The sequence below is a fragment of the Lentibacillus sp. JNUCC-1 genome, from assembly GCF_009741735.1.
GTDB lineage: Bacteria > Bacillota > Bacilli > Bacillales > Amphibacillaceae > Lentibacillus_B.
On record NZ_WHOH01000003.1, the window covers coordinates 802,473 to 1,033,158 of the forward strand.

General features: G+C 41.8%; 234 protein-coding genes, 2 tRNA genes, 2 rRNA genes, 13 pseudogenes and 3 other annotated features (2 of these 254 only partly in view). Of the genes and pseudogenes, 206 read left to right on the forward strand and 45 right to left on the reverse strand.

Translation table 11 applies throughout. The annotated features are described in order from the left end of the window. Both JNUCC1_RS14500 and rrf read left to right on the forward strand, forming a co-directional pair. A 23S ribosomal RNA gene (locus tag JNUCC1_RS14500) occupies positions 1-2,049 on the forward strand; it begins 871 nt to the left of the window's first position. 119 nt (positions 2,050-2,168) lie between these two features. Continuing rightward, a 5S ribosomal RNA gene (rrf, locus tag JNUCC1_RS14505) occupies positions 2,169-2,284 on the forward strand. A gap of 129 nt (positions 2,285-2,413) precedes the next feature. On the opposite strand, the gene JNUCC1_RS18335 is transcribed toward rrf, so the two are convergent. Continuing rightward, the gene (locus JNUCC1_RS18335; protein WP_197431759.1) at positions 2,414-2,575 is read right to left on the reverse strand and encodes a hypothetical protein; all 162 of its coding nucleotides are present in this window, start codon (positions 2,573-2,575) and stop codon (positions 2,414-2,416) included. A 270-nt stretch (positions 2,576-2,845) separates the two neighbouring features. Between JNUCC1_RS18335 and JNUCC1_RS19325 the strand changes: the two genes are divergently transcribed. The 8 genes and pseudogenes from JNUCC1_RS19325 to JNUCC1_RS14540 all read left to right on the forward strand — a co-directional run bounded on the left by JNUCC1_RS19325 (position 2,846) and on the right by JNUCC1_RS14540 (position 8,482). Further along, a complete protein-coding gene (locus tag JNUCC1_RS19325; protein ID WP_331713799.1) occupies positions 2,846-3,349 on the forward strand; it encodes an oligosaccharide flippase family protein in 504 nt (167 codons plus the stop codon). Between the two features lie 65 nt (positions 3,350-3,414). Further along, a complete protein-coding gene (locus JNUCC1_RS19330; protein WP_331713800.1) occupies positions 3,415-4,404 on the forward strand; it encodes a lipid II flippase MurJ in 990 nt (329 codons plus the stop codon). Between the two features lie 12 nt (positions 4,405-4,416). After that, complete coding sequence (locus JNUCC1_RS14515) at positions 4,417-5,151, forward strand: pseudouridine synthase (protein WP_156646115.1); 735 nt, start codon at positions 4,417-4,419, stop codon at positions 5,149-5,151. Positions 5,152-5,167: 16 nt separating this feature from the next. Further along, complete coding sequence (thpR, locus tag JNUCC1_RS14520) at positions 5,168-5,764, forward strand: RNA 2',3'-cyclic phosphodiesterase (RefSeq protein ID WP_197431760.1); 597 nt, start codon at positions 5,168-5,170, stop codon at positions 5,762-5,764. Beyond that, the gene (locus JNUCC1_RS14525; RefSeq protein WP_156647143.1) at positions 5,748-6,668 is read left to right on the forward strand and encodes an NERD domain-containing protein; all 921 of its coding nucleotides are present in this window, start codon (positions 5,748-5,750) and stop codon (positions 6,666-6,668) included. The genes thpR and JNUCC1_RS14525 overlap by 17 nt, the downstream gene beginning before the upstream one ends. Next, positions 6,669-6,949: pseudogene (locus tag JNUCC1_RS19530) on the forward strand (acylglycerol kinase family protein); the annotation flags it as partial. It abuts the gene before it with no gap. 39 nt (positions 6,950-6,988) lie between these two features. Then, positions 6,989-7,621 carry a diacylglycerol/lipid kinase family protein gene (locus JNUCC1_RS14535; protein WP_442915507.1) on the forward strand — a complete coding sequence of 211 codons (633 nt, stop codon included), beginning with the start codon at positions 6,989-6,991 and terminating at the stop codon, positions 7,619-7,621. 39 nt (positions 7,622-7,660) lie between these two features. After that, positions 7,661-8,482, forward strand: a complete 822-nt coding sequence (locus JNUCC1_RS14540) for a phosphotransferase family protein (protein WP_156646119.1) — start codon at positions 7,661-7,663, stop codon at positions 8,480-8,482. Here the strand turns inward: JNUCC1_RS14540 and JNUCC1_RS14545 are convergent. Then, positions 8,473-8,760 carry a YtzH-like family protein gene (locus tag JNUCC1_RS14545; protein WP_156646120.1) on the reverse strand — a complete coding sequence of 96 codons (288 nt, stop codon included), beginning with the start codon at positions 8,758-8,760 and terminating at the stop codon, positions 8,473-8,475. The genes JNUCC1_RS14540 and JNUCC1_RS14545 overlap by 10 nt on opposite strands. Positions 8,761-8,854: 94 nt before the next feature. Here JNUCC1_RS14545 and trmB point away from each other — a divergent pair, with 94 nt between their 5' ends. Further along, positions 8,855-9,508, forward strand: coding sequence for a tRNA (guanosine(46)-N7)-methyltransferase TrmB (gene trmB, locus JNUCC1_RS14550; protein WP_156646121.1), 654 nt, complete (start codon positions 8,855-8,857; stop codon positions 9,506-9,508). 60 nt (positions 9,509-9,568) lie between these two features. After that, positions 9,569-10,426: a YtnP family quorum-quenching lactonase gene (locus tag JNUCC1_RS14555; RefSeq protein WP_156646122.1), complete on the forward strand. Its 858-nt coding sequence runs from the start codon at positions 9,569-9,571 to the stop codon at positions 10,424-10,426. 37 nt (positions 10,427-10,463) lie between these two features. Here the strand turns inward: JNUCC1_RS14555 and JNUCC1_RS14560 are convergent, their stop codons facing one another. Then, positions 10,464-10,775: a PepSY domain-containing protein gene (locus tag JNUCC1_RS14560; RefSeq protein WP_156646123.1), complete on the reverse strand. Its 312-nt coding sequence runs from the start codon at positions 10,773-10,775 to the stop codon at positions 10,464-10,466. A 163-nt stretch (positions 10,776-10,938) separates the two neighbouring features. Here JNUCC1_RS14560 and JNUCC1_RS14565 point away from each other — a divergent pair, with 163 nt between their 5' ends. Further along, complete coding sequence (locus JNUCC1_RS14565) at positions 10,939-12,012, forward strand: M42 family metallopeptidase (protein WP_156646124.1); 1,074 nt, start codon at positions 10,939-10,941, stop codon at positions 12,010-12,012. Between the two features lie 29 nt (positions 12,013-12,041). Then, entirely contained in the window at positions 12,042-12,542 is a 501-nt protein-coding gene (locus tag JNUCC1_RS14570) for a DUF84 family protein (RefSeq protein WP_156646125.1), read from the forward strand. A gap of 41 nt (positions 12,543-12,583) precedes the next feature. Here the strand turns inward: JNUCC1_RS14570 and JNUCC1_RS14575 are convergent, their stop codons facing one another. Further along, on the reverse strand, positions 12,584-13,024 hold the full coding sequence (locus tag JNUCC1_RS14575) for a YtoQ family protein (protein WP_156646126.1): 441 nt from the start codon (positions 13,022-13,024) through the stop codon (positions 12,584-12,586). Between the two features lie 147 nt (positions 13,025-13,171). Here JNUCC1_RS14575 and JNUCC1_RS14580 point away from each other — a divergent pair, with 147 nt between their 5' ends. The 7 genes and pseudogenes from JNUCC1_RS14580 to JNUCC1_RS14610 all read left to right on the forward strand — a co-directional run bounded on the left by JNUCC1_RS14580 (position 13,172) and on the right by JNUCC1_RS14610 (position 18,954). After that, the gene (locus tag JNUCC1_RS14580) at positions 13,172-13,693 is read left to right on the forward strand and encodes a hypothetical protein (protein WP_156646127.1); all 522 of its coding nucleotides are present in this window, start codon (positions 13,172-13,174) and stop codon (positions 13,691-13,693) included. Between the two features lie 135 nt (positions 13,694-13,828). Continuing rightward, complete coding sequence (locus JNUCC1_RS14585) at positions 13,829-14,632, forward strand: DUF1444 domain-containing protein (protein WP_156646128.1); 804 nt, start codon at positions 13,829-13,831, stop codon at positions 14,630-14,632. A gap of 12 nt (positions 14,633-14,644) precedes the next feature. Next, positions 14,645-15,246, forward strand: a pseudogene (gene ytpR / locus JNUCC1_RS14590) (YtpR family tRNA-binding protein). Positions 15,247-15,286: 40 nt separating this feature from the next. Further along, on the forward strand, positions 15,287-16,414 hold the full coding sequence (locus JNUCC1_RS14595; protein WP_156646129.1) for a nicotinate phosphoribosyltransferase: 1,128 nt from the start codon (positions 15,287-15,289) through the stop codon (positions 16,412-16,414). Between the two features lie 106 nt (positions 16,415-16,520). After that, positions 16,521-17,831, forward strand: coding sequence for a UDP-N-acetylmuramate--L-alanine ligase (gene murC, locus JNUCC1_RS14600; protein WP_156646130.1), 1,311 nt, complete (start codon positions 16,521-16,523; stop codon positions 17,829-17,831). Positions 17,832-18,046: 215 nt separating this feature from the next. After that, the gene (locus tag JNUCC1_RS14605) at positions 18,047-18,448 is read left to right on the forward strand and encodes a DUF948 domain-containing protein (RefSeq protein WP_156646131.1); all 402 of its coding nucleotides are present in this window, start codon (positions 18,047-18,049) and stop codon (positions 18,446-18,448) included. Positions 18,449-18,477: 29 nt separating this feature from the next. Beyond that, positions 18,478-18,954 (forward strand): YtxH domain-containing protein, encoded by a 477-nt coding sequence (locus JNUCC1_RS14610; RefSeq protein ID WP_156646132.1) that lies wholly within the window; start codon positions 18,478-18,480, stop codon positions 18,952-18,954. Positions 18,955-19,013: 59 nt separating this feature from the next. Here JNUCC1_RS14610 and JNUCC1_RS18810 read toward each other — a convergent pair whose 3' ends face one another. Together JNUCC1_RS18810 and JNUCC1_RS18815 are read right to left on the reverse strand one after the other, a co-directional pair. Beyond that, positions 19,014-20,060, reverse strand: coding sequence for a hypothetical protein (locus JNUCC1_RS18810; RefSeq protein WP_231784238.1), 1,047 nt, complete (start codon positions 20,058-20,060; stop codon positions 19,014-19,016). A gap of 92 nt (positions 20,061-20,152) precedes the next feature. After that, positions 20,153-21,154 (reverse strand): cell division protein FtsA, encoded by a 1,002-nt coding sequence (locus JNUCC1_RS18815; RefSeq protein ID WP_231784239.1) that lies wholly within the window; start codon positions 21,152-21,154, stop codon positions 20,153-20,155. Between the two features lie 268 nt (positions 21,155-21,422). Between JNUCC1_RS18815 and JNUCC1_RS14620 the strand changes: the two genes are divergently transcribed. From JNUCC1_RS14620 to JNUCC1_RS14640, 5 genes and pseudogenes are all read left to right on the forward strand, one after another. After that, entirely contained in the window at positions 21,423-22,499 is a 1,077-nt protein-coding gene (locus JNUCC1_RS14620) for a bifunctional 3-deoxy-7-phosphoheptulonate synthase/chorismate mutase (protein ID WP_156646133.1), read from the forward strand. Between the two features lie 79 nt (positions 22,500-22,578). Further along, positions 22,579-23,576, forward strand: a pseudogene (gene ccpA / locus JNUCC1_RS14625) (catabolite control protein A). 48 nt (positions 23,577-23,624) lie between these two features. Further along, positions 23,625-24,449, forward strand: coding sequence for a flagellar motor protein MotP (motP, locus tag JNUCC1_RS14630; RefSeq protein WP_156646134.1), 825 nt, complete (start codon positions 23,625-23,627; stop codon positions 24,447-24,449). Beyond that, entirely contained in the window at positions 24,439-25,227 is a 789-nt protein-coding gene (motS, locus tag JNUCC1_RS14635) for a flagellar motor protein MotS (RefSeq protein WP_156646135.1), read from the forward strand. The genes motP and motS overlap by 11 nt, the downstream gene beginning before the upstream one ends. An 895-nt stretch (positions 25,228-26,122) precedes the next feature. Further along, positions 26,123-27,604, forward strand: coding sequence for a murein hydrolase activator EnvC family protein (locus JNUCC1_RS14640; protein ID WP_231784240.1), 1,482 nt, complete (start codon positions 26,123-26,125; stop codon positions 27,602-27,604). 100 nt (positions 27,605-27,704) lie between these two features. Here the strand turns inward: JNUCC1_RS14640 and JNUCC1_RS14645 are convergent, their stop codons facing one another. From JNUCC1_RS14645 to JNUCC1_RS14685, 9 genes are all read right to left on the reverse strand, one after another. After that, complete coding sequence (locus JNUCC1_RS14645) at positions 27,705-27,929, reverse strand: hypothetical protein (protein ID WP_156646137.1); 225 nt, start codon at positions 27,927-27,929, stop codon at positions 27,705-27,707. A 25-nt stretch (positions 27,930-27,954) separates the two neighbouring features. Further along, positions 27,955-28,689, reverse strand: a complete 735-nt coding sequence (locus tag JNUCC1_RS14650; RefSeq protein ID WP_156646138.1) for an aspartate/glutamate racemase family protein — start codon at positions 28,687-28,689, stop codon at positions 27,955-27,957. A 17-nt stretch (positions 28,690-28,706) separates the two neighbouring features. Beyond that, complete coding sequence (locus JNUCC1_RS14655; RefSeq protein ID WP_156646139.1) at positions 28,707-30,188, reverse strand: UDP-N-acetylmuramoyl-L-alanyl-D-glutamate--2,6-diaminopimelate ligase; 1,482 nt, start codon at positions 30,186-30,188, stop codon at positions 28,707-28,709. A 24-nt stretch (positions 30,189-30,212) separates the two neighbouring features. After that, positions 30,213-31,400, reverse strand: coding sequence for a carboxylate--amine ligase (locus JNUCC1_RS14660; RefSeq protein ID WP_156646140.1), 1,188 nt, complete (start codon positions 31,398-31,400; stop codon positions 30,213-30,215). 38 nt (positions 31,401-31,438) lie between these two features. Beyond that, positions 31,439-32,929, reverse strand: a complete 1,491-nt coding sequence (locus JNUCC1_RS14665; RefSeq protein ID WP_156646141.1) for a Mur ligase family protein — start codon at positions 32,927-32,929, stop codon at positions 31,439-31,441. 31 nt (positions 32,930-32,960) lie between these two features. After that, complete coding sequence (locus tag JNUCC1_RS14670; protein ID WP_156646142.1) at positions 32,961-34,127, reverse strand: acetoin utilization protein AcuC; 1,167 nt, start codon at positions 34,125-34,127, stop codon at positions 32,961-32,963. Continuing rightward, positions 34,124-34,774 carry an acetoin utilization AcuB family protein gene (locus tag JNUCC1_RS14675; RefSeq protein ID WP_156646143.1) on the reverse strand — a complete coding sequence of 217 codons (651 nt, stop codon included), beginning with the start codon at positions 34,772-34,774 and terminating at the stop codon, positions 34,124-34,126. The genes JNUCC1_RS14670 and JNUCC1_RS14675 overlap by 4 nt, the downstream gene beginning before the upstream one ends. Continuing rightward, a complete protein-coding gene (locus JNUCC1_RS14680; protein ID WP_156646144.1) occupies positions 34,775-35,428 on the reverse strand; it encodes a GNAT family N-acetyltransferase in 654 nt (217 codons plus the stop codon). 122 nt (positions 35,429-35,550) lie between these two features. Next, positions 35,551-38,667, reverse strand: a complete 3,117-nt coding sequence (locus JNUCC1_RS14685) for a transglycosylase domain-containing protein (RefSeq protein WP_331713802.1) — start codon at positions 38,665-38,667, stop codon at positions 35,551-35,553. 86 nt (positions 38,668-38,753) lie between these two features. On the opposite strand from JNUCC1_RS14685, the gene tyrS reads away from it, so the two are divergent. Further along, positions 38,754-40,031, forward strand: coding sequence for a tyrosine--tRNA ligase (gene tyrS / locus JNUCC1_RS14690; protein WP_156646146.1), 1,278 nt, complete (start codon positions 38,754-38,756; stop codon positions 40,029-40,031). 107 nt (positions 40,032-40,138) lie between these two features. On the opposite strand, the gene rpsD is transcribed toward tyrS, so the two are convergent. Continuing rightward, on the reverse strand, positions 40,139-40,741 hold the full coding sequence (gene rpsD / locus JNUCC1_RS14695; protein ID WP_156646147.1) for a 30S ribosomal protein S4: 603 nt from the start codon (positions 40,739-40,741) through the stop codon (positions 40,139-40,141). A gap of 354 nt (positions 40,742-41,095) precedes the next feature. Between rpsD and JNUCC1_RS14700 the strand changes: the two genes are divergently transcribed. Then, complete coding sequence (locus JNUCC1_RS14700) at positions 41,096-42,940, forward strand: sensor domain-containing diguanylate cyclase (RefSeq protein WP_156646148.1); 1,845 nt, start codon at positions 41,096-41,098, stop codon at positions 42,938-42,940. 30 nt (positions 42,941-42,970) lie between these two features. On the opposite strand, the gene JNUCC1_RS14705 is transcribed toward JNUCC1_RS14700, so the two are convergent. Continuing rightward, positions 42,971-43,453 (reverse strand): GAF domain-containing protein, encoded by a 483-nt coding sequence (locus JNUCC1_RS14705; RefSeq protein ID WP_156646149.1) that lies wholly within the window; start codon positions 43,451-43,453, stop codon positions 42,971-42,973. 135 nt (positions 43,454-43,588) lie between these two features. Here JNUCC1_RS14705 and refZ point away from each other — a divergent pair, with 135 nt between their 5' ends. The 5 genes from refZ to JNUCC1_RS14730 all read left to right on the forward strand — a co-directional run bounded on the left by refZ (position 43,589) and on the right by JNUCC1_RS14730 (position 48,894). Next, positions 43,589-44,206, forward strand: a complete 618-nt coding sequence (gene refZ / locus JNUCC1_RS14710; RefSeq protein ID WP_331713803.1) for a forespore capture DNA-binding protein RefZ — start codon at positions 43,589-43,591, stop codon at positions 44,204-44,206. Between the two features lie 212 nt (positions 44,207-44,418). Next, a complete protein-coding gene (ezrA, locus tag JNUCC1_RS14715; RefSeq protein WP_231784241.1) occupies positions 44,419-46,122 on the forward strand; it encodes a septation ring formation regulator EzrA in 1,704 nt (567 codons plus the stop codon). A 108-nt stretch (positions 46,123-46,230) separates the two neighbouring features. Beyond that, on the forward strand, positions 46,231-47,370 hold the full coding sequence (locus tag JNUCC1_RS14720) for a cysteine desulfurase family protein (protein ID WP_156646150.1): 1,140 nt from the start codon (positions 46,231-46,233) through the stop codon (positions 47,368-47,370). A gap of 3 nt (positions 47,371-47,373) precedes the next feature. Beyond that, positions 47,374-48,576, forward strand: coding sequence for a tRNA uracil 4-sulfurtransferase ThiI (gene thiI, locus JNUCC1_RS14725; protein WP_156646151.1), 1,203 nt, complete (start codon positions 47,374-47,376; stop codon positions 48,574-48,576). A 117-nt stretch (positions 48,577-48,693) separates the two neighbouring features. Continuing rightward, positions 48,694-48,894: an alpha/beta-type small acid-soluble spore protein gene (locus JNUCC1_RS14730; protein ID WP_156646152.1), complete on the forward strand. Its 201-nt coding sequence runs from the start codon at positions 48,694-48,696 to the stop codon at positions 48,892-48,894. Between the two features lie 54 nt (positions 48,895-48,948). Here the strand turns inward: JNUCC1_RS14730 and JNUCC1_RS14735 are convergent, their stop codons facing one another. Next, complete coding sequence (locus tag JNUCC1_RS14735; RefSeq protein WP_156646153.1) at positions 48,949-49,755, reverse strand: NAD kinase; 807 nt, start codon at positions 49,753-49,755, stop codon at positions 48,949-48,951. A gap of 142 nt (positions 49,756-49,897) precedes the next feature. Here JNUCC1_RS14735 and JNUCC1_RS14740 point away from each other — a divergent pair, with 142 nt between their 5' ends. From JNUCC1_RS14740 to JNUCC1_RS14765, 6 genes are all read left to right on the forward strand, one after another. After that, complete coding sequence (locus JNUCC1_RS14740; protein WP_156646154.1) at positions 49,898-50,425, forward strand: DUF2953 domain-containing protein; 528 nt, start codon at positions 49,898-49,900, stop codon at positions 50,423-50,425. 32 nt (positions 50,426-50,457) lie between these two features. Beyond that, entirely contained in the window at positions 50,458-50,913 is a 456-nt protein-coding gene (gene ytfJ, locus JNUCC1_RS14745) for a GerW family sporulation protein (RefSeq protein ID WP_156646155.1), read from the forward strand. Between the two features lie 90 nt (positions 50,914-51,003). Beyond that, positions 51,004-51,504 carry a thiol peroxidase gene (gene tpx, locus JNUCC1_RS14750; RefSeq protein WP_156646156.1) on the forward strand — a complete coding sequence of 167 codons (501 nt, stop codon included), beginning with the start codon at positions 51,004-51,006 and terminating at the stop codon, positions 51,502-51,504. Between the two features lie 150 nt (positions 51,505-51,654). Next, positions 51,655-52,644: a class I SAM-dependent methyltransferase gene (locus tag JNUCC1_RS14755; RefSeq protein WP_331713804.1), complete on the forward strand. Its 990-nt coding sequence runs from the start codon at positions 51,655-51,657 to the stop codon at positions 52,642-52,644. Positions 52,645-52,650: 6 nt separating this feature from the next. Beyond that, a complete protein-coding gene (locus tag JNUCC1_RS14760; protein ID WP_331713805.1) occupies positions 52,651-53,838 on the forward strand; it encodes an acetate kinase in 1,188 nt (395 codons plus the stop codon). A gap of 12 nt (positions 53,839-53,850) precedes the next feature. Next, complete coding sequence (locus tag JNUCC1_RS14765; RefSeq protein WP_156646157.1) at positions 53,851-54,366, forward strand: MogA/MoaB family molybdenum cofactor biosynthesis protein; 516 nt, start codon at positions 53,851-53,853, stop codon at positions 54,364-54,366. A gap of 255 nt (positions 54,367-54,621) precedes the next feature. Here JNUCC1_RS14765 and JNUCC1_RS14770 read toward each other — a convergent pair whose 3' ends face one another. After that, positions 54,622-55,059, reverse strand: coding sequence for a universal stress protein (locus JNUCC1_RS14770; protein WP_156646158.1), 438 nt, complete (start codon positions 55,057-55,059; stop codon positions 54,622-54,624). Between the two features lie 129 nt (positions 55,060-55,188). On the opposite strand from JNUCC1_RS14770, the gene JNUCC1_RS18340 reads away from it, so the two are divergent. Continuing rightward, on the forward strand, positions 55,189-55,350 hold the full coding sequence (locus JNUCC1_RS18340) for a hypothetical protein (RefSeq protein WP_197431801.1): 162 nt from the start codon (positions 55,189-55,191) through the stop codon (positions 55,348-55,350). 29 nt (positions 55,351-55,379) lie between these two features. Here the strand turns inward: JNUCC1_RS18340 and JNUCC1_RS14775 are convergent, their stop codons facing one another. Beyond that, positions 55,380-56,477 carry a M24 family metallopeptidase gene (locus JNUCC1_RS14775; protein WP_156646159.1) on the reverse strand — a complete coding sequence of 366 codons (1,098 nt, stop codon included), beginning with the start codon at positions 56,475-56,477 and terminating at the stop codon, positions 55,380-55,382. A 148-nt stretch (positions 56,478-56,625) separates the two neighbouring features. Between JNUCC1_RS14775 and JNUCC1_RS14780 the strand changes: the two genes are divergently transcribed. The 7 genes from JNUCC1_RS14780 to JNUCC1_RS14805 all read left to right on the forward strand — a co-directional run bounded on the left by JNUCC1_RS14780 (position 56,626) and on the right by JNUCC1_RS14805 (position 62,914). After that, the gene (locus tag JNUCC1_RS14780) at positions 56,626-57,306 is read left to right on the forward strand and encodes a PspA/IM30 family protein (RefSeq protein ID WP_156646160.1); all 681 of its coding nucleotides are present in this window, start codon (positions 56,626-56,628) and stop codon (positions 57,304-57,306) included. Positions 57,307-57,424: 118 nt separating this feature from the next. Continuing rightward, a complete protein-coding gene (locus tag JNUCC1_RS14785; RefSeq protein WP_156646161.1) occupies positions 57,425-58,105 on the forward strand; it encodes a metal-dependent hydrolase in 681 nt (226 codons plus the stop codon). A gap of 634 nt (positions 58,106-58,739) precedes the next feature. Then, a complete protein-coding gene (locus JNUCC1_RS14790; RefSeq protein WP_156646162.1) occupies positions 58,740-59,963 on the forward strand; it encodes an IS110 family transposase in 1,224 nt (407 codons plus the stop codon). A gap of 417 nt (positions 59,964-60,380) precedes the next feature. Continuing rightward, positions 60,381-60,971 carry a prepilin peptidase gene (locus JNUCC1_RS19335; protein WP_331713806.1) on the forward strand — a complete coding sequence of 197 codons (591 nt, stop codon included), beginning with the start codon at positions 60,381-60,383 and terminating at the stop codon, positions 60,969-60,971. Next, positions 60,968-61,237, forward strand: a complete 270-nt coding sequence (locus JNUCC1_RS19340) for an A24 family peptidase (RefSeq protein ID WP_331713807.1) — start codon at positions 60,968-60,970, stop codon at positions 61,235-61,237. Before JNUCC1_RS19335 ends, JNUCC1_RS19340 begins: the two co-directional genes overlap by 4 nt. A gap of 18 nt (positions 61,238-61,255) precedes the next feature. Further along, a complete protein-coding gene (locus JNUCC1_RS14800; protein WP_231784242.1) occupies positions 61,256-61,531 on the forward strand; it encodes a hypothetical protein in 276 nt (91 codons plus the stop codon). A 69-nt stretch (positions 61,532-61,600) separates the two neighbouring features. Next, positions 61,601-62,914 carry a DRTGG domain-containing protein gene (locus JNUCC1_RS14805; RefSeq protein ID WP_331713892.1) on the forward strand — a complete coding sequence of 438 codons (1,314 nt, stop codon included), beginning with the start codon at positions 61,601-61,603 and terminating at the stop codon, positions 62,912-62,914. Positions 62,915-62,958: 44 nt separating this feature from the next. Here JNUCC1_RS14805 and JNUCC1_RS14810 read toward each other — a convergent pair whose 3' ends face one another. Then, on the reverse strand, positions 62,959-63,252 hold the full coding sequence (locus tag JNUCC1_RS14810) for a YtpI family protein (RefSeq protein ID WP_156646165.1): 294 nt from the start codon (positions 63,250-63,252) through the stop codon (positions 62,959-62,961). A 106-nt stretch (positions 63,253-63,358) separates the two neighbouring features. On the opposite strand from JNUCC1_RS14810, the gene JNUCC1_RS14815 reads away from it, so the two are divergent. Then, positions 63,359-64,306, forward strand: coding sequence for a DHH family phosphoesterase (locus JNUCC1_RS14815; protein WP_156646166.1), 948 nt, complete (start codon positions 63,359-63,361; stop codon positions 64,304-64,306). 359 nt (positions 64,307-64,665) lie between these two features. On the opposite strand, the gene ytrI is transcribed toward JNUCC1_RS14815, so the two are convergent. After that, positions 64,666-65,169, reverse strand: coding sequence for a sporulation membrane protein YtrI (ytrI, locus tag JNUCC1_RS14820; protein ID WP_156646167.1), 504 nt, complete (start codon positions 65,167-65,169; stop codon positions 64,666-64,668). After that, positions 65,169-65,501, reverse strand: coding sequence for a YtrH family sporulation protein (locus JNUCC1_RS14825; protein WP_156646168.1), 333 nt, complete (start codon positions 65,499-65,501; stop codon positions 65,169-65,171). Before JNUCC1_RS14825 ends, ytrI begins: the two co-directional genes overlap by 1 nt. Before the next feature lie 128 nt (positions 65,502-65,629). Between JNUCC1_RS14825 and dnaE the strand changes: the two genes are divergently transcribed. The 7 genes from dnaE to JNUCC1_RS14860 all read left to right on the forward strand — a co-directional run bounded on the left by dnaE (position 65,630) and on the right by JNUCC1_RS14860 (position 75,588). Next, positions 65,630-68,974 (forward strand): DNA polymerase III subunit alpha, encoded by a 3,345-nt coding sequence (dnaE, locus tag JNUCC1_RS14830; protein ID WP_156646169.1) that lies wholly within the window; start codon positions 65,630-65,632, stop codon positions 68,972-68,974. Positions 68,975-69,110: 136 nt separating this feature from the next. Continuing rightward, the gene (locus JNUCC1_RS14835; protein WP_156646170.1) at positions 69,111-70,355 is read left to right on the forward strand and encodes an NAD(P)-dependent malic enzyme; all 1,245 of its coding nucleotides are present in this window, start codon (positions 69,111-69,113) and stop codon (positions 70,353-70,355) included. A 53-nt stretch (positions 70,356-70,408) separates the two neighbouring features. After that, entirely contained in the window at positions 70,409-71,281 is an 873-nt protein-coding gene (accD, locus tag JNUCC1_RS14840) for an acetyl-CoA carboxylase, carboxyltransferase subunit beta (RefSeq protein WP_156646171.1), read from the forward strand. After that, positions 71,265-72,221 carry an acetyl-CoA carboxylase carboxyl transferase subunit alpha gene (accA, locus tag JNUCC1_RS14845; RefSeq protein ID WP_156646172.1) on the forward strand — a complete coding sequence of 319 codons (957 nt, stop codon included), beginning with the start codon at positions 71,265-71,267 and terminating at the stop codon, positions 72,219-72,221. Before accD ends, accA begins: the two co-directional genes overlap by 17 nt. A gap of 150 nt (positions 72,222-72,371) precedes the next feature. Then, on the forward strand, positions 72,372-73,331 hold the full coding sequence (gene pfkA / locus JNUCC1_RS14850) for a 6-phosphofructokinase (RefSeq protein WP_156646173.1): 960 nt from the start codon (positions 72,372-72,374) through the stop codon (positions 73,329-73,331). A gap of 39 nt (positions 73,332-73,370) precedes the next feature. After that, positions 73,371-75,131, forward strand: a complete 1,761-nt coding sequence (pyk, locus tag JNUCC1_RS14855; RefSeq protein WP_331713893.1) for a pyruvate kinase — start codon at positions 73,371-73,373, stop codon at positions 75,129-75,131. A 67-nt stretch (positions 75,132-75,198) separates the two neighbouring features. Beyond that, positions 75,199-75,588, forward strand: a complete 390-nt coding sequence (locus tag JNUCC1_RS14860; protein ID WP_156646175.1) for an FxsA family protein — start codon at positions 75,199-75,201, stop codon at positions 75,586-75,588. Here JNUCC1_RS14860 and ytvI read toward each other — a convergent pair. After that, positions 75,573-76,697: a sporulation integral membrane protein YtvI gene (gene ytvI, locus JNUCC1_RS14865; protein ID WP_197431761.1), complete on the reverse strand. Its 1,125-nt coding sequence runs from the start codon at positions 76,695-76,697 to the stop codon at positions 75,573-75,575. The two genes, JNUCC1_RS14860 and ytvI, sit on opposite strands and share 16 nt — an antisense overlap. 232 nt (positions 76,698-76,929) lie before the next feature. Here ytvI and citZ point away from each other — a divergent pair, with 232 nt between their 5' ends. The 22 genes and pseudogenes from citZ to JNUCC1_RS14970 all read left to right on the forward strand — a co-directional run bounded on the left by citZ (position 76,930) and on the right by JNUCC1_RS14970 (position 100,779). Beyond that, positions 76,930-78,045: a citrate synthase gene (gene citZ / locus JNUCC1_RS14870; protein WP_156646177.1), complete on the forward strand. Its 1,116-nt coding sequence runs from the start codon at positions 76,930-76,932 to the stop codon at positions 78,043-78,045. Between the two features lie 96 nt (positions 78,046-78,141). Continuing rightward, the gene (gene icd / locus JNUCC1_RS14875; protein WP_156646178.1) at positions 78,142-79,413 is read left to right on the forward strand and encodes an NADP-dependent isocitrate dehydrogenase; all 1,272 of its coding nucleotides are present in this window, start codon (positions 78,142-78,144) and stop codon (positions 79,411-79,413) included. Between the two features lie 20 nt (positions 79,414-79,433). Beyond that, positions 79,434-80,372 carry a malate dehydrogenase gene (gene mdh / locus JNUCC1_RS14880; protein ID WP_156646179.1) on the forward strand — a complete coding sequence of 313 codons (939 nt, stop codon included), beginning with the start codon at positions 79,434-79,436 and terminating at the stop codon, positions 80,370-80,372. Between the two features lie 331 nt (positions 80,373-80,703). Then, positions 80,704-81,399: a response regulator transcription factor gene (locus JNUCC1_RS14885; protein WP_331713808.1), complete on the forward strand. Its 696-nt coding sequence runs from the start codon at positions 80,704-80,706 to the stop codon at positions 81,397-81,399. Beyond that, on the forward strand, positions 81,396-82,757 hold the full coding sequence (gene pnpS, locus JNUCC1_RS14890; protein WP_156646180.1) for a two-component system histidine kinase PnpS: 1,362 nt from the start codon (positions 81,396-81,398) through the stop codon (positions 82,755-82,757). The genes JNUCC1_RS14885 and pnpS overlap by 4 nt, the downstream gene beginning before the upstream one ends. 107 nt (positions 82,758-82,864) lie before the next feature. Next, a pseudogene (gene polA / locus JNUCC1_RS14895) lies at positions 82,865-85,500 on the forward strand (DNA polymerase I). Between the two features lie 12 nt (positions 85,501-85,512). Continuing rightward, on the forward strand, positions 85,513-86,340 hold the full coding sequence (gene mutM, locus JNUCC1_RS14900; RefSeq protein ID WP_156646181.1) for a DNA-formamidopyrimidine glycosylase: 828 nt from the start codon (positions 85,513-85,515) through the stop codon (positions 86,338-86,340). 14 nt (positions 86,341-86,354) lie between these two features. Next, positions 86,355-86,954, forward strand: a complete 600-nt coding sequence (gene coaE, locus JNUCC1_RS14905) for a dephospho-CoA kinase (protein WP_331713810.1) — start codon at positions 86,355-86,357, stop codon at positions 86,952-86,954. A 106-nt stretch (positions 86,955-87,060) separates the two neighbouring features. Continuing rightward, entirely contained in the window at positions 87,061-88,083 is a 1,023-nt protein-coding gene (locus JNUCC1_RS14910; RefSeq protein WP_156646182.1) for a glyceraldehyde-3-phosphate dehydrogenase, read from the forward strand. 929 nt (positions 88,084-89,012) lie between these two features. Then, positions 89,013-89,399: a cytosolic protein gene (locus tag JNUCC1_RS14915; protein WP_156646183.1), complete on the forward strand. Its 387-nt coding sequence runs from the start codon at positions 89,013-89,015 to the stop codon at positions 89,397-89,399. 19 nt (positions 89,400-89,418) lie between these two features. Further along, positions 89,419-89,886 carry a transcriptional regulator NrdR gene (nrdR, locus tag JNUCC1_RS14920; RefSeq protein ID WP_156646184.1) on the forward strand — a complete coding sequence of 156 codons (468 nt, stop codon included), beginning with the start codon at positions 89,419-89,421 and terminating at the stop codon, positions 89,884-89,886. Positions 89,887-89,924: 38 nt separating this feature from the next. Then, positions 89,925-90,884: a replication initiation and membrane attachment family protein gene (locus JNUCC1_RS14925; protein WP_231784243.1), complete on the forward strand. Its 960-nt coding sequence runs from the start codon at positions 89,925-89,927 to the stop codon at positions 90,882-90,884. Then, positions 90,881-91,270 (forward strand): DnaD domain protein, encoded by a 390-nt coding sequence (locus JNUCC1_RS18820; protein WP_231784244.1) that lies wholly within the window; start codon positions 90,881-90,883, stop codon positions 91,268-91,270. Before JNUCC1_RS14925 ends, JNUCC1_RS18820 begins: the two co-directional genes overlap by 4 nt. 40 nt (positions 91,271-91,310) lie before the next feature. Continuing rightward, positions 91,311-92,243 (forward strand): primosomal protein DnaI, encoded by a 933-nt coding sequence (gene dnaI, locus JNUCC1_RS14930; protein ID WP_156646185.1) that lies wholly within the window; start codon positions 91,311-91,313, stop codon positions 92,241-92,243. A gap of 131 nt (positions 92,244-92,374) precedes the next feature. Further along, positions 92,375-93,223: a sporulation protein YtxC gene (gene ytxC / locus JNUCC1_RS14935; protein ID WP_156646186.1), complete on the forward strand. Its 849-nt coding sequence runs from the start codon at positions 92,375-92,377 to the stop codon at positions 93,221-93,223. A gap of 327 nt (positions 93,224-93,550) precedes the next feature. After that, on the forward strand, positions 93,551-95,497 hold the full coding sequence (gene thrS, locus JNUCC1_RS14940) for a threonine--tRNA ligase (RefSeq protein ID WP_156646187.1): 1,947 nt from the start codon (positions 93,551-93,553) through the stop codon (positions 95,495-95,497). Between the two features lie 86 nt (positions 95,498-95,583). Then, positions 95,584-95,713, forward strand: a sequence feature (ribosomal protein L20 leader region). A 64-nt stretch (positions 95,714-95,777) separates the two neighbouring features. After that, the gene (infC, locus tag JNUCC1_RS14945; RefSeq protein WP_156646188.1) at positions 95,778-96,281 is read left to right on the forward strand and encodes a translation initiation factor IF-3; all 504 of its coding nucleotides are present in this window, start codon (positions 95,778-95,780) and stop codon (positions 96,279-96,281) included. Positions 96,282-96,309: 28 nt separating this feature from the next. After that, positions 96,310-96,507 carry a 50S ribosomal protein L35 gene (rpmI, locus tag JNUCC1_RS14950; protein ID WP_156646189.1) on the forward strand — a complete coding sequence of 66 codons (198 nt, stop codon included), beginning with the start codon at positions 96,310-96,312 and terminating at the stop codon, positions 96,505-96,507. Between the two features lie 43 nt (positions 96,508-96,550). Then, the gene (rplT, locus tag JNUCC1_RS14955; RefSeq protein WP_156646190.1) at positions 96,551-96,907 is read left to right on the forward strand and encodes a 50S ribosomal protein L20; all 357 of its coding nucleotides are present in this window, start codon (positions 96,551-96,553) and stop codon (positions 96,905-96,907) included. A gap of 435 nt (positions 96,908-97,342) precedes the next feature. After that, positions 97,343-99,031, forward strand: a complete 1,689-nt coding sequence (locus JNUCC1_RS14960) for an IS1182 family transposase (protein WP_197431613.1) — start codon at positions 97,343-97,345, stop codon at positions 99,029-99,031. A gap of 836 nt (positions 99,032-99,867) precedes the next feature. After that, positions 99,868-100,137, forward strand: coding sequence for a DUF1294 domain-containing protein (locus JNUCC1_RS14965; RefSeq protein ID WP_156646191.1), 270 nt, complete (start codon positions 99,868-99,870; stop codon positions 100,135-100,137). Between the two features lie 57 nt (positions 100,138-100,194). Beyond that, a complete protein-coding gene (locus tag JNUCC1_RS14970) occupies positions 100,195-100,779 on the forward strand; it encodes a TVP38/TMEM64 family protein (RefSeq protein ID WP_156646192.1) in 585 nt (194 codons plus the stop codon). 29 nt (positions 100,780-100,808) lie between these two features. On the opposite strand, the gene JNUCC1_RS14975 is transcribed toward JNUCC1_RS14970, so the two are convergent. Further along, positions 100,809-101,198 (reverse strand): sigma-w pathway protein ysdB, encoded by a 390-nt coding sequence (locus tag JNUCC1_RS14975; protein WP_156646193.1) that lies wholly within the window; start codon positions 101,196-101,198, stop codon positions 100,809-100,811. A gap of 120 nt (positions 101,199-101,318) precedes the next feature. Between JNUCC1_RS14975 and JNUCC1_RS14980 the strand changes: the two genes are divergently transcribed. After that, positions 101,319-101,804: a dUTP diphosphatase gene (locus tag JNUCC1_RS14980; RefSeq protein WP_156646194.1), complete on the forward strand. Its 486-nt coding sequence runs from the start codon at positions 101,319-101,321 to the stop codon at positions 101,802-101,804. A gap of 75 nt (positions 101,805-101,879) precedes the next feature. After that, positions 101,880-102,965, forward strand: coding sequence for a M42 family metallopeptidase (locus tag JNUCC1_RS14985; RefSeq protein ID WP_156646195.1), 1,086 nt, complete (start codon positions 101,880-101,882; stop codon positions 102,963-102,965). Between the two features lie 51 nt (positions 102,966-103,016). Here JNUCC1_RS14985 and JNUCC1_RS14990 read toward each other — a convergent pair whose 3' ends face one another. From JNUCC1_RS14990 to sspI, 3 genes are all read right to left on the reverse strand, one after another. Next, on the reverse strand, positions 103,017-103,610 hold the full coding sequence (locus JNUCC1_RS14990) for a lytic transglycosylase domain-containing protein (protein WP_156646196.1): 594 nt from the start codon (positions 103,608-103,610) through the stop codon (positions 103,017-103,019). Positions 103,611-103,884: 274 nt separating this feature from the next. Next, on the reverse strand, positions 103,885-105,108 hold the full coding sequence (locus tag JNUCC1_RS14995) for an IS110 family transposase (protein ID WP_156646162.1): 1,224 nt from the start codon (positions 105,106-105,108) through the stop codon (positions 103,885-103,887). Between the two features lie 413 nt (positions 105,109-105,521). Then, positions 105,522-105,737 carry a small acid-soluble spore protein SspI gene (gene sspI, locus JNUCC1_RS15000; protein ID WP_331713811.1) on the reverse strand — a complete coding sequence of 72 codons (216 nt, stop codon included), beginning with the start codon at positions 105,735-105,737 and terminating at the stop codon, positions 105,522-105,524. Positions 105,738-105,831: 94 nt separating this feature from the next. On the opposite strand from sspI, the gene JNUCC1_RS15005 reads away from it, so the two are divergent. The 16 genes and pseudogenes from JNUCC1_RS15005 (at position 105,832) to uvrC (ending at position 126,669) form a co-directional block, all read left to right on the forward strand. Then, positions 105,832-106,569 carry a TrmH family RNA methyltransferase gene (locus JNUCC1_RS15005; RefSeq protein ID WP_156646198.1) on the forward strand — a complete coding sequence of 246 codons (738 nt, stop codon included), beginning with the start codon at positions 105,832-105,834 and terminating at the stop codon, positions 106,567-106,569. A gap of 504 nt (positions 106,570-107,073) precedes the next feature. After that, complete coding sequence (gene pheS, locus JNUCC1_RS15010) at positions 107,074-108,108, forward strand: phenylalanine--tRNA ligase subunit alpha (protein WP_331713812.1); 1,035 nt, start codon at positions 107,074-107,076, stop codon at positions 108,106-108,108. A gap of 15 nt (positions 108,109-108,123) precedes the next feature. Next, the gene (gene pheT, locus JNUCC1_RS15015; protein ID WP_156646199.1) at positions 108,124-110,550 is read left to right on the forward strand and encodes a phenylalanine--tRNA ligase subunit beta; all 2,427 of its coding nucleotides are present in this window, start codon (positions 108,124-108,126) and stop codon (positions 110,548-110,550) included. Positions 110,551-110,728: 178 nt separating this feature from the next. Then, positions 110,729-110,989, forward strand: coding sequence for a cell division protein ZapA (zapA, locus tag JNUCC1_RS15020; RefSeq protein ID WP_331713813.1), 261 nt, complete (start codon positions 110,729-110,731; stop codon positions 110,987-110,989). Between the two features lie 5 nt (positions 110,990-110,994). After that, positions 110,995-111,537: a CvpA family protein gene (locus JNUCC1_RS15025; protein WP_156646200.1), complete on the forward strand. Its 543-nt coding sequence runs from the start codon at positions 110,995-110,997 to the stop codon at positions 111,535-111,537. 1,015 nt (positions 111,538-112,552) lie between these two features. Continuing rightward, a complete protein-coding gene (gene polX, locus JNUCC1_RS15030; protein WP_156646201.1) occupies positions 112,553-114,274 on the forward strand; it encodes a DNA polymerase/3'-5' exonuclease PolX in 1,722 nt (573 codons plus the stop codon). 20 nt (positions 114,275-114,294) lie between these two features. Next, on the forward strand, positions 114,295-116,637 hold the full coding sequence (locus tag JNUCC1_RS15035) for an endonuclease MutS2 (RefSeq protein ID WP_156646202.1): 2,343 nt from the start codon (positions 114,295-114,297) through the stop codon (positions 116,635-116,637). A 27-nt stretch (positions 116,638-116,664) separates the two neighbouring features. Continuing rightward, a complete protein-coding gene (locus JNUCC1_RS15040; protein WP_156646203.1) occupies positions 116,665-117,072 on the forward strand; it encodes a DUF350 domain-containing protein in 408 nt (135 codons plus the stop codon). Positions 117,073-117,327: 255 nt separating this feature from the next. Continuing rightward, positions 117,328-119,007, forward strand: coding sequence for a long-chain-fatty-acid--CoA ligase (locus tag JNUCC1_RS15045; protein ID WP_156646204.1), 1,680 nt, complete (start codon positions 117,328-117,330; stop codon positions 119,005-119,007). Positions 119,008-119,132: 125 nt separating this feature from the next. Beyond that, entirely contained in the window at positions 119,133-119,732 is a 600-nt protein-coding gene (locus JNUCC1_RS15050) for a TetR/AcrR family transcriptional regulator (protein WP_156646205.1), read from the forward strand. A 1-nt stretch (position 119,733) separates the two neighbouring features. After that, positions 119,734-120,507, forward strand: coding sequence for an enoyl-CoA hydratase (locus JNUCC1_RS15055; protein ID WP_331713814.1), 774 nt, complete (start codon positions 119,734-119,736; stop codon positions 120,505-120,507). A gap of 124 nt (positions 120,508-120,631) precedes the next feature. Beyond that, positions 120,632-121,914: pseudogene (locus JNUCC1_RS15060) on the forward strand (IS110 family transposase). A gap of 479 nt (positions 121,915-122,393) precedes the next feature. Next, positions 122,394-123,167, forward strand: coding sequence for an electron transfer flavoprotein subunit beta/FixA family protein (locus tag JNUCC1_RS15065; protein ID WP_156646206.1), 774 nt, complete (start codon positions 122,394-122,396; stop codon positions 123,165-123,167). Positions 123,168-123,226: 59 nt separating this feature from the next. After that, positions 123,227-124,203 (forward strand): annotated as a pseudogene (locus JNUCC1_RS15070) (electron transfer flavoprotein subunit alpha/FixB family protein). A gap of 282 nt (positions 124,204-124,485) precedes the next feature. Then, positions 124,486-124,800, forward strand: a complete 315-nt coding sequence (gene trxA, locus JNUCC1_RS15075; RefSeq protein WP_156646207.1) for a thioredoxin — start codon at positions 124,486-124,488, stop codon at positions 124,798-124,800. An 88-nt stretch (positions 124,801-124,888) separates the two neighbouring features. Further along, positions 124,889-126,669 (forward strand): annotated as a pseudogene (uvrC, locus tag JNUCC1_RS15080) (excinuclease ABC subunit UvrC). Positions 126,670-126,725: 56 nt separating this feature from the next. Here uvrC and JNUCC1_RS15085 read toward each other — a convergent pair. Next, positions 126,726-127,166 (reverse strand): DUF2507 domain-containing protein, encoded by a 441-nt coding sequence (locus JNUCC1_RS15085; RefSeq protein WP_231784245.1) that lies wholly within the window; start codon positions 127,164-127,166, stop codon positions 126,726-126,728. A gap of 264 nt (positions 127,167-127,430) precedes the next feature. On the opposite strand from JNUCC1_RS15085, the pseudogene JNUCC1_RS15090 reads away from it, so the two are divergent. The 4 genes and pseudogenes from JNUCC1_RS15090 (at position 127,431) to JNUCC1_RS15105 (ending at position 131,175) form a co-directional block, all read left to right on the forward strand. Next, positions 127,431-128,050: pseudogene (locus JNUCC1_RS15090) on the forward strand (succinate dehydrogenase cytochrome b558 subunit). A gap of 61 nt (positions 128,051-128,111) precedes the next feature. Next, on the forward strand, positions 128,112-129,875 hold the full coding sequence (gene sdhA, locus JNUCC1_RS15095; RefSeq protein ID WP_156646208.1) for a succinate dehydrogenase flavoprotein subunit: 1,764 nt from the start codon (positions 128,112-128,114) through the stop codon (positions 129,873-129,875). Between the two features lie 2 nt (positions 129,876-129,877). Further along, positions 129,878-130,645, forward strand: coding sequence for a succinate dehydrogenase iron-sulfur subunit (gene sdhB / locus JNUCC1_RS15100; RefSeq protein ID WP_156646209.1), 768 nt, complete (start codon positions 129,878-129,880; stop codon positions 130,643-130,645). Between the two features lie 86 nt (positions 130,646-130,731). Beyond that, positions 130,732-131,175, forward strand: a complete 444-nt coding sequence (locus JNUCC1_RS15105) for an acyl-CoA thioesterase (protein WP_331713815.1) — start codon at positions 130,732-130,734, stop codon at positions 131,173-131,175. 54 nt (positions 131,176-131,229) lie between these two features. Here JNUCC1_RS15105 and JNUCC1_RS15110 read toward each other — a convergent pair whose 3' ends face one another. Continuing rightward, on the reverse strand, positions 131,230-131,454 hold the full coding sequence (locus tag JNUCC1_RS15110) for a helix-turn-helix domain-containing protein (protein ID WP_156646211.1): 225 nt from the start codon (positions 131,452-131,454) through the stop codon (positions 131,230-131,232). A gap of 823 nt (positions 131,455-132,277) precedes the next feature. Here JNUCC1_RS15110 and JNUCC1_RS15115 point away from each other — a divergent pair. The 14 genes and pseudogenes from JNUCC1_RS15115 (at position 132,278) to yihA (ending at position 145,903) form a co-directional block, all read left to right on the forward strand. Next, positions 132,278-133,785: pseudogene (locus tag JNUCC1_RS15115) on the forward strand (potassium/proton antiporter). Positions 133,786-133,824: 39 nt separating this feature from the next. Next, entirely contained in the window at positions 133,825-134,286 is a 462-nt protein-coding gene (locus JNUCC1_RS15120; protein ID WP_331713816.1) for a MarR family winged helix-turn-helix transcriptional regulator, read from the forward strand. A gap of 15 nt (positions 134,287-134,301) precedes the next feature. Then, a pseudogene (gene racE, locus JNUCC1_RS15125) lies at positions 134,302-135,119 on the forward strand (glutamate racemase). 129 nt (positions 135,120-135,248) lie between these two features. Beyond that, entirely contained in the window at positions 135,249-136,325 is a 1,077-nt protein-coding gene (locus JNUCC1_RS15130; RefSeq protein WP_156646212.1) for a GerMN domain-containing protein, read from the forward strand. Between the two features lie 128 nt (positions 136,326-136,453). Then, positions 136,454-137,218: a ribonuclease PH gene (rph, locus tag JNUCC1_RS15135; protein WP_156646213.1), complete on the forward strand. Its 765-nt coding sequence runs from the start codon at positions 136,454-136,456 to the stop codon at positions 137,216-137,218. Beyond that, complete coding sequence (locus JNUCC1_RS15140; RefSeq protein ID WP_156646214.1) at positions 137,215-137,820, forward strand: XTP/dITP diphosphatase; 606 nt, start codon at positions 137,215-137,217, stop codon at positions 137,818-137,820. Before rph ends, JNUCC1_RS15140 begins: the two co-directional genes overlap by 4 nt. A 14-nt stretch (positions 137,821-137,834) precedes the next feature. Then, complete coding sequence (locus tag JNUCC1_RS15145; protein WP_156646215.1) at positions 137,835-138,353, forward strand: YfcE family phosphodiesterase; 519 nt, start codon at positions 137,835-137,837, stop codon at positions 138,351-138,353. A gap of 89 nt (positions 138,354-138,442) precedes the next feature. Further along, positions 138,443-138,516, forward strand: a tRNA-Gly gene (locus JNUCC1_RS15150). Positions 138,517-138,527: 11 nt separating this feature from the next. Next, positions 138,528-138,601 (forward strand) — tRNA-Arg (locus tag JNUCC1_RS15155). Between the two features lie 198 nt (positions 138,602-138,799). Beyond that, positions 138,800-139,777: a tetratricopeptide repeat protein gene (locus JNUCC1_RS15160; protein WP_156646216.1), complete on the forward strand. Its 978-nt coding sequence runs from the start codon at positions 138,800-138,802 to the stop codon at positions 139,775-139,777. A gap of 131 nt (positions 139,778-139,908) precedes the next feature. Then, positions 139,909-141,195 carry a trigger factor gene (gene tig, locus JNUCC1_RS15165; RefSeq protein WP_156646217.1) on the forward strand — a complete coding sequence of 429 codons (1,287 nt, stop codon included), beginning with the start codon at positions 139,909-139,911 and terminating at the stop codon, positions 141,193-141,195. 359 nt (positions 141,196-141,554) lie between these two features. Next, positions 141,555-142,835 carry an ATP-dependent protease ATP-binding subunit ClpX gene (gene clpX, locus JNUCC1_RS15170; protein ID WP_156646218.1) on the forward strand — a complete coding sequence of 427 codons (1,281 nt, stop codon included), beginning with the start codon at positions 141,555-141,557 and terminating at the stop codon, positions 142,833-142,835. A gap of 162 nt (positions 142,836-142,997) precedes the next feature. Then, a pseudogene (lon, locus tag JNUCC1_RS15175) lies at positions 142,998-145,312 on the forward strand (endopeptidase La). A gap of 3 nt (positions 145,313-145,315) precedes the next feature. After that, on the forward strand, positions 145,316-145,903 hold the full coding sequence (gene yihA, locus JNUCC1_RS15180; RefSeq protein WP_156646219.1) for a ribosome biogenesis GTP-binding protein YihA/YsxC: 588 nt from the start codon (positions 145,316-145,318) through the stop codon (positions 145,901-145,903). A 54-nt stretch (positions 145,904-145,957) separates the two neighbouring features. Here yihA and JNUCC1_RS15185 read toward each other — a convergent pair whose 3' ends face one another. Next, complete coding sequence (locus JNUCC1_RS15185; protein ID WP_156646220.1) at positions 145,958-146,437, reverse strand: LiaI-LiaF-like domain-containing protein; 480 nt, start codon at positions 146,435-146,437, stop codon at positions 145,958-145,960. Between the two features lie 200 nt (positions 146,438-146,637). On the opposite strand from JNUCC1_RS15185, the gene hemA reads away from it, so the two are divergent. From hemA to JNUCC1_RS15225, 8 genes are all read left to right on the forward strand, one after another. Beyond that, on the forward strand, positions 146,638-148,011 hold the full coding sequence (gene hemA / locus JNUCC1_RS15190; RefSeq protein ID WP_331713818.1) for a glutamyl-tRNA reductase: 1,374 nt from the start codon (positions 146,638-146,640) through the stop codon (positions 148,009-148,011). Positions 148,012-148,024: 13 nt separating this feature from the next. Further along, positions 148,025-148,843, forward strand: coding sequence for a cytochrome C assembly family protein (locus JNUCC1_RS15195; protein ID WP_156646221.1), 819 nt, complete (start codon positions 148,025-148,027; stop codon positions 148,841-148,843). A gap of 18 nt (positions 148,844-148,861) precedes the next feature. Then, complete coding sequence (gene hemC, locus JNUCC1_RS15200) at positions 148,862-149,794, forward strand: hydroxymethylbilane synthase (RefSeq protein WP_156646222.1); 933 nt, start codon at positions 148,862-148,864, stop codon at positions 149,792-149,794. Then, positions 149,791-150,570, forward strand: a complete 780-nt coding sequence (locus tag JNUCC1_RS15205) for a uroporphyrinogen-III synthase (protein WP_156646223.1) — start codon at positions 149,791-149,793, stop codon at positions 150,568-150,570. The genes hemC and JNUCC1_RS15205 overlap by 4 nt, the downstream gene beginning before the upstream one ends. Continuing rightward, on the forward strand, positions 150,563-151,546 hold the full coding sequence (hemB, locus tag JNUCC1_RS15210) for a porphobilinogen synthase (RefSeq protein ID WP_156646224.1): 984 nt from the start codon (positions 150,563-150,565) through the stop codon (positions 151,544-151,546). The genes JNUCC1_RS15205 and hemB overlap by 8 nt, the downstream gene beginning before the upstream one ends. Before the next feature lie 26 nt (positions 151,547-151,572). Next, positions 151,573-152,865: a glutamate-1-semialdehyde 2,1-aminomutase gene (gene hemL / locus JNUCC1_RS15215; RefSeq protein ID WP_156646225.1), complete on the forward strand. Its 1,293-nt coding sequence runs from the start codon at positions 151,573-151,575 to the stop codon at positions 152,863-152,865. 122 nt (positions 152,866-152,987) lie between these two features. Continuing rightward, positions 152,988-154,100 (forward strand): stage VI sporulation protein D, encoded by a 1,113-nt coding sequence (spoVID, locus tag JNUCC1_RS15220; protein ID WP_156647153.1) that lies wholly within the window; start codon positions 152,988-152,990, stop codon positions 154,098-154,100. A gap of 60 nt (positions 154,101-154,160) precedes the next feature. Further along, entirely contained in the window at positions 154,161-155,195 is a 1,035-nt protein-coding gene (locus JNUCC1_RS15225) for a phosphotransferase (RefSeq protein WP_197431762.1), read from the forward strand. On the opposite strand, the gene JNUCC1_RS15230 is transcribed toward JNUCC1_RS15225, so the two are convergent. Beyond that, complete coding sequence (locus JNUCC1_RS15230) at positions 155,192-155,380, reverse strand: hypothetical protein (protein WP_156646227.1); 189 nt, start codon at positions 155,378-155,380, stop codon at positions 155,192-155,194. The genes JNUCC1_RS15225 and JNUCC1_RS15230 overlap by 4 nt on opposite strands. A 122-nt stretch (positions 155,381-155,502) precedes the next feature. Beyond that, positions 155,503-155,738: a binding site (T-box leader), on the forward strand. Between the two features lie 44 nt (positions 155,739-155,782). On the opposite strand from JNUCC1_RS15230, the pseudogene JNUCC1_RS15235 reads away from it, so the two are divergent. Continuing rightward, positions 155,783-158,427 (forward strand): annotated as a pseudogene (locus tag JNUCC1_RS15235) (valine--tRNA ligase). A gap of 825 nt (positions 158,428-159,252) precedes the next feature. Here JNUCC1_RS15235 and JNUCC1_RS18825 read toward each other — a convergent pair. Genes JNUCC1_RS18825 through JNUCC1_RS15245 form a run of 3 tightly spaced genes read right to left on the reverse strand, consistent with a single transcriptional unit; the run spans position 159,253 to position 161,017 of the window. Then, a complete protein-coding gene (locus JNUCC1_RS18825) occupies positions 159,253-159,669 on the reverse strand; it encodes an ATP-grasp domain-containing protein (protein ID WP_231784246.1) in 417 nt (138 codons plus the stop codon). Then, positions 159,666-160,112 (reverse strand): ATP-grasp domain-containing protein, encoded by a 447-nt coding sequence (locus tag JNUCC1_RS18830; protein WP_231784247.1) that lies wholly within the window; start codon positions 160,110-160,112, stop codon positions 159,666-159,668. The genes JNUCC1_RS18825 and JNUCC1_RS18830 overlap by 4 nt, the downstream gene beginning before the upstream one ends. Continuing rightward, the gene (locus tag JNUCC1_RS15245; protein ID WP_156646228.1) at positions 160,106-161,017 is read right to left on the reverse strand and encodes an ATP-grasp domain-containing protein; all 912 of its coding nucleotides are present in this window, start codon (positions 161,015-161,017) and stop codon (positions 160,106-160,108) included. Before JNUCC1_RS15245 ends, JNUCC1_RS18830 begins: the two co-directional genes overlap by 7 nt. Before the next feature lie 105 nt (positions 161,018-161,122). Here JNUCC1_RS15245 and JNUCC1_RS15250 point away from each other — a divergent pair, with 105 nt between their 5' ends. From JNUCC1_RS15250 to radC, 4 genes are all read left to right on the forward strand, one after another. Then, complete coding sequence (locus tag JNUCC1_RS15250) at positions 161,123-162,412, forward strand: bifunctional folylpolyglutamate synthase/dihydrofolate synthase (RefSeq protein WP_156646229.1); 1,290 nt, start codon at positions 161,123-161,125, stop codon at positions 162,410-162,412. Between the two features lie 80 nt (positions 162,413-162,492). Then, positions 162,493-164,211: a sensor domain-containing diguanylate cyclase gene (locus tag JNUCC1_RS15255; protein ID WP_156646230.1), complete on the forward strand. Its 1,719-nt coding sequence runs from the start codon at positions 162,493-162,495 to the stop codon at positions 164,209-164,211. Between the two features lie 243 nt (positions 164,212-164,454). Continuing rightward, positions 164,455-165,363: a hypothetical protein gene (locus JNUCC1_RS15260; protein ID WP_156646231.1), complete on the forward strand. Its 909-nt coding sequence runs from the start codon at positions 164,455-164,457 to the stop codon at positions 165,361-165,363. 203 nt (positions 165,364-165,566) lie between these two features. Beyond that, positions 165,567-166,256: a RadC family protein gene (radC, locus tag JNUCC1_RS15265; RefSeq protein WP_156646232.1), complete on the forward strand. Its 690-nt coding sequence runs from the start codon at positions 165,567-165,569 to the stop codon at positions 166,254-166,256. A 107-nt stretch (positions 166,257-166,363) separates the two neighbouring features. Here radC and JNUCC1_RS15270 read toward each other — a convergent pair whose 3' ends face one another. From JNUCC1_RS15270 to JNUCC1_RS15285, 4 genes are all read right to left on the reverse strand, one after another. Continuing rightward, entirely contained in the window at positions 166,364-167,554 is a 1,191-nt protein-coding gene (locus JNUCC1_RS15270) for a tyrosine-type recombinase/integrase (RefSeq protein ID WP_156646233.1), read from the reverse strand. Further along, positions 167,520-168,008: an ImmA/IrrE family metallo-endopeptidase gene (locus tag JNUCC1_RS15275; RefSeq protein WP_197431764.1), complete on the reverse strand. Its 489-nt coding sequence runs from the start codon at positions 168,006-168,008 to the stop codon at positions 167,520-167,522. The genes JNUCC1_RS15270 and JNUCC1_RS15275 overlap by 35 nt, the downstream gene beginning before the upstream one ends. Before the next feature lie 298 nt (positions 168,009-168,306). Then, on the reverse strand, positions 168,307-168,942 hold the full coding sequence (locus tag JNUCC1_RS15280) for a hypothetical protein (protein ID WP_156646235.1): 636 nt from the start codon (positions 168,940-168,942) through the stop codon (positions 168,307-168,309). A 73-nt stretch (positions 168,943-169,015) separates the two neighbouring features. After that, positions 169,016-169,360 carry a helix-turn-helix domain-containing protein gene (locus JNUCC1_RS15285; protein WP_156646236.1) on the reverse strand — a complete coding sequence of 115 codons (345 nt, stop codon included), beginning with the start codon at positions 169,358-169,360 and terminating at the stop codon, positions 169,016-169,018. 182 nt (positions 169,361-169,542) lie between these two features. On the opposite strand from JNUCC1_RS15285, the gene JNUCC1_RS15290 reads away from it, so the two are divergent. The 43 genes and pseudogenes from JNUCC1_RS15290 to JNUCC1_RS15495 all read left to right on the forward strand — a co-directional run bounded on the left by JNUCC1_RS15290 (position 169,543) and on the right by JNUCC1_RS15495 (position 194,094). Further along, on the forward strand, positions 169,543-169,776 hold the full coding sequence (locus JNUCC1_RS15290; protein WP_197431765.1) for a helix-turn-helix domain-containing protein: 234 nt from the start codon (positions 169,543-169,545) through the stop codon (positions 169,774-169,776). A gap of 11 nt (positions 169,777-169,787) precedes the next feature. Beyond that, a complete protein-coding gene (locus JNUCC1_RS15295) occupies positions 169,788-170,504 on the forward strand; it encodes an ORF6C domain-containing protein (RefSeq protein WP_156646238.1) in 717 nt (238 codons plus the stop codon). Further along, on the forward strand, positions 170,505-170,801 hold the full coding sequence (locus JNUCC1_RS15300) for a hypothetical protein (RefSeq protein WP_156646239.1): 297 nt from the start codon (positions 170,505-170,507) through the stop codon (positions 170,799-170,801). A gap of 100 nt (positions 170,802-170,901) precedes the next feature. Beyond that, a complete protein-coding gene (locus JNUCC1_RS15305; protein ID WP_156646240.1) occupies positions 170,902-171,183 on the forward strand; it encodes a helix-turn-helix domain-containing protein in 282 nt (93 codons plus the stop codon). Continuing rightward, positions 171,180-171,419 (forward strand): hypothetical protein, encoded by a 240-nt coding sequence (locus JNUCC1_RS15310; protein WP_156646241.1) that lies wholly within the window; start codon positions 171,180-171,182, stop codon positions 171,417-171,419. Before JNUCC1_RS15305 ends, JNUCC1_RS15310 begins: the two co-directional genes overlap by 4 nt. After that, positions 171,406-171,705 carry a hypothetical protein gene (locus tag JNUCC1_RS15315; RefSeq protein ID WP_156646242.1) on the forward strand — a complete coding sequence of 100 codons (300 nt, stop codon included), beginning with the start codon at positions 171,406-171,408 and terminating at the stop codon, positions 171,703-171,705. The genes JNUCC1_RS15310 and JNUCC1_RS15315 overlap by 14 nt, the downstream gene beginning before the upstream one ends. Positions 171,706-171,785: 80 nt before the next feature. Continuing rightward, positions 171,786-172,133: a hypothetical protein gene (locus tag JNUCC1_RS15320; RefSeq protein WP_156646244.1), complete on the forward strand. Its 348-nt coding sequence runs from the start codon at positions 171,786-171,788 to the stop codon at positions 172,131-172,133. Continuing rightward, positions 172,108-172,281: a hypothetical protein gene (locus JNUCC1_RS15325; RefSeq protein WP_156646246.1), complete on the forward strand. Its 174-nt coding sequence runs from the start codon at positions 172,108-172,110 to the stop codon at positions 172,279-172,281. The genes JNUCC1_RS15320 and JNUCC1_RS15325 overlap by 26 nt, the downstream gene beginning before the upstream one ends. A 69-nt stretch (positions 172,282-172,350) precedes the next feature. Further along, a complete protein-coding gene (locus JNUCC1_RS15330; RefSeq protein ID WP_156646248.1) occupies positions 172,351-173,139 on the forward strand; it encodes a DNA replication protein DnaD in 789 nt (262 codons plus the stop codon). Between the two features lie 12 nt (positions 173,140-173,151). Next, positions 173,152-173,964 (forward strand): ATP-binding protein, encoded by an 813-nt coding sequence (locus tag JNUCC1_RS15335; protein ID WP_156646249.1) that lies wholly within the window; start codon positions 173,152-173,154, stop codon positions 173,962-173,964. 2 nt (positions 173,965-173,966) lie between these two features. Beyond that, positions 173,967-174,131 (forward strand): hypothetical protein, encoded by a 165-nt coding sequence (locus JNUCC1_RS15340; protein ID WP_156646251.1) that lies wholly within the window; start codon positions 173,967-173,969, stop codon positions 174,129-174,131. After that, positions 174,128-174,394 carry a hypothetical protein gene (locus JNUCC1_RS18345; protein WP_197431766.1) on the forward strand — a complete coding sequence of 89 codons (267 nt, stop codon included), beginning with the start codon at positions 174,128-174,130 and terminating at the stop codon, positions 174,392-174,394. The genes JNUCC1_RS15340 and JNUCC1_RS18345 overlap by 4 nt, the downstream gene beginning before the upstream one ends. 226 nt (positions 174,395-174,620) lie before the next feature. Then, the gene (locus JNUCC1_RS15345; protein WP_156646253.1) at positions 174,621-174,824 is read left to right on the forward strand and encodes a hypothetical protein; all 204 of its coding nucleotides are present in this window, start codon (positions 174,621-174,623) and stop codon (positions 174,822-174,824) included. A 6-nt stretch (positions 174,825-174,830) separates the two neighbouring features. Next, positions 174,831-175,109 (forward strand): hypothetical protein, encoded by a 279-nt coding sequence (locus JNUCC1_RS15350; RefSeq protein ID WP_156646255.1) that lies wholly within the window; start codon positions 174,831-174,833, stop codon positions 175,107-175,109. A gap of 262 nt (positions 175,110-175,371) precedes the next feature. Continuing rightward, a complete protein-coding gene (locus tag JNUCC1_RS15355) occupies positions 175,372-175,608 on the forward strand; it encodes a hypothetical protein (RefSeq protein ID WP_156646257.1) in 237 nt (78 codons plus the stop codon). Further along, complete coding sequence (locus tag JNUCC1_RS15360; RefSeq protein WP_156646259.1) at positions 175,608-176,558, forward strand: HNH endonuclease signature motif containing protein; 951 nt, start codon at positions 175,608-175,610, stop codon at positions 176,556-176,558. Before JNUCC1_RS15355 ends, JNUCC1_RS15360 begins: the two co-directional genes overlap by 1 nt. Next, a complete protein-coding gene (locus JNUCC1_RS15365) occupies positions 176,555-176,812 on the forward strand; it encodes a hypothetical protein (RefSeq protein ID WP_156646260.1) in 258 nt (85 codons plus the stop codon). The genes JNUCC1_RS15360 and JNUCC1_RS15365 overlap by 4 nt, the downstream gene beginning before the upstream one ends. Then, positions 176,812-177,291: a dUTP diphosphatase gene (locus tag JNUCC1_RS15370; RefSeq protein WP_156646261.1), complete on the forward strand. Its 480-nt coding sequence runs from the start codon at positions 176,812-176,814 to the stop codon at positions 177,289-177,291. Before JNUCC1_RS15365 ends, JNUCC1_RS15370 begins: the two co-directional genes overlap by 1 nt. 6 nt (positions 177,292-177,297) lie before the next feature. After that, positions 177,298-177,558: a hypothetical protein gene (locus tag JNUCC1_RS15375; protein ID WP_156646262.1), complete on the forward strand. Its 261-nt coding sequence runs from the start codon at positions 177,298-177,300 to the stop codon at positions 177,556-177,558. After that, positions 177,551-177,712, forward strand: a complete 162-nt coding sequence (locus JNUCC1_RS15380; RefSeq protein WP_156646263.1) for a DUF3954 domain-containing protein — start codon at positions 177,551-177,553, stop codon at positions 177,710-177,712. Before JNUCC1_RS15375 ends, JNUCC1_RS15380 begins: the two co-directional genes overlap by 8 nt. Positions 177,713-177,725: 13 nt before the next feature. Beyond that, positions 177,726-178,040 carry a hypothetical protein gene (locus JNUCC1_RS15385; RefSeq protein WP_156646264.1) on the forward strand — a complete coding sequence of 105 codons (315 nt, stop codon included), beginning with the start codon at positions 177,726-177,728 and terminating at the stop codon, positions 178,038-178,040. A gap of 110 nt (positions 178,041-178,150) precedes the next feature. Further along, a complete protein-coding gene (locus JNUCC1_RS15390; RefSeq protein ID WP_156646266.1) occupies positions 178,151-178,603 on the forward strand; it encodes an ArpU family phage packaging/lysis transcriptional regulator in 453 nt (150 codons plus the stop codon). After that, positions 178,600-179,141: pseudogene (locus JNUCC1_RS15395) on the forward strand (site-specific integrase). Before JNUCC1_RS15390 ends, JNUCC1_RS15395 begins: the two are co-directional and overlap by 4 nt. 178 nt (positions 179,142-179,319) lie before the next feature. After that, on the forward strand, positions 179,320-180,072 hold the full coding sequence (locus tag JNUCC1_RS15400; protein WP_156646268.1) for a hypothetical protein: 753 nt from the start codon (positions 179,320-179,322) through the stop codon (positions 180,070-180,072). Positions 180,073-180,377: 305 nt separating this feature from the next. Continuing rightward, positions 180,378-181,268 carry a hypothetical protein gene (locus JNUCC1_RS15405; protein WP_156646270.1) on the forward strand — a complete coding sequence of 297 codons (891 nt, stop codon included), beginning with the start codon at positions 180,378-180,380 and terminating at the stop codon, positions 181,266-181,268. 514 nt (positions 181,269-181,782) lie between these two features. Then, complete coding sequence (locus tag JNUCC1_RS18835; protein WP_269448179.1) at positions 181,783-181,962, forward strand: HNH endonuclease; 180 nt, start codon at positions 181,783-181,785, stop codon at positions 181,960-181,962. Positions 181,963-182,180: 218 nt separating this feature from the next. Further along, on the forward strand, positions 182,181-182,711 hold the full coding sequence (locus JNUCC1_RS15415) for a phage terminase small subunit P27 family (RefSeq protein ID WP_156646273.1): 531 nt from the start codon (positions 182,181-182,183) through the stop codon (positions 182,709-182,711). After that, positions 182,704-184,254 (forward strand): terminase large subunit, encoded by a 1,551-nt coding sequence (locus JNUCC1_RS15420; RefSeq protein ID WP_156646275.1) that lies wholly within the window; start codon positions 182,704-182,706, stop codon positions 184,252-184,254. The genes JNUCC1_RS15415 and JNUCC1_RS15420 overlap by 8 nt, the downstream gene beginning before the upstream one ends. A gap of 14 nt (positions 184,255-184,268) precedes the next feature. Then, positions 184,269-184,424, forward strand: a complete 156-nt coding sequence (locus tag JNUCC1_RS15425; protein ID WP_156646278.1) for a hypothetical protein — start codon at positions 184,269-184,271, stop codon at positions 184,422-184,424. Between the two features lie 2 nt (positions 184,425-184,426). Continuing rightward, on the forward strand, positions 184,427-185,641 hold the full coding sequence (locus JNUCC1_RS15430; protein ID WP_156646280.1) for a phage portal protein: 1,215 nt from the start codon (positions 184,427-184,429) through the stop codon (positions 185,639-185,641). After that, positions 185,638-186,345 carry a head maturation protease, ClpP-related gene (locus JNUCC1_RS15435; RefSeq protein ID WP_156646282.1) on the forward strand — a complete coding sequence of 236 codons (708 nt, stop codon included), beginning with the start codon at positions 185,638-185,640 and terminating at the stop codon, positions 186,343-186,345. Before JNUCC1_RS15430 ends, JNUCC1_RS15435 begins: the two co-directional genes overlap by 4 nt. Before the next feature lie 2 nt (positions 186,346-186,347). Continuing rightward, a complete protein-coding gene (locus JNUCC1_RS15440; protein WP_156646284.1) occupies positions 186,348-187,571 on the forward strand; it encodes a phage major capsid protein in 1,224 nt (407 codons plus the stop codon). 44 nt (positions 187,572-187,615) lie between these two features. After that, complete coding sequence (locus tag JNUCC1_RS15445; protein WP_156646286.1) at positions 187,616-187,774, forward strand: hypothetical protein; 159 nt, start codon at positions 187,616-187,618, stop codon at positions 187,772-187,774. Continuing rightward, positions 187,774-188,016, forward strand: a complete 243-nt coding sequence (locus tag JNUCC1_RS15450; protein WP_156646288.1) for a head-tail connector protein — start codon at positions 187,774-187,776, stop codon at positions 188,014-188,016. Before JNUCC1_RS15445 ends, JNUCC1_RS15450 begins: the two co-directional genes overlap by 1 nt. Continuing rightward, a complete protein-coding gene (locus JNUCC1_RS15455; protein ID WP_331713821.1) occupies positions 188,013-188,273 on the forward strand; it encodes a head-tail connector protein in 261 nt (86 codons plus the stop codon). The genes JNUCC1_RS15450 and JNUCC1_RS15455 overlap by 4 nt, the downstream gene beginning before the upstream one ends. Further along, complete coding sequence (locus JNUCC1_RS15460; protein WP_156646290.1) at positions 188,273-188,623, forward strand: phage head closure protein; 351 nt, start codon at positions 188,273-188,275, stop codon at positions 188,621-188,623. The genes JNUCC1_RS15455 and JNUCC1_RS15460 overlap by 1 nt, the downstream gene beginning before the upstream one ends. After that, positions 188,623-189,009: an HK97-gp10 family putative phage morphogenesis protein gene (locus tag JNUCC1_RS15465; protein ID WP_156646292.1), complete on the forward strand. Its 387-nt coding sequence runs from the start codon at positions 188,623-188,625 to the stop codon at positions 189,007-189,009. Before JNUCC1_RS15460 ends, JNUCC1_RS15465 begins: the two co-directional genes overlap by 1 nt. Next, the gene (locus JNUCC1_RS15470; protein WP_156646294.1) at positions 189,006-189,392 is read left to right on the forward strand and encodes a hypothetical protein; all 387 of its coding nucleotides are present in this window, start codon (positions 189,006-189,008) and stop codon (positions 189,390-189,392) included. The genes JNUCC1_RS15465 and JNUCC1_RS15470 overlap by 4 nt, the downstream gene beginning before the upstream one ends. After that, positions 189,392-189,952, forward strand: coding sequence for a major tail protein (locus tag JNUCC1_RS15475; RefSeq protein WP_156646296.1), 561 nt, complete (start codon positions 189,392-189,394; stop codon positions 189,950-189,952). The genes JNUCC1_RS15470 and JNUCC1_RS15475 overlap by 1 nt, the downstream gene beginning before the upstream one ends. 73 nt (positions 189,953-190,025) lie before the next feature. Further along, positions 190,026-190,388, forward strand: coding sequence for a hypothetical protein (locus JNUCC1_RS15480; RefSeq protein WP_156646298.1), 363 nt, complete (start codon positions 190,026-190,028; stop codon positions 190,386-190,388). A 26-nt stretch (positions 190,389-190,414) separates the two neighbouring features. Beyond that, positions 190,415-190,588, forward strand: coding sequence for a hypothetical protein (locus JNUCC1_RS15485; protein WP_156646300.1), 174 nt, complete (start codon positions 190,415-190,417; stop codon positions 190,586-190,588). Positions 190,589-190,603: 15 nt separating this feature from the next. Continuing rightward, a complete protein-coding gene (locus JNUCC1_RS15490; RefSeq protein ID WP_156646302.1) occupies positions 190,604-193,921 on the forward strand; it encodes a phage tail tape measure protein in 3,318 nt (1,105 codons plus the stop codon). Then, the gene (locus tag JNUCC1_RS15495) at positions 193,921-194,094 is read left to right on the forward strand and encodes a hypothetical protein (RefSeq protein WP_156646304.1); all 174 of its coding nucleotides are present in this window, start codon (positions 193,921-193,923) and stop codon (positions 194,092-194,094) included. The genes JNUCC1_RS15490 and JNUCC1_RS15495 overlap by 1 nt, the downstream gene beginning before the upstream one ends. Here JNUCC1_RS15495 and JNUCC1_RS15500 read toward each other — a convergent pair. Then, positions 194,087-194,275 carry a hypothetical protein gene (locus JNUCC1_RS15500; protein ID WP_156646306.1) on the reverse strand — a complete coding sequence of 63 codons (189 nt, stop codon included), beginning with the start codon at positions 194,273-194,275 and terminating at the stop codon, positions 194,087-194,089. The two genes, JNUCC1_RS15495 and JNUCC1_RS15500, sit on opposite strands and share 8 nt — an antisense overlap. 72 nt (positions 194,276-194,347) lie before the next feature. On the opposite strand from JNUCC1_RS15500, the gene JNUCC1_RS15505 reads away from it, so the two are divergent. From JNUCC1_RS15505 to JNUCC1_RS19080, 8 genes are all read left to right on the forward strand, one after another. Then, complete coding sequence (locus JNUCC1_RS15505; RefSeq protein ID WP_156646308.1) at positions 194,348-195,790, forward strand: distal tail protein Dit; 1,443 nt, start codon at positions 194,348-194,350, stop codon at positions 195,788-195,790. Positions 195,791-195,804: 14 nt separating this feature from the next. Further along, a complete protein-coding gene (locus tag JNUCC1_RS15510; protein WP_156646310.1) occupies positions 195,805-199,824 on the forward strand; it encodes a phage tail spike protein in 4,020 nt (1,339 codons plus the stop codon). Next, positions 199,824-200,006 (forward strand): hypothetical protein, encoded by a 183-nt coding sequence (locus JNUCC1_RS15515; RefSeq protein ID WP_156646326.1) that lies wholly within the window; start codon positions 199,824-199,826, stop codon positions 200,004-200,006. The genes JNUCC1_RS15510 and JNUCC1_RS15515 overlap by 1 nt, the downstream gene beginning before the upstream one ends. Beyond that, the gene (locus JNUCC1_RS15520; RefSeq protein ID WP_156646328.1) at positions 199,993-200,208 is read left to right on the forward strand and encodes a hypothetical protein; all 216 of its coding nucleotides are present in this window, start codon (positions 199,993-199,995) and stop codon (positions 200,206-200,208) included. The genes JNUCC1_RS15515 and JNUCC1_RS15520 overlap by 14 nt, the downstream gene beginning before the upstream one ends. 37 nt (positions 200,209-200,245) lie before the next feature. Then, positions 200,246-200,515, forward strand: a complete 270-nt coding sequence (locus tag JNUCC1_RS15525; RefSeq protein WP_231784248.1) for a DUF3675 domain-containing protein — start codon at positions 200,246-200,248, stop codon at positions 200,513-200,515. 305 nt (positions 200,516-200,820) lie between these two features. After that, positions 200,821-201,168: a hypothetical protein gene (locus JNUCC1_RS15530; RefSeq protein ID WP_156646332.1), complete on the forward strand. Its 348-nt coding sequence runs from the start codon at positions 200,821-200,823 to the stop codon at positions 201,166-201,168. A gap of 16 nt (positions 201,169-201,184) precedes the next feature. Beyond that, a complete protein-coding gene (locus JNUCC1_RS15535; RefSeq protein WP_156647155.1) occupies positions 201,185-201,442 on the forward strand; it encodes a holin in 258 nt (85 codons plus the stop codon). Next, positions 201,442-202,464 carry an N-acetylmuramoyl-L-alanine amidase gene (locus JNUCC1_RS19080; RefSeq protein WP_269448177.1) on the forward strand — a complete coding sequence of 341 codons (1,023 nt, stop codon included), beginning with the start codon at positions 201,442-201,444 and terminating at the stop codon, positions 202,462-202,464. The genes JNUCC1_RS15535 and JNUCC1_RS19080 overlap by 1 nt, the downstream gene beginning before the upstream one ends. 179 nt (positions 202,465-202,643) lie before the next feature. Here the strand turns inward: JNUCC1_RS19080 and JNUCC1_RS15555 are convergent, their stop codons facing one another. Next, positions 202,644-202,844, reverse strand: a complete 201-nt coding sequence (locus tag JNUCC1_RS15555) for a hypothetical protein (RefSeq protein WP_156646334.1) — start codon at positions 202,842-202,844, stop codon at positions 202,644-202,646. 369 nt (positions 202,845-203,213) lie between these two features. Here JNUCC1_RS15555 and JNUCC1_RS15560 point away from each other — a divergent pair, with 369 nt between their 5' ends. After that, positions 203,214-203,870: a hypothetical protein gene (locus JNUCC1_RS15560; protein WP_156646335.1), complete on the forward strand. Its 657-nt coding sequence runs from the start codon at positions 203,214-203,216 to the stop codon at positions 203,868-203,870. Beyond that, complete coding sequence (locus JNUCC1_RS15565; protein WP_156646337.1) at positions 203,863-204,285, forward strand: hypothetical protein; 423 nt, start codon at positions 203,863-203,865, stop codon at positions 204,283-204,285. The genes JNUCC1_RS15560 and JNUCC1_RS15565 overlap by 8 nt, the downstream gene beginning before the upstream one ends. A gap of 106 nt (positions 204,286-204,391) precedes the next feature. Here JNUCC1_RS15565 and JNUCC1_RS15570 read toward each other — a convergent pair whose 3' ends face one another. Then, a complete protein-coding gene (locus JNUCC1_RS15570; protein WP_156646339.1) occupies positions 204,392-204,727 on the reverse strand; it encodes a hypothetical protein in 336 nt (111 codons plus the stop codon). 68 nt (positions 204,728-204,795) lie between these two features. Next, positions 204,796-205,080 carry a hypothetical protein gene (locus tag JNUCC1_RS15575; RefSeq protein ID WP_156646341.1) on the reverse strand — a complete coding sequence of 95 codons (285 nt, stop codon included), beginning with the start codon at positions 205,078-205,080 and terminating at the stop codon, positions 204,796-204,798. Positions 205,081-205,538: 458 nt separating this feature from the next. On the opposite strand from JNUCC1_RS15575, the gene JNUCC1_RS15580 reads away from it, so the two are divergent. The 24 genes from JNUCC1_RS15580 (at position 205,539) to yajC (ending at position 224,625) form a co-directional block, all read left to right on the forward strand. After that, a complete protein-coding gene (locus JNUCC1_RS15580) occupies positions 205,539-206,579 on the forward strand; it encodes a rod shape-determining protein (RefSeq protein WP_156646343.1) in 1,041 nt (346 codons plus the stop codon). A 12-nt stretch (positions 206,580-206,591) separates the two neighbouring features. Further along, positions 206,592-207,467 (forward strand): rod shape-determining protein MreC, encoded by an 876-nt coding sequence (gene mreC / locus JNUCC1_RS15585; protein ID WP_156646345.1) that lies wholly within the window; start codon positions 206,592-206,594, stop codon positions 207,465-207,467. Beyond that, positions 207,464-207,979 (forward strand): rod shape-determining protein MreD, encoded by a 516-nt coding sequence (gene mreD / locus JNUCC1_RS15590; RefSeq protein ID WP_156646347.1) that lies wholly within the window; start codon positions 207,464-207,466, stop codon positions 207,977-207,979. Before mreC ends, mreD begins: the two co-directional genes overlap by 4 nt. A 48-nt stretch (positions 207,980-208,027) precedes the next feature. Next, positions 208,028-208,714: a septum site-determining protein MinC gene (gene minC / locus JNUCC1_RS15595; RefSeq protein WP_156647156.1), complete on the forward strand. Its 687-nt coding sequence runs from the start codon at positions 208,028-208,030 to the stop codon at positions 208,712-208,714. Continuing rightward, positions 208,707-209,507: a septum site-determining protein MinD gene (minD, locus tag JNUCC1_RS15600; RefSeq protein WP_156646349.1), complete on the forward strand. Its 801-nt coding sequence runs from the start codon at positions 208,707-208,709 to the stop codon at positions 209,505-209,507. The genes minC and minD overlap by 8 nt, the downstream gene beginning before the upstream one ends. A gap of 115 nt (positions 209,508-209,622) precedes the next feature. Next, entirely contained in the window at positions 209,623-210,069 is a 447-nt protein-coding gene (locus tag JNUCC1_RS15605) for a hypothetical protein (protein ID WP_156646351.1), read from the forward strand. Beyond that, positions 210,063-210,395: a peptidoglycan DD-metalloendopeptidase family protein gene (locus JNUCC1_RS15610; RefSeq protein ID WP_156646353.1), complete on the forward strand. Its 333-nt coding sequence runs from the start codon at positions 210,063-210,065 to the stop codon at positions 210,393-210,395. Before JNUCC1_RS15605 ends, JNUCC1_RS15610 begins: the two co-directional genes overlap by 7 nt. Then, positions 210,382-211,245: a M50 family metallopeptidase gene (locus JNUCC1_RS15615; protein ID WP_156646355.1), complete on the forward strand. Its 864-nt coding sequence runs from the start codon at positions 210,382-210,384 to the stop codon at positions 211,243-211,245. Before JNUCC1_RS15610 ends, JNUCC1_RS15615 begins: the two co-directional genes overlap by 14 nt. A gap of 79 nt (positions 211,246-211,324) precedes the next feature. Beyond that, positions 211,325-211,398: a sequence feature (ribosomal protein L21 leader region), on the forward strand. 11 nt (positions 211,399-211,409) lie between these two features. Then, positions 211,410-211,718 (forward strand): 50S ribosomal protein L21, encoded by a 309-nt coding sequence (gene rplU, locus JNUCC1_RS15620; RefSeq protein WP_156646357.1) that lies wholly within the window; start codon positions 211,410-211,412, stop codon positions 211,716-211,718. A gap of 12 nt (positions 211,719-211,730) precedes the next feature. Beyond that, positions 211,731-212,060 (forward strand): ribosomal-processing cysteine protease Prp, encoded by a 330-nt coding sequence (locus tag JNUCC1_RS15625; protein WP_156646359.1) that lies wholly within the window; start codon positions 211,731-211,733, stop codon positions 212,058-212,060. A gap of 15 nt (positions 212,061-212,075) precedes the next feature. Next, positions 212,076-212,366, forward strand: coding sequence for a 50S ribosomal protein L27 (gene rpmA / locus JNUCC1_RS15630; RefSeq protein ID WP_156646361.1), 291 nt, complete (start codon positions 212,076-212,078; stop codon positions 212,364-212,366). A 1,036-nt stretch (positions 212,367-213,402) separates the two neighbouring features. Continuing rightward, positions 213,403-214,722: a group II intron reverse transcriptase/maturase gene (gene ltrA, locus JNUCC1_RS15635; protein ID WP_442915421.1), complete on the forward strand. Its 1,320-nt coding sequence runs from the start codon at positions 213,403-213,405 to the stop codon at positions 214,720-214,722. A 321-nt stretch (positions 214,723-215,043) separates the two neighbouring features. Next, a complete protein-coding gene (locus JNUCC1_RS15640; RefSeq protein WP_197431768.1) occupies positions 215,044-215,574 on the forward strand; it encodes a Spo0B domain-containing protein in 531 nt (176 codons plus the stop codon). Between the two features lie 9 nt (positions 215,575-215,583). Continuing rightward, positions 215,584-216,870 carry a GTPase ObgE gene (gene obgE / locus JNUCC1_RS15645; protein WP_156646365.1) on the forward strand — a complete coding sequence of 429 codons (1,287 nt, stop codon included), beginning with the start codon at positions 215,584-215,586 and terminating at the stop codon, positions 216,868-216,870. Between the two features lie 154 nt (positions 216,871-217,024). Then, positions 217,025-217,882: a SafA/ExsA family spore coat assembly protein gene (gene safA / locus JNUCC1_RS15650; protein ID WP_156646367.1), complete on the forward strand. Its 858-nt coding sequence runs from the start codon at positions 217,025-217,027 to the stop codon at positions 217,880-217,882. A 117-nt stretch (positions 217,883-217,999) separates the two neighbouring features. After that, positions 218,000-218,740, forward strand: coding sequence for an NAD(+) synthase (nadE, locus tag JNUCC1_RS15655; RefSeq protein WP_156646369.1), 741 nt, complete (start codon positions 218,000-218,002; stop codon positions 218,738-218,740). A 56-nt stretch (positions 218,741-218,796) separates the two neighbouring features. Next, positions 218,797-219,333 (forward strand): YhcN/YlaJ family sporulation lipoprotein, encoded by a 537-nt coding sequence (locus tag JNUCC1_RS15660; protein ID WP_156646371.1) that lies wholly within the window; start codon positions 218,797-218,799, stop codon positions 219,331-219,333. Positions 219,334-219,451: 118 nt separating this feature from the next. After that, positions 219,452-220,183, forward strand: coding sequence for a YebC/PmpR family DNA-binding transcriptional regulator (locus JNUCC1_RS15665; protein ID WP_156646373.1), 732 nt, complete (start codon positions 219,452-219,454; stop codon positions 220,181-220,183). A gap of 86 nt (positions 220,184-220,269) precedes the next feature. Beyond that, positions 220,270-220,878 (forward strand): Holliday junction branch migration protein RuvA, encoded by a 609-nt coding sequence (ruvA, locus tag JNUCC1_RS15670; RefSeq protein WP_156646375.1) that lies wholly within the window; start codon positions 220,270-220,272, stop codon positions 220,876-220,878. 16 nt (positions 220,879-220,894) lie between these two features. Continuing rightward, entirely contained in the window at positions 220,895-221,890 is a 996-nt protein-coding gene (gene ruvB / locus JNUCC1_RS15675) for a Holliday junction branch migration DNA helicase RuvB (RefSeq protein WP_156646378.1), read from the forward strand. A 1-nt stretch (position 221,891) separates the two neighbouring features. Continuing rightward, entirely contained in the window at positions 221,892-222,089 is a 198-nt protein-coding gene (locus JNUCC1_RS15680) for a DUF2905 domain-containing protein (protein ID WP_156646380.1), read from the forward strand. A gap of 26 nt (positions 222,090-222,115) precedes the next feature. Further along, complete coding sequence (queA, locus tag JNUCC1_RS15685; RefSeq protein ID WP_156646382.1) at positions 222,116-223,144, forward strand: tRNA preQ1(34) S-adenosylmethionine ribosyltransferase-isomerase QueA; 1,029 nt, start codon at positions 222,116-222,118, stop codon at positions 223,142-223,144. A 48-nt stretch (positions 223,145-223,192) separates the two neighbouring features. Continuing rightward, positions 223,193-224,332 carry a tRNA guanosine(34) transglycosylase Tgt gene (gene tgt / locus JNUCC1_RS15690; RefSeq protein WP_156646384.1) on the forward strand — a complete coding sequence of 380 codons (1,140 nt, stop codon included), beginning with the start codon at positions 223,193-223,195 and terminating at the stop codon, positions 224,330-224,332. Positions 224,333-224,349: 17 nt separating this feature from the next. After that, a complete protein-coding gene (gene yajC / locus JNUCC1_RS15695; RefSeq protein WP_156646386.1) occupies positions 224,350-224,625 on the forward strand; it encodes a preprotein translocase subunit YajC in 276 nt (91 codons plus the stop codon). A 45-nt stretch (positions 224,626-224,670) separates the two neighbouring features. Here the strand turns inward: yajC and JNUCC1_RS15700 are convergent, their stop codons facing one another. Continuing rightward, the gene (locus tag JNUCC1_RS15700) at positions 224,671-225,051 is read right to left on the reverse strand and encodes a TIGR04086 family membrane protein (RefSeq protein ID WP_331713824.1); all 381 of its coding nucleotides are present in this window, start codon (positions 225,049-225,051) and stop codon (positions 224,671-224,673) included. A 139-nt stretch (positions 225,052-225,190) separates the two neighbouring features. On the opposite strand from JNUCC1_RS15700, the gene JNUCC1_RS15705 reads away from it, so the two are divergent. Continuing rightward, entirely contained in the window at positions 225,191-226,468 is a 1,278-nt protein-coding gene (locus JNUCC1_RS15705) for an ArsB/NhaD family transporter (protein WP_156646388.1), read from the forward strand. Positions 226,469-227,180: 712 nt separating this feature from the next. Here JNUCC1_RS15705 and spoVB read toward each other — a convergent pair. Beyond that, a complete protein-coding gene (gene spoVB, locus JNUCC1_RS15710) occupies positions 227,181-228,731 on the reverse strand; it encodes a stage V sporulation protein B (RefSeq protein WP_156646390.1) in 1,551 nt (516 codons plus the stop codon). 112 nt (positions 228,732-228,843) lie between these two features. On the opposite strand from spoVB, the gene JNUCC1_RS15715 reads away from it, so the two are divergent. Both JNUCC1_RS15715 and secDF read left to right on the forward strand, forming a co-directional pair. Then, entirely contained in the window at positions 228,844-229,137 is a 294-nt protein-coding gene (locus tag JNUCC1_RS15715) for a post-transcriptional regulator (protein ID WP_331713825.1), read from the forward strand. Positions 229,138-229,198: 61 nt separating this feature from the next. After that, positions 229,199-230,686, forward strand: partial view of a protein translocase subunit SecDF gene (gene secDF, locus JNUCC1_RS15720; protein ID WP_156646392.1) — the 5' portion only. It continues 768 nt past the right edge of the window; 1,488 of the gene's 2,256 nt are visible here — the first part of the coding sequence; its start codon is at positions 229,199-229,201; its stop codon lies off the right edge, out of view.

Sequence of the window (230,686 nt, forward strand, 5' to 3'; positions counted from 1 at the left end):
TTTAGGGCTAGCCTCAAGATCAGAGTACCGGAGGTAGAGCACTGATTGGACTAGGGGCCCTCATCGGGTTACCGAATTCAGTCAAACTCCGAATGCCGGATACTTATGCTTGGGAGTCAGACTATGGGTGATAAGGTTCATAGTCGAAAGGGAAACAGCCCAGACCGCCAGCTAAGGTCCCAAAGTATACGTTAAGTGGAAAAGGATGTGGCGTTGCACAGACAACCAGGATGTTGGCTTAGAAGCAGCCACCATTTAAAGAGTGCGTAATAGCTCACTGGTCGAGTGACACTGCGCCGAAAATGTACCGGGGCTAAACGTATCACCGAAGCTGCGGATTGTTCTTCGAACAATGGTAGGAGAGCGTTCTAAGTGCTGTGAAGTCAGACCGTGAGGACTGGTGGAGCGCTTAGAAGTGAGAATGCCGGTATGAGTAGCGAAAAAAGAGTGAGAATCTCTTTCACCGAAAGCCCAAGGTTTCCTGAGGAAGGCTCGTCCTCTCAGGGTTAGTCGGGACCTAAGCCGAGGCCGAAAGGCGTAGGCGATGGCCAACAGGTTGATATTCCTGTACCACCTCGTGACCGTTTGAGCGATGGGGGGACGCAGGAGGATAGGACAAGCGCACCGATGGACGTGTGCGCCCAAGCAGCGAGGGAGTTGGATAGGTAAATCCGTCCAACAATCCCAATCTGTGATGGGGAGGGAAATTGAGTACCGAAGTGTCTGAATCCACACTGCCAAGAAAAGCCTCTAGCAAGGTCACAGGTGCCCGTACCGCAAACCGACACAGGTAGGCGCGGAGAGAATCCGAAGGTGAGCGGGAGAACTCTCGTTAAGGAACTCGGCAAAATGACCCCGTAACTTCGGGAGAAGGGGTGCTCCTTTAAGGAGGAGCCGCAGTGAATAGGCCCAAGCGACTGTTTAGCAAAAACACAGGTCTCTGCGAAGCCGAAAGGCGAAGTATAGGGGCTGACACCTGCCCGGTGCTGGAAGGTTAAGGGGACGCGTTAGAGCCTACGGGCTCGAAGCGTAGAACTGAAGCCCCAGTAAACGGCGGCCGTAACTATAACGGTCCTAAGGTAGCGAAATTCCTTGTCGGGTAAGTTCCGACCCGCACGAAAGGTGCAACGACTTGGGCACTGTCTCAACGAGAGACCCGGTGAAATTATACTATGCGTGAAGATGCGCATTACCCGCGACAGGACGGAAAGACCCCGTGGAGCTTTACTGTAGCCTGATATTGAATGTTTGTACAGCTTGTACAGGATAGGTGGGAGCCTTGGAAGCGTGAGCGCCAGCTTACGTGGAGGCACCGGTGGGATACCACCCTGGCTGTACGACCATTCTAACCCAGGGCCGTGATCCGGTCCGGAGACAGTGTCAGGCAGGCAGTTTGACTGGGGCGGTCGCCTCCCAAAAGGTAACGGAGGCGCCCAAAGGTTCCCTCAGAATGGTTGGAAATCATTCGCAGAGTGCAAAGGCAGAAGGGAGCTTGACTGCGAGACCTACAAGTCGAGCAGGGACGAAAGTCGGGCTTAGTGATCCGGTGGTTCCGCATGGAAGGGCCATCGCTCAACGGATAAAAGCTACCCCGGGGATAACAGGCTTATCTCCCCCAAGAGTTCACATCGACGGGGAGGTTTGGCACCTCGATGTCGGCTCATCGCATCCTGGGGCTGTAGTCGGTCCCAAGGGTTGGGCTGTTCGCCCATTAAAGCGGTACGCGAGCTGGGTTCAGAACGTCGTGAGACAGTTCGGTCCCTATCCGTCGTGGGCGCAGGAAGTTTGAGAGGAGCTGTCCTTAGTACGAGAGGACCGGGATGGACACACCGCTGGTGTACCAGTTGTTCCGCCAGGAGCATAGCTGGGTAGCTACGTGTGGCAAGGATAAGTGCTGAAAGCATCTAAGCATGAAGCCCCCTCAAGATGAGACTTCCCATCACTTCGAGTGAGTAAGATCCCTCAGAGACGATGAGGTTGATAGGTCTGGTGTGGAAGCGTGGTGACACGTGGAGCTGACAGATACTAATCGATCGAGGACTTAACTAGCGTAAAGTACGATGATGACTTGACCTCTTATTTGATTTTCAGGGTACAAATTTAAAAAAGAACTTGCATTTTTCGATTAAAATGCTATAATAGTTCTTGTCCTTAAAACAGCATAAAGGTCTGGTGGCAATAGCGAAGAGGTCACACCTGTTCCCATGCCGAACACAGCAGTTAAGCTCTTCTGCGCCGATGGTAGTTGGGGCATCGCCCCTGCAAGAGTAGGTCGCCGCCAGGCATTTAAAAATCCAGTATACGATTTTATTGTATACTGGATTTTTTGATATTACCGTGATTTGTAAAAAGTCCCAAGCGTCTTTTACGCTTGGGACATCGTTCATGTCAGTTCATTTTGACATGATTCTCTTTATGAACTGCTATTTTGTCCTGAACCCATTTGAGAAACGAAAGGCATCATTTTGCTTACAGTTTGTCCGAGGTTTTGATTGTTTTTAGTCATCGTGTAAAAGGTTGCTGCACCTACACCAACAGAGGCGACGATTGGAAGCCACATTCCTTTTTTCTGCATTTAGCAATCAACTTCCTTTCCATTGAGGATCCTATTTGGCCGGACAATTATAGCTTGACCTTCTGGCGCTCACTTCACTCATGGCATCATATGTTATATTTTGCAGAACATGGTGCATCGATGTAAAAAAACAATAACAGTAATGGACACGTAAATGTGATAAAATAACAATGATTGAATATAATAGATGCAGGTGAAATAATGTCGAACAATATCGTTAGAGGAACCATGTTGCTCACTGGGGCAACTTTTTTATCTAAATTTCTGGGGATGATTTACGTAATCCCTTTTCAAGAGCTCGTGGGTGAAACAGGTGGTACATTATTTAATTTTGCTTATACACCGTATAACATATTTCTGAGTATATCCACGATTGGTGTTCCATTAGCCGTTTCAAAATTTGTATCAAAATATAATTCGCTTGGGGATTATCAAACAGGTATGCGCATGTTTAAATCAGGCATGGTGTTAATGATGGTCACAGGGATTGTGGCCTTCCTAACCATGTTCTTAAGTGCTGGATGGCTGGCTGGGGTCATCATTACAAGCGAGGACGCCTCGAAGGTTACAACTGCTGATGTCGTTTTGGTTATGAGGACGGTCAGTATTGCCTTAATTATTATTCCGGCAATGAGTATTGTCAGGGGATTTTTTCAAGGATATCAATCAATGGGCCCCACTGCAATTTCCCAAGTTGTCGAGCAAATTATAAGGATTCTTTTTCTTCTCGCATCTGCATTTGTAGTTGTTAAAATACTTGGGGGGAAATTGTAACGGCAGTTGGGTTCGCAACATTTGCCACATTTGTTGGTGCCTTGGCCTCTTGTGTTATATTATGGTTGTACTGGCATAAACGCAAAGATCAGATCAAAGCACGGGCAGCAAAACAGCAAAAACCGGCTGCGGCAATCCCAACGAAAGATTTGTTTAAAGAATTATTAGGTTATGCAGGTCCATTTATTATTGTTGGTTTAGCCACGTCTTTGTATCAAATCGTTGATATGTTTACGTTTGAACGTGCAATGACAGACATAGGCGCAAGTGAAAGTGTTTGGCAAACCGCTTATTCAGCATTTAACTTTTACGGACATAAACTAGTCGTTATACCTGGAACCATTGCAACAGGCTTATCTTTGGCAATGTTACCTGCCTTGACGAAATCATTTACTGAAAACAACCGAAAACAGGTCTTTCAGCAAATCAATCAGTCTCTGCAGATCATATTTGTTCTTGTTATTCCGGCCGCAGTTGGTCTGACGGTGTTATCAGATGTTGCCTATGGTGCGTTATATGGGATGACAAATCTTGACATCACCGGTAATATTCTGGCATGGTATGCCCCTGTTGCCTTGTTTTTCTCATTATTTACAGTGACAGCATCTATTTTACAAGGCATTAACCAGCAACGCTTCACGGTTGTGAGCCTGGGTGCAGGGTTACTATTGAAAATACTGTTCAACGTATTCTTGATTCATACTTTTGGGGCAAAAGGTGCTGTTTTCGGAACAGCAATTGCCGCAATCACAGCGGTTATGTTAAATCTTTGGCGCATAAAAACTGCTATTGGGTTCCCGTTCAAACCCCTCATCAAACGTGCTGCACTTGTGTTGATTTTTTCAACAGTAATGACGGTCGTTATATTTATCCTAAAATGGTTGGTAGGTATGTTCGTTGATTATGAAGCCTCAAGAAGCGGTGCTGTAATTATGCTGGTCATCGGGGTAGCAATTGGCGGCGGAATTTATTTATGGCTTGGTTATGCATCTACATTGCTTGAACGGACACTTGGCAATCGTATTAAAGTGCTGGATCGTATTTTCAAACGATAGGAGGGTGTTTGTATGCGACTTGATAAACTCTTGGCCAATACAGGCTATGGCAGCAGAAAAGACGTCAAAGCACTCTTAAAGAAATCCATGGTGATGGTGAATGACACTCGGGTAAAGAATGGCAGCATTCATGTAGACCCTGAGCAGGATTTTATTCTGGTGGAAGGCGAACCGGTTGTTTACGAAAAGTATATTTATCTCATGATGAATAAGCCAAAAGATGTGATCAGTGCGACAGATGATCTTCGGGATCGAACAGTCATTGATTTACTGCCTCCTGAATATCACCTGTATAAACCATTTCCGGTTGGGAGACTTGATAAAGATACTGAGGGATTGCTTCTAATTACGAATGATGGTCAATTGGCACACCAATTAACAACACCTAAAAATGACGTCCCCAAAACGTATTATGCCATTGTTGAAGGACGCGTAACAGAACAGGATGCCCATGCATTTAGTAAGGGTGTCACATTGGACGATGGCTATGAAACAAAGCCCGGGAAACTTGTTGTGTTAAGCAGAGGTGATATTTCCCATATCGAACTGACGATTACTGAAGGAAAGTTTCATCAGGTAAAGCGAATGTTCGAAGCAGTTGGAAAGAAAGTTGCGTATCTTAAGCGGTTGAGCATGGCTGATTTGCATCTGGACGAAGCACTCGAACCCGGTGAATATCGCCGTTTGACAGAGCATGAGTTGAAAGAGGATTTAACGATTGTAAAACCATCTCATGAATCTTCATGAAAGCAGGGTGAACAGTTTGGGATCTGATTCTCATTATTTTATTGGCATCGGGCTAACACCAGAAGCCAGAGAAAAAGTTGCTTCCATACAAGAAGAAGTGACTCCTTATTTCTCTTATAAAACATGGACACATAAAGAGGATTTCCATATTACGCTGAAATTCCTGGGTGCAGTCAAAGCGGAGAAACTGGACCTCATTGATCGTGAGTTTAAACATATGGATCTAGGGAAGTCATTTTTTATAAAGCTGGGAACTCTTGGATACTTTGGATCACCAGAACATCCGCGTGTCTTATGGGTAGGTGTAGAAAAGAATTCAATGCTTGTGCATCTTCAGGAGAAGGTTTCAGATGCGCTTCATGCTCAAGGGTTTGAAAAAGAAAACCGCCCATATCGTCCTCATATTACTCTTGGGAAAAAGTGGGACCCCAGTACCGGTCCCGTGCTCTGCCAAAACACTTTAAAGCAGTTTCAAGCACACTTTAAGCATGATACACATATGTCAGTAGATCATATCTGTTTATACCAAATCACACCCCAATCCAATCCTAAATATACGTGTGTAAAAACATATGAATTGAAAGGGGGCGTTAATGATGGCTCAGCTCGTTAAATTAAAAGATTATATTTCACGTTATGAATGGAACGTATATCGGTATCCAAGTCAATATATCCGATTAAAGCAAGATAATTGGAAGAAGATGAAACATTCCTGGGATGCTGCAGCGTCTAATCAGAAAGAGCCAGATTCAGCAGCCCCCTCTGCCAGCCGTTTAAGTAAATGGCTCCCTTTCATGAAAAAAAACACAGATCAGAAAGCTGAAGAAATTAAATCTGAGCAAGACATACCTAATACAGAACAAGAATTGAAACAGCTCTTTCTCGATCAATTGCTTCCCTTTCAATTTAAGTGGGCGACTTCCACAGTGACAGATGTTTCGTTTGTCGATCCTGTCATTTATGATGATCAGGTACTTACTTATTTTTTGCAGCGTTTTCCGGATACGTATCTGCTGATGTATTATCCAATATTTCATATCAAGCAAGCGCCAATGGAAGGAGATATCATTTTAGTCAGCCCACTTGAGATTGAGATTATCCACTTTATAAAAGGACAATCAGGTGATGTCATTCGTGCACAAGAAGGAAGAACATGGACAGTAGAACATAACGGGCAGGAACGGACGATGCTAAACCCGGAAATTGCTTTGAAACGCTCAGAATCGATTGTTAAGCGCCTTTTAGCCGAAAGCGATATTCAGATGACAGTTAAACGTACTGTGTTAACACACGATGCGACTATTTTAACCTCACATCAGTTATACCAGACACGAGTTGTGGATGCACATTCGCACAATGATTGGTTACAGGAGAAAAGGACACACAATTCACCATTAAAAAATGTTCAATTGAAAGCGACTGGTGTGCTGCTCAAGCATTGCCTGACATCTGCTGTAAAACGTCCTGAATGGGAAAAAGATGGAACAGAATTTTCCATGAAATACGAGGAACATTAAATGTATGCACTAATTGTGAATCCAAAGGCTGGCTTTGGACGAGCCAAGCGCGTATTTAAGAAAATCAAAAAGAGTCCCTTATACAACAAATATGACTGTCAATGCTTCTTTACTGAGAACACAGGTCATGCAGAAACAATTGCATATAGGATCTCAAAACAAACGCCCTCGGTAAAATGCATCATTGTTGTGGGGGAGACGGTACGCTTCACGAGGTCATTAACGGGGTAGGTAACAATAACATTTCTGTCGCTTTTATACCAGGCGGTTCCGGCAATGATTTTGCAAGAGGCGTTCAAATTAAAGGAAACGAGAAAAGGATGTTTGAACATATTATTCAATATGGTGTTACCATACCATATTGGTGTGGTACATACGCTGCCGAAGAGACCGGTTCACGTCAATTTGTAAACAGCATAGGATTCGGTTTCGATGCTGAAATTGCCAAGTATGCCAATACATCCAAGCATAAAAATTGGTTGAGATTTTTTAGATTGGACTCATTTCGTTATGTTTTTGCACTTATACATATTTTATTTCACTTTAAGCCTTTCAATGCGACTCTGACATTGGACGGACGACGGCAGGACATTCAATCTTGCTGGATGGTTACCGTTGCGAACCATCCTTATTATGGCGGGGGAATGAAAATTATTCCACATGCCAAGATCGAGCCTGAAATATTCCCTGTACTTGTGATACATGGTATTTCGAAGTGGAAAATTCTGGCTTTATTTGTGACGGTATTTACTGGCAAACATTTATCCTTTAAGGAAGTGGATTGCCATATGGCTTCAAAAGTAGAATTTCATTCAGAATCTAAAGTTCAATATCAGGTTGATGGACAGACAGATTCATGTATGTATGGCGTGGTGGAAAAAAACAGCGACGCCACACATATAGTGGGGGACTTTGATGGGCATATGCTTGAAAAGAGCAGTTATTTTCGGTAATCTTAGTCCATGCTGCTTATTTTTTAATAGATTTGGGGAATGCACGTGAACTGGCTTAATAAAGCAATCGGAAAAGAATGGAATATTACGCCTGCAGGTGGGTTAACGGGGGATGCGTATATCGCAGAGCGGCATAATCAGCGTATCTTTCTGAAACGAAATTCATCACCTTTTCTTGCTGTGTTATCAGCGGAAGGCATTGTACCTAAACTTATGTGGACAAAGCGCTTGGAAAATGGAGATGTATTAACTGCGCAAGAATGGCTTGAAGCTAGAGAACTCAAAGCTGAAGAAATGCAGCATCCACACGTAGCCAATCTATTAAATCAAATTCATCAATCCTCTGAATTGCTTCATATGCTCTTGCGCATGGGAAAAACAGCAGTCACCTCTGATGAGACGTATCAGCGCATTGTAGGATGGTCTCAGGAAAATGGACTGCTTAAGAATTACGATGAGGTCACACACGCCATTCGTGTACTGGATGAATTGTTGCCTGCTACCCGTGGCCAAGAGCCAGTGGTGTGCCATTGTGACTTGAATCATAATAATCTGTTGCTCACTCAAACCGGTGAATTATATCTGATTGACTGGGATAATGCGATGATCGCCGATCCGGCTATGGATATCGGGCTTGTATTAAAATGGTATGTTCCAGTCCAGTACTGGGGCGAATGGCTGCAGCAATATGGCATGCAACAAGACACACAATTGATGAAGCGCATGTACTGGTATTTATTGGCTGATGCCCTGCATTATATGAACTGGCATACAATCAGAAATGAACCTCACAAAGTTGAGGAGCGTTTGGACACGCTTAAAGAGCTGCTCAGAACATATAAGTCCAAGTGTTATGAATAACCGGTGTTGTTAATAGCAGAAATCCAGTTTTGTAAGTTCGTCTGGTTGGTAGTGATGTGCTCACTGACGTTTTGCACAGAAGCCCCTTCAACACTGTAATGGTATATTTCAGGGAGTAGTTTGTTGAGCTGTGCGTCAGTCAGCTGTTCATTGGCAATCATTGATTTAACCAGTCGTTTAATTTGCTGGTATTCTGAGACTTCACCTTCGACCGATTCATGCTGCTCACTGAGCAGATCATTTAATAATATAAGTTGATCTGAATAAGATAAAGACATCAATCTCACCTCGTTGACAGTATTCACCGATTGGGGCTGAACTATGTAATATGAGGTGAATTTTGTTATAACATAAATTGAAAGAGGGATAGAAATGCGGCAACGCCATAAACCCTGGGCAGACGATTTTTTAAAGGAACATGACACGATTGTTTTACCCAATGCCATAGAGCATAAAGGAAAGTGGGCATCTCATTTTGGGAATAATCGCCCAATACATTTGGAAATCGGCACTGGAAAGGGTCAATTCATTAGTGGCATGGCTAAGCAACATCCGGATATTAACTTTATTGGCATTGAATTAGCGAAGAGCGTTATCGTTAACGCTGCAGAAAAAGTGATTGAGGCTGATCAGAAAAATGTGGTTTTGCTCAATGAAAATGCTGAGAAATTAACTGAGTTGTTCGGGGAATCAGAGATTGATACCATTTATTTAAACTTTTCCGATCCTTGGCCAAAAAACCGTCATGAAAAACGCAGGTTGACATTTCAAGCATTTCTCCAGCGGTACGAGCAGTGTCTGGTTCCGAATGGTGAAATCATTCTAAAAACAGATAATGGACCCTTTTTCGAGTACTCGCTTGTCAGCTTTTCACAGTTTGGGCTTGTGCTTGAAGAAGTAAATGTTGATTTGCATAAAGCTGAAGATGAATGGAATATCATGACAGAATACGAAGAGAAATTCTCAGCAAAAGGTCAGCCGATTTACCGCTGTCGTGCACATTTTAACAATATTAGTAAAGGTTAGTGTTTTGGTTGCTGGATAGCTTGAAGCCAGCTAAACTTGTATTATACAAGGAGGGGTTATATGGAAACATTGCAAATTGGCAGGGCGAAATTGACTTGGTTAAGCGGCGGTGTGAATTTTCTCGATGGAGGCGCCATGTTTGGAGTCGTACCAAAAGCGCTTTGGTCAAAAAAATATCCTGTTAACGATAAGAATCAAATCGAACTCCGTACAGACCCGATATTACTTCAGGTGGATGGACAAAACTTTTTAATTGACTCTGGGATGGGAAATGGCAAACTAACAGCGAAACAAATACGCAATTTCGGTGTTAAAGAAGAATCATATCTTGAATCCTCTTTAGGAGAGTTGGGGCTTTCTGTAAAAGATATTGATGCTATTTTAATGACGCATTTGCATTTTGACCATGCGTGTGGACTGACTAAACCTACTGAAAACGGATATGAACCTGTATTTCCCGGCACTCCGATCTATGCATCCAGTACCGAATGGCACGAGATGAAAAATCCAAATATCCGTTCTGTAAATACATATTGGGAAATGAACTGGAAGCCTATAGCTGAATATGTGGAGACGTATGAACGAGAATTTGAAGTTGTGCCTGGGTTGAAAATGATTCACACAGGGGGCCACAGTGATGGACACGGAATTATCATATTTGAAGACGGGGATGATTGTTTTATTCATATGGCTGACATAATGCCTACACAGGCTCATCAAAATAAATTATGGGCTTTAGCTTATGATGATTATCCGGTTACATCTGTTCACGAAAAAGAAAAGTGGATGGCACTTGGCTATGAAAAACAGGCATGGTATACTTTTTATCATGATGCCTATTACAGGGCTGTGAAGGTTGATACAAACGGAGACAGAATAGATGTAGTCGAACGTAAAAGGTATTCGTATGAATCATAGAAAAAAGCAGTGCCAGTTCTTCTGGCACTGCTTTTTTCTATGCCTGTGAGGCGTTTATGACTGCTCCGGTATCTTGGTCAACATGAAATTCAAACTGTTTGTTCTCGCCGTCGATGTTACGGGTCACACCGCCACGATAGGCTGTGTACAACAGTCCGTTTTTTTCAACTTCTTCAGGTTTCATGTAAATCCATGAGCCGCTAATCGGACCTGTGCGCTTAAATGCTTCTTTTGCGTTGTTAAGTGCTTTTTCTGGTGTGACAGTCTGGTAGTCATTTTGGATTTGTCTGGCTGCATAACCAGCGGCCACACCGAGGCCTGCTGCTAAAATAATTTTCTTTTTACTCATTGTTTTCACCTCTAAACCCTTTTCAGATATAATGATTGACCTTCCTCTTAGTATACCAAATGAAATGAAAATGGAAAACGATAAGGCTAAGACGGCAAACAGTGGAAAAACCTGAAGCTATTCCGTTATACTAGTAAAGAAATCTAGAAATGGGGGAACAGTCATGAATCAGGAAACGTTATCGTTATTCAAAACATTGACAGAACTTCAAGGAGCACCAGGTCATGAACATCAAGTACGGGCGTTTATGAAGCAGGAGCTTGCCCGTTATGCTGATGAAACAATCCAGGATAATCTTGGTGGTGTGTTCGGGGTTAAGAACGGAGAGGGAAAAGGCCCTAAAGTTATGGTGGCTGGCCACATGGATGAAGTTGGCTTTATGATTACGCAAATCACCAAAAATGGTATGCTCAGATTTCAAACGCTCGGCGGCTGGTGGAATCAGGTTATGTTGGCGCAGAGGGTGCAAATTATGACAGACCAAGGTCTGGTGATGGGTGTGATCGGCTCTATTCCCCCGCATAACCTTACTCCTGAACAACGCAAAAAGCCGATGGAAGTCAGCAATATGCTTATTGACATCGGAGCAGATGACCTCGAAGATGCAGAAAGAATCGGGATTAAGCCTGGACAGGCAGCCGTGCCAGTTTGTCCATTTACACCAATGGCCAACGACAAAAAAATTATGGGCAAAGCTTGGGACAACAGATATGGATGTGGTCTTTCAATTGAATTGTTGAAAGAAGTCCAGAATGAAACATTGCCGAACAGATTATATTCAGGTGCAACGGTTCAAGAAGAAGTTGGTTTGCGTGGTGCACAAGTGGCGGCAAACATGATTGAACCTGATATCTTCTATGCACTCGATGCATCACCGGCGAATGATATGTCTGGAGATGAGAATGCGTTTGGTCAACTTGGTAAAGGTGCACTGCTTCGTATATTTGACCGTACAATGATCACACATCGGGGTATGCGGGAATTTGTTCTAGATACTGCTGAGACCCATGATATACCTTACCAGTATTTCATATCTCAAGGTGGTACAGATGCAGGACGCGTACATACTTCAGGTGACGGTGTACCATCTGCTGTAATCGGTTTATGTTCACGATACATTCATACAGCTGCATCAATGATTCATGTGGATGATTATGCTGCTGCTAAAGAGCTCCTAGTAAAACTTGTTAAAGCAACAGATCAACAAACAGTTGATACGATACGCAGTAATGGATAATTAAGTTTCAATATGTGGAGGACAGGTAAATGAAAATCATAGCAGGCACACAGAATTTAGCCAAACTCACAGCAATACAAACCGTATTTTCAGACGTGAAGATCGACGGCGTTTCTGTTCCTTCAAATGTATCAGCTCAGCCTGTTTCAGATGAAGAAACCCTCCAAGGGGCCGTTAACCGAGCGACCCAATGCACCGAGAAAGAGGCCAATGTGTATGGCATTGGTCTTGAGGGCGGGGTGATGCAGATATGCGGCAAATTATATCTGTGCAATTGGGGTGCTCTGAAGACGCCATCTGGTCAATTATATACAGCATCGGGTGCCCGAATCAGATTGCCTGAATCGTTTAACATCCTGCTTGAGGGAAAAGTTGAACTAGGTGATCTGATGGATGATTATGCAAATAAGTCGAATATCCGTCAGCACGAGGGGGCTATTGGGATCTTTACAAATGGTCAAGTGTCCCGAAGTGATATGTTTATACATGTTGTGACGTTATTAAAAGGGCAATTGACTTTTTATGAATAATAAATAAAACACAGCGGCTTGATTTTGCCGCTGTGTTTTACTTATTCATAAATATAAGCCAAGACATCGAGTGCCTGATCTATCGTTTCTACAGTCACATTTGCTTTGTTGGATAGTTCTTTTAATGGATGGATTAGTGACTCTGGTCTGACTATAATAGTAGGCTTGCCAAGTGTGATCGCAGCACTGGCGTCCATTGCAGTATTCCATTGCTTGTATTGTTCGCCAAAAAGTGCAATGACAGCATCGGATTTTTGCATAAGCACTTCGGTACGGAAATTATTGACACTTGAGGCCGCATCATCACGGAAGACCTTACCTGGCTGCTTTCCAATAATGTCCTCGCCAATATCATCGGATCTGTCATGGTTGGTTTGTGGTCCTACGAACGTGAGAGGCAGGTCTTTTTCTTTTGCTTTGCTTTTTAAGTCTTCGCGCCAGTCATCATGAATCTGACCAGCTAAGTAAACGGTTAATTCCATGAAATCCCTCCATCTGTTCATTATACTTTCATTCTACTGGATGAGGCTTCTGAAGCCAAATATTGCGCTTTCGTCATGTCAAATCAAATAAAAAATGATAGTATGGTAAAAGAGGGTATAATGATCGATATTGAGAGGATGAGGGGTTTGAAGCGGTCAACAGTCTTAATTGCTTCGAGTATGCTCGTATGCATGTTGGTGTTAGGAGGATGTGCGAAAACCGAAAAGGAGATCCTGACAGAGGCAGAAGAAAATGCACAACAGGCATTTCAAGCGGGCCAGGGGCCAAATCCGAACTATCAAGGCGAGACTTTCAGTTTCTTTGTACCTGCAGAGCTTGAGGTGATGGACGCTGATGCTCATAATGTCGTTTTAGAAGATGATGAACATACATATATTGTGTTTTATAACAGTCTTGAAAATAAAAAAAGCACTTTAAACTATGATGCAGCACAAAACCCTGGATCGTTGCTTTACCAATCATTTGAGGCCAAAGATCGTTTCGGTTATATTCGCATTCTGCCAGATGATGAAGAACAATTTGAAATACAAGTTGGAATAGGCGGCGCCAAAATCACAACAATTACCGATCTACAAGCATTGGATGACCAAGCCGCCGAACTCATGAAAATGGCACGCAGTATTGTTGAAGAAGAACCGGCAAATTGACAAAAACATAATATCACAATGATCTCAAACAACACAGTTGAAACAAGACCGGAACGTGCTATTATGATGAAAGAGCATTTTTGCACAGCGCAATTCCCGCGAACTGCTAACGAGGCCAAAAGGAGGTCCTATATTATGACAATGACGAGTATTAAGCTTAAAAAAATATTGGATGAGCGGTTGTTGAGTGATGATTATCGTTCATCCTTTAATAGGGATAAGGATACGTACAGGATTGAATGGCAAGACACTAATGAGGGAATCACCATTACTTTGCCGAATGTTATTGCCAAGTACAATTCAAAAGGAGACGAGGCAATAGACGAACTTGTCGACCATATCCAAGAAGCTCTTAAAATTATGAATGAAGAGCATGAGCTGACAGGGATGGAAAAACAAATCTATCCTGTGGTTCGAGCTACTTCATTTCCGGATACAACCAACGCAGGAGTGAAGCTTGCAACCCGCGAGCATACTGCAGAAACACGTGTTTTTTTCGCTGTGGATCTTGGGAAGTCATACCGTCTTATTGATGAAGACATGCTTGAGAAGGAAGGTTGGTCACTCGAGCGGCTCGAGCAAATGGCGCGCTTCAATGTGCGATCACTTAAGGTGAGCCCCAAGCACGATCGTGTCGCTGATAACGACTTTTATTTCGTGGCAACTCAAGACGGGTATGATGCGAGCAGAATATTGAATGATGCTTTCCTTGAAGAGATGAAAGCCAATACAATAGGCGAAATGGCAGTTGCTGTACCGCATCAGGATGTGCTGATTATCGCTGATATTCAGAATAACACCGGATATGATATACTGGGTCAGATGACAATGAAGTTTTTTGCTGAGGGTCGTGTCCCAATTACGTCATTACCCTTTATTTATGACGACAGCAAACTGGAACCGATTTTTATACTTGCTAAAAACAAACCAAAAAAATAGAGGATGATCAGAATGAAAGTTTATTATAATCCTGAAGGTATTGGAAATGTATTAATTATCCCAATCGAAGAAGGAGACCGATATGATGTCGTTCATGAAACGATCGGCGATATCACACGGATTTCAAACCATAAAGGCACGGTTCTGGGCTACAATATTTTCAACGCTTCAAAACATTTTCATCTGGAGACAACAGGGGGGTTTTGCTTACAGAAGCATTTCTACAGAAGATTAAAGAATTGTTTCAGCAGAACGGCTTACAAGATGCTTTGGATATCGACTTAACCTCAAAATTTGCAGTCGGATATGTTCAGAGTAAAGACCCACATGAAAATGCTGACAAATTAAGTGTTTGTCAAGTGGATGTTGGAAGCGAAACTTTACAAATAGTTTGTGGAGCACCAAATGTTGAAGCAGGGCAAAAGGTTGTCGTTGCTAAACCAGGAGCGGTTATGCCAAGCGGCATGAAGATTAAGGCCGCTGAATTAAGAGGCGTCCCTTCCTCAGGGATGATTTGTTCTGCAAAAGAACTTGATTTGCCTAATTCTCCTCAGGAAAAAGGCATTCTTGTCCTTGACGAATCTTATCAAACTGGGTCACCTTTTAACATTTGAAACTGTAAAATTGGATCACAAAAATTAAGGAGTCGTCCGCATGAAAGAGATTGAGCAAAAACTAAGCGGTGAAATTGAGCGATTGACGAATCGAACGTTCAAATTTGATGAACGCATTAAGGAAGGCTGGTTTTCGGCTGTATACTTCTTGAAAACGAAAGAAATGGCAGAGAAAAAACTTCCTGACAACTATATTACAATGCAATTTTTTCAAAAAACCCATGAAGCAGTTTTATGTGGAACCGATGAGGCAATTGCGCTTGTCCATGCGTTTGCGGACGAACCTCATACACTTGAGATCCATTCACTTAAAGACGGGGATAAAATTAAGCCATTCGAATCTGTTCTAACGATATCCGGCGCCTATCAGCAATTTGGTTTTTTGGAAGGCATTATAGACGGAATACTTGCAAGAAGAACATCGGTAGCCACAAATGTATATAATGTCGTGAAAGCAGCCCGAACATCAGGGCAGCAGAAGCCAATTATTTTTATGGGAGACCGCGATGATCACTATACCCAGCAAGCGGGGGACGGCTATGCAGCATTTATCGGCGGATCCACTGCCCAGGCGACACACGCCATGAATGAATGGTGGGGCAAACAAGGGATGGGCACAATGCCACATGCTATGATCCAGATGTTTCGGGGAGATGTTGTTGCTGCCTCTCAAGCCTACCTCGAAATGTACCCCGAAGATGAGTTGGTAACACTTGTTGATTATAACAACGATGTTATTACGGATTCACTGAAGGTTGCCAGGGCTTGTGGAAATAGTCTTCGAGGGGTCCGGGTGGATACGTCGAGAACACTCGTTGATAAATATTTTTTGCGGAACCATCATTTGATGGGTACATTTGACCCAAGAGGTGTTAATCCTGAATTGATATTTGCGCTAAGAAAAGCGTTGGATGATGAAGGATTTGAACACGTGAAAATAGTTGTAAGCGGCGGTTTTAATGAAGAAAGGATCCGCTACTTTGAACAGCGTGGGGTTCCAGTTGATATGTATGGAGCGGGAGGAAGTCTTCTGAAAATCAATATAGGCTTTACAGGAGACAATGTACTGTTAAATGGCATACCTGAAGCTAAAAAAGGTCGTCGGTACAGACCAAATCCGCGATTAGAAGTTGTTCAATACAGTGAACAAACTGTTGATTATACTTGATCATTTTATTTATAGGTGGTTTTTGCTATAATAATGATCATATTCATTTGCGGGACCTGAAAAAAACAGAAAATGTATTCCCGCATTGATCTGGAGGTACTTTTTTATGACTACTTACCATTTTATTGGTATAAAAGGCACAGGTATGAGTGCACTGGCCCATATCCTGCATGACTCAGGGGAGCTTGTGCAGGGATCTGATATTAACAAGCACTTTTTTACGCAAACACTTTTAGAAGAAAAACAAATCCCGATTTTATCTTTTGATAAAGAAAATATAAAAGAAGGCATGACTGTAATCGCCGGAAACGCTTTTAACGAGTCACACCCTGAGGTAAAGGAAGCCAAACGACTTGGTTTGAAATTTTATTGGTATCATGAATTTCTTGGCGAGTGGCTCAAACAGTTTACAAGCATAGCGGTTACAGGAGCACATGGAAAAACCTCGACAACCGGACTTCTTTCACATGTCCTGGGTGAAACATATCCGATTTCCAGTCTTATTGGAGACGGGACGGGAAAAGGACATGTCGACAGTAAGTACTTTGTATTTGAAGCTTGCGAATACCGACGCCATTTCCTTGCCTATGAGCCTGATTATGCGGTCATGACCAACATAGATTTTGACCACCCTGATTATTTCAAAGATATTGAAGATGTATTTGATGCTTTCCAGTCCATGGCAGACCTGGTGAAAAAAGGCATTGTCGCTTGTGGAGACGATGAAAACCTGCAGCGGCTTAAAACAAAAGTTCCTGTCATGTATTATGGGTTTGCAGATACGAATGACTTCCAGGCGAAAAATATCCATGCATCCTCAGAAGGCACTGTCTTTGATGTATTTGTGCGCAATGAATTCTATGATCAGTTCATGATCCCAATGTATGGTGACCACCATGTTTTAAATGCACTCGCAGTGATTGCAATCTGTCACTATGAAGGCATGAAATCATCTGACATAAAAAAACTCAGCACTTTTAAAGGCGTTAAACGGCGGTTCAGTGAGAAGCGATTTCGAGATCAAATTTTAATTGATGACTACGCCCACCATCCTAAAGAAATTTCTGCGACCATAGAATCCGCCAGAAAAAAATATCCGGAAAAGCCTGTAGTAGCTATATTTCAACCACATACCTTTACGCGAACAAAAACGTTTTTGCAGGACTTTGCTGAGAGCTTGGATGAAGCTGATGACGTATACCTCTGTGATATATTCAGTTCTGCCCGAGAAGACATCGGTGAGCTGTCCATTCGTGATCTGCAAGAGCTGATACCTGAAAGCACACTCCTGAATCTGGAAGATGTCAGCGTGCTCCAGGAACAATCTAATGCAGTTCTCGTATTTATGGGAGCGGGAGATATTCAAAAGTTTGAGGCTGCTTATATTGATTCCACGGAAGACCGGACAGCTTTATAGTGGAAGCATCTGTTTTCAGACACATCATTTTAATCGAAATTTAACAAGCCTTAGTATATAGTGATGTTATTGGGTTATATAAAAAGGACAAACTAACCCCATGAAACACGTTTCACCACGTGTCATACGGGTAAATATGTTAGTAGGCATGTTTGTTCGAATAAGACAATTCCTTTACACCAGACAATCATTGAAGTAAGGAGATGTTGAAGCGCATGGAGAACTTATTGTATATTTCTGCCTTAATTGCAGCAGTTGCATTCGTTGTGCTGGTCGTGTACCTTGTGATGACACTTAAAGCGACCCAGCGGACACTGAATAATGTTGCAGACACCATGGAAGGGTTGGAAAAGCAAATGCAAGGAATCACATCGGAAACGACTGAGCTCCTTGTTAAGACAAATCGGCTCGCTGATGACATAACTGTTAAAACTGAAAAACTCAACACGCTTTTTGACGGCGTCAAAGGAATTGGGGATTCTGTCAGGGAATTTAATCAAACCTTAAGTGAATTGTCTTCAAATCTTTCAACAACTGCAACTAAAAATCAAGAAAAGGTTTCACAAGCACTTAAATGGGGAACGGCAGCAGTAGACATGTTTAAAAACAGGAAATAGTAAGTCTAAATTATACAGGAGGGAATTACATGGAAGATAATAACAACAGCAATAACAACAGCAACATCAACACAAAGGATTTTATGATCGGTACATTAATCGGTGGAGCTGTCGGAGCCGCAGCAGCTTTATTGCTTGCCCCAAAATCGGGACGTGAACTTCGCCAGGACATTAACGATGGTGCATCACAATTAAGAGATCGGGCGGATGAATGGAAAGATGTTGCATATGAAAAAGGCTCTGAATGGAAAGATAAGGCCTATGTAAAAGGTACAGAGCTTAAAGATAGAGCATATGAAAAGGGAACTGATCTCAAAAATAAAGCAACCGAAACTACTTCTCAGGTATCACAAAACTTGTCTCAAAAGACAAAAGAAGTAACTGGAAAAGTTCAGGAAAAGATGGCCGAAAAGCGGGAAAAAGAAGACGAAGCGCTTGCAGCTGTGGAAGAAACAGCTTCAAACATTGAAGAAACCGCCAAAGAGGCCGAAAAAAAGAACCAATAAAATAATTTTAAAAAAGCTGAACGTGTTTTCGAACAGACGCGTTCAGCTTTTCATATTGTTCAAAGCTGTTTCCAAACAATAGCTAATTGGTCCCCATGATCAATTGGGTCAGTGAAACCAGCAGGGGCATCGTTTTTGTATAAGATGAAATGTCCCTGTTTATTTGTGAGATCGAGTTCGACATAGTTAAAAACATCTTGAAAGATAAATCCCTCTGACTGTTTTTCAGTCACCTCAATCTCATCTCCGGGATGTAACGAACTAGTCATCTCCAGACTACGATCATTTCGCATAGCTTTAATATGTGCTTTGCTTAAATTGAGTGTTTCCTGGTTAAATTCAACCGTAATTTCTTCTTTGATTGGATAACCCAAATCCGTAAGCACTTTTTCCAGTGTTGGTGTTGCAGTTCTATTCAGCTTAAGCGAATCACCAGGCTGAAGTGGGGCATTTATGTCTGTGACCTTCCCATTTAGCAAAACCTGGGTGCTTCCTGCGTGCATGAGATAAGGCTCCTGATTCACATAAATAAAATCATGTTGGGTTTCGCCGAGTTTCTCTGTTGTACATTCAATAAGAAACGTTCTGATTGTGTCGATGAAGTGCATGTCTATTTTATCCTTGTCTTGGATAAGGTAATCCTCAGTTACTCTATTCCCATTGACATAATAAATCGGTTTGATGTGATAGCGCTCGTTATTGTAAATGATTGTAGACATAGGAGCTTCTTCGATTAAATCATCAATTGTCACAACTGAAGACGCTCCGTTATTGCCTCTTTCAATGATTATATGGTCGCCATGAGTCACTGAAGTGTCGACTGTAGCAATCTTACTGTTAAGGTAAAGGGTTGGCTGTTCGCCGAATTCACCTGGAAGTGTGATTTCTTTCCCATTCAATATAACGATTTTGGCCAATCCGGGTCTCCCGTAAAAAGCCTGTATATCTAGACCTGCATGTACTAGGCAGTCCCCAACTGATAGCGATGCCATTTCAAACAAACGGATTTGTTCCCCATTAACTGTGACAGATACATAATGGATTGGATTCGACTTGGCAGATATGCCGATACCAATTGGTGTCACCAAGTCAGGTCCGGATGGCATTGCTGGTTCTATTGTTAGATTTTGAATGGCATCAAGTCCTCTGACAGCAACTCGATTAGATGGAAGCTTGAGTTTGTCTGCTAGATTTTGAGCTATGTGAGGAGTGAGACTGCCGCCCCTACAAGCATAACTGCTTTGGGCAACTTTCCGTTCAAATTGATTATTTCCCCGGAAATAGCATCAGCAAGCTTATTGATGCTCGGTTGAATACGTTCAACGAGCATGGCTTTTGTAACAGTGGTTTCAAATCCAAGAATATCTGTTACGGTCGCTTCACCTTCATTAGCAATCATGCGTTTGGTCTTTTCAGCAATAGGGAAATCCAATAGGAATTCATCACTGATGGCTTCGGTTATTTCATCTCCGGCAATCGGTACCATTCCATAGGCAGTAATAGCTCCCGAATCGGTAATGGCGATATCACTTGTTCCAGCTCCAATATCTACTAGGACCACATTAAGTCTGCGCATGGAAACAGGAATTAGAACATTGATGGCTGCAATCGGTTCAAGGGTCAGGTTCTCCAGCTCCAGATTACTTCGCTCGAGGGCTGCAAACAAGGATTCCACCACCACTCGAGGTAGAAATGTAGCAATAATTTCAACAGATGCAAGGTACCCCCGTTGGTCGATTAAAGAACCAATCGGCTCTTCATCTAATTTATATGTTAAAACAGAATATCCCACACAGTAATACTGTTGGCTGAAGCCCCTTTTTCCCTTTTGGTTCTCAGTAAGCTGATTTTGGGCTTTATGGACAGCACTCAATTCTAAATGTCTGATGGTATCAGAATTTGAAATGACATCTTCATTCAGTTCAAAGGCTGCGGATGCGCGCTGTGTTATAAGAGAGCGCCCTGCTGCAGCTGCTGAGACCCGTGGCAAGGGCCCATGTTTTTTATCAAGGTTTTCTTTAACCTCTTTCATTACAGCAGCAACCTCCATGACATGATGAATCTGACCATCTAACATGGAACGGGTATGATGTTCTATCGTGCAATAATCCAGCACAGTATATGTATCATTACTTTTTTCAAGCAGGAGACCGGTGACTGAGCGGGTTCCAATATCAAGTGCAAAAATGCGTTCTGCCATCTGTGAGAATTCCCTTCGTCAAGATTTGTCAAAAACAGCCAATAAATCTAGGTTATTGATGACAAGGACTTTAATATTAGCTATAATTGGTTCAGAAGCTTGAACTTTATATTGTGAACCTTGTAACTTGGTTATTTGCCAAGTTTTTATTTTAAATTAGGTTTAAAATACAATTTCAAAGTGACTATACTAAAAACATCAGCTTCCATTTAAAAATGTACCATATTTCCCATGAATAATAAACTTGTTCAGGAGGCGAACAGACACATTGAGCAGTAACGAACTGGAAGAGATGCGTCAAAAAATGGACGATGTGAACAATGAACTGCTGCGATTAATCAACAAGCGCGGTAAAATTGTCCAACAGATAGGCGAACTCAAGCAAAAACAAAGTATGCACCGTTTTGATCCTGTCCGTGAACGGGATATGTTAAATGATATAACCAGATATAATCAAGGTCCGTATGAAAATGCTTCGATAGAACATATTTTCAAAGAGATATTTAAAGCGAGCCTGGAATTACTGGAAGATGATCATCAAAAAGCACTTCTCGTTTCACGAAAGAAACAGCAGGAAGATACGATTATCCAAATAAAAAACACACTTATCGGTAATGGAAATATACAGTACATCATGGGTCCCTGTTCGATTGAGAGTTATGAGCAGGCTGCTGCAGTTGCCAGTGCTGTTAAGAAAAAAGGGGTTAAACTTCTGCGGGGCGGTGCATATAAACCACGAACGTCCCCTTATGACTTTCAAGGATTGGGCGTTGAGGGGCTTAAAATTCTCAAACAAGTGGCTGAAGAAAACGATCTTTTGACAGTAAGTGAAATCGTAACCCCAAATGATATCGAAACAGCGCTTGATTATGTGGATATCATACAAATTGGCGCTCGCAATATGCAAAATTTTGAACTTTTAAAAGCTGCGGGAGATGTTCAAAAGCCTGTTCTCCTGAAGAGAGGGCTGGCGGCTACAATATCAGAATTTATGAATGCTGCTGAATATATAATGTCACGGGGAAATAGTGATATTATTCTATGTGAACGGGGTATACGCACATATGAAACAGCTACACGTAACACATTGGACATTACAGCTGTCCCAGTACTAAAGAAAGAAACCCATTTACCTGTTATGGTGGATGTGACACATTCCACAGGGCGAAGAGATTTATTGTTACCGGCAGCAAGGGCTTCGCTTGCGATAGGAGCTGATGGCGTCATGGCTGAAGTTCACCCTGATCCAGCTGTCGCCTTATCCGATTCAGCACAACAAATGAATCTTGCAGACTTTGATATGTTTATGGACGAGTTGAAAGAGCTTGCCAATCGCCTAAAGTAATAAAAATTGAACAGGATTATATGAGGTATGTTTCTGAGATTCTAGTCGATAATGATAACGATTCAAGGAGGAGTTAGACATGACAATAACAATTTATGATGTCGCACGAGAAGCAAATGTATCTATGGCAACGGTGTCAAGGGTGGTTAACGGAAATCCGAATGTTAAACCGACGACACGGAAAAAGGTGCTCGCAACAATTGAAAGATTGGGGTACAGACCGAATGCCGTAGCACGCGGACTTGCCAGCAAAAAAACAACTACAGTAGGAGCGATTATTCCTGATATTTCAAGTATCTTCTTTGCCGAGCTTGCAAGGGGATAGAGGATATTGCTACGATGTATAAATATAACGTCATTTTAAGTAACTCAGATCAAAATAAAAACAAGGAAATTAATCTTATTAATACGATGCTTGAGAAGCAAGTGGACGGTATTTTATTTATGGGGGGAACGATTACAGAAGAACACGTGACACAATTTTCAAGTGCAAATGTGCCGATCGTGCTGGCAGCGACTCATGATGCCTCAGATACACTCCCATCTGTAAATATTGACTATGAAGAAGCAGCATATGAAGCTGTGAAAATGTTAATCGATAAAGGACATACTCAGCCTGCAATGATCGCAGGAGATGATGAGACGGTTATTAATACTTTGAAACAGGAAGGCTATAAGCGTGCGCTGCAATCCAGTGGTGCAAGTGAGAAAGAAGAATTCCTCGTTACTGGTGATTATTCATATGATGCTGGTATGGCTGCGGTTGGTCAGTTATTGGATTTGGATGATAAACCATCTGCAGTATTTGTCGCGTCTGATGAGATGGCTCTCGGTGTCATTCATGGTGCTCAGGATAAGGGTTATAGTGTTCCAGAGGACCTGGAAGTGATCGGGTTTAACAATACCAGGTTATCAATGATGGTTCGTCCAACATTAACAACAGTCGTTCAGCCCATGTATGACATTGGGGCTGTCGCTATGCGATTGCTGACGAAATATATGAATAAAGAAGAAGTAACAGAGAAAAAAGTGATTCTTCCTCATCGAATTGTAGAAAGGAACTCAACAAATTCATAATAAAGCCGATATAAAGAGAAAGTCATCTACGTATCGGGGAGCGAGACTATGAGGAAAAGAGATATTTTAACGCCAATTGGCATTACGCTTGGTTTTATTATGATAATGCTTGCTATTCTTTCAAAAGGGGGCGGGGAAGGTATCCGTTCCTTTTTGGACGTTGCATCTATCTTTGTAGTGATTGGCGGTCTGGGCGCATCCATGTTGATCAGCTTTAAGATGGACCAAATCAAGTTGACCAATTCAGTGATAAAAGAAGCTTTTCATCAGAATGAACAGCGTCTGCCTGAACTGATTCATTTATTTGTGAGATTGTCTGAGCGTGCCAGACGCGAAGGTCTATTAGCACTGGAAAATGAACTTGAAGAAGTGGAAGATCCTTTTATTAAAAAGGGCGTTCTTCTCGCAGTTGATGGAATCGAACCGGATATTATCACTGATATTATGAATGCAGAAATTACTGCAATGGAGGAAAGACATTATAAAGGCCGTTCTATTATTGAAAAAGCGGGGGAATACGCACCTGCCTGGGGGATGATTGGAACCCTTGTAGGGCTTGTGCTCATGCTGAATAGTCTACAGGATCCCACAACCCTTGGCCCAAACATGGCCGTAGCTTTATTGACAACACTTTATGGAACGGTTCTGTCCAATCTGATTTTCATTCCTATGGCTGGGAAACTGGAAAGTAAAACAGAAGAAGAACTCTTTATAAAACAAGTCATTATTGAAGGCGTGATTGGTGTTCAATCCGGACAAAATCCGCGTATACTGGAGGAAAAACTAAGTGCATTTCTGCCAACTCATGGCAAAGTAAAAGAGGAAGCAGACGAAGAAGCGGATTTTGCGGGAGAGAAGATCCATGAAGCGTAGAAATCTAAAGAAACGTAACGATAAAGGTGCGCCTAAATGGATGGTTACATATTCTGACATGGTTACGCTGATTCTGGTATTCTTCATTTTGCTGTTTTCAATGTCGCAAATTGATCTTGTGAAGTTTGAAGCGATCTCAGAGTCTTTTAAAAACAGAATGGTGCTGGATTTTTTCCCTTCGGCCGTCCCTTTGGATCATCCAACTGAAAGTCCATCACATCTGGAAAAAGGTAAAACTTTAAACGAATTCAAAGATCCTTCAGACGCTAAAAAATTTTTTGAAGAAGATCATAAGACAGAAGAAGACAAGTTGAATGCTTTGATGGAAGAGGTGGAAGAATACCTCGATGCAAACGAATTAAATAATGTCATATCCGCTAATAGAACTGAACGCGGTGTTGTGCTTGTTTTACAGGAAATGATATTATTTGACCCTGGGGAAGCTATTGTTTTGCCAAGCGGGGAACCGTTTTTAAATAAAATTGGTGTTCTCCTCAACAAAGTGCCGAATGTTGTGAAGGTGGAAGGTCATACTGACACACGTCCGATGTCAAGTTTTCGATACCCATCAAACTGGGAACTATCAGGAGCGAGAGCAAGTAGTGTGATTAGATATCTTGTAAATGAATTTCAATTTGATCCAGCACGTTTTTCCCTCGCTGGCTATGGAGAAACCAGACCACTTGTACCTAACGACACAGAAGAAAATATGAAGCAAAACCGCCGCGTAGAAATTGTCATAATGGATGCCGACACACCTGAGCTAAGCGACAATTAATAAAAAAAGTTTAGAATACAAAAATCTGCAATGACGTAGTTGACACAAACTGCGAACTAATGAAAACTTGAATAACTGCTTCTGGCAACCGCTCGGGGAAAACACTCCGCGTCCAGTGGGCGCTGCTGAGCCTCCTCGGTCTATCGACCTCCGGGGTCTCACCGAGGCTTTTCCTCCCACAGGAGTCTCCGTGTTTTCCCCGAGCTTGGAGAGGTGTGTTTACCTTCTTTCTTGATTTTATAAAGTGAGGGATTGAAAGTTAAATGGACTGAGCATCAATCTGAAATCACCTCAAAGTTGAGTTAGCATTAGCTGCTCAAGAAAAGTTTACGTTCACTCTTAATTTCTTGAGCAAAACATCCAAGCACCTAATTAACATGAAGTGATTGGAGCGGAGGGAAGTCGACTCCTGCGGGAACAGCACGAGTCCGAAGACCCCACAGCGAGCGGTCTTTGCGAGCGAGGAGGCTGAGGCCGTGCCCGCGGAAAGCGACTTCCCGCAGCGGAAATCACGGTGCTCGTTTAAACATATGGAGTGCTTGGTGGCAGTCATTAGATCTGTCTAGTTAGTTCGCAGTTTACTTATATTGCGTAAAGGTGTTAGGATTTGGAATTGAGTGAGACCGGTCGGTTTGACCGGTTTTTTTGATTTGGAATAATGTCGATTTCAAATTTATTGTTTGCCAAAGTTCCCTATTATTCCCCCTTAAATCGAATGATTACACATTTGAAACACAAATGTAATATAACTGTGTCTAAATTTGCTGCCGAAAGATGTTATACTAGTTTCATAGCTAACAAACAAAACATCATGTCTGTGGGGACATGATATAACGATATACATAAACTTTAGCAAAATGGGGGATTACAATTGCGAAAAGCTACTCAGTGCATAATGATCGCTGCATTAATAGTCGGGTTAAACGTCTTACAGCTTGAGCATGCCAACGCTGAAAGTATCAGTAGTGTCGATAGTGAAATTAAAAATCTAGAAAAGAAAGAGCAGAAATTAAAAGAAGAACGCCAAGATGTAGACGGTGAAAAAAGCAAGAACGATAGCAAGATGGATAAAAATCTTAACAAACAGGGCGAGGTCAAAAGCGAACTTGAACAAATTAATAATGAGCTCGACACAACACAAAAAGAGATAGAACAAAAAGAAAATGAAATCTCCAACATTAATGCTCAAATCAATGAGTTGGAACAGCGGATTTCAAGCCTACATAAAGAAACTGTTCAACTGGAAGACGAAATCAAGCAGTTAAAAGATGAAATTAAGCAACTCAAAAAACAAATTAAAAAGCGGGAAGAACTTCTTAAAGATCGTGTCCGTTCAATTCAGGAAAACGGTGGATCTCTAAAATATCTCCAAGTTATTCTTGGAGCAAAGAGCTTCGGTGATTTCATCAGCCGTACAACAGCCGTAAATACTATCATGGATCAGGACAAATCGATCATGGAAGAATTATCAGCTGATCGCGAAGCTTTAAAGGAAAAAAAGGCCGAAGTTGAAACCAAGAAAACAGAGATAGAAGAGAAAAAAGCTGAAGCAGAAGAGCACAAAGCTGAAGTCGAAAGCCAGAAGGCAAATCTAGAAAGTGAAAAAGGTGAACTTGTTTCACTTAAAACAAAGTTAGACGAACAGATGGCAAGTAAAAATAAGCTGTTGGGCAGTCTGGAAGAAGAACAAGAACACTTAGAAGAATATCAAGTAACTCTTGCTGAAGAACAGCAAATGATTTCAGAACAGGCGTCAGCCCTTAAGAAAGCAAAACAAGTTGCACAAGATAAAAAATCTGAATTACAAAGACTTGCTAAAGAACGTGAGGAAAGAAAGAGAGAAGAAGCAAGGAAAAAAGAGCAAGCATCTAACAGTAATTCAGGAAGCTCACCTAGCGACAACGCTAATAACGGGGGAAATACCGGAAACGTAAGCCCAGCTCCTAGTGGCAGTAACTTTATTTGGCCAGCTGCTGGAAGTCGCAGTTCAAACTTTGGGTGGAGAACCCATCCTATATATAATATTCCTCGTTTCCATGCAGGTGTGGATATGTCTGCGCCGGCGGGGACACCAATTTATTCATCTGGAAAAGGCGTTGGTGTTGTTTCAACCGCGCGATACCATTCTTCATATGGGAACCATGTAATGATTGTCAATCAGATTGATGGCGTCACATATACAACGAATTATGCCCATATGAGCAAAATTGCTGTAAGTCCAGGTCAGACTGTAGAACAGGGTCAGTTGATTGGTTATGTCGGCACCACTGGAAGTTCCACAGGTAATCACTTGCACTTTGAAATACACAAAGGTGGATATAATGGTGTGAATCCTAAAACAACAAACGCAGTCAATCCTGCTCATTACTTAAGATAGATCTTAAATTTTAAAAAGCGACATTGTCCATACAAGCAATGTCGCTTTTTTTTTTATACGGTGTTATTTAAACAACTAAAAAAAGCCGGGCTGACGGAAATCAGCCTGGCTTTTTTCTTTTAATGGGGAAGGAAGTTCGTTCTCCTAAAGATATTGTATACCATTGTTTGTCTGAGTGAATGGCATCTTGTATAGGTGTGCATTTTATCTTTGGAAATCTTTTTCTAATATAATGGATCTCTTCTTCTGAAAGTCGTAATTCTCTTCTAGGCGCACCATTATAAAAGGAATCAAATAAAAAGTCGTTTAAACTATGTTTATCCACTGTTCAAGCACCTCCACTTTATCATTCAACTGTTTATAATAAAATGGGTATTGACAGGCTGTGTGAGCTGTTTGCCAGACTGAATGATTGATTGTTCTACAAGGATATTCATGGGATCAATGCAATATGCCTGTGAAGAGGTTTTTAACGATACAGTGGATAGTTCAGTACATCCTAGGATGATGCTTGTGCATTTTTCCTTGCTAACCAGGTATTGAATAATCTCATCCAATTCCTCTCCTTCGTATGTCGCGTCAGCTTTTATATTGTAGATTAAGTTCATGACGTGTTTTTGCAGGTTAGTGTCAGGTACAAATGGGAACAAATTGTGCGCCTTGCATTGATTTTCATAAACACCACTTGCAATCGTGCCGTCAGTAGCCAGAATAGCCACTTTGCTGCCCGAGCCAAACATTCTTTGAATATATTGAGTTGTTTCCTGTACCATATGGATGATGTTGATATCAGTCATAGCTTGCAATTCTTCATAGTAATAATGTGAGGTGTTGCACGGGATGGCGATATTATCTACACCAGCGCTTTCCAAGTAGTGGATATCCGGCTGAATAGCTTGCAAGAATAATTCCCCAGTCTGGTTTAGGATACATTTGGTTCTATCAGGTAAAGTAGCATGGTTTAAAATGACCATATCTATGTGATCCTGATCTTTTGTAGCTTCAGTATAATTAATAATTTTGTCCATAAAAGAAGCTGTTGCTTTGGGGCCCATACCCCCAATAATTCCTAGTTTCTTGTTCATTTTTGCACCACCAAAATCTAATATGTCGGTTGATTAAATTCTTTTGTCTTGATTGAATCCAATACAATTTCTTTCTCATTAAATGGTATTTCTTTATTCCCTAATATTTGTGTCGTTTCATGACCTTTGCCAGCAAGTAGGATAGTATCGTCATCATTGCTGATTTGGATTGCATGACGGATTGCTGTTTCTCTATCCTTGATGCCAGTATAGGGGGTTGAGAGTTCTTTTAAAACGTCACATGTTTCTTTCATAATCATATCTTGGTTATGTTCTCTGGGGTTGTCAAGTGTAACGATTGAATAATCGGTATGTTCAGCGGCTGTTCTCCCCATGGCTATACGCTTCTTGCGCCCATTTTCACTGTCATCCGCATAGACACCGAAAACGAGTATAAGTCGACCTCTGACGTGTGGTTTGATCGTAATAAGAGATTGTTTTAAAGCATCTTCAGTATGGGCGAAGTCGACAATGACTCGATAATTTTCATGTTGATAAATCGTTTCAAATCGTCCTTTAATGCCGGAAACATGATCAAGACCACTTCTGATTGTTTCAAGTGAAATTCCATTTGCGAATGCACATGCAATAGCGGCAAGGCTGTTGTATACGTATATTTCACCAGGCAAATGAATCGTCACTCTGATCTGGCCAATAGGGGTTATAACGGTATATTTAGTATGGTTAAGGTTATATGTTATATCTGTTGCTTGGATGTGTGCTTTTTGATGAATACCGTACGTGATTAACTTATCTTTTTTAATCTGCTTGGTTAACTTGCGGCCATATGGGTCGTCGGTATTAATGATGCTAAACCCGGATGTCTGTTCAAACAGCTTGGCTTTAGCCTGGAAATAGGCTTCCATGGTTCCATGCAGTTCCAAGTGATCAGGTGTTAGATTGGTGAAAATAGCTGTATTAAAAGTTATGCCTGCTACTCTTGATAGATCGAGTGCATGAGAGGAGACCTCCATGATGCAGCTTGAAGTCTCTAATCTGACCATTTTTTGCAGTAAAGCCTGCAGATCAGGTGATTCTGGTGTTGTCCGATCGGAATTATAATGCTTTTTATTGATGATTGTACCCATAGTTCCAATCACACCAGTATTAATTTGATTGGCTTCAAGTATCGCTTTTATAAAATGTGTAACGGACGTCTTGCCGTTTGTTCCGGTTACACCTATCATATTTAAGTTTTTCGCAGGATCCTCAAAAAAATGAACGGCAGCCATAGCCATTGCTTTACGGGAATCAGGCACTTTGATGATGGCAGTATTTGTTCCAAGAGTGACATCTTTTTCAACAATAATTGCAACAGCGCCTTGTTCGACCGCACTTTGGATGAAACGATGCCCGTCAACAGAAAATCCATCTATGGCGATGAATAGGCTGCCGGGTTTAACCTTACGTGAATCGAACGTGACTGATGAAATGTTACAATCCAAATTCCCTGTGTGATTGAGTATTGTTAATTGATTTACGATAGAAGATAAATGCATGGCTTTTCATCCTTTTATGGTGTTTTATGAGCGACGTGTGACGCGTTTCAACGCTTTCCTAACCAGTTGTCTAGAGTAGACCCATGCAGGTTTTGGATCATGTCGATTCCAAACTGCACCTGTTTTAGGACGAAAGAAACTTTTGCTCACTTCTTTTACAGATAGTTGTCCTGTCTTGATGTATTCTTTTATGGCCAGCAAGTCTTCCTGTGCATACCAGAAAGCGCGATTGGTTGTTTGTGTAACAGCTTTAGGCTCTAAAGGCTCTCCAATAAGTTCTCTATACATAATATAAGGGAAGTTTAAACCAATATCATAAAGCATGTGATTGAAATTCGTAATACGTGCATTGATTTCAATGAGATAGAACTCGCCGGTTGTTTCATCTTTTTTAAATTCAATTTCAGCAAATCCTTTGTAGCCAATGTTTTCGAGAAAATGAGCTCCGAGGTCATAAAGCTCAGGAATATGCTTTTGAACTGTAAAGACCGAAGCGCCAAAGTTAATAGGGTATTGTCTGAACTTCTGACATGTAGTCCAATGCGTAATTTTTGAATTGTGATTTAAGTAAGCGTCGAAGGTGTGCATGTGATCATCAGCACCAGGTATAATACGCTGAATAATAACTTCCAACTCAGCGTCTTTAGCTTTTTTAATCGCGTCGTTTAACTCTTCCATATCGTATACTTTAAACAGTTTCTGTCGAAAAACACTTACAAATGTAGGGGAATCAACAGGTTTAACAAGACATGGAAATTGAATCGTTTGCTCGACTTTTTCAGTGAAGGATTCATCGTTCAAATAAACTGTTTCAGGAACACGTACACCTTCTTCCACAGCCAGTTGATGAAGTTTTTCTTTGTCCATAACTTTTGTATATAATCCTTGATCCATATTCGGCAATAAGTAATGTTGTTTTAATGTATCCAAATGTGCATCAATAACTTCGAGATATGAGTCATGACAAGGGATAAGTACAGGTTTATGTTCTTGTTGTGTGGCATATGCGATTAACGTATTAATAAAATGTTCAGTGTCTTTTTTGTAATGCGGTAGGATCAATTGTTCAGAACAATACTTAGAGGTTGCTCCATATGTACCTGCATCTGAATAGTCAGCTGCAACGGTATGAATGCCTTCAGATCCGAGGCAGCGAATGGTACTTAAACCAATATAATAGTTTGTGCCAAGCACAACTGCTTTATGTTGCATAATTATCTCTCTCCTTAGCGAAATATCAGATGATTTTCTTAAATAACAGATGTGTTTTTCTCACGTAAAGCGATTTCCGCACCGTTATCCATGCCTTGACAACCTGCGAGTAAAATAAGATCTTCTTTGCTGGTACTCATTAATGCTGCCTTAATGGCGTCTGTGAGTTCGTCGTAAAGTGACACAGAAATACGAGCTTCTGTCATGACATCCATAAATGCGTCTTCCTCTGCTTTGGTCACCACATCCCGTTTCGTTACGTTTGAGATGCTTTTAGTTGCAATAATATGAGTGAGATTCAACTCTTTGGCCCAAATTGCTATTTTCTCCGCATTTTCTCGGTTGACGACAGGACCGCGTTGACCTCTGATCGCATAAACCATATGAAGATTATTAAAGTCCATCTGAGTGAGTGTCCCCATCGTGATATCGATATTACCTGGATTGGCGAAGTGATCATCGACAATTTTGCAATCACCTTCATAAATGAATTGGAACCGGCGATCCACACCTTTGAAGTTTTTTAAAGCAGATTGAATCACTGAAACGGGTACTTCTGAAAGTAGAGCTGCAGTAATTGCAACCATGGAATTATAAACAGAGTGAATGCCTGGTACGGTCATATCAACTTGGAAAGTCATTGGCTCCCAAGTAAAGGTTTCATTAACCTTTAAGGGCCGGCACAGTTTAACTGTAAAAGACGGTCGGCCGGTTGAAAGATCAAGGTTTTTGCAAACCAGATCGCCTTCATCATTATTGACACTGAACGTGACCACTTTTGCTTTGGTTTGATCGGCGAGTGAAGCTGAAATCTCATCATCCATATTTAAAATGGCGAAACTGTCTGGTTTGGCATTTTTAATTAATTTACTTTTGGCAGCGACATAGTTTTCAACAGAACCATGCGTGTCAATATGTTCTCGGCCGATATTATTAAAAGTAACAATGTTGTAGTCAATAAAGTCATTACGGTGCATTTCTTGAGCAGCTGAAGAGACCTCCATGGTCACGTGAGAAACTTGGCTCTCAGTCATACGCTTTAAGAAATACTGTGCTTCCAGTGACTCTGGCGTGGTTAGTTCAGCAGGGTAGGAATGTTTTCCGATTTTAACATTAACCGTTCCAATAAGGCCTGTTTCAAATTGATTGGCTTCAAGAATCTCATTGATCATATATGTTGTTGATGTTTTACCGTTTGTTGCGGTTACACCGATTACGTTTAATTCCTTGGAGGGTTCATCATAAAAAAGCGAACTGACCTTAGCAAGTGCTATTCGACTATTTTCCACCTGATATTGAGGAATATCAACATCAGACTGAATCTCCTCGACAATAGCAGCTTTACATCCGCGTGAGACGGCATCCTTTAAATACTTATGGCCGTCAGTTTGGTGCCCTCGTATGCACACAAAAAGATGACCCTCTTCTACTCTTTGGGCATGGTATGAGATGCCTGAAATATGACCATCCGCTTTAAGATGCTGTTGCTTTAAGTTTAATGTTTTTAATAAAGTATCTAATTGATCCATTAGTGACGACTCCTTTCAAACGCACTTGGCTCTATTTACAAGTTTTACTATGAGGTGCATATTTTAATACTTGCTGTAAAGCTAGATCGTTTTTTTCAGCAATATCCGGAGCGCGGGGAATGTCTGGAACGATATTTGGTGAATCATGCCATGTGAGTGGCAATTCAACTGGAGATTTTTTATTCCAGTTACGGCACCAACTATCGGGGAGCAATCCAGTTTGTACTTGTCCGGTTTTCATAACACTCCAGATCTGAGCCCAGGCTCGCGGTACCGCTCGCCACATATCGTAGCCGCCACCACCTGTCGCAATCCACCGCCCATCACAATATTCGTGGGCGAGTTTATGGGCTAGAAGCGGGATGGCTTCGAATGTCTCCATAGTTGAACACAAATGCGTCAAAGGATCATACATGTGGGCATCTGCTCCATTTTGAGTCACAATTACATCTGGTTTGAAAAACTCAATGACATGTCTGAGTGCTGTTTCATAGATATGAATAAACGACGCATCCTCTGTGAAAGCATCGATCGGTACATTAAAGGTGTAGCCATGACCAGATTTAATTCCACGTTCATTAACATTCCCTGTTCCAGGAAATAGATAACGTCCGGTTTCATGTATTGATAATGTGCAGACGTCTGAATCCTCATAGAATGCCCACTGAACACCGTCACCATGGTGAGCATCTGTATCCACATATAACACTTTCATACCATAGTTTTTTCTTATATATTCGATCGCAATAGCTCCGTCATTATAAATACAGAAGCCAGATGCTTTTCGCTTGAATCCATGGTGCAGTCCGCCGCCTAAATTGAGAGCATGATCTGCTTGTCCATTCAACACAGCATCTACGGCAGTAAGCGTACCCCCGACCAGATAACTGGAGGCTTCATGCATATGGTCAAATACAGGGGTATCATCTGTATCAAGTCCGAAATGCATTGCTTCATTAGGAGAAAGAAGACCGGCACCTGCTTTTTTAACAGCTTCTATATAACGTCTGTCATGAAAAAGGGCAAGCTCATCTTCGGTTGCCTTTCTCGGTGCAATAATATCCGTTTCATCAAGTAAACTGGATGTTTCAAGCAGTTCTTTTGTGAGCAGAACACGCTTTTGATTAAATGGATGATCATTATGAAAATGATACTGAAGCATGTCGGCAGAATAAATAAATTTACTCGAACACCTCATAGTAGGTTCCCCATCTGTTCATTCGGCCATAACAGCTCATACCCAGCCTCTCGTAAGTCTTCTATAATGGGCAGCGGGTTCATTGTTTGCACACGGAAGACTAGAGTCTTGTAGTTAGGATCTGTCTTATACGGGTAAACTAGAAGCGAAACAATGTTTACTTTATGATGCCCGAAAACAGAGGTTACTTCTGGTAAAATACCAGGCTTATGAGGGACTTTCACTTCAATATGTGAACTCTGCACATGGGTGCCGGTTAATTGTATAAGCGTGTAAAGCATATCTTTTTCTGTAATCATGCCAACAAGTTTGCTGTTTTGAACAACAGGGACACAGGCAAATTCCTGATCGTGAAAAATCCTCGCAATTTCTTCAACAAAATCAAGAGGGTGGACGGTCACCACCGGATGACTCATGATGGTACTGATCGCCTTTTGCATCGCATTAGAATCTTGTTCCTTGTCAAATATAGAGGGGCTTGCGTCTCTGACATCGCGATCTGAAACGATGCCAATGACATGTTCATTTTCATCAATAATAGGGATGTGTCGAATGCGGTGAGTTTGTAAAAGACTCAAGGCTTTTTCTATTGTGGCTTCAGGCGGTAGTGTGACAACATTTGTTTTCATAATGGTTTCTACTAACAATTAAAGCCCCTCCCTCATATTTCTGTATTCGTGACGTTTTAGAAAACGTAATTGATCAAATTTCTGAAGGGCAGCTTCATCGACATTATCTCCAATTCGCACCATCAAACAGTTAGCAGGATGTGATATGATCTCCGGATCGTCTGTTGGAGCGGGTTTTAAACCACCCTTGGCCATCATCTTTTCCATCATTTTTCGGTAGTCCCAGATACTAAGTCTGGAACCGTCTAAATCCCAGTGCCAGTAATATTCTGTAGAGATCACAATGTAGTTCTCCATGTAATCATCTAACATTGCAACCTCAAGCAATCCCGAAGCTACTTTCGCACCTCGGTAGGCGGGGATTACTTCCACGGCGCCAAGAACGATTAATTCTTCCATGTTAAATTCGGACCAGCGTTCAAGTGGATCAGGATGTAAAAAGGTCACATAGCCAACAATGGTATGTTCGGTTCGTGCGATGATAATACGACCTTCAGGGAAGTCAGCAATACCTTTTAGTGCATCAAATTGTTTGGCTGCAGGTCGAAATGCTGTCAGGTGCTCATGAAACCCATATTGACTCATAACTTCTTTTGAAACCGGACCTTCAATGATGATCGTTTCATTTTCTGTTTTTCTTTCGATGGCATAATGTGTTTTTATATGATCCATTTCGTCACCACCTAGATCATGATATTGTATCCATTATACAGGAATAAGGTAAGAACGTTTAGCCATAAGCTAAAAATGATAAAACAACTGCCCCAAAAAGGGCAGTTGTTTGACGCTGCAGATTAAGATTTTTCTTTTTTGTTTTTATTACCATTGTTTTGGTCGCTTTTAGAGCCGTTGTTGCCTCCATTGCCAGAGCCACCATTGTCGTCTCCGCCGCCGGAGCCACCATTGCCGTCTCCATTACCGGAGTCGTTTCCGCCGCCGGAGCCACCATTGTCGTCTCCATTACCAGAGCCGTTTCCGTCACCGGAGCCACCATTGTTGCCTCCATTACCAGACCCGTTTCCGTTGCCAGATCCACCATTGTTCGTTCCGCCGTTGTTATGATTGTTACCATCTTTGTTCTTATCTTTATTTTTGTCTTTGTTTTGATCCGGCTTTTCTTTTTTATCGTCTTTGGTTTCCGTTAAAGACCCCACTTTGACCGTATTGGATGGATCAGAGACATTTCCGAAGTAGTCTACAGCAACAACTCGGTAAATCCCTTTTTGTCCAGAAATTGAGTAGGCTGTATCTGTTGATTGACCAATTTTAGTAAAAGAACCGCCTGGCTGACTGGCTCTGTAAATATAGTAGCCAATGATATTATTACTCATCGGTTTTTTCCATACCAGCTTTCCCCCTGTGGATTTAAGTCCGGGTGGGGCTGAAGGCGCTTTTCCGTCGTTTTTTAACTGGTTGCTAAAATTTGTGTTTGGAATTCCGATCTTCTTCCAAGCTTCCGGATTTAATTTGGAGTAGATGTCGGTTAAGTCGTCAAGTTTGTCGTAGCCTTTCCGCTTCAAAAATTCTGGGTTAAACATCACACCGTCTCCTTTAACAAACGATTGTGGTGTATTCGGACCTGCAATTACTGCCCGACCATCAACCATAACATAAGAACCTGTGACTAAACTGTCATCTTCTTCTTTTGGTGCATATTTCGCGTTGAACAGATCCGTTTTCACAAGGCCAACCTTTTGACATAAATCAGAAGGGAGCATGCCTGATACCGCGCAGTAACTTCTCTCAACAATGCCGTCCGGACGCTGGAATCTTTCATCTGGTAAGACGAGTTCAGGAGCCACATCGGCAGCTGCATTGACTAAGGTTGCCCATAGTAATCCGCTTCGTTTGTAATATGGCATGTAACCTTGAAAATCAAGGCTCTTTTGATATTGATAGCCCATCCAAGTGCCAAACGTAATGTTCGGATTCCCTCCTACAAACCAAACATCGGAAGTATCTTGAGATGTGCCGGATTTTCCAAACCAGTCGATGTTTTTATTGTTGAGATAAGACTGGGCGTACACACCTGTACCGTCATTCATAACGTCACGCAGCATATCCATGAGTAAATAATTGGTCTGAGGAGAAAATACGTCATTCTGCTTCACTTCGTGTTCGTAAATGACATCCCCTTCTTTGGTTGTGATCTTATCAATCATATAAGTGTCTTTAAACTTACCATTGTTGGAAATGGTACTAAACGCATTCACATTATCCTCTACTGTAACCCCATGACTAGTTGCCCCAATTGCAAGGGAAAGATGCGAGTACTCATCTTCTCCTAACGTATTAATACCCATTGGTTTTAAATATTGGTCAACGATGTTCTCATCGTTGATTTTACCGTAAGTTTTAATAGCAGGTATATTGATTGAGTTGGCCAAGGCATGGCGTGCTGAAACCATACCGGAAAAGGATTTTGTTACGTTTTGTGGAGTATATCCTTCGCGACCTGGAAACGTTGTTTTTGCATCCAAAATAGGGGACCCTGGTTGAACTTCCCCTTTTTCCATAGCGGGCCCGTATACGAGTAATGGCTTCATCGTACTGCCATTGGACCTCACTCTTGTTGTGAAGTTGACTTGATTTTCTTGGTCATAGCCGCGTCCTCCCACAAAAGCAATCGTTCTGCCTGTACTGTTGTCAATCATGTATGCGCCCACTTCGACACGTTGTTTAATCTTGAATGTTTCATCTCCAAGCTTAATCTTACCTTCCCAGTCAGGACCGTAGTGTTCAAAGTTTTGGGCGGCTTTTTGCAATGCGTCATATATCCCCTTATTAATGGTAGAGTGGATTTGATAGCCATTGCGTCGCAGATTTCGTTCTGCCATAATATCGTATTTTTCATTTAGATCTTCATCATTGCTCAGATCATCCAATGTATAGCCATCTTTGTCTGCTAGGACTTCCTTTATAATATCTTGTGCTCTGTCTTGTAATTCAAATGTCAAATACGGATATTTTTCCAGGGCAGCGGTTTGTTTGCTGGTGAAATCTTGAGTCAGGTCATAGGCCAATGCGTCTTTATATTCTTTTTCGCTGATGTATTCTTCCTCATACATGCGCTGCAACACAGCTTCCATACGTCTTAACCCAGGTTCGAGCGCTTCTTTACTTTTTAAACCGCCATGGTTTTTAAAAGGTGTGTAGGCATAAGGGTTTTTTGGAAGACCAGCCAAAAAGGCAGCCTGTGGCAGGGTCAGGTCTTTTGCATCTACACCAAAGACCCCTTTTGCAGCTGTTTGCACCCCGGCAATGTTCTGTCCCGAAGCCTCACGCCCATATGGTACAACATTAAGATAAGCTTCCAGAATTTCATCTTTATCAAAGAAATTTTCCAGTCGCATGGCGAGGAGAATCTCTTTTGCTTTTCTCTCGAATGAAACTTCATTTGTTAGTATTTGATTTTTGATGAGCTGTTGTGTGAGTGTACTGCCCCCCGATTTGGATGATGAATTGGTGGCTTCCTGAACGAGAGCGCGTAAAATAGCCTTTGGAACAATGCCATTATGTGTTCTGAAATACTCGTCTTCCGTAGCAATAACGGCATTAATCAACTTGTCTGATACCTGGTCAAGCTTAATCTCATCGCGGTGTAAGTCTGAATTGACATCACCAAAATAAATATTATTGTCAAAGTATAAGGTCGATGTTTCTTCGTAATCGTAAATCGCTTGTTCCATATCAGAAGCGGCTCTGACGGGTTCATCCTTAACGAGAGAGGCAAAATAGCCAACACCGATACCGCCGGCGAAAAAGATCCCGATGAAACCAACAATCAGGAAAAATAAGACTACGTTCCACGCAATATCGTACGTGATACGGGAATACCGCTGTATTTTTCCTGTATGCCATATCGTCAGCCATTTTTCTTTATATTTATGATATAATTGTTTTAAATCCACGATAATACCTCCTAAAAGCTTCATTCGTATTATAGCATAATTTCATTCGTGGACACAGAATATTTTTGTTGATTGGAGTGTGGAACATGGACATATTAGAGGATCTTGAACAAAGAGGCTTAATTAATCAAACAACAGACCGTGAAGGGTTGGAGAAAAAACTCGCTAAAGAAGAAGTTACATTGTATTGTGGGTTCGATCCTACAGGTGACAGTTTACATATCGGGCATTTGGTGCCTCTCACGATGCTGAAACGTTTTCAAAAAGCAGGACATAAACCAATTGCTTTGGTCGGCGGTGGCACAGGTATGATAGGAGATCCTAGCGGTCGCTCCAGCGAACGCTCGTTGAATACGACAGAGGTTGTTAAAGGCTATAGTGAAAAAATCAGGCAACAGATTCATAACATTTTAGGCGTGGATGATCCTGTCGAAGAAAACCCAGTTGTCGTGCGCAACAATCATGATTGGTTGTCTCAAATGACGGTAATTGATTTCCTGCGTGATGCCGGAAAACACTTTGGTGTGAATTACATGCTCGGGAAGGAATCTGTTTCAGCACGGATCGATCAGGGCATCTCATACACAGAGTTCAGTTATATGATCTTACAATCACTCGATTACCTGAAACTGTATGAAGAAGAGAATTGTACTTTACAAATCGGTGGCAGCGATCAATGGGGTAATATTACAGCAGGTATGGAACTGATTCGCAGGTCTAGAGAGGATCAAGCAGAGGAAATCAATGTATATGGTTTAACAGTCCCCCTCATAACCAAGGCAGATGGTACCAAATTTGGCAAAACTGCTGGCGGAGCCATTTGGCTTGATGGTGAAAAAACCACACCTTATGAATTTTATCAGTTTTGGATTAATACAGACGACAGGGATGTCATTAAGTTTCTGCATTACTTTACATTCCTGACAGCTGAAGAGATAGAGGAGCTTGTGTGGGAAGTCACTAATCAACCAGGCAAACGTGTGGCTCAAAAGCGGCTTGCTGAAGAAATGACTCGGAGTATCCATGGGGATGCAGCGCTTGAACAAGCCCAAAAAATTACCGGTGCCTTGTTTAGCGGGGAATTATCCAATTTGACAGCCGATGAGATCAAACAAGGTTTTAAGGATGTGCCTGCAAGTGATATGACTAAAGCGGACATGCCGTTGGTTGACTTGCTTGTAGATGCAAACATTTCATCTTCAAAACGTCAGGCGCGGGAAGATATCAATAACGGCGCCATCTACATTAATGGGCAGCGGAATCAGGAAGTTGCCTATGTTGTCACAGAACAGGATCGTATAGAAGATCAGTTTATGATCGTGAGACGCGGCAAGAAAAAATACTTTATGATTAGATTCATATAAAATAATGCCCTTGAATCCAACAGATTCAAGGGCTAAACTTTTTAAAGTCTGGTACACAAAACCCCAATTCCATATCAAAAGGAATTGGGGTTTTGTTAACACCTTTATTAACGTGAGTAGAATTCAACGATAAGAGCTTCGTTGATTTCTGCAGGAAGTTCTGCACGCTCAGGATAGCGATTGTACGTTCCTTCAAGGTTATTTTCGTCGAAAGTCAAGTATTCTGGAACAAAGTTATTAACTTCGATGGCTTCTTTGATTGTGTCAAGGTTTTGTGAACGTTCACGCAATCCGATAGCCTGACCAGGTTTCACACGGTATGATGGAATGTCCACACGCTTTCCATCAACAGTTACATGACCATGGTTAACGAGCTGACGAGCTTGTTTACGTGTACGGGCAAGACCTAAACGGTATACAAGGTTATCAAGACGTGACTCAAGAAGAATCATGAAGTTCTCACCATGAACACCTTGCATTTTGCCTGCACTGTCAAACAAGTTGCGGAATTGACGTTCGTTCAGACCGTACATGAAACGCAATTTTTGCTTTTCTTGAAGCTGAAGACCGTATTCCGAGATTTTTCTGCGCGTGTTAGCGCCATGTTGACCAGGCGGGTAAGGACGACGATCAATTTCTTTACCGGTGCCTGTTAATGATATGCCGAGACGGCGGGACTTTTTCCAAACTGATCCTGTAAAACGAGACATTGGATTTGTCCTCCTTTATTGTTTTATTCGCATAAAATAAAACCGCATGTGCCTTACACTGTGCATTTTGTTTTCATGTACCATCGCTCCAGCAGCAAAGAGTTACACGATACACCTCTTAAAGACGGAGGAACAAAATGACCTCAGACGCAGGTACATTCAAGCTACTGTTTATTTTACACAACGTCTAGTATATAATTTTGAACAAGTTAAGTCAAGGAAGAAATACATATGTATAAAAAAATAACGAAGCAGGGTTAAATCTCACACTTTATGGGTATATGTGCTAAAATGACCATATAACCATTAATCTTTTAGTTCAAAAGACCTAAAGGCGAGAGAGAGGGTGAGTTGATGACGCAGTTGATGAATTTTCGCATGAAAATCAAAGCATTGTATTTTGAAATTTCCAGTATGGCGCAGGACAGTTTGACTCAGACAGCGTATGAGAAATGGGTAACAGAACTCAAACATATAACAGAAAGTGAAAAAGTAGTTGTGTATACATACGATCCATGGGAGAAATGTTATAAAAAACAGACAATAGATGATGAAAATGGCTCTATGATGTTGTATGAGATACGTGCGATAAAGGGAGAAACTTTTTCAACTGCTTTTAAAGCAGCTCACCCCGGAAACGATTTTTGTGTTATAGAGAAGTCTAACCTTTCGGATGGGATAATGCTGGTGCTTTCAAAGGAAGGCACAGCATTTAAACAAGCATCTTGGGATACGCTTGTAACTGAAACACTCTGTTTAATTCAACTACTCTTAAAGCATAATCAAAAAGAGCGTAATCACGAGCGGATGAACTTTTCATTTCAATTATCAACCAGTCTAAATGGACTAAGGACTAAAAAGAATATTTTGGCTGAATTAAAACATGCTCTTCAAAAACGTTATCATACATTTGATTATGAATTATTACTGTCTCAAGATTATGATACTGATGATACGTTTCCTGTGCAGTTAATTCCTTATACAGACCAGGAAACGAGACGCATGAGTACAGAAGCTTTCATGACGGGTGAAATGCAGTCAGAATACCAGGAAGAGTCTGGACGCCCTTGCCTTTATGTCCCGCTGACTGGTGAGCAGGGCGTTTATGGAGTGTTGAAAATATTGGGTGAGAAAGGTAAAAACATTCCAGAAGAGGAGTGTCATTTTATCGCAAAAGCTTTAAATGTTGCAGGAAAAGCAATGGAAGGTGCGGCGTTATATGAACGGACCAACCGTCTTGTGAATGACCTGAAGTGGATGAATCAGGTTACCCATGAGCTGAACGCCGGTCTTGATTTAAAAGAAATTGTGTCGCTGATGCATGATCGTACAATGGAGGTTTCCGGTGCGTCTGAGGTTGGCGTTGTGTTTATTAACGAATGGCATGACCAGTTCCATGAGATTCAATCAATAAGCACGCCATATTTCCACACTCAACAAGGGCGATCGTTCACGAGCTATATTATAAAGCAAATCAGAGAAAAACAGGAAAGCGTATTTGCGGGAAACCTTCCAGACCAAACAGAGGTGACCCATTACTGTTCAGTGATGGCTGTGCCGATGATGCACAATGGGGCGGTGGAGGGTGCTGTTATTGCGGTTCATGAAGAAGCTTATTCTTTCTCCCTTGATACGTTGAAGCTCTTTCAATCGTTTATTCAACATTCAAGTCTGGCCTTTTCCAATGCATTGTTAAAAGCTGAGCTTGAAACAGCTGTGATTACGGATTATTTGACACAGTTGTATACACGGAGTCATGTGGATGAGAAGGTTATAGAACATATGCTGACCGGGAACGGAGGGGCACTTATTTTTTTTGATATTGATGATTTTAAAACGATTAATGATACATATGGGCATCACATAGGTGATGAAGTAATCATTCAAATTGCCCGGATTGTGGAGTCTACCATACCAAAGGATTCTATGGCTTGCCGTTGGGGTGGAGAGGAAATCGCCATATATATACCTGAAGCCGATATTTCTGATGGCCTTATAGTAGCCAGAGATATCAGAGAGAATATAGCCCATGAAACAGAGCCAGCCGTAACAGTTTCCTGCGGGGTGGCCTCCTGGGAAAAAGATCAAACAGATTCGGCCAGAGATCTATTCGGAAGGGCTGATCAGGCGCTGTATGAGGCAAAAGAAACCGGCAAAAACAGAATTGTGCTGGAACATAATAAGCATTTGAACTGCTGAAGTTCGTTTTGAATGACAACAAGCCCTGAATTAATTCAGGGCTTGTTCCAATTGATGCACAAATGCTTCCATATAACGCTGGTCAATCTCATCGAATCGTTCGGTGTGAGGACTGTCAATGTCCAGTACCCCATAAACGGTATCGTTTTTAATAATAGGCACAACCAGTTCGGATTGTGAAGCACTGTCACATGCGATATGCCCGGGAAACTTGGAGACATCAGCAATGCGCTGTGTTGTTTTTGTGGAGACTGCAGTACCGCATACGCCTTTTCCATAGGGAATGCGAATGCATGCAGGGAGCCCCTGAAAAGGTCCAAGCACCAGTTCATTTTCCCGCCAAATATAAAAACCGACCCAGTTAATTTCGGATAAAAACTGGTTTAGCAATGCAGCTGCATTTGACAGGATGGCCACGTGATCAGATTCACCTTCATTTAAAGCGTTAAGCTGTTTCAATAGCAGTTCATAATCTTTCTCTTGACTACCCGTGTATTTTTCTGTTTTAAACATATGACATCCTCCAATTTAAATTATTGTTCAATATTTCAATCATTGCTATAATCACCTTCAGGCAGGAATACACATGAAAAGCGTCGTATATAGATTATAGGCCATTTTTATTAAGAGAAAGGGGGCGTAAAGATCGTGAAACCTAATTCCTCAAAGCGCAAGGTGTTAGAAGCAGCCTCGCGTTTGTTCTATCAGAAGGGATTCACCGGAACATCTGTCAGAGATATTGCTGAACAAGCAGATGTGAATGTTTCCTTAATCAGCTATTATTTTAAAAATAAACAAGGATTGCTCGAATATGCTGTAACGCATTATTATGAAGCATACTTAGAAACGATTAAACATACGCTTGAAAACATGAAAGAGCAAAGCCCAGTCGTTAAACTGAACGAAATAATAAATGTCATTATACACTACAAGCAAACACATCATCAATTGTCTTGTCTCATACACCGTGAATTGTCACTTGACTCGGTATTTGTTAGAGAAGTAAGTGTGACATATCTTGCGAAAGAAAATTATTACATACGCAATGCTTTTTATGATATTCTGCCGGACCACTTAAGAAACAAATATGAACGGGAGTTTCTTTATTTACAGTTGAAAGGAATGATTGCTGCCCCGTTTGTTCTGCAAAACGAAAGACGTGATAAGGCCCTTGATCAATATTCTAATGAATTGTTCGCTAATCAATATTCACGCACAATCCACAGATGGATTACACATCTGGCAGCTGAAACAAAAAAGAAATAAATACATAATCAACAAAGAGATTTTGTCCAAAAGAGAGCGATTTTCAATCAAAATTCGACACTATTGGTAAAAAAATATGTCAAAAGCACAATTTAATTGCTTTTTCTTGTTCCAAAATCTCAGTAACATGGTATCATTGTAATTAATAAAACTATTGTTCCGGTTTGTATTGGAGCAACCTCTTTAATTAGGAACATGGCTGGAGGTTTGGCATGATGGAATTCTATATCGGTATTATACTGCTTATTATTGCGCTGATTATATTTGGATTAATCATGCGGAAACGAATTTATGATACGGTGGACCGGCTTGAAGCCTGGAAACTTGAAATGATGAACCGCAACATTGCCTATGAATTGGGTCAGATCAAACGCTTAAACCTTTCGGGCGACACGCAAGAAAGGTTTGAATCGTGGAAGACGCGCTGGGAAAGCATCGTTACCAGTGATTTGCCCAATGTTGAGGAATATTTATTTGACGCTGAAGAGGCGGCTGATAAATTTCGTTTTCCCACCGCAAAGAAAAACCTTCGAAAAATTGAACAAACACTTGAAACAGCTGAGAATGACATAGAAAAAATATTAACGGAGCTTGATGAACTCCTTGAGACGGAAAAAGTAAGTCGAGAAGATATTGAACAATTGGAACCAGATATTCAGGACTTACGGCAAACCATTCTAAATAATCGGTATCAGTTTGGAAAAGCAGATGTCAGATTTGAGGTCTGGATTGACGAATTGCGGGAACGCTTGAAGGACTATCATGAACTTGTCGAAGAAGGCAACTACTTCGAAGCTCAGGAACACGTGGAAACACTAAAAGCAGATGTCAGCGAGCTGCAGGAAACGCTCAAAACGTTCCCAGGGATTTATCGCAGAACAAAACGTGAATTACCATCAGAGCTTGATGATTTATATTCTGGTCTTAAAGAGATGAAGGAAGGCGGCTACCGGATCGAGCATCTTGGTTTTGAAAAAGAAATTCAAACACATCACCGTCAACTTCTCGATGCTCTCGACCAGCTGGAGAAAGGACAGATCCAAGAAGTCGTTCCTGTACTTGATGAAATAGAAAAGCGGATCAAGGAAATGTATGACCTTCTGGAAAAAGAAGCTGTCGCCCGTAACTTTGTGGAATCCAAAACGCCCGGGTATGAACGCTTGCTTGAGTCATTAGATCAAGACTTCAGAAAAACTCAAGAAGAAGTGGCAACACTTAAGGAAGCCTACCATTTTGATGATCGAGATATGGAAAGATACTTAAGCCTTGAGAAATCCATCAATCAAATGAATCATCACATGCAAGCATTTAAAGCAGACAAAGAGTCGGAAGCACATGCTTCATTGAGGGAACAACTTGAAGAAGGTATGGCTCATATTGAAAAGTTGCAACAAGACCATAAGAACTTCAAAGAAACCATTCGTACCCTCAGAAAAGATGAGATCGAAGCAAAAGCGAACATTAAAGAAATGAAAGAAAAAGTGCATATGCTCCATCGCAAGTTAATCAAGAGTAACATTCCGGGTGTGCCCGGATTTATCTGGAACATGATGGAAGAAGCAATGGATAAAAATGATCATGTTCTCAAGGTATTGGAGAAACATCCGCTGGACATGGCAGAAGTTCACCAAATCCTTTACGATGCAAAACAAAAAGTTGACCAGACTGAAGAACAAACGACTTTAGTACTTGAACAAGCTTATTTGACAGAACGTGTCATCCAGTATGCCAACCGCTACCGCAGCCAATACCCATTACTCGCAACGAAATTGACAGAGTCAGAGCGGCTGTTTCGTTCTTTTGAATACGAATTGGCGCTTGAAAAGGCTGCAACCGCACTTGAAGAAGTGGAACCGGGAGCACTAGGCCGTATTGAAGCCAATATTGACGAAAAAGATCTCGTGTACGAATCATAAAGGTCCCGTCCATGAATACAAAAGAGACTGTCTTTCGGATGTTAAGCCGGAGTCAGTCTCGTTTCATGTTTGGTGATTTAAAAGAGTTTTTGGAAAGGAATATAAATCATGATTTATTTAGACAACAGTGCAACAACAAAACCACATCCCTCTGTGATAAAAAGCTTTGAGCAATCTGCATCTGAATACTTTGCAAATCCATCAAGCATTCATGCGTTTGGAGGTACCGCCGAAAAGTTATTGCAGCAGGCCAGACAGCAAATCGCCGATCTGATTGGAGTGAAACCCACAGAAATTGTATTTACATCTGGAGGCACTGAAGCGAATAATACTGCTATTAAGGGAATCGCTTTGAAACATCAGTCACGAGGGCGCCATATTATAACAACTTCAGTAGAACACCCTTCAGTTCGGGAAGCTTGTCAGGCATTGGAAGAACTGGGATTCGAGGTGACTTATCTGCCGGTTGACCATAACGGGGTTGTCAGTGCAGATTTGGTTCAAGAAGCTATACGTAAGGAGACGATTTTAATAAGTGTTATGCACGTGAACAACGAAACAGGGGCTATTCAACCCGTGGAAGAGATCCGCGAAATCGTTAAACAACATCCGAAGATATTTTTCCATGTCGATGATGTTCAGGGGTTTGGCAAGGTACCGCTTAATTTATCGAAAGAAGGCATTGATCTTGCTGCCGTTTCCGGACATAAAATACATGGATTAAAAGGGACTGGTTTACTCTATGTCAGAGAAGGCACAACTTTATTCCCATTGCTTCATGGCGGCTCTCAAGAACATGCCAAGCGAGCAGGGACCGAGAATGTCCCGGGGGTTGTTTCGCTAGCCAAAGCAGTCCGACTTGTAACAGAAATGCGCGGAAACCATCTTAAAGACTTGTATGAAATTCACGAATTTCTTTATGAGAGCCTGAAGCAGATGCCTGAAATCAAAATAAATACCCCTGAGCATTCTGCGCCACATATCATAAATATCTCCACCCCGTGGGCAAAGCCAGAGGTGCTTGTGCATGTGCTTGATGAACGCGGTATTTATATTTCTACAAAATCAGCATGCAGCTCCAAAGAGGGAGAAGCGAGTCCTGTGCTGCTTGCTTGTGGGCATGACACCAGACGTGCACAGTCATCTGTAAGGATTAGTTTGACATACGAAACAACCAAAGAGGAAGTAAGAATGTTTTTAAAAGCATTGCAAGAAGCCCTCAATCAATTAAAGAAAGTGATGAAATAACTTATGAAATATAATCATATTATGGTGCGTTACAGTGAAATTGCCTTAAAAGGCGGCAACAGAAAGATGTTTATTCTCAAACTTCAAGATAACATCCGTGATCGCTTAAAAAGCTTTCCGGGTATTAAAGTACAGCGAACACAAGGCAGACTGTTTATTTTTTTGAATGGTCATGACCCTGAACCGATTATGAATAAATGCCAGACCATTTTTGGTATTCACAGCATGAGCCCTGCGGTCAAACTCGAGAGCAACCTGGAAACAATTAAGCAGACCGCACTTGAGGCACTTGTGTCCGCTTCAGAGGTGGAAACGTTCAAAGTTGTGGTGAAACGGATTGATAAGACTTTTCCGCACCGGTCACAAGAGATGAACCAAATTCTTGGCGGCTATCTCTTGAAACAGACTGAAGGTTACACGGTCGATGTTCATAGGCCCGACCTGGAAATCAGAGTTGAGATCCGCAATGAGGCCACTTATATGACGTCATATGTCGTCCAAGGTGCTAAAGGACTTCCAGCAGGGACATCCGGAAAGTCTTTGCTGCTTCTCTCAGGGGGCATCGATAGCCCGGTTGCAGGCTATTTAGCTATGAAGCGTGGTGTTCAGCTTGAGGCTATTCATTTCCACTCTCCGCCATTCACCAGTGACAGAGCCAAACAGAAGGTGTTTGATTTGGCTGATGTATTGTCAGAGTATGGTACCAAGGTCAAAATACATGTCGTACCTTTCACCAAGATTCAACAAACCATTTTCAGGGAAATGCCTGAAAACTATGCCATGACGATCATGCGCCGCATTATGCTTAGAATTAGTGAACAAGTATGCAGAAATCAAGATATTCTTTCTATGATCACTGGTGAAAGTCTCGGGCAGGTAGCAAGCCAGACAATGCATAGCATGAATACCATTAATGAAGTAACCAACTACCCAATCCTTAGGCCATTGGTTGCGATGGACAAACATGACATTATAGAAATTTCCAGGACAATAGGGACGTATGATATTTCAATTCGTCCATACGAGGATTGCTGTACCGTATTTGTTCCTAAATCCCCTAAGACGCGCCCAAGAAGAGACAAAACGCTCCAGTTTGAATCACAATATGACTTCTCATCTTTAATTGATGAAGCTGTTGAAGGGATCGAAACGGTCATTCGAACAGGACGTGATTCCAATACTGATGAATTCACAGATCTTTTTTAACCTATAAACCTTGTCAGTTCAGGCATAAAAGTAAAGTAGCAACAACTTCCAACTAAAAATCTGCATGAAAGGTCTCATTTCCACACACTCTATGTGTACCAAAGGAGGTGAGACATCATGGCAAAAAGCAACAACTCAAATCAACTTGTTGTGCCTGGCGCTCAACAAGCTTTGGATCAAATGAAAACTGAAATTGCTCAGGAGTTTGGCGTACAGCTTGGCCCTGACAACACATCACGTGCAAACGGTTCTGTAGGCGGCGAAATTACAAAGCGTCTCGTCCAGACAGCACAGCAACAAATGGGTGGATACCAATAATTGAATAAAATGGCTAAAGGAGCTCTCGTTCACGAGAGCTCCTTTTAAATGGGATTATTCGTCTAAAAATGTTCTTTTCACTCTGTCCCAGAATGAATTATCTTTTAACTTAATTGTTTTAATAACTTTGTTCCCCAAAGAAACTTTCATACTTCTGATATTCTGAATAGAGTAAGCTTCGTTATCCAAGCCGACCACTGGGTAATCATTGCCGTCCTGAACCACATGAATATCCAGGGTCCGGTTTTGATTCAAAATGAATGAAGATCCAAGTGTCCGGTATGTGTTGTTGTTAAGCGATGCGAGTTCAGTCACTTGAAAACAAGGGGTTTTGGGGTCGATTACTGCCCCGCCGGCAGATTTGCTGTACCCGGTGCTGCCGGTAGGAGTTGATACAATCAACCCATCTCCTCTGAACGTTTCAAAATAGTGGTTGTCAATATAAACATCCATTACAATTGTTTTGATAATCGTGGAACGGACACTTGCTTCATTTAAACACTGAAATGTACTCTCTCCATTGACACATACATCAATGACTGGGAAGCGCCTTACTTCTTTTTCTGCATGGTTGATCATATCGATCATTTCATCGAAGTGATCAATGTTAAAATCACAATATAAACCGGCTTCATCTGAACGGGTTAACCCTGTATATAAGCAATCCTGTCTGAATCCGGTTGCACGAACTGCCCTGAGAAATGCCCCATCACCTCCGACACTCACAATGATATTGGCATCTTTAGACTCATCCACCACCGTAAACCCGTTGTCTTCTGCCAGCTTGTACAATGGCTGCAACTGCTTTTCCAACTCTTTATCTCTGGCATAGTAAAAGTAAATAGATGTCCGATCATCCATGTTATTCAAGCCTCCAATTATCTGTATAGACTATTATTATTTTATCACTTACCATTTAAAAAACCCATTAGAAAGAAAATCGAATAAAACTTACTGACCGGTACAAACTAAACAAAGGATATGTAGGCTGGGAGAATTGTTTATGATTTGGTTGATGATAAGTACAGCAGGTGTAGTGGTACTCGTGTTGCTCGCTTCAAGACTTTTTATCAGTCTAAAGATTGTTTATGAAGCTGCCGAACAATATATATCACTCAGATTCAGCTTGCTCAGTGTTACATTTTATAAATTTCACATCCCTTTAGAGCAAATAGATCAAATGCAGTCATTCCCACGTACAAATGGATTGTTAAAAGATCTGTTTACTTTAAAAAACGCAGGCAGGGAAATATTTAAAAGAATCAGGTGTGACCGTTTAAAGTGGCATACGAATATCGGTTTATCTGAAGCGGATCTCACTGCTATTGCAGCAGGTGGTTTATGGTCTGTTAAATCTACTTTAATTGCTGTGCTTATGAAGCATATGCAGACTCGGAAGAAACCTGAAATATACATTACACCAAATTTTAAAACCACTGACTTTTCTTCTTCCTTAGAGGGCAAATTCAGCATTACAATTGGTCAAATGATATATATGGCCTTTACAGCCTTACACATACAGCGCCATTAACTTTTATCAGATTGAAACAGGAGGTTTTACACATGGATACACACCCCATCCAGAGCTTAATGACGACAGCAATGGAGAATTTAAAAGAGATGGTTGAAGTTAACACCATCATAGGAGACCCAATAGAGTCTTCTGATGGCAGCATGATCATTCCAATATCTAAAGCGGGGTTTGGTTTTGCCGCAGGTGGCAGTGACTATTTACCTCAAGGCTCCGAAACTTCAGGTGGCGGGGAATTAGCTTTCGGCGGAGGAAGTGGTGGAGGTGTATCGATTACACCAATTGCGTTTCTTGTTATAAAGAATAAAGACGTTCAAATGATTCACATCGATCAGCAAACCCATATTTATGAAAAACTCCTTGAACTCGCACCACAAGCAGCAGATAAAATTGAAAAAATGATCCAGAACTTCAGTAAATCTTCTTCTAACCAAGAATCTTCTTCGTCTAACCAAGATGAAAAAAAACAGCAGCACTATGACATATAACATTGTTTGATCTTGCAAATAGAAGGGAACAGCATAATTGTAATGAGAAATCCTTTTCTCTATCAGACTTACACAGGAGGAATGATCCGATTGGCTAACGTAACTTTTAACAATGATCCGGTAACACTAGCGGGCAAAGAGGTGAAAGTCGGGGACACGGCTCCTGATTTCAAGGTCGTATCCAATGATCTACAAGACGTGACACTCAGCGATTATAAAGGGAAGATCAAATTGATTGCAGCCGTTCCCTCTGTCGATACTGGCGTATGTGCAACTGAGACAAAACGGTTTAATGAAGAAGCAGAGAAGCTTGACAACGTACAAGTTCTTACGATCAGTATGGACTTACCATTTGCCCAAGGCAGATGGAAATCCTCAAACGATATTAAAAATCTTGAATTATTATCTGACCACAGAGATGCTGATTTTGGAGAAAAATACGGAGCCTTAATCACAGAACTCAGATTGTTGGCTCGTGCTGTATTTGTGGTGGATTCAAAAGATAAAGTCACATACGTGCAGTATGTGGACGAGGTAACCGATTATCCTGATTACGAAGCTGCTCTGGAAGCTGCTAAATCGTCACAATAACGTCAAATTAGCCCCTGCCTTAAATGGCTGGGGCTTTATACTTAAATAACAGTCACTGTTTTGAGAGCTCTCAATGCGCTAAAATTTTGTACAACAGAAGTGAACCTTGCTACAATAAGATATAAATAACTGTTGTACGGAGGAAATAGCGTGAAAAAAACGAATGTCGAATTTTTGTATGAATGGTTGGATGAAACAACTGAAATGCTACATATGAACGAACCTTATCTGGACAGGTTAATGCTGACCATGGAGACACTTCATTTAGATGAGCCCGCTCCTGGAATTCCAGATAAAGCCAAAACACACATGCAAAAAATGCTAGATGGTGTAGACCTTAAACAATTGAAAAGCGAAGACATCAGAAATGCGATTCAACTTGCGGTAATCAAGGGGATGAAGGACTCAACACAGCAACAGCATTTAATCACCCCGGAAACAATCGCCTTGATTATTGCGTATCTTGCCGCGAAATTTAATCAAGATCGCACACCAACTGTCCTCTTTGACCCTGTAAGCGGGAGTGCCAATTTGTTGACAGCAGTTCTTGAGCAAATGCCAGAACAAACAGCTGCATATGCGGCAGAAGTGGATCCTACTTTAGTGCAACTTGCTGTATTAAATGCAAACCTGCAAAAGAAAGAAATCGAATTCTTTCATCAGGACAGCTTACAGCCAATGCTTTTAGACCCGGTTGATATGGTGGTGGCAGACTTGCCAGTAGGGTATTACCCGGATGATGTCCAGGCGGCGTCTTTTGAATTGAACAGTGAAGAAGGGCATGCGTATGCCCATCACCTCATGATTGAACAAAGCTTGCGTTATACAAAAGCAGGCGGCTATTTAATCTTTATAGTGCCCGCCTTTTTATTTGAGAGCGATCAGGCAGGCAAACTTCGGGACTTTATCAGGACACACGCCCATATCGTGGGTATGCTCAGTTTGCCGGAAAGTGCTTTTAAAGACAAGCGACATCAAAAAAGCATATTGATCTTGCAGAAAAAAGGCGAAACAACACATGCACCTAAACAACCTTTGCTGGTACAATTCCCTTCATTCAAAGATCATAATGCTGTGGCGAGTGTTATGGTCCAAATGAATAACTGGTTTAAAACCTATCAGAGTAAAAAACAGGAGTGAACGCAAGTGAGTTATATATTAGCAATAAATGCAGGCAGTTCATCACTTAAATTTCAGCTGATCAACATGCCTGAAGAAACCGTACTCACAAAAGGCCTTGTAGAACGAATCGGCCTTGAGGAATCCATTTTCACGATAGAAACATCTGATCAGGAAAACAAGCTCGAAACAACCATACCAGATCATGAAGCTGCAGTGAGACATGTGCTTGATGGGTTGCTGTCTTCCGGTGTGATTAGCGATTTCTCTGATATTCATGGTGTTGGGCACAGGATTGTTCATGGCGGTGAACATTTTACTGATGCTGTTTTAATTACCGATGATGTTATCAGGAAAATAGAAGATATATCAGATTTGGCTCCACTGCACAATCCCGCCAATTTAACAGGCATCCATGCATTTAAAAAGATATTGCCGGAAGTCCCGATGGTGGCGGTGTTTGATACGGCTTTTCACCAGACAATGCCACAGCAATCTTATTTATACAGCTTACCTTATGAGTATTATGAAAAGTATGGTATTCGGAAATATGGTTTTCATGGCACCTCACATAAATATGTTGCACATCGGGCTTCAGAAATGTTGGGCATACCAATTGAGCATTTACGTCTCATTTCATGCCACTTAGGTAATGGAGCAAGTGTTGCAGCAATTGAATATGGACGCTCAATTGATACTTCGATGGGCTTCACACCTCTCGCGGGTGTCACGATGGGCACGCGTTCCGGGAATATTGATCCCGCTCTGATTCCGTATATTATGGAGAAAACAGGTAAAACAGCTGAAGAAGTCATCCATGTATTAAATAAAGAAAGCGGAATATTGGCCTTATCAGGCTTTTCCAGTGACTTTCGTGATATTGAGGAGCAAGTGGATGTTAACAAAAGAGCAGAACTTGCTTTGAATGTATTTGCCGGTAAAATTCACAAATATATCGGTTCTTATGCGGCCAGAATGAGTGGTGTTGATGCGATTATATTCACCGCTGGCGTTGGGGAAAACAGTCATGTTGTTCGTGAAAAAATCCTCACGGGCCTGGAATTCATGGGAGTGTACTGGGATTCTAAGTCTAACAATGTGAGAGGTAAAGAAGCATATTTGAACTTTTCTTATTCCCCGGTCAAAGTTATGGTGATCCCGACGAATGAAGAAGTCATGATTGCAAGGGAAACATTGAACTTGATTGAGGAATAGGAGGCAATTTACATGTCTGTGATTGAGCATAAAAAAAACAGCCGAGTTGTCAGCTGTATGATCATTACAGTGAGTGATTCAAGGACATTGTATACGGACAAAAGCGGACAATTGATGGAGCAATTATTAATTGATGCCAACCATAAGATTGCAGGGAGAAACGTTGTGCATGATGATATTGCTTCGATTCGAAATGCTGTTGTTTCTGCAACGCTGATGTCTGACGTCGATGCTGTTTTAATAAATGGGGGCACAGGGATGGCTGGCCGCGATGTGACGATAGAAGCTGTTGAGCCAATGCTTGAGAAGGAAATGCCCGGTTTTGGGGAGATTTTCCGGATGCTCAGCTATCAGAAGGATATTGGCTCAGCGGCGATTTTATCAAGAGCCATTGCAGGAATACGAGGCTTCACACCAATCTTTGCCGTCCCAGGTTCATCCGGAGCAGTCAAACTCGCCATGAATGAACTCATCATTCCAGAACTAACCCACATCGTTAACGAAGCTACCAAAGACCACAAAGCATAACTAGACCTTATTATGACCCACATCATTCGTTTTGCTTAGTTAGTTCGCAGTTGAGACTTTTTAAACGAGAAAACACATTACAGCGTACTTAATATGAAGGAGCAATGGGTTGCCCTAACCTTGGAGTTTGTTCAAAATAGAAATAGGCTGAGAGCGCTTAGTCGTGAAGATTCAAATATGTTTCAAATGAAAACTAAAACAAGAGGTGGACCGGTGGGGTCTGCCTCTTGTTTGTTTTTGAAAGTTTTCATCTGTTTAGCGTACGACGAGGACGTCGCATGTGGCGTAGCGGGCGATGCTTTCGGAGACGCTGCCGATCAGGAAACGTTCCATGGCGTTCATCCCGGTAGCCCCGCAAACAATTAGGTCTGCATCAAAATCTTTTGCAATGTTTTTGGGAATTTTTACTTTTGGAGAGCCGTATTCAACCACACGAACAAGATCATCGACTCCGGATTGTTTCGCAAGCTCAACATACTCATCAAGCAATTCTTTTGCATATTCTTCTGCACGCTCAGTTAACGTTCTATCATACACCTCAATGGTAGCGAATGCCCTGGAATCAACAACATGGGCAAGGATAAGCCTTGCATTATTATTGCGCTTAGCGATTTCCAAAGATTTCTTAAATGCTTTCTCCGAGGCTTCGGATCCATCCACTGCGACAACGATTCGTTCATATTTAAATTCCATGATGCCACATCCCTTCAAAAGAATTTCTTTCCTCACTTTCATTATAACGCTTTCAGTCCTAATTTGGAAAAGAAAGTCTAACAACTTTATGAGCATTTTGGACAAAGTAACATTATGGAGGTGATAGAAGTGGGCAAAAAGAAACCAAGTGAAAAAAACAATTTATTTGATGATAAAGATGGAACAGCAGCTGTGCAAAATCAGCTGAACGAAAGCTATCAAAAAGGTGTTATTGAAGATCAACTTGATAACAACAAAGGTATTCACACCTTTAACAACCAGAAAAAATAACAAAAAAAAGGGGGAATCCCCCTTTTTGTTTAAGATACGATTTGTAAGGTTTTAGGATACTGTGTTAAGACTTCAGCACCTTTGGATGTCATGAAAATCATATCTTCAATCCTCACCCCTGCAACCTCAGGGACATATATTCCTGGCTCAATTGTAAAGCACATTCCTTTTCGCAGTGGCGTTTTGTTTTCCCCGTGCATAGAAGGTGCTTCATGTGTTTCAATGCCGAGTCCATGTCCGATTCGATGAGGAAAATACATACCATATCCTGCTTCTGTTATATAGTCTCTGGCAGCTTGGTCGATCTCTCCTGCCGATGTGTTGAGTTCAGATTTAAGCAAGGCATTTTTTTGTGCGTTCAGAACTGTGTCATAAATGGTTTTCTGCTCTTCGTTAATTTCTTTAAAAGCGACGGTTCTCGAGATATCAGAACAATAGCCATTGTGGATGACACCAAGATCAAATAAAACCATATCACCTGACTTAAGAGTATTGCTGCCCGGCGTTCCATGAGGGGAGGCTGCTTTGGGCCCAAAGAGGACCATGGTAGAGAATGACATAGCTTCAACCCCGCGTTGTTTCAGACCGTATTCAATAGCTGCGATGACCTCAAGTTCCGAAATGCCTTCTTTCAGTGCTGCAACTCCCAATTCCACGCCATAATCTGCTAACTCAGCGGCTTTTTTTAGATGTTCATATTCTTCAGCACTTTTAATACCACGAAGATTAGCAAGTTCATCTTGTACATCCACTGCTTCACACTGTGGCATAATGCGCGTAACTTCATTGAATCGTTCCATCGTGATATGATTGAATTCAAGGCCGATTTGTTTTGGCACGCCTTCATGACTTTGTAAATGGGCCATTAGCATATCCCAAGGATTCTCGTGGTCCTGGTATGCGATGATATCGTGTTCCCATCCTGCATCCTGCGCATCTTGTTGTTCCATACTGGGAACGATCAAAATGGGCTGATGAAGATGATCAGCATAAACGGCAATCAAACGTTCATGTGGATCTGAGTTGTAACGACTGAAATAAAACACATTGGCTTGTGATGTGATTAAAACACTGTCAGTACGTTGTTTTGATAAACTTTCCAAAAGAGTCGTCATTCGTTCTGTCATATTGCTGGCACCTCTTTATTTCATGATTGGTCCCATTATAACAAATTCAGGTAGAAAAAATGTAATTGAAACCTTCTCCGACTTCAATCGTATGACTATTAACCGGTCATAGAGGGAATCATCCAAATATAACAAGGAGGTCATACACATGTTTAAGTTTTTTAAACGCATGAAGACCGTTGTTGGCTCTGAGATGAATGCCATGCTTGATAAAGCAGAAGATCCTGTTAAAATGCTGGATCAATTTTTAAGGGATATGGCTGCGGAGATCAGCGAAGCAGAAAAAGCAGTCGCGAAACAGATTGCTCATGAAAAAATGGTAAGACGAAAAGCGGATGACGCAGAGGCCATGATTGATAAACGGCAAAAACAAGCAGAACAAGCGGTCGATGCCGGAGATGATGATCTTGCTCGCCGGGCACTTGAGGATAAGAAAGAACACAAACAGCAAGCTGATCAGCTGAATGAAACATGGTTGAATGCCAAAGAGGACACAGAGGCGTTAAAATCACAGCTGAACGAAATGAAAAAAGAATATGAGCAGATGAGACTGAAGAAAGACACACTCAAAGCACGGGCTCAAACTGCACAAACTAAAACCAAAATGAACCGTACAATGTCATCAATTGGCAGCGACGAATCCAAACTTGGGTTTGAGCGCATGGAAGAGAAAGTCCTGCAATATGAAGCAGAGGCTGAAACAAGTGAAGATTTGAAAGTGGAAAAACGTGCAAGTCTGGATGATGAATTTGCCCGGTTTGATGACACAGTGGAAGAAGAACTGGAAACATTAAAGAATCAGATGAAGCAAAATAAAAAAGCAGAATAGATGATTAACGAGAATCTAAAGGACAGTCTTTTTGGACAAAGGCTGTCCTTTTGGTATCATGGAATGGTAGAGGTATTACCTCATATCATGGATCACTCAGAAAGGGAGATGGTGTATAATGAAACTTTCTTATCATGGTCACTCAGTTGTTAAAGTCGAAACAAACAATCATGTAATTTTGATTGATCCGTTTATCACAGGAAACGAGCTATGTGATTTAGATCCTGAAACCGTAAAGGCGGATGTGATTTTATTGACACATGGCCACAATGATCATGTTGGGGATACTGAAACCATTGCCAAAAACAATGATGCCTTAGTGGTAGCCACTAATGAATTGGCTGTATACTTGGGCAAAAAAGGTTTAAACACACATGGTATGAATATAGGCGGAGCACGGGATTTTGATTTCGGACGTGTGAAGCTTACAAAAGCATTCCACAGTTCTTCTTATGAAGAGGAAGATGGAACGACAGTTTATACAGGAATGCCTACAGGGATATTGCTGACAGTTGAAGGCAAAACAATATATCATGTTGGTGATACCAATTTGTTCTCCGATATGAAACTGATCGGTGACATGAATGATATTGAGGTTGCCTTTGTACCTATTGGAGACAACTTTACCATGGGTCCGGACGAAGCTCTTGTGGCAACAGACTGGATTAAGGCAAACACGGTGGTACCTGTACACTTCAATACATTCCCTGTAATTGAACAAGATCCAGAAGCGTTTGCTCGAAAAGTTAAAACTGGAAAAGGGAAAGTTATGAAAGTCGGAGAAGTTATGGAACTATAAACTGCTTAACCATGACGTCCAGGCAGTAACCACACCTGCCCTGGACGTCATTTTACTCGACGAAAATTAGTGGTTAAATGAAAATGAAATAGATAAAAAATAAAGACAAATTTAAGTAAACTGCGAACTAATTAGACCACTTTAGTTTTATGAGAGGGTCGCGATTTGCGCTGCGGGAAGTCGCTTTAACTTTATCACAGCTCAAGTGCGACATCTGTTCAAGAAAAACACTTTCACAGTGTCTTCTAGCCGCGGGCACGGCCTCAGCCTCCTTGCCCCGGCAAGGGGTATGTCGACGTTGCCCGCAAAGGGCGGTTTTAGTCGACCCTCCCTAATGTAACGCCGTGGGGTCTTCGGACTCGTGCTGTTCCCGCAGTCAACCATGTATCGCAAAAAACGCTATACACCACAAGGGGATGAAAATAGATGTAGGGTGGCGATACTAGTGCTACGGCTGGATGAGGAAGGTCGATACTCCTTGGTGCCTTAGAGCCCTACCCGCAGTCTGACTCCTTCGACCACGGCGCATCACTTATTGTTGCTCCCTTTCGGGAAGCACTCATGGTAGATTAACCCTATTCTGGTTGTTGCGCCAGCCTTAAAATATTTGATGCCGTAGAAAGGATGCTTTTCAATGGATATACTCATTGAAAGAGCATGCGGTTTGGATGTCCACAAAGACAACATTACTGCATGCATTATCACACCAAAAGGAAAGGAGATTGAAACATTTTCAACCAAAACTGTTTATCTGATCGGATTAGTGGATTGGATCAAGGAACACAAATGCACACATGTTGCGATGGAAAGCACGAGTGTCTACTGGAAACCAATTGTTAATTTGTTAGAAGCAGAAGATATTGAATTCTTAGTAGTGAATGCGCAACATATTAAAGCTGTTCCAGGAAGAAAAACAGATGTCAAAGATGCTGAATGGATTGCTAAGCTTCTTCGTCATGGTTTACTAAAGGCTAGCTTCATTCCAGATCGGAAACAAAGGGAACTACGTGAACTTGTTCGGTATCGTAGAAGCATCATCGAAGAACGTGCGAGACAACTCAATCGAATTCAGAAAGTCCTAGAAGGCGCTAACATCAAACTAGGTTCTGTTGTTTCTAACATTACAGGCGTCTCTTCTCTAGATATGCTTCGGTCTATAGCTAATGGCGTTGAAGACCTTGATGTTTTAGCCAATTATGCAAGAGGCGTAATGAAACAGAAAAAAGAACAACTAAAACTTGCTCTACAAGGTTATATACAAGATCATCAGCGGTTCATGATAAAGACTATTATAGACCACTATGATTACCTTACTAAAACAATAGATATGCTTGATGAAGAGATAGCTCAAAGAATGAGTGAATATCAGGAAGATATTGAGCGACTGGATTCAATCCCAGGAATAGCAACAAGAATGGCTGAACAAATACTTGCAGAGCTTGGAACAAATATTAAAAAACAATTTCCTACTGCACCGCAAATGTGTTCATGGGCGGGGTTAGTTCCCGGTAATAATGAAAGTGCTGGGAAACGTAAATCATCTAGAACTAGGAATGGAAATAAATATTTGAAATCTGCATTAATTGAAGCAGCTCATTCACTTCGGGGTTCCAAGACCTATCTCGGAGCACTCTATCGTCGTACGGCTGCCCGTAAGGGTAGAAAACGAGCAGCAATTGTAGTTGCTCATGCCATTTTACGAATAGCCTACTATCTACTAACTCGTAAAGAGATGTATGTAGATTTAGGCGAAGATCACTTCGACAAGCAAAGAAAACAATCTATTGTTAACCATTCACTGCGCCGCCTAGAAAGTTTAGGATATACAGTTGATATTAAGGAACAAGAAGTATCTTAACATCTTACTGATTCTATACCCATTAGACATTGGCGCTCTCCTACTTTTTTTTAAAAAAGAATGAGCTGCGTCTACTTTAGTATTGCCATTTTTAAGTATTATAGTATTTTAATTTTCATGGTAGGAGTCGACTTCCCTCCGCTCCAATCACTTAATGTTTTTCAGTGGCTTGGACGGTTCTGCCTGAAACCAAGTATGAATGATTTCAGTTTACAGGCTATTATCAATATCTATACGCAATTCAAACTTTCATCTGTTCTGCCCACGAAAGCGGGAAGAAAGGTGAACACTTCTCACCCAGCTCGGGGAAAACACGGAGACTCCTGTGGGAGGAGAAGCCTCGGTGAGACCCCGGAGGTCGATAGACCGAGGAGGCTCAGCAGCGCCCACTGGACGCGGAGTGTTTTCCCCGAGCGGTTGCCAGAAGCAGTCATTTCAAGTTTTCTTTGGTTCGCAGTTTGTGTCTATTGTTCGGTAATGTTATTTTTATGGAAAATGTTGATGATGGGGAGGGTTTTTGTGGGTCTTGTATTGAGTGGTCTGTTTTTTGTTTTAGGGCTTATTTTTGGATCTTTTTTTAATGTGGTTGGTTTGAGAGTGCCTGAGGGCCGATCTTTTGTGAATGGGCGTTCTGCGTGTCCGAATTGCAATAATACCCTGGGAGGGAAAGAGCTTATTCCTGTGGTATCTTATATATTCCAGCGCGGTAAATGTCGTCATTGCAAAACGAAAATCTCATTACTTTATCCGGTTGTTGAACTCGCCACTGGCTTTTTATTTGCTTATAGTGCGTATATGATTGGTCTGCAGTTTGAATTGATCACAGCCTTGCTGTTGGTTTCTATGCTTATGATTATACTTGTGAGTGATCTGATTTATATGATCATTCCTAACAAGGTCCTGTTGTTCTTTTTTCCTCTGATGATCATAATGCGCATAGCGGTTCCGCTAGATCCATGGTGGTCTCCGATTGCTGGGGGATTGGTGGTGTCCTTCTACTCGCATTGATCATCCTCATTAGTAAAGGTGGTATGGGTGCAGGGGATATGAAATTATTTGGCATTCTGGGTATTGTGCTCGGGTTTAAAAAGATGCTCCTGGCATTTTTGCTATCAACAGTGGTTGGCGCAATTATCGGGGTTATTTTACTAATGACAGAAGTCATTAAACGTCAGCAGCATGTGCCATTTGGACCGTATATTGTACTTGGAGCACTGATTACATACTTTTATGGTGATTTTTTGGCCGATTGGTATATCGACTTGTTATTTTAAGTACCCTTGTTTAAAGACATGAAGAGGTATCAATCAACATATGCTGTAGCAAAGGGGGAATGGTTTATGCGCCATTATTCAATTTTAAAACTGATGTTGGCAGCTTTGTTTCTATACTTTGCTTGGCCCGTTATACCTGAGGCAGTTACACATCTTGAAAAAATGTTCTGGTTAAGCTGGCTTGCTTTTTTCTTTTTGGTGGCGGGAGCCAATTTAGCTACACTGCTAGGCATGACACGGCCACCCATTATAGAACAGCGCAGTGAGCCTGAGCGCCGGATGCTTAATGATTGAGCGTACAACCGACAAACTGTTATAATGAAATAAGTGAAACAGAGTAAAACAGTTGAAGGTCGGTGAAAGATAATGACAAAGCACGAGCAGATATTGGAGTACATCAATAATCTATCTATCGGCCATAAGATCTCGGTGCGCCTTATAGCCAGGCAACTAAGTGTCAGTGAAGGAACCGCCTATCGGGCAATTAAAGAAGCTGAAAACCAAGGTATGGTCAGTACGATTGAGCGTGTGGGGACCATCCGGATAGAACAGAAGAAAAAAGAGAACATCGAGCACCTCACATTTGCGGAAGTTATTAATATTGTGGATGGACAAGTGCTGGGCGGTGCCACTGGTCTTCATAAAACCTTAAATAAATTCTTGATTGGCGCCATGCAAGTAAAGGCTATTGAAAGGTATATTCAAGCAGATTCGCTTCTGATTGTCGGAGATCGGAGTGAAGCTCAGGAGCTGGCTTTGGAAGAAGGCGCCGCAGTGTTAATCACCGGCGGCTTCGACACAAGCCCTTATATTAAACAATTGGCAGATGAAAAATCGCTCCCCGTCATGTCCACCAGCTATGATACTTTTACGGTTGCAGCGATGATTAACAGGGCCATATACGACCAGCTGATCAAAAAAGAAATTGTCTTAGTTCGGGATATATACACCCCTGCGGATAATGCTTATTCACTGCAAATAGATCATAGCGTATCAGATTGGTACAAGCTGAATGAGACAACGCATCATACCCGTTATCCAGTTGTTGATAAAAGTGGTCGTGTAAAGGGAATGGTGACATCCAAAGACATTATCGGCCGGGACAACGAAACAAAACTCGATAAAATCATGAGCAAAAATCCGATTATGATCCATCCTGACACTTCCCTTGCCTATGCAGCTCATATAATGGTCTGGGAAGGGATCGAAATTGTACCTGTCGTAGATAAAGGCCACATCTTAAAAGGTGTTGTATCACGGCAAGATGTTTTGAAGGCATTGCAGCAGATCCAGCGTCAGCCACAGGTCGGTGAAAAAATAGAAGATATTGTAGCTGCTCAAATGGAAATGGGGCAGAATGAGCAAGGAGATCTGGTTTTCCATTCGACAGTCATTCCGCAAATGACCAATCATCTTGGCACACTTGCTTATGGGGTTTTTACTTCGATGATGAATCAGGCATGCCGGAATTTGCTTGAGCATACACAAGATGCGGATATAGCGATTGAGAATATGTCAGTTTACTTTATTAAACCGGTGGCCATTGACAGTCATTTGGTTATTAAACCTTCCATTATGGAAATAGGGCGCATGTATGCCAAGATGGACGTGGAAATGTATCACCTTGACCAACTGGTTGGAAAAGGCATGTTGATGGGGCAAGTTATTTCAAGGTAGTTCAGCAAGTTTAAGCAAAAAATAAGCTGCCCTGAGCAGGCAGCTTATCCATGATTGAGTTTCTTCCATTCATTTCGATAATGTTTTGATTCCTTGAATCCTCTTAATAATTGCATCATGCCCAATATAAGAAACACAATGGCAACAAATAAAGTGACTCTGTCTTGAAACAGCAAATAAGAGTTAATGCCGAAGAAAGCCACAAAAACACCAAGACAGATACGGGATTTCGCGTTAAAGTAAGCTTGTGTCAGACGATCCTTTGACCTTAGAATCGCAACCTTGTAATATACATATAGTACGGCGGAAAGTATAATAACAATGGGAAATATAATCATAAACATCTTCTCCTGTGCTGAATATATACGCATTAACAAGTCTACCTTGTTTTGCGCACGAAGGAAAGAAAAAACGTTCAACAGTCTATCATAAGGAGTTCCGCAGATGCCAATCACATCGATAATTCAAGAAATTAAAACGTATCATACAATTATTATTCATCGCCATGTGCGTCCAGATCCTGACGCCATTGGTTCTCAGGCTGCGCTTCGAGAAGTTATTAAAGCCTCATTTCCAGAAAAGCATGTTTATCTTACTGGCGAAGATACTGACTCATTAACATTTTTATCTGAGATGGACAATGTTAAAGATTCATTATACAAGGGAGCACTTGTGATCGTTTGTGATACCGCAAACACCGCGCGAATATCTGACGATCGATACGAAAGTGGCGATAAGCTTATTAAGATTGACCACCATCCCAACGTAGATGAATACGGGGATATCGCCTGGGTTGATCCTTCTGCAAGTTCAACCTCAGAGATGATTTATGAACTTTATTTGACAGGGGAAAAAGAAGGTCTCCGTTTTACAAAAGAGGCTGCCCGGCTTATATATGCGGGGATCGTTGGAGATACAGGCCGCTTTTTGTTTCCGAGTACGACTACCAAAACATTTCGTTATGCTGCCGAGCTTGTCAGTTGGGATTTTGATCGAACAGGTTTATATGATGAGCTGTACCGCATGAATGAACACATTTCGAGATTGCGCGGGTATATTTTACAGCAGTATCAAGTGCGACCCTCAGGCATGAGTTCGATTAAGTTAACAAGACAAACACTTGAAAAGTTTGGTGTCGATCCTGTAGATACGGGTCAATTTGTCGGTGTACTGGGAGATATTGAAGGGATCAAGGCATGGGTCTTTTTCATCGAAGAAGACGATCTAATACGTGTTCGGCTCCGTTCAAAGGGCCCTGTTGTTAATGAAATTGCTGCTAAATATAATGGCGGGGGCCACCCTCTTGCGGCGGGAGCCTCTGTAAATACCTGGGACGAAACAGAAGCGGTAATTGCTGATCTAGACGCAGCCTGTCGCAAATTTAAACCATAATAAAAGGCGCTGATGTCAATTGTTCTAAGTTGACATCAGCGCTGATGATTAATGAGTGGATTGATCTTCCTGAAGGGGTATAAACCAACAGCCTGATGGTGTATAGTCGTAACAGACATGTAATTGGTGTTTGGCAATTCCTCTTTTGATGAGGCGGATCAATTCTTGCGATTCTGCATTGATTGGGGTGTTGAGCATTGATTATAAATGAACGCTCGATTCGTGATGGAAAGATTAAACAGCTGGCACATGGTGAGATTGCGTTAAAAGAGAATGTAAATTAAAGTATATGTCATTGTATGAAATCTTATAGGCGTTAGATACTCTTTTTGGTGTTTTTTAAGAAATTGCCATAAATTTCATTGATGCATTTTGATTTTAAGCAGGAGAGATAACTTTTGAGATAAAATGATCCGATCCACTTCAAAAAAATAGTCGACATCATCAACATGATAAGTTTTATTTTCAATGGTTGATACGACAAGATTGGCATTTTCCCCCACGGTTTCCAGGTTATGGCCAATGAGATGATCAATTTCTGCTTTAACCAATTCTTCCAGTTGATAGGTTGTCAGTCGGTCAAGCCGAAGCTGTTGACTGTTGGAAAATTTCACAGAGATGGTTTGTACTTCGAGATGTTGCTTGTTCTCTTCTTCCTTATCTTCTTGATCTTGTTTCAAAGATTTGTTCTTTGCATTAAGATCCGTAATCTGTGCTTTCAGGCGCAAGTTCTCTTCCATCAGATCCTCATACATTGTTCCATACATGAACATAACAATTCCGTATGCGATAATGCCACCAAATACAACACCGATAAAGGCGTGCTGCCAGTGGATTTTTTTCAGTTGCGGGGGGACATACATTAGGATAAGTCCTCCTGTATCAGAGATTCAATAATGACTATGGCAGTCTTAACCCCGCCCATTGCGGACAGGATAAACAACGCTTGTTTTAAAAGATCGAATGTGGAACCGTCCAAAAAACCTTTTTCGAATTTCTCAATTGTATCGAAAGTACCTCCGATCGCTGCGACAATTGCCCAAATCCGCAAGCTTTTAGCGATGCGCCCCATAGCTGATAGTGGCGCATCTCCAGTTGCAAAGGAACCCATGCTGCCAATAATTGTGCCGCCAATAACAACACCAAAAGCTATGAAATAACAATGGATAAAAGTGGTAAAAAAACGTTCTTCCATGGCAGCTGCCTCCTGTTAAGTGGTTATCACTAAATAATATGACGCCAGAGGACAAGATATGAGCAAGGCGTGCAAGAGTGTTCTTGTTTCGTTATAATATAGATTAAGATAAAAAGGTGGGGATCATTATGGGGTTTACACACCTGCAAACGATGAGCGGCTATAGTATGCTGAAAAGCACAATGACTGTTGAACGACTTGTGAAGGCTGCCGAACAACAGGGATTTTCCAGCTTAGCTTTGACAGATGAACACGTTCTCCATGGTGCTGTCTCATTCTATCAAGCTTGCGTTTCCCGCGGCATCAAACCCGTGCTTGGCATGACTGTACAAGTTGAAGATGAGAACGATGAGTATGCGACATGTATTTTGTTGGCTAAGAATAACGAAGGGTACCAGTCCCTTGTTCAACTCAGTACATATATACAAAAACAACGAGACCAGGTTATAACAAAAGAGAACCTGTCTTCATTTACAAAGGATTTAGTCTTAGTGCTCCCAGCCAGCCATTCTGCTATGAAAGAGCTGTTGTTACACACTGATTTTGCAGAATTGGACACGTATATAGAAACATGGCAGCGTATGCTTCCTGAGGGTGATTTTTATGTAGGAGTGGAGGATCACGGGACAGACTATGAGCGGAAACTACATTCGCCTCTTAAAGCCTATACCGCTTCTTCAGGTATCAAGGCGGTTGCTATTAATGACGTGCGGTATATAAGAGAAAAAGACGTCGTCGCTTATGACTGTTTGTCGGCTATAAGAGAGGGGAAACGCTGGGAGGCGAGTAGGGACCACACTTCGATTAAACAACGTCATCTGAGATCTTCTGCTGAAATGTCAACATTATTTGATCACTGGCCTGAAGCAATCGAAGTGACTGCTGAGATTACAGCCAAATGTGAAGTTGCATTTTCTTTCGATCAGTTTCGTATGCCAGCTTTTCCAGTCCCTGAAAATAAGCCTGCCGCTACATATTTAGAGAATCTTTGTGAGACCCTTTTGCCGGGACGCTATGATGAGATTACTGACAACGTCCGTAACCGGTTGGCTCATGAACTGACAATCATACAGAAAATGGGTTTTAGTGACTATTTCCTGATTGTCCATGACTTCATCGATTATGCTAAAAGAAAAGGGATTATGGTTGGTCCGGGGCGGGGGTCTGCAGCAGGATCACTTGTCGCTTATGTACTTGGCATAACAGATGTGGATCCTGTGCGATATAACCTTTTATTTGAACGGTTTTTAAATCCGGAGCGAGTCTCCATGCCAGATATCGACATAGACTTTTCTGACACGAGACGTGACGAGGTAATTGACTATGTGAGAGAGAAATATGGCACAGAACATGTTGCCCAGATCATCACATTCGGGACATTTGCCCCGCGGTCTCTTCTGAGGGAATTGATTAAGACGATAGGCATTGACCAGCAGGATGCGCATTTTATCATGAAACACATTCCACATCAGGCTTCGAAGTCGATTGTGGAACACGTTAAGGCGTCTGAAGAACTGATGTCTTACATTCAAACATCCCCCCAACTTAAAACGATGTTTGGTATCGCCAGGGTGCTTGAGGGTCTGCCCAGACATATATCCACCCATGCGGCAGGTGTTGTAATCAGTGAAAAACCACTTGTCACCCATGTACCGCTCATTCCGGGAGGGGAACAGATACAGCTCACCCAATATGCGATGAACGACCTTGAAGCGTTGGGTCTATTGAAAATGGATTTCCTGGGTCTGCGAAATCTGACTTTAATGGAACGCATCGTCGAAACGGTCGTGTATAGGACTGGGCAAGAGATTCAACTGCAACATTTGCCTGACGATGATCCCCGAACGTATCGGCTGCTTCAATCAGGTAGAACAAATGGGGTTTTTCAACTTGAGTCACAAGGAATGCAGAACGTCCTTAAACAATTAAAGCCAACACGTTTTGAAGACATTGTTGCGGTAAATGCGTTATATCGGCCGGGTCCGATGGAACAAATCCCAACTTATATCCGACGCAAACACGGTGCAGAACAGCCGCGCTACCCGCATCCTGATCTCGAATCTATACTAGGTAATACATACGGCGTATTGGTCTATCAAGAACAAATTATGCTCATCGCCCATAAAATGGCAGGGTTTACTCTGGGAGAAGCGGACGTTCTGCGCCGAGCAGTGAGCAAAAAGAAGCATGAACTGATGGACGAGCAACGAAACAAATTTATAGAGGGCAGTATAGCAAATGGTTATACGCCTGAAGCATCAGAAGAAATGTTTGATTGGATTGTTAAATTTTCCAATTATGGATTTAACCGAAGCCATGCTGTTGCTTATAGTTTAATTTCTTATCAGCTTGCATATTTAAAAGCACATTATCCCTTGTCATTTTTTGCGGAATTGCTGAGTTCTGCAGTGAATCAGGAAGCACGGATTCATATGTATATTAATGAAGCTAGGCAACTGAACATACCGATTTATCCACCTTCCATTAATATGAGTTTCGGACGCTTTTCAGTTGAACACGAAGGCATTCGGCTTGGAATGATGATGATCAAAGGGATAGGACATCAGGTGATTGGTGATATTCTTGAAGCTCGGAAGACTACCGGTCCTTTTAAAGACCTGTTTGATTTCTGCCTTCGTATGCCAGGAAAAACGGCTACCCGAAAGACGCTCGAGGCACTCATACTTGCAGGTGCATTTGATGAATTGAATACGAACAGAGCCAGTATGCTTGCATCAATTGATCAAGCCATCGAACAAGGAGAATTGTTCAAGGAATTTCAGGATCAATCAGGACTATTCCATGATAAGTTTGGCTTCGAATCATCCTATACAGATATAGAGGATTTCAGCCAAGTCAAAAAACTGGCATATGAAAAAGAACTGCTCGGGTTTTATCTATCCAGCCATCCTTTAAAAGGGGACAGAGCTATTCTGGTGGATAATAACTATCTTGACATGATGCAAATCTCTAAATCCGCTGATAACCAAAAAGTAAAAGGGGCAGCCATCATTGAATCCATAACAACAATTCGCACAAAACGCGGGGATCCAATGGCATTTTTAACGCTAAGTGATGAAACAGGGGAAATGGAGGCTGTTGTCTTTCCTGATCTTTACAGAGAGATCAGCCGCTCACTTCATGAAGAAATGATTATCATGTTTACAGCAAAAACGGATTCCCGAAACCAGAAGCGGCAACTGATCATTAATAGTCTTAGTCCTTTTCAAAAAGAAACTTTGAAAAGAAAATCGATTATATTTATTAAGATAAAAGAAAACAAAACAGCTTCTGCACTTGCTTATATGCGTGAGATTGCTAACGCACATCCGGGCTCGACGCCCATCATTGCCTACCACGAACCACAAAATAAGACATATAAATTATCCCGGAATTATTTTGTGAGTGCAGACCGTAACAGTCTTCAGGCATTAAAGAAACATTTCGGGGAGGAAAATGTCGTTTTAAAGTGAAAAAGGGAGTCAGTTATGTCGAATCATGCATCTGCTTTACATGGTATATGCATTTGATATAATAGAGAAGTTAACAGAGGGTATGCGTGTATAATGTTTAAAAAAGAGATACTCAACACAAGGAGTGGTGGGAAATATGGCAAACTTAAGAGACGAAACATTGCATTTGCACAGAGTACATAAAGGGAAACTAAGCATACAATCCAAAGTGCCGGTTCGAAACGCCAAAGACCTGAGTCTGGCCTATTCTCCAGGGGTAGCAGAACCGTGCAAAGAAATTTATGATCGTAAAGAGTATGTCTATGATTATACGATGAAAGGCAATATGGTAGCTGTTGTCAGCGATGGCTCAGCCGTTTTAGGGCTTGGAAATATCGGTCCTGAAGCCGCACTTCCCGTAATGGAAGGGAAATCTGTATTGTTTAAGAGTTTTGCCGGTGTGGATTCTTTTCCAATTTGCTTGGATTCACATAACGTAGATGACATTGTCAATACTGTCAAACTCATGGAGCCGACGTTTGGTGGTGTCAACCTGGAGGATATTGCTGCCCCAAATTGCTTTATCATCGAGGAACGCTTAAAGAAAGAAACCAACATCCCGATTTTTCACGATGATCAGCATGGAACAGCCATTGTAACGGTTGCCGGGTTAATCAATGCATTAAAACTTGCCGGCAAATCTTTTTCAGATATCAAAGTTGTTGCTAACGGTGCGGGAGCAGCTGGGATTGCAATTATTAAGCTGCTGCACCATTTCGGTGTTCGCGAAATCGTCATGTGTGATTCTAAAGGAGCCATATTCGAAGGACGACCGTACGGAATGAATGAAGTTAAAGAACGCGTTGCTGAAATGACTAACAAAGATAAAAAGGAAGGTGCACTGGAAGACATTCTGGAAGGGGCAGATGTCTTTATCGGCGTATCAGTCGGAGGTATTCTCTCTAAAGAGATGATCAAAAAAATGAACGATGACCCAATCATATTTGCTATGGCCAACCCTGATCCTGAAATTATGCCTGAGGATGCCAAAGAAGCTGGTGCACAGGTCATAGGCACTGGACGTTCTGATTATCCCAACCAGGTCAATAATGTGCTGGCTTTTCCGGGGATATTCCGAGGGGCATTGGACGTCAGAGCTACCCGGATAAATGAAAAAATGAAAATAGCTGCAGCTGAAGCGATTGCTTCATTAATTGAGGACGAAGAATTGAATGCTGATTATGTGATACCAAACCCATTTGATTCAAGGGTAGCACCTCTTGTCGCAGCAAGCGTTGCTCAGGCTGCAATGGAATCTGGTGTGGCACGTGTTGAAGTGTCCCCCGATGACGTTGCCGAAAAGACGCGCCAATTAACAGACGCACCTCATTCTAATAAATAAGCATCCAATATGCATGGTAGATCAAATGAATGCAATGAAAAGGAGGGATTGCCTTGCTCAAAGACATATTTGGGAAGAAACGCAAGTATGCATCGATTCCAAGCGAACAAGTGAAAAAAAACATTCCGGAAGGCCTCATGAAAAAGTGCAGCAATTGCCATAATATTTATTACCGTAAAGAGCTCAACAAACATTTAAATGTATGTCCTTCATGCGACTTTCATCATCAAATGGGAGCCTGGGACCGAGTCAGCAGTCTCGTAGAAGAGGGCTCATTTGAAGAATGGGATCATGAACTTGCTTCAGCTAACCCACTTGGTTTCCCTGGTTATCTGGAGAAACTGGAGAAAGACCGCCAAAAAACGGGCCTGAATGAAGGGGTGTTGACAGGAAAAGGAGTCATAGGCAATCAAGAAACGGCTTTAGCTGTAATGGATGCTGGTTTTCGCATGGGCAGTATGGGTTCGGTCATTGGAGAAAAAATTGCCCGGGCAATAGAAAGAGCGCGTGAAGCTTCTATTCCATTCGTCATCTTTACTGCATCGGGAGGAGCCCGTATGCAGGAAGGTGTCCTGAGCCTAATGCAAATGTCCAAAACATCTGTTGCACTTGAACGCTTTTCAAGGTCAGGCGGGCTTACCATTTCGGTCATGACCCACCCCACTACAGGAGGGGTGTCTGCAAGTTTCGCCTCGCTGGGTGATTATAACTTTGCTGAACCAGGTGCTTTAATTGGTTTTGCAGGTCGGCGTATTATTGAACAAACAACACGGGAGAAACTTCCTGACGACTTTCAGACTGCAGAATTTTTATTGAAGCATGGACAATTAGATAAAGTCATCCATAGACATGAGATGCGCCAGACCCTGACCACTATTATTGCTATGCACTACAAAGGGGCGGACCGTCTTGAAACAAGTGCTTGATTTTGAAAAACCGATTGTTAATTTAAAAGAAAAGATAGCAGAGTTGAGAAATTTCACTGAAAATAGCGACATTGATTTAACCGAAGAAATCAAAACGCTTGAAGAACGTCTGACTGTCCTGGAAGATGAAATATATGGCAATTTACAGCCATGGGACAGGGTTCAAATGGCACGCCATCAAGAACGGCCGACAACATTGGATTACATTGACCAACTGTTTACTAATTTTCTTGAATTCCATGGAGATAGACGTTTTGGGGATGATGAAGCCATTGTTTCAGGAATTGCTTATTACAATGAACGCCCCGTAACTGTTATTGGTCATCAAAGAGGGCGCAATACGAAAGAAAATATCAGACGCAATTTTGGTATGCCTCACCCAGAGGGATACCGGAAGGCACTAAGACATATGAAACAAGCTGAAAAATTCAATCGCCCAATCATCTGTTTTATTGATACAAAAGGTGCCGATCCCGGGAAGTCGTCTGAAGAGAGAGGGCAAAGCGAAGCCATCGCCCGTAACTTAATGGATATGGCTGGTCTCGAAGTTCCCACCATCTGCATTGTTATAGGCGAAGGTGGAAGCGGGGGCGCCTTGGCACTCGGTGTGGGGGATGAAATACATATGCTGGAGAATTCCACCTACTCCGTTATTTCACCTGAAGGCGCAGCTGCTTTGCTTTGGAAAGATTCCAGTTTGGCGAAAAAAGCTGCAGAAAGTATGCAAATAACTGCCCAGGATTTGGAAAAACTAGGCGTCATTGATTCAATCATTCCCGAACCAAAAGGGGGCGCACATCGCGATCTGAAGCAACAGGCCGCCTTTATTGATTGTGTGCTGGATGCATCAATTGAAAAACTTGTGAACATTAATTCTGATCAATTGCTTGAAAACCGGTGGAACAAGTATAAAAATATTGGTGATTACAAAGAAATTTGATAAGATGAAATCAGATTGAGGTTGACATAGGTCAGCCTCCTATTTTTACCTTAAACACCACATGGAAGGTGTGCTGAATTTCTTAGGATATTGATTGTTTGGATGTTCACACATGCAATTTACATCATGTGAAAATTGGAGTGGTGACAAATGAAAAAAATTGGTGTTTTAACAAGCGGCGGAGATGCGCCAGGCATGAATGCCGCTATCCGTGCGGTCGTGCGCAAGGCAATTTTTCATTCTATGGATGTATACGGTATTAAATATGGTTTTCAGGGCCTCATTGATGGCCATATCGAAAAATTGGAGATTGGGTCTGTAGGAGATATTATACAGCGTGGCGGAACCAAACTTTACTCTGCAAGGTGCGAGGCGTTTAAAACCGATGAAGGTCAGGAGAAGGCCCTGAAACAGCTGGAGAAATTTGGAATTGAAGGTTTGGTCGTTATTGGTGGTGACGGCAGTTTCCGCGGTGCGCAAAAGCTAACTGAGAAAGGGTATCCATGCATAGGGGTGCCAGGTACGATTGATAATGATATTGCCGGTACCGATTTCACCATAGGCTTTGACACCGCTCTTAATACGATTATAGAAGCCATTGATAAAATAAGGGACACTGCAACTTCCCATGAACGCACATACGTGATTGAAGTAATGGGGAGGAATGCCGGTGACCTTGCTCTATGGGCAGGTTTGGCTGATGGTGCTGAAAGTATTTTGATACCCGAGGCTCCTGATGAATTCGATATGGTCATTGATCGGCTGAAGCGCGGACATGCTCGAGGCAAGAAACACAGCATTATTATTCTTGCAGAGGGTGTAGGAAGCGGTATTGACTATGGCAATCGCATTCAGGAAGCTACAAATCTGGAAACGCGTGTAACCGTACTAGGACATATCCAGCGGGGCGGCTCTCCAACGGCATCAGATCGGGTACTGGCGAGCAGGCTGGGCTCAAAAGCAGTAGACCTGCTTCGAATTGGCCACTCAGGAAAAATGGTAGGTATCCAAAAAAATCAATTGGTAGAGCATGATATCATGGAAATCGTGGGTCAGAAACATGACATAAATCAAGATATGTACAAGCTTGCTAATGAGCTGTCAATATAAAAACATTTCAAAAATAATAGGAGGCATGGCACCATGACAATCCGAAAAACAAAAATTGTATGCACCATAGGACCCGCATCAGAGTCTGTAGAAACACTTGAAAAAATGATTCGTGCCGGCATGAATGTTGCTCGCTTAAACTTTTCACATGGAGATTTTGCTGAGCATGAAAATCGGATTCATAACATTAGAACAGCAGCGAAAAACACAGGTCAAACTGTAGCCATTTTGTTGGACACAAAGGGCCCAGAAATCCGTACAGGCTCTTTTAAAGATGGAGAGGCTGAAATAGAAGAAGACCAAGTTGTTTATATTTCTATGAAAGAAGTGGAGGGTACCCGGGAGCGTTTCTCCATTACTTATCAAGGACTTATTGATGATGTGGTGCCTGGAGCAAAAATATTGCTGGATGACGGGCTAATTGAACTGGAAGTACTTGAGGTTGATTATGAGAATCAGGAAATAAAAACAAAAGCACTTAATTCAGGCCTCATTAAGAACAAAAAAGGTGTCAATGTACCCAATGTGCAGGTTCAGCTTCCGGGGATCACTGATAAAGATCGGGCTGACATTGAATTTGGCATCCGGCATAATATTGACTTTATTGCAGCTTCATTTGTACGTCGCCGTTCTGACATCCTTGAGATTAAAGAGCTGCTTGAAAAACATGATGCGACTCACATTCATATTATCCCTAAGATTGAAAACCAAGAAGGCATGGATAATATCGGAGAAATCCTCGAGGTAAGTGATGGCTTAATGGTTGCCCGCGGTGATCTTGGTGTTGAAATTCCTGCAGAAGATGTGCCGCTTGCACAGAAATTTATGATAGAAGAATGCAATAATGTTGGCAAGCCAGTTATAACAGCAACTCAAATGCTTGATTCTATGCAGCGCAATCCAAGACCAACGCGAGCTGAGGCTTCAGATGTGGCCAATGCAATTTTTGATGGGACAGATGCGATTATGCTTTCCGGCGAAACTGCAGCTGGACACTATCCAGTTGAAGCAGTCTCAACGATGAGCAATATTGCGATCAAAGCAGAGTCAGCACTTGATCATAAATTAATCCTTGAAAAACGGGCGCATGCTGCTGACATGACGATTACAGATGCAATTAGCCAGTCTGTGACACGTAATGCCCAAGATCTTTCTGTAAGTGCTTTGATCACACCAACAGAAAGCGGGCACACAGCACGCATGATTGCCAAATACCGCCCTAAAGCGCCGATTGTCGCAGTTACTTCTCGTGATGGCGTGGCAAGACAACTTTCTTTAGCCTGGGGCGTGCATGCGATTATAGGTGAAAAGGTTCTAACAACAGATGAAATGCTTGATAAAGCTATTGATAGCGGACTATCAACCAATCTATTTCAAAGAGGCAGCAGAGTTATCATCACGGCCGGTGTGCCCGTAGGGGAGAGTGGCACAACAAACTTGATGAAGGTTCATGTTGTTGGGGATATTATTGCCAAAGGACAAGGAATTGGCCGTCGCAGCGCTTACGGAAAAGCCGTTATCGCCAAAAGTGCTGAAGAAGCCTTGAAAAAAGCAACTGACGATGCCATCTTAATCACGTACGGAACTGACCGGGATATGATGCCAGCTGTCGAGAAAGCTGCTGGAATTGTGACGGTTGAAGGTGGTTTAACATCGCATGCAGCTGTCGTAGGATTAAGCTTGGGCATTCCTGTTATTGTAGGTGTCAAAGATGCATTTGAAACCATTAAGGAAGGCATGGACATCACCATTGACGGAACAAAAGGCGATATTTATAAAGGCCATACAAGCGTTATTTAAACTGTATATATTAAATCATAGATCGGCGGGCTTACCGCCGATTAGTCTTTAAAAAGGTGGGAACCTCATGCGTTTTATAATCCTGGCACTGTTAATTATACCCGCTCTTGAAATTGGGGTGTTTATTTGGGCAGGCGGCATCGTTGGACCCTGGTGGATTATTGGCTTGATATTATTAACAGGTTTCGTGGGTCTGACGATAGCAAGACAACAAGGTACGGAAACATGGTATAGAGCAAGGCAATCGATGAACAACAGACAGACCCCTGCTAAAGAGATCGTTGATGGGATCTGTATTTTCGCAGGAGCCATTTTCTTACTAACACCTGGTTTTATAACAGATGTTGTTGGATTTGTTCTCGTCCTGCCTATTACGCGTTACCCCATTAACAAATGGATTCAACGCTACGTACAAAAGAAGCTGGATGGAGGCGTAACCATCTATCGCAAATGGTAGTTTTCATCCAATATAAATTGTCCCACCGATCTAAACACACCAGTTTTAACAAATGTACTGAAAATGATTAACATAAATGGGGTCAGAAACAATCCCCAGAAACCAAATAGTCTGAACCCGATGAATAGGCCTATTAAAGCAATCAGCGGATTTACCCCGATATGACTGGATAAAATTTTAGGCTCAGCAAATTGACGTCCTATGACAATACTCATATACAATATAGACAGACCAATGGTCATAGTATATTGTCCTGACATGAATAAATAAAAGATCCACGGTATAAACACAATTCCTGTGCCTACCAGTGGGACTAAATCCACCAGTGCAATTAAAACAGCAATTGTTAAGGCGTGTTCGACCTGCAGCAACAAAAGTCCGATGTAGATCGTCAAGGTAGAAAAGAACACAAGAATGACTTGTGCTTTGAGCCAACCAATCAATGTTTCAATGAAAGTTTGCCAAAGTCGTAAACTGGAGGATTTTATCCTGCCTGGGGCAGAGTCCTTCCATAATTGGGAAAAAGCCGGCCAGTCATTCGTCATAAAAAATGTAGCCAAAAAAATGAGCACAACTAAAGTCATCGATAAAGGAAATATGGATAAGAGAGACGGAATATGCATTAGTAAGTTCTGTATTAATGCAGAACCTGCACCAGAAGCTTGCACGAGCAAATGATCAATCTGCTCCAGCACAGCTTCTTTTTGTGTAACATTTAATCCATTAAACAAAGATAGAATTTTATCATAAATCTGAACCAAAAAGGTTTTTATCCATTCTTGAAGATAGCCAGCGAATGCTGTCATATGTTCCGGGAGCTTCCGGGCAAGATATGCCGTGCCTTGAAATAATTCGCCCGCCAGAAAAAAGAGACCCGCAAATGTCAAAAGTAACGCCGTACACATTACTGCAGCAGCAGCGACGCCTCTTGGCACCGGGGTTTTTTGTTCGATAAACGTTACGAGGGGGTTCAACATCGCAGCTAAGAAACACGCAATGACGAAAGGATATAAGTACAGTAAGGTCCACTTAACCAAAAAATAGCCAGCCAAAAGGATTGATAAAACCAAAAATAACCTGAGAAGCATGTTCAATTCTCTTTTTCCCAACACCATCACCTCATACCGGTTAGAGCTTGTACTAGTTTATATATGACAGGTAAAGGGAAATTAGACATGTGGAATGGCTTCGTAAAAACTGTTACGAATTTGTTTCAATTCACTTTTACCCCTTAATCTATTATAATGTCGTTGGGGGTGACAATGATTCTCGCAACTATTGTCAACAAGCAACATCCTGAAACAATTTATACATAATTATAAGAAAAGGAGAGGGTTTGTCATGACAACTACAAAAGGATTGGAAGGGATCGTAGCAACACAATCCGCCATCAGCTCCATCATTGACGATCAATTAACGTACGTAGGTTACCGTATTGATGATCTTGCTGAGAAGGCATCATTTGAAGAAGTTGTTTACTTGCTGTGGAATCAAGAGCTGCCAAATCAGAAGCAACTTGATGAGTTCAAGACCAGCCTTGTTAAAGAAATGGATGTTCCTGACGCTGTCATCGAACATCTGCGTTCCTATGATTTGAAATCTGTCCATCCTATGGCAGCACTTCGTACAGTTGTTTCTCTGCTAGGGTTGTATGATGAGGAAGCAGATGATATGGATGAGGAAGCAAACAAGCGAAAAGCCATCCGTTTGCAAGCTAAAATGGCGACGGTTGTAACCGCATTTGCAAGAATTCGCCAAGGAAAAGATCCAGTTAAGCCAAAGAAGGACTTAAGCTATGCCGCAAACTTCCTTTATATGCTAAATGGGGAGGATGCGAACGATATTGAAATTGAAGCAATGAATAAAGCATTGGTTCTGCATGCAGACCACGAATTAAATGCTTCAACATTTACAGCACGTGTTTGTGTCGCAACACTTTCAGATATCTATTCAGGTGTAACCGCTGCAATCGGCGCTTTAAAAGGGCCTTTGCATGGTGGTGCAAATGAACGTGTTATGGCTATGCTGACTGAGATTGGGGAAGAAGAGAACGCCATTCCTTATATCAAAGAGAAATTGGCCAATAAAGAGAAGATTATGGGTATGGGCCACCGTGTATACAAAACAGGTGATCCTCGTGCAAAACACCTTAGAGAAATGTCCAAACAACTGACTAAAATCACCGGACAGTCCAAATGGTACAATATGTCCGTGAAAATTGAAGACTATATAAAAGAAGAAAAAGGTTTGCCTGCCAACGTGGATTTCTATTCTGCTTCGGTCTACCATAGTCTTGGCATTGAACATGATTTGTTCACGCCAATCTTTGCAATGAGCAGAATTTCCGGCTGGCTTGCGCATATTCTTGAACAGTATGCAGATAACCGTCTAATCCGTCCTCGTGCAGAGTATACGGGACCACAGACACAAACCTTCCAGGCAATCGAAAACAGGTAATTCAATAAATGTATACCAACTGTGACAACAGCTGAATTCAGCTGTTGTTACATACTGTATTAATATCATTATTTAAGACAATATGGAGGTAATGAAATGACACAAGGAGAAAAAATCACAGTTGAAAATGGGAATTTAAACGTACCTGACCGTCCTGTCATTCCTTTTATTGAAGGCGATGGAACTGGTCCTGATATTTGGGCTGCAGCTCGAAAAGTTATTGAAGCAGCTGTCGACAAAGCATATGATGGCAAAAAAGCAATAGAGTGGAAAGAAGTTTACGCTGGTCAAAAAGCGTTTGACAAAACAGGAGAATGGCTCCCTAAAGCAACATTGGATACCATTGATGAGTATAAAATTGCCATTAAAGGGCCTTTGACAACTCCTATTGGCGGTGGTTTCCGTTCATTGAACGTGGCGTTGCGCCAAGAGCTGGATTTATTTACATGCTTACGCCCGGTGCGTTATTTCAACGGCGTTCCTTCACCAGTTAAAAAGCCAGAAGATGTTGATATGGTTATTTTCCGTGAAAACACAGAAGACATTTATGCCGGAATTGAATGGCAAAAAGGTTCAGATGATGTCAAAAAAGTGATCGACTTCTTGCAAAATGAAATGGGCGTCAAAAACATTCGTTTTCCGGAAACATCAGGTATTGGCGTAAAACCGGTTTCCGAAGAAGGCACCAAGCGTCTAGTTCGTGCTGCGATTGATTACGCACTTAATGAAAATCGCCGCAATGTGACCCTTGTCCACAAAGGCAATATTATGAAGTTCACTGAAGGTGCATTCAAAGCATGGGGTTATGAAGTAGCTGAAGAAGAGTACGGCGATAAAGTGTTTACATGGGCAGAGTACGATCGCATTGTTGAGAAAGATGGCAAAGAAGCAGCAAACAAAGCACAAGATGAAGCTGTTGCAGCTGGAAAAATCATTGTGAAAGATGCAATTGCAGATATCTTCTTACAACAAATTTTGACACGTGCAAATGAATTTGATGTTGTGGCTACGATGAACTTGAACGGTGACTATGTATCAGATGCCTTGGCAGCACAGGTAGGCGGCATCGGCATTGCGCCAGGCGCCAACATCAACTATGACACAGGACACGCCATTTTTGAGGCGACTCATGGTACAGCGCCAAAATATGCAGGCATGGATAAAGTGAATCCTTCATCCGTTATTCTATCAGGAGTATTGATGCTTGAGCACCTCGGGTGGAGAGAAGCAGGCGATTTGATCACAAAAGCTATGGACAAAACAATCGCTTCAAAAGTTGTTACCTATGACTTTGCTCGCTTGATGGATAATTCCAAAGAAGTGAAGACATCAGAGTTCGGCGATGAGCTTATCAAAAATATGGATTAATCCTTAAAGGGGGTATCTTCATGGGAATCAAACGAAAAAAGATATCGGTTATTGGCTCAGGTTTTACCGGGGCCACAACCGCTCTCATGCTCGCCCAGAAAGAGCTTGGTGATGTTGTGCTCGTAGATGTCCCGGATATGGAAGACCCGACAAAAGGAAGAGCGCTCGATATGCTTGAAGCCAGCCCTGTTCAAGGTTTTGATGCCAATGTAGTCGGAACATCTGATTATAAGGACACAAAAGATTCTGATGTGGTGGTTATTACAGCTGGTGTTGCGCGTAAACCCGGTATGAGTAGAGATGACCTTGTCAACACCAATGCTAAGATCATGGAAGCGGTGGCCAAAGATGTAGCTGCCTATTCACCAGAGTGCATCATCATTGTCCTGACCAATCCGGTTGATGCGATGACCTATACTGTTTATAAGACGACTGGCTTTCCTAAAGAGCGTGTTATTGGACAGTCAGGTGTGCTTGATACGGCCCGTTTCAGAACGTTTGTCGCCCAAGAATTAAACTTGTCTGTTAAAGATATTACAGGCTTTGTCCTTGGTGGTCATGGAGACGATATGGTACCGCTTATCCGCTATTCATATGCAGGCGGTATTCCGTTGGAGAAGCTAATATCCAAAGATCGTCTGGATCAGATTGTTGAACGCACCCGTAAAGGCGGGGGCGAGATAGTAGGCTTGCTTGGAAATGGCAGTGCATATTATGCCCCAGCTGCTTCAATTACGGTTATGGTTGAAGCTGTATTAAAGGATCAACGGCGCGTTCTACCTTCTATTGCTTATCTCGAAGGAGAGTATGGATATAACGATATCTATCTCGGAGTCCCTACGGTTATTGGCGGCAATGGCCTTGAGCAGATCATAGAACTGGATCTCACAGCCGAAGAAAAAAGCGCCCTTGACAAATCAGCCGATTCTGTAAAAAATGTTCTAAACCTATTAAAATAAGCCAATAAAAACTTCTTCTCTGCACATAAGCAGGGAAGAAGTTTTTATATACCTTTTTTAAGTGAACTGCGAACTAAAAAGCATAGTAGGTCAAAACCCATTAATGCATATAAGTGCACCGTGATTTGCTCTCCGGGAAGTTGCTTTCCCCGAGCGGTTGCCAGTGGCGGTCATTTCAAGTTTTCACTGGTTTGCAGTTTGTGTTGACTGGAAATTTGTTGGTTTGTGTGGATGTGGTATTTGTAAATTTTTCTTAACAATAGATCTGTTCACTTTATGGTTGCTTCATTGTAAGATGGTTGTAGTATGTCATTATTAAGGGAGTTGTTGCGTGGTGCAAAGAATTTTAATTGTTGATGATGAAGCTTCTATTGTGACGTTACTGGAATTTAATTTGAAGCAAGCCGGGTTTGAAACGGATGTGGCATATGACGGTCTGCAAGCCATTGAGAAGGCAGAGCACCATGAATTTGACTTGATTATTCTTGATGTCATGCTGCCAGGCATGGATGGGATCGAGGTTTGTCACCACTTGCGAAATAAGCATAATATGACTCCGATTTTAATGCTGACAGCGAAAGATTCTGTGTCAGATAAAATTGATGGACTTGACTCTGGTGCAGATGATTATTTAACCAAACCTTTTAGTCCAAAGGAAGTCTTGGCAAGAATCAGAGCTGTTTTAAGACGTTCTCATGCCCTTGAAAAGAATGAGGCGCACGTGATTCGGATTGGACAATTGGCAATATATCCTGACCGGTATGAAGCAACGATGAATGGACAGGCATTGACATTTACACGGAAGCAATTTGAACTGCTTTATTTTCTAGCTCAGCACAAAGGTAAAGTGCTGTCACGCGATCAGCTGCTAAAAGATGTGTGGGATTATGAATTTGCGGGGGATACAAGAATTGTAGATGTACATATCAGTCATTTACGGGATAAGATAGAACCTGATACCAGGAATCCGGCTTACATAAAGACGATCCGGGGATTTGGATATAAATTGGAGGATGTAGCACCATGAAAAAAACAATCATAATGTATGGCTTAGGTTTATTTTTGCTGCTGGCTGTAACAGGCGGGGTCCTGAGTACTGCTGTGGATAATCTCTTTATACTTGTACTGGTATTATTCATACAATATATTATCCTTATGCTTCTAGTAACCTATTTTTTGGACAGGTACGCCAAACCAGTGCAAAAGGCAATTGACACCGTTTCTCAGCTGCTTAATGGCAACTTTAGAGCAAGGGTTCATCATCCCGCCAATGGACTTGTCAGCGAACTCAACCAAAATATTAATAAACTAGCTCGAAATTTGAGTGAGCTTTCACTTCAAGAGCAAATTCAGTCTGAACAACTGATGACAGTTGTGGACAATACTGTAAGTGGGTTAGTACTTCTCGATGAAAAAGGTTATATCCATCTCGTCAATCGGAAATTTTTATCGATGTTCGGACAATCATCGGACTATTATCGAGGCTATTTGTATTACGATGTTCTTGACAATGAGGTTATTCACGAAACAGTACAAAATACATTTTTATATGAAAAAAACGTTAAAAACGCATTTGTTAAAAAGAATGAAGACGACAGTATGGATATGGAAGTGGTGGGCGCCCCAATATTTAATGAACGAAAATTCGTCAAAGGCGTGGTTCTTGTATTTTATGATATTACTGAACTTAAGAAACTGGAGCGCATGCGTAAAGACTTCGTAGCAAACGTCTCTCATGAATTGAAAACACCGATCACATCAATTAACGGATTCTCGGAAACGCTCCTGGATGGGGCGAAGAATGATCCTGAAGTTTTGACAGAGTTTCTACAAATTATTTTTAAAGAGAGTAAACGCCTGCAGCTACTAATTGAAGATCTGTTAACATTATCGATGCTGGAAAAAGACGATTTTCACCCTGTCATTAATGAGGTTGATCTTACTCAAATTATCGAGGATATTAATCCCATGATTAAGCGAAAAGCAGATATGAAAAACATCAGCTATAAAAAACAAACAGAGGATCAACTTAGCTTGATGGGCAATAGTGAACAAGTTAAGCAGATGATCATTAATTTATTGGATAATGCCATTGCATACACACCGGAATATGGTAATATCACTTTATTTGTTACAGAAAAAGACGAAGGTATTGTTATATCTGTTACAGATACTGGAATTGGCATCAGCAAAGCTCAAATGGAGCGGGTATTTGAACGGTTTTACCGCGTCGATAAGGCCCGGAGCAGAAATACCGGTGGAACAGGCCTTGGTCTTGCCATCGTCAAGCATATTGTAGAAGTGCATAATGGACAAATTCATATTGACAGTGAAGAACAAAAGGGAACGACCGTCAGTGTGCTTTTGCCAAAGCAATCTGACTAATAAACTGTCTCATGGTCACCACTTATTTGGTTAAACACACTTGATCGTGTAAAATAAAGGCAGGCAGGATATCGGAAATATGGACCATGAAACAGAGGAGTGGTTTTTTGGGAAATAAATTGGTTTTAATTGATGGTAACAGTATTTTATACAGGGCATTTTTCGCTTTGCCACTGTTAAACAATGATAAGGGCGTTTATACAAATGCCGTATACGGTTTTACAACGATGCTTATGCGTATGCTTGAAGAGGAAAAGCCGACACATATGCTGGTTGCATTTGACGCGGGAAAGACAACATTTCGACATGAAACATATAAAGAATATAAAGGCGGTCGTCAAAAAACACCGCCTGAGCTGTCAGAACAGTTTCCGGTTGCACACGAGCTCTTGGATGCTTTTGGGATCTCTCACTATCAGCTGTCTCAATATGAAGCTGATGATATCATTGGCACATTTACGACCCTTGCCGATGGGGATTGGGAAGTGAAAGTCGTTTCGGGTGATAAAGATCTGCTTCAGCTTGTGGACAAGCACGTGAATGTGACCCTCACAAAAAAAGGCATTAGTGATGTTGAAACATACTCACCTGATTATATGCAGGAAAAGATGGGCATTCGTCCGGATCAAATCATTGATTATAAAGCTTTGATGGGAGATAGTTCGGACAATATTCCCGGCGTTCCAGGGTGGGTGAGAAAACCGCTCTTAAACTTTTAAAGCAATTCGAGACGCTTGACGCCGTTTATGAGAACCTTGAAGACGTTAGTGGCAAGAAGCTGAAAGAGAATCTTGAGAATCATAAAGAGGATGCCTTCATGAGTCGTGAGCTGGTGACAATTAAACGCGACACCCCAATCACGATATCTTTGAATGATATTGGCTATGAAACGTTTGACCCTCAAAAAGTCAATCAATTTTTCAAAGAGTTAGGTTTTAAGTCCTTGCTTCGAAAAGTGGAGAATAACGATAATGACGACACGGATCACAATCAGGAATTAGCTGATATTGATTATGAAGTTGTACGCGATATTACGCCTGATATGTTGGAGGACCCTAGCGTTTTAATTGTGGAAATCTTATCAGATAATTACCATACAGCTCCTGTTGAAGGAATTGCGGTCGTTAATGAACATCATAAATTGTTTATACCAAACGATGTAATTGCTGATTCCGCCCCTTTTAAAAAATGGGCTGAAGATGAGAAGCAGAAGAAAACGGTTTTTGATGCGAAACAAACCCGTGTCTCCCTTTTAAATCATGGGATTCAAATTAAAGGAATTCATTTTGATGCGTTGCTTGCTTCCTATTTGATAGACCCATCTGAAAACCATCATGACATTCCATCAATTGCCAATCGGATGAGCGTTGATGGTGTTCAGTATGACGAAGAAGTGTATGGTAAAGGGGCTAAATTGAAGCGTCCTGATGACGAAGTTCTTGGGGAACATCTTGTGCGTAAAGCTTCTGCATTACATGAAATGGAATCTATTATGACAGAGGAATTAAAAGCGAATGATCAACTTGAACTTCTGACAGAGCTTGAACTTCCACTAGCTCTTATATTGGGTGACATGGAACATACGGGTGTACAAGTTGACGTCGACCGTCTGAAAGAAATGGGCGAGGATTTAAAGAAGCGGTTGGATGACCTTGCAAATGACATATACGAACTAGCGGGGGAAACATTTAATTTGAATTCTCCTAAGCAACTGGGCCCAATCCTGTTTGAGAAGCTCGGTCTTCCTGTCATTAAGAAAACGAAAACGGGTTATTCAACGGCAGCCGACGTGCTGGAACAACTTGAAGGTGAACATGATATTATCCCGAAGTTACTCTTATACAGACAACTGGGCAAATTACAATCAACTTATATAGAAGGATTGTTGAAGGTTGTAGATGAGGAAACACAAAAAATTCACACTCGATTCAATCAAGCCCTGACACAAACAGGCCGTCTCAGTTCTATAGAACCGAACTTGCAAAACATTCCGATCAGACTGGAAGAAGGCCGGAAGATTAGGCAAGCTTTTGTGCCTTCAGAACCCGGCTGGGTGATGTTTGCTGCCGATTATTCTCAAATCGAACTGCGCGTACTTGCCCACATCGCAGAAGATGAAAAGTTGATTGAAGCATTTAAAGAAGGGGAAGACATTCATACAAAAACAGCAATGGATGTTTTTCATGTTGATAGAAATGACGTGACAGCAAATATGCGCCGTCAGTCAAAAGCAGTCAATTTTGGAATAGTATATGGCATCAGCGATTACGGCCTCTCTCAAAACCTTGGTATCACCCGTAAAGAAGCAAAAACGTTTATTGAACGCTATTTTGAAAGTTACCCTGGCGTTAAAGAATATATGGACAATATCGTGAAAGAAGCGAAACAAAACGGTTACGTTACAACGCTTAAACATCGCAGACGATATTTGCCCGAGATCACAAGCCGCAACTTCAACAGAAGGAGTTTTGCGGGAAGAACAGCGATGAACACGCCAATCCAAGGCAGTGCCGCTGATATTATTAAGCAAGCAATGATCGATTTGAAAGACAAACTCCTTGATGAAAATATGCAGGCACGCATGCTGCTTCAGGTTCATGACGAACTCATATTGGAAGCACCTCAAGAGGAGATTGAGCAATTAAAAGAAATGGTACCAGCGGTTATGGAGCATACGATGGAACTGGCAGTGCCGCTTAAAGTCGAATATGCATATGGAGACAGCTGGTTTGATGCAAAGTAAGGAGAAAACAATATGCCAGAACTGCCTGAAGTTGAAACAATCAAAGAAACACTGAAACATCTTGTTCTGAATAAAACCATTACGAAAGCCGATGTTTACTGGCCGAAAATGATTAAACATCCAGACGACGTAGGGGTATTTAAGGAATGGATTAAAGGTCAAACCATTCAAGACGTCAAACGCAAAGGTAAATTCCTTATGTTTCAGCTGAATGACTATGTCCTGGTGTCGCATTTGCGGATGGAAGGTAAATATTCAGTGGATGCCGGCAATGAGCCGGTCAAAAAACACACGCATGTCGTTTTCGATTTGAATACAGGTGAGCAGCTCCGATACAATGATGTCCGCAAATTCGGCACGATGCACTTGTTTGTAAAAGGCACCGAGTTGACACAGAAACCTTTAAATCAGCTCGGACCAGATCCCTTTGAAACAACCTTTACGGTTGATAACCTTAATGAAAAATGTCAAAAAACCAATCGCGTCATAAAAGCGGTCTTGTTGGATCAGTCAATTGTCGCTGGTCTTGGTAATATTTATGTTGATGAGACCTTGTTTAAAGCACAGGTTCACCCACTTAAACCGGCCAACACCTTGACCAAAAAGGAAATAGCGGATGTGCATGCTCAAGCTATTGATACGTTGGCTGAGGCCGTTCGCCAAGGTGGAACCACCATTCGTTCTTACGTTAATACACAAGGTGCGATGGGTATGTTTCAGCAAAAGCTAGCGGTTTACGGGCAAACCGGCCAACCTTGCCCAGTGTGCGGTGCCCCTGTTGTTAAGCTGAAAGCAGCAGGGCGCGGCACCCATATTTGCACATCTTGCCAAACGTTTTAGGAGGTAGATCAAAAGTGACTCTTGTTATTGGACTTACAGGCAGCATCGCAAGCGGAAAAAGCACAGTCTCCCTGATGTTTGATGACTTTGACATTCCTGTGGTCGATGCAGACAAACTCGCACGTGTTGTGGTTCGTCCAGGTGAAAAAGGTTATACAGAGATTGTTAAAACGTTTGGTGAGGATATTCTAAGAACAGATAAAACAATTGATAGAAAAAAACTGGGGGAAATTGTTTTTGCGGATGAAGGCAAACGCAACAAGCTGAATGCCATTGTACACCCGGCAGTACGGGAGGAAATGTTAAAGAGCCGGGATGCTCTGATCGAGACAGGGGCAGCAGCTGTTGTTTTGGACATCCCGCTTTTATTTGAAAGTAAGTTAACCCACTTTGTAGACCGCACGATTGTGGTAGCCGTTGATCCAGCTACCCAATTAAAGCGGCTGATGGAGCGGGATGGCTTTACGGAAGAACATGCCAGACAGCGTATTAATTCTCAAATGCCAATCACGGAAAAAGCCAAACAGGCAGACGCGGTGGTTGATAATAATGGGACAAAGTCCGAAACCTACAAGCAACTGCAAGAGATCTTGCGCTGCTGGCAAGTGCTATAAATAATTTGGCGGCAAAATAAAAATGGTAGACACATTTTAAGTTGAATGTGTTATACTATTTATAGATAAACACAATAAAGTGTGGCATAAACAGGAGGATCAGTATATGACTAGAACACGTATTGCCATTAATGGATTCGGACGTATCGGCAGAATGGTTTTTCGCCAGGCCATCCTGGATGATCAATTAGAAGTTGTGGCTATTAATGCAAGGTACCCCTCTGAAACACTTGCACATTTAATTGCCTATGACAGTGTCCATGGCAAGTTCAGCCGTGAAGTTAAAGCGCATTCAGATCACCTTGAAGTGGATGGCAAAAAGGTTTGGATTGTTAATAACCGGGAACCTGAAAAGCTGCCCTGGAAACAATACGAGATTGATGTTGCCATTGAAGCAACAGGTAAATTCAACTCAAAAAAAGAGGCAAGTCGTCATCTCGAAGCAGGGGCACGTAAAGTTGTCATTACCGCTCCGGGAAAACAAGTCGATAAAACGATTGTCATGGGTGTGAATGATCAAGAATATGATTCAGACCAGCATCACGTCGTTTCAAACGCATCATGCACCACGAACTGTCTTGCGCCAGTTGTTAAAATCATTGATGATCATTTCAAAATTGTAAACGGTCTCATGACAACGGTTCACGCCTTTACAACTGATCAAAACAATTTAGATAACCCACACAAAGATTTACGACGGGCCAGAGGCTGCACGCAATCTATTATTCCAACTTCTACAGGTGCAGCAAAAGCACTCGGGGAAGTTATGCCACATTTAAACGGGAAGCTTCACGGCATGGCACTGCGCGTTCCGACACCAAACGTTTCATTGGTTGATTTGGTCATAGATGTAGAAGAAACCGTTACTGCAGAACAAGTCAACACTGCTCTGAAACAAGCTGAAGAGACGATGCCTGGTATTGTCGAATACAGTGAAGAACCACTTGTATCAATTGACTACACAACAAACGATCATTCCGCAATTATAGATGGTTTATCAACAATCGTAATGGAAGACTCAAAGATTAAAGTACTGGCCTGGTACGACAACGAATGGGGCTACTCCAAACGCGTCGTTGACCTCACAGCCTATATCGGCAGTAAACTAACGACCACACAAACAGCATAAACATTATCTGCATTTGCATAGGGTTTTCCAGGAAATTAAAGCATTGCTTCCGTATACTGCGACGTAAGTGAGTATGAAGGAAAATCCTCATATAAGTTTACGAGAAGACCGTGATTTCCGCTGCGGGAAGTCGCTTTAACTTCATCACAGCTCAAGTGCGACATCTGTTCAAGAAAATCACTTTCACAGTGTCTTCTAGCCAAGGGGCCTGCAGGACGCAGGTCGTTCGATGTTGGCGCAGGACGCGCCGGTTTTAATCGAACATCCCCTGATGCCTCCTTGCCCCGGCAAGGGGTATGTCGACGTTGTCCGCAAAGGACGGTCTTAGTCGACCATCCTTAATGTACTCACTGTGGGGTCTTCGGACTCGTGCTGTTCCCGCAGGAGTCGACTTCCCTCCGCTACAATCACTTTGTTTAAAAATAGTGCTTGGACGGTTCTACTCGCACAAGCGTGAGGTAATTAACACATCTCACAAAGCTCGGGGAAAACACGGAGACTCCTATGGAAGCAAAAGCCTCGGTGAGACCCCGGAGCGCGGTATAGGGGAAGGAAGGCTAAAACCGCGACGTCCTGTCGCAACGCCTTCATGACCCACATCCTGTGGGCCTGAGGCTCAGCAGCGCCCATGGAAAGCGCAGTGTTTTCCCCGAGCGGTTGCCAGAGGCAGTCATTTCCAGCTTTCTCTACGTCGCAATTTGTGTTTACTAATCATTATAAGTTTCTGCTGTAACACACCAAGGCTTCAGAAAAGCGATTGGAAAACTAAAAAGAGAGACAGCCATCCAAATTGAGTGGCTGTCTCTTTTTAACGTTCGACTTGTTTAGTTGTAGAATAAGAAGATTAGTCGATTTGTGTAAAACATGTTAAAATGTAAGGTATACATAATGTGCGTTTTCAAAATAAGATCATTTAGAGGTGTTCGTTTATGTCCTTGCGCCAAACGGTTGCTAAATATTTCACAAATCACGCTGAAACACGGGAGCGTCATGATGATCCTGCGCTCGTATCCCATTACTATAAAACAACAAAAGACAAAGCCATGGCCAAATTGGAAGAAATGTTTTCAGACCAGCAGCTTTATGACCTGAATGCCATTTCCAAGGAACACGGAGAAATCAGTGTTTATACAAAAAAAGGCCGGAAAGTATTTATTATTGTAACTGTGATTATGGTCAGGCCTTTTCAGACGGCGATCGACTTCTCAGTTACATCAGAATCTGCCCTGCCTTTTGACTTCGGCCACAGTAACAAGATCATTCAACAGCTCTATGCTCAAATTGATCAGCATTTTACACCATTGGACCGAAACTAACGAGAAAGAGGTCAATCATATGAAATGTTCAAATTGCGATTCTAAAAGTACAAAAGTGCTTGACTCTCGCCCGATTGAAGAAGGGAGAGCGATCCGAAGACGACGCGAGTGTGAAAATTGCGGATTCCGCTTTACAACATTCGAACGGATTGAAGAAGTCCCGCTTATTGTTGTGAAAAAGGACGGTAATCGACAGGAATTCAGCAGACAAAAGATTACAGGGGGGCTAATTAAGGCATGTGAAAAACGGCCTGTTCCAATTGAAACGATTGAAAATATAGCCCTTCAATGTGAGAAAGAATTGCGCAGCTCAGGAAATTCTGAAGTACACAGTGATGACATAGGAAAGCTGGTTATGACCCACTTATCAGATGTTGATGAGGTGGCATACGTCCGGTTTGCCTCTGTTTACCGTCAGTTCAAGGACCTAAGTGTTTTCCTGGATGAGTTGACGGACTTGATTAAAACAGACAAGCATGAGAACTGAAAACAATCGGATGCATAATCGTCATGGGAGGAACAAAGATGAATGCTATTGGTAAATTATTGCCTGTTGACGGTTACGCTGTAAAATTAAATGCTACGATGCCGGTTAACTATACGATGGCGTTAAGTCATTTATACCAGCCACTGATCGGCATAGAGGCAACAGCATTATATTTCACACTGGCAGAAGACAGGCACATCCAAAGAAATAACACACCCCAAACACATCATACGCTGATGAGTTATTTAAATCTGCCTCTGGACCGGATATACCGGGCCAGATTAAAACTGGAAGCGATCGGGCTTTTAAAGACATATAAAGCGAAGTCGGAACAGATGGTGTACCTGTATGAGCTTCAGCCGCCTTTCTCCCCATCAAATTTTTTTAATGATGCGATGCTGGCCCAATTGTTATACCATCATATTGGTGAAGAGCGATTCAAACGTTTGAAACACCAATTTATCACTCAGCCGTCATTTAATGTGGAAAGAGACATAACGGCATCATTCCAGGATGTTTTTCAGACGTTCGTACCGGATGGTAAAGCAATCGTCAATGAAGGAGATGCAGAAGCTTCAGCAGCTTCACCACCTTTGGAGAATGTGGATTTCTCTTGGATGAGACGAATGTTGAAGCAACGCATGATACCGGTTAACCAGGTTTTGACGCCTCAAAATAAAACACTCATCGCTCAAATGATGTCCGTGTACGGCCTTACCCAGCTTGATTTGGAAAAGGCTTTGTTATGGGCGCTTACAGAAGATAATCATATTGACGCATCCGAATTCCAAACCGCGTGCCATGATTTATTTAAAGCAACCTATCCAAACCAGCCGGTCCAGCTCGCCGAAAAAGAATTAAGCGCAACTGAGGAAAGAGAAGTAACAGAACCACCCGCCACAAAAGAGGAACAACTTGTCCAAAGACTGGAAACCATGTCCCCGAAAGAATTGCTTGAAGACTTCTCGAGCGGGGGCAGGCATCCGAACAAGATATGAAAATCATAGCAGAAGTTATGACGTCACAGAATTTGCCGGCACCTGTGATGAACGTGTTGATCCACTATGTATTGCTGCAAACCGATATGAGGTTGACTAAGAATTATCTTGCTAAAATTGCGAGTCACTGGTCACGCGCAAAACTTAAGAATGCTCAAGAGGCCATGAAATTTGCCAAAGATCAGTTGAATAAACGAACGGCATACCAAAACAAGCAGAAAAACAACCGGAAGTCTTACAATAAAGAAGTGGTTCCAGACTGGTTTAGAGAACGACAACAGCAGAATCCTTCACAGCCATCTGCCAAAGACTCCGATAAATTGGATGATGCTAAGGAAAGAGAGAAGCTGGCAGCCATGCTGAAAGAGTTCTCTGAAGGAAGCTAGAACCACACATATTCAATTGATAACATAAGGGGTGATATCGATGAAGAAAATCCAGTCCGCCTTACACAAATGGATGAAGGATAACGAAAGTTTTAAAGAAAATTATACAAATATGAAACAAAACGTACTGAATGACCCAGAAATCAAGCAGTTTCTCGATGGTCACCCTGAATTAAGTGATGCCGTTATTGAAAAAAATCTAATCAAACTGTACGAATTCAGCACGCAATCCAAACAATGTGACAGGTGCTCATCGTTTGGATCTTGTATTAACATCATAAAGGGGTATTCGCCGGTATTGCACGTGGATCAGGGCGATATTCATTTATCCTATGAAAAATGTCATTCAATGCTTGCACATGAACGAACAGCCAAACAGCAACAACTGATCCAGAGTCTTTATGTGCCAAAAGAAATTCTGTCTGCATCAGTAGACGATTTGGATCCTGATGCAACGAGAAGTGAGGCTATCACAGCAGCATTAACATTTTTAAACAAAGCGAAAACAGAGTTGCCATCCAAGGGGATTTTTTTCTCGGGTCCATTCGGGGTGGGAAAAACGTATTTTCTTGGGGCGGTAGCTAATAAGCTAAAAGATATTGGCATCTCCTCCATGCTCATTTACATGCCAGAGTTCGTCCGGGAGATGAAGACCTCTATCAAAGACGATTCAATTAATGAGAAGATTGAACACTTTAAGAAAGCGGATGTGTTGATGCTTGACGATATCGGTGCGGAAACCCAATCTGCTTGGTTCAGAGATGAAATTCTTGGCAGTATTTTACAATACCGGATGATGGAGCGGCTTCCCGTATTCTTTACATCCAATTATACCTTGAAGCAATTACAAGAACAGCTTGCTTTTTCTAACCGAGGCGGTGTGGAAGAGGTTAAAGCAGGGCGTGTGATCGAACGCATCCGGCAAGTTAGTCGAGAAGTGGAGATTTATGGTCCAAATCGACGCGAAGAATAGACCTGGATGCTGAAACCTTTGATCTGAGCAATACCGGAGAAACTACCATAGCTAGTTTCTTAACTGAATACATGTTTCACTCATCACGACCATATAATGTATCAGTTCGTTATTTGGTGAGGGTGATGGAGTTGTTTGAAGTTTATTTCAAATCGGATCAGGAGGTCATCAGTTTTTGTGAATTTTTATTCCGGCATAATAAAAAGATAGCACTTCACTGGCAGACTGAGGAGGATTGGGGTCATCGCATTTCATTTAATGACAATATGCCAACTGTAGAACGATTGGATACGATATCTAAGTCAATGGTTGACGTGTTTATCGAACACCGGTTATCCAGAATGATTAACGATATTATCCATTACAACTTTTACTACACGCGCACCGTTGAAATGGAACGCATTCTTGCATTGACACACTGGATCTTCTTTGGGGAGGATGAAGACAGTCAGCGTGTCAAAAATTATAAGGATCCGGCTCAGGTAATCAAGACAATCTTCCTGACGAATATTAAGGAGTCAACGACGGTTCATTTCGATTCAATCGTTAATTTTCGTTTTCAAGTCTTTAAAGACCAGCTCATCCATTATGTCGGACTGGCCATTGATGAATTTAAACGGGAAGAGGAGCATCAGGCATTTGTTCATACTTTAAGAGAATATGTGAAGCAAAAAGCGACCACATACCCGGTGCTTCATGTTGTACAAGGCAAGGATTTTATGTTTTATAAGCCAAGCGGGAAGAAGTTTTCCGCTATGGAGCTGCGCATGATTATGCATAAAGAGCCCTTATATATTGTAGGACTTGATAAAAATGAATATAATCTTGCCCCTTTAATTACACTGGCGCCTGAGAAAGTCAGAATTTACGGAGATGACCCTTCCGAAGCAAAAACGCTAACAGTCATTAATGTGTTTCAGGAACGTGCGCATTTTGAACCGCTGGAAAACTTTCCTTTTGCACTTGAGCTGGAAAATTAATGGACATGACTTGCTTTTCAGCACAATGGCCGCTATAATGTTCATAAATCAAGATACTGTATTGTTATGACAAGGCCATGATCAATGACCAAGATGCTGAAAAGAGAAGGAAGTCCCCGGCTGAAAACTTCCCCTGCACAGTGATTGATTACCACCTTAGAACACCGTCATGAAAAGTGACGGCGGTTCACCTCCGTTAACAGGTGTCAGAGCCGTTCATGCATATGAACGGAAATGAGGGTGGAACCGCGATCTCAAAGCTCGTCCCTTTGCCAAGGCAGAGGGATGGGCTTTTTTATTTTTATCAAAAAAGAGGAGTTGTTGGGTATGACAGACATTCAAATAACATTTCCAGATGGCAATTCAAAAGCTTTTCCATCCGGAACAACAGGTGAAGACATTGCCGCATCAATTTCACCAGGCCTGAAAAAACAAGCACTAGCCATTAAACTTGACGGCGTTCCAGTAGATCTGCGCCGTCCGCTATCAGAAGGCGGAAAGATTGAAATCTTGACATACCGTGATCAGGAAGGCATCGAAATTATGCGCCATTCAACCGCCCACCTGATGGCCCAGGCGATTAGAAGGCTGTATAAAGACGTCAGTTTCGGTGTAGGTCCAGTCATCGAAGAAGGTTTCTATTACGACTTTGACATGGATTACCATGTGACACCAGAGGATTTGCCAAAGATTGAAAAAGAAATGAAGCGCATCGTCGATGAAAATCTGGAAATCGAGCGGATGGAAGTCACACGGGATGAAGCAAAAGCGTTATTTAAAGAAATAGGGGATGACCTCAAGCCGGAATTGATCGACGACATTCCTGAAGGTGAACAGGTTACCATATATAAGCAAGGTGAATTTATGGATTTGTGCCGAGGTGTCCATGTGCCCTCGACCAGTAAAATCAAAGCATTTAAATTGCTGAGTATCTCAGGGGCTTATTGGCGGGGCGACAGCAATAATAAGCAGCTTCAGCGTATATATGGCACTGCATTTGAAAAACAAGGCCAGCTTGACGAGCATTTGCGCATCCTTGAAGAACGCAAAGAACGGGATCACCGTAAGCTTGGAAAAGAACTGGATATCTTTACTGTTTCACAAAAAGTCGGACAAGGCCTGCCGCTTTGGCTGCCTAAAGGTGCGACTGTTCGCCGCATGATTGAGCGGTACATTGTTGACCTTGAAGAGCGTCTTGGCTATGACCATGTCTATACCCCTGTGTTGGGCAGCGTGGATTTGTATAAGACAAGTGGTCACTTAGAGCACTACCAGGATGATATGTTCCCAATCATGGAAATGGATAACGAAGACCTTGTCTTGCGTCCCATGAATTGCCCGCACCATATGATGGTCTATAAAAATCAGCTCTACAGCTATCGAAATCTCCCTGTTCGAATTGCTGAACTGGGTACCATGCATCGTCATGAGATGTCAGGAGCATTGGCAGGCCTGCAGCGAGTTCGGGCGATGACACTGAACGATGCCCACATTTTCGCACGCCCTGATCAGCTGAAAGAAGAATTTATCCGAGTGGTTAAGCTCGTTCAACATGTGTACAAAGATTTCGGGATTGACGATTACTATTTCCGTCTTTCTTACCGGGATCCGGAAGATAAAGAGAAATATATCGATAACGATGAGATGTGGGAAAAAGCACAAGCCATGCTCAAGGAAACAATGGATGATATGGATCTTGAATATGTTGAAGCAGACGGGGAAGCAGCTTTTTACGGGCCAAAACTGGATGTTCAAGTTAAAACAGCCCTTGGAAAAGACGAGACACTTTCCACAGTTCAGCTCGATTTCCATCTGCCAGAACGGTTTGATTTGACATATATTGGCGAAGACGGCAAACACCATCGTCCGGTCGTCATTCACCGCGGGGTTGTATCAACAATGGAGCGATTCGTCGCCTTCTTGATTGAAGAATACAAAGGCGCATTCCCAACATGGCTCGCCCCTGTTCAGACAAAAATTATCCCTGTATCACTTGATGCACATCTTAACTATGCAGAGGAAATGGCAGACAAGCTCCGTTATGAAGGCATTCGTGTGGAAGTGGATGAACGCGATGAAAAAATTGGCTACAAAATCCGCAGTGCTCAAACAGAGAAGATCCCATTCACCCTTGTTGTCGGCGATGCTGAAATCAAAGACGGAAGTGTCAATGTCAGACGATACGGTGAAAAAGATTCCGAATCCATGTCTTTTGATGCATTTAAGAGCATGATTGATGCTGTGATTATGAACAAAGAATTTACAAAACGGTAAGGTTCATTGAGCTACTTTCGCAAATGAGCCCTTGACAGTTTAAATTAAACATGGTATTCTATACAGGTTGAAACAAATATTGATCTCGAGACAAGTAGAAGCACCCGCTTCTCACCTGTTCAACGCATGCGTGCAGTTGGCTGGTTCAATTCTTTCTTCATGATTAACAAATGGGGAAGTGTGGGTGCATTTATGTACCGACACTTTTTTATTTGCATATGTCACTTGTCAGGATCAGTAACCCAAAATTCTACGGAGGTGGCTGGCTATTAGCAAAGATATGAATGTCAATGAGAAGATTCGTGCACGAGAAGTGAGACTCATTGATTCAAACGGTGATCAGCTCGGAGTGAAATCTCGCCAGGAGGCATTGGAGATTGCCGGTAAACGGGAACTTGACCTTGTTTTGGTTGCACCGAACGCAAAACCGCCCGTATGTCGTATCATGAACTACGGAAAGTATCGTTACGAGCAGCAGAAGAAGGAAAAAGAAGCCCGCAAGAAACAAAAAGTCATCCAGGTTAAAGAAGTGCGCTTCACACCTGGCATTGGCGATCATGACTTTAATACGAAATTAAAAAATGCCCGCAAGTTCCTTGAAAAAGGGGACAAAGTTAAAGCGGCTGTCCGGTTCCGCGGGCGTATGATTACCCATAAGGAACTCGGCAGAGAAGTGCTTGATCGTCTTGCTGATGAAGTAAAAGACATTGCAACAATCGAATCAAGGCCTAAGATGGAAGGCCGCAACATGTTTATGATGCTCGCACCGATAAGCGAAAAGTAATTGAAGCTCACAATAGGAGGAAATGGTTATGCCTAAAATGAAAAGCCATAAAGGCTCACAGAAGCGTTTTAGAAAAACAGGGACTGGCAAACTGAAGCGTGCCCATGCTTATACAAGCCATATGTTTGCCAACAAATCACAGAAGCAAAAGCGTAAACTACGCAAAAACACGACAGTTTCGGAAGCAGATTACGGTCGTATCAAAACTATGCTTCCATACAAATAAACACTACTGAAATTGAAATGGTTTCTATCTAGGAGGGTATAAAATGGCACGTGTTAAAGGTGGTACCGTTACACGCAGACGTCGTAAACGCGTACTTAAGTTAGCCAAAGGATATTATGGTTCGAAAAGAACGTTATTTAAAACAGCAAAACAACAGGTTATGAAATCAGGTCAGTATGCATACCGTGACCGCAGACAGAAAAAACGTGAATTCCGCAAGTTGTGGATTGCACGGATCAACGCTGCTGCACGCATGAATGACTTGTCTTACAACAAGTTGATGCACGGTTTGAAACTTGCTAACATTGATATCAACCGTAAAATGCTGTCGGACTTGGCTGTAAACGACGAGCAAGCATTTGCAGAGCTCGCCCAAAAAGCCAAAGCTGCACTTAACTAATCACAAGAGCCGGATCACACAACCAACGTGATCCGGCTTTATTTGTGTTAATGATTAAGGTAGATGAATGAGAGAGTATACATAAACATAATGTTGGTAGATGTTAATATCTGCCTCCGACTATCGCTCGGGGAAAACACTGCGCTTTCCATGGGCGCTGCTGAGCCTCCTCGGTCTGACGACCTCCGGGGTCTCATCTAGGAGCCCTGGACAGAAGTAAATTGCGAAACTTCACTAATATACGTATTAAAATTATTGTGCGGTGTTTATCATGATTTGGACATAGAAAAAAGCACTCCTTTGATGATACAATGTTTTTTGGGAAAAACATACCAACGAAGAGTGCTTTATACCGTTCATTATACCTTGTTTTGCCCAAAAAAACCATCGTTTTTAGGTACTCTTTGTTGGGATTAAAAAATGAGGAGAGATTTTATGGCACATCGCAGCCCGAATTGTCCAAATCAGATTGTTCTTTTTGAGGAATTATTACAGGAGAGAGTTGAACACAAGCCACACGCTGCCCGTTTCTTTATGTACTTAGCAAATGTACTGGATCTAAGGTACTATGCATCTCTATCTATGGGAGCTCCACGCTATTCCCGCCGGGAATTGACAGCAGTTATACTTTACGCCATGTATCATGGTCATTATGCGGCGCAGAAAATCCAACAATTTGCTGAAGACAGCATTGGCGCACAATGGATCTTATCCGGCATGCGAATGCCCAGCTATAAAACGGTGGAACGCACAATTGATGCCTTATTCGAAGAAGTTGATCATCTCTTCATTCAGATCATCGGAATTTGTGATGGGTTATTCCTGGTTGGTTGGAAACGTATGTATATTGATGGTACAAAGATTCAAGCTAATGCCTCTAAACACAAGGCGATGAGTTATGAACGTCTAACAAAGAAAATTGATAATCAATCAATTAATATTGAGTCGTTATTTGAAACGATGAAGCCATACATCAGCAGCTTGGAACAGGTACCGGATGATAAGTTAAACGCTTGTATCCATGATCAGGCCCAATTAGTTAACCACATTTTACGACAACAACACGAAAGAGAACTTCGGAAAAAAGAACAGCAAGTGTTCAACCTTGACCTTGATGAGGCTGAGAAAACGCAGGGCTTGAATTTGGAAGAAACGTTAAAAGCGTCTTCTATGCTTCTGAATAACGTTCCATCTGAAACATTTAACCAGGTGGTAAATGTGTTAAACGATATTGCGATCACAAGTGATCGACTCAACACGATGGAGCAGGCAAAAACAGCTCTGGAGCAAAGATGGAAAGAAGAGAAGGGGAACAAAAAAATCCCACCGGAAAAGCAAATCAATTTTACGGACGCAGACTCTAACATTATGATGACAAAACATCATGGAGTGCAGCAGTGTTACAACAATTTTGCCTGGGTGGATGATAAGACCCATATTATACTTGGTACACACACGGGCAACAGCGCTTCTGATCAACTTGAATTACAGCCAACACTACTTGATGCGCAAAACATGTGCGGCTCATTGGAAGGGATGCAGGCTGGTGCCGATGCCGGATTTTTTTCCGCCGAGAATATTCGTTTCATGAAGGATAAAGGCATCGACTTTTATGTATCCTATCCAGAGCTAAAGAGTCCGTTTGGAAAAGATAAATTTGATTATGACCCGGCATCTGATACATACACATGTCCAGAAGGAAGTACATTGGGGAGAAAAAAAATAAAAAAGTCCGGAAAAATTGGGGAGTACAGTAATTTAGAAGCTTGCCAAAAATGTCCTCTCAGTGCGCAATGTACGAAAGCAACAGACGGTATTCGCAGAATAGAGAGGCATTTGGAAGATGATAGTCTTCGTGAAGATGCGAAGGCAAAGGCCAATAGTGAGAAAGGCAAGGAAATTTTAAGACAAAGAAAAAGCGTACCAGAACCAGTGTGGGGAAATATCCAAACACAAGATGGCTGGAAACAGATGCATATGCGGGGGAAGAAAAATGCCTCCCGTGAGTTCAAATTACACTGTGTGATGCACAACATTCGAAAAATAGTCAAGCTCTACTTGAATAGTTTGTCATATCAGCAGGTGGTCCAAGAGAAAGAAAACAGCCTACGGTATCCCGCCTGATGGAAGAAGCCCGAGAGGAGGTGCTGAACGTTTAGTCGCAATAGCAGAAAGTTTAAAATCGTGATGTTTATTTGTCATACCTATTTTTTTCTTGATTTATTTTATGTCAATAAAAAAGTTAAATAACGCCATCTTTAGCTTTTTAAAAAATACTTTTGTCTAGGGCTCCTAGGCTTTTGCTCCCATAGGAGTCTCCGTGTTTTCCCCGAGCTTGGTGAAAAGTATTTACCTTCTTTTTAATTTTTGGGAGCAGAACGGCCCAAACGCTGATTAACATCAAGTGATTGGAGCGGAGGGAAGTCGACTCCTACCATGAAAATTAAATCTCTTAAGAATCGCAAAAAGACAATATTTAAGTAGACGCAGCTCATGTTTTTTTAAAAAACTAAGATGAGAGCGTCGCTGTATTGGTGCATTTAGGTTAGTAAGATAATGTGTTCTTGATCTCCTTCCTAAGACATACGGCATCCGTTATTTATTAAGGCTGGCGCAACAACCAGAATAGGGTTAATCTACCATGAGTGCTTCCCAAAGGGAGCAACAATAAGTGATGCGCCGTGGTCGAAGGAGTCAGACTGCGGGTAGGGCTCTAAGGCACCAAGGAGTATCGACCTTCCTCATCCAGCCGTAGCACTAGTATCGCCACCCTACATCTATTTTCATCCCCTTGTGGTGTATAGCGCTTTTCGCGATACATGGTTGACTGCGGGAACAGCACGAACAGGAACAGCACGAGTACGAAGCTCGGGAGCGCAAATCACGCTTCTGTTAGATCAGGCTCATTTTTTAGCATTTTTAAAGAAGGAAGAAATGAAAAGGGAAGAGGTGGAATAGTGATGTTGTTGGGGTATGTGGGGGTGGTGTCTTTGGTGTTGTTTTGTATGATGGGAATGGATAAATATAAAGCGCGACATGGGCAATACCGAATAGCGGAGAAGACGTTGTGGATTGTGGCTTTGGCTGGTGGTGCTCTTGGTGGGTGGATTGGAATGTATATGTTTCGTCACAAAACAAAACACCTTGCATTTCAGATTGGTTTCCCGTTCATCTCCGTTCTTCAGGTGATTCTCCTCCTATATATGCTAAATCAATATGGTTTGTCATAAAGGCTCGTCTTATGTCATATAGATTAATGTATGGGAATGCCCGAAAGGAGGCTGAGTATGGAACTGGCTGGTCAGTACTTGATGGCATTTGTGGAAACGGGCGGTTTGTTTGCCCCGGTCTTGTTTATCGGTTTTCATCTCGTGCGTCCATTGTTTTTCCTCCCGGTTGTGTTCATATGTATTTCAGGCGGTGTTCTATTTGGTGCTGTGGCCGGTACTGTTTATTCCATTATTGGTATTACGTTATCGAGCTTGTTTTTTTACGGGATCATACGTTGGATGCCGCAAACACTCAATAAATTACTTTCTTTAAAACAGAAACTTCTTGGCAACCATTCCAGCTTTACCATGCCACAAATTACATTACTCCGTCTCGTGCCATTTATCCACTTTCATTTGTTATCGCTGTGCCTGATTGAAACAACAGGTGGCTTCAGGGATTATGCAAAATCGTCCTTTGTCTCAAATATTCCGCTCGCTGTCGTTTACACGACGATTGGCCAGTGGATCTCCCAATTGTCTCCCATGCACATTGTCCCGTTGCTCCTTGTGCTCCTGCCATTATTGTACCTCCTCAGACGTAAAGAAGTCATTATCAAGTGGAACGATTTCTTTAATCCCGCCCAAAATGAAGCAGCATGATCTCCATTGCGGAGACCATGCTGCTTTTGTCATTCTTCAGTTATAAGCAATTGGTTAATCGGATGCTTCCATTCAATTTTTGCGTAAGGATAACGAATGTGGATTTCTTTTTCTAGGAAATACAGGTCATCACGCGTCATTCCCCGTAACTCCATCGGTTCTCGAACTGTTATTTGAATATTAACCACTTCAAAAGCATCTTCTGTCGTGCCAAGATATTTTTCGCCTTCAAAATAGCATCCTTTATAGACAAACTGCATATTCTTGACATTATTTCCTGGTTCATCGATCAGGTAAAAATCATCGGATCGATGCGCCAGATCAAGACGCCGGCGTGGATTGCGGAAATATTGGACAGCTGTATAAAAAAGAATAATCAAAGCGATGAATATGAGCATTTGAAAAAAGATGATGATCATAATCAAACCGTCTCCCTGACTGTGTTTGTTTCTTGTACGTATGAGAGGGGCAGGAGGTTTCACTATTTTACATATTTCTCTCATGATATAATCGTTGTTATGAGAAGGATGTGATTATAGATGAATTGGGACGAGCTTTACGCCATGCAAAAAGAGCTGGATGATTATATTAAAGACAACCATCAACTGGAAGGTCATCATTTGGATAATGAAAAAATCCTTGCCCTTCTGGTGGAATTGGGGGAACTTGCAAATGAAACACGATGCTTCAAATTCTGGAGCAACAAGCCTCCGAGCCCCAAATCTGTCGTACAAGAAGAATATGTGGATGGGATTCACTTTTTAATGTCGATTGGGATTGACCAAGGCTACCGCTATCAACCGACAACCATCCAGTCACCAGCAAATGATCTGACGACGCAATTCAATCATGTATTTTCTATCTGTACCCTGTTTAACCAACAGCCAAAACCAGATCTCTATCAGCAATTATTTGTTGCGTATCTTGAGTTGGGCAAGCTTCTCGAAATCGGTGAAGCGGATATTTATGAAGCATATATGGCCAAAAACAAGACAAACTATTCAAGGCAGGACCAGGGCTACTGATGCGTGATATTTTAAAAGCTTTCGGAAAAAGGGTATACTGATTTATGAAATAATTAAAGGAGGCATTCATTACATATGGCAAAATTGGACGAAACATTGACCATGTTGAAAGATTTAACAGATGCAAAAGGCATTCCAGGCAATGAAAAAGAAGCTCGTGATGTCATGGAGCGCTATATTGCTCCGTATGCAGACGAGGTGACGACAGACAATCTGGGGAGCCTGATTGCCAAGAAAGTCGGCAAAGAAGACGGCCCTAAAGTGATGGTGGCCGGCCACTTGGACGAAGTTGGTTTCATGGTCACACGAATTGACGACAATGGCTTTGTGTATTTCCAAACCGTTGGCGGCTGGTGGAGTCAAGTGATGCTTTCACAGCGCGTAACGATCATGACCTCAAAAGGTGATGTAACAGGGGTGGTTGGGTCTAAACCACCGCATATTCTGTCAGCCGAAGCACGTAAAAAGCCGGTTGATATTAAAGATATGTTTATCGACATCGGTGCTTCAAGCAGAAAAGAAGCTGAAGAATTCGGCGTGCGCCCAGGCGATTCAGCAGTACCATACTTTGAATTCATTCAGATGAACAATGACAAAATGCTACTCGCCAAAGCTTGGGATAATCGCATCGGTTGTGCCATTGCAATTGAAGTGTTGAAACAACTAAAAGGTACAGACCATCCAAACGTTGTATACGGTGTTGGCGCTGTTCAAGAAGAGGTTGGCCTTCGTGGCGCTAAGACAGCTGCCCATGCGATCAATCCGGATATTGGCTTTGCGGTCGACGTAGGGATTGCAGGAGATACGCCAGGCATTAAGGATCATGAGGCAGACAGCAAGCTCGGTGAAGGTCCGCAAATCATTATTTACGATGCGTCTATGATCTCCCACAAAGGTGTAAGAGATCTCGTTGTTGATACAGCTGAGGAAAACAACATTCCTTATCAATATTCTGCTATTGCTGGCGGCGGTACTGATGCAGGCTCCATTCACCTGACAGCTAACGGCGTGCCATCGCTCGCCATTACAATCGCTACACGCTATATCCATTCACATGCAGCCATCCTGCATCGTGATGACTTTGAAAATGCTGTGAAGCTAATTGTAGCGACCATTAAAAAGATGGATAAAGATACGGTGAATGAGATTATTTTGTCTTAAAATATGAAAAAGGTGCCGCGTGTAGGAGCGGCACCGTTTTTATAATGTATTTTAACCATAATAGGCTTTTGATACTTTTTGTACGTAAGCTTGCGTTTCTTTAAAAGGGGGAATGCCGTTATACTTATCCACGTTCCCTGGTCCAGCGTTATAGGCGGCTAAAGCAAGTTCAATGTCCCCGTTATATTTGTCCAGCATTTGTCGTAAGTATTTTGTTCCACCCGCAATGTTCTGCCGCGGGTCGTATGGATCGGTTACCCCAAGTCCAGTTGCCGTTCCGGGCATCAGTTGCATATAGCCTTGTGCGCCGGCATGACTTCGAGCATATTGATTAAAGTTCGATTCAATTTGGATCACGGAGCGAATGAGTGATGGGTCAACTTGGTACGTATGGGCTTGTTCGGTGATGATGGTGTCGAGATCTTTTGATGTAGCAGGTATTTGGTTTGTGAAATTGAGCTTAGGTCTATTCTGAATCGACGTGACTGGTTGAGCTTGACCCGAATCCATATCTCCCATCGCCTTTTGCAATAGTTGGTTAAATGCCATATCCATCATCGGAGACTGCTTACTAAACGCATTTCCGCTCGTTAAAATAGACATCGCCTGAGCTTGCATCATCATCTGTAAAGATCGAATATCCATAGCACTATCCCCCATCACATTCCTTGTCCTTTTATTTTACTATATAAATCCAATAACACAATACCAATTTCAAACCGGTTATAGGCTCTAAAGGCCAAAGGTGTCCAAGTACTATGTAAAATAGAGTGATTGGAGCGGAGGGAAGTCGACTCCTACCATGAAAATAAAAATACTATAAAACTTAAAAATGGCAACACTAAAGTAGACGCAGCTCATTCATTTTTAAAAAAGTAGGAGAGCGCCAATGTCTAATGGCTATAGAATCAGTAAGATGTTAAGATACTTCTTGTTCCTTAATATCAACTGTATATCCTAAACTTTCTAGGCGGCGCAGTGAATGGTTAACAATAGATTGTTTTCTTTGCTTGTCGAAGTGATCTTCGCCTAAATCTACATACATCTCTTTACGAGTTAGTAGATAGTAGGCTATTCGTAAAATGGCATGAGCAACTACAATTGCTGCTCGTTTTCTACCCTTACGGGCAGCCGTACGACGATAGAGTGCTCCGAGATAGGTCTTGGAACCCCGAAGTGAATGAGCTGCTTCAATTAATGCAGATTTCAAATATTTATTTCCATTCCTAGTTCTAGATGATTTACGTTTCCCAGCACTTTCATTATTACCGGGAACTAACCCCGCCCATGAACACATTTGAGGTGCAGTAGGAAATTGTTTTTTAATATTTGTTCCAAGCTCTGCAAGTATTTGTTCAGCCATTCTTGTTGCTATTCCTGGGATTGAATCCAGTCGCTCAATATCTTCCTGATATTCACTCATTCTTTGAGCTATCTCTTCATCAAGCATATCTATTGTTTTAGTAAGGTAATCATAGTGGTCTATAATAGTCTTTATCATGAACCGCTGATGATCTTGTATATAACCTTGTAGAGCAAGTTTTAGTTGTTCTTTTTTCTGTTTCATTACGCCTCTTGCATAATTGGCTAAAACATCAAGGTCTTCAACGCCATTAGCTATAGACCGAAGCATATCTAGAGAAGAGACGCCTGTAATGTTAGAAACAACAGAACCTAGTTTGATGTTAGCGCCTTCTAGGACTTTCTGAATTCGATTGAGTTGTCTCGCACGTTCTTCGATGATGCTTCTACGATACCGAACAAGTTCACGTAGTTCCCTTTGTTTCCGATCTGGAATGAAGCTAGCCTTTAGTAAACCATGACGAAGAAGCTTAGCAATCCATTCAGCATCTTTGACATCTGTTTTTCTTCCTGGAACAGCTTTAATATGTTGCGCATTCACTACTAGGAATTCAATATCTTCTGCTTCTAACAAATTAACAATTGGTTTCCAGTAGACACTCGTGCTTTCCATCGCAACATGTGTGCATTTGTGTTCCTTGATCCAATCCACTAATCCGATCAGATAAACAGTTTTGGTTGAAAATGTTTCAATCTCCTTTCCTTTTGGTGTGATAATGCATGCAGTAATGTTGTCTTTGTGGACATCCAAACCGCATGCTCTTTCAATGAGTATATCCATTGAAAAGCATCCTTTCTACGGCATCAAATATTTTAAGGCTGGCGCAACAACCAGAATAGGGTTAATCTACCATGAGTGCTTCCCGAAAGGGAGCAACAATAAGTGATGCGCCGTGGTCGAAGGAGTCAGACTGCGGGTAGGGCTCTAAGGCACCAAGGAGTATCGACCTTCCTCATCCAGCCGTAGCACTAGTATCGCCACCCTACATCTATTTTCATCCCCTTGTGGTGTATAGCGTTTTTTGCGATACATGGTTGACTGCGGGAACAGCACGAGTCCGAACACCCCGCAGCGGTGGGCTTTCCGCGAGGAGGCTGAGGCCGTGCCCGCGGAAAGCGACTTCCCGCAGCGGAAATCACGATACTCTTATGTCGAATGTGGGGTTTTTGATATAATACCTGAAAAACTTTTGTTTAACCTTTCTGCTGTACCCCTTGTTCGAGGGCTTCGATCATTTCTTGACGTTCTGTCCCGTCGGATTGATTCCAAATGATTTCAAACAACACACCAAGCCCCGGGAGCATTTTTTCCTCGCCGCTCTGAATGGCGTCGACGATTGTTGCTTCAAGCTGTTCCTGGTCATTGGAAGCGATATTTGTTAAGATAGCTTTACGCAAGTTCAAATCCACAGTCATCACCTCTTTATAATGGTCTACATTTATCTTGACCAGAAAAGCGCTGATTATGTGGTTATGGGAAAAATAAATTACAGGACTGAGAAACATGATTACATCAAAAAAGAATGAACAAGTAAAACAATGGAAAAAACTGCAGACGAAAAAAGGACGCGGGCAAACGGGTCTTTTTTGGATAGAAGGGTTTCATCTAGTCGAAGAGGCTGTAGCGAGTGACTGGGAGGTCCATCACATTATTGTTGGGGAAAACGTTCAATTGTCATCCATATATGCAGATTATCCTAATACGGCAGTAGCGGAACATGTATTTGATTATCTTGCAGAGACCAGACAGCCACAGCGGATTGCAGCGGTTGTTAAGATGAAGCAACATGAGGCCGTTGCAGGTAAAAACATTTTACTCATTGATGCAGTACAGGACCCTGGTAATTTGGGGACGATGATTCGCACTGCTGATGCGGCAGGTTTTGACGGTGTTGTAGCAGGCGCCAATTCGGTTGACATGTTTAATGATAAAGTCATTCGGGCAACCCAGGGTTCATTGTTTCACATCCCTGTGGTTCAGCAGGACCTGTTGACTGCTATAGGACAACTGAAAAAAAACGATTTTAAAGTATGGGCTGCCGCGCTTGAGGGAGCTGAAACATATACGATGGTTCAGCCATCCGAAAAGACTGCTCTCCTAGTCGGAAATGAAGGAGCGGGTATTTCTCAGACTCTGCTTGAAAAAGCAGATACGGTCGTGTCGATCCCGATTCGTGGACAAGCTGAATCATTGAACGTGAGTATTGCTGCTGCCATTTTGATGTACTATATAAAGGGATAGCTTGCAACTTAAGCTTATATTCATTATAATAAAAGAAATTTAAAGACCTTGCATTGAAGGAGCCGGACGGTTTCCATCATTCAGACCAAAGGGAGGGCATATCATGACTGAGAATATGCCTGCTGAAGGATGCTGTCATTTCACTCTGGAGCAGCGGCTTGGACCACGTCACCACGTGTAAAGGCTCGCCGGATATTAACATATCCGTTATCAATCAAAAGAGGACACAATATCTGTGTCAACTAGGGTGGTACCGCGAACAACAGCCTCGTCCCTCGCTATGGGAGCGTGGGCTTTTTTTGTGTCTAAAATCTGAAACATTTATATCCATGTTTTTAGGTGTTATATCCAGGTTTTATAGGTCCTTATCCAGGTTTTTATCGGTTTATCCAGGTCTTATAAGCATTTATCCAGAAAAAAACCGTTATATCCAGATTTTATGCGTAATTATCCAGAAAATCAGTTAAGGCAACCTATTTAGAACTTTTCAGGAGGTTAAAACAAGTGAAGGAACAATTAATGGCAATTCAGGAGGAAGCTCTTGAGGCGATCAAGAGTGTAGAAGATCAGAAGACGCTGCAAGAAGTTAAAGTTGGTTTTCTTGGCAAAAAAGGATCATTAACAGCTGTCTTGCGCGGTATGGGGAAGCTATCCCCAGAGGAAAGGCCGGTAGTTGGTGAACTTGCCAACCAGGTAAGGGCTGCAATCACGGAAGCTTTGGAAGAAAAAAGCGCACAACTTGAACAGGAAGCCCTGAATCAGAAACTGGAGGCAGAAACGATTGACGTCACATTGCCGGGAAGACCGGTTGAAATGGGCGGCAAACATTTGTTAACAAGAATTATAGAAGATATTGAAGACCTGTTTATCGGGATGGGCTTTGAAGTTCGGGAAGGACCAGAAGTGGAGACTGACTACTTCAATTTTGAAGCGCTGAACTTGCCTAAGAATCATCCAGCGCGAGATATGCAGGACACATTTTATATTACGAATGAGCTTTTGCTCAGAACACATACATCACCAGTTCAGGCCAGAACAATGCGGGAGTATAAAGGAGAAAAACCCGTTAAAATGATCTGTCCCGGAAAAGTATACCGCCGTGACACAGATGACGCGACACACTCGCACCAATTTACACAAATTGAAGGACTTTATGTCGATCGCAATGTCCGGATGAGTGACCTGAAAGGCGTTCTGGATACATTTGCCAAAAGTATGTTTGGCGAGGATCGACAAATCCGGTTGCGACCCAGTTTTTTCCCATTCACTGAACCATCTGTTGAAATGGATATTTCATGTAAAATGTGTGGGGGCGAAGGATGCTCGGTTTGCAAACAGTCAGGATGGATCGAAATCCTCGGTGCCGGGATGGTGCATCCAAAAGTTCTCGAAATGGCTGGATATGATCCCGCAATTTACAGTGGATTTGCTTTTGGGATGGGACCAGACCGCATCGCCATGCTGAAATACGGCATTAGTGACATACGCCATTTTTACACGAACGACAAACGATTTTTAACACAGTATCATCAAGCGTAATGGAGGGAAATAGGGATGCAGGTATCATTAAATTGGCTAAAAAAATATGTGGATTTAAGCGGGCAAACCCCTGAGGAACTCGCTGAAAAAATAACCAAAACAGGCGTCGAAGTCGATGGCATTGCTTATGTAGCAGAAAAAAGCAGTAATGTGGTTGTTGGCTATGTTGAGACATGTGAACAACACCCCAACGCAGACAAACTGAATCTGTGTCAGGTGGATACTGGCGAAGAAAAACTGCAAATTATTTGCGGTGCGCCAAATGTTGCGCAAGGGCAAAAGGTGGCAGTAGCTAAACCAGGAGCTGTCCTTCCAGGAAACATGAAAATTAAAAAAGTTAAACTGCGTGGCGTCGAATCCAATGGGATGATTTGTTCATTGCAGGAGCTGGGGATTGAGGATACATATATTCCAAAGGATATAGCAGATGGCATTTTCGTTTTTCCTGAAGATGTCGAGATCGGTGCCCCTGTTGAACCTTTGCTTAATCTGGATGATGCCATTTTGGAATTTGATTTAACACCGAACCGGGCAGATTGTCTGAGTATGGTAGGGGTAGCGTATGAGGTGTCGGCAATCTTGGAACGGCCGCTGGAGCTGCCTGACGAAACGGTTGATGCTGTTCCTGAGAAGGCCGAAGACGTTGTTAAAGTGCGTGTTGAAGATCCTGATTTAAATCCATATTATGCAGCTTTTGTTATTAAAGACGCGGTAGTTAAGCCTTCTCCGCTTTGGATGAGAAATGCATTGATGGCTGCAGGGATTCGCCCAATCAATAACGTCGTGGATATTACGAATTATGTTCTTATGGAATATGGTCAGCCGCTTCATGCTTTTGACCTTGATCGGCTCCAATCCAGTGAAATTGTTGTAAGACGGGCAAAAGATGCGGAAACGATTAAAACACTTGATGATGAGACAAGAACATTATCATCAGAAAATCTTGTGATTACGAATGGGCAAGAGCCTGTTGCTTTGGCAGGTGTTATGGGCGGTGCCGACACAGAGGTTTATGATGGCACGACCAACATATTGCTCGAAGCAGCTTATTTTGACCCTCGAACAGTACGTCAAACTGTTAAACAAACCGGATTACGCAGTGAGTCAAGCACACGTTTTGAAAAAGGAATTGATCCTGAGCGGGTTTACCGGGCTGGATTGAGGGCTTGTCGTCTATTAGAAAAGTATGCCGATGCAAAAGTTCTCACAGGTGCTTCAGTGTACGACGACATGGATAGCACACCTGTGAAAATTCCTGTCAACATGGATTCGGTGAATGATCGTCTTGGAACGGAGATTCATCCAGATGAAGCTGCCCGTATCTTTGACCGTCTTCAGTTTCAGTATGAACGCCAAGGAGGGGATTTTCTTGTAACCGTACCCTCCAGACGTGGTGATTTGACCATTTTCGAAGATATGCTTGAAGAAATTGCAAGAATACACGGCTACGACAATTTGCCGTTCACACTGCCAGCCAGTGTGTCTCAGCCAGGTGGTCTGACAAACCGTCAGCTGCTCAAACGTCAGATCAAGCAATATTTAGAAGGTGCAGGGCTGTCAGAAACGATTACGTATGCCTTGACAAATAAAGATTATGTGAACAGATTGCTCAGTCCAGATGTGAGTGGCAAAGGATATCAACCTGTTCGGTTAGCCATGCCAATGACAACAGATCATGAGTATTTAAGATTAAGCATTCTGCCTGAACTGCTTCATTCTCTGTCCTATAATATTGCACGGAAACAAACCGATATGGCCTATTACGAATTTGGACGGATATTTTTATCGGAAGAAACATCATTGACTGCACAGCCTAGAGAAGAAGAACGGCTTTCAGGAGCTGTTACAGGACTTTGGCTCAATCACCCATGGCAGCAAGCAAAAGTGCCGGTCGACTTCTATGTAGTGAAGGGTATTATCGAAGGACTGTTTAACTTCTTGAACATGCCTGTAGCATTTCAACAAACGAAGCTTCGGGACATGCATCCTGGGAGATGTGCTGAGATCCTTGTTGACAATGATGTCGTCGGCTTTATCGGGCAAGTACATCCCAAGCTTGAAAAAGACCTTGACTTGAATGAAACGTATGTGTTCGACCTTAATATAGAGACGGTCATTGAACGCTTTACCCATTCGTTAAATTATGACCCGATTCCAAAGTACCCCTCAATCGCACGAGATGTTGCGTTTGTTCTGGATACGGCTATTGAAGCAGAGGCTGTCAGACAAACGATTGTTGAAGAAGGCAAACCGCTTGTTAAACAGGTGGAAGTGTTTGATGTTTACGCAGGTGAACATTTACCAGATGACAAGAAGTCCATTGCCTATCACATGGTTTACCAACATCCCGACAAAACACTGACAGACGATGAAATAGAAGCATCCTTCCAGCATATCATCAATGTGGTCAACAATACGCACAATGCATATGTCCGTGCTTAAATCAGTGTGTTTTAATGTGCAGCTGTCCCATCTATAGGGGCAGCTGTTTTAACATGAGAGAGATTTTGCGAGTTGTTTCCCAAAACAGGGCACTTCATGTTAATATAAAGTGAGTTATTTGTGCCGCTGAATAAGCTGAGCACAAGCCGTGAGGTATTTCCACGAAGGAGGAATTCGTGTGACCGAGAAGGATCATGAACGTGTAACAGTTGATATTTATAATCGAACATATACGATAAAAGGGCCTGAATCCAAACAGCATGTTCAGCTGGTTGCTAGTCTTGTCGATCAGAAGATGCGGGATATTCAACAGGGCAATCCTGGTCTTGATACAACAAGACTTGCTGTGTTGACTGCGGTTAATGCAATGAACGATTATATGAAATTGAAAGAGGAGTACGCCACATTGATGGGGAAACTGAGACAGAAAGAGGATTAGTGACCATGATTGATGTCTTGTTGTTTATATTACTTGTGTTTGGTTTTTTAATGGGGTTAAAACGAGGTCTGATCTTACAGGCGCTTCATTTAACAGGGTTTATCATAGCGTTTGCCGTGGCAGTTATTTATTACGATGATCTGGCAGAAAAATTGATCGTATTTATACCTTATCCGGATTTGCCGGAAGACGCCACCTGGGCTGTATTCCTGCAAACACTGCCATTGGAAAGCGCTTTTTATAACGCCATCGCTTTTGCCATTATCTTTTTTGCTGTTAAAATTCTTATTCAAATTATTGCTTCGATGCTTGACTTTGTGGCGTCCCTCCCAATATTGAATTCAGTCAATAGTTTGTTGGGAGCACTTCTGGGATTTATGGAGGTCTATTTAATTTTATTTGTTGTGCTCTACATACTAGCGCTTGTCCCTATGGGCAATGTGCAGGCATGGATCAGTGATTCATCCATCGCCATGTTTATTATCGAGCATACACCTATTCTTTCAGAGAAAATACGGACCATGTGGCTTGAAAACGGTAGCGCGTGAAGAAGCGGCAGAATTCCACAAATGGCAGGCTGATCTCGATCAGCCTGTTGCTTTTATAAATGATTTCTAAAGATCATTGCTACCTATAAATGCACAGTATAAGTAAACTGCGAACTAACTAGTTAGATCTATTTTGGGATTTTATGACTGCCACTGGCAACCGCTCGGGGAAAACACTCCGCGTCCAGCGGGCGCTGCTGAGCCTCCTCGCGCTACCGCACTCCGGGGTCTCAACTAGGCTTGCCCCCGCCGGAGTCTCCGTGTTTCCCCCGAGCTAGGTTAGAGGGTGTAAATGTCCCAGATGAATATGTGTGCAGGGCCGTCCAAGCCACTGACTAACATAGAGTGATTGGAGCGGAGGGAAGTCGACTCCTACCATGAAAATTAAATCTCTTAAGAATCGCAAAAAGACAATATTTAAGTAGACGCAGCTCATGTTTTTTAAAAAAACTAAGATGAGAGCGTCGCTGTATTGGTGCATTTAGGTTAGTAAGATAATGTGTTCTTGATCTCCTTCCTAAGACATACGGCATCCGTTATTTATTAAGGCTGGCGCAACAACCAGAATAGGGTTAATCTACCATGAGTGCTTCCCGAATGGGAGCAACAATAAGTGATGCGCCGTGGTCGAAGGAGTCAGACTGCGGGTAGGGCTCTAAGGCACCAAGGAGTATCGACCTTCCTCATCCAGCCGTAGCACTAGTATCGCCACCCTACATCTATTTTCATCCCCTTGTGGTGTATAGCGCTTTTCGCGATACATGGTTGACTGCGGGAACAGCACGAGTCTGAAGACCCCACAGCGAGCGGTTTTTGCGAGCGAGGAGGCTGAGGCCGTGCCCGCGGAAAGCGACTTCCCGCAGCGCAAATCACGATTTTCTCATTGTGGTGGTTAGTTGCCAGAAGCAGTCATTTCAGGTTTTCTCTAGTTCGCAGTTTGTGTCTATTACTTGTTAAGAGTTTGTACCGTAAAAGGAAAAGGGGTTAATAAGATGAATGGCAGGTGCGTTTGTATATGAGTGAAATTAATAAAAAAGATATTATCGGCTTGCTTGAAACCATTGCGGTGTATTTAGAGCTTAAAGATGAGAATCCTTTCAAGATATCGGCTTATCGTAAAGCCGCTGCGGCTCTTGAGCGAGACAACCGCTCTATTGCAGACATTGATGATTACACACAAATAAAAGGGATCGGCAAAGGGACTGCGGCTGTTATCCATGATTATTTGGAAAACGAGGAATCTGAAACGTTACAGCAGTTGGAAGAGGAGATCCCTGCTGGCCTTATCCCGCTATTAAAACTCCCTGGCCTCGGCGGTAAAAAATTGTCAAAGCTCTATCAGGAGTTGGGGATCACAGACAGAGAATCCCTGCAGCGCGCTGCTGAAGATGGACGTGTGGAAAGTCTTGAAGGGTTCGGGAAAAAATCTGTAGAGAAACTGCTTCAGTCTTTGAAAGAATCCGGCAAGAGACCAGAGCGGCTGCCGCTCGCTACAATGGTTCCAGTTGCTGATAAAATTGAAAGCCATCTCGACATGATCAATGCGATTGTAAAATATTCCCGGGCAGGGAGCATGCGCCGCATGAGAGAAACGATTAAGGATATCGACTACATTATTGCAACTGAATCACCAGAAGAAGTGCGGGATGAATTGTTAAATCTTCCAGACGTTAAAGAAGTAATTTCAAACGGCTTGGCAAAAGTCTCAATTACAATCGCTGACGTATACGATATTAATGTTGATTTCCGTATTGTAGAGGAAAAGGAATTTGCTACAACGCTGCATCACTTTACAGGGTCGAAGGATCATAATGTATCAATGAGACAGCTCGCAAAGACTCGTGGCGAAAAAATCAATGAATATGGTGTTGATATTGAAGAAACCGGTGAAACACTGACTTTTAATACTGAAACGGATTTTTTCAAACACTTTGGCCTACATTATATACCGCCTCAGGCGCGTGAAAACACTGGTGAAATCAAAGCGTTTCAGGATCCGCAGGGGCTGATTGAAGAAAAAGATATTCGTGGGGATCTGCATATGCACTCAACTTGGAGTGATGGCGGTCAGTCTATTGAAGAAATGGTGATAAGAGCACGGCAGAAAGGTTATGATTACATCGCCATCACAGATCACTCCAAGTATTTACGTGTGGCTAACGGGTTAAATGAGGCCAGACTGCGTGAACAGCGTAAAGAGATTGAGCGCCTGAATGCTAAATATGACGACATTCACATTTTTGCGGGGGTGGAAATGGATATTCTGCCTGACGGAACCCTTGATTTCACAGATGATTTTCTTAAAGAATTGGATTTCGTCATAGGGGCCATTCACTCCGCCTTTAATCAAAGCAAAGAGCAGATAATGAAGAGACTTAATACGGCGATGGATAACCCTTATGTGTCGTTGATTGCCCATCCAACAGGGCGGTTAATTGGCCGGAGACAGGGCTATGAGGCAGATGTGAATCAATTAATAGAACGTGCTGCTAAAACAGGCACAGCCCTCGAGTTAAATGCCAATCCGAATCGGCTGGATCTCTCATCTGAATGGGTCTCGCTTGCCCAGCAAAAGAATGTTCCGATTGCCATTAATACAGATGCCCACTCCTATCAAATGCTTGAACATATGACATATGGTGTCGGAACAGCCATTAAAGGATGGCAAAAACCTGAAAATGTCTTAAATACATGGCCGCTTGAACAATTGCAATCGTTTATCAATAACAAGAAATAGGTTTTAAAGGAGCCAAAAGCATGAATGAACGGATTCAATATGTATTGGAATTCAATAAAATAATTGAGCAATTAAAAAGCCATGCTCAAACTGCTCCAGGGAAAGAATTATGTGCCCACACGGCGCCATTGACGGAATTGGATCAGGTGCGCCATCTGCATGCTGAAACAGATGAGGCCCGGCACATCCTTCGTTTGAATGAATCCATTCCACTTGGTGGCATTGTTGATGTTCGTCCAAGTCTTAAGCGAAGCCAGATCGGCGGCATGCTGAATGCAAGTGAGTGCCTGGATATCTCCACAACCTTATATGGGGGACGTCAGGCCAAACGATTTTTGGCAGATCTTGAAGCTGAAATTCCGCTTTTAAAGGATTTTGCCGAAGAGATAACACCGCTGAGAGAACTGGAAAGAGAAATTAATAATTGCATTGATGATCATGGTTATATGATGGATAGTGCCTCAAGTCAATTGCGGGGGATACGTTCTGCCATCAGAACATTTGAATCCCGCATTCGAGAGCGACTGGAAAGCTATTTAAAATCAAACAGCAACCAGCTGTCTGACGCTATTGTAACGATTCGAAACGAACGTTACGTGCTGCCTGTTAAGCATGAGCATCGCTCTGCATTCGGCGGTATCGTTCATGATCAATCTGCTTCAGGGCAGACCTTATTTATGGAACCTAGATCTGTCGTTGATTTGAACAACCAGCTTCAAGAAAAGAAAGCACAGGAAGCCCAGGAAATCGAACGCATTTTAAGACATTTATCAAATGAAGTAGCTGTTCATGCGAGCGAGCTGGACCAGAATGTCCGAACACTTGGAGAAATCGATGCCATTTCTGCAAGGGCAAAACTTGGAGAGGTCATGAAGGGGGCTCTGCCAAAACTGAATGCTGATGGATTCATTAAAATGCAGCAGGCACGCCATCCTTTAATTCCTGAAAATGAAGTGGTTGCCAATGATATTGAACTTGGTAAAGATTACACAGCGATCGTTATTACTGGTCCAAACACCGGTGGTAAAACAGTGACGCTTAAAATGCTTGGTCTCTGTACTTTAATGGCTCAGTCGGGTTTGCAAGTGCCCGCTCTGGATGGCTGTGAAATGGCCGTATTCAAGGACGTGTTTGCAGATATTGGGGATGAACAATCCATTGAACAGAATCTGAGTACTTTCTCATCTCACATGACAAATATTGTGGATATTCTTGAACGGGTGGATCATGAAGCACTTGTTCTGTTTGATGAACTAGGAGCTGGAACGGACCCGCAAGAAGGTGCCGCCTTGGCCATTTCTATTCTTGATGATGTCATATCACGCGGAGCACGCATCGTTGCGACCACACACTATCCTGAGTTGAAGGCATACGGCTACAATAGGGATCAGGTTATTAATGCCTCTGTGGAGTTCGATGTTGCCTCTTTACGGCCAACTTATCGGCTTTTACTCGGTGTTCCTGGAAGAAGTAATGCCTTTGATATATCTAAACGACTAGGGCTTGACGAAAGTATTATCAACCATGCGAAATCCCATATCGGGGTAGAGTCTAAAAATGTTGAAAACATGATTACTTCTCTAGAAAAATCCCGAAACCAGGCTGAGAAAGCCTACGAAGAAGCCCATTACGTTCTGGAAGAAAGCGAAAACTTGAAAAAAGATATTGAAAAAGCTTGGAACGAGTTTCAGCAAAAGAGAGAGCAGTTATATCAAAAAGCAGAAGAAAAGGCAGCCCAGGCCCTCAAAAATGCAAAAGAGGAAGCAGAAGCGATTGTCGAGGATATCAGACAAATGAAAACGGAAGCGGGCTTAAAGGAGCACAAGTGGATTGAAGCACAGAAAATGTTTGAATCAGCACAGCCTGAATTGACGGAACGAAAACCAGCAGCACCTTCCCCCGCAGCAGGAAAAGCCAAACAGATTGAGCCAGGTGATGATATTAAACTGTTAAGTGTAAACCAGCAAGGTGTTGTCTTAGAGAAAATTGATCAGGAAACATACCTCGTACAAGTGGGCATCATGAAGGTTAAGGTTAACCGTTCAGATATTCAGCCTATTAAACGCTCCAAGCAAGTTGAAGAAAAGCCAATGGCACGCGTTAAAGGAAGTGCTTATCATGTGGGAATCGAACTTGATTTGCGGGGAGAGCGCTATGAAGAAGCTATGATCAAACTCGAAAAATACATTGATGACGCACTATTGGCGGGACATTCTCAAGTCTCCATTATTCATGGAAAGGGAACGGGAGCTTTGAGAAATGGCGTGCAGGAATTTGCCAGAAACCACGCCCATATTTCCAATTACCGGGCAGGCAAGATGGAAGAAGGCGGGAGTGGCATCACCATATTACAGTTTGGTTAATGAACTAGGGAGAAGGAGGGCAGCTTCATGGAAGCGTTCTGGGAAAATATATTAGTAGAAACAACTGCCCGCTACAGTGTTGTTGTCTTATGTACAATTGTGTTTTTAGCTGTATTTGAGTTGGTTACTTCATACGGCAATTGGAAAGAGATCAAGAAAGGCAATATTGCAGTAGCGATGGCAACCGGCGGCAAGTTATTTGGGATTGCCAATGTTTTCAGGTATTCAATCGAACACAATGATACCATTTTACAAAGTGTCGGCTGGGGAATATTTGGATTTGTATTATTGCTGACGGGCTATTTATTATTTGAATTTCTCACCCCTAATATGAAAGTTGACAAGGAAATCGGCCAAGGTAACCGAGCAGTAGGATTTGTTTCGCTTGTGATATCTGTTGGGTTATCATATATTATCGGCGCAAGCATCGGTTAGGAGTGAACGTCATGGATGTACTGGGTACGCTTGCCAAAATACTTATCGCAGTAGCAATTGTGTTTATCATAATCGGTATCATTTACTGGATATGACACTTAGCTTTCCGTGGATGAGTCCGCTCCCTCGGAAAGCAACTGCTTAAGTGTAAATCATGTGATTTTGAAGTTTAGTTAAGAAAATGAGTTAAATAAGTTCAAAAAAAGAAATTAATCGGTATAATGGAAATAAGACTATTATGAAGGAGGAATCTGAATGGCTCAAAAAAGATGGCATAAGCATTATCCAAAGGAAATACCCAAGACGATTGACTATGATCAGGCGCCATTGCATGCTTTTTTGCTAAGCAGTGCTGAAAGTTACCCAAAAAAGAAAGCGCTTCACTTTATGGGTAAGGATATGTCTTATGAGGAATTATTGGGTGAAGCGAAACAAATGGCCGGGTATTTTCAACGGCTGGGTGTCTCAAAGGGCGACAGAATCAGTATTATGCTACCGAACTGTCCACAATCTGTTATTGCGTATTATGGGGCGCTGATGGCGGGAGCAACTGTGGTGCAGACGAACCCGCTTTATACCGAACGCGAGCTGGAGTATCAACTGAAAGACTCAGGCTCAAAGATCATTGTATGTCTTGATATTTTGTTTCCGCGGGTGACAAATATTAAAGAAGAGACAGATATCGAGCATGTTATTGTAACCGGTATCAAAGATTACTTGCCATTTCCGAAAAATCTTGTCTATCCGTTCATTCAAAAGAAGCAATACAAAATGGTTGTAAACGTAACCCCATCTAAGGATACACATGTATGGAAGAGCATTATAAATGAAGCTCCTCCAGTGTATGAAATTGTAGATGTTGACCCACTCGAAGACTTAGCCTTGTTGCAATATACTGGTGGCACGACAGGTTATCCCAAAGGTGTAATGCTTACCCACTATAATCTGGTTGCCAATGTTCAAATGTGCAAAGCATGGCTTTACAATATAAAAGAAAGTCAGGAAACCATACTCGGTGTCCTCCCGTTCTTCCATGTGTACGGTATGACAACTGTGATGAATATGTCCATTATGATTAGCGCAAAAATGGTCCTCATGCCAAAATTTGAACCCGAAGATGTGCTGAAGGCCATAGAAAAACAGAAACCGACTCTGTTCCCGGGTGCCCCAACAATATATATTGGTTTGTTGAACCATCCGAAACTTAAAAATTATGACCTTTCGTCTATTGAAGCGTGTATCAGTGGCTCAGCCCCTTTGCCTGTAGAAGTGCAACAGCAATTTGAGACCATCACGGGCGGCCGTTTGGTTGAGGGATATGGTCTGACAGAGTCATCACCGGTAACCCATGCTAATTTCGTTTGGGCAGAGCGTGTGAATGGAAGTATTGGTGTTCCGTGGCCAGATACGGATTCCAAAGTGATCGATATGGCCACTATGGAAGAGGCACCTATTGGGGAAGTTGGAGAAATTGCTGTTAAAGGCCCTCAAATTATGAAAGGGTATTGGAATAATGAAGAAGAAACCATTCAAACATTAAAAGATGGCTGGCTTTATACCGGTGACATGGGATATATGGATGAAAATGGCTACTTTTACATTGTAGACCGTAAGAAAGATATGATCATTGCAGGCGGATATAATATATATCCTCGGGAAGTTGAAGAAGTACTATATGAACACGAAGCCATTCAAGAAGCGGCTGTCGCTGGTGTTCCGGACCCGTATCGCGGTGAAACTGTGAAAGCATATATTGTTTTAAAGCCTGGTTATAAAACAACAGAAGAAGAATTAAACAAACATTGTCGAAAACATCTGGCCCCGTTTAAGGTCCCGCGTATCTATGAATATATGGAAGAATTGCCTAAAACAGCGGTGGGTAAAATTTTAAGACGTAAACTTGTTGATGGAGAAAAAGAGAAAGCAAGTCAGTAACACCAGCTTCTTTTTTTAATAGTAAATTGGACGAGCTGTGTTTGACATTTAAATAAGGGCATCGTACAATAAGATATGAATGATCATTCATTCATTTTCGGCGGCAGTCAGGAAGAGAGATGATTATGAGAAAACAAAAGCCCAAATATAAACAAATTATAGATGCAGCCGTCCAGGTTATCGCTGAAAATGGCTATCATAAATCCCAGGTGTCCAAAATCGCCAGTCAGGCTGGTGTGGCAGATGGAACGATTTATCTGTATTTCAAGAATAAAGAAGATATCCTTATCTCTGTTTTTGAAGAAAAAATGGGTCAATTCATAGAGCAAATCGTTCAAAGTATTAAACATCAAGAACATGCTCAAGACAAACTTTTTACGTTGATCGAGATGCATTTCCAGCAGCTGACTGCTGATCATCACTTGGCAATTGTGACGCAATTAGAGCTTCGTCAATCCAAAAAATCCTTGCGTTTGGAAATTAATCATGTTCTTAAGCCCTATTTATCGGTTATTGATGATATTATTAAAGAGGGCATTGAGGAAAGCTTATTTCGTCCAGATCTTAATCGTCCGCTTGTAAGACAAATGATTTTCGGGACGCTTGATGAAGTGGTGACGAACTGGGTAATGAATGAGCAAAAGTATGACTTAATGGACCAAGTATTAAGCGTTCACGAATTAATTGTAAACGGTATCTCTATCCATACAGCAAAGGAGGAGTAATGTGAGTACGATTCACTATGAAGTAACAGACAATATTGCCGTGCTGACAATTCAAAGTCCACCGGCCAATGCGTTGTCAAGCACACTATTGCGTGACTTGAATCAGAAGCTTGATACAATTGAAGGCGTACCTGAAATCAAAGCAGTTATTTTGACTGGGGAAGGCAAATTCTTCTCAGCAGGAGCTGACATTAAAGAATTCACTTCGTTGCAGGAAGCATCAGATTATGAAGCTCTCTCCAAAAAAGGTCAAGTGCTTTTTGCCAGAATGGAAAATTACCATGTCCCGATCATTGCAGCTATTCATGGTGCAGCACTTGGTGGCGGGCTGGAACTTGCGATGGCATGTCATATTAGAATTGCTTCTGAGACAGCAAAGCTCGGCCTTCCAGAATTAACGCTCGGGATCATCCCTGGGTTTGCCGGGACGCAACGCTTGCCTTATTATGTAGGGGCTTCCAAAGCGTATGAGATGATACTGACTGGTGAAGCCATTACAGGGGTGGAAGCAGAAAAATATGGATTGGTAAATCAGACAACGGATGATGATTCCGTTTATGAACACGCAAAGCAGCTTGCAGATAAAATCGCTGAAAAGAGCGGACCAACCATCCATGAAATTATGAAACTCATTCCTTATGCCAGAACAGGTAATTTTACAGAAGGTGCCGATCATGAAGCTGAAGCATTTGGCCGTGTTTTCGGATCTGAGGATGCGAAAGAGGGCATAGCAGCTTTTCTTGAAAAACGAAAAGCCAGTTTCAAAGATCAATAGATTGAATAAGGAGCATTCCTGTAATGAAGAAATTTGAGGTTTGAACAGAAAAGAGCCCTCTTGGTATAGTACAGGGTGTCATGATCATGACCCCGAATTAAATAAATACCAAGGAGGACTCGCAATGAATTATAACCAAAATCACAAAATCGCGCAAATCACAGAATCCACATTGATCGTGGGGATTGACATCGCAAAAGACAAACACGTAGCTCGCGCACAAGATTATCGAGGTATTGAATTTGGCAAACGATTGATCTTTGAAAATCGAATACACGGTTATCAAAAGCTGCTTGATTGGGTAGCTAGGCTTCAAGAGAAAAACCAAAAGACACATGTCATGTTTGGCGTTGAACCGACTGGCCACTTTTGGAAGAGTCTAGCCTACTACCTGAACGCCAAAGGTTATGACTTTGTGTTAGTTAACCCGATGCATGTTAAAAAAGCAAAGAGCTGGACGACAATTCGCCCACAAAAAATGATACGAAAGACGCACGTGTTATTGCACAGATGGTTAAGGATGGTCGATACTCTGTACCGAACCTTCTTGACGGTGTTTATGCCGAGTTAAGGGAAGGGATTAAATTACGAGATCAACTCACCAAACAGCTGATGATTGTCGAAGGACGCATCCAAAACGCCATACAACGGTATTTTCCGGAGTTTGATGATGTGTTTAATGACTGGAATGGTAAGACAGCTATTTGTACACTGCGTGAATTCCCATTTCCATCTGATATTCAGGATATGACCCCTGAAGACGTGCTTTCAACGTGGAAAACAGTCGTTAAAAGTGGTGTGGGCATCAAACGTGCCAATCAGCTTGTCCAAGCTGCCCAGAAAAGCATTGGTGTTCAGATAGGTTTGCGCTTTGCCAGGCAGGAATTACAGACTCTGCTTGATCAATATGAATTGTACAACCAACAACTTGTGTCATTGGATAAAGAGATCGAAACACTTATAACAGATCTACCTGGAGCTAAAGAAATGATGGCTATTAAAGGCATTGGTCCCACGACAGTGGCCACGTTTTTCGCCGAGGTCGGAGACCTCTCCAACTACAGTCATCCCCAGCAAATTGTAAGTATGGCTGGTCTATCCTTAAAAGAACACAGCTCGGGTAAATTCAAAGGGCAAACACGAATAGACAAGCGTGGACGCAAGCGATTGAGAAGAGCGATCTATTTAGCTGTGCGCCCACTGGTAGCACATAATTCGACGTTCAAGACATTGCATCATTATTACACCACGCGTCCCGATCGTCCTTTGAAAAAGCAACAATCTCTGATCGCTTTGTGCGGTAAGTTGATACGTGTCTTATTCGCCATTGGCACGAAGCAGTGTGAATTTGATGGAAGTAAACTACTACAAGGACTACCTGAATTACAAACAAGTCAGGTGGCATGAATATTGATGTTAACTACTCCACGTAGATAAGTGGTTCTGAATGAGCGATTAATAAACCTTTTTAATTCATTTGGGATGTTTCAACAAATGCATCTGATGGCCTTAGGATTGAACAAACACCAATAGTGCAGAGTCGGAGCTTATTTAACCCATTCGGGCAATAGACCCAGCTAAGGAGCATTTCCGACCTCCACCTTGTGGATACGCAGGACGAAGGAATGTATGGATAATAATCCCGTGATACATGGGAGGGTGAGCGACCATAAGTTGTGTGGAGATTTTCAGCACGGTTATCACGTCTCTTGTCACCAAATGTTCACAATTTGGGCGTTAGGATGGCATAGACTACGTCCGAAATTTCCGAAATCAACACCTGATACTCAACCCGCATTCAATATGTCAATGAAGTGTTTGAGTAATTCTAAGAAAGTAAGAGCATTTTGGAGATATTTTAATTATATAGAGGGAGGATATCATACATGAATATTTATGTATTGCTTAAAAAAACATTTGATACAGAGGAAAAAATCAGTATTTCAGATGGACAGATTGAAGACGAAGGCGCTGAGTTTATCATCAATCCCTACGACGAATATGCGGTTGAAGAAGCAATCAAACAGCGTGATGAGCATGGCGGGGAAGTAACCGTTGTAACAATTGGAGATGAAGACTCCGAAAAACAATTGCGAACAGCTCTTGCAATGGGTGCTGACAAAGCCGTGTTAGTCAATACTGAGGACGATTTAGAGGAAGGCGATCAATATACAACTGCAACCATCCTAGAAGCGTTCTTTAAGGATAAAGAATATGACCTGATTCTCGCAGGTAACGTAGCCATTGATGAAGCAAGCGGTCAAGTAGGGCCTCGTTTGGCGGAGCGTTTGGGTATTGGGTGTGTCACAACGATTACCAGCCTGGAAATCGACGGAGACACAGCCAAAATCGATAAAGATGTTGAGGGTGATATAGAGAAAGTAGAAACTGCATTGCCATTGCTCGTCACTTGCCAGCAGGGATTAAACGACCCAAGATATCCATCGCTTCCTGGGATTATGAAAGCGAAAAAGAAACCTCTGGAAGAGCTTGAAATTGACGATCTCGATCTTGACGAAGAGGATGTAGAGCCAAAAACCAAGACAGTCGAAATCTTCCTGCCACCTGAAAAAGAAGCTGGAAAAATGCTTGAGGGTGAGCCTGAAGAGCAAGTGAAAGAACTTGTTGATCTACTAAGAAACGAAGCGAAAGTTCTGTAAGTAAAGAAGCCGAGTCATATAGAGAATGAGACATGCGAGACGGAAAGGAGAAGCGTGATATGAGCGAAAAAATGTTGGTAATAGGTGAATCAAATGATGGTGAACTGCGTAATGTAACATTTGAAGCCATTGCAGCAGCTAAGAAAATTGACCCGGAAGGTGATATAACTGGTTTGATCTGCGGTCATGGCAATCTTGAATATCAAGCAAATGAAATGATTTATTATGGAGCCGATCATGTCGTTACAGTAGACCACGAAAAGCTTGCTGAATATACTTCAGAAGGTTATAGTCAAGCAGTTATGTCTGTAATAGAAGACCTTTCACCAGAGGTTATTGTTATGGGGCATACTTCAATTGGCAAGGATTTATCACCTAAGTTAGCAAGCAAGATGGAAACTGGGTTAATTTCTGATGCCACTTCTATCGATCATGATGGAGATAAACCAGTCTTCACACGTCCTATATATTCAGGAAAAGCATTTGAAAAGAAAGTGATTACGGATGGTTTAACATTCGCGACAATTCGACCAAACAACATCGCTGCTCTTGCCCGTGACGAATCAAGAACAGGGACGTTAATCCGAAAGATGTGGATATAAAAGATTTGAGAACAGTGATTAAAGACGTTATCCGCAAATCATCTGAAGGTGTTGACTTGTCTGAAGCGAATGTTATTGTTTCAGGCGGGCGTGGTGTCAAAAGTGCAGATGGCTTTAAACCCCTTTATGAACTAGCTGAAGTTCTTGGCGGTGCAGTAGGAGCTTCCCGCGGGGCATGTGATGCCGATTATTGTGATTACTCATTGCAGATCGGCCAGACAGGAAAGGTCGTCACACCTGACTTGTATATTGCAGTAGGTGTATCAGGTGCCATACAGCATTTGGCGGGTATGTCAAACTCCAAAGTTATTGTCGCAATCAACAAAGATGCTGAAGCCAATATATTTAATGTGGCAGACTATGGGATCGTGGGAGATTTGTTCGAAATCGTCCCAGCTTTAATTGAAGAGATTAAAAAAGTCAAACAAGCATAAGATAAAGCCGGCTGAGAGATGCCGGCTTTTTTCATTGCTTAGGTAATTATAAAATATCCAAGCTGCTAATATCCATTGCCAAGGGCGACGTCCAGCCCCAACGCCTACCCCCTCGAGTCATGAGCAATAACGTTTCGTGGCCAAGACCGCCACTACACGTTCTTGCTTATGATTTTCGGGGGTGACCAAGGCGTTTCAACTTTTGTTCTAAGCAAACTATTAGCGTGGTTATGATAACGGTGATATACTCGGTCTAGAGTTTATGAACAAGGAGGAAATAAAATGGCAATTGTAAATGTAACAGATCAAAATTTTGCGGATGAAACTTCAGGCGGTCTTGTATTGGCTGACTTTTGGGCTCCTTGGTGCGGCCCTTGTAAAATGATTGCTCCTGTATTGGAAGAAATTGATACAGAACTTAACGATAAAGTTAAAATTGTTAAATTAGATGTAGATGAAAACCAGGAAACTGCCGGAAAGTATGGCGTTATGAGCATTCCGACATTGTTGTTGTTCAAAGATGGCGAGGTCGTTGATCAAGTTGTTGGCTTCCAGCCGAAAGAGGCTTTGGTAGACGTCATCAATAAGCATGCTTAATACCTTGATTGATCTACACAGTTATCCCTTGTTATTCTTGTAACAAGGGGTAACTTTTGTTTTAAACATAATAAGGAATGATTGACTCATGAACCAGAATATTAAGGATAAGCTAGCGGTGCTTCCAGTCCAGCCAGGCTGCTATTTAATGAAAGATAAACATCAGACTGTCATTTATGTCGGTAAGTCAAAGGCATTACGCAACCGTGTCCGTTCGTATTTCACAGGGCCAACGATCAAAAAACGCAGCGTCTTGTCCAGGAAATTGCCGATTTTGAATATATTGTTACATCTACGGAGATAGAAGCCCTTATTTTAGAAATGAATTTGATTAAAAAGTATGATCCAAAGTATAACGTTCTCTTGAAAGATGATAAAAGTTATCCATATTTAAAAATCACAAGTGAACGCCATCCGCGTCTTTTGATTACAAGAAAAGTAAAAAATGATAAAGGAAAATACTTTGGACCATATCCAAACGTACTAGCAGCCCGTGAAACGAAAAAACTACTAGATAGATTGTACCCCTTGAGAAAATGCAACAATCCCCCGGGTAGACCTTGTTTATATTATCATATGGGACAATGTCTGGCGTGTCGTGAAACTCCACCGCAAAAAGAGGAATATCATACGATTATTAAAAACATATCTTCTTTTCTCCATGGCGGTTATAAAGGTATCAAAGATGATTTGAAATCTAAAATGGCTGCGGCGAGTGAGGACTTGAATTTTGAACGCGCTAAGGAATTGCGTGATCAAATACAGCATATTGAAGTTGTCATGGAGCAGCAAAAAATGACGTTAAATGATCGAGTGGACCGTGATATCTTCGGCTATAGTTATAATAAAGGCTGGATGTGTATTCAAGTGTTCTTCGTCAGACAGGGCAAATTGATTGAAAGAGACGTCGCTGTATTTCCTTTCTTCGATGAAGCAGAAGAGGTTTTTCTAAGCTATATTGGGCGATTTTATTTGCATCAGCACCATCTCAAACCAAAAGAAATCCTGGTGCCGATTGGCACGGATATCGATATATTGAAAGAATTACTTGATGTGCATGTGCACACGCCTTTTCGCGGACGGAAGAAAGAGCTGGTTGAATTGGCGATGAAAAACGCTAAAATTGCATTGGACGAAAAGTTTTCTATGATTGAACGGGATGAAGAACGAACAATTGTGGCAGTAGAAGAACTGGGTGAGCAATTGCATATCGAGACGCCTTTACGGATTGAAGCATTTGATAATTCCAATATACAAGGGACAGACCCGGTTTCCGCCATGGTGGTCTTTATCAACGGCCGTCCTGATAAAAAAGAATACAGGAAGTTTAAGATTCGTGATGTTGAAGGTCCGGATGATTATGAGACAATGCGTGAAGTTATCAGAAGAAGGTATACAAGAGTGTTAAAAGAGCAGCGCCCGCTCCCAGATCTAATTGTGGTCGATGGCGGAAAAGGGCAGATGAGTGCTGCTATGGATGTGCTTGAAAACGAATTGAGTCTTGATATTCCCCTTTGTGGCCTTGTGAAGGACGATAAGCACAAAACGAGTGAATTATTATATGATATCCCGCCCCGCCCCATTGAACTCGGCCGTCAATCACCTGCATTCTATCTTGTCCAGCGAATACAGGATGAGGTGCACCGGTTTGCCATCACCTTTCATAGGCAGCTGAGAGGGAAAAATCTGATTCAATCTGAACTAGACGGTATACCGGGGGTTGGACCCAAAAGACGTCGACTGCTACTTGAACATTATAAGACGATTGGCGGGATTAAGAACGCAAAGCCTGAAGACTTAACACGGCTCGGAATCCCGAACCATGTAGCAGAAGATATTCAAGTATATTTAAATCAGCCAGAGGAATAAACACACAAGAGACCATTCACCACACTTGAGGTGAATGGTCTCTCATTTTATTGATATTAGATATCTGTGAAATAAACGGTAAATACGATTTGATGTATGTTGGTGTTAATCATTTCATTGCATTCACAAGTTCTGTTTTTAATAAGCCCTATAGCCTCCGACAGGAATCCTGCTTCCAGACGAAAATCAATTTCAAATGGAGCTTTTAGACGGTAGACGACCGCATCCGACATTAAGGTGAATGTAAGTGATTTCCGTTTTTCTTTAACAAATTCCAGTCTGCCCCAGCCTAATTTTTCGAAAAGATAAAATAGATCGTGCATGGTCTCCGGATTAAGACGTCGTGCGAGATTTTTCCCCATAAAGTAAAGTAAAGTGTCAGCTTCTGTGCCTAGGACCTCTGGCAGACTAATATAGCGGAGGACATCATATCCGGCACCGGTTGTATTCAGTTCATCCAGCATGGATAGTTTAAAAGTGTTTTGTTTTTGTTTCAATGGTGCCCTCTCCTTTTATGTCGAACCAACAATTTTTAACCTGCAATATACATTATCCAATGAAAGGGGCATATATGCAAGAGAATATAAATACTTTTTCCATATCATTCTAGTAAAACTGAACACCTTTTCTTGACGGTCTGCAAGGTTAGAAGTACAATATATATGTCATAAATTGTACAAATGTTGCCGGGAAAATACCTAACATGTCATGGTGGCATATCTGTACGATCACAAACAACTTTTTGACCGAGGGGGGTAAACATGGCAGAGCATCGCGATTTCTTTTACAGAAGGCTCCATTCACTTCTGGGTGTGATCCCAATAGGGGTATTTCTGACACAACACCTGATTGTGAATCATTTTGCCGTGTATGGTGAAGACAGTTTTAATAAAGCGGCAGGATTTATGGAGAGCTTGCCATTCCGGCTTGTCCTGGAAACATTTATTATTTTTCTGCCCATTCTGTTCCATGCGATCTTAGGGTTTATATCGCTTTTACAGGTAAAAACAATCCAGGAAAATATTCATTTTTCCGTAACTGGATGTTCTTGCTGCAGCGTATTACAGGGATTATTACATTTATTTTTATCGTCTGGCACGTATGGGAAACACGCGTTCAAATCGGACTTGGCAATGTAGACTTGGATTATGGACTGATGGAGAGCATTTTATCTAGCCCATTTATGTTTTGGTTCTATATTGTTGGGGTCATTTCTACTGTATTTCACTTTGCCAATGGCTTGTGGAGTTTTTTCGTAACATGGGGCATAACCCAGTCGCCACGTTCACAGCAAATCACTACATATGCAACAGTGGTTGTTTTCTTGGCTTTAAGTTATGTCGGCGTAAGAGCCATTATCAGTTTTGCATACGGCGTTTAAAGTGCGAAAATATATGGCAGCAAAATAGTATTAGTTTGTAAATAGGGAGTGAGTCATTCTAATGAGTAATCGTAAAATTGCGGTTGTTGGCGGCGGTCTTGCAGGACTTATGGCAACAATTAAAGCAGCAGAAGCAGGCGTGAAGGTTGACCTGTTTTCAATTGTCCCTGTTAAACGCTCCCACTCTGTTTGTGCCCAAGGGGGCATCAATGGCGCGGTTGATACAAAAGGGGAAGGGGATTCACCTTGGCTGCACTTTGATGACACAGTTTACGGTGGTGACTTTTTGGCGAATCAGCCACCTGTTAAAGCAATGTGTGATGCAGCACCTGGTATTATCCATTTGATGGAACGCATGGGTGTTATGTTTAACAGAACACCTGAAGGCCTGCTTGATTTCCGCCGATTCGGAGGCACGCAGGTACACAGAACAGCTTATGCTGGTGCTACTACAGGACAACAGCTTTTATATGCACTTGATGAACAAGTTCGCCGATATGAAGTAGAAGGCATGGTCAATAAATTTGAAAGCTGGGAGTTTATTGGTGCGATTATTGATGATGACGGTGTCGGCAAAGGGATCATGGCTCAGGACATTGTCACTCATGAAATTAAAGCTTTCCCTTCAGATGCTACAATTCTGGCTACCGGCGGCCCAGGCATCATCTTCGGAAAGTCAACAAACTCCATGATTAATACCGGCTCAGCCGCTAGCATCCTGTATCAGCAGGGTGCAAAATATGCAAATGGCGAGTTTATTCAAATTCACCCGACAGCCATTCCGGGGGATGATAAGCTGCGGTTGATGAGTGAATCTGCCCGAGGTGAGGGTGGACGTATCTGGACATATAAAGATGGCGAACCATGGTATTTCCTTGAAGAGAAATATCCTGCATACGGGAACTTAGTGCCGCGTGATATTGCAACACGTGAAATTTTTGATGTGTGCGTTAATCAAAAACTTGGCATTAACGGCGAAAATATGGTTTATCTTGACTTGTCTCATAAAGATCCGAAAGAGCTTGATGTGAAACTCGGCGGAATTATCGAGATCTATGAAAAGTTTGTTGGTGAAGACCCACGCAAAGTTCCAATGAAAATTTTCCCTGCTGTCCATTATTCTATGGGTGGCTTATGGGTTGACTACGATCAAATGACAAGTATACCAGGCATTTTTGCGGCCGGTGAATGTGAATATTCACAGCACGGCGGCAACCGATTGGGTGCCAATTCGCTTCTTTCTTCTATCTTTGGTGGGTCTGTTGCCGGACCAAAAGCCATTGAATACATCGAAGGCTTGGACACACATGTGGAAGATATGTCCTCAGATTTATTTGACAAGCATGTGGAAGAAGAGAAAGAAAAGTTTGAAGCACTGATGAAGATGGATGGGGAAGAAAATGCCTATGCCCTTCATAAAGAACTTGGAGATTGGATGACGGAGAACGTCACTGTAGTGCGTCACAATGATAAGCTTTTGAAAACCGATGAGAAACTTCAAGAATTGCTTGAACGCTGGGAAAATATCGGCATGAATGATACTTCCCGCTGGAGCAACCATGGGGTAATGTTTACTCGACAGCTGCATAGCATGATCCATTTGGCGCGTGTTATTACTCAAGGTGCCTATAATCGAAATGAGAGTCGCGGAGCTCATTATAAGCCGGAATTCCCTGATCGTAATGACAATGAATGGTTGAAAACAACGATTGCTACGTTTAATAAAGAAAAACAGGCTCCGGAAATAACATATGAAGAGGTAGATATATCATTAATCCCGCCTCGTAAACGTGATTACTCAAAAAAAAGTGAAGGGAGTAAATAGTCATGGCAGAAGAGTCTAAAACCATAACGTTTATTATTACACGACAAGACGGCCCAGACTCAGCTCCTTATGAAGAAACATTTAATGTTCCATATCGTCCGAATATGAACGTCATATCCGGTTTGATGGAGATCCGTAAAAATCCTGTCAACGCAAATGGAGATAAAACCAGCCCTGTTCAATGGGACATGAACTGTCTTGAGGAAGTGTGTGGCGCCTGTTCCATGGTGATTAATGGAACAGCCCGCCAATCCTGTGCCGCATTGGTCGACCAATTAGAACAACCGATCAGACTGGCACCAATGGCCACGTTCCCTGTCGTCCGCGATCTTGTTGTTGATCGTGAGCGCATGTTTGACGCAATGAAACAGGTCAAGGCCTGGATCCCAATTGATGGCACACATGACCTTGGACCAGGGCCGCGAATGGCTGAGAAGAACCGGCAGTGGGCTTATGAACTGTCAAAATGTATGACTTGCGGGGTTTGTCTCGAAGCATGTCCGAATGTTAATGATAAATCTGACTTCATTGGCCCGTTTGCGTTGTCACTTCCACGTTTGTATAATGCACACCCAACAGGTGCCATGAACGCAAGCGAAAGACTTGATGGACTGATGGAAGAAGGCGGAATCCAGGGCTGCGGAAACTCGCAGAACTGTGTGCAGGTTTGTCCAAAAGGCATTCCATTGACCACCTCGATCGCGGCTATGAATCGGGCAACCACTATTCAGTCATTTAAGAATTTTTTTGGCAGCGATAAAGCAAATTAATGCAGAATCTAAATGGTCCTGGCCTTTTGTGGTCAGGATTATTTAGTAAGAATAAGTTAAGAATGTTGTGAGAAGGGGACATGAATGTGAAGTCAATCTCTTATATTGAAGATTTTGATCAATGGAAGCGTTCATTTTTATTTTCAATTCAGATTAAAGTCCGTTTTTCTGAAACGGATATGTTTGGTCATGTGAATAATGTATCCGCCTTCACTTACTTTGAAGAAGCACGAATTGAATATTTGAAATCACTCGGCTTTTTCAGTGATTCTTCCGATGAGCAAAACGTACCTGTAGTTGCGGACCTTCAGTGTGATTATCATCAGCAAATGTATTTTGATGACAGATTAAATGTTTATGTAAAGGCCCATTATATCGGAACAACATCTGTGGATATCCATTATATGGTTGTTAATGAAAAAGAAGATCTTTGTCTTACAGGCAGAGGAAGACTGGTTTATATTAACAAACACAGTGGAAAACCAGTTGCCATTGATGAAAATCTAAAAGAAAAACTTTTAGTTCGTTAGATGTAAATATACACAACAAAACCGACTTTCTGACACCAGAAAGTCGGTTTTGTATTACAGCTTAAGCTCCCCCATGCGGAGTAGCTCAATTACAGCTTGTGATCGCCCTTTGACACCCAGCTTTTGAATCGTGTTTGAAATATGGTTGCGGACTGTTTTCTCAGATATAAATAAATCCTGGGCAATGTCTTTTGTTGTTTTATCCTGTACCAGTAGCTCGAATACCTCTTTTTCTCGCTTGGTCAATAGCTGCTTTGGTTTATACGTGTTGTCCTCCAAATGGTAACCCCTCCTTGCTGACATAGAACTGCATGTTTGAGGGACATTATTTAGTCATTAATAGCGTATGTCAACAACCAAAAGAGGTGCGCACAAAACCACCAAACTGGGCAAAGCTTCCCCAAATCCGTAAACTACGAACTAACCAAGCAGAGCAGATCTAATGACTGCCACCGGCAATCGCTCAGAAAACACTGCGCTTTCCGCGGGCGCTGCTGAGCTTCGGGCCCACAGGATGTGGGTCATGAAGGTATTGCGACAGGACGTCGCGGTTTTAGCCTTCCTTCCCCTATTGCGCTCCGGGGTCTCACCGAGGCTTTTCATCTCACAGGAGTCTCCGTGTTTTCCCCGAGCTGGGTGATAGGAATACCCCTTGCCGGGGCAAGGAGGCGTCAGGGGATGTTCGATTAAAACCGGCGCGTCCCGCGCCAACATCGAACGACATACGTCCTGCAGGCCCCTTGGCAGAGAAGACATTGTGAAAGTGGGTTTCTTGAACAGATGTCGCACTTGAGCTGTGATAAAGTTAAAGCGACTTCCCGCAGCGCAAATCACGATTCTCATACAAACATATATGGTGTTTGACTTAGTTATATCGGCGTTTTCAACTCACATATATCGGAAAACCACGTGAAATCACCATACGAGTAGTAACTTAAAACTTCGCAAGCCAGGGGGGCCTTGTTTTTTGAGTTTTCACTGGTTCGAAGTTTGTTTCTACTGTTGTTTTGGTGTTGTAAAAAAGGTGTTTGGTTTTGAGATATTTGCTATAATGGAGAGTAATGGATCTTGATGTGAGTTTGGGAGATGGGAGGGCGGCGTCATTCAAGAGCTTGTACAATCAAATCAAATTATTCTTTTGTTTGCTCTATTACTGATCATTAGTGTCGTTATTACAAAGTTTTCTTCGCGCCTGGGTGTGCCTACGCTCGTATTATTTATTCTAGTTGGCATGATCACAGGGAGTGATGGCTTAGATATTATTTATTTTGACAATGCTGGAGTGGCTCAGCTTATTGGGGTGTTTGCACTCGTAATCATCCTTTTTGAGGGCGGTCTGCAGACAAAATGGCGAGACGTGAAACCAGTAGCACCTGCAGCGGGTATATTGGCTACAGTTGGCGTTTTGACAACAAGTGCGGTAGTAGCTGTGGCAGCGAAATACATATTGGATTTCACATGGCTTGAAGGGTTTTTGGTCGGATCGATTATTGGCTCTACTGATGCTGCTGCTGTTTTTTCAGTTCTAAAGGATAAAAACATTAAAATTAAAATGAAATCAACACTTGAGGCAGAGTCGGGTTCAAATGACCCGATGGCGATGTTTTTAACCATCTCGGTTATCCAACTTCTGACAACTGATCAGACTGGAATCATTAATTTAATTGGTTCTTTCTTTTGGCAAATGGGCATTGGCTTGCTTTTTGGTTTATTAATCGGTGGCGTCGGCCGGCTTGCTATGAATTACATTAATCTGGATTCAAGTGGATTGTATCCATTATTTGCAATTGCATTTTCTTTTTTAACGTATGGCATAACATCTTTATTTGATGCAAGTGGATTACTGGCCGTGTATGCAGCTGGCATTATGATGGGCAATTCTGAAGACTTAACATACCGGTATTCCGTTGTTAGTTTTTCAGAAGGGTTTGCCTGGATGGCACAGATTATTATGTTTGTGATCCTGGGTCTGTTTGTGTTTCCACATAATTTATTCACTGTCAGCAACATATTGAATGGTCTGTTTATCTCACTTATTTTGATGTTTGTTGCAAGACCGATAGCTGTCTTTACCAATCTGATATACTCACGGTACAACATTAAAGAAAAAATATTCCTCTCCTGGGCAGGTCTTCGGGGAGCCGTGCCCATTGTGCTCGCAATCTTCCCCATGCTAGCAGATCTGGAAAACAGTCAAATCATCTTTAATATTGTCTTTTTCGTTGTTTTAACCTCAACACTGGTACAAGGGTCAACGATCACCTATGCAGCTGAAAAGCTGGGACTGGAAGATCAACAGAAAACCCGGCCGATGCATTCTCTTGAACTTATCTCTATTGGTAAAGCGAATGTTGAAATGGTAGAATATCATGTATCACAGCACAATACCATTATTGGCCAATCACTTGAAGATCTGGTGCTTCCGGATAGCGCGCTGATCAATGCGATTATCAGAGAAGGAAACGTTATTACCCTAAAGGACAAACAGTTATTGAAAGTGAGGATATACTTTATATTCTCGTTTCCCGCAAAAGTAAAAATAAGTTAAAAAGAATACTTGAAGAAAACAACGACATGGCGGCTACAGCTGAGCAGTTTAATCGTAGCTGATATCCCCCATTTCAATCTCAATTTCAAGGAGGCGGCAATGTGACTAAACCAGACGACCAAGTACCTATTGAAAACATTGAAAAAAAACTTCGCTATATTGCCGGTGCAATCAAATTGAATGGCCGTAAAATCTTGAATAATTACCCAATCACATCCCCGCAATTTGCCGCATTGCAATGGTTAATTGACGATGAAAATCTAACCATTGGTGAACTGTCCAAAAAGATCGGACTCGCATTCAGCACAACGACGGATCTTGTGGACCGCATGGAGAACAACGCTCTTGTAAAACGAGTTAGAGATGAAAAAGATCGGCGAGTGGTAAGAATTCAAGTTGAAGACAAGGGCAAAGTTATTATAAAAGAAGTTATCAAAAAAAGACAGGCGTACTTAGGAGAGGTTTTGGCTTCTTTCTCCATGGAGGATTCTTTAACTTTAAACACAATGCTGAGTGACCTGTATGAACAGATGAAGATTAAACAACATCAAGAAAACAACTAAGACGAGGCGATTACAATGCAACGCGCAATCGGTGTTATAGATTCAGGTATTGGGGGTCTCACGGTCGTTCAGGAATTAATGCGACAGCTGCCAAACGAGCGCATAATCTATTTAGGAGATACAGCACGCTGTCCATATGGTCCCAGGCCCCAGAAGAAGTACAAGTTTATACAAGACAGATGACAGATTTTCTGATCAAACAAGACATTAAAATGCTGGTTATTGCCTGTAATACCGCAACTGCTTTTACGCTGGAAGTTTTGCAGAATGAACTCTCTATCCCAGTACTCGGCGTAATCCAGCCAGGCGCGAGAGCAGCTATAAAAGCAGCTAAGACAAACCATGTCGCTGTTATTGGCACCCAGGGCACCATTATGAGTGGGGCTTATGCGGAGGCTCTTAGAACGATTAAACCGCTTATCGATGTCTATCAGCTAGCTTGCCCTCAGTTTGTACCATTGGTCGAAACTGGCATGATGACAGGGGAATATACTGAAGACGTTGTTCGTACCTCTCTTCAGCCTCTTAAGTTAAACGGACCAATCGACACCTTAATACTGGGGTGTACCCACTACCCGCTGTTGAAACATACTATAAGGAAGGTTATGGGCCCAAATATCTCTATTATATCTTCCAGTGAGGAAACAGCCCGGGAGACCAGTGTCCTTCTCTCCTTGAATCAAATGCTGAACAACAGCAAAAACCCAGTCAAACACGAATTTTACACAACTGGTGATACCGGCATTTTTGCAGGGTTGGTTCGTATAATCTTTGAATCCACAGAGAACAGAGTGCCGCTTATTCCAACCATTAAACAAGTTTCAATTGATTGATCAATACAACCTGGAAAGTGTGTTCACACACGATTTCCGGGTTGTTTGTTTTTCAAAAAATATTTAGGTCTAAAATCCCCTAATGGCTCGTATATATATTAGTACAAACCATCGTAGGGGGTTAATAACATGAAGATGCGTGGAATATTTCTGCTTGCTTTTACTGTGATGTTATCCATCGTACTGACTGGATGCTTTCAAGGTGAGCAGTCCTCTGAAGAAATTGATCCGCCACCCGAATCAGAGGCGGTTAAAGGCGAGGCGGGGGAGACGGATTCTGCTGAAAATGAGAAAATGGATTCAGGTGATACTGAAGAGCAAGCTCAGACCATTCAGCGTGAACTGTATTTAATCGATAAGAATGGCATGGTCGCACCACAAACGATTGAGATACCATTACCTGAGTCAAGAGAAGTAGCAACACAAGCACTTGAATATCTGGTGAAAGATGGACCGATCAATGAACTGCTTCCAAACGGATTTAAGGCGGTTCTGCCTGCAGGCACTGACATATTAGGACTAAATCTGCAAGAAGATGGCACAGTCATTGTTGATGTTTCGAAAGAATTTAAGGAATATCAATCAGAAGAAGAGTTGCAAATCTTGCAAGCGATGACCTATACACTCACGCAGTTTGATCAGGTGCAAAGGGTTCAGTTATGGATCAATGGCGAACCACAGGAAGAAATGCCAGTAAGCGGTACACCTATTCAAGACGGTTATACAAGAGCGAACGGCATTAACATCATGCCTTCAGCTTCAGGAGACTTGATTAATCAGGATGCCATTACTGTTTATTATCCGGCTGTTTCAAGTGAGCAAACTTATTTTGTACCTGTCACTCAGCGTGTGAATGCAGACGGCGATGATGTACTTCAATCAGTTGTGGATACTGTAATATCGGGTCCTAGCTACGAATCGAATCTGCAACATGTTTTTAATATGGAAACTGCCCTTTCGAGTGAGCCTATGTTGAAAGACGGCATACTACAGTTGAAATTCAATCAGTATATCTTAAAAGATAAAAACACAGGTGTTATTTCAGATGAGGTAATGGAAACACTTGTAAGATCATTAACTGAGCATCAAGGCGTTGAAGCTGTTCAAGTTTCTGTTGAAGAAATTGATCAGTTAACGAACGAGAATGGTGAGGTATATAAAGAACCCGTAACCAAGGATATGTTTGTTCCAAAAGAGAAGTTATAACAAGAGGCTTAAGCTTTAGCCTCTTTTTTTTGTGTACAATGGTTTTTGTAATACATATTGACGTGCATGAACCTGACACTTTAGTTTAAAATATGTTAAGCTATATTTTTAGAGGAGGAAAATGTTGCATGAGAAATGATTCACGCGCAGAAAACAGTTTAAGACCAATTAAAATTACGCCACATTTCGTTAAACATCCCGAGGGGTCTGTATTAATAGAAATAGGCGATACGAAAGTAATTTGTAATGCCAGTATTGAAGATCGGGTCCCCCCATTCTTAAGGGGGACTGGTAAAGGATGGATTACGGCTGAATATGCGATGCTTCCCCGTGCAACAGATCAGCGTAATATACGGGAATCATCAAAAGGTAAAGTAAGCGGAAGAACGATGGAAATCCAACGGCTGATTGGACGGGCGCTCAGATCAGTAGTAGATTTAGAGTCATTTGGTGAGCGAACTTTATGGGTGGATTGCGATGTGATTCAAGCAGACGGCGGAACAAGAACTGCTTCGATTACCGGCGCATTTGTTGCGGTTGTTCTTGCTTTCGGTACATTGCTTGATAAAAAAACAATTAAAAAGATGCCTGTAAAAGATTTTCTTGCAGCTATATCGGTTGGAGTCTTGCCTGATGGAACGGAAATTCTTGATCTGAAGTATGAAGAAGATGCCCGTGCAGCGGTGGACATGAATATCGTTATGACTGGTAAAGGAGAATTCGTTGAAATACAGGGTACAGGCGAAGAGGCAACATTTACTCATACACAGTTACAGACAATGCTTCAATTAGCTGAAGGAGGCATTAAACAACTTTTTCAAACACAATCTGAAGTTATTGAAGCATGGGAAGGGCGAATCGGAGAAACGAAAAAACAGGACGGTGTATCATGAAACATTTAGTTGTTGCAACAAAAAATCCAGGGAAAGCTGCTGAATTTAGAGACTTTTTCCATGCATTTGGTATAAATGTCTCCTCTCTGCTGGATTTTGAAACGCCCATGCCGGATATTGAAGAAACCGGAAGCACATTTAAGGCGAATGCTGCGATTAAAGCTGAACAAATTGCGAAGGTCTTGAATCAAACGGTAATCGCAGACGATTCAGGTCTGGTTGTTGATGCCTTGGATGGCAAACCTGGTATTTTTTCTGCAAGATATGCCGGGGGCCATGGGAATGATCAGAAAAACGTTGAAAAAGTGTTGAATGAACTTCAAAATGTACCCGAAAAAGAGAGAACTGCACGTTTTGTCTGTGTGCTTGCACTGGCGCTACCTGGTGAAGAGACGGTTTTCCGTACAGGTTATTGTGAAGGTAAAATTGTTTTTGCGCCAAGAGGAAACCATGGTTTTGGCTATGATCCGATTTTTCTTCCGGATGGTTATACAAAAACGATGGCTGAATTGACATCTCAGGAAAAAAACCGTATCAGTCATCGAAAGCATGCTTTTGAACAATTGACAGACTGGCTGAAGACTCAAGTGAATTCAGATTAAAGCAGGTGTAAAATATGAAGGTGTTAATTGTGAGCGACTCACATGGGCTGACACAAGAACTCTCTCAGATAAAACAACGCCACGAAGTCTCTGCAATGATACACTGTGGGGATTCCGAGCTGGATATGGATGCTGAAGAATTGCAGCATTATATAAAAGTAGCCGGTAACTGCGACTTCGATAGCCGCTATCCCACTGAACAAGCAGTTGAAATTGGAGATTTGGTGTTCTACGTGACACACGGGCATTTGACAGACGTGAATGCAGGTTTATTAGCTTTGTCATATCGCTCGAAGGAATACAATGCTGATGTGGTTTGCTTCGGCCATACACATAAAGCCGGAGCTGAGTTGGTTGATGAGCAGTTGCTGATCAACCCTGGCAGTATTAAACAATCCAGAGGCAAATACGAGGAATCGTACGCAATTTTAACTTGGGACAGCAAATCAGAAATTCATGTTGATTTTTATTCAGTCGATGGCAGGCTTCTTGATCCACTGTCTGACAGATATACACTACACGCCGGCAATTGAATGACGATCAAATAATAGTAGAAAGTTATTGACAATACCTGTAATAAAACGTATAATAATTTTTGTCTGTTAAACAGGTATTGTTCTTTGCGGGTGTAGTTTAGTGGTAAAACCTCAGCCTTCCAAGCTGATGACGAGGGTTCGATTCCCTTCACCCGCTCCATAACTTTTTATGTCCCAGTAGCTCAGCTGGATAGAGCAACAGCCTTCTAAGCTGTGGGTCGCAGGTTCGAATCCTGCCTGGGATGTTTATGCGGTTTCATTCCGACCATTGACCGGCATATTGACGCGTTGGCTGTAAAGCTTTAACGTCAGTATGCCGGTGTTTTAATATGATACAATTGTATTTGATATTTTAGTGTGGGAAACAAACGGGTTTAACCTTAGTGAGGAATGGGAATGGACTGGCATGGATTTGAGAATGCTTAATGAAAAGAGGTGAATATATGTCGGATAGAGATGATAATGTTATATTGTTCCCTAAACTGCAAACCACTCTGGAACAAGAGAGCTTATCTGCCTTGACCAACAAAAATTACCGTGAAGCGCTTGATAAACTTGATCAACTCCTGGAACATGGTGTTGATCACCATGAGATCATGATGGGTAAACTGATTTGTTTAATGGAACTTGATCAATTTGAGGAAGCGGAAGAACTCTCTGAAAAACTCATGAGTCGTCACGATACATATTATTTTGAGTATGTCCATATTTATCTCACTATGTTATTTCAGACAGGGCAGTATGAGCTGGTTATAGAAACTTCAAATGCCGTGTTGGATCATCAGGAAACAATCCCGGATCCTTTTCGGGAACAGTTTTCCCAATTGAGAGACTTAAGCACACATATGAGAGAAGAAGTCATTGCAGAAGAATCTGCTAAACTGACGAGAATACTATTTAAGGCTCACGCAAACCAAGACCATCATCTGCAGTGGATAACAGTGGAGAAATTACGCTCACTTGGTGCAATACCTAAACAAAGTATGGAAAGCTATCTGACCGACCATAACGTTCATCCTATGGTTAAAACCGGTTTGTTTTTATGGTATCAGGAACAATCTGTAAACCGACCTTTAGAAATCCATAAACTCGGTGTGAGTGGCTGGAGAAACCCTGTTGATACATATGATCTTAGTAACAGCGCGACCATTAAGCAGACGAAATTGCTTATAAATGAGATTGAACAACATAATCCAACATTATATAAACAGTTGGATCAGTTGTTGACAAGATTTACATATGTGAGGTATCCTCTAATACCAGAGCCAGATCAAGCACCTCTCATAGCTGAAGCTCTTAAACATATTGGACATGGAATAGCGTCTATACATAATAAGGGGATGGCAAGTAGCACTATCCTTGCATATGCAGAAGAAATTAATTTATGTGATGGTCTTTATTTGTCTATGATGGATGCATAAAGAGTCAGGTTTAATGCTTGAAAGGCACACCGATTATGTTATAATGTAAGGGTTGTAAATGAGCAGAAAACAACTGAAGTAAGTTAAACATTGAATTGTTCATGAAATAATAGATTTTTGGAGGTAATCGTATGTCAGCAAAATGGGAAAAACAAGAAGGCAATGAAGGTGTTCTCACTTTTACAGTTGAGGCAGACGAATTCGACAAAGGACTTGATCAGGCATTCAAGAAAGTTGTAAAGGATGTACAGATCCCAGGCTTTAGAAAAGGCCGTGTGCCACGGATGATTTTTGAAAATCGTTTCGGTGTTGAATCTCTTTATCAGGATGCAGTTGATATTTTACTTCCTGAAGCCTACAGTAACGCTGTAGAAACAGCAGGCATTGATCCTGTCGATCAGCCGGAAATTGATATTGAACAAATTGAAAAAGGCAAAGACTTAGTTTTCACAGCGAAAGTTACGGTGAAGCCGGAAGTTAAGCTTGGCCAGTACAAGGACCTTGAAGTGGAAGAACAAGATACGACAGTTACTGATGAAGATGTTGAAGAGGCCATTCAGGCACTTCAAGAGCAGCATGCAGAACTTGTCGTAAAAGAAGAGGGCCAAATCGAAAACGGTGATACAGCTGTTATTGATTTTGAAGGCTATATTGATGGAGAAGCTTTTGAAGGCGGCCAAGGAGAAGATTTCTCACTTGAAATTGGTTCAGGCCAATTCATTCCAGGCTTTGAGGAAGCGTTGGTTGGGAAAGATATCGATACAGATACAGAAATTGAAGTTACATTCCCTGAAGACTACCACGCTGAAGAGTTCGCTGGTAAGAATGCGACATTTAAAGTGAAAGTTCATGAAGTCAAATCCAAGGAATTGCCGGAAATTGACGATGAGTTCGCAAAGGATGTCGACGATGATGTCGAAACTCTTGACGAATTGAAGCAAAAGAAAAAAGATGAACTTCAATCTCAAAAAGATCAGGATGCCGAAAATGCTAAACGTCAGTCAGTGGTTGAACAAGCTTCTGATCACGCGGAAGTGGATATTCCCGAGGCAATGATTGACACTGAAACAGACCGGATGATCCAAGAGTTTGAACAACAGCTTCAAATGCAGGGCATGACAAAGGAAATGTATTTCCAATTCTCTGGTCAGGATGAAGCTGCTTTAAAAGAACAAATGAAAGAAGACGCTGAGAAACGCGTTAAAACCAACTTGACGCTTGAAGCAATCGCAGTGACAGAAAATGTCGAAGCAAGCGATGACGATGTCAATGAGGAACTTGAAAAGATGGCCTCTATGTACAACATTGAGATTGATCAGATCAAGCAGATGCTTGGCGGCAATGCAGATATGGTTAAAGAAGATTTGAAAATGAAGAAAGCTATAGACTTTCTTATTGAACACAGCAAAACTGTTTAATGTGTCAAATGTATAATAAAACACGATTTACAACTCTAACAAGGTGCGGATAGTCTCGCACCTTGTTTTCAGCTTAATAGCTTAAAATATAAACAGGGGTTAACTTTTACGGATCAGACATATACTAGGGAATAACATGAAGTTGCTTGCTCCAGAAAACTTTAAAAACATCCTTGTCGCAAGGATTCGTATAAGTTGACATTTGTAATAAAATCCTCATAATGATGACATGCCCCATGCGAGTGAATTGTTTTGTTTTCTGGTCTTGTTCTGATATGATAACTGTGAAGTGTCATATTAGAGATGAATAAACATATTTGATTTAGATGATAAAAGATCAATGTTTAGAGGTGAATAAATTGTTTAAATTTAACGAAGAAAAAGGGCAGTTGAAGTGCTCATTTTGTGGGAAAAGTCAAGAGCAAGTACGTAAACTGGTTGCCGGGCCTGGCGTTTATATATGCGATGAATGTATTGAGTTATGTACAGAAATTGTAGAAGAAGAATTGGGTACAGATGAAGAGGTTGAGTTTACAGAAATTCCTAAGCCAAAAGAGATCTGTGAGACTCTGGATGATTATGTTATTGGGCAAGAGTTGGCCAAAAAGAATCTATCTGTAGCTGTATACAACCATTATAAACGTGTAAACACCCCGGCTAAATCGAATGATGGTGTAGAACTTGCTAAAAGTAACATTGCCATGCTGGGGCCGACGGGAAGCGGTAAAACATTACTCGCCCAGACTTTGGCCCGAGTACTGAATGTGCCATTTGCGATGGCTGATGCAACATCCCTTACAGAGGCCGGGTATGTTGGTGAAGATGTAGAAAATATTCTTCTAAAACTGATCCAGTCTGCAGATTATGATGTTGAAAAAGCTGAAAAAGGCATTATTTATATCGATGAAATTGACAAAGTGGCACGTAAATCTGAGAACACCTCCATCACCCGTGATGTTTCTGGGGAAGGTGTGCAACAAGCCTTGCTTAAGATTCTTGAAGGAACAGTAGCAAGTGTGCCTCCACAAGGCGGCCGCAAACATCCGCACCAGGAATTCATTCAGATTGACACCACCAATATATTGTTTATTGTGGGTGGTGCATTTGATGGGATTGACCAAATTATTAAACGTCGTCTTGGTAAGAAAGTCATCGGATTTGGCTCAAATCAGAAGCAAGCTGAGATGGATAAAGGTGAATTGCTGGCTAATGTCTTGCCTGAAGACTTGTTGAGTTATGGATTGATACCGGAGTTCATCGGCAGAGTACCGGTTATCGGCAGCCTTGCGCCACTTGACGAAGAAGCATTGATCACCATTTTGACAAAACCAAAAAATGCGCTTGTTAAGCAATATGAAAAGTTGTTCGAAATGGACGATGTCGAATTGGTTTTTGAAGAAGATGCTCTTACCGAAATAGCCAAAAAGGCAATTGAGCGTAAGACAGGAGCCCGTGGACTGCGTTCAATCATAGAGAACATTATGCTTGATGTTATGTTTGAGTTGCCTTCTCGTGATGATATTGAACGGTGTATTATTACAAAAGAGACTGTTACAGACGAAAACGGCAGCCCTAAGCTTGTTTTCAACGATGGCACAGTTAAACAAGGCGATCAAAAATTACCTAAGGAAAGCGCCTAAATTTCCTGTAACATTAACCTGAAATATGCTATATTACTGGCTTGCCTGATGTTCAAATACAGTGCAAGCCAGTTTTGTTTACATGCATGAACATGTTTGAAATCTCTTTAACAGGCCATAATAACACAGATGAAGACATACATGAATTTGGAGGTTTAAGTCATGCCTAATATAAATTATGAATTGCCATTGCTGCCGTTAAGGGGCCTGCTTGTGTTCCCTTCAATGGTTTTGCATCTGGATGTGGGCAGAGACAAATCAGTAGCAGCATTAGAAAAAGCCATGCTTAATGATGAACAAATCTTTCTCACTGCACAAAAACAAGTTGAACTAAATGAGCCTGGTCCAGAAGACTTATATCAAACAGGGACGGTCGCCAAGGTCAATCAAATGATTAAATTACCTAATGGAACGAAACGGGTACTTGTAGAGGGGCTTTATCGTGCAGAAATCACGCATGTTACAGAACAGCAATCCATGCTTTCAGCTGAAGTTCAACGTGTGGAAGAAAAACCCGGAAATGATTATGAAGTAGAAGCATTAAAGCGCTCGCTTCTTGAACAATTTAAACAATACATAAATGTGTCTCAGAAAATCACTCAGGAAACGTATGCATCTGTTGCAGACATGGATGAACCCGGACGTTTGGCTGATGTCATCGCATCCCATTTACCCATTAATCTGAAAGATAAGCAAATGTTACTTGAAACCATGGATGTGACAGATCGGCTCAACACATTACTCCGACTGATATCAAGTGAAAAAAAAGTATTAGATCTTGAGAAGAAAATAGGCGAACATGTTAAGTCATCAATGGAAAAAACGCAAAAAGAGTATTATCTGCGGGAACAAATGAAAGCTATTCAGAAGGAACTGGGAGAAAATGACGGCAGATTATCAGAAGTTGAAAAACTTCAGGAGAGAATTGAAGAAGCACAGATGCCTGAAAGAGTTTATAAAGCAGCACGAAAAGAACTTAAGCGTTTTGAACGTATCCCCCAAAGCTCCGCTGAGAGTAATGTCATTTATAATTATTTGGATTGGCTTGTGTCTTTGCCATGGACAGCTACAACAAAAGACGCGATAAACATAGACCGTGCTGAAGCTATTTTAGACAGAGATCATTATGGCCTCCAGAAAGTAAAAGAACGGATAATTGAATACTTAGCTGTAAAAAAATTGACAGACTCCATTAAAGGCCCAATTCTTTGCCTTGTCGGCCCACCAGGTGTTGGAAAGACATCACTTGCAAAGTCGATTGCTGCATCAGTGAACCGAAAGTTTGTCAGAATCTCCTTGGGCGGTGTGCGTGATGAGGCGGAAATTCGAGGTCATCGACGCACTTACATTGGTGCAATGCCAGGAAGAATTATTCAAGGGATGAAGAAAGCAGGAACAACCAATCCTGTTTTTCTGCTTGATGAAATTGATAAACTTACTAGCGATTTACGCGGTGACCCGACAGCAGCGATGCTGGAAGTCTTGGATCCTGAACAAAACAACACATTTAGTGACCATTTTATTGAAGAATCTTATGACTTATCCAATGTCATGTTTATTGCAACTGCAAATTACATGAATAACATCCCCGCACCATTGCTGGACAGGATGGAACTCATATCACTAGCCGGGTATACAGAAGTTGAGAAACAGCATATTGCTAAAGACCACCTGCTCCCTAAACAAATGGACGAAAATGGGCTTACAAAAGGACAACTGCAAATCCGTGATGACGCATTGTTGCAAATTGTACGTACTTATACACGTGAGGCTGGAGTCAGAAGCCTTGAACGGCAGCTTGCACGCTCATGTCGTAAAGCGGCTCGCCTGATTATTTCAGGAGATAAAAAACGCGTGGTCATTACACGTAATAATTTAGAAGATATTTTGGGGAAACCAATATTCAGTTATGGAAAGATGGAAGAAGCGAATCAAGTTGGGGCAGCAACAGGACTTGCCTATACGGCTGCTGGAGGCGATACGTTATCAATTGAAGTATCCCACTATCCCGGCAAAGGTAAATTGACACTAACCGGCAAACTTGGTGATGTTATGCAAGAATCAGCTCAAGCAGCATTCAGCTATATCCGCTCAAGAACAGATGAGTTAAATATAGACCCGGATTTTCATGAGAAATATGATATTCATATTCATGTACCTGAAGGGGCCACACCAAAGGATGGACCATCTGCCGGAATTACGATTGCGACAGCTCTGGTTTCATCGCTGACAGGACGAGCTATAAAAAAGAAGTCGGTATGACCGGTGAAATTACCCTGAGGGGAAGAGTTCTTCCTATAGGAGGGCTAAAGGAAAAATCGTTGAGTGCACATCGGGCGGGAATTACAACGATTATTATGCCAAAAGATAATCAAAAGGACGTCCAGGATATACCTGAAAGTGTACGAGCGGGGTTAGAATTTAAGCCTGTCAGACATATGGACGAGGTGTTAAAAATTGCATTGGTGGGGGAGTAAGATATGAAAGTAAATCAGGCTGAAATCGTTATAAGTGCAGTCAGTGAAAGCCAGTATCCAAATGACGGCTTGCCAGAGATTGCATTGGCAGGGCGTTCCAATGTGGGGAAATCATCATTTATAAATCGCCTGATCAATCGTAAGAACCTTGCAAGGACATCTTCCAAGCCTGGTAAAACACGCACATTGAATTTTTATAAAATCAATGATGTGTTTCAGTTTGTCGATGTCCCCGGGTACGGTTATGCTAAAGTATCCAAAAAAGAGCGTGATAAATGGGGCATTATGATGGAAACATATTTCCAGAGTCGCTCTGTGCTAAAAGGCGTTTTGCTTGTGGTTGATCTGCGTCATGAGCCGACAAAAGATGATATACTAATGTATAATTATTTAAAGCACTTTAACTTACCGGTTGTGGTGATTGGTACAAAACTCGATAAAATTCCCAAAAACAAACGATCGAAACATGTTCAAACAGCTCATAAAACATTAGAGCTTTCACCAGAGGATATTTTAATCCCTTTTTCAGCTGAGACTGGAGAAGGGAAAGATGCAGCATGGAGCGAAGCAGAACGTCTCCTAGCCACTTAGAAAAAACCTAAAAGAACCGGCCTGATTCGAATCAGGCCGGTTCTTTTAGGTCAATTATTTTCGTTTCAGAAGATAGAGGCCAATAATCACGAGAGCTACTGGCCAGAAACGTTCAATTAAACCGACAATGTCATAAATCCACGACAGTTCACTTGGGATCTGCATGGAAAAGATGAAGAATAAAGACAGCCCCATCATAACTAAAGCTAAGACCATGCCTTGTTTCGTTTTAAGGTATCTGACAAAGAAGGCAATACCGATAATCAGTGTGTACATTGCCCAATGATCTGGCCAGAAGCTATAATGGTTAAGTCCATGAAAATGGATGCCCAATCCCAAAAGAAGCGTTCCTGTAAACAACTGTTGATATTCCTTTGCACGTATTGCATATATAAGGAAAGCAAGGCCTATAATGATCAATAGTGTAGGCCAAGAATAGAAGTCCGTTAGAATCGGGACTTTCAACTGTTTAAGCAAAAAGTAAATCCCGAGCCCGATTAAAAGATAAGCCGTAAATGTATGTTGTTTTTTCATTAGATGAACAACTCCTTCAACTCTATTTCTATGTGCACTTTGCTTGCAGCATGAATCGCTGTATGTTAGTTTTTATACGGATTATGTACGTTCTATCGTATCATATTGTTCAAGCCTTGTTCACATTATATTGAATTATATATTGTAGAATTATGTTAAAATGAGTTTAAGTATGTGTTGATAATACAGGGGGGAACACTGTGCACGTATTAAGAGTCGGTTTCAATTACAAAACAACCCCTTTAGAGACTAGGGAAACGTTTACTTTTTCTGAAGATCATTTATCTCAAGCTGTTAAACAGCTTGCTGCAGAAAAAAGTATTTTAGAAAATGTCATTATATCGACATGCAACAGGACTGAAATTTATGTCGTTGCTGATCAGTTGCATACAGGACGATATTATGTAAAACGATTTTTGTCAGAGTGGTTTGAAGTACCAATTGAAGACTTTGCTTTATACCTACAAATTTCCGAGAATGAAGCAGCTACCCAACATTTGTTTAAAGTGGTTAGCGGGTTGGACTCCATGGTACTTGGAGAAACACAAATACTCGGCCAAATTCGAGACGCATTTCTTGCCGCGCAAAAAGCTCAAACAACCGGAACAATTTTTAACGAATTATTCAAACGAGCTTTGACATTTGCCAAACGGGCTCATCATGAAACTGGAATTGGTGCACAAGCTGTATCAATCAGCTACGCAGCAGTGGAATTGGCCAAAAAGATCTTTGGTGATTTGAAGAAGAAACACGTTGCGATCGTTGGAGCCGGCGAAATGGGGGAATTGTCGGCAAAGAATCTTTTAGGAGCTGGCGTTGGACAAATGACGGTTGTAAATCGGTCATTAGAGAATGCTGAAGCACTTGCAAAGACATTTGGTGCCAGTTCGGCAACATTCGATCACTTGCCGTCAGTTTTGAAACAGGCTGATATTGTGATCAGCTCAACCGGGTCACAAGAGCCTATTATAACAAAAGAAATGATCGCACCGGTACAAATGAAGCGCAAGGGAGCACCTTTATTCCTTGTGGATATAGCTGTTCCTCGCGATATTGAAGCTGAAGCCGGTCAGGCAGAAAATGTGTTTTTATATGATATTGATGACTTGCAGCATATCGTTGACGACAATCTTGCATCAAGACAGGCTGCTGCGGCGAAAATTGAGCATATGATTGATGGGGAACTGGTGTTATTTGAAGAATGGATACAGATGCTGGGAGTTGTACCGGTCATTACGGCCCTAAGAGAAAAGGGGCTGGCCATTCAGGCGGCAACAATGGAAAGTATTGAGCGGAAAATGCCTGATTTAACAGCTCGGGAGAAAAAGGTGTTGCAAAAACATACTAAAAGCATTGTCAATCAAATGTTAAAAGAACCGATTAAACAAGCTAAAGAAATGTCAGCTTGTACTAAACGGGAAGAGGCACTCAATTTGTTTATCGATATTTTCGGTATAGAGAATGAAGTTCGGACAATACTCGATAAACAAAACTACAAAGAGTCCGAAACACTTAACTCAAACGGCGGCAGCCATATATCCTTTCCCTTTTTAAAACACCTTCCATCAAAATAAGAAAGGATACGCCATGTTTGAATCTGTCAGATTTATTGAGATTGTTTTATTGATCTACGGGCTTAGTCTTATTGGATACTTCTGGGATTTTATTCAACAGAACCAGAAAGTCAATCGCATGGCTTTCTGGCTCCTTGGCTTGGTCTGGGTCATTCAAACAATGTATTTGCTGGATAGTATATTTATAACCAGAAACTTTCCCATATCAAACTTGCGGGAAGGACTGTTTTTTTATTCATGGGTTTTAGTGACGTTTTCATTAATTGTTAATCGTTTTTTTAAAGTCCATTTTATTATTCTATTTACGAATATATTCAGTTTCATCATACTGGTTTTATATATATTTACGCACGCTGAGAAACAATCAGCTGGGATGCAAATTCAGCTGGCGAACGAGATATTAACCATTCATATTGCCATTTCCATGGTTTCTTACGGTTTCTTTACAATTGGTTTTTTACTATCCATGATGCATTTGATTCAATACTATTTTCTAAAAAAGAAGATTGGTTTGAAGTGGATGTGGCGGTTTGGGGATTTGCAACAGCTTGACCAGTTGTCTTTCTGGGCGATCACTATTGGTGTCCCGCTTCTGACAATCGGATTGATTCTTGGCTTCGTCTGGGCTTTCGCTTCAGGAGCCGAATTTTATTGGTTTGATTTAAAGACGATCGGTTCTCTTGTTGTGCTTGGTGTATATATGTTTTATCTGTTTTTGCGGTTGGGTCTGCACTATCAGGGAAAAGCAATCTCTTATTATCATACGATCGCTTTTCTGATGCTGCTGATCAACTTCTTTTTATTTGGAGTGCTTTCAGAATTTCATTTTTAAGTGATGGAGGAATAACTGATGCGGAAAATTATGATTGGTTCGAGACGGAGTAATTTGGCGATGACTCAAACGGAATGGGTGATCGATCAGTTGAAAAAAGCCGGTGTCGAGAATGAAATAGACGTGCAAAAAATTGTTACAAAAGGTGATAAAATCCTTGATGTAACGCTATCCAAAGTAGGCGGAAAAGGTTTGTTCGTTAAAGAAATAGAAGAAGCCATGTATCGGAAAGAAGTGGATCTTGCTGTTCATAGTATGAAAGATATGCCTTCTGTTATGCCAGAAGGACTGACGATAGCTTGTATTCCAGTTCGTGAAGACCATCGGGATGCCTATATCGCCAAGAATAATGTGAAACTTAAAGATTTGCCTGAGGGGGCAATTGTAGGCACGAGCAGTCTTCGCCGATCCGCTCAGATTCTTGCAGTACGTCCGGATGTTAAAATCACATGGATTCGCGGCAATATCGAGACCCGTCTCCGAAAGTTGCAGGAAGAGGATTATGATGCCATTATTCTCGCTGTCTCCGGCTTGAAACGTGTTGGATTAAGTGAGGATTTAATTACAGAATATCTTGATGCAGATATTTGTGTGCCAGCTGTCGGGCAAGGCGCCCTTGCCATTGAGTGTCGGGAAGATGACGATGAGCTCAGAGAGATTCTCGATAACATTCACGATGAAAAAACCGCTCGAACAGTTACTGCTGAACGAACATTTCTCAGACTTCTTGAAGGGGGATGTCAAGTTCCGATTGGCGGGTATGCTTATCTAGATGAAGATGACATAGTGCTCACAGCCCTTGTCGGCACACCAGACGGAGAAACAATCCTTAAAGAAACCGTGCGTGGGACTGATCCTGTAGCTGTGGGTGAAGAAGCCTCGCGTCTGTTGATCGACCAGGGGGCAAAAAAGATTGTTAAAGATGTATTGGAAGAGTTGGACTCTGAATGACAGGCCCACTTGCCGGTAAAACAGTCTTAATCACGCGAGAAAAGAAACAGGCAAGCACATTTTCAAGGTGCATCAAATTACAGGGCGGGCATCCTGTAGAAGTGCCCTTGCTGAAAATCAACTGCACAAATCCTATTGATACAAATACCAGTATGGTTGATTTCAAACAATATGATTGGTTGTTTTTTACAAGTGCCAACGGTGTCCATTGTTTTTTGAATTCAGCCCAACGAGAGGGACATGCTGACTTTTCAAATGTCAGACTGGCAGCGGTCGGTCCAAAAACGGACCAGGCATTAAGGCAATATGGATACCAGGCTGAGTTTATCCCATCTGTGTATAATGCTGATGTGATGGCAAAAGAGTTTTTGCCTGTAGCTGGAAGACCTAAACGAATACTGCTTGTCCAAGGAAATTGGTCCAGAGATGTACTTCCGAATTTCTTTGAAGAACATGCCATCCATTTTGATACTTTGATCGCGTACCAAACCTCAATTAATTATGAGTCAAGAGAATTATTGAATCATGTGCTTGAACAGAAGAAAGTTGATTTTCTTACGTTTACAAGCCCGTCAACTCTGAATGCTTTTGTTGAAATGGCTGAAACCGCCAATTATGATAAGAGTTGGGATGTTTGTGTCTGTATTGGCACCACGACAGAACAAGCGGCATTGGCAAACGGATTCACACATATTCTGACGCCTGCAGAATTCACGATTGACGGCATGCTTGAAGAAATGATTGCTTACACAGAAAGGATGAAAAGAGATGGATAATCGCCTCGAGTTTAAGCGCCACCGCAGACTCCGTGCTTCAAATGCAATGCGATCGCTCGTCCGGGAAAATCATTTGCAGATCGATGATTTAATTTACCCATTGTTTATTAAAGAGGGAAGCGGAATAAGACAAGAAGTGCCATCGATGCCTGGGGTACATCATCTGACACTTGATCATATGTCTGAGGAAATTAATGAAATCAAAGAGTTAGGCATTAAAGCGGTGTTGTTATTTGGGATTCCTGAGCAGAAAGATGAACGAGGGAGCGGTGCTTATTCTGAGGCAGGTATTGTGCAGGAAGCTACACACCTGATCAAACAGCAAGCCCCTGAAATGCTTGTTGTCGCCGATACTTGCTTATGTGAATTTACTTCTCATGGCCATTGTGGGGTCATTCATCACCATGATGTGGATAATGACCCTTCGTTAGAATTGCTGGCGCAGACTGCTGTTAGCCAGGCGGAGGCAGGGGCAGATATCATTGCACCTTCCAATATGATGGATGGTTTTGTTGCTGTGATTCGTGAGGCATTGGACGAGGCGGGATTCACACATATACCAATTATGTCTTATGCTGTCAAATATGCTTCATCTTTTTATGGGCCGTTTCGTGATGCAGCTGAAAGCACACCGGAATTCGGAGATCGCAAAACATACCAGATGGACCCGGCAAACCGTCTTGAAGCGCTTAGAGAAACAGAATCAGACGTTACTGAAGGCGCAGACTTTCTAATCGTGAAACCTGCTATGTCTTACCTTGATATTGTGAGGGATGTACGCAACTATACAAATCTGCCTGTGGTGGCTTATAATGTCAGCGGAGAATACTCTATGGTGAAAGCCGCAGCAATGAATGGGTGGATCGATGAGAAACAAATTGTCATGGAGACATTGACAGCTATGAAGCGAGCGGGTGCAGACCTGATTATTACTTACTTTGCAAAAGATGCTGCCCATTGGCTGCAGCAGTCCTAAAATATTGATAAAACGGGGTGTCACTAATGGAAAAAGTATTTCAGTTATCTCAGGAAGCGTACCAGGAATCCTCACAACTTATGCCAGGCGGCGTGAACTCTCCGGTTAGGGCATTTAAATCAGTTGGCATGTCACCAATTTTTATGTCACACGGAAAAGGATCAAAAATCTGGGACATCGACGGCAATGAATATATTGACTATGTTCTCAGCTGGGGGCCTCTTGCTCTGGGCCATGCCGATGATCGTGTTGTCAACGCACTCCAGGAAGCGGTCGTAAAAGGGACGAGCTTCGGAACACCGACAAAATTGGAAAGTAAAGTGGCTCAGCTCGTGATTGAACGCGTGCCTTCCATTGAAATGGTGCGCATGGTTAACTCGGGCACAGAGGCAACGATGAGTGCATTAAGACTTGCCCGCGGGTATACAGGCCGTAATAAAATATTGAAATTCGAAGGAAACTACCATGGACATGGAGATTCTCTTCTTATCAAAGCAGGCTCTGGTGTTGCAACACTTGGTTTGCCTGACAGCCCTGGAGTTCCTGATTCGATTGCACAGAACACCATCACGGTTCCATACAATGATCCTGCTAGTTTGCAAAAAGCATTTGATATGTACGGTGACGATATTGCAGGTGTTATTGTTGAACCAGTTTCAGGCAATATGGGGGTTGTGCCCCCGCAAGATAATTTCCTGAACCAACTAAGAGATATTACGGAAGCAAATGGTTCACTGCTCATATTTGATGAAGTCATGACTGGCTTTAGAGTTGGTTATAACTGTGCACAGGGTCATTTTGGTGTAACGCCTGACTTAACGTGCCTTGGTAAAGTCATTGGTGGGGGACTCCCAGTCGGTGCATATGGTGGTAAAAAAGAAATCATGTCCCATATAGCGCCAAACGGACCGATTTATCAGGCCGGCACACTATCCGGCAACCCACTTGCCATGACTGCGGGATACGAAACATTGAAAGCATTGACACCGAATTCGTATAAAGAACTTGGAGAAAAAGTAGACAGGCTTGTTGCTGGATTCCGTCAAGCAGCTGAAGCCAATGACCTTGATCTGCAAATTAACCGGGCCGGGTCAATGGTCGGTATCTTCTTCTCAGCTGAACCTGTTACAGACTTTACTAGTGCTCAAGCATCCAATCTGGATCAATTCGCTCAGTATTATAGAGCGATGATCGAGGAAGGCGTATTTTTGCCACCTTCACAATTTGAAGGTTTATTCTTATCAACAGCCCATACAGATGAAGACATCGATCGCACCATTCAAGCAGCAGCAAATGCATTTTCGAAAATAGAAAAGTAATTCTTTAAAAGTCTGGCCCTGTGCCAGGCTTTTTTGATCATATGAGGAGTAGCGGTTGCATATAGTGAAAGTAAGCGTGTGTGTATCACAGCGTAATGCGCAAGGGGGGAGGAGAGTTATTGATGAATGATGAAGCCGTATTTGCTTTTGACTTACATGAATCGCTTTATTTTGAAAGCGGACAGGAAGTCGCTGAGATGAAAAGTATTTCCCTTGATCCTGAAATTGCCATTCAGGATTACGGCGATTATGTGGCCATCAGAGGTGTGATAGAACTACAAGGAGAGTATGTGAAGCATACGCCTCTTACCGAAACAGACGCCGAGTATGATCTATCAGTTCAACACTCGAAGCGTTTTGTTGAACGCGTGATGGATGTGGAGGACGGTGAAGCCACTTTTATGCACCGTTTTCCGATTGAGATCTCCATTCCGACATATAGAGTTACGGCACTTGATGATGTCTCTGTTGATATTGAAACATTTGATTATGAGCTCCCTGGTCCAAGCCATCTGAAATTCACTTCAAAGATCGCCATTTATGGAATTCAAGATGAGCGTGAAAAAGAAGAAGATATTGTGGTGGATGAAGGATTATCGGATCATGATGACACCTCTTACGAATTAGGTGAGGCGTTTTCAGTTGAATCCCACAGAGCTCCAGATGCCTCTGAAACAGAGACAGATGGTCAAGAAGATATCAGCCCGAATACCTCACAAGAAGGTACCCATCAAGATGAAGCGAGCGACTATGAAGCAGAAGTAAAGGAAAAAGGTGAAGAAAGTGAAGAAAAAGAAGAAGAGTCTGGTCGCTGGAAATGGAAGGAAACGCAAACACTGGGTGAGTTTTTTGGGGCAGATGCCCCCTCTGAAACAGAAGAATATGAGGACAGCTTAACAGAAACGTATGAGGAGCACGAGGATAGTTCAGAAGAATTCGAGTCATATGCACAAGAGGAATATGCTGCTGATTCGCTGACTGAGGAATATACAGTTGACCATTCAGAAGAAGTTCCGGATGTTATGTATCTGTCAAATATGTTTCGGGAAGAGGAAGAAGAGCATTATTCAAAGATGCGTTTATGTATCGTACAGCCTGATGACAGTATTGAGACGATCGCTCAGAGGTATGGCATCAACAGTGATCAGATTATGAGTCAAAACCGTCTTGAAAATGAAGAAGTAAGTCCAGGTCAGCTGCTGTATATTCCATACACGAAACAAAATAAGGCGTAAATGAGAGCACCCCCTTGGGGATACAAGGGGTATATCCTTTTAAATTTGGGGTGTGATCCTGTGTTAGATCAAAACATCATTCAAAAAGTATTATGGGAATATGGTATTTCACCTCAGCTTATTTCTAAACACACTGATCTGCTCTACCGCGCTACAGATGGAAATAAGCAGTACGCGGTAAAACGGAGTCAGCTAAATCAGAATACAGTTCAATTTTGGGAGTATGTTTATCATACTGCTCATACACAAAGGCTGTCGTCTGTTTTGCCTGTTTATGTAACAAAGAGTGGGGCTCTGTTTCATGCTGCAGAGGAATCTATTTATTATGTGACACCTTGGATTGAAGCGACGTCCCATAATAAACAGACGCAAATAACAGGATTGTTTAAAGCGCTGGGTCACTTACATGAATCCACCCGCCATACGGCTGATGTCGATATCCAGGAGTCAGAACTAAAGTTTGCCGACTACGAACGTCATCTATTAAGCAGTTATGAACGTCTCAGTCAGTACATAACGCTATTTGAGAGCCAACATTACATGTCTCCGTTTGAACTCCAGACGTGCACACATTATGTACATATAGATATGATTTTCAACCTTTTGTTTGACCGTCTCAAAACATTCATTGCTCAATTACAAAATGATCCGGCACAAACTGTGAGTTTATGTCATGGGCAGATGTCACTGCAACATTATATATATCATCATAGGCCATATGTGATCAATTGGGAAAAAGCCAATTACGGTCACCCGATGAATGATTTGGCTAAATTAATTCAAGATGCTGGCTCCAGGCATGATCCAAATACAACCATGTGGAGCCATTCATTGCAGACATACTTTGACACTTATGCATCAACTTCGAATGAACGTTTGTTATTGTCGATTTACTTGCTTGACCCAACTGCTTACATCAATATGATTGAATCATATGTCACAAAAGGTCACGCTCAGCCAATGCTTGAATATGTTCACAGCTTAGAGCAGTTGTACCGCAGGCTGACCCTTGCTTTGCATTTAGTTGAAACAATTGATGAGATGAATAGAGAACACTTTGAAGAAGACGATCCCCAGTTTCGCGACGAGATCTAAATCCATTTTAAATAAAAAGCAGTAAAAATTAACACGAGCACTCCAAGCAGTAGAACATCCAGTGTTGTTGGGAATATTAACGTACGGATCAACTGAAATATGAGAATCGGCAATGTGGCATGTTCGCAAATAATGAGGCAGCGGCGTGCCCACGGTGGAAGTCGATACCGATAATACCTTGCCATTGCAATCACTCCTGTACATATGACGTGTGTATGAGTATTATATGAGTGAGGGTGTGTAGATTGTGATATAATGCTTGCTATAAAATATAAAAATGGATACAATAAAAATGTATTCAGATATCTGAGATGCAATGATAGGGAGAAGTACTTAATCGCTGCCTACAGAGAGGGAATGTTTGCTGAGAAATTCCCGGAGAAGTGCTTAAGGAAGGTCGTCCTTGATGCAGTCTGCCTGAAAGACATGGCGTTTAGTAGGCCGGACCGGTTATTGACCGTTATTCAATATGTATTGAGTGTACAGACAATGGATCTGTAAACTAAGGTGGTACCGCGGAAATCATGCCTTTTCGTCCTTATTTGGAGGGAAAGGTATTTTTATATGCAAAAAAGGAGGAAAAAGCGATGGCAGAAAATGAACAACAAGCATTGCCGCCCAAGTACAACCCCAACGAGGTAGAGAGCGGCCGGTATCAATTTTGGGTGGAGGGAGATTTCTTTAAAGCGGGAGAAGATGAAAGCAAGCCGCCATTCTCAATCGTCATTCCCCCACCAAATGTGACAGGACGTCTGCACTTGGGACATGCCTGGGATACAGCTATGCAAGACACGATTGCCCGCATGAAACGCATGCAAGGCTATGATGTGCTATGGCTACCAGGTATGGACCATGCCGGCATTGCCACCCAGGCAAAGGTAGAAGGTAAATTACGTGAACAAGGAATCAGCCGCTATGATCTGGGAAGAGAAAAATTTCTTGAGAAATCCTGGGAATGGAAAGAAGAATACGCGGATTTCATCAGAACACAGTGGGAGAAACTCGGTCTAGGGGTTGATTACTCAAGGGAACGATTCACGCTTGATGAGGGACTGTCTGAAGCTGTAAAAGAGGTATTTGTCAGACTGTATGAGCAAGGGCTGATCTACCGGGGTGAGTATATTATCAATTGGGACCCTGCCACACAGACAGCGCTGTCAGACATTGAAGTAAACTACGAGGAAATTCAGGGTAAGTTTTACCATATGCGCTATCCACTTAAAGACAGCAGCGAAACGATTGAGATTGCAACAACCCGCCCCGAAACCATGCTTGGAGATACAGCTGTAGCGGTACACCCAAATGACGAACGTTATCAGCACTTTATCGGTAAAACGGTTATTTTGCCAATTGTCGGACGCGAAATTGAAATTGTAGCTGATGAATATGTGGATATGGAAATGGGCTCTGGCGCCGTGAAAATCACCCCGGCACATGATCCCAATGACTTTGAAATCGGCAATCGCCATAATTTAAAACGTGTGCTTGTTATGAACGAGGACGGCTCGATGAATCATAATGCCGGTAAATATGAAGGCATGGACCGATTTGAGTGCCGCAAGCAAATTGTCCGTGATTTGCAAGAACTTGGTGTTCTGTTTGAAATAGAAGACCATCTGCATCAGGTGGGCCATTCCGAGAGAAGTGGCGCTGTCGTTGAGCCATATTTGTCCACTCAATGGTTTGTTCATATGCAGCCGCTTGCAGATGGGGCTCTTGATTTACAAACAGAAGATGGGAAAGTCAATTTCTATCCACCACGGTTTGAACAAACATACAAACACTGGATGGATAATATAAGAGACTGGTGTATTTCACGACAACTGTGGTGGGGCCATCAGATTCCAGCATGGTATCATAAAGAAACCGGTGAACTTTATGTTGCCAAAGAACCTCCGGAAGATCTGGAAAATTGGGTACAGGATGAAGATGTTCTGGATACGTGGTTTTCTTCGGCATTATGGCCTTTTTCAACGATGGGCTGGCCAGATGAAGAAGCAGAAGACTTTAAACGTTACTTCCCAACAGACGTCTTGGTAACAGGATATGATATCATTTTCTTCTGGGTGGCACGAATGATTTTTCAATCAAAAGCGTTTACGAATAAACGTCCATTCAAAGATGTACTGCTCCATGGCTTGATCCGCGATGCTGAAGGCAGAAAAATGAGTAAATCCCTCGGTAACGGGGTTGACCCAATGGATGTCATTGAAAAATACGGAGCAGATTCATTGAGATATTTCCTGATGACAGGTTCGACACCAGGTCAGGATCTCCGTTTCCACTGGGAAAAAGTTGAATCCACATGGAATTTCGCTAATAAAGTGTGGAATGCGTCAAGGTTCTCTCTGATGAATTTGGAAGGTTTCACCTATGAAGATATCGATTTGTCCGGTGACTTGTCGCTTGCTGATAAATGGATACTGACGCGTCTTAATGAGGCAATTGAACAGGTAACCAAAAACAGTGATAAATATGAGTTTGGTGAAGCAGGGCGTCATCTTTATAACTTTATCTGGGATGATTTATGTGATTGGTATATTGAAATGGCGAAAGTCCCTTGTACGGTGAAGATGAGTCAGCGAAGAAGACAACGCGTTCAGTTCTTGCACATGTGCTGGATCAAACGATGCGAATGCTGCATCCGTTTATGCCGTTTGTGACAGAAGAAATCTGGCAAAAGCTGCCGCATGAGGGTCCATCGATCACTGTGGCTGAATGGCCACAAATCCGACCGGATCTCCATGATGAACAAGCTTCTGAAGAAATGAAGCGACTTGTGTCCATTATAAAATCTGTGCGTAATATTCGTGCTGAAGTGGATACGCCTATGTCCAAACAAATTAAATTGTTGATTAAAACTGAGAATCAGGCAATCGCGGAAGAATTGAAGGGTGAACGTAATTACTTGGAGCGTTTCTGTAACCCTGATGAACTTGTCATAGATACGACAGTTGATGTACCTGAAAAAGCCATGTCAGCTGTTGTTACAGGAGCAGAGTTGTTCTTGCCCTTAGAAGGTTTGATCGACTTTGACAAAGAGATCAATCGTCTGAACAAAGAGCTTGAGAAATGGACAAAAGAAGTTGAGCGTGTCCAGAAAAAACTTGCCAATGCTAACTTTGTCAATAAAGCACCAGAAGCAGTGGTAAACGAGGAAAAGCAAAAAGAAAAAGATTACCTGGAAAAACAATCAAAAGTCAAAGCACGAATCCAAGAACTACAAAACTAAGAACAAAAGCAGAGGCGCCTTGTTCACCCCCGAAAATCATAAGCTATAACGTGCAGTGGCGGTCTTCGTCACGAAACGTTATAGCTTATGACTCGAGGGGGGGAGGCGTCAGAGCTAGATGAAACAAAAGCGGAAGCCTCCCCCAAGAGACTTCCGCTTTTCCAATTACAACAATATAAGTAAACTACGAACTAAATAGGCGGTTTTTTGATCCGCCATTAAGCACTCTATATGTTTAAACGAGCACCGTGATTTGCGCTGCGGGAAGTCGCTTTCCGCGGGCACGGCCTCAGCCTCCTCGCTCGCAAAGACCGCTCACTGTGGGGTCTTCGGACTCGTGCTGTTCCCGCAGGAGTCGAATTCCCTCCGCTCCAATCACTTTATGTTAATTGAATGCTTGGACGGTCCTGTTTAAGAAAACAAGTAAGAACGTGAACACTCTTAAACAGTTAGTACTAGGTCCATTTATACGTATTATTTCCAATTCAGAGGTAATCTCGGTTTACTTATGAGCATTTCTCCGCTCATGAGTGATTTTCAGCCCCTATATGCGCTTCAACGTTCAACCCAATAAAGCAAGAAGATGAATAACACTCACCTAGCTCGGGGAAAACGCGGAGACTCCTGTGGGAGCAAAAGCCTAGATGAGACCCCGGAGCGCGCAATAGGGGAAGGAAGGCTAAAACCGCGACGTCCTGTCGCAACGCCTTCATGACCCACCTCCTGTGGGCCCGAGGCTCATCAGCGCCCACTGGTACGGAGTGTTTTCCCCGGAGCGGTTGTCAGAAGCAGTCATTCAAGTTTTCATTCGTTCGCAGTTTGTGTCTATTGTGCTGTTAGGTTTGTTTTGATATGGGTGATGTATTTTTGGAGGATGTTGATGTCGGTTGTAGCGCTTAGGGTTCTGGAGCCGACGATGTCCTCAATTTCGTTGAATAGCAGTTGGCCCTCAAGTCCTATTAAGAAGTCAATCCCGACCATGCCAAAATCAAATGCGTGCATGATTTTATCAATCATTTCGAGGTCTTTTTTACTGAGTTGATATGTGTTGGCGCTGCCACCCAGTGTAAAGTTGGCTCTGAAGTCTATGTCACTTTGTCTTAGTACTGCTCCAACGACTTCGGATCCTACGACAAATACGCGTACATCTCTCCCAAGCTTAACGTTGGCATCTTGAATAATTAAATCATTTCCCAACATCACTTGAGTGTTCTGATCCCATTCTTCATCATTATGTATCAAATGAACACCCTGGCCCCTCTGGATTGAACACTTTTCAGCACAAACGGATAACCAATCGGGGCTGTGGTCGGTACCATATCACGTTTAATAAAACATGTGTCAGGCATGGGAATAGCTAGATTCTCCATGCAAAGATGTGTTAACGCCTTGTCGTTGGCTATTCGAGCCACTCGAGCTGAATTGAATACTTTTACGTTTTTTTGTTCCAGAAATTCGCTCAACAATGGATCAATGGTTCGAACAACTGCAAAATCAGGAGCCTGTATGTATGCGTTATCCACTAAAATAGTTTGCTGGTTATTGAGGATGCCGTAAGTGAGTGATTCCCGTAAAATAAACTCTAATTTAACGCCTTGCTGCTGTGCTTCATCAATAAACCAATCGATGTAAGTTTGATTCTTAAGGGCATCCTGTTTGCTATATATGAGCCAACCCATCAACACTGTTGATAACCTCCGTCTTGATTCATTATTTTAATAACGTGGTCTATCATATAATCAGCCACGTTAATGCCTGTAGCGTCGTACATATTCCGTATATGAGCGTTGGAGTTCACTTCACAAATAACAGGGGAATCCTCTTCCCCAAAGAGTAAATCGATTCCGGCAAAGTCCGCTCCCAACACCTGACTCGCCTTGATTGCCAGTTGAGCTTCTGTTGACGACGGCGTATAGGCTTTCATTGATCCACCTGCTGTAATATTGGCCCTGAAATCATTGCTGGCATGACGTGTCATTGCTGCAACGACCTGATCTCCGACTACATGCAGGCGAATATCCCGACCATAACTTGAAGACACAAACGCCTGAAAAACAAATGGGCGGTCGTTCAGCTCTTCTATACAACGATCCAGTTCATCTTGGTTATGAATCAAATGGACCTGTTCTCCAAAGGAACCATATGCTTCTTTAACGATTAGAGGAAATCCCAATTCATGAACGGCATATTGGCTAAAACGTGCATCCAATTCTGCACCTGGGAAAATTTTCGGTCCTATGATCGTTTTTGGAATAGCAAGTCCGTGCTTAGCCAGAGTTTGGTATGTTGCAATCTTGTCATCACTAACGGCAATTGTTTCAGCAGAGTTGAACACACGAATTCCGAGCATTTCAAACTGTCTTGCCAAATATATATCCTTATCTGTAAATAAAACAAAATCCGGCAAAATATCGTTTTTACCAGTGATCGTGAGTGTGCCTTTGTCCAAGTATGATAGACATTCATTATTTTTAATAATGGATGTGTTAATCTGCTTACGAGACGCTGCTTTATGCAGCCATTGGGCAAAGTCGATAAATTTCTCTCCGCTTAGGTGCCCGTTGTATATAATCCAGCCAGTAAGGTTCATAGTCGTGACGTCCTTTCTTAATCTTAACGTAATACCAGGGTTGGTTGCAGAACTTGCGGGTGCTATACTTATGGGACTAATTACAATAGAAATGAGTGTGTCAGCATGTATCTTACAATGGATCAAGTTGAAAAAGCAATAAATGGGCGTACAGGGCTGGGTATTAAACCAGGCCTAGATCGTGTGAAAAGTTTTTTGGCAGCTGCGGGGAACCCTGAACAGCATGTAAATGGCATTCATATTGCTGGTACAAACGGCAAAGGATCAACATCAGCTTTTATAAAGCAGGCTCTTATTCAAAGTGATTATAAAGTGGGTACATTTAATTCTCCCAGCTTGAATGGTCTTAGTGGTCATATCGCCCTTAATGATACCATCATATCTGACAATGATTTTATTAAGCTGTTCATAGAGTTGGAACCAGCAATTCAGAAGCTGGATAAGAAAGGCGAACCGGCAACAACGTTTGAAATTATAACTGTTATGGCATTTATGTATTTTGCCCAGTATGCAGATATTGCCGTAATTGAAGCGGGAATGGGCGGTAAGGAGGATGCGACAAATGTATTTCGCCCTCTTATATCGATTATAACAAATGTCGCTCTTGACCACACCGATTATCTGGGTAGCAATGTTCAGGCGGTTGCAGTACATAAGGCAGGCATTATTAAAAGCGGTGTTCCGGTCATCACCGGGGAAGTGCACAAAGAAGCCAAGCAAATTATTGATGCGGAAGCAATGTCCCTTTCAGCTCCGATCTTTCAAATTGGGCACACGTTTCATTACCGGATGTTCGACGACAAGCAGCTTGACGGGTATCAATGGACCTATGGCGATTTCACCTTAGATGTTTCATTACGCATGAGAGGTATGCATCAGATCAAAAACAGTTCCCTAGCTCTTATGGCTCTCGCTATATTAAAGGAAAGCGGGTATTTGTTAAGTTGGGAAACGGCTCTACAAGGCATCTCGGATGCACAGCTCCCAGGAAGATATGAAACTGTACACCAGAATCCAACGATTATTTTAGATGGGGCACACAATCCAGCGGGCATAGAAGCCTTTCTGAAAACTGTGGACCAAGACGTTGCATGTGAACATAAAACTTTAGTATTTGCAGCTTTCAAAGATAAAGATATTGAAACAATGCTTAATTTGGTTAAACCTTCATTTCAAAATGTTATGCTTACCACTTTTAATCATCCAAGAGCTGCAGACAAACAGGATTATGATCATTTTGATGCATCAAACACGCTCTCATTTAACCCTGGATGGGAGAGCATAATTGACCACCTGCTTTCAACAAAAAAACCAAATAACATTTACTACTTTGCCGGTTCCATTCATTTTATTGAAAAAGTAAGAAAATACTTTGCCAAAAGATGGTATATGTAGTATAATAGAACCAATTTATATACGGTGAGCTAGGACGTTAGTCCCGTTAATAAACAAATAGCGGCGTGGAGGGGAAGGTCATGCAGAAGCTCAGCAAACGGATGAAGTTGAATTTGTGGTTGGTATGGCTTGTTTTATGGCCAATTAGCTTATGGTTCTCCTACACGTATTACTACATAAATATATCTGGCGAAGCGTGGAATATCATCCTGTTTGCCTTGTTAATGGGAGCGGTTGCTCTTTTTCCAATGACAGTTAATCAACAGAATGTGTTCTTTGTTAACGGTGTCAGTCTGGTCGTATTTATTCTGTTTGGTCTTTTTGTTGAAATTGTCTTAAGTTCTTTAACTTTACTGATCGTGCTGGCCAGAGTTGGTACGGGGAAAAAGGACATCTATCGTATTCCATTAAACATCATTCTAATTACAATCGGATCGATTGGGGCTGCGACTGTTTACAATCTGTTGGGCGGGACTCATATGGCACAAAGCCTGGGTGCGTTTCAGGAATGGACGGCAATCTTCGGCTATGCCATAACGGTGTTTGTTCTTAATCAAGTTTTAATATCCATACTCGATCTCGTTGTATTAAAACAAAAAAGAAAAATATTTGATGATGGTATGCGGTGGGAATCCGTATATTCTCTGTTATATATCCCAATCGGTTTGATTATTTATATTATGTATGTGGAAATAGGTTGGATTGCAATTCCTCTTGTCGGGATCCCGTATACATTTATATCGGTTATTTTTCTGTTGCTGTATTCCTATTACCATGTGAATGATTTGCTTGAGAAAACTGGGGATATTGGTCACAGATTAACAAAACGACTTGATACAAATGCCGTGTATGATGTATTTGTACAAGAAATGAAAGAATTGCTGCCGATTGACCATGCTTGTATTTATCAAGTTACAGATGAAAAACATCTGAAGCGCATTCGTTACTATCAAGATAATACTGCAATTCCTCTTGAGATATCTAAAGATGTATTCAGCGAAGAAGTCCTTAAGACAGGAGACTCACTTTTATTTAAAAGTAAGAAAGAATGGACTAAATCTTACCCTAAGGCTGATACAAGCTTACCGATTGAAAGTGTTCTAGCGGTACCTGTTTTGTATGACGATGCAATCGTAGGTATTGTGACTGTGTTTTCTGCAAAACCAAAAACATTTGAAACGCTTCATAAGCGGATCTTGGATATTTTAAATAATTACCTTGGAGTGGCAGCAGAGAATGCCCAAAGCTATAACAAGAAAAAGCAATTAAGTGAGCGGGACGGATTAACGGGATTATATAATTACCGCCATTTCTCAAATCAACTGTCGCAATATGCTGTTAAAGTAGATCCCAATACGACATGTTCATTATTGGTGCTTGATTTGGACCATTTCAAACCTATTAATGATCAATTTGGACATGAAGCTGGGAATGATATTTTGCAGCAACTTGCTCGTATTATGGAAGCTTTTATTGGGAAAGACGGTCTTGTAGCTAGGTACGGCGGGGAAGAATTTGTTGTATTTATGCCTGAAACCAGTCTCGAGCAAGCACGGGATCAGGCTGACCGCTTAAGAATGTTAATCGCAAACACTGTTTTTGTAATGACTAACCATATACTGAACGATAGCGGTCCTCTTAAAATACAAGTTACGGTAAGTATAGGTGTGGCGGCTTTTCCTGATCACTGTGATGATCTTACAACATTGGTCAGATTTGCTGACAGCGCACTGTATACGGGAGCCAAAGAAACAGGTCGCAATAAAATTGCTGTTTTTCAACAACTGCAGCCGGTTTAATATCGGCTGTTTTAATTTGTTTAGGAAATTCAAAAAATATCCGTGCTTTTAATATCTATTGCCAATGGCCACGTCAACTGCAATGCCCCCTCGAGTCATTAGCGGCGTTTCCGCTTTTGTTCTTGTCACCAGTCCAATCCGCAAAATATGTCTAAATCTTTTTGTTTGTTACGACATAAGTCGTCTTACTTTTTAAAAGGGATATGCTAGAGTTGGCTAAAACAAGTAAAGTGAGGGGACAAAGTGAAAGAGAGACAACCAATCGACCTTTATATAAACGGCCAGCACTCTGATGGAGATTCGCAATTATCTCGTACAATTGAAGCACCTTCAGAAGAACAAGCAGCGGCATTAGAATCAGCGACAGAGGGTGAACTTCCAGTTTATAAGCGGACTTATAATCCCCAGGATACCAATCCAAAGAAAACACTTTTTCAAAATATCAATGTTAAATCCGTTTTAATTGCAGTAGGATCAGCAGTCGTGATCGGATTGTGTCTGGGCTTTTTCATGCTTGTTGTTATGGGAGGATTTTCAGATGATCAAGCTGGTGGTGTATCGCCGTCGACTAATAATGCTAACCCTGGTTCAGCTGACGCCGGAGGGGCTAATGACAGTGATAAACCTGGAACAACTGCGTTCGCTTTAGAGCCCATGGGAGCGGTGGTTCTTCAAGCTGGTGTATTTACAGAGGCAGACAATGCTGCCACCATCGCCGAACAATTTCAGCGCTCCGGCATAGCAACTGTCAAATGGAATAAAAACGATCAAGTCTACTTGTTTGCGGGGATCGCCCAAACTGAGGAAGCTGCTTCAGCGCTTGTTTCAGAGATCGCCCCACTCGAAGTCTATGTGAAGAACTGGGAAACCGAAGAGGGGCGTGTTGATACAGACTCACAGACGAAAGAATGGCTCGGAAATTTGCAGCAGAAGTGGCGAGAATCCCTGGAGCATTCAAGTAAGGGCGAGCGGATCAATGGCCAGGAATGGACGAGCATAGGAAAGTCGTATCCGAAGCAAGACGAGCGATTTGATAAGCTTCATGAGGCCGTTTTACAATCTGAGCGTTTAAATGATTCCGCCTCTTTACACCAGCAGCAGGCCTTTTTGATTGAAGTATGGAAACAATTGAATGCTGCAATGCTTCAATAGTTAGAGATACCGCAGTTCGCAAGCAGACAGAGGACCTGTCTGTTTTTTTCTTTTCTTTAAAGGTTACCTTGCCAAAATGATCATTTTCATAGTTAGAAATTGAATTTCACGGGGTTAACCAGGCTATAAATTCAGGTTTTGTCAATTTGTTCAATTTTCCTAGTCAGGATACAATGTTGTATATATGGAAAGGAGATGGTTAAATGAATGTACCATCGGTCATGATCAAAGATGTACCTAAAGCCGAACGTCCAAGAGAGCGGCTGTTGAAGTTTGGAGCCTCACATTTATCCAACCAGGAACTGTTGGCGATTCTACTGGGCAGCGGCACGAAGAATGAATCTGTCATGGCGCTGGCAAACAGAGTTTTGATGCATTTCGAAGGGGTACAATTGCTTAAAAATTCGACAATTGAAGAACTCACCGCAATTAAAGGGATTGGAGATGCAAAGGGCGTTGTTATTCTGGCAGCACTTGAACTTGGTCAGCGGATGAATCAATTTAAGCCTGGAGAAAAGTATGTTATTCGGTCCCCGGAAGATGGAGCAGATTTTGTGATGGAAGAGATGCGCCATCTGAATCAAGAACACTTTGTCGTTTTATTTTTGGACACCAAGAATCAGGTGATCCACCGAAAAACGATCTTCATCGGAAGCCTAAATGCCTCTATTGTCCATCCGCGCGAAGTTTTCCGCGAGGCAGTAAAAAGATCTGCAGCCTCGATCATCTGCGCTCATAACCATCCGTCAGGCGACCCGACACCCTCACGCGAAGACATTCATGTGACAAAACGCTTAGCTGAATCTGGTAAACTCGTTGGTATAGAATTGCTTGATCACATTGTTATAGGGGATCGGAAATTTATTTCTCTGAAAGAAAAAGGGTACTTATAAGATTATCTATATTCTATTAAAAATGTTGATGTAACGGGGTTTCTAAGGGTGATGTTGTTGTAAATCATTAAAAATATCACATAAATATCACATTAATTTTAACTAAGTTATTTTTGGAGTATCTCTTTGTATAGATTTGATAATTTTTCGGGTGCTTTGCGTTTCATCTTTTTTGTCACATGGGTGTAAATTCGCATGGTCGTATGTGCATCCTCATGGCCAACTCTTTCCATGATCGTAGGCAGATCAATTCCGGCTTCCGTCATCATAGAAATATGCGTATGCCTAAAAATATGCGGTGTTGCGTGTTTTTTTATAGACGTTTTTTTAAGCAACCGTTTCATTCTGATATTAAGTTGTATGGTGTAAAATGGATAGCCATTCTGTCGGGCAAACACAAAATCTTTATCATGAAAGCCCTCGATTAATTTCCTGTATTTCATTTTGTGCTTGTCATTTTCATGTATAACATTTTTAAGCATGTCCATGACAAACGGCTCCATGTTAATGGTCCTGACAGACCCGTATGATTTAGGTGGTGTTAAATCGTAATCTTTCATATTATTTGTCTCAGTGTATATGGTTTTAGATATGTCAATCTCATTCGTTTCAAAGAGTAAATCGTGTTTCTGTAAGGCACACAGCTCTCCGGGGCGCATACCTGAAAAAGCGAGAGCATAAAAGCGCTCCTTGTCGTATTTTAAACCGTAAGTGGAAGCTGCGGTCAAGAATTCACGCAGTTCGTCTCGATCGAAATACTTTTCATTGATGCTATCTTGTTTGATTTGTTCGACCGTTTTTTGTTTCTTAGGCTTCACAATGTCAGTAGCCGGATTTTCTTTAATCCATTTATTACGTATAGAGAACCTAAATATTTGATTAGCACAATCATGTATTCCGTTGATTGTTGTTTCAGCATAGTCATTGGCGAGTTTGTCTATAGTTGTTTGGTACAAGTAGTGAGTTACCTCTGTGATCAGTTGCTTTGCCATATATTGATTCAAACTTTTTATTTCTTTCCGGCGCCGAAGCAATGTACTGTTTTTCTTGCCTGACTTTGAATAGGTTTCATACCACATATTAGCAGCAGCATCAAAAGTGATGTGCTTTGATGCATTTCTGTCTAACCCCGCTGATTGAAGTTCAATTTCGTCGAGAACTCTTTGTTTAGCTTCACCTTTTGTTCTTCCTCTTCTTGCGATCTGATTACGCTTACCTGTAGAGGGGTGAGGTGGTCCATCTGCAATACATTCCCACCTTTTTTTACCTGATTTCAGTTGCACTTGAAAGCATCGCATTAAAACTCAATCCTCCCATAATATTATTTTGGTACATCTCAAGCCTGTCTCTAGCAAAATCGTGTTCTACATTGAATACGTTTGCAACTTCAAACACTGTTAAATCACTCATAACCGCGAGCATAAACCAAGGAACACAAAAATGTTTGGCGAAATACTCCGCCTGATCTTCTTGTAATCTCAAAAATGACGACTTCATATGCGTCTGACTGCCAGCATGATTAAAAATGTGGCAGCATTCATGGCCAAAGTCTTGCCATTGTTGCTGCAGTGATTTTCTTTCATCAATAAACACACAATACCGCCCCTTGTAATACACAGCCTCACTGACTTCATCCCAGTATTGCACACGAAGTTTAATTGCACTTGATACATGATCTATCGTCAGCTGGCATGGATCACTAATGCGTAAGGATCGATAAAACCCAAAAACAAATCTTTCTGTTCTGTTCAAATTACCACCTCTGTATATAGAATGTATGTTCGTATTAATTGTAAAATATATGGTGTACATTATGTTGCACACCGCGTAATAACTTATTTATATACATTTAATGCATTAACATAACTTACACTTATCATGTTATAATAAGTGTAAGAATTTATTTCAGTCAGGAGGTTTGAAATGATGTCTATTTTTAATGATTATATAAATTTGCCTATCGTAAAATTTTTATTAAACCACTGGGAACTCCATTTAATAACATTAATTATAGTTATGTGTTTTATTTTCGTACTAGACAAAATTAGTGTTAAACGGAAGAAAGACAAAAATCATAAAAACTATCACCGAATCGGGTGATACTAATCTTTTTATTTTCAAAGTTATCGGCAGAGTGTTTAGAGATGCTTTTCGAAAAATCTATAATTTCCAATAGGCCATAGTTCCTCAATCTAAATATTCTAGCTCTGGTTTCGTCACGAGTTAGTAAAATACCACTAGTATAACCATTTTCACTAAAGTTTTTTAAATGGCCGAGATCAGACACACTGAGGTCTTTAAGAATTTCAAAAAACAAATCATATCGAATATAATGGTCTTCATTATTTATAGACATGTAATTTATAAAGTAATTGATGAAATACTTTAATTTGTTTTGTTGGGATTGTTTTTCGATCTCATCATTTAACATTTCAATCATAGATGTGATGTCATCTTTATTATCGTTATTTATATTTTTAAACTGAATGCTTGAATCTAATTCATTTATTTTCTTAGACAGTTCTTGATAAAAGTTTTCTATTCTCTTAAATCGTAATTCCTGTTTACGTCCGAAATAAGCTGTTGAAAGAGTTGGACCAATTACTGGAATTAATTCTAACCCTGACTGAATGGTTAAATCCCTATATTCCTTAAAACCCAATTTTGTGTTGTGTTCTTCTGTCATTTTTCAACCTCATTCGAATAACTGTGATGTGTTCTCAAGCGCACATTTTCACGTAAACCTACAAAACATTCTCCTAATCGTCTTTAAAAGCTTCCCAGATCTTCCGTAACTTTCGAATATTTTCTTCTCCTGACTTTGGCATTTCTTTATACCACCTAATTAGTTCAGGGTCTTTGATAAAGGCTTCAAATGATTCTTCTTCCGTTAGGTGTGGATGATGGGAATTGCCGACAATATAGTCCACAGTGGCATCCAGTGTCTTGGATAGATCAACAAGTATTTCTGGTTCTATCCTTTTTTGAAAACCTGTTTCTATTTTATTCATTTTGCTTTGAGAAACACCGATCTTTTCTGCAAGTTCCCGTTGTTCCATTCCTCTATTGTCTCTCAAATCACGTATTCTTTTTCCTACATCCATTTTGTTTTTCCCCTTATAAAACAACGTTTATAATCATTTTATACTTTCCAAAAAAGAAATCAATAATAATTTCTAAAAAAGATTATATAACCTGTTGACTTTCTAAAATCGAATATGTATACTCAAAGTAAGATTTCTAAAATGGAATTTAAAGAAAGCGAGGTGCAGACATGATTGTCAACTTGGAAATCATTAAAGAAAAACGAAAACTAAAAGGATACACCATTAACGATATGGCTACTAGTCTAGGTTTGACGAATGCTTCAATGTACTATAAACGAGAAGCAGGTCAGTACAAATTCAAAGCCGAAGAGGTCATGATGGTTGCAAGACTCCTTGAAATCCCTATGGATAAGCTTTTTTTATCTGATCAATATTCTAAAATAGATATTACGGGTAAAAAACAAATTATTTAGGAGGTTCTCGAATGAATCAACTTAAAGTGGTGTCCTATAACGGACAACTAGTAACTGAAAGCAGAGAAGTCGCACTTATGATCGACAGGTCTCACGACCAATTGATGAGAAGCGTGAGAACTTACATCAAATATTTGGACTCTGCAAAAATGCAGAGTGAAAACTTCTTCATCGAATCATCTTATAAAAACAGTCAAAACAAAGAAATGCCATGTTATCTAATAACCAAAAAAGGGTGCGACATGGTAGCCAATAAAATGACCGGAGAAAAAGGCGTGCTTTTCACAGCTGAATATGTAACCAGATTTGAAGAAATGGAAAAGCAACAACCAAAAGTATTATCCGATAAAGAACAGCTAATGGCTTCTATGAAACTGTCAATTGAGCATAATGAAAAGATCGAAAAGCATGATGAACGTATTTCCCACCTGGAAGAAACAATGCGTATTGATGGAATTCAAGAAAGAAAGATCCAGAAGAAAGGCGCACAAGTTGTCATTGAGTCCTTGGGTGGAAAAGATTCAGCTGCATACAAGGAAGTCAGTAAAAAGGTATTCAGTTCCTTGTGGCGGGATTTCAAAGATCATTTTTCAATTCCAAGATATAGCGAACTGCCACGAGTACAGTTCCAAGAAGGTATGAGATTTATCGGAATGTGGCAGCCATCTACCAGTTTAAGAATCGAGATTGATAGTTTTAACAGTCAACAAAAGCTGGAGGTGATCTAATTGCAAATAACTTTTGGATCCGATGAACTTTCACAACTTGCTACGGAGCTAAAAAACCATCTTGTCCCAATTTTAATTGAAGAACTCCGAGCACAAGATTTACCCCCGTTGTTAACTAGGAAACAGTTTATGGAATTAACCGATATCGGCCCGACTAAGTGCAATGAGTTATTCAATCGAGCCGACTTCCCGGTTAATCGAGAGCTAGGTCATCCTAAAGTACCAACGAAACAATTCTTTGAATGGGTGTCAAAAACAACTAATAGGACAGAGATCAGTTTTAACAGAGCAATCTAGCTATTTGAAAGGAGGTGTAATTCCATCATATGGCATAAACACTGAAAAGTCTTTGCTGTCACGGCAAATTTGCTTATACAGCAAAAAAGGAGGTGAAGAAATGGAATTTGGGCCCGTCTTGAGGAAGATGCGGAAACAATCCGGTATGAGTCAAGAAGATATGGCCCTGGAACTGCACATGTCAATCAGCAACGTCTCACGACTAGAATCCGGCAAATACGAATTAAAGGCACATGACATGATCAAGTGGTGCCAGGTCACACAAATGCAAGAGGTGTTCATCGCATTCACATGCGGCGTTGATGCCGTAAGTATCATGCAAATCATAATGGACAGTGGTTTAACGTTCGTTGGAGCAATATTACTAGGAGGGATTATATGAAGGTTATCACCTTTGGCGAAATGAAAGAACTAACGAATCGATACAAAGCCATCATTAAATCGCCACACAAGGATTTAAGACTGGCCAACATGCTAGATGATATGCGCCAAGCATACGGGATTCCCCTTTTGCGAAATAATCAATTCGAGCATAACAATCCATATTTAATGCAAATGTACCGTACAGTCAGTTTTTCACGAGAATTTATGGGAGGAGATACTGTTGTTGGATATTAACAAACACTTTTTGATAGAAGACAGGCGACGTGCAGATAGGGAGTACAGATGTTTCAAGGATTTAATGTGTGATGTTGTCCTTCTGATTGATAGCAACCGGATGGACGCTGCCAAAGAACGAATGATAGATATGAACCAGTCTTTAAATGAATTAGCTTGTATGAGCACTAAGAAGTATGAAGAAGACAAATTCTTGAGGAACCATAACGAACTGGTGAAAAGAATGCATGAAGAAGGGATTCAATTTGAAGTGTTGAGGAGTGTTTACGGTGACGGACTACGTTGATAAATGGATGTTGGTGCTGTTTATCGTTGTGTTGGTAGTGAATTATTTTGCTTTAATTAGCGCCTAGGGGGTTGCGAGGAATGGATTCATATACAAATAAAAAACTCACTGCCGATACAGTGAGCTCACAAATTAATGAATATAGGACAAGCATACCACACAACCCTCTGACTGGCAACTTGACACTCCAAGCCACTATTTACGATTTTTTAGATGACATTGATCCGGTTTATGAAAAACTTTCGTCTCTGAAGCTGGATCAAGAGGTCACATTCAAAACCATCAAAGTAACTCACAACCAATTCGGTTTTTATGAAGTTGAAACAGCTGAAGAACATGAAGTTTTCCCATGTGTTATTTCTAGTTATTACCATATTTGCGAGTTGATTGGAGGTGAAATTCGTGAAAGCATCTCAGGTTCAGGATGATTACATTCGAGATTATATCTGCCAGCAGCTTAGCGCATATGAATTTTATGACACAGAAGGAAGATCCACCAAAGAACTGAAATACATTTTAGCCACACGCAGAGCCATGGACATTAATATTGATTCCGACAGCAATAAATTTTTTTAAGGGGCATTGTGGGATAGCTGATGTAATCATAGTTATCCCTGATTCATTCTTCAAAGGGAGGAACGTAAAATGCGCGGTTGGATAAAAGTGCACCGAGAACTTATGGATAAAGCCATATGGATAGAGTCAACTACTGAACAAAAAACCATACTTATAACACTTCTCATGATGGCCAATCACGATAAAAAAGAATGGGAATTCAAAGGCAAAAAATATGCTGCAGAACCCGGACAATTTGTAACCAGCATAGACAAAATAGCCAAATTATGCGGGAAAGGAGTGTCTCGCCAAAACGTCAGAACAGCACTAAATAGATTTAAAAAATATGATTTTCTAACAGATGAATCAACCAACCAAAACAGGCTCATAACCATTGTTAATTGGGGTCTTTACCAGTCACGTGATGAAGAAGTTAACAAGCAAACTAACAAGCAACTAACAAGCAACCAACATGCGGCTAACACCCAGCTAACACCTAACAAGAATGATAAGAATGATAAGAATGACAAGAAGAAAGATAGTCGTAAACGAATTTACGACGACACGTCAATATATTACCAACTTGCTTTATATTTCTATCAGCAGATTCAAAACAATAACCCGAATCACAAAAAGCCGAACTTGCAAAACTGGGCTGATGACGTACGTAAAATGATTGAAATTGATAAGCGTACAGAGAAACAAGTTAAGTATCTTATGACTTGGGTGCAGCAAGACGAGTTTGAAATGGTTAATGTTTTGTCTCCTGCTAAACTCAGAAAACGTTTTGATGGATTAATCATGAAGGTGAAAAGAGACAGACAATCCCTTCCGCCGAATGTTACTCCGATAAACGACAAATACAACTATGGATTTTAGGAGGTAGCTGTCATGCAAGCCATTAAGAATAGTAACGGTTTTATCCAGCCGCGACAGAAACTCATCGGCACATTCGAATGCGAAGGCTGCGGGAATTCTGTAGAACGTAAGGAAATGGTCATCCCAATGGGGCCGCGCAAGGGAGAAACGATTATCGCGGACATGGGATGCAAATGTGAAGATATAAAGCTTGTAGAACAGGCGATAAAACAAGGAAAAATCAACAAGTTTAAAAAGATAGAGAAGCTTTTCTCTGATTACTCGATGATGAATAAGACTTTAAAATCTGCCAGCTTCAATAGCTATCATCCGACGACGGACGAATTAAAAAAGGCAAAGTCCAGGATGATGGATTATGCGCAAGACTTTGATAAGAATGAATCTGGCAATCTATTACTGGTTGGAGGTTATGGTACAGGAAAAAGCCATTTATCCGCCGCGCTCACCAAGTCACTTATGGAAAAAGGCTTAACATGTTTGTTTCTATCAGTTCCCAAGCTGATGTCCAAGATTAAACAAACTTATGACGGATCCACAGCATTTAGTGAAGCTGACATTATGGAGTTTGTTGAAAAAGTTGATCTATTTGTTCTGGATGATCTCGGTACCGAGTACACAAACCTTAAAAATGGAGCAGACAACTGGACGCATACAAAGATATTTGAAGTGTTGGACAGCAGGTCAGGTAAGCCCACAGTGTTTACAACAAACTTAAATAGCTCACAGCTTGAATCGAAATTGAACGAACGTAATTTATCAAGAGTCTTGGACAACACAGAGATTATCAAAATGGACGGACCGGACTATCGACGAAGGGGGTTTTAATCATGTGTCAAACATGTAATGGCACTGGTGGGCTGGCAATCGAACACAGTTGGGGAATTCAATTTGAACCATGCCCTGACACAAATTGTGATTTTGAGGTTGATAACAGTGATTTGGAAAGGCTGCAGGCATGGTTGGATGAACAGAAGCGACGTGAAAGTGCATGAACACACTATCCTACAGAATGTCTACATTGCAATCAGAGCGAGCTCGCGACAACGTTATTATGCTTGAAGATTTGGAGTTTGCTATATCAAAGCGCCAGCTGCAGAATATCACGGAACTACACAACAAGGGCATGTATTTCACTGATATATCAAAACGAGTCAAACGGGATCCATACGAGGTGCTGCTTGCTATCTTGCATCAATTCAAAAGCGGAAAACCCATGAAACCATTAGGGATCAGGTTGCCGGAGCACAGCAAATGAAGCTGTACATCGTCATCAAAACACACAAGACGGCTGATGGTGATGTGCTGCAGACAGTTTTGACTTATAAAAGCAAGCCTAAACGGTTTGATTATATTGTATTTATTTAAAAAGGAGTGAGCTAGGATGAAAATATATACAGAACAATTGTGTGACTGCAAAAAAGTAGTCGTCCGAAACGGTATAGCCAAAATGATTCACGAATGTGGGTGTGAGGGGATGGACAATGGCTAAAGTCACAGCAACAGTAGTGTTTAAAAACGGAAAGAAATTCAGCTTTGAATGTGATGAAGTAACTACACAAACTAACAATTATGATGGGTCTTTGTTGGCTATGAATTGGAAAGGAGCAAACGAAAAAAGACCACTCCACATTGACATTAATGAAGTTATAGCTGTATGGATAAAAGATAAACAATTGAAGGAGTGAGCGAGGATGAATGATCAGAAACGGTTGGAAGAAATTAAAAATCATTTCTCAAACTGTGCTGATTACGGAAATGTTATCGGCGAACAAGAAGAAAAATTGTTGAATGAGCTTTATGTGCGCATGCGAGACTTAGAAAAAGCTCTTGTTAGATCATACGAATTCAGACGTGATGCGGTTTCCAACCTAATAGAATGCCGCGCCAGAAATATCGAACTCGAAGAAATTAACCTAGAAATGGCAGTAAGACTAAACAACATGACTAAAGAAACGATGCACCGTGCATAAAATGACATCCTCCCTGATCAAGAAAGCTGCGGACAATGGCATTAATCAAAATCAGTTGTATCAGAGATTATATCAAGGGTGGTCACCCGAAAAGGCGGCTACCGCTCCGATAAAGCGTAAAAAGCAGACAGTATTTTACGTCAGAGAAGATAAGAGAGGGCTATTCGATTGGTTATAGGTTAATCTTAACGCTGATTGTACTTGTGGGTGTTTATACAATCACAGAATAAATATAACGATTAATAACGGAGGGCGTTAATCCATGAGAAACACACTGAACGATCTTAATAATCATTTATTTATACAGCTTGAAAGACTAAATGAAGATAATCTCGAAGGAGAAAAGCTTGATAACGAAATTAATCGATCAAAAGCTGTAATGGGAATAGCGAAAAACATCATTGACACGGGCTCTCTTGTGCTAGATGGGCAGAAGTTTATGGATGACAGGATGGATAATGATAAAAAGCTACCTAGGATGCTCGAGGGTGATGATTAATGCACAGATACACAGAGGCACAAAAAGAATTTATTAAAAAAGCTTCCCCTGGCAGATACAACGATGAGATTACTAATTTGTTCAATCAGGAATTCGGAACGAGTTTGTCAGTATGTCAGATTAGAAGCTTTAAAGCAAAACACAAGATCAAGAGCAATGTTCCCCGAAACAGAGTTAAACCAGATTCAGGTCTGTTTACGAAAGAGCAAAAAGAGTTTATTAAAGCAAACGTAAAAGGAGTCTTGAACCGAGAACTAGCTGAACTCGTGAACGAAAAGTTTAATCTTACGATTACAGCTCAACAGATGTTGACTTATAAGAAAAACCACGGTCTTACAAGCGGTGTAAACACGCAATTTAAAAGAGGTCAGGAAGCTTGGAACAAAGGCATAAAAGGTCTTGATCTCGCCGGGGAAAACGGCAAAAAAACACAATTCAAAAAAGGCGATCAACCTCAAAACTATAGGCCAGTGGGCAGTGAACGTATTGACAGCAGAGATGGATACACTCTGATCAAAGTAAAGGATGAAGGTCTATATCAGGATAGATGGCGGCACAAACACGTTGTTGTGTGGGAGAAAGAGAATGGACCAGTGCCTTATGGTTGCGTCATCGTTTTTGCGGATGGAGACAAAAGAAATATTGAAATGAGTAACTTGCTGCTTATCACTCGCAATGAATTGGTCCGAATGAACCAACAAGAGTTGTTTTCAAGCGACTCGAAATTAACAAAAGCAGCTTTAACCATGATAAGACTTGGAAATAAAGTCATAGATCATGAACTTTACGGCGGGGATAGAGACGAGTTTCAAAAACATATTGAAACAGCAAAGAAAAACGGACTATCTGAACAGACGTTTATCACAAGGTTGAAACGAGGTTGGGCGTTGAGTGACGCCTTGTATAAACCACTGCATAGCAGGCCATATGGAAGGAAGGTGAAGTCATGAACGCATACAATATCAAAATTAACGGTAAATGGTTTGTCGAAACAGGCGATGTGGTGGGTATGACTAATTCAGGCGGTTGGTACGACACAGGGAAAGCAACACGGTCGCTGATTTTATCTGATAATCAAGATAAGGCTAAGCAGGTTGAGGGCATGAGAAACCTAAACAGCTACTACAACAAGATATACGATTCAGCAAGAGCAACGGGCATGGAAATAGAAAAATTGACTTTCGTAAAGGTGGGTGAGGTTTAATGGATCTATCAAAACTGGCTCCGATACAAAAGGAATTAGATGACCGGATATTAAAAGAACATGGACTGAAAGGGCAAGAATTAATCAAGAAGAAAACAGTCGCTTTGCTTACGGAATTATATGAATGCGTGAATGATGCCAGGTTCTTTAAGTATTGGAGTAGCAATCAGGCTAAAAAGGCCACTACCTTAGAAGAATATGTTGACACAATGCACTTTGCGATATCAATAGCAAACGATGTAGGATATGCAGAACATGAATATATCGATCCCGGACACATGGATGTGAATGATCTTGTTATTGGACTGACTAATGTCATAACGCTACTCCCAGAAAACAAGATACATAGACATGTCGGGCTTATGTTTAATTTTTTGATCAAGCTGGGAGAACTTCTTGGGTACGATCAAGCGGAAATTGAAGCTGCATACCTCGAAAAGAATAAGGAAAACCACACAAGACAAGACGATGGCTATTAAGGAGGGTTGAACCATGGGAAGTTATTTCTGCCCATTGAGGGAAACGGCGTGAGAGTTAAACTATTCGTCCGAAATGATAGACCTATACCCCGGATCGGAGACACCATATGGTGCAACATGGGAGACTATAAGGTTTGGGGCAAGGTCAAGTCGATTGAATCAGTTGTGAGGGACGACCGGATGCGCATTTCTATTATTTACAGAGTCAAAGTCATCAATCGAGATTATATTGGCTTGAAAGTTGTTGAAGGGGCAGAGCATGAATAAAGCAGAGATCAGTCTTGAGGAGGACGCAGTGTACAAAGTTACAGACGGTCAGATCGAAAAGGTAGACACTCCTGGTGAAGGGTATGGAAAGCAGATCATCACTTGGCAGAATGGGAAGCCTACGCACTATGAAGTGAGTTATACGAAAAAGTAAGGAGTGATGAAATTTGAGGTATATCAAAGGTGAAATATTTAGGTATTTCGAGTTTTACAAACAAGAATACTATGCACTAATCAAGGTAAATGAAATGAACAGTGTTGATGCTTACAACAAATCAGTAAGATTATATGTCGAACATGTTGGCGGAGAAAATGTTGCGGAAGTGAAACTGGAAGGCACGCCTAGAGAATTGACCGAAGATGAAGCTTTGTTAAAGTTTATAAAGGCAGATGGGAACAAAGAAGAAAAAGCAGGGTACCTTATAAGTCAATTTAAAATAGCAGATGATGTCACATTATTAGTTGATGGTTTATTGCTTTAATTCGCAGTTTGATTAAAAACTGAATAAGCTACTGGAAAAACCAGGGCACTGATGGACTAGCTTTTAAGCGGTCTGTTGGTGTCCTTTTTATTTTACGGAGGTGTATAAAGATGCAGCAGTTAAGTTTCATGTTGCCCGAAATTGATAGGACAGAGACAAAAAAAGTCGTCGAGAAAGCATTGGAAAGTTACAAAGTATATTTATTGATGGATCCAGAAGAATTACAGCCTAAAGTAACATCTTCTCTCAAACTTGTACCAGCTGCACCAAGTAATCAATTTCATTCGACCACAGAGGAAGTTGCGGTCAAAAAAATTGATATGGAACGAAAAAGAAAAGAATACATCAACCGTATCCGTAAAGCAGTCAATCGACTCAATTATTATGAACGATCAATTGTATTAAAACGTTACCTTAATAGTGATGATGTATATGATTATGAGGTGTACAACGAGCTTGGTTTCAGTGAAAGAAAGTATTACAGGGTAAAATCACGGGCATTCTATAAGCTTGCATTTATTTTGCGTATTGAGGTTTATAAAGAGGATGGTGAAAACAAATGAATTTTGTACAACCGATAAGAGATCCAGAATATATTAGGGTGATTAAGAAGTTTTTGAAAGAAAAGAATGAGCGTAACTACATGCTATTTCTCACAGGGATTAATTCAGGTCTAAGGATATCAGATATATTAAAACTACGGGTATCTGATGTGAGAAGACCTTACTTCAATATTAAAGAACAGAAGACGAGCAAAGCAAAAAGAATCGCTATGACACCATTACTGCAAAGAGAGTTAAAAGCGTACACAGAAGGCAAGGAAGATCATGAGTACCTTTTTAAAAGCCGGGAGGGGTTAATAAGCCAATTGGCCGGAGCATGGCCTATAAAATACTAAGAGAAGCTGCTGATTATGTTAGCTTGGAAGGCATCGGCACCCATACGTTAAGAAAAACATTTGGTTATCATTTCTATAAGCAATATAAAGACCCGGCACTACTGCAGGAGATCTTTAATCATTCAAGTGAAGATATAACGTTAAGATATATCGGCGTCAATCAGGATATTATGGATAAGGCCATAAAAGACTTCAAGATATAGCTCATCGTTTTAACCAGGTGAGCTTATTTTTTATTATCCCTATTAGTTCCCTTTAATTTACATACGTGTAACTCATTTTAGGCAAATATGCTAGAATGATGTATATCAAGGGGTTTGCCTGTATCGCTGAATTACACACTATATAAGATATGGGTAATTAAAAGAGGAGGTCAAGTAATTGATGAAGGTAAATAAAACATTGGTGGGAATAGGGATATTGTGTTTAATATTATTATCGCCACTGTCTGACGCTATTGCAGAGTCTAGTGTTAGCGAGGGTGTTATATTGGAAACTCAGCTTAATAATTATAAAGAACTATATGAGAACCAGAAGGAATATAATGAAAAAATACTTACCACTATTTACTGGTCACTAGGAACAATGGTTGTATTTATAGTTTTGTTTGTTGGGGCGAACTTTATATACAATAGAAATGAGTTTAAATTCGCTACAAACATTATTAAGGATGAACTTTTAGAAGAAACTAATACAAAATTGTATGAGATTACTGATAAAGCAAAAGGTGATTTAGATAAAATTAGTAATAATAAAGTAAAGCATTTGGACAGCTACATCGAATCAGAAATTGAAAAAATATCTAATCTATATGAAGATAATATAGGCAAACTAAATAAAGATATATTTTCACTTAAAGGCGAAATACATGATCTGAAGGCTACATATTGGAGGGAAACCAAAGTTTACCTTAACGAATTTTCTAGTTTGATTGAAGCTATTAAGTTTAAGCACTATGCTGGAGAAACTTTTATACATACGTTAGAAGATTTAGTAAAAGTATTAAAAAAAATTGAAGTAGATGACCTCCACGCAATAGATAAAAAGAGTCTTAGTACAATTTTACCATTTTTGGGTGATGAACATAGGTTTAACAAATACTTTATTGAATCGTATTTAAGAGGAAAAGATTAGTATGATAGGAAAATGGCAGACTAATGACAGAATAAATGCAGGTTAAACCAGTATAAAAGCGTTATTATGTCAGTATAGGCAATCTGCAAACCCGATATAATATCATACAACGATCTTAGCGGGGAGCAGATGAATTACAAACCTGCCACAGCAATTCTCCAGGCCGTCTGCGGAAACAGGCGGCCAAAAACAATATATTGTGTTATGTAGACTACTATATCTTTGGGTTGCATGTGGCAGAAAATTAGTGAATTCCCCGAATATGTATTGTATAATTTAACCAGTACATATTTGGGGGAGATTAAATGAGCAAGGAAAAAGAAAGCATTCATAGGAGAACTTGGTTTATAATTTTGATGTTATTTATAGTCCCGCCATTAGGAATTGCTTTTTTGTGGGTAAGCGGAAAATTCAACAAGGTTACTAGGATTGTGATCACGGTCTTTTTTTCGATATTGACAATAGGTGCACTAGCGACTATGGATGAAGAAGAAACCTCACAAGGTGACCAAGATCGAGAACCTGAACAAGAACAACCAGAGGAAGTTGCATCTGAGGAAAGTGAAGACAAGCCAGAAGCGACAGATGTTTCCTCTGAAGAGGTAGAGGATAAAGAATCTGAGGTCGAAGAGGTCACCGAAGAGGAACCAATAGAGCCTACACCAAAAGAAAAAATGTTTGCAGACATTCTCGATCTTATCGATGAGGGAAAGGCTTTTGACACAGGATCGTATATAAAAGGAGATATACCCAAAGGCGAGTATGCTTTTGTTAGATTTGATGGTAGCGGTCAATATTACAGCGAAGAAGACTCCTCGGGTAACATAATCGGAAACGAAAACTTCGATAGTTTTGGTTATGTTCAAGTCCATGAAGCAGGAAACATTGAGAGTAGAGGGGCATTGATAAATGTTGATGCCTTAAATGATTTAGATGCTTCAGGAGCAAAAGAAATCTATGAAGTACTGAATGATTTGGAAGATTATAAAGATGCGGGTTGGTATAAAGTGGGAGTGGATATTGACCCAGGAGAATACATCATCGAAAGCTATGGAGAAGCTTATGCTGCTGTGATGTCAGGACCTGTCGGGAATGATGGTATTGTTGATAACAATATTTTTAATGGACGATATTCAGTTAATGTTTCAGAAGGTCAGTACTTGGTTGTATCAAAGGGAACTATTACTACAGAATAAATGCATATCAAAAGAACATCTCATGAAGAGGTGTTCTTTTTTATGGGAGTGATTTTCGTGATTGATCAGCTATCAATAAAGAATAAATTAAAAGGTCTGTGTGAAAGATGTGATTCAATAGGTGCTATAAAATTCCAAACTAAGCACCACACCGGAAACATAGTCGAGACTTATTTCACATGTGACAATTGTGGTGATCACGTAACCTGTTTCGTCACTGACCCAGTTGTCCGTAAAAAGCAAAAAGAGATAAAGAAACTTATAGGACCTAAATATATTTTAGATAGGATCAGACTTAACAACGACATAGAACGACGGATGAAGGTATTGAAGCAGAGGTTTGCCAATGGCAGTGTATAGACCTAAAAGGCCATGCAGTGCTCCGGGGTGCAGTGTGCTGACAGATAAGACATACTGTGACGATCATGATAAGCAGCGCATGAAAGATGATGATTACGGTAGAGACACAGCCCACCAAAGAGGATATGACCACCGCTGGCAGAAATACCGCGTTATGTTTTTAAGGCGGAACCCTCTGTGTGTTCATTGTACTGACAGTGGTATGACTGTACCCGCCACGGAGGTAGACCACATCGTCCCCCATCGTGGTGACAGGGATTTATTTTGGGATCCAAACAATCATCAAGGTTTGTGTAAGTCTTGTCATAGCAAGAAGACACGAAAAGGTTTGTGATTGTTGAAAGACAATAAAACAAACTCAAATGAAAATCAACATAAAAACAAACATTTTATGACGAAATCACATTTAAAGTTAGCATTTTCGGTAAAAAATCAACAATCGCCAAGGGGGAGGGGGGGCAAAATCCCTACGAGCCGATCGTTAAAGACCGTAGCGCCCCCTTCACGCGAATTTTTTTCCGTTTTCAAAACTATTTTCAGGGAGGTGTAATCATGTCCGGCAGAAAAAAACAGCCACTGGCCGTTATCCAGGGAAAAGGTAAGTCTAATCACATAACAAAAGAAGAAGCTAAAGAACGGCAAAGGCAAGAAGATAAGCTCAAGGGTTCAACTGATAAAATAGCGCCACCTTCTTATCTTACCAAAAAGCAAAAAGAAGAATTTACCGAGCTGGCAACGGAGCTGACAGAGTTAGGTATTTTTTCAAATCTTGATGTGGACTTCTTGGCTAGGTACATTGATGCTAAAACAGAATATGTAAAAGTCGCTAGAGAAATGAGAAAGATGAAGGCTACAGAAAAACTGGTTATTGACGAACATGGAACAAAAAGAACATTTGCCAATAAAGATTATGGCAGCTTGAACCGAATGAGGAACATATTATTCGCTGACTGTAAATCAGCTGCATCCGAACTCGGTCTGTCAATTACATCTCGCCTGAAGTTAGTTATTCCGGAAAGAGAAGGCGAAGAAGATCAAACCCCTATGGAAAAGTTTATGAAGAAGCGTGGTAGCAATGCATGATAAAGAGCGCGCGTTAGAACCGATTGAATTTATGCAAATGTTAAAAGCGGTTGACGATTTCCATGGTCAGCCGTTTTTATTATTGGATTGGCAGTACGATATTATTTGGGACGTATACGGAACCGTAAAAGAAGATGGATATAGACAATATCGGTATTCTTATCTGGAAGTTCCTAAGAAAAATGGTAAGACAACCTTAATCGCGGGGCTTTCTCTTTACCACCTTGTGTGCGATCCCCCCGGTGGACAGATATATTGTTGTGCAGCAGACAGGCAACAAGCCGAACTTGTTTACAGGGCAGCAGTAGGCATGATAGATCAAGACGAAGCACTCGAGGGTGCGTTAAAAGTCTTAGACAGTAAAAAGGAGATTATCAATCGGGCAACTGGAACAACCATGAAAGTGTTGTCTGCTGAAGCATATACGAAACACGGCATTAACCCGACAGTAGTCATATTTGATGAACTTCACGCACAGCCTAACCGCGAATTGTGGGACGTCATGACGTTTGGTGCAGGTGCCGCTCGTAAAGAACCTTTATGGTGGGTTATTACCACGGCTGGAGACGATCCAGACAGACACTCAATCGGCTGGGAAGTACACGAACAGGCTATGAAGATACGTGATGGTGAATTAAAAGATCCGACTTGGTATGTTAAGATATTCGGTGCTCCAGAAGATGCTGATATTTTTGATGAAGAAGTTTGGCATGAAGCAAATCCATCACTCGGACACACGATTAGCATTGAATCAGTCAGGCAAGAGGCTAACTCGGCTCGAAACTCCGAGAATGCGGAAAAACTATTCAGATGGTTAAGGCTGAATCAATGGGTGTCTTTAAAAAGTATTGGATGGCAACCCCTCACCTTGTGGGATAGTAGTGTGGGTAAATGGGGGTTATCTGATCTTGTTGGAAAGAAGTGCTACATCGGATTGGATTTATCGAGCACAACAGATATTACAGCTGCATGTTACTTGTTCCCGCCGCAAAAAGGCATGGACGACTGGCGCGCAATATATGACTCATGGATTCCCGAAGATAACATGAAAGAACGCGTTAATCGTGATCACGTCCCTTATGATCAATGGGTTAATGATGAACACATGTTTGCGACTCCCGGGAACGTCGTTGACTATGATTTTGTTGAATCGCGGATCATAAACATGAGCAAGCAATACAACATAACCATGCTTGGCACAGACCCTTGGAATAGTCGCATGCTTACACAAAGGCTAATGCGCGAAGGTGTGGAAGTCATTGAGATACAACAGAATATGAAAAACATGAGCCCATCCATGAAAGCTATTGAACAGCTTATGAAACGTGGCGACATGACGCATGAAGCAAATCCCGTTGCTCGTTGGTGCTGGGGCAACGTTGTTATAGCGACTGACGGTAACGAAAACATAAAACCAATGAAAAACAAATCAAGAGAGCGAATTGACGTGACTGTTGCGCTTATCAACGCAATGGCAACTGCTATTGTGATGGGTGAATCGGTTGATTCGGTGTACAAGAGTCGCGGAATCAGAGTTTTATAAGGAGGTGCTGCCGTTTGGATTTATCCGATATTTTAATCATACTTGGCCTGATCTTGTTCGGGATCGGGTGCTATATTCTATCACCACCGATTGCATTTATCGCAACCGGAGCGGTGATTTTTATTTTGGGTTTATTCGGCGCACTAAGGCCGAAGGGTGGTGATGATTGATAATGGGAATTTTTAATAAGATGCTTTCAAACAGTACACTAAGTAACCCGCAACAGTGGTTGTCTGACATGTTCAAAGGGAGCGAAACTTCATCCGGGGTATCGATCAACGAGGAAACGGCCATGAACATAACATCTGTTTATGCTGCTCAAAAGGTTATATATGAAACTATCGCGTCCTTGCCTTTGTTGATGTATAAGCGCAAAGAAAAAGGAAAGCAACGAGATCCAGACCACCATTTGTATAATCTGCTTCACGACGAGCCGAACGAAGAAATGACGTCATTTACGTTTTTTGAATTGATGCAGCACCACTTGTTGACATGGGGCAACGCCTATGCAGAAAAAGAAGTTGATGGCATGGGTCGCCCGCTCTCTCTATGGCCGTTGAATCCAGCCAAAACGCAAGTATTAAGGAATCCGCAAACAAAAAGACTGGAATATTTCACGACAACGCCGGACGGAATGACATTCAAGATACCCAAGGATCGAATGTTTCACGTTGCGGGGTTGGGTAATGGTATTGTTGGGAAATCCCCGATAAGGATGCACAGAGAAGCGATCGGACTCGCTAAGGCCACCGAAGAATTTGGGGCGAGGTTTTTCGGAGAAGGTGCAACGCCAAGCGGTATAATTGAGTATCCCGGAGCTCTTGATGATGAGGCCTATGAACGTTTTGTGAAAGACACAAGAGACGCTCACAGCGGATTGTCTAAAGCGCACAAGCTGATGATCCTTGAACAAGGTCTTAAATACCATCAAGTTGGAATACCACCAGAGGATGCTCAGTTTTTAGAGACCAGAAAGTTCCAGCTGAACGAGATTGCTAGGATTTATCGGGTTCCGCCACACTTAATTGGCGACTTGGAAAAGGCAACATTCTCAAACATAGAGCATCAAAGCATCGAGTTTGTCACGCACACCATAAGGCCATGGCTCGTGAGGTGGGAGCAGGCCATTAAAATGCAGTTGTTTTTGCCCAGTGAGAAGAAGACACATTTTGCTGAATTTCTTATCGACGGCCTATTACGCGGTGACATTAAGTCACGTTATGAAGCATATGCAATTGCGCGTCAAAATGGTTGGTACTCCGCCAATGACATTAGAGGGTTAGAAAACGACAATCCGTTACCTGAAGGTCAAGGCGGAGACGAGTATTTGGTCAATGGCAACATGATTCCAATTTCAGCAGCACTTAAAGGGGGTGATAATCAATGAAAAAGATAAGCGTGCGCGGTCCGATCATACCAAATAACGATCAATGGATATATGATTTATTCGGCATCGAGGCTACGAGCCCCAGTAAAGTGCAATCAGAATTAGAAGGAACCGGAGATGTAGAATTGGAAATTAATTCTGGCGGCGGATCTGTTTTCGACGGTTCCGACATCTATACGATGCTGAGAGATCACAAAGGGAACGTCACTGGAAAAGTCATGGGTCTTGCCGCATCCGCCGCATCAGTAATCGCAATGGCCGCAGACAATCTCATGATGTCACCCACGGCTCAGATGATGATGCACAACGCATCATCAATCGCAATTGGGGATTATCGGGACTTTGAGCATGAATCCGAAGTTCTAAAAAACGTTAATCAGACCATTGCTAATGCATACCGCATGAAAAGTGGCATGAATGATGAACAGCTCTTACAGATGATGGACAAAGAAACATGGCTCACCCCACAACAGGCCAAGGAACATAATTTGATTGACGGCATTATGTTTGAGTCTGAACCAATGATGGTTGCTAGCGTTAACCAATCAGGGTTGTTGCCGCCTGAAGTCATCAACAAGATTAGAAATGAACAACAAAAAAATATATTTAATCAATCCTCTCATGAACAAGAACATGACGAGGATTTTTATATGCACAATTTGCGAAAGAAAAAACTTGAAATAATAAACAAGGAGGTCATTTAATTATGACAATTGCAGAAATGCGCGAGAGACGCGGTAAATTAGTAAACCAGGCACGTGAGTTGGTCAACCGTGCTGAAGAAGAAAAACGGGACTTCAATGCAGAGGATCAGCAACAGTACGATCGCATCATGAATGAGGTCGATGAGCTTAAAAACAAAATAGATAGAGAGGAGCAGTTGTCCGGTCTTGAGAATCAACTGAATGAACCAGTTAACACACCTAACCGCCCGGAACCAAACCAGCAACCGTCAAACGTTGACCCGCGTGCGTCTGATGAGTACAGAGATGCGTTCTGGAAAGTATTCCGCAATGGCAAGGAAGCATTGCAGCATAACGAATTTAACACACTCATGGATAGCCGAGTGCGTAACTTGGCCGTTGGTACAGATGCAAACGGTGGTTATCTAGTACCGGATGAGTTTGAGCGCCAGATTATCCAAGGTCTTGAAGATCAAAATATTATGCGTCAACTGGCAACTGTGATCACTACATCAAGTGGATCTCGTGAAATTCCCGTTGAAACAGATTACGGTACAGCTAACTGGATGGGTGAAAACGAAGCATACACAGAAAGCGATGCGACGTTTGGCCAGAAAGTTCTTGGTGCTCACAAAGCAGGTACAATCATCAAAGTATCAGAAGAACTTCTCAATGACTCTGCTTTTAGCATTGATAATTATGTATCCAATGCTTTTGTTAAACGTTTTGCAAACCTTGAAGAAAAGGCATTTATTGCTGGGACCGGCACAGGTCAGCCTGAAGGAATTGTCGGTGCAGCCGAAATCGGACATACTACAGCGGCCGGACAGGTTGATGCATTAATTGCCGATGACTTTATCGACTTGTATCACAGCTTGAAGCGCCCATACCGTCGTAATGCTTCTTTCTTGGCAAACGATGGCACGGTCAAGGCTATTCGCAAGCTGAAAGATAACGACGGTCAGTATATCTGGCAGCCAGGTCTGCAAGCGGGTGAACCGGATCGTATTTTGCAACGTCCTGTTTATGTTGCTGATGACATGCCTTCACTCGGTGCGAATGAAAAACCGATTGCGTTCGGCGACATGTCCTACTACTGGATCGCTGATCGTCAAGGTCGCGTCATGCAACGTTTAAATGAACTGTATGCAGCAAACGGGCAGGTCGGTTTCCGCATGTTCCAGCGCGTGGATGGGAAACTTATCCTGCCTGAAGCTGTTAAAGTGTTGCAGAATGTTGGTGCATAAACGAGGGGATTTATTCCCCTCTTTCTTTATGAAGGAGGGTCTTTATGAAAGTTAAAATGCTTGTATCAATGGCATCAGAATCTGAAGTTAATAATGTCGGCGATGTAATTGATGTTAAGAAAAGCATAGCTGTAGCTTGGAAAGAAAAAGGCATAGCAGAAATTGTAGAAGAAAAGAAGGAAAAGAAAAAAGGTGATAAGTAATGAATTTAAAAGTTATCACCGAACCGACGGAAAGCGCAGTAAACATCGAATTAGTTAAAGAATTTTTGCGCATTGATTATAACGATGAAGATATGCTGATTCAAACGATGATTGATGCTGCAATTGACCATGCGGAAAAGTTTACGAGACGATCGTTAAACGCAAAAACGTATGAATTAAACGTTAAAGCATCTGATTATATAAGATTGCCTAATCCCCGATTGCCAGCGTGGACCAGGTGAAAATTAATGGTGAGGAAACGACTGAATATCATCAATCAGCAATTGAACCTCATAAGCTGGTGGTCAGCACGCCTGGTGATTATATAGTCAATTACAAAGCGGGATATGAAAAGATTCCGAAGTCTATAGAGCAGGCGGTTTTATTGCTCGTGTCACACTTTTACGAGAATAGAGAAACGGTCATTGTAGGTACCTCCGTGGTGAAAATACCATTTTCAGTTGAATCACTTCTATATCCGTACAAGGGGTGGTTTTAATGCGTCCACTGAGACCGGGTAAATACCGTCATATTGTGTGGGTGCAAAAAAAAGAAAATACACGTAATCCTGACGGTGAGTGGATAACCGAATGGGTTGATTTTAAAAAGAAATTTGCTGATAAAAACCCTCTTAAAACAGAGGATTACTTTAAAGCAAAGGCATCAAACGCCATTACAACCACCGTGTGGAAAATGAGGTACGACAGTTCGATTGTTGGTGATATGCGTATTGTTGAGAAGGACAAATCAGGTAACGTTAAACAATCTTATGAAATAGTTGGCGGCCCACTTGATAGAGAAGGGTTGAATCGTGAACTCGAAATCATCACAGAGGCGGTGGTGCCCTGATGGGTATGGATATGAATGTTGATTTCCGCAACAAGGTTGATCAACTCGGAATGAAAGGCAAGCGCCTGGAAGGTCAAGTGCTGAAACAAGCTGGCGAGGCTTTGGCTGATGGGATAGCAAGTAACATTAACCGATCTTCCAAAAGCGGATCGGGGTATAAACACCTATCCGATTATATTGTCACAAGCAATGTTAAAACAAACAAATTTGGAGAACGCCATATTCAGGTCAGCGCCATCAAGGAATTGGGTTACAGGCTAAAGTTTCTCGAATTGGGTACTTCCAAAATGTCAGCGCAAATGCCAATAGAGAAAGGCGTATCGCAAACAAGGGGAGATGTAGCTCGAATCTTATCGGACGGGCAGAGGAGGATTATGAAACTATGATTAACATGAAATCAATCATTCTGTCTGCCCTCGAAAACAACGCATCCCTTGTTAGTGTTATTGATTCATACAATGGATACCCGGCTATTTTTCCTAATAAATCACCCACCAACCAAGACTTTGATAATTATGTTACTTACCAACTCATAAATAATGTAAATGTTGATTATGGAGATAACAAGGCGATCAGAGAGTACATTCATTTCCAAGTATCTGGGTTTGTCAGAAATGCATCAACAACAACGATTGGTCAAGAGATATCGAACTCTATGGAATCAATTGGTTTTTATCGTACCTATATCGGAGAGATTTACGAATCCGATACAGGTTATACACACGTTTCCACACGATGGAAAACGAAGATCAGAAAGGGGAATAAATAATGTATCAAACAGGTTTAAAGAATTTTCACTTTGCGCCGCTTACAAGCGATGACGACACTGGAACGGTATACGACACTCCTTCCAAATTGTCAGAGGCAGTATCAGCATCCGTCGAACCCAACACAGCCACAGGGCGTCATTTTGGTGATAATGAGGTTGTGGCCACAGCCAGTAAACTTAATTATGTAACAGTTAATATCGACATGACCACGTTAACGGCTGAGGATGAAGCGTTATTGCTGGGAAAGACACTTGATGACGATGGCGTTCTTAAAGAAAAGGGCGGAAAACCTCCATACGGCGCCTTTGGATTTGAGGTCACGATGGATGACGGATCTAGTGAGTTCTGGTGGTTGTTAAAGGGAAAGTTCCAAGAGCCCACGCGGTCCCAGAACACTGAAACTGATTCGATTGAATTCGGAACGCCTTCAATGTCTGGCGAATTCATCCGAAGAAAATCGGACAAAGAATGGAAGTTTGTTGGCAATGAATCTAACACAGGGTTCACATCTGGGGGAACTTGGTTTGATAAAGTATATGAAAAGCCGGTGGGTCCCTAATATTATTACGACACACTTTATTTAAAAGAGCGGTTCATTCCGCTCTTTTTACATATCTATTGGAGGTGTAATTATGGATAAAGGGCTCAAGAGAGACCTACAACACGAACCCGAAGAAGTTATCATAACTCTCGACAAGGAAAGAACGTTTCGACTTGATCTGAACGCTTATTTTGAAATCGACATGCTATATGAAGATAAGCAAAAAACATACCACCACGTGGAAGCCGATCTGCTACAAATGCGCCCATATGCTGTACGTGCATTTTTGTGGGCAGGTTTACTGCATGAGGACCCCGAATTAACACTCGAAGAAGTCGGAAAACACATCGACATACACAATATCCAAGAATACGCAACAGTTATTTATGAAATCATACTAGGCGATCAACCCGAAACAAAACCTCAAGAAGAAAATAAAGCTAAAAAAAAATAAAATGGCAGCATCATGATTGGGAATTAATGTTTGCATTTTACACGGAAATTTTAAAAAAGGACGAACAAGAATTTTGGATATTAAGTATGAGGCGACTGATCGCTCTATTTGAAATGAGAGATAGACGTGATAAACGAATGAAACAAGAAAAAGAAAAGGCGAAACAACAAAATGCGCTTGCCCAAATGCGGGCGTTGTAAAAGGCAGGTGAGAACATGGCAAAAGACGTTATCGCTGATTTAGTCGCGCAAATATCCATTGACGGTACTCAATTTCAAAAGGGTATGGGCCAAGTTAACCGACAACTAAAAACTGTGCAAGAAGAACTTAAATCTGCTCGTAGTCGATTCCGTCAGACAGGTGATGCAACTGATTTACTTGGCAATAGGCAAACAGCGTTGTCCGGTAAACTACAACTGCAAAAAACAAGATTAGATCTGTTGAAGCGCGCATATGAGGAATCTAAGAATTCAACAGATCAATATTCGAGCCGTACACAAGGGCTTGCAACGCAACTTGAAAAAGCCAAACGTGAGTTATCCGAAACAGAACACGAATTGGAACAGGTAAATCGAGAGCTTGCTGCAGGTAAGTGGAAACAATACGGAGAGCAATTAGACAATGCTGGAAGGAAACTTCAAAACGCCGGACGTAGCATGTCGCAGTTCGGTAAGTCCTACACAACAAGAGTAACAGCCCCTATCTTAGCTGGTGGAGCGGCTGTTTTTAAATTGGCTTCTGATTGGGAGGCCAGTTGGGTGGGCGTCGAAAAGGTTATAGATGGAACTGACGATCAACTATTAACTTTGCGCGACAATTTAAGAGGCATGACAAAAGAAATGCCTGCTACTCACAAAGAGATTGCTAATGTTGCCGCTTCAGCTGGTCAGTTGGGCATCGAGACAGAGAACATTGAAGAATTTTCAAAGGTCATGCTTAATTTGGGCGTAGCTACTAATATGACAGCGGACCAGGCAGCGACGTCCCTAGCTAGACTTGCTAACATCACGAACATGTCGGCGGATGATTATGACCGATTAGGCGCGACAATCGTCGGCTTAGGAAATAATCTCGCTACAACTGAACAAGAAATCGTAGATATGGGATTGCGATTGGCCGGTGCTGGAGATCAAATTGGTTTAACTCAACACCAAACGCTGGCATTTGCTGGCGCTTTGTCTAGCGTCGGTATTGCGGCTGAAGCTGGTGGTTCTGCATTTTCTAAAGTTATGGTTAATATGCAACTTGCCGCAGAAAAGGGCGGCGAAGAACTTGATGCGTTCGCGAAAGTCGCCGGTGTGTCTGCTGAAGATTTCAGAAAATCATTCCAAGAAGATGCTGCAGGAGCGATGATCACATTCATCGAAGGTCTTTCCACGGCAGAAGAACGTGGACTGTCAGCTATTGGAATTCTTGATGATATGGGAATATCCGAGGTGCGCATGCGTGATGCGTTATTGCGAGCCGCCGGAGCAAGCGACCTGTTTGCTGAATCCCTTGACATCGGGTCAAAGTCTTGGGAAGAAAACCTTGCGCTGACCGAAGAAGCGGAAAAACGCTATGGAACAACAGAGTCACAATTAAAGATACTCTTGAACCGTATCAAAGATATAGGAATCACGTTAGGCAACGCATTAATACCTGCTGTCATGGATGCGCTAGATGCCGCGGAACCTTTGATTGATAAAATTGAATCGGGCGCTCAAGCGTTTGCTGACATGTCCGAAGAAGAACAACGCACAGTGTTGAAAACCATCGCTCTTGTAGCAGCAGCCGGCCCTGCTATTATGGTTATGGGTAACTTGACAACAGCTGTGGGTGGGGTTGCTAGAGCGGCTGGGTTGCTATCGAAAACTCTTGGTGTTGTTCGCGGTGCTGGATTGCTTGCTAGATTGGGAGGTCTCAGCGTCGCGGGCCCTGTCGGTTTAGCAATCGCAGGTGTCGGAGGTCTGGTGTATGCCATCACAAAGTTAACCGATGACAGTCTTGATTTGCACGATGTTAATTATGACGTGATCAGCAGTGTTAAAGATGAGATTGAAGCAATCGACGATTTGACTGGTCGTTTTGATGAGTTGCAAAACAAGAATCGTCTCTCAACTGATGAAATGATGCGCTATATGGATGTGTTAACTGAATTAGAAAGCGCACAAGCTGCTGATAAAATCAAAGCACTTACAGAGGAACAGGAAAAATTACTCGAAAAATCCGGTCTTACCAATAAAGAAATGGACGAGTTTTTAAATTTGAACGATCAGGTGATTGAAAAATCTCCCGATACCACACAGTCGATCAGCGAACAAGGTAATGCTTATGCGGAAAACACACAAGCCCTTAAAGACCTCAACGAAGAAAAGCGGAAAGAACTTCTCATCAATGCCGAAAGAGAATTGATCAACGCTTTGGAAAATGAAGTTAAATTAATTGAACGTGAAAAAGAACTTACACAAGAAGTTCGTGACATTAATAATGAGATTGAGGAAAACAAGCGCAGACGCATTGAAGTGGGCAACTTGTTAAACGTTGAATCAGAGAAACTAAGAGATATTCAACAAAAAATAAACGAATACGAATATGACGGCACTCAAGAGTCCATGCGCAAAAAAGAAAACCTGGAAATGCAAAAGCGCGAACAAATGGAAATTGTTAATGAGATCCGTAATGAAAACGAACAACTTGACCACACTTACGATGCGCTGGTTAATAAGCTCAATAAAAAAGGTGAAGACCTAGATGTCACCCGTGAAGAAATGCGAGAGATAGACACGCTTAAATACCAATATGAAAACCTCATCTTATCTCAGGCCGACATCACTGCTGAAAAAGGCAAAGGTATCGAGAAAATAGAACAAGAAATAGAAAAGGTCAAACAGGCAAAAAAGGAACTTGATAACCAATTTAAAGGACAAAAGAAAAACACTGAGGCTTATCGAGATCAAAACCGAGACTTGAATACGCAATTATCCAGGCTCGAAACCGCAAGGGGAAAACTCAGTGACATCAACGAACTTGCTGGTCAGACTGTGTACGACAAGCGTGTTGACATAAAACCTAACCCGTCAATCAGTAGGTTTAACCAACAAATTGGTTCTGCTGTCGCCAAACGTGTAACGTTGCATACGGCAGGTGCGGGTATTGCCCCCATGTATGCCGAGGGTACAGACAGTCACCCTGGCGGCCCAGCAATAGCTGGGGAGTTAGGTCCTGAATTAGCGAGGCATAACAATAAATGGGCCATGCTTGATTTTGGATTGTATGATTTGCCAAGACGAACTCAAGTTTTCACACATGATGATACCAAACGTATGTTGGGCGCTTTGAACAATATCCCCGCATATGCCGGTGGGGTAGGAACAACCGGAAAAGCTGATCAGTTCATTAAAGACTTGCAACCACGGCAAATGCAAGGCGAAGTTACTATCTATACCACTGTCGTAAACGAAATGGACGGCAGGGAATTAAGCAGACGAACTTATAAGCACACACAAGAGTTCATTGATCGAGACAAGAAAAGGGAGGGGGATTTTGCATAATGGATAAAGAAATCATGAAAGGTTTAATTCACATGCTGACGAACAGGGTTGAACGATTAGAAGATATGGTGGATGCACTCGCCGAAGAAAGACGAAGTGCATCCAGAGACGCTTTTTATGAATCGAAAGAGTACTTCAACAAAGAGTTAAGAGAACTGGATAAGTTTATCTGAAGCTCCTCTTAACTTTCTCATCTCTTTCATAATGCTCAATCACGTCTTTCCATATTCGTTTTGAAAGGGTTCTTGAATCAAGAACTTGATTGAGTATGTCAGATATGGCATTTTCCAATTCAGGGTTGTCCACACCGTGTTTTGAGAACGCCTCTTTGACGTTATTTTGAATATCGTCCATTTTTATCACCTCCCTTCAACCTACAATGTTCGACAGGGAAGTTATATATTCCTTCAAGAAAGGAGGAAACGCATGAAATCCTTAAAATTTAACAGCATTAAGAAACCATGGATCTATCTGCTGAAAGGCAGACAAAAAGCCCCTTTTGCGGCGATGAGACGAAATACAATTACAGTTATGGGCATGCCGGGCGCGCACTTAACAAGTACGGAAATAGACCCTATCGTCATTAGACAGCCTGTGGGATTTGTCGTAAATGATGACGAACACGAATTGCAGATTAAGGATGAGTTAGCATCTTGGCTGTACACTGAAGAACCTGTGCCACTGGAGTTTGATGACGAGCCTGGACGCACATATTATGCAGTCGTTCAAAATACATTGAGTGACTTTGAAAAATTTGCAGAGTTAAGGCAAGGAACGGTTGAATTTCTGATATTGGATCCCTATGGTTACGGCCCAGAAGAAACCGAAACTTTCACAGCAGACACCACCATGATCATCAACCCAGGCACAGCACCCGCAGACCCGATATTCGAGTTAGAAGTGCTGCAACCCGTCACATTCGCAATGATCAGCAATGGCGATCAATACAACATGATCGGGGAGCCTTTGGATGTGGAAAGTCAGTCGCCATTTCAAAAATATGAACGCGTATTTCATTCATCCGGAAACAATTTAACGGGGTGGACAACCGCAAGCGCGGGCGAGGTTGATGGCATCATTGCGGGAGAAATGACAACGGACGGAAGCGTGTTTAAAGCGGCGGACTATGGAACAGGTGAATCATGGCACGGCCCGGCGATCAGGGCGACGCTGCCGAGCACTTTGAAAAACTTCTGCGTGGAAGCTAAAGTCAAGTTTATGAATGGCGACAGCAAGGACATCGGACGCGTGGAAGTTTATATGCTGGATGCAGTCGGCAATCAAATCTGCAAAATGGCTCTGAAAGATACAGTCGGCGGTCGATCTGAAACGTTTGGAGAGGCACGTGTTGGCAACAGCGAGGACAACGAGTTTTTAATATCGAAAAGCAATAACGGCCCCGATCATCCATGGACGTGGAACGAGTTCGAGGGCGTTTTGCGTATCGAAAGAGACAAAGATTTATGGACTGCCTATATCGCGAAAGTCGATCCTGTGACAGGCAAGCACCATTCAAGACGATCAGTATCTATGCCGGACTATGAGGGTAAATACTTGCAATCCGTGGCGCAGGTGGTTGTACATGTTGCTCAAAACGGAGATTATCAAACGCCAGTGCAGGCCATTGACGAGGTGTCTGTTTACAAGATTAATTTAGCGGATTTAGGCATCCCTTATATTGCCGATGCAGGGGATACGATCACGTTTGACCATGAGAGTGATGAGCTGCTCATTAATGGTGAGAACTTTAAGAGCCGGCATGCTTTTGGTGGGCAGTTTTTTGAGTTGGAATCAGGCAATAACCAACTAGTCGTACATCCGGAAAGCAGCTTTAATGCATCTGTTAAATATAGACCACGGTACAGGTAGGAGGTGAACAATCTATGACAATCATACACATCACAGACGGTCAATCCAACAAGATACTAGATTTTATCACAGCACCGAATATCCTAGACAACAACCACCGTAAATCGCTTAAAGACAACCTTGAAACATTCGATTTTGAAACATTCGGCGACAGATCGTTTTCCGGACATCTCGGACAGTTAAACCGGGTCATCATTCCCGAAGAGGACGGCGCGTATCAAGAGTTTGTCATCCACGAATCAGGTAAATATCACGGTGCCGACGGATTAAAAGCCGAGGTGTTTTCTAACGCAAGCTATTTGCTCCTGAAACAAGCCAAGGTCATCGATCCAAACAAGACATCTGCCCTGACTGCCGAGCAACACGCCGCAGAATTTCTATCTGGAACCGAATGGAAGCCGGGGAATGTCGTATTTAAAGGCGTGCGCACACTCACGTTTGAGAAGCACACGAATCCTTTTGCGGCTTTGAAAAAGATGGCGAGGGAGTTTGGGCTAGAACTAAAATTCCGTGTCGAAATCAAGGGCGGTCGTATTGTTGGCAGGTATGTAGACTTGGTTGAGCGTATCGGCAAGTGGCGCGGGCGTGAGGTTGAGTTTGGCAAGGATTTAGCCAAGATTAAGCGGATTGAAAAGACTGATAATATCGTCACCGCACTGAAAGGTATCGGCCCCGAACGTGATGACGGCTCTCGCCTTGAAGTTATTGTTGAGGATAAAGACGCTCTTGCTCGGTGGGGCAGAAATGGTCAACATCTGATCGAGGTGTACGAGCCACAGTCCACCGACCAGGGCATGACCGAGGAGCAGCTGATCCAATACACTAGGACAGAATTAAACAAGCGCATTAATGCCGTGGTGGAATACGAGGCGGAGATTATCGACCTTGAAAATATGCTAGGATACGAGCATGAGAGGATACGCCATGGCGACACGATCAGGATTAAGGATACGAGCTTTGAGCCGCCCCTCTATCTCGAGGCACGTGTGCATCTGCAGGATAGGGACATCAAAGCTGAGGATAGAAAGACCGTACAGCTTGGAGACTATGTGGAATATACCGAGGATGAAGTCAATGCTATTTGGAAACAATTTCGTGATCAAATTCGCGACAAAATCAGCAATGCCGAGCTTATCGAATACACGTACAACAAGCTGACCATTGATGATAAGGACGAGGTTGTGTTTGAGGAAGGAAAAACATTCGCACAGCTCCGGGCGGATAAAGCACAAGAGGCAGCTGAAGCAGTTGCCGTGGCAAAAGCGGAACTCGCTGAAACGGAAGCAAAAGCATACGCCGATGGTGAAGTCTCGAAAGAAGAAGCGCGAGCAATTGAGGACGCCGAACAGAAGCTGAAAGAAGCCAAAAAAGACGCTGAACAGAAAGCGCAAGCTGCAGAAAATGCGGCAATTGGATACACGGAAGATTATGCGGAGAAAAAGCGCATTGAATCTAACGCCCCACCCGCTGATCAATCAGCACTATGGATTGACACTTCTATTACGCCGAACGTCATTAAAAGGCATGACGGCATATCGTGGATTAAGTTAAGCCCCACAGAAGCCGCGGAAATTGGCGCGGAAACTCCTGACGGTGCGCAGTCTAAAGCAGATGGCGCAGAATCCAGTGCTAAGGGATATGCTGACAGCCAAGATGGCATTTTAAAAACAGCTGTAGAAGGCTATGCGGATACTGTTTCTGGTCAAGCTGAATCTAACGCGAAGTCACACGCTGATACAGTCTCACAACAAGCCGAGACACGCGCCAAGAACTATGCGGTAGCCAAGACTGTTTACGATAATAAGATGACCGAGATCGCGAATGATCTAAGCGACAAAGCGGGCATTTCTTATGTCGATGGACAGCTACAACTTAAACAGGGCGCCATACCTCAACAACCAACAGCCCCATCTAGTCCAAGCGTTGGCATGTTGTGGCTTGATACATCTAAGATACCTAACATAATGAAGCGTTATACAGGAACTGGGTGGGATAAGGCTTCACCTACTGAAGCGGGTGAGGTCGGATCTTATACGATTGCAGAGATCGACAACAAGATTAATAATGTCGTTAGTGTGACCGAATATAATGCGGATATGGACGGAGTTGTCAGTCGGCTGGATACCCAATCAACGCAGATCGGGCAGAACGAAACTGCTATAGGATTAAAAGCCAATCAGTCGGAAGTCGATACGATTAGCGGGAAGGTGTCGGACAACAGTGCTGCCTTGACCGTACAGGCAGATGAGATTGCTAGTAAGGTCGATTCGACAACTTACACTAGTGGGATTAAGGACGCAAAAAGCCACGCCGACAGTGCGGCAAGTAGTGCTGAATCGGCAGCGAAATCTCATGCGGATACGAAGGCAAGTCAGGCGGAAGAGAACGCAAAGGGGTACACGGATAAATCCTTAACTATAGAAGATTATCCAGGAACAATGAAAGCCTTTAATAACCTAGCATCGTTAGCATCCCGGAGTTCGAGTACAAAAGGGGTAATGCTCATAAAAACTCCTATTGACCGTAGGGTTATGACGAGAGTTAAAATAAGTGGTTATAATTATCGCACAGATAACTCGGATGTAGATTTAACAATCTCTTTCTATAACTACACTACTTCTATACTAAATCATTCGTACCAAAACACCGGGACTAAATCGATTGACAAAGTTAGGATAGGCAGAGATGCAAACGATAGAGTGGTTATTATTCTAGGACTTGACTCTACTTTATGGAAATATCCGGCGTTCACAGTAGATAAAGCTATTATGTCTTACTCTACAGCCCCCGATAGTTATAAAGATGGATGGGATATGGAAATATCGGCAAGCATCCCGAAAGACATTACGAAAATTACAACCGTAAAAGGTTCTGATTATGATTCAAGAGTCGAAAAAGCCGAAACATCCATCACACAAAACGCCAATGCGATCACACAACGCGCAACCAAAACGGAATTAAACACGTTGACCGGGCGAGTATCCGATGCTGAATCGAGTATCACGCAAAATGCGAATAAAATAACGTCTAAAGTTTCACAGACGGACTTCAATACACTGTCTGGGCGCGTCTCAACCGCAGAATCCGAAATCATCCAAAACGCCGACAGCATCAAGACGAAAGTCACCGACAGTGAAGCCCGTTCCATTTTCACGCAAGAGGCTAACAGTTTTACGTTTGATGCTGACCAGATTAATTTCACTGGGCATGTGTTTGGGGAGGATGCGACTTTTGCAGGGGACCTTGTTGGCAACACATTCACATCCTCGTACAGCGAGTCGGTAGAGCAATTAACGACAACATACTCAACAAGCTTTGATGCTGATGGGTTTTACACGGAAGAAGAGATAAATTTAGCAGGCAACATATCAGGTGATTTTGCTGAAGTAAAGCATGGGTCTGTGAATCTTGGAACCGTGCAAAGAGGTGGTAGGAACACGTTCATGATTATCTCTCAAAACGAGATAAAAACTAGCAGAGACCTAGCTATTGAAGCAAACAGGCTGACACTCAGAACAGCCGCATCTTCCGCTAACGAAGGTTTTGATTTCGAGACGAGAGACTCTCCGCACCATGGTTTTATAAGTTCGGGTGACGTTGGTCTTAAATTTACCAATTCAGGCATCAACCAATTACAAGCCAGGCTTGCAAACGATAACACGTATGCCGAATTTGCCGCGGCTGACTTTAGAACACCATATGGAAAAGCTGACATCGTTGTAGACGAGAGCATTGGGGCCAACAGTGGGTATATCAGATATGACAACGGCTTGCAGATTTGTTGGGAAACAGACACTAGCTCAATTGAAACTTCTAGCAGTATTGGAGGTATAGCTTACACAAGCAAGTCTTTTACCTTCCCGAAATCATTCAGGTTTACACCAACAATATCAGATGCCTCCCGAAGAGACGCAGGGTTGATGTGGGGAGGTGTTAGAACCTTTAGCACCACAGGGTGTTCTGTATATGTGTTAGCCCCAAACACGGGAATAACAGGGTATCCAGGGTATGTTGCAATTGGGAGGTGGAAATAATGCAGGACATCAACAACGTCATTAAAAAGATAAACACTGGATGGGCAAATGATTTGTCTAATGCTAAAACAGGTTTAGCAGTGGCAGAGGAAAAAGCTGAAAGGCTAGAATCCGAAAACGCTAGACTGCAAGAGGAATTGAATAAACTTAAAAAGGAGATTGATAATAATGATGACGATTAATATCACGAGCGTCAATGTACGATATGCGGAGGGTGCTGCAGACAGTGTTCAGGTGCATTTCTCGGCCTATGACGATCAGCGGACGATTAACGTAAATGGCTACATCCCATTGACAGCTGCAGAGTATGAGGGTAATGAGTCATTGTCAGCTCTCGAGGGGCTTGTCCGGCAGGAAGTGTCGAGTAAGATTAAGGCTGCTTAAAATTTTCGGGGGATTTTAAAGGGAATTTTACCTTCTTATGGAAAGGGAAGATAAGGAGGTGATAATTGTGAGGGTATTATATTTTGCAAAGGCTGTCGCATACGTAGGATTAGCTTTATTTATATACGCTAAATTTATTGGCCCTGAGGGTCTCGCAGATGTTCTGAGAATAGATAATCCATCAGACGAGGGTTTGCGTATAGCAGGTATGCTATTACCTAAATATGTTATTATTTGGACCATTGTTACGGTAGTTTTAGAAGCAATCAGTAACTTCATAAGCTTCTTTGAAGGAAAAAAGAAATAATTGAAGAAGCAGGACTTTTGCCCATTCTTGTCGAAATGAGTAGATGAGAAAGGGGTGAAATGATGAAAAACTTCATTGTGACAATTAGATATGATAATGACCAAACAGATTCAATTACTGTATCCACTAATCTAAAACAAAACGCTGAAAGTAAAGTGGCATCGAAACAATGGGTTAAATGTGAAGAATCAGGAAGGTTCATAAACATGATGAAAGTAAAGTGGTTTCAGGTAGAAGAAATTAATTAATTATGAGCACTCCAAAAGGGGTGCTTTTTCTTATGTCGGAACGTTAGGGGGTCGAGGATGCCATCAAATGTAGACAGGGAAGTGGAGGACATGGAAAAGTTTATGTCGATACTCATGGATGTGAAGGTGTCGCTCGCTGAACAAAATGGAAAACTGGACAATCTTCTCGATATGAAAGAACAGATAAAAGAGACAGCAGAAATAGCAACCAATGCAGATTATAGGTCAACCACTAACAAAGAAGCCATAGACAAGATGAGCAAAGCCGTTAGAGAAAAAGCTTCAAAAGACGATGTTGAGAAGATTGTTAAACAACGAGAAAATACATTTAAAAATCTACCGTCATGGATAGCGTTAGCTATTTCCTTGGCGGTTTTTATTTTAACTTATTTAGGAGGTCAATAACATGGAAAACGAAGTTATGCAACAAACACTAATCTTTGCCACGATCATAGCACCGGTCGTGGCCGCGCTCGTAGAACTGGTCAAGAAAACGGTCAAGGTCAAAAAGAATTATCTGCCCGCAGTCAGTCTTTTGATCGGCTTGATCATCGGTATCCTTGCCTATCCGTTTACAGACATGGAGCTTGCTTTACGATTGTGGGCTGGCGGATTTGCGGGACTTGCCGGTACAGGTTTGTTTGAGTTGATTAAACAGCGGCAAGGAGTGAGTAAATAATGTCATTACTAATCATAGACGGTGGACACGGTGGCATGGATCCGGGCGGCGGTTCTAACAGTCATTTCAAAGAAAAAGATAAGGTACTTGAAATCTCTTTATATCAGGAAAAGCGGTTTAAAGAATTGGGCGTGAGTGTGGCCATGACACGCCGATCTGATAAGCATCTACCATCTGGCCCCAGAACAAAGATCGTCCGGGATAGCGGTGCAAAGTATTGCATCTCTAACCACATTAATGCCGGTGGCGGTCAAGGTGCAGAGACGATCCACTCAATCCATTCTAATGGAAAGCTGGCACATCGGATTGCTGATGCTCTCGCTGCAGTTGGGCAAAACACCCGCCGGGTATTTACCCGTAAATGGGGGAGCAATGACTACTACTATATGCATCGGGAAACCGGCAGCGTTGAAACGATCATCGTTGAATATGGTTTTGCTGACAATAAGACTGACTCAGACCGTATTCTAAAACACTGGAAAACGTATGCTGAGGCGGTCGTCAAGGCTTTTTGCGAGCATATTGGTCATAAGTATGTAGCACCTGGACAAGACATTGAAGCGGACCATGTGAGCAATCCTAAACCTAAACCAAATAAGCCTTCATCCAAATGGCAAAAGGTGACCGGCAACTGGACCGGACAAGCTCTCAGAAAAGGCCAGTACGGCAAACCTGTTGGGCAGATGCAGTCAATGCTCGCTAACAATAACCCGCCATTCTATCCGGAAAAAGGAGCCAAGAACAACGGTGTGGATGAGTACTTTGGAGACAAGACAGCGGATGCCGTGGGGCGTTTTCAATCCTATTATGGTTTGACGGTTGACCAGATTCCCGGACCTAAAACCTATGCTAAACTCAAAGGAAGTAAACCTGCAGCATCTAAACCGTCATACGTCGGAAAGCGTGTTGAGTCTAAACACAGCGGCAATTTACGATTTTATTCTAAAGCGTCCTGGTCAGACAGTCATGTGGCCGGGTATCTCAAAAAGGGTACGGCTTCCCGACGATTGTTTCTAAGGTAAAGGTCGGGTCAGGGCATCAATACAAAGTACGAAACAGTAAAGGTGCCACGTATTATATAACGGCATCGAGTAAATATGTAAAAGTCGTATAAAAAAGCCACCTCACATAGAGGCGGCAATGGAAGTAGGGGGTTGGCTTATGTAGCTTACCCTCTTCTTTATTTTGTTCAAATTCATCGTTACTTATTCATGTTATAAACAATTACTTCACTAGAAAGATCCGCGCACAACTTCTCACATTCTGCACCAGTCAGTTTGTCTTTAAAGCGTATTTCTGACAGCCCAGCATCTGTAAAACCATCCTCATAGTAGTTCTCCAACTCATCCATCTCTCTTGCGGATCCAAACCCCACCAAGTGTCCAGGTAGTATTTTTTCCATTAAAACCCCTCCTCATAACTATAATCGAAAAAAGTTACGATAAGGAGGCATTTTATTTTAAATAAATATGTTGTTCTTAAATAAAAATGTAAAACATGATTATTGAAGAGGAATAAGTTGAACAAGAGAAAGTTTTTATTTGTCACTATTTTTTTACATTTCGCATCAAAGTTTATTGCTCGGGTAAAAATATCATCTTTATGTTTTAATTATTACCAATTAGTGGTATCCTTTAAATGAAGGTAACTATTCATTGGATAAATTACTACTAATTAAAACACCTTAGGCTTCTTATAACTTGTATATTTTACTTTTTATAAACAGCCCGTATGAAGGTGTTTTATTAATTGCACAATAGGGGGTGTAATTGTGTTAAACTCTAACACTAGGAAAAAATCATTAAGTGGTTGGTTAAAAAACAATTATGAACAGGAATTTTCAAATGGATTGAAGTTACAAAAGTTTTTGTTTTTTTATGAAGCGCTTTCTAAAATCGACAATGACGACTATGACTTCAATTATTTAAAAGGTTACAAAAGAGGACCAGTATTTAGTAATGTATATGGTGATTATACGTACAGGAAAGATGAGTTTATTAATGCAGCAGATGAGGCATACCAATTAAAACCCGAGTTGATCAATGAAGAGAGAGCAAGATTCTCCGGTTTCTTAACTAGAGTTTTAAATGAAGAGGAATTGTCAGATTTAACTCATGAGATGAATATATGGAATGAAAAAGAACTCGAAATAATGAGTGAGGTAAAGCAAATTCCGCTTAATGAAGACGATTTAAATGAAAACGATGTTTCTCTTATGGAAACATTAAGACAAACTTATCCTTCTAACTTCATAAATTCTACTGTTGTTATAGAAGTTGAAGATAAGAGTTTCGTAATAGACAAAGATGATTTCAATAAATTAACTGAAGAACAACAAAATCTATTACTAACATTGTCTGATAATGACGAATTAGAGAATCCAGTGTATGTTAAAATATCTGAAGATGGGGTGCTTTTGGTTGATTGATGAAAAGAATGTAATCAGAATGAGGGTTCCGTTTCCTGATATAGACTCAGGTTTAGCAGCTCGCCCTCATATGTATATATGTCTTAAAAGCGGAACCCAAAAAGAATTTATTAAATGTCAGACATTTAAGCCACGTCATTTGTTCCGTAATAAAGCTCCTCATAATTATTTAATTGAAGACCCCGACATCGACAGAAACCCTTTTTATGACAAAACGACTATAGACTGTGATAAGTCATTTGGGGTAGAAAATGTGACAGTGGATAAATCATTAATAACTGATAAAAGAGAAGACGTGTGTGATGCATTGTTTAGGGGTGTTAAACATAAAATAAATCATAGTAATTTTGTAACGAACTTTTTGGATATTGCCCCTTTACTTACTATAAATAGTAAAATAACTAGCAACCAATAATAAGAATGTGATTTATTACAAATAGGGATACTACATAAGAAATTACATAATACGAAATGAATAAAAGGGCCTTACCTTAATTGGCCCTTTTGTTTTAATATGTTAATCACCACATCCTCTCCTTTTCTTCAGCTTCCACGGTAAACATATATTGTCTAAGCAATCTTGACACCAACGCCTTAATTTCATCAGCAGTATATTCAATAATTTCTCCATCCACTTTATACTTCAAACTACTTATCTTTTTTACCTCACTATGGTGTTTAGAAATCATGTCTTTTTTCAGCTGGTAAAAGTCATTCACTAATCGCTCTATAATCGCGTCAAGCTTATCAAGGTAAACATTTTGCATTTTGAATTTCTTAAACTGCTCCTGGTCTTGCTTTAATATGTTGATGGCCATAGGCATTGTAATAAACTTATCTATTGTTTGTTTATCCATTCTATCACCTCATAAAGAACATTTGTTCTTATTATATAATGAAGTGATAAAGATATACAATGGAAAACTTATCTTATAAACCACTTATAATTCTTTTTTAAATAAGGCACGAGCATATGCAGCGTGTCTTCGAGAAAAATAGGCAAAGGCTTACGATATTCATCTAATATTATAAATGGTCCTTGCAGCTGAGTCGGTTTAATTTCCGGATGCCAAAACACATACCAGTATTCATTTATTTCTTTTGCGCTGAGATCGATGAACAGTTCGTCTATGCAGTCAATATAATCTACATGGACTATATAACTGTATGGATTGAAGCGCTTGGATAGTTCTTGAAGGTATTTTTCCAATTAATCACCTTTTTAAATTTGATAATACATAATTCGACATGTGATCAGAAGAATCCTTTAAAGTAATACAATTTTTTATGATCCATAAAAGCATCACACGAATATCACACAAACATCACAGGAAAAAATAAAAATACGAAATTCAATGAACAAAAAATTCGCTTCTCCCATCTCTAATAACTGACACATCCACAAAACACTCCTAGAAGAAACTGCAAAAAAACACTTACAAGATACTTATAACACTATCAATTTGCTTTGTTTTCTCGTATAATTGAATAGACAACCTATTGTTGGCGTCGAATTTTCATTAATACACATTTTGAGTCCATCTCATAGCGAACGTGTGGACGTATCTTAATGAAAAAAGGCGCCTGTTGTATTACATAAAATATAACCATTAAACAAAGCTTAACAGTATATATTGGATGAGCGGCAGAAGGAAAGGAAGATAAAGTTTGGGTATTTTTAACTTTTCACAAGATCTCGGTGTTGATTTGGGCACCGCAAATACATTGGTGTTCATTAAGGGGAAAGGTGTTGTATTAAGAGAACCCTCTGTAGTAGCAAAAAATCTGGAAACAGGACAAGTGGAAGCTGTTGGTGGCTCTGCCAGGAACATGATTGGAAGAACGCCCGGAAACATTTCTGTTATAAGACCAATGAAGGACGGTGTCATCGCTGACTATGATACAACTGCAGTGATGATGAAATACTTTATAAAGAAAGCGATGCGAAAACGATCATTAATGGCCAGAAAGCCTAACGTCATGATTTGTGTGCCATCAGGAATTACAATGGTTGAAGAGCGGGCTGTCATTGATGCATCTAAACAGGCTGGTGCGAAAGACGCTTTCCCCATTGCAGAGCCTTTTGCAGCTGCAATCGGCTGCGGGCTTCCTGTCTGGGAGCCGACGGGAAGTATGATCGTGGATATTGGTGGCGGAACCACTGAAGTTGCTGTTATTTCGCTTGGAGGCATTGTTACCAGTCGATCAATTCGCACTGCTGGAGATAATATGGACGATGCTATTATTAACTATATTCGAAAGCATTACAATTTGATGATCGGGGAACGTTCCGCTGAATCTATTAAGATGGATATTGGAAGAGCAGGAGAAATCACTCAGGATGAAGAAATGGATATCAGAGGACGTGATTTGTTAAGCGGTCTTCCAAAAACCATTACGATTCAAACTTCTGAAATTGTTAAAGCATTGAAAGAAACAGTTGATTCGATCATTAGTGCTGTAAAGGACACTTTAGAACAAACACCGCCTGAATTGGCTGCAGATATTATGGACCGCGGAATCGTGCTTTCGGGTGGCGGGGCGCTACTCACTAATCTGGATCAGGTGATCAGTAACGAGACCCAAATGCCGGTATTTGTAGCCGAAAACCCGTTGGACAGTGTTGCTTTGGGGACAGGAAAATCGCTTGATTATATACAGCATTTTAGAACCCACCCAAATGTCTCAACACGATCCACTACAGACTAAGTAGGTGCAGCCATGAATTTTTTTCGTAAAAAAAGATTATTTGTATTCTTGATCGGGATAATTATTCTGGTCGTTATGATTGGTTTTTCCATCAATGATCGTGACCATTTGACCACACCCGAACAATTCGTTAATGATACTATAGGATGGGCGCAAAGCGCTATTCATGCTCCAGTTGATTTTGTAACAACTTTTTTTGAAGATATAGATGAAATTAAAAAGACTTACGAAGAGAACAAAATCCTTAAAGAAAAACTTGCCGAGAATAAAAATTTAATTTATGAAGTCCAGGAAATTAAGAAAGAGAATGCTGAACTTAGGGAAACACTTGATAAAACAGAAAGCATACGCGATTATGAACCCATTCAGGCAACTGTTATAGCCCGGTCACCTGAGCGCTGGATTGAGCAAATCAAACTTAATAAAGGCAAGCAAGCAGGCATTCAACCCAATATGGCAGTTATTACAGCAGATGGGATGATTGGTAAAGTCCAAACAGCATCAGAGTTTACATCAACTGTTCAGCTGCTGACGGGTTTTGATCAGCTCAACCGGATTTCGGCTACCATCGCCCGAGAAGATGCTCCTGATATTTTTGGGCTAATTGAAGGGTATGACCGAAAAACGGATACCCTTATGTTTAAAATGATTGAGCATTCAGGGGAAAAGCTTGAAAAAGGAGAGCTTGTCGTATCATCCGGGATGGGAGGGGTATTTCCTGCCGGATTAACAATCGGAGAGGTAAAAGATGTGGTACCGGACCAATATGGTCTCACAAATACGGCGCTGGTTGAACCTGCTGCAAATATGTATGATGTGAATAACGTTATCGTCGTCAGTCGGACGATGGTAGGCAAACGAGAAGAAAATGAGGAGGGGGCTGAATGAAACATTTATACGTCCCTTTATGCTTATTTGTATTCCTCGTGTTTGAAGGCGTTGCTTTTGAGTTGCTCCCCGCCAGTATTGTGTCTGGTAAATCCATTATTGTTCCGCACTGGATTTTGATTTTGATTGTGTTTATAAGTTTGTTTTATGTCAGAGAAAAGAGTCTGCTGAGTGTTGGATATGCACTGGTGTTTGGCTTTTTGATCGATATTGCTTATACTGGAATCCTGGGCGTGTATATGTTCGGTTATGGCGCTGCGATTTATGTTGTTTATAGTTTGATGAAATATTTACAAACAAACATATATTCCGCCATTTTGCATGGAACAATCGCTGTTATTATATCTGATGTGTTAATTGGTATAATCTACGAGATGGTTGGCCTAACCAATATTTCAATTCCTGATTACTTAATTATGCGGCTTATTCCAACCGTATTGGCAAATCTTGTCTTTTTAATTGTGTTATACCCCGTTATGAAAAACCTGCTGATTAAATGGGGAACTGATTAGCAGGTTAAGTGATCAGGGTTGCCTGGGGGAGGACATGAGGTGAACAACATGGTACAAAATGATCAGATTATAATAATTAAGGGAACGAAAGATGGGCTGACCATTTTTATAGATGATGGTTGTTCATTTGAAGATGCCTTAAAAGAACTTGAAGAAAAAGTTTCCGTGAAAGACCCTGTTACAGATAGTCCTTCTGTCAAAGTATCTGTGAAACTGGGAAAACGATATATTAACCATGAACAACATGAAAAACTGTCATCGGTTCTAAATCATCAAAATAATATGCAGTTAGAAACCATTGATTCTGAGGTGGTACTTAAAGAAGATGCGCTAGCCTGGAAAGAAGAAAGTGATGTCAAAGTTATACACAGAATGATTAGGTCCGGACAAATATTGAACGTTACCGGGGATCTTTTGCTAGTAGGTGATGTGAATCCGGGTGGCAAGGTAACTGCATCAGGAAACATATATGTTATGGGCCGACTGGCGGGTATTGCACATGCTGGCACCACAGGAGATCAAGATGTGATCATTGCGGCCTCTTATATGAAACCGACCCAACTCCGTATAGCAGATTACATAAGCAGGGCACCTGACTATGAATCAGATGGGGTTTACATGGAATGCGGATTCGTGGAGCCGGAGCGAAATAAAATAGTCATTGATCAATTACGTGCGATCAAGAAGCACCATAAAGATCTGAGCGGATTTGAAAGGAGAATGTACAATGGGTGAGGCAATCGTCATTACGTCAGGAAAAGGCGGCGTCGGGAAAACGACAACAACAGCTAACATTGGTACAGCACTTGCTTTGATGGATAAGAAAGTGTGCTTGATGGATACAGACATTGGCCTTCGAAACCTTGATGTCATAATGGGGCTTGAGAATCGCATTATTTACGATATTGTTGATGTCATTGAGGGACGTTGCAAGCTTCAGCAGGCATTAATAAGAGACAAGCGCTTTAATGAACTGTCTTTGTTGCCCGCCGCTCAGACGACGGATAAATCAGCCATCACAAGTGAGGGCATGAAAACGTTAGTGGAAGAATTGAAACAAACCTATGATTATATCGTAATTGATTGCCCCGCAGGTATTGAACAGGGCTTCCAAAACGCGATAGCCGGGGCGGATAAGGCAATCGTTGTCACCACCCCTGAAAAGTCAAGCGTACGTGATGCTGACCGAATTATTGGCCTTCTTGAAAAGGAAACCCATATTGATCCGCCAAACCTTGTGATCAATAGGATTCGTAATCATATGATGAAGAGCGGGGACATGCTGGATATTGAGGATATTGTCCAAATATTATCCATTGATCTTATTGGAATTGTCATTGATGATGATGAAGTCATCAAAGCCTCAAACCAAGGCGAGCCCGTCGCTTTCCAACCGAATTCAAAAGCATCCATCGCCTATCGCAATATTGCCAGGCGTATGCTGGGTGAAACGGTGCCATTGCAATCGCTTGAAGAAGAAAAAGGTATGTTGCAAAAGGTGAAGCAATTTTTTGGAATGCGTTCTTAACCAACAAATAATATCCCAGAAGACTTAGACCATTTTTAGGTTTAAGTCTTTTTTACGTCTACTTTACACTTAACCCTCATAGACTTGTACAAATGTGCCAAATGGGGATGTGATCATGATGAATGAAAATATTAGAAAAGTACGCAAATCCATTGAAAACCGAAAAAAGCAACGAAAAACACCTGGAAGCACGAATCATTCGAACGCGTATCGCATGTATGCTTCTTTGCCTCAAGAAGAAGAAAAACATGGCTATTTTCCTCTGTTTCCTTCCTCATCGTCGAAACAAAGAAAAAAAGGTAAAGACGCTTATATAACAGGGTTTATTTTAAAAGGCGTTTTGGCCTTAGGGCTATTTTTAAGTACAGCACTCATCATGGAAACAGAAAAGTCCATGTTTACAGAGCCTAAACAATGGACAAGTTCAGCGCTTTCGCAGGAGTTTCCGTTTGCCCGTGTGAATCAGTGGTATCAAGAATCCTTCGGCACACCTCTTGCTTTTGAAAGTAAAAAAGTTACAGATAACAAAGAGATGGCTCTGCCTGCGGGGGGCATGTGGTAGAGACCTTTCAGACACATGGTTCCGGGATTTTAATTGCACCTGAAGACACGACAAAGGTCTCCGCTTTAAAATCGGGTGTGATTATATTTGCAGGCAATGACCGTAAAACAGGTAAAACGATTGTGGTGCAGCACGCTGATAATAGTCTTTCAACATATGGTTATTTAAGTTCTATTGATGTTCACGTCTACCAATCTGTCCAGGCGCAAGAACATTTGGGTGTGTTTGAACCAAAGACAAACATGGAAAACTTGTATTTTGCCATTGAAAAAGATAACAAACCAATAGATCCTGTTCAGGTGATTCAAGTTGATGACCGTCCTTAAATCTTTGCCACCTATTCATATCCACCCAATCATGATTTTATTTATATTGATATCTATTATTACAGGCACGTTTGTCCAGCTTTTGATCATTTTTACCATTGTATTGCTTCACGAAATGGGTCATTATAGTATGGCCCGTTTTTTCAAATGGCGCATTAAAGGTATTGTGCTTTGGATTTTTGGCGGTGTTATGGAGACGGATGAACATACAACAAAGCCCTCTTATGAAGAAGTGCTCGTTACCCTTGCCGGACCCTTTCAGCATGTGCTGATATATTTTTTAACACTATTAGCAGCTTCATTTGATCTATTTCCACACTCAATAAATGAGTCGATTTTATATTATAATGGTGTCATTTTGTTATTTAACCTATTGCCTATCTGGCCTTTAGATGGCGGCAAGCTGCTGCTTATTTTATTATCTATCCATTGGCCTTATAAACGGGCACATCAGCTAACGGTTATGTTTTCTACGCTTGCCGTGGTAATGCTGATCATCGGGTATACACTTATGGCGCCATTTACGCTTGGCGTTTATGTGATCGCCGTTTTTCTGCTGATTGAAAACCATGTGGAACGTAAACGCCATTCCTACATCTTTCTTCGGTTTTTATTGAACCGTTATGAAAATAATGGACACATAAGAGGTGTCAGCGCGATAGAAGTTCCCTCCCACAGCTTGGTTACGGATGTTTTTGCTTTATTTAAACGTGAAAAAAGGCATCAAATCTATATTGTCTTTCCTGATCAAACCCGTAAAATGGTGGATGAAACAGAATGCCTCCGTTCTTATTTTTATGATAAACGCCATGACCGCCAGATGGCAGATATCGCTTTTCATCTTCCATAAGAATTCTAAGCTCATTTCAAAGACAGTTGACAGGCTTAGAATTTCATGGTAACATCATTACGTTAAATAAAACGTAGCACCAGTGCTACAACCGCTCAGAACAGGTTAATCTTTCCGTTGGGAAGTACCTGCATGGCGAGTCTTGGTAATAGGAGGTGCAAGTAATGTACGCAATTATTGAAACAGGCGGTAAGCAAATCAAGGTAGAAAAAGGCCAGGAGATTTATGTTGAAAAGGTGGCTGCTGACAAAGAAGAAACAGTTACATTTGACAAGGTTCTCTTTGTCGGAGGTTCTGATGTGAAAGTCGGTGCTCCTTACGTTGAAGGCGCAACTGTAACGGCTAAAGTTGAAAAACAAGGTCGACAGAAGAAAATTACAGTCTTCAAATATAAGCCTAAGAAAAATTATCATCGCAAGCAAGGTCACCGTCAGCCATATACAAAATTGGTTGTTGAAGCCATTAATGCCTAAGGAAAACAGAAGATGATCCGTTTAAAGGTTTGGCGAAAGCAGAAGCACATTACGTCATTTGAGTTGTCCGGACATGCAGAGAGTGGTCCTTATGGTTATGATCTTGTATGTGCGGGTGTATCAGCTGTTTCTTTTGGAGCAGTTAACGCAGTGATTGCTCTGTGTGGTATTGATCTTGAAATTAGTCAACAACAGGATGGCGGCTATCTTCATGTTGCCATACCTGATATTACGGAGCGTAAAGTGGGAGATGAAGTCCAGCTGCTATTAGAAGGCATGCTTGTCTCCATGGAAACCATTGAACGCGATTATAGCCAGTTTATAACAATTGAACAGAAATGAAGGAGGTTGAAAAGTATGCTACGTCTGGACTTGCAATTTTTTGCACAGAAAAAAGGTGCCGGAAGCACCAAAAACGGCCGTGACTCTGAATCCAAACGCCTTGGCGCTAAACGCGGAGATGGTCAGTTTGTAACAGGTGGCTCCATCTTGTATCGTCAGCGCGGTACAAAGATTTATCCTGGTGCAAACGTGGGACTCGGCGGAGATGATACATTATTCTCCAAGATAGACGGGGTCGTCAAGTTTGAACGTTTTGGACGTGACCGTAAAAAAGTCAGCGTTTATCCAGTAGCTCAAGAAGCATAATTTGATCAAACACAAAAAATCGGTTTCCAAATCAGGAACCGATTTTTTGTTTATTTTAAGCTTTTTAAAGAGACCATTGCCTTCACAGAAAACATTGTTAACGAACAATAGACACAAACTGCGAACTAGTGAAAGTTTTAAGAAGCGTTCTTACTACATAAGGTGAAGTAAAATCAATGTGCTTAGTAAGCAGAACGTGATTTGCGCTCCGGGAAATCGCTTTAACTTTATCACAGCTCAAGTGCGACATCTGTTCAAGAAACCCACTTTGACAGTGTCTTCTAGCCGCGGGCACGGCCTCAGCCTCCTTGCCCCGGCAAGGGGTATGTCGACGTTGCCCGCAAAGGGCGATTTTAGTCGACCCTCCTTAATGTACCGCTCACTGTGGGGTCTTCGACTCGTGCTATTCCCGCTGGAGTCGACTTCCCGAAGCTCCAATCACTCTATTTTATTCAGTGGCTTGGACGGTTCTACTCATAATAAGAGCTAGCAAACTGATTTCTCATATCCAGCTCGGGGAAAACACGGAGACTCCTGGTGCGGCCGAGCATAGGTCGTAATATATAACGGGTGGAATCCCCGTCGAGAAAGAACTAGCCATTCGCTCGTAGCGAGTCTTGGACGGCAAATGGTAACATTTGCCCTTAAGCGTAGACAGCGAGGTGATGGGCCGTAAGCCAAGCGGTTGAAGGGATTGAGCTCCGAAATTCGTGCTTTCAGGAAGGTCGATATGCTCAGGAGCATAGAAGGCAACATTGCTATGATCGACAAGGCAAGATCATAACAGCTTCCTCGGAGTCGGTGACCTCGGCACGTCACACATTGATATATTATGGCAACTCGGGAGGTCCTTTAGATCTCTTCTGACGAAGAGTAATGACGAACAAGCGATAATAAAGTAAGGGCTGTCAGATGTCTAAAGGAAGTCGGATAGCGGCATAGTACCAAAGAAATCGGGTAACTCCGATGGAGGGAAGGCCGCTACCCGTCATCGACCTTGAAAGGGAAACATTATCTACACCCAGAGGTGGAATTAATGATGGAAACGAAACTAACAAGGATAGCAGAATTAGCTAAGAAAGATAAGAATATGGCGTTTACGTCATTGGCACATCTCTTAAACGTGAACAATCTTAAACAATGTCATTATGAATTGCCTAGTGAAAAAGCCAGAGGTACAAAAGGAATTTCTAAGGAAGGCTACGGCGATAACCTCAATGAAAATGTCGATGATCTGGTCAAACGGCTTAAGAACAATGCTTACCGCCCTGTACCAGTCAGACGCACTTACATTGATAAGCCGGGCTCGAGAAAGAAAAGACCTTTAGGTATCCCTGACCATGAGGATAAGATTGTTCAACGGGCTATAGGGAAGATTCTTAATGCCATATATGAGAATGATTTTCTTGAAAGCTCTTTTGGCTTCCGCCCTAACAGAAACTGTCATGATGCGTTGAAAATCCTGAATGTATATATTGAAAAGCGCCCCACCAACTTTGTGGTGGATGCTGATATTAAAGGATTCTTTGACAATGTCGATCATGACTGGATGATGAAGTTTCTGAACCATCGTATCAAAGACCCGAACCTCTTAAGAATCATCCGACGCTTCCTTAAGGGAGGTTACATGGAGGAAGGAAAGTATTTTGATACGGATAAAGGGACTCCGCAAGGAGGGATCATTTCCCCCATTTTAGCGAATGTGTATTTGCACTATGTACTAGACCTATGGTTTGAGAAACGGGTCAAGAAGCAATGCAAAGGACATGCATACATCGTGCGCTATGCCGATGACTTTGTATGTTGTTTTCAGTATGAGGACGAAGCAAAAGCTTTCTACTCAGCATTAATTAAAAGACTAGCCAAATTTGGCTTGGAAATAGCTGAAGACAAAACAAGTATCATTTCATTTGGTCGAAACGCTGGAAATGGAGGATCTGGAAAGCCATCTACATTTGATTTTCTTGGCTTCACGCACTATTGCAGTAAAAGCCGAACCGGTAACTTTCGTGTTAAACGAAAGACCAGTCGCAAGAAAATGAAAGCCAAGCTAGCGAATCAAAAGGAGTGGCTGAAAGCCAATCGAAACAGAGATATTCAAGAGATTATGGCAAGACTCGATCGGTCACTTAAAGGATATTACAACTATTATTGTATTACAGATAATACGTTGGCGGTGGAGGAATTCCTCTACCGGGTCAAGCAATTGTTATTTAAGTGGATGAATCGACGGAGTCAAAGGAAATCTTTTAGTTGGGATAAATTCAACTTATTCTTAAGAAAATACCCCTTGCCCAAGCCGAAAATGAAAGTGAACATTTACGAACTAAGAAACGAGATTAGCTATATTTTGTAAATGATGATAGGAAGAGCCGTGTGCGGTAATACTGCACGCACGGTTCTGTGAGGAGTGAGGAATACTCTCGAAAACTAGAGAGTATTCCCGCTTACTCGACTGGGAGCAAAAAGCCTAGATGAGACCCCGGAGGTTGTCAGACCGAGGAGGCTCATCAGCGCCCACTGGACGCGGAGTGTTTTCCCCGAGCGGTTGCCAGAGGCAGTCATAAATCTTCTGGTTAATTCGCAGTCTACGGATTTTGTGTATTAATAAGCAGCAAAAAGGACATGCATCTGCTTCCAAAATTTGCTATAATTTGAATGACAGGGGGCAATGTATATGGAAACTAAAGAGGTTATTGATACGCTAACCCATTACAGACACGACCTTTTGAATCAATTACAAGTCATTCATGGTTATCTTGGCATGGGTAAACCTGATAAAGCAGAAGAAAAGTTGTCAGCTTACACGAGTCAACTGGACCAAGAAAGGCGACTCATGCATCTTGGTTTGCCAGATTTTGCTCTTTGGGTGATCCGTTTTAATATGGAACAGACGCATTTTCGTCTCACATATAAAATTGAATCTCATCCCGTTTCACCGAAGCTTGACCAGAAAATTGTGAAGTCATGTGAAACGTTATTTCAAGTGTTTCGGAGCCACGCAGCTGTTCATGAATTACATCAGGCCCATTTGCATTTTCATGAAGAGCGCATTAAAAAAACGTACATCATACATATTAATATGACAGGTACCTTTGTGGATGCAAAAGAATTAAAAAAACAATTGCAACACAAACTGCCTTCTGTTATTGTTCATAAAGAAGATAAACAGCTCGGTTGTATACTTACATTTGAGCAAGATGAATAGGGTGACGCTATGTTTGTAGATCAGGTTAACGTATATATTAAAGCAGGTGACGGTGGTGACGGCCTAGTCGCTTACCGTCGGGAAAAATATGTTCCAATGGGCGGCCCCGCTGGCGGAGATGGCGGAAATGGCGGTGACGTTGTCTTTAGAGTCGACGAAGGGTTAAACACACTCATGGATCTCCGTTATAACCGACATTATAAGGCTAAACGCGGAGAAAATGGCATGAGCAAAAATCAGCATGGCAAAAATGCATTGCCGCGTATTGTAGCGGTTCCTCCTGGGACAACTGTTACAGATACTAATACAGGAGAAGTTCTAGCAGATCTAACAACTCATGGACAAGAGGCTGTCATTGCTAAAGGTGGACGCGGGGGCAGAGGGAATGTTCGCTTTGCCACCCCTCGCAACCCTGCACCTGAAATTGCTGAAAAAGGTGAACCCGGGGTGGACCTTGAAGTCAACGTGGAACTAAAGCTTATTGCTGATGTGGGATTGGTTGGCTTTCCGAGCGTGGGCAAATCAACGTTGTTATCCGTGGTAAGTGCAGCTAAACCTAAAATTGCTGATTATCATTTCACGACACTTGCTCCAAACCTGGGTGTTGTTCAAACTCAAGATGGCCGCAGTTTCGTTATGGCTGATTTACCAGGGCTAATCGAAGGTGCTCATGAAGGCGTTGGCTTAGGTCAACAATTCCTTCGCCATGTCGACCGAACAAGGGTACTTGTTCATGTGATTGATATGGCAGGTACAGAAGGACGTGATCCTTATGAGGATTTCATGACCATCAATCACGAATTAAACCAGTATGATGCAACTCTAAAGGATCGTCCTCAGATCATTGCTGCAAATAAAATGGATATGCCGGATGCAGAAGCTAATCTTAAGGCGTTTAGATCACAATTGAGCGATGATTATCCGATTTATTCAATATCTGCGTTAACGAAATCAGGACTGAGAGATTTGTTGTTTTCTGTTGCGGATAAGCTTGATGCGATCCCTAAATATACAGAAGAAACACAGGAAGATAAAACTGAAGACACAGTTATTTATAAACACCGAAAACAAACAGACGAGTTCAAAATCACCCGTGATCCAGACGGGGCTTACGTGCTTTCAGGTGAAAAAATTGAAAAACTGTTCAAGATGACAGATCTGACCCGTGAAGAATCTGCCCAGCGCTTTTCCAGACAGCTGCGGGGGATGGGTGTAGATGAAGCGTTAAGAAAACGAGGCGCAAAAGATGGCGATACCATTAGGCTTCTGGATCTTGAATTTGAATTTATTGATTAACACCTGAATCAATCGACTCACACATTATATTTAAGCCGTTCCTACGAGGAGCGGTTTTTTTATTTGAACAACAGGAATCATTCAACATTTAAGGCGTGTATGCATATGTTGATAGAGAGCTAAATGCCCAGAAATGAAAGGAGTCTGAATCAGCTTGAAAATTCACGTTGTACAAAAAGGCGATACATTGTGGGAAATCGCAGAAAAATATCATGTTTCTTATGAGGCATTAATTGAAGCAAATCCTCAGTTGTCCAGTCCAGATATGATCATGCCTGGTATGAAAGTTAAGGTTCCTGCCGACTCAAAAGCCGTTAAAACAAAACAAATGAAAAAGACCTCCCCTTCTGTTGAAAAACCTTATAAGGACACGTCACCCGCGCCAAAGCCCGTCATTAAAGAGGACGATCATGAAAAGCCAAAACATGTTGAGCCGGAGATGCCGTTTTTAAAACCGCTTGAAAAGCCAAGTCTTGAAATGCCGGATATGTATACTGTACCGCAGCACAGCGAAATGCCCGATATGCAAGAACACTATCAAAAACCAGTTTCTCAGCCACAACAGCAAATGCCGCAAATGATGCCACAACAACCTGTCCATCAAGTGAACTGTCCACCGCCCCAACATCACGGCATGATGCAGCCTAATATATGCATGTGCTGCGGGCAACCACAACACATGCAACCAGCTATGCCAATGCCGCAAAGTGATTGTGGCTGTCATTCCAAACAACACACACCTGCTACCCCACAGCACTATATGCCACAGCAAAATTACGGGCCTATGCCTGGAATGAACCAAGGGATGATGCCTCAAGGGAATTATGGCGAAATGCCTGCCCCAGACCACCACAATATGAACACATGGCAGAACCCGGCTATGCAACACACTTATCCGCCAATGCAACAGGGGAATATGCCGATGTCACCTTATCCTGCCCCCCTGGCTATCCTATGGCATATGGTGATCGAACAAACGAGGACGAAACAAGTGATGAGTAAATATAATTAGAGAGGGGAAGATTCTATCTTCGCCTCTTTTTTTGATTTCAACAATACCATAATCATTCACCCCATATCATAAACATGATAAAATTAAGCCAGTATATCTTTTGAAGGAGCGAATAACATGAAGCAAACAATACAGCAGATTACGAACTGGCTGCAGCAAAAGGTTAAAGAAGCAAAAGTAAACGGGCTTGTAGTTGGGGTGAGCGGCGGCTTGGACTCGGCTGTTGTCGCTTACCTCATTAGAGGGGCATTTCCGGAAAATTCACTTGCAGTTATTATGCCAATTCAGACAAGACAGAGTGATCTGCAAGATGCAGAAGCAGTTGTCACAGGTTCCGGCATCCAAAGCATGACAGTTGATTTAACTGAAGCACATGGTCAATTATATAAAAATATTTCTGCCAGCTTGAATGAAAAAAGCGCGTTTGTTTCTGAACGAGATCAAATGGCTAATGCAAATTTGCGGGCTAGACTTCGAATGAGCACATTATATACGATAGCATCTCACCGGAATTACCTTGTCGTGGGAACCGATAATGCAAGTGAATGGCATACGGGATATTTCACGAAATATGGCGATGGCGGTGTCGATATACAGCCCATCACAGATTTCACCAAAGAAGAAGTTCGAAAACTGGCTGAATATCTTGGTGTGCCTGAGAAGATTATTGCCAAACAACCGAGCGCCGATCTATGGGAAGGTCAGACAGATGAAACAGAAATGGGTACGACTTATGAGCGCATTGATGCTTATTTATCAGGAGAAACAATTCCGGAACAAGATCAGCGCATTATTGAGCGCATGCATCAACAAACCGAACATAAACGTGCTCCTTTACCGCGATTTAAACGTTCATAATAACAAGAATAAAAACACCTCCCGAATCCACACTAAAGGTCAGGGAGGTGTTTCGCATGAAGCGAGCATATATAACATGTTTATTAAGTGGTTTTTTACTTCTTACAGGGTGCGCCCAGGAAAATTCTCAGTCGCCCTCTGAAAAAGAAGGAACAAAGACGGATCCTGTCAATTATGAAACAGCTGACGAACGAGATCAGAAGCCAGGAAATGATAAAAGGATTTATGGGACACCTGAAGAGAAGAAACGAATTAATTCAGGTAATCGAAACCGCCAATACACCGATTTATTTACAACCGAAGAGTCCCAGGAGATCAGTGACCGACTTTTGCATAATAAAGACATAACCCAAGCGCAAGTAGCCATCAAAGATGACGAAGTAATTGTGGCGGTCATGCTGGCTCCAGGAAGCAGTAACAAGATCAGGCATAAGGTGAAATCCGATGTGCAGACAATGATGCCGGACAAAAAGGTTACAGTCTATACAGACGCTCGATATCTTGATCATAAAGACGATATGAACGCAGGCAGAAAACCTTCAGACGTTGATTCGTATATTCAAGAATATCTGGAAAACTTTTTTGACAAATAATTTGTTAAAAAAATGCCGCGCAACAAGCCATAATGGCATCCTGCCTGCAATTTTTACTTTATACCAGTGGCATTCTCTGGTATAGTTTAAAAGAGATTGTTTGAGAGGAGAATGCGCTATGGCTGGACATTCCAAATGGAAAAACATCCAACGCAGAAAAAATGCTCAAGATGCCAAACGCGGTAAAATATTTATGCAGCATGCTAAAAATATATATGTAGCTGCCAAAGAAGGCGGCGGTGACCCTGAAATGAACCCGGGACTCAGAACTGCAGTCGATAAGGCTAAAGCAGATAATATGCCAAACGACAATATTGATCGGGCTATTAAGAAAGCGACCGGCACTTTGGACGGGGTCAGCTATGAAGAGGTCACTTATGAAGGTTACGGTCCTGGCGGCGCAGCAGTTATTGTGCATGTACTCACTGATAACCGCAACAGAACAGCTGCAGAAGTTCGTCATGCATTCAAAAAAAATGATGGAAATCTCGGGGAAAACGGCAGTGTATCATTCATGTTTGATCGAAAGGGCTACATCGTTATACTGAATGAAGATAACACCATAGATGAAGACACAATAACTTTAGATGCGATCGAAGCCGGTGCTGAAGATATTGTAAATGCGGATGGTGCTTACGAGATTTATACCGCACCTGAAGATTATTCAAGTGTATGCGATCATTTGACTGCTAGTGGTTACCAGCTTGAAGAAGCTGAATTGACCTTGATTCCCCAAACGTATACTGAACTTGAAGACGAACAGGCTGAAAAAATGATGAATTTATTGGATATGCTGGAGAATGACGAAGATGTTCAGGATATTCATCACAACATGAAAGAAGACGAATAAGCAGAAAGAGCTTCCATTGTATAAGGCGATGGAAGTTTTCCATTTTCTTGAGTTGTGTTAGAATAAGTCATAAGGGAGTCGATCATATGATTGCATATATTCAAGGGATCTTAACAGATATAACCGATGAATCTGTAGTGGTTGATGTCCATGGCATCGGATATGAAATCATCTGCCCTAACCCCTACATTTTTCAAGGGTCTGTGGATCAGCCGGTTAAAATACATACATATCAGCATGTCCGGGAAGATGCAATGATACTTTACGGGTTTAAAAATACATCTTTAAAAGACCTGTTTATTAAATTAATATCTGTTTCCGGCATCGGACCAAAAGGCGCCGTAAATATTCTGGGAGCGGTTGATGTCAGTGAATTTGCTGCAGCTGTGGAGCGTGAGGATAAAACTTTCCTGACTAAGTTTCCAGGTGTTGGCAAAAAAACCGCCCAGCAAATCATTCTTGATTTAAAAGGGAAATTAACGTCAATGCTGACAGCTGTGGAAAGTGTGCCGGGAAAAACAGTCATTTATGCTGATGAGGCAGACAGTCACTTGGTTGATATGAAGGAAGCATTGAAAGCCTTAGGTTATACAGAACGCGAAATTGACGGCATAATGCCCGAATTGCACAAACAACCACCCGAAACGACAGATGCAGCGGTTCGTCAAGCGTTGGTTTTATTGACTAAAAACTGACAGGGAGTCATAAATTATGGATGAACGTATGGTAACGGGCGCTTATCAGCAGGATGATTCTGTTGAACTGAGTTTGCGTCCTGAAACACTCAACCAATATATTGGTCAGCACAAGGTAAAAGAGAACTTGAGTATCTTTATTCAGGCAGCGAAAATGCGTAATGAACCGCTGGACCATGTTCTTTTGTATGGTCCGCCCGGGTTGGGGAAAACAACACTCGCCGGAATTATCGCCAATGAAATGGGTGTATCATTTCGGACAACTTCCGGGCCTGCCATTGAACGGGCAGGAGATTTGGCAGCGATTTTATCTGCACTTGAACCTGGTGATGTTCTGTTCATTGATGAAGTCCACAGACTGCCCCGTTCTGTAGAAGAAGTTCTTTATCCTGCAATGGAAGACTTCTTTTTGGATATTGTCATTGGAACAGGTCCTAGCGCCAAGTCAGTGAGAATCGATCTTCCACCCTTTACACTTATTGGCGCAACCACCAGGGCGGGCTTGCTGACAGCACCGCTCAGAGACCGATTTGGTGTTTTGTCCAGGCTTGAATTTTACGATACAGATGATCTGTGTGCCATTATAGAACGTACCGCAGATATTTTTAATGCTTCTATTCATAAAAATGCTGCACTCGAAGTGGCGAAACGTTCGAGGGGAACCCCTCGTATTGCCAATAGATTGCTGAAACGTATCCGGGATATATCCCAAGTGAGTGGTGAGGCTGAAATTAGTTTTGCGACAGCTAACAAAGCTTTATCAATGTTGCAAGTTGATGCTGCAGGGTTGGATCATATTGATCACAAATTGCTTAAGAGCATAATTGAAGGATTTAATGGCGGCCCGGTTGGGCTCGACACCATTGCAGCTACGATTGGAGAAGAATCCCAAACAATTGAAGATGTTTATGAGCCATTTTTACTTCAAATCGGCTTCATCCAAAGAACACCAAGAGGCCGGGTGGCCACAGAGAAAGCCTATCAACACTTTGGTCTGGAAGGGTTGATGTAGCATGCATCCTGGCAAGCTTATGATTGTGCTTGGAGCCGTTTTATTGCTGGTAGGTCTTTTGTGGACCTTTGTCGGCAAACTGCCAGGAGATATTAGTTTTAAAAAAGGCAATGTCAGCTTTCATTTCCCTATTATGACATCAATCATCGTGAGTGTTTTGTTGACATTGATCTTGTTTATAGTAAATAAATTCAGGTAAACCGTTGGATGATGAGGAGATTTATTATGGATATAGAAGAATTCGATTTTGAGCTTCCAGAACCATTAATCGCACAAACCCCTTTAAAAGACAGAACTGCATCTCGTCTGCTGGTTATGGATAAATTAACGGGCGAGATCACACATACACATTTTGCACATGTTATAGACTACCTGCAACAGGGAGATTGCTTGGTGTTGAATGATACACGGGTACTGCCTGCGCGCCTTTATGGTCATAAACAAGATACAGGAGCAAAAGTGGAAATTCTTTTACTCCATCAGGTGGAAGGTGACCAATGGGAGGTACTGGCTAAACCTGCTAAGAAAATAAAACCAGGTACTGAAATTGTGTTTGGTGATGGACGGTTGAAGGCTCAATGTATCAGCATAAAAGATCATGGCGGACGGATAATGGAATTTTCCTATACGGGTATTTTTTATGAGGTGCTTGATGCGCTTGGAGAAATGCCGCTGCCGCCTTACATTAAGGAACAACTGCCAGAGCAAGAGCGATATCAGACTGTTTATGCCAAAGAACGCGGATCTGCTGCAGCTCCCACCGCTGGATTGCACTTTACGAAAGAGCTGCTCCAGACCATTGAAGAAAAAGGAGTCAAGCTGGCCTTCATCACATTACATGTCGGGCTTGGAACATTTCGTCCGGTAAGTGTTGATAACATTGAGTCACATGATATGCACTCAGAATTTTATTCAATGTCACAGGAGACAGCTGAATTGCTGAACAAAGTCAAGGCAGACGACGGACGGATTATATCTGTCGGAACAACCTCGACACGCACACTGGAAACAATCGCCCGCGATCATGATGGTGTGTTTGCTGAAACGAGCGGCTGGACAGACATTTTCATCTATCCGCCGTACAAGTTTCAAGCAATTGACGGTCTGATTACAAACTTTCACTTGCCAAAGTCAACCTTAATCATGCTCGTTAGCGCTTTTAGTACAAAAGATCATATTATGAATGCCTACAAAGAAGCCGTAAGAGAACAATATCGATTCTTCAGCTTCGGTGACGCCATGTTGCTATTATGACGGTTTCTGATCAGGTTTATCATAAATAGGAAAATGAGGTAGAGATCTATGACAGCCATCACTTACGAATTAATCAAGACATGTAAACAAACTGGAGCACGTCTCGGCAAAGTCCATACGCCCCATGGCTCATTTGAGACCCCAATGTTTATGCCGGTTGGTACGCTCGCAACTGTTAAAACAATGAGTCCCGAAGAATTAAAAGAAATGGATGCCGGCATTATTTTGTCAAATACTTATCATCTTTGGCTTCGACCAGGTGAAGACATTATTAAAGAAGCAGGCGGACTGCATCGATTCATGAATTGGGACAGACCAATCTTGACAGATTCCGGCGGCTTTCAAGTGTTCAGTCTCAGTGATCGTCGGAAGATAGAAGAAGCCGGAGTTCATTTTCGAAGCCATTTAAGCGGAGAAAAACTATTTCTTTCCCCAGAAAAAGCGATGCACATTCAAAATGCTCTGGGATCAGATATTATGATGGCGCTTGATGAGTGCCCTCCTTATCCTGCTGAGCATGATTATATGAAAAAGTCTGTCGAACGCACATCACGATGGGCTGAGCGCTGTCTTGCAGCTCATGAACGTAAAAGTGATCAAGGATTGTTTGGAATTATCCAAGGCGGGGAATATGAAGACTTGCGCAGGCAAAGTGCAGCAGACCTTGTCTCTTTAGACTTCCCGGGGTATGCGGTTGGCGGATTGTCTGTAGGGGAACCGAAAGATGTCATGAATAGCGTGCTCGAATTTACGACCCCACTCATGCCGTTGGACAAACCGCGTTATCTGATGGGAGTTGGGTCGCCCGATTCATTGATTGACGGTGCGATCCGGGGTATTGATATGTTTGATTGTGTCTTGCCGACCAGAATTGCGCGAAATGGCACATGCATGACTTCAAATGGTCGGCTGGTCGTTCGTAATGCGAAATACGCAAGGGATTTCCGTCCAATTGATGAAGAATGCGACTGTTACACATGCAGAAATTACTCTCGGGCTTATATTCGCCATTTGGTAAGAACAAATGAAACATTCGGATTTCGACTTACCACTTACCATAACTTATATTTTCTGTTAAAATTAATGAAGCAAGTCCGAAAAGCGATAAGCGAAGATCGACTTGGTGATTTTAAAGAAGCATTCTTTGAACAATATGGTTTCAATGATCCGAATGCTAAAAATTTCTAATGAAAGGAGTGAATCGCATGGATGCTCAATTATTCAGCGGACTGATTCCAATCATTCTGATGATTGCAGTCTTTTATTTCATATTGATCCGCCCGCAACAAAAGCGTCAAAAACAAGTTAAACAGATGCAGGCAGATCTCCAAAAGGGAAATAAAATCATTACCATTGGCGGCATGCACGGCACAGTGCACGCACTTGATGAAAACACAGTTGTGTTACAGGTAGAGGACGGAACTAAGCTTACATACGACCGTTCCGCAATTCGAGAAGTAAAAGATCAAACAGCCAACTAAAAAAAGATCAGAGGTTTGCGCCTCTGATCTTTTTTTTACAATATATTATTGACTGTCTGATGCGGTTGTCATGTTAACGCCGACTACACCGCCAATGACTGCAGCCGCTATATAGCCAAGATGATATAAAACTTGGTGCAGATTCAGCCCCTCTTGATACCCCAAATATTGTACCAGAAAAACAAACAATGTAAACCCGATCCCGGTAAGCCCACCTATTAACCACCCTTTTTCTTTTCCTTTCAATCCAGCAAAGAGTCCGCCAATAAATAACGAAATGAGGCCTGCCGCCAGTGTTACCCAAAACAGCGCAGTTTCATTCATTGAAGTGAATTTCAACAGAAAACCCAGCAATAAACTTGCGATGAGAATAGAACCTAATACGATGATCCAACCATACATTAACGCTGTCATATGCTTTTTCACATGATCATCCCCCTGTAGTTGTCCTTTTGTACATGTTTATTCCAGTTATTTAAAAATAGACTATAAATATTGTACAAGATATCGGCATATCATCTTAGAGGAGAGGACAACCTGTTTTTTAAAGGAGGGTGGACATGGTATGGCAGCAGTTTTTGCCGCTATTGTATTTGTTGTAAGTTTTATATTAATCATGAGTGAAAAATTAAACCGAGCCGCTGTCGCTTTATTCGGGGGCGTCATTTTTTTACTGACAGGTATTTATGATACAACAGAAGAGTTTATGAGTTATATTAATTGGGATACCATTGCACTTATCTTTTCCATGATGGTGCTCGTGTCTATTGCACAAAAAACAAATATGTTTTATTTTGCAGGCATTCGCTTTGCTAAACTGGTAAATGGCTCACCTGTGCCACTGTTCATTGGCATCAGTCTTATTGTGGCGGCTGGTTCTGCATTACTAGATAACGTGACAACAGTGCTTATTTTTGTGCCGATCATGCTGCAGATGGGACGTGTGCTTCAATTACCCTTGTTTCCATATCTGCTGATGATTATATTAAGCTCCAATGTTGGTGGTGCAGCAACTCTGATCGGAGACCCACCGAATATTATGATTGGGCAAGCAGTGAGCGGTCTTGATTTTATGTCCTTTGTCATCCATCTGGCACCGCTGGCCATGCTTAACTTGTTGGTGATTATCATTCTAGGTGTTATGCTGTTCAAGAAAGAATTACATCAAACCGATATCAAGATCGACAATCTGATGACGATTGACGAATATGCGGCGCTTAAGCGAACCCCTTTATTATATAAATCTTTAGTTGTTTTAAGCATGACATTGCTCGCTTTTAGTTTGCACAGCGTCATTAATGTGGATATCACGACCGTCGCAATTTCAGGAGCTGTTTTATTGTTGTTGTGGGCAGATCACGAATTGGATACAGAAGCTGTGTTTTCCCAAGTGGAGTGGGTTACATTATTTTTCTTTATCGGCTTGTTCACACTTGTGGGCGGGCTGGAAGAAGTAGGCGTCATTGGTTGGATTGCTGAAACCATAATGGCCTATACAGAAGGAGCTGTAGACAAAACATCCCTTACCATTTTGTGGACGGCTGGTATCTTATCTGGTCTTGTAGACAATATACCTTTCGTTGCTGCCATGATTCCTGTTATTGAAGAATTTCAATATCATGGCATTAGCAATCTGGATCCAATCTGGTGGTCCTTGGCACTTGGAGCATGCCTTGGAGGAAATGCAACCCTAATCGGAGCTTCTGCTAACATAGTCGTAGCCGGGCTTGCAGAAGGCGCCAATCAGCGCATCCCTTTTATAAAATACATGCTCTACGGTATCCCAGCAGTACTCATCTCATTAACCCTGTCAACCCTCTACATCATCATCCGCTACCTTTAAAATACCCACTATAAGATCAGAACAAAGGATAACGAAGTAGACACAAACTGCGAACCAGAAAAAACTTGGATTTACACATAAAAGCTATTAAGACTGCCTCATGCAGCCGCTCGGGGGAAACACTGCGCTTTCCGCGGGCGCTGCTGAGCCTCCTCGGTCTAACGACCTCCGGGGTCTCATCGAGGCTTTGCATCCCACAGGAGTCTCCGTGTTTCCCCCGAGCTAGGTATGAGAGGTCAATTCTCTAACTCTTTTGTTAGTAGAACCGTCCAAGCCACTAACTAACATAGAGTGATTGGAGCGAAGGGAAGTCGACTCCTGCGGGAACAGCACGAGTCCGAAGACCCGCAGCGTTACATTAGGGTATGTCGACTAAAACCGCCCTTTGCGGCAACGTCGACATACCCCTTGCCGGGGCAAGGAGGCGTTAGGGGATGTTCAATTAAAGCCGGCGCGTCCTGCGCCAACATCGAACGACCTGCGTCCTGCAGGCCCTTTGGCAAAGAAGACACTGTGAAAGTGGGGTTCTTGAACAGATGTCGCACTTGAGCTGTGATAAAGTTAAAGCGACTTCCCGGAGCGCAAATCACGGTGCTCTTATATACGTTGATGAGTTTTGACCTACTATGCTTTTTAGTTCGCAGTTGACTTAAAGTATGTATTGTTTTTGGTGACGGATTTAACCGGCACGCGTTGGGGAGCGTGCCGGTTTTTAGATGAACTTTTTTATGACGGGGATCTGGCTTAATTCATCTTTTGTTATGAACCGCAACAGGAATAATAGTGAAATGTAGACCATCAACAGAATCGCTAATGCGATGAGCAGACCGAATAGGTTTTCCATCAGTTGAATATAACCTTGTTTGATGAAATGGCCAATAACCCATGTTAAAGCAATCAATACAACCATTTTAAAAAGATCTATTAACGGGATGGAGAATTTTATCAGTTTGTTTAAAGATGCTAGATGAAGCAGCGTCACAAGCACAACTCCGACTGACATCGCAATGGCTACTCCATAAATACCAAAGTTTGGATTGGATGCAAGGAGAATCAATACAGTAAATTTAATAACAGCACCAATCAAACTGTTCCACATTGCAGGTCTGGCAAGGTCCAGTGCCTGCAGAGCTGCCTGAAGCGGGCTTTGAACATAAAGCAGTAAAAAAAATGGAGCCATTAATATGAGAAAGCCCTTAGCATGGTCTGTTCCATACATATAAGTTAAAATTGGAGAAGCAAATAAGGCTAGAACAACGGTTGCAATTGCGCCTGAGGCAAAAGAAATTCGGATAGCCTGATGAATCCGGTAATGAATAAGCCTTGAGTTTTCCCTTGCCTCTGCCTCTGAAATGGAAGGGACAATGGAGATCGACAATGATTGCGTAATAAATGTAGGCAAAAATAATAAAGGAAGAACATAGCCGGTCAATTCCCCGTAGGCTTTTGTTGCTGCAATGGTGGTAACGCCTGCCACCGCCAGTGTTTGTGCGACAAGAATGGGTTCCATAAAATGAGAAATTGAACCGATCATGCGACTTCCGGTGCTGGGAAGAGCAATTGAAAGTAATTCTTTTACCGTCCTGTGACTGGCTTTAACATAACTGAAAAAACGTTTGCGGATTCTAATCGTTTTATTGTGCTTAAAGAGAAATACTAAATAAATAAGCGATATCAATTCACCAAGAACAACACTGATCATGGCACCTGCAGCCGCATATTCCACGCCAAAAGGAATCAGTAGCTTTACGAAAAATGCAACACAGGTGATGCGGACAATTTGTTCGATGACGATGGCATAACTTTGCGGTTTCATATTTTGCTTGCCTTGAAAGTAGCCCTTAATGATCGCCGAGAGCGCTATAATGGGAATGATAGGACTAATTACGCGAAGTGGTATTAAAGTACGTTCGTCTGTTAGCAGCGTTTCGCTAATGAAGGGGGCTGCAATAATCATGAGGGTTGTAAATACAATACTTGTCGTCATCGTCATCAATATGGAGATGACCAGAATGCGTTTAATTTTTTGATGATCTCCAACGGCATCAGCTTCTGCTACACGTTTAGAAATTGCGACAGGGAGGCTGAATTGTGTTAAAGTAATGACTAGGAATAATGTGGGCAGGGCCATCATGTACAGCCCGACACCTTCTTCTCCCATTAATCGTGCCACGACAATTCTGTTGACAAACCCTAAAAAACGTGTAATCATACCCGCTATAATTAAGATAAGAGTACCTTGTAAAAAAGTTTGTTTTGTCAATGTGCAGGACCTGCCTTCTCAAAAAAATAATTATGTTATACAATGATATATATGCATGACAGTTGGCCAAGCATGACAAGCAAAAAAACCTGTTATTTGGGAGGGGTGTTCGGTGGAATCAGCCCGGACTGTTGAGAAATGGAAAGAGGAACTAGAGCCTGTGCTTGAAAGTAAAGTCTATGAATTTAAAACAATCGGTTATAATGAAGCAACAGCTGAAGATATATGGAGATGTCTAAATCAGAAGGTCTGGAAAGACAATGCTGAAAGACGACTCTATGAAGTGGTTCAGGATGTCTTCCATTTGTCTACGGCTACATATATGAGTTATTTAACCGTTAACGCTTACGGAAATGATGATGATTTAATGGCATCGATTGCAGCACTTACTGACAACTCTTCATAAAGCAATCTGAGAGTAAGAAGGTTGTAAAGCGCTGTGATTTAAAGAGGGAGGCATTTTGTACATGAAAAAAAGAGGCAGAATTGTTGCCTTTTTTCTGATCGTTTTGGTGTTTGCAGGCACGATTGGAACGACGGTAACAGGGATTACGAAAGACATTAACCTTGGTCTTGACCTTCAAGGCGGTTTTGAGGTTTTATACGAGGTTGAGACGGTTGATGATTCACAAGAAATGAATCGGAGTCTGCTGGAAGATACGGTTAAGATTCTAAATGATCGCGTCAACAAACTCGGCATCAGTGAGGCTAATATAGACATTGAAGGTGATGATCGGATCCGGGTTCAACTTGCTGGTGTAGAAGACCAGGCTCAAGCAAGAGAAATGCTTGCCACATCAGCCAGACTTTCATTTCGCGATGTGAATGACAATAAGTTGCTCGATGGATCTGATATCAAGGAAGGAAGCGCAAGACAGGACTTTCATCCAGATACAAATGCTCCAATAGTTACTTTGAGTCTTAAGGATGCATCTAAGTTTGCCGAGGTCACAGAAAAAATCAAAAATATGGGTGCGCCCGATAATCGTCTCGTAATATGGATGGATTATCAGGAAGGCGATTCCTTTAAAGAGGAAGTAAAAAAGGAAAACCCTAAATATGAATCTGCGCCGAGTGTCACTAAGGTCCTTAATACCACAGATGTCATGATTGAGGGTTATACAATTGATGAAGCAAAAAACCTGGCAAGCATCATAAATGCCGGCTCTTTGCCTGTCAATATGATTGAAAAGTACTCTACTTCTGTTGGTGCTCAGTTTGGAGAGCAAGCATTAAATAAGACAGTCTTTGCAGGTATTATCGGTGTCAGTCTTATTTTTGTATTTATGCTGGCGGTATATAGATTCCCAGGGATTATTGCTACTATTAATTTAAGTATTTATATCTATTTGATCTTGCTTGTCTTCAACTTGATGAATGGGGTATTGACACTTCCGGGTATTGCTGCATTGATCCTTGGAGTCGGGATGGCGGTTGATGCGAACGTCATCACCTTTGAAAGAATCAAAGAAGAAATTAAAGCAGGGAAATCAACAGTGGCGGCCTTTAAGGCAGGCACCAAAAACTCACTGTCCACAATTTTTGATGCCAACATTACCACTTTACTGGCAGCATCCATACTATTTATGTTTGGTACCAGTTCAGTAAAAGGTTTCGCTACTATGCTCATTGTCAGTATTCTTGTCAGTTTCCTTACAGCGGTATACGGAACACGTCTGCTGCTTGGATTGTGGGTTAACACTCGGGCACTGAATAAGAAGCCTGGTTGGTTTGGTGTGAAGCAAAAAGACATCGCTGATATTGCTGAATCTGATAAAGAACCTGAAGCAACATTTATGAATCGTTCATGGAATGTAGTCGATTACCGAAAGATCTTTTTCACTGCTTCAACAGCTATGGTTATAATCGGCATTGTGTCACTTGCCTTATTTAAGCTGAACCCAGGAATTGACTTCACGAGCGGCTCACGAATCGAAGTGCTGGCTGAGCAGACA

What these genes read in the sequence shown, in the direction of transcription:
- JNUCC1_RS18335 (WP_197431759.1), bottom strand. Translation starts at nt 2,575, where the DNA reads ATGCAGAAAAAAGGAATGTGGCTTCCAATCGTCGCCTCTGTTGGTGTA.
- JNUCC1_RS19325 (WP_331713799.1), top strand. Translation starts at nt 2,846, where the DNA reads ATGATTTACGTAATCCCTTTTCAAGAGCTCGTGGGTGAAACAGGTGGT.
- JNUCC1_RS14515 (WP_156646115.1), top strand. Translation starts at nt 4,417, where the DNA reads ATGCGACTTGATAAACTCTTGGCCAATACAGGCTATGGCAGCAGAAAA.
- JNUCC1_RS14525 (WP_156647143.1), top strand. Translation starts at nt 5,748, where the DNA reads ATGGCTCAGCTCGTTAAATTAAAAGATTATATTTCACGTTATGAATGG.
- JNUCC1_RS14535 (WP_442915507.1), top strand. Translation starts at nt 6,989, where the DNA reads ATGTTTGAACATATTATTCAATATGGTGTTACCATACCATATTGGTGT.
- JNUCC1_RS14540 (WP_156646119.1), top strand. Translation starts at nt 7,661, where the DNA reads ATGCACGTGAACTGGCTTAATAAAGCAATCGGAAAAGAATGGAATATT.
- JNUCC1_RS14545 (WP_156646120.1), bottom strand. Translation starts at nt 8,760, where the DNA reads ATGTCTTTATCTTATTCAGATCAACTTATATTATTAAATGATCTGCTC.
- trmB (WP_156646121.1), top strand. Translation starts at nt 8,855, where the DNA reads ATGCGGCAACGCCATAAACCCTGGGCAGACGATTTTTTAAAGGAACAT.
- JNUCC1_RS14555 (WP_156646122.1), top strand. Translation starts at nt 9,569, where the DNA reads ATGGAAACATTGCAAATTGGCAGGGCGAAATTGACTTGGTTAAGCGGC.
- JNUCC1_RS14560 (WP_156646123.1), bottom strand. Translation starts at nt 10,775, where the DNA reads ATGAGTAAAAAGAAAATTATTTTAGCAGCAGGCCTCGGTGTGGCCGCT.
- JNUCC1_RS14565 (WP_156646124.1), top strand. Translation starts at nt 10,939, where the DNA reads ATGAATCAGGAAACGTTATCGTTATTCAAAACATTGACAGAACTTCAA.
- JNUCC1_RS14570 (WP_156646125.1), top strand. Translation starts at nt 12,042, where the DNA reads ATGAAAATCATAGCAGGCACACAGAATTTAGCCAAACTCACAGCAATA.
- JNUCC1_RS14575 (WP_156646126.1), bottom strand. Translation starts at nt 13,024, where the DNA reads ATGGAATTAACCGTTTACTTAGCTGGTCAGATTCATGATGACTGGCGC.
- JNUCC1_RS14585 (WP_156646128.1), top strand. Translation starts at nt 13,829, where the DNA reads ATGACAATGACGAGTATTAAGCTTAAAAAAATATTGGATGAGCGGTTG.
- JNUCC1_RS14595 (WP_156646129.1), top strand. Translation starts at nt 15,287, where the DNA reads ATGAAAGAGATTGAGCAAAAACTAAGCGGTGAAATTGAGCGATTGACG.
- murC (WP_156646130.1), top strand. Translation starts at nt 16,521, where the DNA reads ATGACTACTTACCATTTTATTGGTATAAAAGGCACAGGTATGAGTGCA.
- JNUCC1_RS14605 (WP_156646131.1), top strand. Translation starts at nt 18,047, where the DNA reads ATGGAGAACTTATTGTATATTTCTGCCTTAATTGCAGCAGTTGCATTC.
- JNUCC1_RS14610 (WP_156646132.1), top strand. Translation starts at nt 18,478, where the DNA reads ATGGAAGATAATAACAACAGCAATAACAACAGCAACATCAACACAAAG.
- JNUCC1_RS18810 (WP_231784238.1), bottom strand. Translation starts at nt 20,060, where the DNA reads ATGCCATCCGGACCTGACTTGGTGACACCAATTGGTATCGGCATATCT.
- JNUCC1_RS18815 (WP_231784239.1), bottom strand. Translation starts at nt 21,154, where the DNA reads ATGGCAGAACGCATTTTTGCACTTGATATTGGAACCCGCTCAGTCACC.
- motP (WP_156646134.1), top strand. Translation starts at nt 23,625, where the DNA reads ATGAGGAAAAGAGATATTTTAACGCCAATTGGCATTACGCTTGGTTTT.
- motS (WP_156646135.1), top strand. Translation starts at nt 24,439, where the DNA reads ATGAAGCGTAGAAATCTAAAGAAACGTAACGATAAAGGTGCGCCTAAA.
- JNUCC1_RS14640 (WP_231784240.1), top strand. Translation starts at nt 26,123, where the DNA reads ATGATCGCTGCATTAATAGTCGGGTTAAACGTCTTACAGCTTGAGCAT.
- JNUCC1_RS14650 (WP_156646138.1), bottom strand. Translation starts at nt 28,689, where the DNA reads ATGAACAAGAAACTAGGAATTATTGGGGGTATGGGCCCCAAAGCAACA.
- JNUCC1_RS14655 (WP_156646139.1), bottom strand. Translation starts at nt 30,188, where the DNA reads ATGCATTTATCTTCTATCGTAAATCAATTAACAATACTCAATCACACA.
- JNUCC1_RS14660 (WP_156646140.1), bottom strand. Translation starts at nt 31,400, where the DNA reads ATGCAACATAAAGCAGTTGTGCTTGGCACAAACTATTATATTGGTTTA.
- JNUCC1_RS14665 (WP_156646141.1), bottom strand. Translation starts at nt 32,929, where the DNA reads ATGGATCAATTAGATACTTTATTAAAAACATTAAACTTAAAGCAACAG.
- JNUCC1_RS14670 (WP_156646142.1), bottom strand. Translation starts at nt 34,127, where the DNA reads ATGAGGTGTTCGAGTAAATTTATTTATTCTGCCGACATGCTTCAGTAT.
- JNUCC1_RS14680 (WP_156646144.1), bottom strand. Translation starts at nt 35,428, where the DNA reads ATGGATCATATAAAAACACATTATGCCATCGAAAGAAAAACAGAAAAT.
- tyrS (WP_156646146.1), top strand. Translation starts at nt 38,754, where the DNA reads ATGGACATATTAGAGGATCTTGAACAAAGAGGCTTAATTAATCAAACA.
- rpsD (WP_156646147.1), bottom strand. Translation starts at nt 40,741, where the DNA reads ATGTCTCGTTTTACAGGATCAGTTTGGAAAAAGTCCCGCCGTCTCGGC.
- JNUCC1_RS14700 (WP_156646148.1), top strand. Translation starts at nt 41,096, where the DNA reads ATGACGCAGTTGATGAATTTTCGCATGAAAATCAAAGCATTGTATTTT.
- JNUCC1_RS14705 (WP_156646149.1), bottom strand. Translation starts at nt 43,453, where the DNA reads ATGTTTAAAACAGAAAAATACACGGGTAGTCAAGAGAAAGATTATGAA.
- ezrA (WP_231784241.1), top strand. Translation starts at nt 44,419, where the DNA reads ATGATGGAATTCTATATCGGTATTATACTGCTTATTATTGCGCTGATT.
- JNUCC1_RS14720 (WP_156646150.1), top strand. Translation starts at nt 46,231, where the DNA reads ATGATTTATTTAGACAACAGTGCAACAACAAAACCACATCCCTCTGTG.
- thiI (WP_156646151.1), top strand. Translation starts at nt 47,374, where the DNA reads ATGAAATATAATCATATTATGGTGCGTTACAGTGAAATTGCCTTAAAA.
- JNUCC1_RS14730 (WP_156646152.1), top strand. Translation starts at nt 48,694, where the DNA reads ATGGCAAAAAGCAACAACTCAAATCAACTTGTTGTGCCTGGCGCTCAA.
- JNUCC1_RS14735 (WP_156646153.1), bottom strand. Translation starts at nt 49,755, where the DNA reads ATGGATGATCGGACATCTATTTACTTTTACTATGCCAGAGATAAAGAG.
- JNUCC1_RS14740 (WP_156646154.1), top strand. Translation starts at nt 49,898, where the DNA reads ATGATTTGGTTGATGATAAGTACAGCAGGTGTAGTGGTACTCGTGTTG.
- ytfJ (WP_156646155.1), top strand. Translation starts at nt 50,458, where the DNA reads ATGGATACACACCCCATCCAGAGCTTAATGACGACAGCAATGGAGAAT.
- JNUCC1_RS14765 (WP_156646157.1), top strand. Translation starts at nt 53,851, where the DNA reads ATGTCTGTGATTGAGCATAAAAAAAACAGCCGAGTTGTCAGCTGTATG.
- JNUCC1_RS14770 (WP_156646158.1), bottom strand. Translation starts at nt 55,059, where the DNA reads ATGGAATTTAAATATGAACGAATCGTTGTCGCAGTGGATGGATCCGAA.
- JNUCC1_RS14775 (WP_156646159.1), bottom strand. Translation starts at nt 56,477, where the DNA reads ATGACAGAACGAATGACGACTCTTTTGGAAAGTTTATCAAAACAACGT.
- JNUCC1_RS14780 (WP_156646160.1), top strand. Translation starts at nt 56,626, where the DNA reads ATGTTTAAGTTTTTTAAACGCATGAAGACCGTTGTTGGCTCTGAGATG.
- JNUCC1_RS14785 (WP_156646161.1), top strand. Translation starts at nt 57,425, where the DNA reads ATGAAACTTTCTTATCATGGTCACTCAGTTGTTAAAGTCGAAACAAAC.
- JNUCC1_RS14790 (WP_156646162.1), top strand. Translation starts at nt 58,740, where the DNA reads ATGGATATACTCATTGAAAGAGCATGCGGTTTGGATGTCCACAAAGAC.
- JNUCC1_RS14800 (WP_231784242.1), top strand. Translation starts at nt 61,256, where the DNA reads ATGAAGAGGTATCAATCAACATATGCTGTAGCAAAGGGGGAATGGTTT.
- JNUCC1_RS14810 (WP_156646165.1), bottom strand. Translation starts at nt 63,252, where the DNA reads ATGATTATATTTCCCATTGTTATTATACTTTCCGCCGTACTATATGTA.
- JNUCC1_RS14815 (WP_156646166.1), top strand. Translation starts at nt 63,359, where the DNA reads ATGCCAATCACATCGATAATTCAAGAAATTAAAACGTATCATACAATT.
- ytrI (WP_156646167.1), bottom strand. Translation starts at nt 65,169, where the DNA reads ATGTATGTCCCCCCGCAACTGAAAAAAATCCACTGGCAGCACGCCTTT.
- JNUCC1_RS14825 (WP_156646168.1), bottom strand. Translation starts at nt 65,501, where the DNA reads ATGGAAGAACGTTTTTTTACCACTTTTATCCATTGTTATTTCATAGCT.
- dnaE (WP_156646169.1), top strand. Translation starts at nt 65,630, where the DNA reads ATGGGGTTTACACACCTGCAAACGATGAGCGGCTATAGTATGCTGAAA.
- JNUCC1_RS14835 (WP_156646170.1), top strand. Translation starts at nt 69,111, where the DNA reads ATGGCAAACTTAAGAGACGAAACATTGCATTTGCACAGAGTACATAAA.
- pfkA (WP_156646173.1), top strand. Translation starts at nt 72,372, where the DNA reads ATGAAAAAAATTGGTGTTTTAACAAGCGGCGGAGATGCGCCAGGCATG.
- JNUCC1_RS14860 (WP_156646175.1), top strand. Translation starts at nt 75,199, where the DNA reads ATGCGTTTTATAATCCTGGCACTGTTAATTATACCCGCTCTTGAAATT.
- citZ (WP_156646177.1), top strand. Translation starts at nt 76,930, where the DNA reads ATGACAACTACAAAAGGATTGGAAGGGATCGTAGCAACACAATCCGCC.
- icd (WP_156646178.1), top strand. Translation starts at nt 78,142, where the DNA reads ATGACACAAGGAGAAAAAATCACAGTTGAAAATGGGAATTTAAACGTA.
- mdh (WP_156646179.1), top strand. Translation starts at nt 79,434, where the DNA reads ATGGGAATCAAACGAAAAAAGATATCGGTTATTGGCTCAGGTTTTACC.
- pnpS (WP_156646180.1), top strand. Translation starts at nt 81,396, where the DNA reads ATGAAAAAAACAATCATAATGTATGGCTTAGGTTTATTTTTGCTGCTG.
- mutM (WP_156646181.1), top strand. Translation starts at nt 85,513, where the DNA reads ATGCCAGAACTGCCTGAAGTTGAAACAATCAAAGAAACACTGAAACAT.
- JNUCC1_RS14910 (WP_156646182.1), top strand. Translation starts at nt 87,061, where the DNA reads ATGACTAGAACACGTATTGCCATTAATGGATTCGGACGTATCGGCAGA.
- JNUCC1_RS14915 (WP_156646183.1), top strand. Translation starts at nt 89,013, where the DNA reads ATGTCCTTGCGCCAAACGGTTGCTAAATATTTCACAAATCACGCTGAA.
- nrdR (WP_156646184.1), top strand. Translation starts at nt 89,419, where the DNA reads ATGAAATGTTCAAATTGCGATTCTAAAAGTACAAAAGTGCTTGACTCT.
- JNUCC1_RS14925 (WP_231784243.1), top strand. Translation starts at nt 89,925, where the DNA reads ATGAATGCTATTGGTAAATTATTGCCTGTTGACGGTTACGCTGTAAAA.
- JNUCC1_RS18820 (WP_231784244.1), top strand. Translation starts at nt 90,881, where the DNA reads ATGAAAATCATAGCAGAAGTTATGACGTCACAGAATTTGCCGGCACCT.
- dnaI (WP_156646185.1), top strand. Translation starts at nt 91,311, where the DNA reads ATGAAGAAAATCCAGTCCGCCTTACACAAATGGATGAAGGATAACGAA.
- thrS (WP_156646187.1), top strand. Translation starts at nt 93,551, where the DNA reads ATGACAGACATTCAAATAACATTTCCAGATGGCAATTCAAAAGCTTTT.
- infC (WP_156646188.1), top strand. Translation starts at nt 95,778, where the DNA reads ATGAATGTCAATGAGAAGATTCGTGCACGAGAAGTGAGACTCATTGAT.
- rpmI (WP_156646189.1), top strand. Translation starts at nt 96,310, where the DNA reads ATGCCTAAAATGAAAAGCCATAAAGGCTCACAGAAGCGTTTTAGAAAA.
- rplT (WP_156646190.1), top strand. Translation starts at nt 96,551, where the DNA reads ATGGCACGTGTTAAAGGTGGTACCGTTACACGCAGACGTCGTAAACGC.
- JNUCC1_RS14960 (WP_197431613.1), top strand. Translation starts at nt 97,343, where the DNA reads ATGGCACATCGCAGCCCGAATTGTCCAAATCAGATTGTTCTTTTTGAG.
- JNUCC1_RS14965 (WP_156646191.1), top strand. Translation starts at nt 99,868, where the DNA reads ATGTTGTTGGGGTATGTGGGGGTGGTGTCTTTGGTGTTGTTTTGTATG.
- JNUCC1_RS14970 (WP_156646192.1), top strand. Translation starts at nt 100,195, where the DNA reads ATGGAACTGGCTGGTCAGTACTTGATGGCATTTGTGGAAACGGGCGGT.
- JNUCC1_RS14975 (WP_156646193.1), bottom strand. Translation starts at nt 101,198, where the DNA reads ATGATCATCATCTTTTTTCAAATGCTCATATTCATCGCTTTGATTATT.
- JNUCC1_RS14980 (WP_156646194.1), top strand. Translation starts at nt 101,319, where the DNA reads ATGAATTGGGACGAGCTTTACGCCATGCAAAAAGAGCTGGATGATTAT.
- JNUCC1_RS14985 (WP_156646195.1), top strand. Translation starts at nt 101,880, where the DNA reads ATGGCAAAATTGGACGAAACATTGACCATGTTGAAAGATTTAACAGAT.
- JNUCC1_RS14990 (WP_156646196.1), bottom strand. Translation starts at nt 103,610, where the DNA reads ATGGATATTCGATCTTTACAGATGATGATGCAAGCTCAGGCGATGTCT.
- JNUCC1_RS14995 (WP_156646162.1), bottom strand. Translation starts at nt 105,108, where the DNA reads ATGGATATACTCATTGAAAGAGCATGCGGTTTGGATGTCCACAAAGAC.
- JNUCC1_RS15005 (WP_156646198.1), top strand. Translation starts at nt 105,832, where the DNA reads ATGATTACATCAAAAAAGAATGAACAAGTAAAACAATGGAAAAAACTG.
- pheT (WP_156646199.1), top strand. Translation starts at nt 108,124, where the DNA reads ATGCAGGTATCATTAAATTGGCTAAAAAAATATGTGGATTTAAGCGGG.
- JNUCC1_RS15025 (WP_156646200.1), top strand. Translation starts at nt 110,995, where the DNA reads ATGATTGATGTCTTGTTGTTTATATTACTTGTGTTTGGTTTTTTAATG.
- polX (WP_156646201.1), top strand. Translation starts at nt 112,553, where the DNA reads ATGAGTGAAATTAATAAAAAAGATATTATCGGCTTGCTTGAAACCATT.
- JNUCC1_RS15035 (WP_156646202.1), top strand. Translation starts at nt 114,295, where the DNA reads ATGAATGAACGGATTCAATATGTATTGGAATTCAATAAAATAATTGAG.
- JNUCC1_RS15040 (WP_156646203.1), top strand. Translation starts at nt 116,665, where the DNA reads ATGGAAGCGTTCTGGGAAAATATATTAGTAGAAACAACTGCCCGCTAC.
- JNUCC1_RS15045 (WP_156646204.1), top strand. Translation starts at nt 117,328, where the DNA reads ATGGCTCAAAAAAGATGGCATAAGCATTATCCAAAGGAAATACCCAAG.
- JNUCC1_RS15050 (WP_156646205.1), top strand. Translation starts at nt 119,133, where the DNA reads ATGAGAAAACAAAAGCCCAAATATAAACAAATTATAGATGCAGCCGTC.
- JNUCC1_RS15065 (WP_156646206.1), top strand. Translation starts at nt 122,394, where the DNA reads ATGAATATTTATGTATTGCTTAAAAAAACATTTGATACAGAGGAAAAA.
- trxA (WP_156646207.1), top strand. Translation starts at nt 124,486, where the DNA reads ATGGCAATTGTAAATGTAACAGATCAAAATTTTGCGGATGAAACTTCA.
- sdhA (WP_156646208.1), top strand. Translation starts at nt 128,112, where the DNA reads ATGAGTAATCGTAAAATTGCGGTTGTTGGCGGCGGTCTTGCAGGACTT.
- sdhB (WP_156646209.1), top strand. Translation starts at nt 129,878, where the DNA reads ATGGCAGAAGAGTCTAAAACCATAACGTTTATTATTACACGACAAGAC.
- JNUCC1_RS15130 (WP_156646212.1), top strand. Translation starts at nt 135,249, where the DNA reads ATGAAGATGCGTGGAATATTTCTGCTTGCTTTTACTGTGATGTTATCC.
- rph (WP_156646213.1), top strand. Translation starts at nt 136,454, where the DNA reads ATGAGAAATGATTCACGCGCAGAAAACAGTTTAAGACCAATTAAAATT.
- JNUCC1_RS15140 (WP_156646214.1), top strand. Translation starts at nt 137,215, where the DNA reads ATGAAACATTTAGTTGTTGCAACAAAAAATCCAGGGAAAGCTGCTGAA.
- JNUCC1_RS15145 (WP_156646215.1), top strand. Translation starts at nt 137,835, where the DNA reads ATGAAGGTGTTAATTGTGAGCGACTCACATGGGCTGACACAAGAACTC.
- JNUCC1_RS15160 (WP_156646216.1), top strand. Translation starts at nt 138,800, where the DNA reads ATGTCGGATAGAGATGATAATGTTATATTGTTCCCTAAACTGCAAACC.
- tig (WP_156646217.1), top strand. Translation starts at nt 139,909, where the DNA reads ATGTCAGCAAAATGGGAAAAACAAGAAGGCAATGAAGGTGTTCTCACT.
- yihA (WP_156646219.1), top strand. Translation starts at nt 145,316, where the DNA reads ATGAAAGTAAATCAGGCTGAAATCGTTATAAGTGCAGTCAGTGAAAGC.
- JNUCC1_RS15185 (WP_156646220.1), bottom strand. Translation starts at nt 146,437, where the DNA reads ATGAAAAAACAACATACATTTACGGCTTATCTTTTAATCGGGCTCGGG.
- JNUCC1_RS15195 (WP_156646221.1), top strand. Translation starts at nt 148,025, where the DNA reads ATGTTTGAATCTGTCAGATTTATTGAGATTGTTTTATTGATCTACGGG.
- hemC (WP_156646222.1), top strand. Translation starts at nt 148,862, where the DNA reads ATGCGGAAAATTATGATTGGTTCGAGACGGAGTAATTTGGCGATGACT.
- JNUCC1_RS15205 (WP_156646223.1), top strand. Translation starts at nt 149,791, where the DNA reads ATGACAGGCCCACTTGCCGGTAAAACAGTCTTAATCACGCGAGAAAAG.
- hemB (WP_156646224.1), top strand. Translation starts at nt 150,563, where the DNA reads ATGGATAATCGCCTCGAGTTTAAGCGCCACCGCAGACTCCGTGCTTCA.
- hemL (WP_156646225.1), top strand. Translation starts at nt 151,573, where the DNA reads ATGGAAAAAGTATTTCAGTTATCTCAGGAAGCGTACCAGGAATCCTCA.
- spoVID (WP_156647153.1), top strand. Translation starts at nt 152,988, where the DNA reads ATGAATGATGAAGCCGTATTTGCTTTTGACTTACATGAATCGCTTTAT.
- JNUCC1_RS15230 (WP_156646227.1), bottom strand. Translation starts at nt 155,380, where the DNA reads ATGGCAAGGTATTATCGGTATCGACTTCCACCGTGGGCACGCCGCTGC.
- JNUCC1_RS15245 (WP_156646228.1), bottom strand. Translation starts at nt 161,017, where the DNA reads ATGAACCTTACTGGCTGGATTATATACAACGGGCACCTAAGCGGAGAG.
- JNUCC1_RS15250 (WP_156646229.1), top strand. Translation starts at nt 161,123, where the DNA reads ATGTATCTTACAATGGATCAAGTTGAAAAAGCAATAAATGGGCGTACA.
- JNUCC1_RS15255 (WP_156646230.1), top strand. Translation starts at nt 162,493, where the DNA reads ATGCAGAAGCTCAGCAAACGGATGAAGTTGAATTTGTGGTTGGTATGG.
- radC (WP_156646232.1), top strand. Translation starts at nt 165,567, where the DNA reads ATGAATGTACCATCGGTCATGATCAAAGATGTACCTAAAGCCGAACGT.
- JNUCC1_RS15270 (WP_156646233.1), bottom strand. Translation starts at nt 167,554, where the DNA reads ATGCGATGCTTTCAAGTGCAACTGAAATCAGGTAAAAAAAGGTGGGAA.
- JNUCC1_RS15280 (WP_156646235.1), bottom strand. Translation starts at nt 168,942, where the DNA reads ATGACAGAAGAACACAACACAAAATTGGGTTTTAAGGAATATAGGGAT.
- JNUCC1_RS15285 (WP_156646236.1), bottom strand. Translation starts at nt 169,360, where the DNA reads ATGGATGTAGGAAAAAGAATACGTGATTTGAGAGACAATAGAGGAATG.
- JNUCC1_RS15295 (WP_156646238.1), top strand. Translation starts at nt 169,788, where the DNA reads ATGAATCAACTTAAAGTGGTGTCCTATAACGGACAACTAGTAACTGAA.
- JNUCC1_RS15305 (WP_156646240.1), top strand. Translation starts at nt 170,902, where the DNA reads ATGGAATTTGGGCCCGTCTTGAGGAAGATGCGGAAACAATCCGGTATG.
- JNUCC1_RS15310 (WP_156646241.1), top strand. Translation starts at nt 171,180, where the DNA reads ATGAAGGTTATCACCTTTGGCGAAATGAAAGAACTAACGAATCGATAC.
- JNUCC1_RS15320 (WP_156646244.1), top strand. Translation starts at nt 171,786, where the DNA reads ATGGATTCATATACAAATAAAAAACTCACTGCCGATACAGTGAGCTCA.
- JNUCC1_RS15330 (WP_156646248.1), top strand. Translation starts at nt 172,351, where the DNA reads ATGCGCGGTTGGATAAAAGTGCACCGAGAACTTATGGATAAAGCCATA.
- JNUCC1_RS15335 (WP_156646249.1), top strand. Translation starts at nt 173,152, where the DNA reads ATGCAAGCCATTAAGAATAGTAACGGTTTTATCCAGCCGCGACAGAAA.
- JNUCC1_RS15340 (WP_156646251.1), top strand. Translation starts at nt 173,967, where the DNA reads ATGTGTCAAACATGTAATGGCACTGGTGGGCTGGCAATCGAACACAGT.
- JNUCC1_RS18345 (WP_197431766.1), top strand. Translation starts at nt 174,128, where the DNA reads ATGAACACACTATCCTACAGAATGTCTACATTGCAATCAGAGCGAGCT.
- JNUCC1_RS15345 (WP_156646253.1), top strand. Translation starts at nt 174,621, where the DNA reads ATGGCTAAAGTCACAGCAACAGTAGTGTTTAAAAACGGAAAGAAATTC.
- JNUCC1_RS15350 (WP_156646255.1), top strand. Translation starts at nt 174,831, where the DNA reads ATGAATGATCAGAAACGGTTGGAAGAAATTAAAAATCATTTCTCAAAC.
- JNUCC1_RS15355 (WP_156646257.1), top strand. Translation starts at nt 175,372, where the DNA reads ATGAGAAACACACTGAACGATCTTAATAATCATTTATTTATACAGCTT.
- JNUCC1_RS15360 (WP_156646259.1), top strand. Translation starts at nt 175,608, where the DNA reads ATGCACAGATACACAGAGGCACAAAAAGAATTTATTAAAAAAGCTTCC.
- JNUCC1_RS15365 (WP_156646260.1), top strand. Translation starts at nt 176,555, where the DNA reads ATGAACGCATACAATATCAAAATTAACGGTAAATGGTTTGTCGAAACA.
- JNUCC1_RS15370 (WP_156646261.1), top strand. Translation starts at nt 176,812, where the DNA reads ATGGATCTATCAAAACTGGCTCCGATACAAAAGGAATTAGATGACCGG.
- JNUCC1_RS15380 (WP_156646263.1), top strand. Translation starts at nt 177,551, where the DNA reads ATGAATAAAGCAGAGATCAGTCTTGAGGAGGACGCAGTGTACAAAGTT.
- JNUCC1_RS15390 (WP_156646266.1), top strand. Translation starts at nt 178,151, where the DNA reads ATGCAGCAGTTAAGTTTCATGTTGCCCGAAATTGATAGGACAGAGACA.
- JNUCC1_RS15405 (WP_156646270.1), top strand. Translation starts at nt 180,378, where the DNA reads ATGAGCAAGGAAAAAGAAAGCATTCATAGGAGAACTTGGTTTATAATT.
- JNUCC1_RS18835 (WP_269448179.1), top strand. Translation starts at nt 181,783, where the DNA reads ATGTTTTTAAGGCGGAACCCTCTGTGTGTTCATTGTACTGACAGTGGT.
- JNUCC1_RS15415 (WP_156646273.1), top strand. Translation starts at nt 182,181, where the DNA reads ATGTCCGGCAGAAAAAAACAGCCACTGGCCGTTATCCAGGGAAAAGGT.
- JNUCC1_RS15420 (WP_156646275.1), top strand. Translation starts at nt 182,704, where the DNA reads ATGCATGATAAAGAGCGCGCGTTAGAACCGATTGAATTTATGCAAATG.
- JNUCC1_RS15430 (WP_156646280.1), top strand. Translation starts at nt 184,427, where the DNA reads ATGGGAATTTTTAATAAGATGCTTTCAAACAGTACACTAAGTAACCCG.
- JNUCC1_RS15435 (WP_156646282.1), top strand. Translation starts at nt 185,638, where the DNA reads ATGAAAAAGATAAGCGTGCGCGGTCCGATCATACCAAATAACGATCAA.
- JNUCC1_RS15440 (WP_156646284.1), top strand. Translation starts at nt 186,348, where the DNA reads ATGACAATTGCAGAAATGCGCGAGAGACGCGGTAAATTAGTAAACCAG.
- JNUCC1_RS15445 (WP_156646286.1), top strand. Translation starts at nt 187,616, where the DNA reads ATGAAAGTTAAAATGCTTGTATCAATGGCATCAGAATCTGAAGTTAAT.
- JNUCC1_RS15450 (WP_156646288.1), top strand. Translation starts at nt 187,774, where the DNA reads ATGAATTTAAAAGTTATCACCGAACCGACGGAAAGCGCAGTAAACATC.
- JNUCC1_RS15460 (WP_156646290.1), top strand. Translation starts at nt 188,273, where the DNA reads ATGCGTCCACTGAGACCGGGTAAATACCGTCATATTGTGTGGGTGCAA.
- JNUCC1_RS15465 (WP_156646292.1), top strand. Translation starts at nt 188,623, where the DNA reads ATGGGTATGGATATGAATGTTGATTTCCGCAACAAGGTTGATCAACTC.
- JNUCC1_RS15470 (WP_156646294.1), top strand. Translation starts at nt 189,006, where the DNA reads ATGATTAACATGAAATCAATCATTCTGTCTGCCCTCGAAAACAACGCA.
- JNUCC1_RS15475 (WP_156646296.1), top strand. Translation starts at nt 189,392, where the DNA reads ATGTATCAAACAGGTTTAAAGAATTTTCACTTTGCGCCGCTTACAAGC.
- JNUCC1_RS15480 (WP_156646298.1), top strand. Translation starts at nt 190,026, where the DNA reads ATGGATAAAGGGCTCAAGAGAGACCTACAACACGAACCCGAAGAAGTT.
- JNUCC1_RS15485 (WP_156646300.1), top strand. Translation starts at nt 190,415, where the DNA reads ATGTTTGCATTTTACACGGAAATTTTAAAAAAGGACGAACAAGAATTT.
- JNUCC1_RS15490 (WP_156646302.1), top strand. Translation starts at nt 190,604, where the DNA reads ATGGCAAAAGACGTTATCGCTGATTTAGTCGCGCAAATATCCATTGAC.
- JNUCC1_RS15495 (WP_156646304.1), top strand. Translation starts at nt 193,921, where the DNA reads ATGGATAAAGAAATCATGAAAGGTTTAATTCACATGCTGACGAACAGG.
- JNUCC1_RS15500 (WP_156646306.1), bottom strand. Translation starts at nt 194,275, where the DNA reads ATGGACGATATTCAAAATAACGTCAAAGAGGCGTTCTCAAAACACGGT.
- JNUCC1_RS15505 (WP_156646308.1), top strand. Translation starts at nt 194,348, where the DNA reads ATGAAATCCTTAAAATTTAACAGCATTAAGAAACCATGGATCTATCTG.
- JNUCC1_RS15510 (WP_156646310.1), top strand. Translation starts at nt 195,805, where the DNA reads ATGACAATCATACACATCACAGACGGTCAATCCAACAAGATACTAGAT.
- JNUCC1_RS15515 (WP_156646326.1), top strand. Translation starts at nt 199,824, where the DNA reads ATGCAGGACATCAACAACGTCATTAAAAAGATAAACACTGGATGGGCA.
- JNUCC1_RS15520 (WP_156646328.1), top strand. Translation starts at nt 199,993, where the DNA reads ATGATGACGATTAATATCACGAGCGTCAATGTACGATATGCGGAGGGT.
- JNUCC1_RS15525 (WP_231784248.1), top strand. Translation starts at nt 200,246, where the DNA reads ATGGAAAGGGAAGATAAGGAGGTGATAATTGTGAGGGTATTATATTTT.
- JNUCC1_RS15530 (WP_156646332.1), top strand. Translation starts at nt 200,821, where the DNA reads ATGCCATCAAATGTAGACAGGGAAGTGGAGGACATGGAAAAGTTTATG.
- JNUCC1_RS15535 (WP_156647155.1), top strand. Translation starts at nt 201,185, where the DNA reads ATGCAACAAACACTAATCTTTGCCACGATCATAGCACCGGTCGTGGCC.
- JNUCC1_RS19080 (WP_269448177.1), top strand. Translation starts at nt 201,442, where the DNA reads ATGTCATTACTAATCATAGACGGTGGACACGGTGGCATGGATCCGGGC.
- JNUCC1_RS15555 (WP_156646334.1), bottom strand. Translation starts at nt 202,844, where the DNA reads ATGGAAAAAATACTACCTGGACACTTGGTGGGGTTTGGATCCGCAAGA.
- JNUCC1_RS15570 (WP_156646339.1), bottom strand. Translation starts at nt 204,727, where the DNA reads ATGGATAAACAAACAATAGATAAGTTTATTACAATGCCTATGGCCATC.
- mreC (WP_156646345.1), top strand. Translation starts at nt 206,592, where the DNA reads ATGAATTTTTTTCGTAAAAAAAGATTATTTGTATTCTTGATCGGGATA.
- mreD (WP_156646347.1), top strand. Translation starts at nt 207,464, where the DNA reads ATGAAACATTTATACGTCCCTTTATGCTTATTTGTATTCCTCGTGTTT.
- minC (WP_156647156.1), top strand. Translation starts at nt 208,028, where the DNA reads ATGGTACAAAATGATCAGATTATAATAATTAAGGGAACGAAAGATGGG.
- minD (WP_156646349.1), top strand. Translation starts at nt 208,707, where the DNA reads ATGGGTGAGGCAATCGTCATTACGTCAGGAAAAGGCGGCGTCGGGAAA.
- JNUCC1_RS15605 (WP_156646351.1), top strand. Translation starts at nt 209,623, where the DNA reads ATGATGAATGAAAATATTAGAAAAGTACGCAAATCCATTGAAAACCGA.
- JNUCC1_RS15615 (WP_156646355.1), top strand. Translation starts at nt 210,382, where the DNA reads ATGACCGTCCTTAAATCTTTGCCACCTATTCATATCCACCCAATCATG.
- rplU (WP_156646357.1), top strand. Translation starts at nt 211,410, where the DNA reads ATGTACGCAATTATTGAAACAGGCGGTAAGCAAATCAAGGTAGAAAAA.
- JNUCC1_RS15625 (WP_156646359.1), top strand. Translation starts at nt 211,731, where the DNA reads ATGATCCGTTTAAAGGTTTGGCGAAAGCAGAAGCACATTACGTCATTT.
- rpmA (WP_156646361.1), top strand. Translation starts at nt 212,076, where the DNA reads ATGCTACGTCTGGACTTGCAATTTTTTGCACAGAAAAAAGGTGCCGGA.
- ltrA (WP_442915421.1), top strand. Translation starts at nt 213,403, where the DNA reads ATGATGGAAACGAAACTAACAAGGATAGCAGAATTAGCTAAGAAAGAT.
- JNUCC1_RS15640 (WP_197431768.1), top strand. Translation starts at nt 215,044, where the DNA reads ATGGAAACTAAAGAGGTTATTGATACGCTAACCCATTACAGACACGAC.
- obgE (WP_156646365.1), top strand. Translation starts at nt 215,584, where the DNA reads ATGTTTGTAGATCAGGTTAACGTATATATTAAAGCAGGTGACGGTGGT.
- nadE (WP_156646369.1), top strand. Translation starts at nt 218,000, where the DNA reads ATGAAGCAAACAATACAGCAGATTACGAACTGGCTGCAGCAAAAGGTT.
- JNUCC1_RS15660 (WP_156646371.1), top strand. Translation starts at nt 218,797, where the DNA reads ATGAAGCGAGCATATATAACATGTTTATTAAGTGGTTTTTTACTTCTT.
- JNUCC1_RS15665 (WP_156646373.1), top strand. Translation starts at nt 219,452, where the DNA reads ATGGCTGGACATTCCAAATGGAAAAACATCCAACGCAGAAAAAATGCT.
- ruvA (WP_156646375.1), top strand. Translation starts at nt 220,270, where the DNA reads ATGATTGCATATATTCAAGGGATCTTAACAGATATAACCGATGAATCT.
- ruvB (WP_156646378.1), top strand. Translation starts at nt 220,895, where the DNA reads ATGGATGAACGTATGGTAACGGGCGCTTATCAGCAGGATGATTCTGTT.
- JNUCC1_RS15680 (WP_156646380.1), top strand. Translation starts at nt 221,892, where the DNA reads ATGCATCCTGGCAAGCTTATGATTGTGCTTGGAGCCGTTTTATTGCTG.
- queA (WP_156646382.1), top strand. Translation starts at nt 222,116, where the DNA reads ATGGATATAGAAGAATTCGATTTTGAGCTTCCAGAACCATTAATCGCA.
- tgt (WP_156646384.1), top strand. Translation starts at nt 223,193, where the DNA reads ATGACAGCCATCACTTACGAATTAATCAAGACATGTAAACAAACTGGA.
- yajC (WP_156646386.1), top strand. Translation starts at nt 224,350, where the DNA reads ATGGATGCTCAATTATTCAGCGGACTGATTCCAATCATTCTGATGATT.
- JNUCC1_RS15705 (WP_156646388.1), top strand. Translation starts at nt 225,191, where the DNA reads ATGGCAGCAGTTTTTGCCGCTATTGTATTTGTTGTAAGTTTTATATTA.